Origin of the sequence: Pantoea pleuroti (assembly GCF_014156615.1) — a bacterium.
Lineage (GTDB): Bacteria > Pseudomonadota > Gammaproteobacteria > Enterobacterales > Enterobacteriaceae > Pantoea > Pantoea agglomerans.
Genome location: NZ_SBFD01000001.1, coordinates 389139 through 619824 on the forward strand (window position 1 = coordinate 389139; position 230686 = coordinate 619824).

Annotated in this window: 214 protein-coding genes and 4 pseudogenes (2 of these 218 only partly in view); 109 read left to right on the forward strand and 109 right to left on the reverse strand. The window is 56.3% G+C overall.

The features are described 5' to 3' along the window. Nucleotides 1-271 carry the 3' portion of an ABC transporter substrate-binding protein gene (locus EPG66_RS01945; RefSeq protein ID WP_050679896.1) on the forward strand. The gene continues 1325 nt to the left of window position 1, outside the view, so 271 of the gene's 1596 nt are visible here — the last part of the coding sequence; its start codon lies off the left edge, out of view; the stop codon is at nt 269-271. Between the two features lie 389 nt (nt 272-660). Here the strand turns inward: EPG66_RS01945 and EPG66_RS01950 are convergent, their stop codons facing one another. Further along, nucleotides 661-1575, reverse strand: a complete 915-nt coding sequence (locus EPG66_RS01950) for a LysR family transcriptional regulator (RefSeq protein ID WP_182685824.1) — start codon at nt 1573-1575, stop codon at nt 661-663. A 140-nt stretch (nt 1576-1715) separates the two neighbouring features. On the opposite strand from EPG66_RS01950, the gene EPG66_RS01955 reads away from it, so the two are divergent. Both EPG66_RS01955 and EPG66_RS01960 read left to right on the forward strand, forming a co-directional pair. Beyond that, nucleotides 1716-3137 (forward strand): M20 family metallopeptidase, encoded by a 1422-nt coding sequence (locus tag EPG66_RS01955; protein ID WP_182685826.1) that lies wholly within the window; start codon nt 1716-1718, stop codon nt 3135-3137. After that, complete coding sequence (locus tag EPG66_RS01960) at nt 3134-4402, forward strand: MFS transporter (RefSeq protein WP_010244731.1); 1269 nt, start codon at nt 3134-3136, stop codon at nt 4400-4402. The genes EPG66_RS01955 and EPG66_RS01960 overlap by 4 nt, the downstream gene beginning before the upstream one ends. Nucleotides 4403-4477: 75 nt before the next feature. Here EPG66_RS01960 and aldA read toward each other — a convergent pair whose 3' ends face one another. Then, nucleotides 4478-5914: an aldehyde dehydrogenase gene (gene aldA / locus EPG66_RS01965; protein WP_182685828.1), complete on the reverse strand. Its 1437-nt coding sequence runs from the start codon at nt 5912-5914 to the stop codon at nt 4478-4480. A gap of 196 nt (nt 5915-6110) precedes the next feature. Between aldA and EPG66_RS01970 the strand changes: the two genes are divergently transcribed. Next, nucleotides 6111-6377, forward strand: coding sequence for a DksA/TraR family C4-type zinc finger protein (locus EPG66_RS01970; protein ID WP_010244737.1), 267 nt, complete (start codon nt 6111-6113; stop codon nt 6375-6377). A 3-nt stretch (nt 6378-6380) separates the two neighbouring features. On the opposite strand, the gene EPG66_RS01975 is transcribed toward EPG66_RS01970, so the two are convergent. Together EPG66_RS01975 and EPG66_RS01980 are read right to left on the reverse strand one after the other, a co-directional pair. Beyond that, nucleotides 6381-6479, reverse strand: coding sequence for a YoaK family small membrane protein (locus EPG66_RS01975; protein ID WP_008925225.1), 99 nt, complete (start codon nt 6477-6479; stop codon nt 6381-6383). 43 nt (nt 6480-6522) lie between these two features. Beyond that, complete coding sequence (locus EPG66_RS01980; RefSeq protein ID WP_182685830.1) at nt 6523-6846, reverse strand: hypothetical protein; 324 nt, start codon at nt 6844-6846, stop codon at nt 6523-6525. A 359-nt stretch (nt 6847-7205) separates the two neighbouring features. On the opposite strand from EPG66_RS01980, the gene rhaT reads away from it, so the two are divergent. Further along, nucleotides 7206-8240 (forward strand): L-rhamnose/proton symporter RhaT, encoded by a 1035-nt coding sequence (rhaT, locus tag EPG66_RS01985; RefSeq protein WP_010670192.1) that lies wholly within the window; start codon nt 7206-7208, stop codon nt 8238-8240. A 173-nt stretch (nt 8241-8413) separates the two neighbouring features. Here rhaT and rhaR read toward each other — a convergent pair whose 3' ends face one another. Both rhaR and rhaS read right to left on the reverse strand, forming a co-directional pair. Beyond that, nucleotides 8414-9277, reverse strand: a complete 864-nt coding sequence (gene rhaR, locus EPG66_RS01990; protein ID WP_010244749.1) for an HTH-type transcriptional activator RhaR — start codon at nt 9275-9277, stop codon at nt 8414-8416. An 11-nt stretch (nt 9278-9288) separates the two neighbouring features. Next, nucleotides 9289-10110, reverse strand: a complete 822-nt coding sequence (gene rhaS, locus EPG66_RS01995; RefSeq protein ID WP_029519526.1) for an HTH-type transcriptional activator RhaS — start codon at nt 10108-10110, stop codon at nt 9289-9291. Nucleotides 10111-10401: 291 nt separating this feature from the next. Here rhaS and rhaB point away from each other — a divergent pair, with 291 nt between their 5' ends. The 4 genes from rhaB to rhaM are packed head-to-tail and all read left to right on the forward strand — an operon-like array spanning nt 10402 to nt 14292. Beyond that, a complete protein-coding gene (rhaB, locus tag EPG66_RS02000; RefSeq protein ID WP_033757732.1) occupies nt 10402-11874 on the forward strand; it encodes a rhamnulokinase in 1473 nt (490 codons plus the stop codon). After that, nucleotides 11867-13123, forward strand: coding sequence for an L-rhamnose isomerase (locus EPG66_RS02005; RefSeq protein ID WP_010244756.1), 1257 nt, complete (start codon nt 11867-11869; stop codon nt 13121-13123). The genes rhaB and EPG66_RS02005 overlap by 8 nt, the downstream gene beginning before the upstream one ends. 10 nt (nt 13124-13133) lie before the next feature. Beyond that, nucleotides 13134-13976 carry a rhamnulose-1-phosphate aldolase gene (rhaD, locus tag EPG66_RS02010; protein WP_182685832.1) on the forward strand — a complete coding sequence of 281 codons (843 nt, stop codon included), beginning with the start codon at nt 13134-13136 and terminating at the stop codon, nt 13974-13976. Continuing rightward, nucleotides 13966-14292: an L-rhamnose mutarotase gene (gene rhaM / locus EPG66_RS02015; protein ID WP_182685835.1), complete on the forward strand. Its 327-nt coding sequence runs from the start codon at nt 13966-13968 to the stop codon at nt 14290-14292. Before rhaD ends, rhaM begins: the two co-directional genes overlap by 11 nt. Nucleotides 14293-14327: 35 nt before the next feature. On the opposite strand, the gene EPG66_RS02020 is transcribed toward rhaM, so the two are convergent. Beyond that, complete coding sequence (locus tag EPG66_RS02020) at nt 14328-14978, reverse strand: TetR/AcrR family transcriptional regulator (RefSeq protein ID WP_182685837.1); 651 nt, start codon at nt 14976-14978, stop codon at nt 14328-14330. 307 nt (nt 14979-15285) lie between these two features. On the opposite strand from EPG66_RS02020, the gene bhsA (EPG66_RS02025) reads away from it, so the two are divergent. Then, nucleotides 15286-15543: a multiple stress resistance protein BhsA gene (bhsA, locus tag EPG66_RS02025; RefSeq protein ID WP_010244768.1), complete on the forward strand. Its 258-nt coding sequence runs from the start codon at nt 15286-15288 to the stop codon at nt 15541-15543. Between the two features lie 39 nt (nt 15544-15582). Next, nucleotides 15583-15840 carry a multiple stress resistance protein BhsA gene (gene bhsA / locus EPG66_RS02030; protein WP_010670183.1) on the forward strand — a complete coding sequence of 86 codons (258 nt, stop codon included), beginning with the start codon at nt 15583-15585 and terminating at the stop codon, nt 15838-15840. Between the two features lie 61 nt (nt 15841-15901). On the opposite strand, the gene EPG66_RS02035 is transcribed toward bhsA (EPG66_RS02030), so the two are convergent. From EPG66_RS02035 to EPG66_RS02050, 4 genes are all read right to left on the reverse strand, one after another. Then, a complete protein-coding gene (locus EPG66_RS02035; RefSeq protein ID WP_010244774.1) occupies nt 15902-17086 on the reverse strand; it encodes a sugar transporter in 1185 nt (394 codons plus the stop codon). Between the two features lie 174 nt (nt 17087-17260). Continuing rightward, a complete protein-coding gene (gene cybB, locus EPG66_RS02040) occupies nt 17261-17803 on the reverse strand; it encodes a cytochrome b561 (RefSeq protein ID WP_010244777.1) in 543 nt (180 codons plus the stop codon). Nucleotides 17804-17915: 112 nt separating this feature from the next. Beyond that, nucleotides 17916-18176, reverse strand: a complete 261-nt coding sequence (locus tag EPG66_RS02045) for a hypothetical protein (protein WP_010244780.1) — start codon at nt 18174-18176, stop codon at nt 17916-17918. Nucleotides 18177-18343: 167 nt separating this feature from the next. After that, nucleotides 18344-19597: an MFS transporter gene (locus EPG66_RS02050; RefSeq protein WP_033779147.1), complete on the reverse strand. Its 1254-nt coding sequence runs from the start codon at nt 19595-19597 to the stop codon at nt 18344-18346. Between the two features lie 95 nt (nt 19598-19692). Here EPG66_RS02050 and EPG66_RS02055 point away from each other — a divergent pair, with 95 nt between their 5' ends. The 4 genes from EPG66_RS02055 (at nt 19693) to EPG66_RS02070 (ending at nt 24303) form a co-directional block, all read left to right on the forward strand. After that, entirely contained in the window at nt 19693-20586 is an 894-nt protein-coding gene (locus tag EPG66_RS02055; protein WP_010670180.1) for a LysR family transcriptional regulator, read from the forward strand. Between the two features lie 130 nt (nt 20587-20716). Next, the gene (gene mlc, locus EPG66_RS02060; protein WP_010244790.1) at nt 20717-21934 is read left to right on the forward strand and encodes a sugar metabolism global transcriptional regulator Mlc; all 1218 of its coding nucleotides are present in this window, start codon (nt 20717-20719) and stop codon (nt 21932-21934) included. A gap of 113 nt (nt 21935-22047) precedes the next feature. Next, entirely contained in the window at nt 22048-22746 is a 699-nt protein-coding gene (gene bioD / locus EPG66_RS02065; protein ID WP_069026300.1) for a dethiobiotin synthase, read from the forward strand. Between the two features lie 180 nt (nt 22747-22926). Further along, entirely contained in the window at nt 22927-24303 is a 1377-nt protein-coding gene (locus EPG66_RS02070) for a nucleobase:cation symporter-2 family protein (RefSeq protein WP_182685839.1), read from the forward strand. Nucleotides 24304-24829: 526 nt separating this feature from the next. Here EPG66_RS02070 and osmV read toward each other — a convergent pair. The 4 genes from osmV to EPG66_RS02090 are packed head-to-tail and all read right to left on the reverse strand — an operon-like array spanning nt 24830 to nt 28268. Continuing rightward, nucleotides 24830-25966 carry an osmoprotectant ABC transporter ATP-binding protein OsmV gene (gene osmV, locus EPG66_RS02075; protein ID WP_182685840.1) on the reverse strand — a complete coding sequence of 379 codons (1137 nt, stop codon included), beginning with the start codon at nt 25964-25966 and terminating at the stop codon, nt 24830-24832. After that, nucleotides 25966-26613: an osmoprotectant ABC transporter permease OsmW gene (gene osmW / locus EPG66_RS02080; protein ID WP_010244802.1), complete on the reverse strand. Its 648-nt coding sequence runs from the start codon at nt 26611-26613 to the stop codon at nt 25966-25968. The genes osmV and osmW overlap by 1 nt, the downstream gene beginning before the upstream one ends. A 9-nt stretch (nt 26614-26622) precedes the next feature. Beyond that, nucleotides 26623-27534, reverse strand: coding sequence for a glycine betaine ABC transporter substrate-binding protein (locus EPG66_RS02085; RefSeq protein ID WP_010244805.1), 912 nt, complete (start codon nt 27532-27534; stop codon nt 26623-26625). Between the two features lie 17 nt (nt 27535-27551). Continuing rightward, a complete protein-coding gene (locus EPG66_RS02090; protein ID WP_064704310.1) occupies nt 27552-28268 on the reverse strand; it encodes an ABC transporter permease in 717 nt (238 codons plus the stop codon). A 391-nt stretch (nt 28269-28659) separates the two neighbouring features. Here EPG66_RS02090 and EPG66_RS02095 point away from each other — a divergent pair, with 391 nt between their 5' ends. Next, nucleotides 28660-30126 carry an MDR family MFS transporter gene (locus EPG66_RS02095; protein WP_115758508.1) on the forward strand — a complete coding sequence of 489 codons (1467 nt, stop codon included), beginning with the start codon at nt 28660-28662 and terminating at the stop codon, nt 30124-30126. Between the two features lie 39 nt (nt 30127-30165). Here EPG66_RS02095 and EPG66_RS02100 read toward each other — a convergent pair whose 3' ends face one another. Both EPG66_RS02100 and EPG66_RS02105 read right to left on the reverse strand, forming a co-directional pair. Further along, nucleotides 30166-30462, reverse strand: a complete 297-nt coding sequence (locus tag EPG66_RS02100) for a DUF1161 domain-containing protein (protein WP_010244813.1) — start codon at nt 30460-30462, stop codon at nt 30166-30168. A 45-nt stretch (nt 30463-30507) separates the two neighbouring features. Then, nucleotides 30508-30831 carry a DUF1283 family protein gene (locus EPG66_RS02105; RefSeq protein ID WP_010244816.1) on the reverse strand — a complete coding sequence of 108 codons (324 nt, stop codon included), beginning with the start codon at nt 30829-30831 and terminating at the stop codon, nt 30508-30510. A gap of 280 nt (nt 30832-31111) precedes the next feature. Between EPG66_RS02105 and EPG66_RS02110 the strand changes: the two genes are divergently transcribed. Then, on the forward strand, nt 31112-31438 hold the full coding sequence (locus tag EPG66_RS02110; protein ID WP_031292947.1) for a YnfA family protein: 327 nt from the start codon (nt 31112-31114) through the stop codon (nt 31436-31438). Between the two features lie 31 nt (nt 31439-31469). On the opposite strand, the gene ydfG is transcribed toward EPG66_RS02110, so the two are convergent. Then, nucleotides 31470-32216 carry a bifunctional NADP-dependent 3-hydroxy acid dehydrogenase/3-hydroxypropionate dehydrogenase YdfG gene (ydfG, locus tag EPG66_RS02115; RefSeq protein WP_033757999.1) on the reverse strand — a complete coding sequence of 249 codons (747 nt, stop codon included), beginning with the start codon at nt 32214-32216 and terminating at the stop codon, nt 31470-31472. Between the two features lie 401 nt (nt 32217-32617). Here ydfG and guaD point away from each other — a divergent pair, with 401 nt between their 5' ends. From guaD to dcp, 5 genes are all read left to right on the forward strand, one after another. Continuing rightward, nucleotides 32618-33946 carry a guanine deaminase gene (guaD, locus tag EPG66_RS02120; protein WP_143990226.1) on the forward strand — a complete coding sequence of 443 codons (1329 nt, stop codon included), beginning with the start codon at nt 32618-32620 and terminating at the stop codon, nt 33944-33946. Next, complete coding sequence (xdhA, locus tag EPG66_RS02125; protein ID WP_182685842.1) at nt 33943-35385, forward strand: xanthine dehydrogenase small subunit; 1443 nt, start codon at nt 33943-33945, stop codon at nt 35383-35385. The genes guaD and xdhA overlap by 4 nt, the downstream gene beginning before the upstream one ends. Next, nucleotides 35375-37741 carry a xanthine dehydrogenase molybdopterin binding subunit gene (gene xdhB / locus EPG66_RS02130; RefSeq protein ID WP_163792864.1) on the forward strand — a complete coding sequence of 789 codons (2367 nt, stop codon included), beginning with the start codon at nt 35375-35377 and terminating at the stop codon, nt 37739-37741. The genes xdhA and xdhB overlap by 11 nt, the downstream gene beginning before the upstream one ends. Further along, the gene (gene xdhC / locus EPG66_RS02135) at nt 37728-38504 is read left to right on the forward strand and encodes a xanthine dehydrogenase accessory protein XdhC (RefSeq protein WP_109650402.1); all 777 of its coding nucleotides are present in this window, start codon (nt 37728-37730) and stop codon (nt 38502-38504) included. Before xdhB ends, xdhC begins: the two co-directional genes overlap by 14 nt. A 61-nt stretch (nt 38505-38565) precedes the next feature. Then, on the forward strand, nt 38566-40611 hold the full coding sequence (gene dcp / locus EPG66_RS02140; RefSeq protein WP_182685844.1) for a peptidyl-dipeptidase Dcp: 2046 nt from the start codon (nt 38566-38568) through the stop codon (nt 40609-40611). A 346-nt stretch (nt 40612-40957) separates the two neighbouring features. Here the strand turns inward: dcp and hpxO are convergent, their stop codons facing one another. Further along, complete coding sequence (gene hpxO / locus EPG66_RS02145) at nt 40958-42115, reverse strand: FAD-dependent urate hydroxylase HpxO (RefSeq protein ID WP_182685846.1); 1158 nt, start codon at nt 42113-42115, stop codon at nt 40958-40960. A gap of 618 nt (nt 42116-42733) precedes the next feature. Here hpxO and EPG66_RS02150 point away from each other — a divergent pair. The 5 genes from EPG66_RS02150 (at nt 42734) to EPG66_RS02170 (ending at nt 46426) form a co-directional block, all read left to right on the forward strand. After that, entirely contained in the window at nt 42734-43915 is a 1182-nt protein-coding gene (locus tag EPG66_RS02150) for a glycosyltransferase family 4 protein (RefSeq protein ID WP_069026293.1), read from the forward strand. A gap of 67 nt (nt 43916-43982) precedes the next feature. Then, nucleotides 43983-44228 carry a hypothetical protein gene (locus EPG66_RS02155; RefSeq protein WP_022625634.1) on the forward strand — a complete coding sequence of 82 codons (246 nt, stop codon included), beginning with the start codon at nt 43983-43985 and terminating at the stop codon, nt 44226-44228. 31 nt (nt 44229-44259) lie between these two features. After that, nucleotides 44260-45414, forward strand: a complete 1155-nt coding sequence (gene ampC / locus EPG66_RS02160; protein WP_033787839.1) for a class C beta-lactamase — start codon at nt 44260-44262, stop codon at nt 45412-45414. An 89-nt stretch (nt 45415-45503) separates the two neighbouring features. Further along, nucleotides 45504-45956 carry a type II RES/Xre toxin-antitoxin system antitoxin gene (parS, locus tag EPG66_RS02165; protein ID WP_010244850.1) on the forward strand — a complete coding sequence of 151 codons (453 nt, stop codon included), beginning with the start codon at nt 45504-45506 and terminating at the stop codon, nt 45954-45956. Next, on the forward strand, nt 45956-46426 hold the full coding sequence (locus EPG66_RS02170; protein WP_031592364.1) for an RES family NAD+ phosphorylase: 471 nt from the start codon (nt 45956-45958) through the stop codon (nt 46424-46426). The genes parS and EPG66_RS02170 overlap by 1 nt, the downstream gene beginning before the upstream one ends. Before the next feature lie 39 nt (nt 46427-46465). Here EPG66_RS02170 and EPG66_RS02175 read toward each other — a convergent pair whose 3' ends face one another. The 3 genes from EPG66_RS02175 to EPG66_RS02185 form a co-directional block, all read right to left on the reverse strand. Then, entirely contained in the window at nt 46466-48289 is a 1824-nt protein-coding gene (locus EPG66_RS02175; protein ID WP_031592363.1) for a glycoside hydrolase family 15 protein, read from the reverse strand. Between the two features lie 93 nt (nt 48290-48382). Next, complete coding sequence (locus EPG66_RS02180) at nt 48383-49276, reverse strand: SDR family oxidoreductase (RefSeq protein WP_010670164.1); 894 nt, start codon at nt 49274-49276, stop codon at nt 48383-48385. A gap of 264 nt (nt 49277-49540) precedes the next feature. After that, nucleotides 49541-50575, reverse strand: coding sequence for a LacI family DNA-binding transcriptional regulator (locus tag EPG66_RS02185; protein WP_069026289.1), 1035 nt, complete (start codon nt 50573-50575; stop codon nt 49541-49543). A gap of 221 nt (nt 50576-50796) precedes the next feature. On the opposite strand from EPG66_RS02185, the gene EPG66_RS02190 reads away from it, so the two are divergent. The 4 genes from EPG66_RS02190 (at nt 50797) to EPG66_RS02205 (ending at nt 56011) form a co-directional block, all read left to right on the forward strand. Next, nucleotides 50797-51822 carry an ABC transporter substrate-binding protein gene (locus tag EPG66_RS02190; protein WP_031592292.1) on the forward strand — a complete coding sequence of 342 codons (1026 nt, stop codon included), beginning with the start codon at nt 50797-50799 and terminating at the stop codon, nt 51820-51822. Nucleotides 51823-51909: 87 nt separating this feature from the next. After that, a complete protein-coding gene (locus EPG66_RS02195) occupies nt 51910-54135 on the forward strand; it encodes an ABC transporter permease (RefSeq protein ID WP_031592293.1) in 2226 nt (741 codons plus the stop codon). Then, nucleotides 54132-55193 (forward strand): ABC transporter ATP-binding protein, encoded by a 1062-nt coding sequence (locus EPG66_RS02200; RefSeq protein ID WP_039386572.1) that lies wholly within the window; start codon nt 54132-54134, stop codon nt 55191-55193. The genes EPG66_RS02195 and EPG66_RS02200 overlap by 4 nt, the downstream gene beginning before the upstream one ends. Before the next feature lie 23 nt (nt 55194-55216). Then, a complete protein-coding gene (locus EPG66_RS02205) occupies nt 55217-56011 on the forward strand; it encodes an inositol monophosphatase family protein (RefSeq protein ID WP_137227663.1) in 795 nt (264 codons plus the stop codon). 33 nt (nt 56012-56044) lie between these two features. Here EPG66_RS02205 and EPG66_RS02210 read toward each other — a convergent pair whose 3' ends face one another. Next, nucleotides 56045-56482, reverse strand: a complete 438-nt coding sequence (locus EPG66_RS02210) for a GNAT family N-acetyltransferase (protein ID WP_031592296.1) — start codon at nt 56480-56482, stop codon at nt 56045-56047. Between the two features lie 180 nt (nt 56483-56662). On the opposite strand from EPG66_RS02210, the gene hipB reads away from it, so the two are divergent. From hipB to EPG66_RS02235, 5 genes are all read left to right on the forward strand, one after another. Beyond that, the gene (hipB, locus tag EPG66_RS02215) at nt 56663-56911 is read left to right on the forward strand and encodes a type II toxin-antitoxin system antitoxin HipB (protein WP_022625644.1); all 249 of its coding nucleotides are present in this window, start codon (nt 56663-56665) and stop codon (nt 56909-56911) included. Further along, a complete protein-coding gene (locus EPG66_RS02220; RefSeq protein WP_182685848.1) occupies nt 56911-58224 on the forward strand; it encodes a type II toxin-antitoxin system HipA family toxin in 1314 nt (437 codons plus the stop codon). Before hipB ends, EPG66_RS02220 begins: the two co-directional genes overlap by 1 nt. Before the next feature lie 99 nt (nt 58225-58323). Beyond that, the gene (locus tag EPG66_RS02225; protein ID WP_182685850.1) at nt 58324-58536 is read left to right on the forward strand and encodes a type II toxin-antitoxin system MqsA family antitoxin; all 213 of its coding nucleotides are present in this window, start codon (nt 58324-58326) and stop codon (nt 58534-58536) included. Nucleotides 58537-58707: 171 nt separating this feature from the next. Then, a complete protein-coding gene (locus tag EPG66_RS02230; protein ID WP_182685852.1) occupies nt 58708-60129 on the forward strand; it encodes a M24 family metallopeptidase in 1422 nt (473 codons plus the stop codon). 75 nt (nt 60130-60204) lie between these two features. Continuing rightward, a complete protein-coding gene (locus EPG66_RS02235; RefSeq protein ID WP_182685854.1) occupies nt 60205-62250 on the forward strand; it encodes an FUSC family protein in 2046 nt (681 codons plus the stop codon). A gap of 393 nt (nt 62251-62643) precedes the next feature. Here EPG66_RS02235 and EPG66_RS02240 read toward each other — a convergent pair whose 3' ends face one another. The 9 genes and pseudogenes from EPG66_RS02240 to EPG66_RS02280 form a co-directional block, all read right to left on the reverse strand. After that, entirely contained in the window at nt 62644-62979 is a 336-nt protein-coding gene (locus EPG66_RS02240) for a gamma-glutamylcyclotransferase family protein (RefSeq protein WP_039386593.1), read from the reverse strand. A gap of 223 nt (nt 62980-63202) precedes the next feature. Next, on the reverse strand, nt 63203-63919 hold the full coding sequence (locus EPG66_RS02245) for a fimbrial assembly chaperone (protein WP_182685857.1): 717 nt from the start codon (nt 63917-63919) through the stop codon (nt 63203-63205). After that, nucleotides 63885-65237 carry a fimbrial usher protein StbD gene (stbD, locus tag EPG66_RS02250; RefSeq protein ID WP_163658579.1) on the reverse strand — a complete coding sequence of 451 codons (1353 nt, stop codon included), beginning with the start codon at nt 65235-65237 and terminating at the stop codon, nt 63885-63887. Before stbD ends, EPG66_RS02245 begins: the two co-directional genes overlap by 35 nt. Beyond that, complete coding sequence (locus EPG66_RS02255) at nt 65215-67776, reverse strand: fimbrial outer membrane usher protein (protein WP_039386599.1); 2562 nt, start codon at nt 67774-67776, stop codon at nt 65215-65217. Before EPG66_RS02255 ends, stbD begins: the two co-directional genes overlap by 23 nt. Beyond that, on the reverse strand, nt 67748-68494 hold the full coding sequence (locus tag EPG66_RS02260; protein ID WP_182685859.1) for a fimbria/pilus periplasmic chaperone: 747 nt from the start codon (nt 68492-68494) through the stop codon (nt 67748-67750). The genes EPG66_RS02255 and EPG66_RS02260 overlap by 29 nt, the downstream gene beginning before the upstream one ends. Before the next feature lie 57 nt (nt 68495-68551). Continuing rightward, nucleotides 68552-69097 (reverse strand): fimbrial protein, encoded by a 546-nt coding sequence (locus EPG66_RS02265; RefSeq protein WP_069026279.1) that lies wholly within the window; start codon nt 69095-69097, stop codon nt 68552-68554. 20 nt (nt 69098-69117) lie between these two features. After that, entirely contained in the window at nt 69118-69636 is a 519-nt protein-coding gene (locus EPG66_RS22935; protein WP_227028290.1) for a helix-turn-helix domain-containing protein, read from the reverse strand. Between the two features lie 1732 nt (nt 69637-71368). Continuing rightward, nucleotides 71369-72388 (reverse strand): annotated as a pseudogene (locus EPG66_RS02275) (alpha/beta hydrolase). A gap of 395 nt (nt 72389-72783) precedes the next feature. Further along, a complete protein-coding gene (locus tag EPG66_RS02280; protein WP_182685860.1) occupies nt 72784-74028 on the reverse strand; it encodes a DsbA family protein in 1245 nt (414 codons plus the stop codon). Nucleotides 74029-74493: 465 nt separating this feature from the next. Between EPG66_RS02280 and uraH the strand changes: the two genes are divergently transcribed. Then, nucleotides 74494-74916, forward strand: a complete 423-nt coding sequence (uraH, locus tag EPG66_RS02285; protein ID WP_031592308.1) for a hydroxyisourate hydrolase — start codon at nt 74494-74496, stop codon at nt 74914-74916. A gap of 14 nt (nt 74917-74930) precedes the next feature. Here uraH and EPG66_RS02290 read toward each other — a convergent pair. Continuing rightward, nucleotides 74931-75332, reverse strand: a pseudogene (locus EPG66_RS02290) (LysR substrate-binding domain-containing protein); the annotation flags it as partial. Between the two features lie 310 nt (nt 75333-75642). On the opposite strand from EPG66_RS02290, the gene EPG66_RS02295 reads away from it, so the two are divergent. Beyond that, complete coding sequence (locus tag EPG66_RS02295) at nt 75643-76743, forward strand: NADH:flavin oxidoreductase/NADH oxidase (RefSeq protein ID WP_031592311.1); 1101 nt, start codon at nt 75643-75645, stop codon at nt 76741-76743. A gap of 43 nt (nt 76744-76786) precedes the next feature. Here EPG66_RS02295 and EPG66_RS02300 read toward each other — a convergent pair whose 3' ends face one another. After that, nucleotides 76787-77371, reverse strand: coding sequence for an NUDIX hydrolase (locus EPG66_RS02300; RefSeq protein WP_069026277.1), 585 nt, complete (start codon nt 77369-77371; stop codon nt 76787-76789). Between the two features lie 83 nt (nt 77372-77454). Between EPG66_RS02300 and EPG66_RS02305 the strand changes: the two genes are divergently transcribed. Further along, nucleotides 77455-78204, forward strand: a complete 750-nt coding sequence (locus EPG66_RS02305) for a DeoR/GlpR family DNA-binding transcription regulator (protein WP_069026276.1) — start codon at nt 77455-77457, stop codon at nt 78202-78204. Here the strand turns inward: EPG66_RS02305 and EPG66_RS02310 are convergent. The 3 genes and pseudogenes from EPG66_RS02310 to EPG66_RS02315 all read right to left on the reverse strand — a co-directional run bounded on the left by EPG66_RS02310 (nt 78197) and on the right by EPG66_RS02315 (nt 79196). Next, complete coding sequence (locus EPG66_RS02310) at nt 78197-78715, reverse strand: glutamate racemase (RefSeq protein ID WP_081325955.1); 519 nt, start codon at nt 78713-78715, stop codon at nt 78197-78199. The two genes, EPG66_RS02305 and EPG66_RS02310, sit on opposite strands and share 8 nt — an antisense overlap. Nucleotides 78716-78835: 120 nt before the next feature. Then, a pseudogene (locus EPG66_RS22940) lies at nt 78836-78943 on the reverse strand (VOC family protein); the annotation flags it as partial. Nucleotides 78944-79052: 109 nt separating this feature from the next. Then, on the reverse strand, nt 79053-79196 hold the full coding sequence (locus EPG66_RS02315) for a hypothetical protein (protein WP_167620264.1): 144 nt from the start codon (nt 79194-79196) through the stop codon (nt 79053-79055). Between the two features lie 434 nt (nt 79197-79630). On the opposite strand from EPG66_RS02315, the gene EPG66_RS02320 reads away from it, so the two are divergent. After that, the gene (locus EPG66_RS02320; RefSeq protein WP_010244937.1) at nt 79631-80662 is read left to right on the forward strand and encodes an NADP-dependent oxidoreductase; all 1032 of its coding nucleotides are present in this window, start codon (nt 79631-79633) and stop codon (nt 80660-80662) included. Nucleotides 80663-80703: 41 nt separating this feature from the next. Here EPG66_RS02320 and EPG66_RS02325 read toward each other — a convergent pair whose 3' ends face one another. The 7 genes from EPG66_RS02325 to EPG66_RS02355 all read right to left on the reverse strand — a co-directional run bounded on the left by EPG66_RS02325 (nt 80704) and on the right by EPG66_RS02355 (nt 89688). Next, nucleotides 80704-81564, reverse strand: a complete 861-nt coding sequence (locus EPG66_RS02325) for a PfkB family carbohydrate kinase (protein WP_182685863.1) — start codon at nt 81562-81564, stop codon at nt 80704-80706. Nucleotides 81565-81566: 2 nt separating this feature from the next. Continuing rightward, nucleotides 81567-82424, reverse strand: a complete 858-nt coding sequence (locus EPG66_RS02330; protein ID WP_099257399.1) for a MurR/RpiR family transcriptional regulator — start codon at nt 82422-82424, stop codon at nt 81567-81569. After that, nucleotides 82424-83395 (reverse strand): ABC transporter permease, encoded by a 972-nt coding sequence (locus tag EPG66_RS02335; RefSeq protein ID WP_010244946.1) that lies wholly within the window; start codon nt 83393-83395, stop codon nt 82424-82426. The genes EPG66_RS02330 and EPG66_RS02335 overlap by 1 nt, the downstream gene beginning before the upstream one ends. A gap of 32 nt (nt 83396-83427) precedes the next feature. Further along, the gene (locus tag EPG66_RS02340; RefSeq protein WP_182685865.1) at nt 83428-84930 is read right to left on the reverse strand and encodes a sugar ABC transporter ATP-binding protein; all 1503 of its coding nucleotides are present in this window, start codon (nt 84928-84930) and stop codon (nt 83428-83430) included. A gap of 16 nt (nt 84931-84946) precedes the next feature. Further along, nucleotides 84947-85987 (reverse strand): sugar ABC transporter substrate-binding protein, encoded by a 1041-nt coding sequence (locus EPG66_RS02345; protein WP_031592324.1) that lies wholly within the window; start codon nt 85985-85987, stop codon nt 84947-84949. Between the two features lie 54 nt (nt 85988-86041). Continuing rightward, on the reverse strand, nt 86042-87022 hold the full coding sequence (locus tag EPG66_RS02350; protein ID WP_022625661.1) for a TIM barrel protein: 981 nt from the start codon (nt 87020-87022) through the stop codon (nt 86042-86044). Between the two features lie 308 nt (nt 87023-87330). After that, a complete protein-coding gene (locus EPG66_RS02355) occupies nt 87331-89688 on the reverse strand; it encodes a membrane-bound PQQ-dependent dehydrogenase, glucose/quinate/shikimate family (RefSeq protein ID WP_064704338.1) in 2358 nt (785 codons plus the stop codon). Nucleotides 89689-90355: 667 nt separating this feature from the next. Between EPG66_RS02355 and EPG66_RS02360 the strand changes: the two genes are divergently transcribed. Both EPG66_RS02360 and EPG66_RS02365 read left to right on the forward strand, forming a co-directional pair. Further along, nucleotides 90356-91369: a GT-D fold domain-containing glycosyltransferase gene (locus EPG66_RS02360; protein WP_115387544.1), complete on the forward strand. Its 1014-nt coding sequence runs from the start codon at nt 90356-90358 to the stop codon at nt 91367-91369. 190 nt (nt 91370-91559) lie between these two features. After that, nucleotides 91560-92882: an MFS transporter gene (locus EPG66_RS02365; protein WP_069026273.1), complete on the forward strand. Its 1323-nt coding sequence runs from the start codon at nt 91560-91562 to the stop codon at nt 92880-92882. Nucleotides 92883-92974: 92 nt separating this feature from the next. On the opposite strand, the gene EPG66_RS02370 is transcribed toward EPG66_RS02365, so the two are convergent. Continuing rightward, entirely contained in the window at nt 92975-94405 is a 1431-nt protein-coding gene (locus EPG66_RS02370) for a purine-cytosine permease family protein (RefSeq protein WP_182685868.1), read from the reverse strand. Between the two features lie 354 nt (nt 94406-94759). Further along, entirely contained in the window at nt 94760-95215 is a 456-nt protein-coding gene (locus EPG66_RS02375; RefSeq protein WP_069026271.1) for a winged helix-turn-helix transcriptional regulator, read from the reverse strand. A 129-nt stretch (nt 95216-95344) separates the two neighbouring features. Between EPG66_RS02375 and EPG66_RS02380 the strand changes: the two genes are divergently transcribed. Together EPG66_RS02380 and EPG66_RS02385 are read left to right on the forward strand one after the other, a co-directional pair. Continuing rightward, nucleotides 95345-96556: an MFS transporter gene (locus EPG66_RS02380; protein WP_182685869.1), complete on the forward strand. Its 1212-nt coding sequence runs from the start codon at nt 95345-95347 to the stop codon at nt 96554-96556. Further along, nucleotides 96553-97437, forward strand: a complete 885-nt coding sequence (locus EPG66_RS02385; RefSeq protein WP_069026269.1) for an EamA family transporter — start codon at nt 96553-96555, stop codon at nt 97435-97437. Before EPG66_RS02380 ends, EPG66_RS02385 begins: the two co-directional genes overlap by 4 nt. 16 nt (nt 97438-97453) lie before the next feature. Here EPG66_RS02385 and EPG66_RS02390 read toward each other — a convergent pair. From EPG66_RS02390 to EPG66_RS02405, 4 genes and pseudogenes are all read right to left on the reverse strand, one after another. Further along, nucleotides 97454-98121 (reverse strand): annotated as a pseudogene (locus EPG66_RS02390) (DapH/DapD/GlmU-related protein). A gap of 627 nt (nt 98122-98748) precedes the next feature. Next, on the reverse strand, nt 98749-100050 hold the full coding sequence (locus tag EPG66_RS02395; RefSeq protein WP_182685871.1) for a PQQ-dependent sugar dehydrogenase: 1302 nt from the start codon (nt 100048-100050) through the stop codon (nt 98749-98751). A gap of 12 nt (nt 100051-100062) precedes the next feature. Then, the gene (locus EPG66_RS02400) at nt 100063-100470 is read right to left on the reverse strand and encodes a DUF2231 domain-containing protein (protein ID WP_010244987.1); all 408 of its coding nucleotides are present in this window, start codon (nt 100468-100470) and stop codon (nt 100063-100065) included. 165 nt (nt 100471-100635) lie between these two features. Beyond that, entirely contained in the window at nt 100636-101751 is a 1116-nt protein-coding gene (locus tag EPG66_RS02405) for an ABC transporter substrate-binding protein (RefSeq protein ID WP_109650345.1), read from the reverse strand. A gap of 346 nt (nt 101752-102097) precedes the next feature. On the opposite strand from EPG66_RS02405, the gene EPG66_RS02410 reads away from it, so the two are divergent. The 6 genes from EPG66_RS02410 (at nt 102098) to EPG66_RS02435 (ending at nt 108549) form a co-directional block, all read left to right on the forward strand. Next, nucleotides 102098-103252 carry an enolase C-terminal domain-like protein gene (locus tag EPG66_RS02410; RefSeq protein WP_182685873.1) on the forward strand — a complete coding sequence of 385 codons (1155 nt, stop codon included), beginning with the start codon at nt 102098-102100 and terminating at the stop codon, nt 103250-103252. A gap of 168 nt (nt 103253-103420) precedes the next feature. Beyond that, nucleotides 103421-105007, forward strand: coding sequence for an ABC transporter substrate-binding protein (locus EPG66_RS02415; protein ID WP_235765140.1), 1587 nt, complete (start codon nt 103421-103423; stop codon nt 105005-105007). After that, nucleotides 105004-106035, forward strand: a complete 1032-nt coding sequence (locus EPG66_RS02420; protein WP_182685875.1) for an ABC transporter permease — start codon at nt 105004-105006, stop codon at nt 106033-106035. The genes EPG66_RS02415 and EPG66_RS02420 overlap by 4 nt, the downstream gene beginning before the upstream one ends. After that, on the forward strand, nt 106032-106937 hold the full coding sequence (locus tag EPG66_RS02425) for an ABC transporter permease (protein WP_010245003.1): 906 nt from the start codon (nt 106032-106034) through the stop codon (nt 106935-106937). The genes EPG66_RS02420 and EPG66_RS02425 overlap by 4 nt, the downstream gene beginning before the upstream one ends. Beyond that, nucleotides 106909-107775 (forward strand): ATP-binding cassette domain-containing protein, encoded by an 867-nt coding sequence (locus EPG66_RS02430; RefSeq protein ID WP_182686031.1) that lies wholly within the window; start codon nt 106909-106911, stop codon nt 107773-107775. Before EPG66_RS02425 ends, EPG66_RS02430 begins: the two co-directional genes overlap by 29 nt. Nucleotides 107776-107784: 9 nt before the next feature. Beyond that, entirely contained in the window at nt 107785-108549 is a 765-nt protein-coding gene (locus EPG66_RS02435) for an ABC transporter ATP-binding protein (RefSeq protein WP_083068051.1), read from the forward strand. 71 nt (nt 108550-108620) lie between these two features. Here the strand turns inward: EPG66_RS02435 and EPG66_RS02440 are convergent, their stop codons facing one another. After that, the gene (locus tag EPG66_RS02440; RefSeq protein WP_003853539.1) at nt 108621-109259 is read right to left on the reverse strand and encodes an RpiB/LacA/LacB family sugar-phosphate isomerase; all 639 of its coding nucleotides are present in this window, start codon (nt 109257-109259) and stop codon (nt 108621-108623) included. A gap of 139 nt (nt 109260-109398) precedes the next feature. Here EPG66_RS02440 and EPG66_RS02445 point away from each other — a divergent pair, with 139 nt between their 5' ends. The 3 genes from EPG66_RS02445 to EPG66_RS02455 all read left to right on the forward strand — a co-directional run bounded on the left by EPG66_RS02445 (nt 109399) and on the right by EPG66_RS02455 (nt 111050). Continuing rightward, nucleotides 109399-109728: a cupin domain-containing protein gene (locus EPG66_RS02445; protein ID WP_010245017.1), complete on the forward strand. Its 330-nt coding sequence runs from the start codon at nt 109399-109401 to the stop codon at nt 109726-109728. Nucleotides 109729-109993: 265 nt separating this feature from the next. Continuing rightward, nucleotides 109994-110233, forward strand: coding sequence for a hypothetical protein (locus EPG66_RS02450; RefSeq protein ID WP_069026263.1), 240 nt, complete (start codon nt 109994-109996; stop codon nt 110231-110233). A 322-nt stretch (nt 110234-110555) separates the two neighbouring features. After that, nucleotides 110556-111050, forward strand: coding sequence for a P-loop nucleotide/nucleoside kinase family protein (locus tag EPG66_RS02455; protein ID WP_109650339.1), 495 nt, complete (start codon nt 110556-110558; stop codon nt 111048-111050). A 19-nt stretch (nt 111051-111069) separates the two neighbouring features. Here EPG66_RS02455 and EPG66_RS02460 read toward each other — a convergent pair whose 3' ends face one another. Continuing rightward, nucleotides 111070-111963, reverse strand: coding sequence for a dihydrodipicolinate synthase family protein (locus EPG66_RS02460; RefSeq protein WP_182685877.1), 894 nt, complete (start codon nt 111961-111963; stop codon nt 111070-111072). Between the two features lie 125 nt (nt 111964-112088). Here EPG66_RS02460 and EPG66_RS02465 point away from each other — a divergent pair, with 125 nt between their 5' ends. From EPG66_RS02465 to EPG66_RS02485, 5 genes are all read left to right on the forward strand, one after another. Continuing rightward, nucleotides 112089-112403, forward strand: a complete 315-nt coding sequence (locus EPG66_RS02465; protein WP_069026260.1) for an antibiotic biosynthesis monooxygenase family protein — start codon at nt 112089-112091, stop codon at nt 112401-112403. 1 nt (nt 112404) lies between these two features. Beyond that, complete coding sequence (locus tag EPG66_RS02470; protein ID WP_039386689.1) at nt 112405-112815, forward strand: amino acid-binding protein; 411 nt, start codon at nt 112405-112407, stop codon at nt 112813-112815. Then, the gene (locus tag EPG66_RS02475) at nt 112793-113503 is read left to right on the forward strand and encodes an ArsR/SmtB family transcription factor (RefSeq protein ID WP_069026258.1); all 711 of its coding nucleotides are present in this window, start codon (nt 112793-112795) and stop codon (nt 113501-113503) included. The genes EPG66_RS02470 and EPG66_RS02475 overlap by 23 nt, the downstream gene beginning before the upstream one ends. 326 nt (nt 113504-113829) lie before the next feature. Then, nucleotides 113830-115134 carry an MFS transporter gene (tcuC, locus tag EPG66_RS02480; RefSeq protein ID WP_039386697.1) on the forward strand — a complete coding sequence of 435 codons (1305 nt, stop codon included), beginning with the start codon at nt 113830-113832 and terminating at the stop codon, nt 115132-115134. A gap of 10 nt (nt 115135-115144) precedes the next feature. Continuing rightward, entirely contained in the window at nt 115145-115954 is an 810-nt protein-coding gene (locus tag EPG66_RS02485; protein ID WP_039386700.1) for a substrate-binding domain-containing protein, read from the forward strand. Here EPG66_RS02485 and psrA read toward each other — a convergent pair. From psrA to EPG66_RS02575, 18 genes are all read right to left on the reverse strand, one after another. Next, the gene (gene psrA, locus EPG66_RS02490; RefSeq protein WP_182685879.1) at nt 115929-116828 is read right to left on the reverse strand and encodes an L-proline-binding transcription factor PsrA; all 900 of its coding nucleotides are present in this window, start codon (nt 116826-116828) and stop codon (nt 115929-115931) included. The two genes, EPG66_RS02485 and psrA, sit on opposite strands and share 26 nt — an antisense overlap. 358 nt (nt 116829-117186) lie before the next feature. After that, on the reverse strand, nt 117187-117528 hold the full coding sequence (locus EPG66_RS02495) for a hypothetical protein (protein WP_182685881.1): 342 nt from the start codon (nt 117526-117528) through the stop codon (nt 117187-117189). A 463-nt stretch (nt 117529-117991) separates the two neighbouring features. After that, nucleotides 117992-118444, reverse strand: coding sequence for a thiol-disulfide oxidoreductase DCC family protein (locus tag EPG66_RS02500; RefSeq protein ID WP_083068061.1), 453 nt, complete (start codon nt 118442-118444; stop codon nt 117992-117994). Next, the gene (locus EPG66_RS02505; protein ID WP_083068062.1) at nt 118413-119036 is read right to left on the reverse strand and encodes a P-loop nucleotide/nucleoside kinase family protein; all 624 of its coding nucleotides are present in this window, start codon (nt 119034-119036) and stop codon (nt 118413-118415) included. The genes EPG66_RS02500 and EPG66_RS02505 overlap by 32 nt, the downstream gene beginning before the upstream one ends. Next, nucleotides 119033-119470 (reverse strand): PTS sugar transporter subunit IIA, encoded by a 438-nt coding sequence (locus EPG66_RS02510; RefSeq protein WP_031592905.1) that lies wholly within the window; start codon nt 119468-119470, stop codon nt 119033-119035. Before EPG66_RS02510 ends, EPG66_RS02505 begins: the two co-directional genes overlap by 4 nt. A gap of 9 nt (nt 119471-119479) precedes the next feature. Next, nucleotides 119480-119749 (reverse strand): hypothetical protein, encoded by a 270-nt coding sequence (locus EPG66_RS02515; RefSeq protein WP_182685883.1) that lies wholly within the window; start codon nt 119747-119749, stop codon nt 119480-119482. A 95-nt stretch (nt 119750-119844) separates the two neighbouring features. Beyond that, nucleotides 119845-120687, reverse strand: coding sequence for a class II fructose-bisphosphate aldolase (locus tag EPG66_RS02520; RefSeq protein WP_010245055.1), 843 nt, complete (start codon nt 120685-120687; stop codon nt 119845-119847). Next, nucleotides 120674-122041: a PTS sugar transporter subunit IIC gene (locus tag EPG66_RS02525; RefSeq protein ID WP_008925155.1), complete on the reverse strand. Its 1368-nt coding sequence runs from the start codon at nt 122039-122041 to the stop codon at nt 120674-120676. Before EPG66_RS02525 ends, EPG66_RS02520 begins: the two co-directional genes overlap by 14 nt. Beyond that, nucleotides 122034-122348: a PTS sugar transporter subunit IIB gene (locus EPG66_RS02530; protein WP_010245062.1), complete on the reverse strand. Its 315-nt coding sequence runs from the start codon at nt 122346-122348 to the stop codon at nt 122034-122036. Before EPG66_RS02530 ends, EPG66_RS02525 begins: the two co-directional genes overlap by 8 nt. 10 nt (nt 122349-122358) lie before the next feature. Beyond that, a complete protein-coding gene (locus tag EPG66_RS02535; protein ID WP_039392028.1) occupies nt 122359-123339 on the reverse strand; it encodes a 6-phosphofructokinase in 981 nt (326 codons plus the stop codon). A gap of 458 nt (nt 123340-123797) precedes the next feature. After that, nucleotides 123798-124382, reverse strand: coding sequence for a YceI family protein (locus EPG66_RS02540; protein WP_182685885.1), 585 nt, complete (start codon nt 124380-124382; stop codon nt 123798-123800). A gap of 114 nt (nt 124383-124496) precedes the next feature. Next, nucleotides 124497-126773: a pyrroloquinoline quinone biosynthesis protein PqqF gene (pqqF, locus tag EPG66_RS02545; RefSeq protein WP_182685887.1), complete on the reverse strand. Its 2277-nt coding sequence runs from the start codon at nt 126771-126773 to the stop codon at nt 124497-124499. Next, nucleotides 126773-127939 carry a pyrroloquinoline quinone biosynthesis protein PqqE gene (gene pqqE, locus EPG66_RS02550; protein WP_161793189.1) on the reverse strand — a complete coding sequence of 389 codons (1167 nt, stop codon included), beginning with the start codon at nt 127937-127939 and terminating at the stop codon, nt 126773-126775. Before pqqE ends, pqqF begins: the two co-directional genes overlap by 1 nt. Next, nucleotides 127902-128180, reverse strand: a complete 279-nt coding sequence (gene pqqD / locus EPG66_RS02555) for a pyrroloquinoline quinone biosynthesis peptide chaperone PqqD (protein WP_010245072.1) — start codon at nt 128178-128180, stop codon at nt 127902-127904. Before pqqD ends, pqqE begins: the two co-directional genes overlap by 38 nt. A gap of 3 nt (nt 128181-128183) precedes the next feature. Continuing rightward, entirely contained in the window at nt 128184-128939 is a 756-nt protein-coding gene (pqqC, locus tag EPG66_RS02560; protein WP_010245074.1) for a pyrroloquinoline-quinone synthase PqqC, read from the reverse strand. A gap of 3 nt (nt 128940-128942) precedes the next feature. Continuing rightward, complete coding sequence (pqqB, locus tag EPG66_RS02565; RefSeq protein ID WP_061901461.1) at nt 128943-129860, reverse strand: pyrroloquinoline quinone biosynthesis protein PqqB; 918 nt, start codon at nt 129858-129860, stop codon at nt 128943-128945. 54 nt (nt 129861-129914) lie between these two features. Further along, the gene (gene pqqA, locus EPG66_RS02570) at nt 129915-129986 is read right to left on the reverse strand and encodes a pyrroloquinoline quinone precursor peptide PqqA (protein WP_010245082.1); all 72 of its coding nucleotides are present in this window, start codon (nt 129984-129986) and stop codon (nt 129915-129917) included. A 143-nt stretch (nt 129987-130129) separates the two neighbouring features. Continuing rightward, entirely contained in the window at nt 130130-131146 is a 1017-nt protein-coding gene (locus EPG66_RS02575; RefSeq protein WP_083068073.1) for a dipeptidase, read from the reverse strand. A 221-nt stretch (nt 131147-131367) separates the two neighbouring features. On the opposite strand from EPG66_RS02575, the gene leuA reads away from it, so the two are divergent. Further along, the gene (leuA, locus tag EPG66_RS02580; RefSeq protein WP_083068824.1) at nt 131368-133083 is read left to right on the forward strand and encodes a 2-isopropylmalate synthase; all 1716 of its coding nucleotides are present in this window, start codon (nt 131368-131370) and stop codon (nt 133081-133083) included. On the opposite strand, the gene EPG66_RS02585 is transcribed toward leuA, so the two are convergent. Together EPG66_RS02585 and EPG66_RS02590 are read right to left on the reverse strand one after the other, a co-directional pair. Then, on the reverse strand, nt 133004-133783 hold the full coding sequence (locus tag EPG66_RS02585) for an AraC family transcriptional regulator (protein WP_010245094.1): 780 nt from the start codon (nt 133781-133783) through the stop codon (nt 133004-133006). The genes leuA and EPG66_RS02585 overlap by 80 nt on opposite strands. Beyond that, nucleotides 133780-134670, reverse strand: coding sequence for an NAD(P)-dependent oxidoreductase (locus EPG66_RS02590; RefSeq protein ID WP_071941098.1), 891 nt, complete (start codon nt 134668-134670; stop codon nt 133780-133782). Before EPG66_RS02590 ends, EPG66_RS02585 begins: the two co-directional genes overlap by 4 nt. A gap of 166 nt (nt 134671-134836) precedes the next feature. Between EPG66_RS02590 and pqqU the strand changes: the two genes are divergently transcribed. The 3 genes from pqqU to EPG66_RS02605 all read left to right on the forward strand — a co-directional run bounded on the left by pqqU (nt 134837) and on the right by EPG66_RS02605 (nt 138183). After that, on the forward strand, nt 134837-136957 hold the full coding sequence (gene pqqU, locus EPG66_RS02595; RefSeq protein ID WP_182685889.1) for a TonB-dependent receptor PqqU: 2121 nt from the start codon (nt 134837-134839) through the stop codon (nt 136955-136957). A gap of 91 nt (nt 136958-137048) precedes the next feature. Then, the gene (locus tag EPG66_RS02600) at nt 137049-137873 is read left to right on the forward strand and encodes an RNase A-like domain-containing protein (protein WP_182685891.1); all 825 of its coding nucleotides are present in this window, start codon (nt 137049-137051) and stop codon (nt 137871-137873) included. Next, complete coding sequence (locus EPG66_RS02605; RefSeq protein WP_083068081.1) at nt 137842-138183, forward strand: contact-dependent growth inhibition system immunity protein; 342 nt, start codon at nt 137842-137844, stop codon at nt 138181-138183. The genes EPG66_RS02600 and EPG66_RS02605 overlap by 32 nt, the downstream gene beginning before the upstream one ends. A 13-nt stretch (nt 138184-138196) precedes the next feature. Here EPG66_RS02605 and EPG66_RS02610 read toward each other — a convergent pair whose 3' ends face one another. The 3 genes from EPG66_RS02610 to EPG66_RS02620 all read right to left on the reverse strand — a co-directional run bounded on the left by EPG66_RS02610 (nt 138197) and on the right by EPG66_RS02620 (nt 139822). After that, entirely contained in the window at nt 138197-138757 is a 561-nt protein-coding gene (locus EPG66_RS02610; protein ID WP_109650288.1) for an isochorismatase family protein, read from the reverse strand. 15 nt (nt 138758-138772) lie between these two features. Further along, nucleotides 138773-139198, reverse strand: coding sequence for a MarR family winged helix-turn-helix transcriptional regulator (locus EPG66_RS02615; RefSeq protein ID WP_031592861.1), 426 nt, complete (start codon nt 139196-139198; stop codon nt 138773-138775). A gap of 66 nt (nt 139199-139264) precedes the next feature. Beyond that, nucleotides 139265-139822 carry a helix-turn-helix domain-containing protein gene (locus EPG66_RS02620; protein ID WP_182686033.1) on the reverse strand — a complete coding sequence of 186 codons (558 nt, stop codon included), beginning with the start codon at nt 139820-139822 and terminating at the stop codon, nt 139265-139267. A gap of 123 nt (nt 139823-139945) precedes the next feature. Between EPG66_RS02620 and EPG66_RS02625 the strand changes: the two genes are divergently transcribed. The 4 genes from EPG66_RS02625 to EPG66_RS02640 all read left to right on the forward strand — a co-directional run bounded on the left by EPG66_RS02625 (nt 139946) and on the right by EPG66_RS02640 (nt 147987). Next, nucleotides 139946-141118, forward strand: coding sequence for a benzoate/H(+) symporter BenE family transporter (locus tag EPG66_RS02625; RefSeq protein WP_064704381.1), 1173 nt, complete (start codon nt 139946-139948; stop codon nt 141116-141118). 172 nt (nt 141119-141290) lie between these two features. Beyond that, nucleotides 141291-142658, forward strand: coding sequence for an SrfA family protein (locus EPG66_RS02630; RefSeq protein ID WP_182685894.1), 1368 nt, complete (start codon nt 141291-141293; stop codon nt 142656-142658). 2 nt (nt 142659-142660) lie between these two features. Next, entirely contained in the window at nt 142661-145624 is a 2964-nt protein-coding gene (locus EPG66_RS02635) for a virulence factor SrfB (RefSeq protein WP_115758581.1), read from the forward strand. Next, a complete protein-coding gene (locus tag EPG66_RS02640) occupies nt 145621-147987 on the forward strand; it encodes a virulence factor SrfC family protein (protein WP_182685896.1) in 2367 nt (788 codons plus the stop codon). The genes EPG66_RS02635 and EPG66_RS02640 overlap by 4 nt, the downstream gene beginning before the upstream one ends. Here the strand turns inward: EPG66_RS02640 and EPG66_RS02645 are convergent. The 3 genes from EPG66_RS02645 to EPG66_RS02655 all read right to left on the reverse strand — a co-directional run bounded on the left by EPG66_RS02645 (nt 147984) and on the right by EPG66_RS02655 (nt 149112). Continuing rightward, the gene (locus tag EPG66_RS02645; RefSeq protein WP_182685899.1) at nt 147984-148247 is read right to left on the reverse strand and encodes a barstar family protein; all 264 of its coding nucleotides are present in this window, start codon (nt 148245-148247) and stop codon (nt 147984-147986) included. The two genes, EPG66_RS02640 and EPG66_RS02645, sit on opposite strands and share 4 nt — an antisense overlap. 2 nt (nt 148248-148249) lie before the next feature. Then, entirely contained in the window at nt 148250-148684 is a 435-nt protein-coding gene (locus EPG66_RS02650; protein ID WP_010245306.1) for a ribonuclease domain-containing protein, read from the reverse strand. Between the two features lie 86 nt (nt 148685-148770). Further along, complete coding sequence (locus EPG66_RS02655) at nt 148771-149112, reverse strand: helix-turn-helix domain-containing protein (RefSeq protein ID WP_009090299.1); 342 nt, start codon at nt 149110-149112, stop codon at nt 148771-148773. 302 nt (nt 149113-149414) lie between these two features. Between EPG66_RS02655 and EPG66_RS02660 the strand changes: the two genes are divergently transcribed. After that, entirely contained in the window at nt 149415-150569 is a 1155-nt protein-coding gene (locus EPG66_RS02660) for an efflux RND transporter periplasmic adaptor subunit (RefSeq protein WP_010245312.1), read from the forward strand. Between the two features lie 12 nt (nt 150570-150581). Next, complete coding sequence (gene oqxB / locus EPG66_RS02665; protein WP_031593601.1) at nt 150582-153734, forward strand: multidrug efflux RND transporter permease subunit OqxB; 3153 nt, start codon at nt 150582-150584, stop codon at nt 153732-153734. Nucleotides 153735-154095: 361 nt separating this feature from the next. Here the strand turns inward: oqxB and EPG66_RS02670 are convergent, their stop codons facing one another. From EPG66_RS02670 to EPG66_RS02685, 4 genes are all read right to left on the reverse strand, one after another. After that, entirely contained in the window at nt 154096-154389 is a 294-nt protein-coding gene (locus EPG66_RS02670; protein ID WP_010670096.1) for a contact-dependent growth inhibition system immunity protein, read from the reverse strand. 8 nt (nt 154390-154397) lie between these two features. Next, nucleotides 154398-155216 carry an RNase A-like domain-containing protein gene (locus tag EPG66_RS02675; protein ID WP_115758584.1) on the reverse strand — a complete coding sequence of 273 codons (819 nt, stop codon included), beginning with the start codon at nt 155214-155216 and terminating at the stop codon, nt 154398-154400. A 272-nt stretch (nt 155217-155488) separates the two neighbouring features. After that, nucleotides 155489-155983, reverse strand: a complete 495-nt coding sequence (locus EPG66_RS02680; RefSeq protein WP_010245324.1) for an RrF2 family transcriptional regulator — start codon at nt 155981-155983, stop codon at nt 155489-155491. A 207-nt stretch (nt 155984-156190) separates the two neighbouring features. Further along, the gene (locus tag EPG66_RS02685; protein ID WP_115758598.1) at nt 156191-157375 is read right to left on the reverse strand and encodes an MFS transporter; all 1185 of its coding nucleotides are present in this window, start codon (nt 157373-157375) and stop codon (nt 156191-156193) included. Nucleotides 157376-157577: 202 nt separating this feature from the next. On the opposite strand from EPG66_RS02685, the gene tus reads away from it, so the two are divergent. Further along, nucleotides 157578-158507 (forward strand): DNA replication terminus site-binding protein, encoded by a 930-nt coding sequence (gene tus, locus EPG66_RS02690; RefSeq protein ID WP_115758585.1) that lies wholly within the window; start codon nt 157578-157580, stop codon nt 158505-158507. A gap of 43 nt (nt 158508-158550) precedes the next feature. Here tus and fumC read toward each other — a convergent pair whose 3' ends face one another. Then, nucleotides 158551-159948 (reverse strand): class II fumarate hydratase, encoded by a 1398-nt coding sequence (fumC, locus tag EPG66_RS02695; protein ID WP_010245332.1) that lies wholly within the window; start codon nt 159946-159948, stop codon nt 158551-158553. A 199-nt stretch (nt 159949-160147) separates the two neighbouring features. Between fumC and manA the strand changes: the two genes are divergently transcribed. Together manA and EPG66_RS02705 are read left to right on the forward strand one after the other, a co-directional pair. Next, nucleotides 160148-161323, forward strand: a complete 1176-nt coding sequence (gene manA, locus EPG66_RS02700) for a mannose-6-phosphate isomerase (protein WP_182685900.1) — start codon at nt 160148-160150, stop codon at nt 161321-161323. A 132-nt stretch (nt 161324-161455) separates the two neighbouring features. After that, nucleotides 161456-162955 (forward strand): YdgA family protein, encoded by a 1500-nt coding sequence (locus tag EPG66_RS02705; RefSeq protein ID WP_115758587.1) that lies wholly within the window; start codon nt 161456-161458, stop codon nt 162953-162955. A 43-nt stretch (nt 162956-162998) separates the two neighbouring features. Here EPG66_RS02705 and malI read toward each other — a convergent pair whose 3' ends face one another. Beyond that, nucleotides 162999-164024 (reverse strand): Mal regulon transcriptional regulator MalI, encoded by a 1026-nt coding sequence (gene malI, locus EPG66_RS02710; protein WP_033779241.1) that lies wholly within the window; start codon nt 164022-164024, stop codon nt 162999-163001. A 173-nt stretch (nt 164025-164197) separates the two neighbouring features. Between malI and malX the strand changes: the two genes are divergently transcribed. The 3 genes from malX to add all read left to right on the forward strand — a co-directional run bounded on the left by malX (nt 164198) and on the right by add (nt 168115). Continuing rightward, nucleotides 164198-165787 carry a maltose/glucose-specific PTS transporter subunit IIBC gene (malX, locus tag EPG66_RS02715; RefSeq protein ID WP_182685902.1) on the forward strand — a complete coding sequence of 530 codons (1590 nt, stop codon included), beginning with the start codon at nt 164198-164200 and terminating at the stop codon, nt 165785-165787. 16 nt (nt 165788-165803) lie between these two features. Next, complete coding sequence (locus EPG66_RS02720) at nt 165804-166976, forward strand: MalY/PatB family protein (RefSeq protein WP_182685904.1); 1173 nt, start codon at nt 165804-165806, stop codon at nt 166974-166976. Nucleotides 166977-167119: 143 nt separating this feature from the next. Then, nucleotides 167120-168115 carry an adenosine deaminase gene (add, locus tag EPG66_RS02725; RefSeq protein WP_052272060.1) on the forward strand — a complete coding sequence of 332 codons (996 nt, stop codon included), beginning with the start codon at nt 167120-167122 and terminating at the stop codon, nt 168113-168115. Between the two features lie 318 nt (nt 168116-168433). Here the strand turns inward: add and EPG66_RS02730 are convergent, their stop codons facing one another. The 5 genes from EPG66_RS02730 to EPG66_RS02750 all read right to left on the reverse strand — a co-directional run bounded on the left by EPG66_RS02730 (nt 168434) and on the right by EPG66_RS02750 (nt 174176). Continuing rightward, nucleotides 168434-169480, reverse strand: coding sequence for an oxidoreductase (locus EPG66_RS02730; RefSeq protein WP_010670085.1), 1047 nt, complete (start codon nt 169478-169480; stop codon nt 168434-168436). Nucleotides 169481-169582: 102 nt separating this feature from the next. Continuing rightward, complete coding sequence (gene araC / locus EPG66_RS02735; RefSeq protein WP_003853440.1) at nt 169583-170500, reverse strand: arabinose operon transcriptional regulator AraC; 918 nt, start codon at nt 170498-170500, stop codon at nt 169583-169585. Between the two features lie 76 nt (nt 170501-170576). After that, nucleotides 170577-171560: an L-arabinose ABC transporter permease AraH gene (araH, locus tag EPG66_RS02740; protein WP_010245363.1), complete on the reverse strand. Its 984-nt coding sequence runs from the start codon at nt 171558-171560 to the stop codon at nt 170577-170579. 12 nt (nt 171561-171572) lie between these two features. After that, the gene (gene araG / locus EPG66_RS02745; protein ID WP_010245364.1) at nt 171573-173093 is read right to left on the reverse strand and encodes an L-arabinose ABC transporter ATP-binding protein AraG; all 1521 of its coding nucleotides are present in this window, start codon (nt 173091-173093) and stop codon (nt 171573-171575) included. Nucleotides 173094-173192: 99 nt separating this feature from the next. Further along, nucleotides 173193-174176: an arabinose ABC transporter substrate-binding protein gene (locus EPG66_RS02750; RefSeq protein WP_010245365.1), complete on the reverse strand. Its 984-nt coding sequence runs from the start codon at nt 174174-174176 to the stop codon at nt 173193-173195. A gap of 365 nt (nt 174177-174541) precedes the next feature. Between EPG66_RS02750 and EPG66_RS02755 the strand changes: the two genes are divergently transcribed. The 3 genes from EPG66_RS02755 to EPG66_RS02765 all read left to right on the forward strand — a co-directional run bounded on the left by EPG66_RS02755 (nt 174542) and on the right by EPG66_RS02765 (nt 179050). Then, complete coding sequence (locus EPG66_RS02755; protein WP_083068105.1) at nt 174542-176245, forward strand: ribulokinase; 1704 nt, start codon at nt 174542-174544, stop codon at nt 176243-176245. A gap of 190 nt (nt 176246-176435) precedes the next feature. Continuing rightward, nucleotides 176436-177935 (forward strand): L-arabinose isomerase, encoded by a 1500-nt coding sequence (gene araA / locus EPG66_RS02760; RefSeq protein WP_069026191.1) that lies wholly within the window; start codon nt 176436-176438, stop codon nt 177933-177935. Nucleotides 177936-178582: 647 nt separating this feature from the next. Continuing rightward, nucleotides 178583-179050, forward strand: coding sequence for a GNAT family N-acetyltransferase (locus EPG66_RS02765; RefSeq protein WP_083068108.1), 468 nt, complete (start codon nt 178583-178585; stop codon nt 179048-179050). Between the two features lie 44 nt (nt 179051-179094). Here EPG66_RS02765 and yjfF read toward each other — a convergent pair whose 3' ends face one another. The 4 genes from yjfF to ytfQ all read right to left on the reverse strand — a co-directional run bounded on the left by yjfF (nt 179095) and on the right by ytfQ (nt 183640). Next, nucleotides 179095-180081: a galactofuranose ABC transporter, permease protein YjfF gene (gene yjfF / locus EPG66_RS02770; RefSeq protein WP_010670080.1), complete on the reverse strand. Its 987-nt coding sequence runs from the start codon at nt 180079-180081 to the stop codon at nt 179095-179097. Continuing rightward, nucleotides 180078-181094 carry a galactofuranose ABC transporter, ATP-binding protein YtfT gene (gene ytfT, locus EPG66_RS02775; RefSeq protein ID WP_031591461.1) on the reverse strand — a complete coding sequence of 339 codons (1017 nt, stop codon included), beginning with the start codon at nt 181092-181094 and terminating at the stop codon, nt 180078-180080. The genes yjfF and ytfT overlap by 4 nt, the downstream gene beginning before the upstream one ends. Continuing rightward, nucleotides 181087-182607, reverse strand: coding sequence for a sugar ABC transporter ATP-binding protein (locus tag EPG66_RS02780; RefSeq protein ID WP_010245377.1), 1521 nt, complete (start codon nt 182605-182607; stop codon nt 181087-181089). Before EPG66_RS02780 ends, ytfT begins: the two co-directional genes overlap by 8 nt. Before the next feature lie 76 nt (nt 182608-182683). Beyond that, nucleotides 182684-183640 (reverse strand): galactofuranose ABC transporter, galactofuranose-binding protein YtfQ, encoded by a 957-nt coding sequence (gene ytfQ, locus EPG66_RS02785; protein ID WP_010245380.1) that lies wholly within the window; start codon nt 183638-183640, stop codon nt 182684-182686. Between the two features lie 686 nt (nt 183641-184326). Here ytfQ and ydgT point away from each other — a divergent pair. From ydgT to EPG66_RS02845, 12 genes are all read left to right on the forward strand, one after another. Continuing rightward, nucleotides 184327-184542 carry a transcription modulator YdgT gene (gene ydgT / locus EPG66_RS02790; protein ID WP_003853427.1) on the forward strand — a complete coding sequence of 72 codons (216 nt, stop codon included), beginning with the start codon at nt 184327-184329 and terminating at the stop codon, nt 184540-184542. A gap of 110 nt (nt 184543-184652) precedes the next feature. Further along, nucleotides 184653-185096, forward strand: coding sequence for a DUF2569 domain-containing protein (locus tag EPG66_RS02795; RefSeq protein WP_010245382.1), 444 nt, complete (start codon nt 184653-184655; stop codon nt 185094-185096). Nucleotides 185097-185219: 123 nt separating this feature from the next. After that, nucleotides 185220-185801, forward strand: a complete 582-nt coding sequence (rsxA, locus tag EPG66_RS02800; RefSeq protein WP_003853423.1) for an electron transport complex subunit RsxA — start codon at nt 185220-185222, stop codon at nt 185799-185801. Then, nucleotides 185801-186379 carry an electron transport complex subunit RsxB gene (gene rsxB / locus EPG66_RS02805; protein WP_010245386.1) on the forward strand — a complete coding sequence of 193 codons (579 nt, stop codon included), beginning with the start codon at nt 185801-185803 and terminating at the stop codon, nt 186377-186379. Before rsxA ends, rsxB begins: the two co-directional genes overlap by 1 nt. Further along, nucleotides 186372-189086, forward strand: a complete 2715-nt coding sequence (gene rsxC, locus EPG66_RS02810) for an electron transport complex subunit RsxC (protein ID WP_182685906.1) — start codon at nt 186372-186374, stop codon at nt 189084-189086. Before rsxB ends, rsxC begins: the two co-directional genes overlap by 8 nt. Further along, nucleotides 189087-190145 carry an electron transport complex subunit RsxD gene (gene rsxD, locus EPG66_RS02815; protein WP_069026187.1) on the forward strand — a complete coding sequence of 353 codons (1059 nt, stop codon included), beginning with the start codon at nt 189087-189089 and terminating at the stop codon, nt 190143-190145. Nucleotides 190146-190148: 3 nt separating this feature from the next. Beyond that, on the forward strand, nt 190149-190781 hold the full coding sequence (gene rsxG / locus EPG66_RS02820; RefSeq protein ID WP_031591464.1) for an electron transport complex subunit RsxG: 633 nt from the start codon (nt 190149-190151) through the stop codon (nt 190779-190781). Next, nucleotides 190774-191478, forward strand: coding sequence for an electron transport complex subunit E (locus EPG66_RS02825; protein ID WP_182685908.1), 705 nt, complete (start codon nt 190774-190776; stop codon nt 191476-191478). The genes rsxG and EPG66_RS02825 overlap by 8 nt, the downstream gene beginning before the upstream one ends. Further along, nucleotides 191475-192107: an endonuclease III gene (gene nth / locus EPG66_RS02830; protein ID WP_182685910.1), complete on the forward strand. Its 633-nt coding sequence runs from the start codon at nt 191475-191477 to the stop codon at nt 192105-192107. The genes EPG66_RS02825 and nth overlap by 4 nt, the downstream gene beginning before the upstream one ends. Before the next feature lie 207 nt (nt 192108-192314). Then, entirely contained in the window at nt 192315-193034 is a 720-nt protein-coding gene (locus EPG66_RS02835; protein ID WP_069026185.1) for an HPP family protein, read from the forward strand. A 257-nt stretch (nt 193035-193291) separates the two neighbouring features. Next, on the forward strand, nt 193292-194635 hold the full coding sequence (locus tag EPG66_RS02840; protein WP_039391884.1) for an MFS transporter: 1344 nt from the start codon (nt 193292-193294) through the stop codon (nt 194633-194635). After that, nucleotides 194613-195956: an enolase C-terminal domain-like protein gene (locus EPG66_RS02845; protein ID WP_143990179.1), complete on the forward strand. Its 1344-nt coding sequence runs from the start codon at nt 194613-194615 to the stop codon at nt 195954-195956. Before EPG66_RS02840 ends, EPG66_RS02845 begins: the two co-directional genes overlap by 23 nt. 39 nt (nt 195957-195995) lie before the next feature. Here the strand turns inward: EPG66_RS02845 and EPG66_RS02850 are convergent, their stop codons facing one another. Beyond that, nucleotides 195996-196691 (reverse strand): CTP synthase C-terminal region-related (seleno)protein, encoded by a 696-nt coding sequence (locus tag EPG66_RS02850; protein ID WP_182685912.1) that lies wholly within the window; start codon nt 196689-196691, stop codon nt 195996-195998. A gap of 669 nt (nt 196692-197360) precedes the next feature. Between EPG66_RS02850 and dtpA the strand changes: the two genes are divergently transcribed. Beyond that, a complete protein-coding gene (dtpA, locus tag EPG66_RS02855; RefSeq protein WP_039391878.1) occupies nt 197361-198857 on the forward strand; it encodes a dipeptide/tripeptide permease DtpA in 1497 nt (498 codons plus the stop codon). Nucleotides 198858-199008: 151 nt separating this feature from the next. After that, nucleotides 199009-199614: a glutathione transferase GstA gene (gene gstA, locus EPG66_RS02860; protein ID WP_182685914.1), complete on the forward strand. Its 606-nt coding sequence runs from the start codon at nt 199009-199011 to the stop codon at nt 199612-199614. 32 nt (nt 199615-199646) lie between these two features. Here the strand turns inward: gstA and pdxY are convergent, their stop codons facing one another. The 4 genes from pdxY to EPG66_RS02880 form a co-directional block, all read right to left on the reverse strand. Beyond that, the gene (gene pdxY, locus EPG66_RS02865) at nt 199647-200507 is read right to left on the reverse strand and encodes a pyridoxal kinase PdxY (protein ID WP_182685916.1); all 861 of its coding nucleotides are present in this window, start codon (nt 200505-200507) and stop codon (nt 199647-199649) included. A gap of 56 nt (nt 200508-200563) precedes the next feature. Further along, nucleotides 200564-201838, reverse strand: coding sequence for a tyrosine--tRNA ligase (gene tyrS / locus EPG66_RS02870; RefSeq protein WP_010245429.1), 1275 nt, complete (start codon nt 201836-201838; stop codon nt 200564-200566). Between the two features lie 140 nt (nt 201839-201978). Then, nucleotides 201979-202635, reverse strand: coding sequence for a pyridoxamine 5'-phosphate oxidase (gene pdxH / locus EPG66_RS02875; protein WP_010245431.1), 657 nt, complete (start codon nt 202633-202635; stop codon nt 201979-201981). A gap of 25 nt (nt 202636-202660) precedes the next feature. Further along, complete coding sequence (locus tag EPG66_RS02880) at nt 202661-202975, reverse strand: MliC family protein (protein ID WP_010245432.1); 315 nt, start codon at nt 202973-202975, stop codon at nt 202661-202663. 189 nt (nt 202976-203164) lie between these two features. On the opposite strand from EPG66_RS02880, the gene EPG66_RS02885 reads away from it, so the two are divergent. The 4 genes from EPG66_RS02885 to EPG66_RS02900 all read left to right on the forward strand — a co-directional run bounded on the left by EPG66_RS02885 (nt 203165) and on the right by EPG66_RS02900 (nt 204938). Further along, nucleotides 203165-203368, forward strand: a complete 204-nt coding sequence (locus EPG66_RS02885) for a hypothetical protein (RefSeq protein ID WP_003848989.1) — start codon at nt 203165-203167, stop codon at nt 203366-203368. Between the two features lie 373 nt (nt 203369-203741). Further along, nucleotides 203742-203975 carry a YgdI/YgdR family lipoprotein gene (locus EPG66_RS02890; protein ID WP_115764933.1) on the forward strand — a complete coding sequence of 78 codons (234 nt, stop codon included), beginning with the start codon at nt 203742-203744 and terminating at the stop codon, nt 203973-203975. A gap of 15 nt (nt 203976-203990) precedes the next feature. Beyond that, nucleotides 203991-204221, forward strand: coding sequence for a YgdI/YgdR family lipoprotein (locus EPG66_RS02895; RefSeq protein WP_010245445.1), 231 nt, complete (start codon nt 203991-203993; stop codon nt 204219-204221). Between the two features lie 444 nt (nt 204222-204665). Beyond that, a complete protein-coding gene (locus EPG66_RS02900) occupies nt 204666-204938 on the forward strand; it encodes a hypothetical protein (protein ID WP_039391871.1) in 273 nt (90 codons plus the stop codon). 540 nt (nt 204939-205478) lie between these two features. Here the strand turns inward: EPG66_RS02900 and EPG66_RS02905 are convergent. The 3 genes from EPG66_RS02905 to umuD form a co-directional block, all read right to left on the reverse strand. Further along, complete coding sequence (locus EPG66_RS02905; RefSeq protein WP_022625720.1) at nt 205479-206093, reverse strand: TetR/AcrR family transcriptional regulator; 615 nt, start codon at nt 206091-206093, stop codon at nt 205479-205481. Between the two features lie 612 nt (nt 206094-206705). Further along, nucleotides 206706-207974 (reverse strand): translesion error-prone DNA polymerase V subunit UmuC, encoded by a 1269-nt coding sequence (gene umuC, locus EPG66_RS02910; RefSeq protein WP_182685926.1) that lies wholly within the window; start codon nt 207972-207974, stop codon nt 206706-206708. Nucleotides 207975-207976: 2 nt separating this feature from the next. Next, on the reverse strand, nt 207977-208396 hold the full coding sequence (gene umuD / locus EPG66_RS02915) for a translesion error-prone DNA polymerase V autoproteolytic subunit (protein WP_031591483.1): 420 nt from the start codon (nt 208394-208396) through the stop codon (nt 207977-207979). 337 nt (nt 208397-208733) lie between these two features. Between umuD and EPG66_RS02920 the strand changes: the two genes are divergently transcribed. Then, nucleotides 208734-208985 carry a hypothetical protein gene (locus EPG66_RS02920; protein ID WP_033779254.1) on the forward strand — a complete coding sequence of 84 codons (252 nt, stop codon included), beginning with the start codon at nt 208734-208736 and terminating at the stop codon, nt 208983-208985. Nucleotides 208986-209094: 109 nt separating this feature from the next. Here EPG66_RS02920 and EPG66_RS02925 read toward each other — a convergent pair whose 3' ends face one another. Next, a complete protein-coding gene (locus EPG66_RS02925; RefSeq protein WP_010245468.1) occupies nt 209095-209319 on the reverse strand; it encodes a hypothetical protein in 225 nt (74 codons plus the stop codon). 538 nt (nt 209320-209857) lie between these two features. Here EPG66_RS02925 and EPG66_RS02930 point away from each other — a divergent pair. The 3 genes from EPG66_RS02930 to EPG66_RS02940 all read left to right on the forward strand — a co-directional run bounded on the left by EPG66_RS02930 (nt 209858) and on the right by EPG66_RS02940 (nt 212206). Next, complete coding sequence (locus EPG66_RS02930; protein ID WP_022625723.1) at nt 209858-210115, forward strand: biofilm development regulator YmgB/AriR family protein; 258 nt, start codon at nt 209858-209860, stop codon at nt 210113-210115. 289 nt (nt 210116-210404) lie between these two features. Beyond that, nucleotides 210405-211253, forward strand: a complete 849-nt coding sequence (locus EPG66_RS02935) for a manganese catalase family protein (protein ID WP_031591488.1) — start codon at nt 210405-210407, stop codon at nt 211251-211253. An 89-nt stretch (nt 211254-211342) separates the two neighbouring features. Continuing rightward, the gene (locus EPG66_RS02940) at nt 211343-212206 is read left to right on the forward strand and encodes an SDR family oxidoreductase (RefSeq protein WP_010670060.1); all 864 of its coding nucleotides are present in this window, start codon (nt 211343-211345) and stop codon (nt 212204-212206) included. Here EPG66_RS02940 and EPG66_RS02945 read toward each other — a convergent pair. Then, a complete protein-coding gene (locus tag EPG66_RS02945) occupies nt 212199-213209 on the reverse strand; it encodes an apurinic/apyrimidinic endonuclease family protein (protein WP_182685928.1) in 1011 nt (336 codons plus the stop codon). The two genes, EPG66_RS02940 and EPG66_RS02945, sit on opposite strands and share 8 nt — an antisense overlap. 101 nt (nt 213210-213310) lie before the next feature. On the opposite strand from EPG66_RS02945, the gene EPG66_RS02950 reads away from it, so the two are divergent. Then, nucleotides 213311-213676: an MmcQ/YjbR family DNA-binding protein gene (locus tag EPG66_RS02950; RefSeq protein WP_010245482.1), complete on the forward strand. Its 366-nt coding sequence runs from the start codon at nt 213311-213313 to the stop codon at nt 213674-213676. 105 nt (nt 213677-213781) lie between these two features. Here EPG66_RS02950 and EPG66_RS02955 read toward each other — a convergent pair whose 3' ends face one another. The 3 genes from EPG66_RS02955 to zinT all read right to left on the reverse strand — a co-directional run bounded on the left by EPG66_RS02955 (nt 213782) and on the right by zinT (nt 215167). Further along, nucleotides 213782-214066, reverse strand: a complete 285-nt coding sequence (locus EPG66_RS02955; RefSeq protein WP_064704402.1) for a helix-turn-helix domain-containing protein — start codon at nt 214064-214066, stop codon at nt 213782-213784. Continuing rightward, the gene (locus EPG66_RS02960; protein ID WP_010245489.1) at nt 214059-214379 is read right to left on the reverse strand and encodes a type II toxin-antitoxin system RelE/ParE family toxin; all 321 of its coding nucleotides are present in this window, start codon (nt 214377-214379) and stop codon (nt 214059-214061) included. The genes EPG66_RS02955 and EPG66_RS02960 overlap by 8 nt, the downstream gene beginning before the upstream one ends. A gap of 140 nt (nt 214380-214519) precedes the next feature. Continuing rightward, entirely contained in the window at nt 214520-215167 is a 648-nt protein-coding gene (gene zinT / locus EPG66_RS02965; RefSeq protein ID WP_022625726.1) for a metal-binding protein ZinT, read from the reverse strand. 389 nt (nt 215168-215556) lie between these two features. On the opposite strand from zinT, the gene katE reads away from it, so the two are divergent. Continuing rightward, nucleotides 215557-217821 (forward strand): catalase HPII, encoded by a 2265-nt coding sequence (gene katE / locus EPG66_RS02970; RefSeq protein ID WP_010245500.1) that lies wholly within the window; start codon nt 215557-215559, stop codon nt 217819-217821. 67 nt (nt 217822-217888) lie between these two features. Here katE and EPG66_RS02975 read toward each other — a convergent pair whose 3' ends face one another. Next, a complete protein-coding gene (locus EPG66_RS02975; protein ID WP_039391858.1) occupies nt 217889-219547 on the reverse strand; it encodes a methyl-accepting chemotaxis protein in 1659 nt (552 codons plus the stop codon). 221 nt (nt 219548-219768) lie between these two features. Here EPG66_RS02975 and EPG66_RS02980 point away from each other — a divergent pair, with 221 nt between their 5' ends. Continuing rightward, nucleotides 219769-221025, forward strand: a complete 1257-nt coding sequence (locus EPG66_RS02980; protein WP_010245507.1) for a mechanosensitive ion channel family protein — start codon at nt 219769-219771, stop codon at nt 221023-221025. A gap of 54 nt (nt 221026-221079) precedes the next feature. Here the strand turns inward: EPG66_RS02980 and EPG66_RS02985 are convergent, their stop codons facing one another. Continuing rightward, nucleotides 221080-221376, reverse strand: coding sequence for a hypothetical protein (locus tag EPG66_RS02985; protein ID WP_029519545.1), 297 nt, complete (start codon nt 221374-221376; stop codon nt 221080-221082). A gap of 426 nt (nt 221377-221802) precedes the next feature. Between EPG66_RS02985 and treZ the strand changes: the two genes are divergently transcribed. The 4 genes from treZ (at nt 221803) to budC (ending at nt 229138) form a co-directional block, all read left to right on the forward strand. Then, the gene (treZ, locus tag EPG66_RS02990) at nt 221803-223587 is read left to right on the forward strand and encodes a malto-oligosyltrehalose trehalohydrolase (RefSeq protein ID WP_182685930.1); all 1785 of its coding nucleotides are present in this window, start codon (nt 221803-221805) and stop codon (nt 223585-223587) included. Beyond that, nucleotides 223584-226112 (forward strand): malto-oligosyltrehalose synthase, encoded by a 2529-nt coding sequence (gene treY / locus EPG66_RS02995; RefSeq protein ID WP_182685932.1) that lies wholly within the window; start codon nt 223584-223586, stop codon nt 226110-226112. Before treZ ends, treY begins: the two co-directional genes overlap by 4 nt. A 59-nt stretch (nt 226113-226171) precedes the next feature. Beyond that, complete coding sequence (gene glgX, locus EPG66_RS03000; protein ID WP_010245519.1) at nt 226172-228247, forward strand: glycogen debranching protein GlgX; 2076 nt, start codon at nt 226172-226174, stop codon at nt 228245-228247. Nucleotides 228248-228373: 126 nt separating this feature from the next. Continuing rightward, nucleotides 228374-229138 carry a meso-2,3-butanediol dehydrogenase gene (budC, locus tag EPG66_RS03005; protein ID WP_010245522.1) on the forward strand — a complete coding sequence of 255 codons (765 nt, stop codon included), beginning with the start codon at nt 228374-228376 and terminating at the stop codon, nt 229136-229138. Between the two features lie 114 nt (nt 229139-229252). On the opposite strand, the gene EPG66_RS03010 is transcribed toward budC, so the two are convergent. After that, nucleotides 229253-229528, reverse strand: coding sequence for a hypothetical protein (locus tag EPG66_RS03010; protein WP_010670051.1), 276 nt, complete (start codon nt 229526-229528; stop codon nt 229253-229255). A gap of 380 nt (nt 229529-229908) precedes the next feature. On the opposite strand from EPG66_RS03010, the gene EPG66_RS03015 reads away from it, so the two are divergent. The 3 genes in view from EPG66_RS03015 to EPG66_RS03025 are tightly spaced (at most 3 nt apart) and all read left to right on the forward strand, a layout consistent with a single transcriptional unit that may run on beyond the window. Continuing rightward, nucleotides 229909-230067: a hypothetical protein gene (locus tag EPG66_RS03015; protein WP_155763541.1), complete on the forward strand. Its 159-nt coding sequence runs from the start codon at nt 229909-229911 to the stop codon at nt 230065-230067. Nucleotides 230068-230070: 3 nt separating this feature from the next. After that, nucleotides 230071-230610, forward strand: a complete 540-nt coding sequence (locus EPG66_RS03020) for a TetR/AcrR family transcriptional regulator (RefSeq protein WP_069026174.1) — start codon at nt 230071-230073, stop codon at nt 230608-230610. Next, nucleotides 230607-230686 carry the start of an MFS transporter gene (locus tag EPG66_RS03025; protein ID WP_182685934.1) on the forward strand. Its footprint extends 1069 nt past the window's final position, so 80 of the gene's 1149 nt are visible here — the first part of the coding sequence; its start codon is at nt 230607-230609; its stop codon lies beyond the right edge, outside the window. Before EPG66_RS03020 ends, EPG66_RS03025 begins: the two co-directional genes overlap by 4 nt.

Here is a 230686-nt window from a genome sequence, read left to right on the forward strand (position 1 = left end):
TTACAGCTGTACCTCGGCACAGGGCGGTTCCAACTCCTCAAAATGGTGCTATCAGCCATTTGAGAAGTTAATCACCGAAGCCCGCGCCGAGCCGGATCAGGGCAAACGCACCGCGCTCTATCTGCAGGCACAGCAGATGATGCATGACCAGATGCCTGCAGTGATGATTGCGCACTCCACCATCTTTGAGCCGGTGCGCAAATCGGTCAGCGGCTATCAGGTCGATCCGTTCGGCAAACATATCTTCTATCAGGTTGATATTAAGCAGTAAGTGATTGCCGCTAAAGCCAGAGCCCCACTTACGAGTGGGGCTAAGCTTATGCACTAAAGTCAGGGTTTATATGACCGCAATGATAAAGCTGCACTAATGTCAGGGTTTATATGACCGCAATGATAAAGCTCAATGCGAAGGGAACATGACCCGAAGAGGAAAGCGTCCCGCGCCATGGACAAAAACGCCGGGAGCGTTTTTGAACAACGCAACGCGTTGGCCCGGCTACGGGCGCACCTCAGGGATGAGGTGCGTAATCGCGTGGGCCGAGCATGCCATGGAGGGCGGCTTTTGCGACTTTCCGATCGGGTCGTGTTCCCTAAGCCAGCACTATCTGACAGCCATCCAGCGCAGACTTTAACAACCAAACTCCTTTAAGCCTGTACCCCTCATCCCATCCTCACCTGCTGATCCATCTCCGTCAGCCGCTGCTGCAAAAACTGCAGAAACAGCGTCAGCGCCGCATTCCGCTGACGGCCCGACACTGTCTGAAGCTGCAACGTACGCTGACTCAGCTGATCCACCCCCATCGAACGCAACACCAGATTTTGCGTGTCGCGCTCAAACAACAGGGTAAACGCACTGCATATGGTCACTGCCTGCGGGGTATGCAGCAAAAAGTGGTAGAGCGTAGCGAAATAGTCGCAGGTCAGCACCGGCTCGACCACGCAGTCGTTCATCTGACAGGATAGGTCAAACAACTGCCGCACGGTAGTATGCTGACCTGGCAACGCCAGCGGCCAGCCATGCAGATCGGCCAGCGTCACCTGACGCGACGCCAGCGGATGCGACTGATGCATCGCCAGTAACACCGGTGCCGGCCACGAGCCGAGCACTTCAACGCTGCGCTCCGGTTGCAGACTGAACTGCAGCGCAACATCGCATTCACCAGCCCTGACGCATGCCGCCACGCCCTGCGAGTGCGTCACATTAAGCGCAAACAGCACGCCGGGGTTGGCCTGACGGAACTCCGCCAGCAGACCCGGCAGCAGACTGAACGCCATTCCGTCGGTGCAGGCGATGCGGATCAGGCTGCGCCGTATTGCTTTCAGACCCTTAATCTCCGCCAGCGCATATTCCATATCGAGCTGACTCTTGCGCACATGATGCGCGAATATTTCACCCGCTTCGTTCAATACCATACCGCGTGCATGCCGCTCAAACAGCGGCACTCCGACCTGCGTCTCCAGACGCTGGATCTGGCGACTAATCGCCGACACCGCCACAAAGAGTTGCTCGCTGGCGGCGCTGAGCGATCCGTACTGTACGACCGCCAGGAAATAGCGGATCTCACTGCTTAACATGGTGACTCCGGCAAAACGCATCATAAAAGGGCAGGCGTGGCTTGCTTTAAAAGCAAGGCTCACTCGATAAATTAATAATTGTGGCAAAGAGCGAAGTTTGTCAAAGATAAAGCACGATAAAAAGAACAGACAGGGCAAACATGACAGAGCAACAGACCGTTGACCAGGCGATGCACTATTTCGACAGTGGCGAGTTTCAGCAGCTGCTGGCACGACGAATTTCCTGCGTGACCGAAAGCCAGCACGCCAGCAGGCAGGCGGAGCTGGAGAACTATCTGCAGCAGGAGATTGGCCCGCAACTGGCGGCGATGGGCTTTACGCTGCACCCGTTTGAGAATCCGCAGCCCGGCAGCCCGCCGTTTCTGATTGCCACGCTTATTGAAGATCCCTCCAGGCCGACGCTGCTCTGCTATGGCCACGGCGATGTGGTGTTCGGCGACGATGAGAACTGGCGCGACGGTTTATCACCGTGGCGACTCATGGCTGAAGATGACCGCCTGTATGGACGCGGCAGCGCGGACAACAAAGGCCAGCACTGCATCAATCTCGCGGCGCTGGAGCAGGTGTGGCAGGCACGCGGTGGCGCACTGGGCTTCAACTGCAAAATTTTGTTTGAAATGGGTGAAGAGATCAGTTCACCGGGGCTGGCGGAGATTTGCCAGCAGCAGCGGGCGCTGTTACAGGCAGACCTCTTCATCGCCTCTGATGGCCCGCGACTGAACGCGGTGCGGCCGACACTTTTCCTGGGTTCGCGTGGCGCGGCGAACTTTCGTCTGACTATCAGGGCGCGCGACAACGCCTATCACTCCGGCAACTGGGGCGGACTGCTGAGTAATCCCGGCACCCAGCTGGCCAATGCGCTCGCCTGCCTGGTGAATGCACAGGGTGTATTGCAGGTCGCCGCGCTGAAACCGGACTCCCTTACCGATGCGGTGCGCGCCATCCTCAGTGATATCGAGGTGGGCGGAATGCCGGGCGATCCGGCGCTGGCCGACGGCTGGGGAGAACCGGGCCTGACGCCTGCGGAGCGTCTTTATGGCTGGAACACGCTGGAGGTGCTGGCGTTTGAAACCGGTAACCCGGCACGTCCGATGAACGCCATTCCCGGCAGCGCCACGGCGGTGTGTCAGCTGCGATTTGTGGTCGGCACCGACTGGGAAAATCTGGTCCGGCATGTCGAAAGTCACCTGCATCAGCACGGCTTCGATAACGTCAGCGTGGAATTTATGCGCGGTTCACCTGCAACACGGCTCGATCCGCAGGATCCGCTGGTGGCCTGGGCGCTGGACACGCTAGCCTGCAGCAGCGGTAAAAAACCGGCGCTGTTGCCCAATCTCGGCGGTTCACTGCCCAATGAGGTATTTGCCAATATCCTCGGCCTCCCGACGCTGTGGGTGCCCCATTCCTATCCGGCCTGCGGCCAGCACGGCGTTAACGAACACATGCTCACCTCTGTTGCACGTGAAGGGCTGGCGATCATGACCCGCCTTTTCTGGCAACTGGGTGAAGAGGGCGAACAACTGATGTCACGCCACCATCAGTGGCGGAGAGGTGAACAATGAGCAGCATCGCGCAGAGTACTCCGCAGGTGAAACCGAGCCTGCACAAAACGCTGTTCGCTACCTGCATTGGTAACGCGCTGGAGTGGTTCGACATCGCGGTGTATGGCTTCTTCGCCAGCTACATCGCGCACGTCTTCTTTCCGGTCAGCGATCCGTCGGTATCGCTGCTGCTGACCTTCGGCAGCTTCGGCATCTCATTCCTGATCCGTCCGCTGGGTGCCATCGTGCTGGGCAACTATGCCGACCGTCATGGCCGTAAAAAAGCGCTGCTGCTCTCAATCAATCTGATGATGCTGGGCGGGGCGATCATTACCTTTATGCCGGGTTACGCCACTATTGGTCTGGCGGCGCCGCTGCTGATTATCCTGGCGCGTCTGATTCAGGGCTTCTCTGCCGGGGGCGAGTTTGGCAGTTCCACCGCTTTCCTGGTAGAGCACTTTCCCGAGCGCAAAGCCTTTATCGCCAGCTGGCAGTTCGCCACACAGGGCGCCAGTACTCTGATGGCATCGGCGTTCGGCCTGGGGCTGACACACTGGCTGAGCGAAAGCGAGATTCAGGCGTGGGGCTGGCGTATCCCGTTTGCTTTCGGCTTACTGATTGGACCGCTGGGGATCTACATTCGCCGTCACGTGCAGGAGCCCGCCAGCTTTGCGACGCAGGAGAAGGAAGCCGCACCGCTGAAAACGCTGTTCGGGCGGCAGAAAGCGCTGATCACCCTGGCGATTGGGGTGATGGTGATCTCGACCGCGGTCAACTACATGCTCAATTACATTCCGACCTACGCCACCAAAACGCTGCATCTGCCGGGATCGGTGGCCTTCACCGCCACGCTGGTCGCAGGGATTATCCTGACGGTGGTGACGCCCATAATGGGATTGTGGGCGGAGCGGATAGGCCGATTGCCGCTGATGTGGGGATCGCTGCTGCTGTTGATGGTCACGATCTATCCCGCCTTCAAATGGATGGTCGATCACACTACGCCCACCACGCTGATCCTGCTGGTGGCGTGGATGGCGCTACTCAAGTCGGTCTATTTCTCCACGGTGCCGTCGGTGATGGCCGATCTCTTCCCGGCGACCACGCGCGCCAGCGGCATGGCGATCAGCTACAACGTGGCCGTGACGGTATTTGGCGGGTTTGCACCGCTGATTTGCAGCATGCTGATTGCCGCCACCGGCAGCAGTCTGGCGCCTGGATACTACCTGATGGCTGTGGCGGTGCTGAGTGGCATCGCGCTGCTGCGCTGCAGTAAGCGGGTGGCATAAAAGAGTGGGCCAATTACTGGCCCACTCTGGTACTGACAACGTCAGGTACGGGAGGAGGTAAGATCGAGCCAGTGATTAACTGAACTGTAAATAGGCAACATGGGTCTGCAGATACTCCTCCAGACCATGTTTTCCATCGGCACCGCCGACACCCGATTTACGCCACCCGGCATGAAATCCCTGCATCGCTTCGAAGTTTTCACGGTTAACATAGGTTTCGCCGAACTTCAGCTTTCGCAGCGCGGTCATGGTGGTATTCAGATTCTGCGTATAAATCGAGGAGGTCAGCCCATACTCGCAGTCGTTGGCCAGCGTAATCGCCTCGTCAAGCGTTTTAAAACTCATCACCGGCAGAACCGGGCCAAAAATCTCCTCCTGCATAATCGCCATCTCCTGGCGCACCTCAGTCAGCAAGGTGGGTTGGAAAAAGAAGCCTCTGTCTCCGGCGCGCTTGCCGCCCAGAACCACTTTCGCCCCTGCGGCGACGGCCTCTGCCACCTTCTGCTCCACCCGATCCCGTGCTGCGGCATTAATCAGCGGACCCATATCGATATCGCTGCGTTCGGCCGGGTCGCCAAATGTCACCTGCTGAAACGCGGCGGTCAGTGCGCTGATAAAACGATCGTAAATGCCTTCCTGCACATAGAGCCGCTCTACGCAATTGCAGACCTGTCCGCTGTTAATGATCCGCGAGCTGACGACCGCCCGCACAGCCAGCTCGAGGTCGGCATCATCCATCACGATGGCAGGGGCTTTTCCACCCAGTTCCAGCGACACTTTGGTGACATTTTTAGCCGCGGATTCCATGGTGGCAATGCCCGCACCGACGCTTCCGGTCAGACTCACCAGACCGACCTTAGGATTTGCTGCCAGCTCCTGTCCCACTTCCGGTCCCAGACCATAAACAAAGTTAATGACGCCAGCAGGCAGGCCTAGCTTTTGTATGATGTCGGCAAAAAGTGCCGCATTATTCGGTGTCAGCTCACTGGGTTTGATCACGATGGTGTTTCCGGTGATCAGGGCCGGTGCCGCTTTGCGGGCAATGAGGAAGAAGGGGAAATTCCACGGCAGTATTCCGGTAGTGACGCCGATCGCTTTTTTGAACAGGAAGATATTTTCGTTGGGGCGGTCACTGTTGATGATCTCACCTTCATAGCGACGCGCCCACTCCGCCATGTAGTCGAGGTAGTCGGCGGTGAACATCACTTCGGTCTTCGCCAGCCCCTGGGTTTTTCCACCCTCAGCCACAATGGTTGCCGTCAGTTCAGGCTCACGCTGGCGGATGGCGGTGGCAATTTTGTGCAGCCAGACGCCGCGCTCTACTGCAGGCAGCGCTTCCCATCCAGGCTGAGCCACTTCTGCGGCGCTGATGGCAAGGCTGGCATCCTGACGACTGCCCTGGGGAATACGGGACAGCAACGCCTCCGTGGACGGATTGATCACTTCAATCCAACGGTCACCCTGATGGGCTACAAATTCGCCATTAATGAAATGTTGATGATGTGTTGTCATTCGCTTAGCTCTCCGCTATCGATACGTTGCAGTAATGTGATAGCAGGGTGAAACAGATTGCTCAGGGCTACCTTTAGCTGATTGCCAGCTGCCGGGAGCGGCTGGCAGCCAATCACAGATATCGGTGAGTTCTGCGGCAAAAACGTCAATATGTTGTAGATTTAAAGGAGTGAAGTGGTAATAAAGGGGTTAAATCATGGCAAATGGATGGGCGTCAGAAGGCGCAGTACAGGAACAGATCGATAGCACCGTCAATGATGGCATTGAGCGGGTAAGACAGTCGATCGGACAGGGCGAAAGCGCCACCGAATGCGAGCTCTGCGGCGAGCCGATCCCCGAAGCGCGTCGTCAGGCGCTTAAAGGCGTGCACTATTGTGTGGCGTGTCAGGAAAAAATCGACAAGCAACAGCAGACCAGCAGTTTATATAACCGTCGGGGCAGTAAAGACAGTCAGTTGCGCTGATCCTCAGGAGCCTGGCATCGCCAGGCCACTGCCAATAAACCACGCCAGAAAGCCCACGCCCGCCACAATGATGGCGATCGGAAACAGAATTCCAATTCTCATAATTTACCTGCTGCAAACAGCGATTTCAGGGGCTGCGATCTTATCATGAGATCTGCAGTACAGCGCGGTGGGTTTTCAGCAGAGTGAACAGCTGGAACTGCGTTGCATCATTTTCCTCCCGCAACACCTCACCTTTTTTATAGAGAATATGGTGAACATGTCCGAGCTGACGCCAGACCACTATCGCTGAGGCGATCAGGGCGCAATGCTGATCCACCTGCACACACTCAAGGGTGGCATAGTGGGTTTCATCCAGGCCATTCACAAATACCTTTATCGCATCTGCAGGTAATATCGCGCGCAGATCATCCAGCATGACCTGGCTGACTGACTGCGATAGAAACAGCGTTAACCACTTTGTCGTCATCCCATTCCCTGATCCGATCAATTTCCCCCAGTTTATACGACCTTGCCCGCGTTAATGAAAGGCTTCTTTGCACATTTGCCAACCTTCCCTTGTGAATGGCAGTCAGATCAGAATTGTGCTGCGCCACACAGCAAAAATGAAAAAAACATTGAATAATAAGTTACTTACTTAACTAATCGTCCGGTTTTCTGACAACGGTGAAATTGTGATCCCTGATGGGCACAACGGGTAAATATTGCCACTTCACTGTGGCTTCCGGCATTTATCCAAAGGCTGAGGAATTCCTGCTGAACGTAGACTGCCTGCTGAGCGGAAGCAGACAGGTTTCCGACAGGCCTCAACCTAACCGGGGAATAACAATGAACAGTGCCATTATTGCGGGTATCTTCTGGCATTTTGTCGGAGCTGCCAGCGCCGCGTGTTTCTACGCGCCTTTTAAACAGGTGAAAAGATGGTCATGGGAAACCATGTGGTCGATCGGTGGCCTGATGTCGTGGCTGATCCTGCCGTGGGCGGTAAGTGCCATTTTACTGCCAGATTTTATGGCCTATTACAGCAGCTTCTCGCTGTCCCAGCTGACGCCGGTATTTCTGTTTGGCGCGATGTGGGGCATAGGCAATATCAACTACGGCCTGACCATGCGTTATCTCGGCATGTCGATGGGAATCGGTATCGCGATTGGCATTACCCTGGTGGTCGGCACGCTGATGACACCGCTTCTGCAGGGGCGTTTTGGTGAGCTCTTCGCGTCGGCGGGTGGCCGGTTAACCTTGCTGGGCGTACTGGTGGCACTGATTGGTGTCGGGATTGTGTCGCGTGCCGGGCTGTTAAAGGAGCGGGCGCTGGGGATTAACGCAGAAGAGTTTAATCTCAGAAAAGGACTGGTGCTGGCGGTGATGTGCGGCATCTTCTCGGCGGGTATGTCCTTTGCCATGGATGCGGCTAAACCCATGCATCAGGCCGCCGCTAATCTTGGCATCGATCCGCTGTATGTAGCTCTGCCCAGCTACGTGATCATTATGGGCGGCGGCGCTCTGGTTAATCTGGCCTTCTGTTTCTGGCGGCTGGCCACCCGGCCAGAGCTGTCGGTGCGTAAAGACTTCTCGGTCGGGAAGTCGCTGCTGATTACCAATACCGCGTTTGCGGTGCTCGGCGGCACCATGTGGTATCTGCAGTTCTTCTTCTATGCCTGGGGCCATGCCAGAATCCCGGCGCAGTATGACTATGTCAGCTGGATGCTGCACATGAGTCTATACGTCCTGTGTGGTGGTCTGGTGGGGCTGCTGATGAAGGAGTGGAAGTCTGCGGGGCGCCGACCGGTCAGCGTGTTATCAATCGGCTGTGTGGTGATTATCATTGCCGCCAATATTGTGGGACTTGGCATGGCGGCCTGATCGCGAATAGTGACTCTGTCTTTATGCAGGCGGGGCCTGCCAGACTGATGGCTCACTCCGTCGGGGTTTTACTTACAACAACACATTAGTTTAATTCGCAGGCACTGTTTCCCGGCAATGTGGAACAGCTTTTCTCTGTTACCTCAACGGGCCTGCTATGCAGGCCCGTTTTATTAAGACTCGGCACTTTTCAGTGCCTGGCGTGGCGCGATAAATTGCTGTCGCCAGGCGCTGGGAGGTAAACCGGTGTCACGGGTGAAAACCACCGAAAAATAGTTACTGTCATCAAAGCCGCAGCGGGCGGCAACCTCACTAATCAGACAATCCTGGGTGCGCAGCAGATATTTTGCCTGACAGAGCTGCAGCTGACGCAGGTAATGACCGATGGTCATCCCGGTCTGCTGACGGAAAAGCTGCCTCAGCGCCCGTTCGCTGAGCTGGTTCTGCTGACAAAACTCCGCGAGATCAAAGGGGCGGGCAATCGCACCCTGTAACGCTGACATCAGCAGATCGAGCTGTTCCCCCTCCGGCAACGCCCAGGGGCGGTCGGCCGCGTAGCCGTGGCGGCGCAGAATCAGCGCCAGCTGTAAAAACAGCGCCTCCGAGAGCTGAACTGAAAGGGGGTCGCTTTTGCGGCTTTCACGCTCCAGCTGGCTGATCACTCCCCGGGCCAGCGCCATCCCTCGCGTGGTCAGCCGCCAGCCGCCTGGCGCATCCGGTCCCTGTTGCGGCAGCAGCTGATTCCAGTCAAGGGCAAGACCAAAGCGATCCCGACAGTAGAGGATGTTATCCAGCACCAGATCGTTAACGCTGTCGTAGCTGTGGCAGTCACTGTCGCGGATATAAAAAACGTCGCCACAGGTAATCAGCCAGGGCCGATCGTTGAGGACGTGCAGGCCATTGCCGCGCCAGACAATCACGATTTCACTGAACTCGTGTCGATGCGGCGGGAAAGAGGGTTGTGGCATCCTTTCGGCGACCGCCACCGGTAGAGTAGTGGCGGGAAAATAGTCATCCCGACTGAGTATCAATGCCATGATTGGCTCCTTTACATCATCTGCTGGCGCTCCGCTCGCGGTGCGCAGCCAAATTCGCGCCTGAACAGGGTTGAGAAATGGTTGCTGTCCCCAAATCCACACTGGAAGGCGATATCGGTAATTCGCATATCACTGTGACGCAGCAGATGACGGGCCTGCAACAGCCGCACACGGTTCAGGTAGCGCTGCGGCGTGCTACCGGTTTGCTGCTTCATTTGCCGATGCAGGGTACGCAGCGACAGGGAGAAGCGGTCAGCCAGTTCATCCCAGATAATCTCATCACTGTAATGCTCACCCAGCCAGTCGAGCAGACGATGCAGCCGCGCCTCCTGATCCTGACTCTGTCCGTCAATGCACGCCTCACGCAACAGCACCAGCAACTGTAAAAAGAGCTGTTCCTGACGCGCCTGTTTTTCCATCGACCAGGTATCATCCGGCTGCATCTGCGCCGCCACACTCAGCGCCTGCGTCATCACCTTTTGATTGATGCGCCAGTGGGAAGCATATTGCCCGTCCTGATCGCAGGGCAGTAAAGCCTGTAACCCGGAGAGAAAGCGAAACGCGCCGGGGCTGCGATAAAGCACGTTGGTCAGACAAAGGTTGTCGGTCTGCTCATAAAGATGACGATCGTGATCGCGCACAAAGCAGACGCAACCGGCGCACAGCGTTTGTGGCTGACCATTAAACACATGAATGCCAGAGCCTTGCTCAACCAGCACAATTTCATGGAAATCATGATGATGTTCCGGGAAGGCGGCCTGGGGTACGCGGGGTTCAATCGCAATGGCGTAATCGCCTTCGGGGAAAAAATCCGCACTGTGCAATATGGTCATGGTCATCTCTCGCTGCTTAACAAAACCGTAACGCAGTCTAATCAGCACGCTCTAACCTTACCTTGAATTTTCAGCCTGACTCAGCAGGAATCATGCTGATTTTTCAAGAAATCCTCAGCAGTTAACAGATTTGCGGCAGGGGTCACATCCTCCTGCCTTTCGCCTCTGTGATCTCTCTCACGAAGTTCTTTGCAAGTCTGCCAGGGCTTATCAGCCGCTGGCACTCCGGGGAAGGTCTTTAACCGGCCAGGTTTTTACTCTGTGACCACTCAATCACAGGGAAAAGTCGCCATGACCAGGAGAAACATTGTTGCTATTGATCTCGGGGCATCCAGCGGGCGCGTCATGCTCGCAAGCTGGGATGCTGCGCAGCGCCAGCTCGCGCTTCGTGAGGTCCGGCGCTTTAAAAATAAGCGCCAGCGTCGTGCCGGTTATGACTGCTGGGATCTGACGATGCTTGAGCAGGAGATACGCGCCGGGCTGGCTCAGTTAGATGAAGAGAAGATTGTGCCAGACAGTATCGGTATCGACACCTGGGGCGTTGATATGGTGCTGCTGGATGCAGAGGGCGAGCCGGTGGGTGAGGCGGTCAGCTACCGCGATGCGCGCACCCACGGCCTGATGGAGCAGGCGCAGCACGAACTGAGCCGCAGTGCCATCTACGCCCGAACCGGCATTCAGTTCCTGCCATTCAATACGCTCTATCAGATGCGCGCCCTGCATCAGCAGCAGCCCGACTGGCAGACCCGCGTGGCGCATGCGCTGATGATGCCGGACTACCTGCATTATCGCCTGACCGGCAATCTCAACTGGGAATACACCAACGCCACCACCACGCAAATGCTCAATATTCACAGCGGCGAATGGGATCGTGATCTGCTCGCCTGGGCGGGCGTTGCTCCTGAATGGTTCGGCCAGCCGCAGGCACCGGGCAACACCGTCGGCCACTGGGTCAATAGCGCAGGTGTCCCGGTCCCGGTTATTGCTGTCGCCACCCACGACACCGCCAGCGCGGTTCTGGCAACGCCGCTAATGCAGGACGATGCCGCCTATCTCAGTTCCGGAACCTGGTCGCTGATGGGCTTTGAAAGTTTGCAGCCTTATGCCTGCGATGGCGCGTTACGCGCCAATATCACCAATGAGGGCGGCGCAGAAGGCTACCGCGTACTGAAAAATATCATGGGCTTATGGCTGTTGCAGCGCATCTGCGGCGAACTTCAGATTGACGATCTCAGCGCACTGATTGATCAGACGGCACGGCAGCCCGCCTGTGTTTCACTGATTAGTCCCAACGATGCGCGCTTCATCAATCCCGACAGCATGGTTAACGAGATTCAGAACGCCTGCGCAGAGCAGGGAATGCCGGTGCCACAATCTGCCGCCGCGCTGGCCCGCTGTATATTTGACAGCCTGGCACTGCTCTATCGCGAGGTGATCCAGGAGCTGGCAGAGCTGCGAGGCAAACCTTTCAGCCAGCTGCACGTGGTAGGGGGCGGCAGCCAGAACCGTTTTCTTAACCAGCTCTGTGCCGATGCCTGCCAGATTCCGGTGCTGGCAGGTCCGGTTGAAGCCTCCACGCTGGGTAACGTCGGTTGCCAGCTGATTGCGCTTGGCGAACTAATCGATGTGGCTGATTTCCGCTGCAGCGTCATCAACAACTTCCCACTGGAAAAATTCGAACCGCAAACTCACAGCGTCTTCAGTGCCAGTCAGGCACGCTTCGCGACGCTGAGTCAACCCGCTAAGGAACCCGCTTATGACTAAGCAGATTGAACAGGCTTTTGAACTGGCTAAACAACGCTACGCTGACAATGGAGTTGATGTTGAACAGGCCATTCGCCAGCTGGACAGCATTCCTGTCTCGATGCACTGCTGGCAGGGGGACGATGTCCGGGGCTTTGAGAACCCACAGGGCGCATTGACTGGCGGCATCCAGGCGACCGGCAACTATCCGGGGCGGGCACGCAATGCCAGTGAATTACGCAGCGATATCGACAAGGCGATGTCTTTGATCCCAGGCGCAAAACGTCTGAACCTGCACGCTATCTATCTGGAAAGTGACAAGCCAGTCGATCGGGATGCCATTGAACCTGCCCATTTCGCCAACTGGGTCGCCTGGGCGAAAGAGCACAACTTAGGGCTGGATTTTAACCCCAGCTGCTTCTCGCATCCGATGAGTGCCGACGGTTTTACGCTGTCACACAGTGATAAAACCGTGCGTCAGTTCTGGATCGATCACTGCAAAGCGAGTCGCCGCATCTCCGCATCGTTTGGTGAGCAGCTTGGCACGCCGTCAGTGATGAATATCTGGGTGCCGGACGGCATGAAAGATATTACCGTGGATCGCCTGGCCCCGCGTCAGCGTCTGATGAGCGCACTGGATGAGGTCATCTCAGAAAAACTGAATCCGCAGCACCATATCGACGCGGTTGAGAGCAAGCTGTTTGGCATTGGCGCAGAGAGCTACACCGTGGGCTCCAATGAGTTTTATCTTGGTTACGCCGCCAGCCGCCAGACGGCACTATGCCTGGATGCGGGACATTTTCATCCCACCGAAGTGATCTCCGACAAAATTTCTGCCGCGATGCTCTATGTGCCGCGTCTGCTGCTGCACGTCAGCCGCCCGGTGCGCTGGGACAGCGACCATGTGGTGCTGCTGGATGATGAAACTCAGGCGATCGCCAGCGAGATCGTCCGCCATCAGCTGTTCGACAAAGTGCATATCGGACTCGATTTCTTCGACGCCTCTATCAACCGGATTGCCGCCTGGGTTATCGGCACCCGTAACACCAAAAAAGCGCTGCTGCGTGCCCTGCTGGAGCCAACCGATCGTCTGCGCCAGGCCGAGAACGAGGGTGATTACACCGCGCGGCTGACGCTGCTGGAAGAGCAAAAATCATTGCCGTGGCAGGCGGTATGGGAAGCCTGGTGCCTGCGCCATGACGTCCCGGCTGATGCCAGCTGGTTAGGCGACGTCCGCCATTATGAACAACAGATTTTGAGCCAACGTTAAGGATTTCACTATGCAAAGCATTCTTTCTTCCGGGTTTGTTAAGGGAATGGTCAAAGCAACCAGCGATATGTGGCTGAAGGGCTGGGACGAACGTAACGGCGGCAACGTCAGCCTGCGTCTGCGGGAAGAGGAGGTTAAACCTTTTGCCGCTGATTTCTGCCTGCAACCGCGCTGTATTGAGCTGACACAACCCGCGCCGGCGCTGGCGAACGACTGGTTTCTGGTGACCGGGTCAGGAAAATTCATGCGTAATGTCCAGCTTGATCCGGCGGATTGTCTGGCACTGCTGCAGGTCGATGACAAAGGGCTCTCTTATAAAATTCACTGGGGCCTGTCGAATGGCGGTTTGCCCACCTCTGAGCTGGCGTCACACTTTCAGTCTCACGCGGTGCGTAAAGCGGTCAGTAATGGTGCAGACCGGGTAATCATGCACTGTCACGCTACCAACTTTATGGCCTTAAGCTATGTGGTTGAGATGGATTCCGCCCGCTTTACCCGTCTGCTGTGGGAAGGGAGTACCGAATGTCTGGTGGTGTTCCCGGACGGTGTGGGTGTTTTACCCTGGATGGTACCCGGCACCGATGAAATCGGCACCGCGACAGCCGGGCAGATGCAGTCACATACCCTGGTGATGTGGCCATTCCACGGTGTCTTTGGCACGGGCCCGACACTCGATGAGACTTTTGGTCTGATTGATACGGCGGAGAAATCGTCAGAAGTGATGGTCAAAGTGCTGTCGATGGGCGGTATACGTCAGAGTATCACCACAGAACAGCTGGTTGCATTGGGTGAGCGCTTTGGTGTGAAGCCGTGGCAACCGGCGCTGGATGCAGGGCCTGCTAATGCTGCGTAAAGCCTTTGTGATGCAGGTGAATCCTTATTGCCATGCAGAGTATGAGCGTCGGCACTCACCGATCTGGCCTGAACTGGCCGAAACCCTGAAAGCGCACGGCGCGCATAACTATGCCATCTGGCTGGACGCCGAGCGGCATCTGCTGTTCGCCAGTGTTGAGATTGAATCTGAGGAGCGCTGGAACGCGGTGGCGGAAACGGAGGTCTGTCAGCGCTGGTGGGCATCAATGAAAGATCTGATGCCGTCTAATGCAGATAACAGCCCGATCAGTGAGCCGTTAAAACCGGTTTTCTTTCTGGAATATAATCGGGAATAAAAGATGAAAAGGGCGGCATCGCCGCCCTGATATTTTTAACGGTTAGCCTGACACAGGCCGGTGAGTGTCGGCCACATCGCCATCAGCGTATCAATAATGCTCTCCAGATCGTCACGCTCAACGCCTTCACGCGCCCGCACCGACATGCCCTGCAGCATACAACTCAGATAACGTGACAGCGCGGGAATGTTTACTGACGCACTCAGTTCACCACGCTGCTGACGCGCCAGCAGAAAATCTTTTAACACATGCTCCTGCGACTGATGCTGCTGTTGCAGCATGGTGGCAATCTCTGCTGAAGCCGCCGACAGGGCGGTTGAGGTGCAGATAAAGAAACAGCCGCCGGGAGAGTCGCGTTCGGTAAAACAGGCCGCGGTGGCGCGGAAATAGGCTTCAATAGCCCGATCCACCGGTAACTGGTCATCGCCCAATGCCGCTTCACGCCATGCACTGAACTTCTCCACGTAGCGCTCCATCGCCGCGCGAAACAGTCCCTCTTTATTAACAAACTCGGCGTAGAGGGTTGGCGCTTTCGCGCCGGTTGCGGCCACCAGATCGGCCAGAGAAGTTCCCTCGTAACCGTGCGTCCAGAACAGGGTCAGAGCTTTATCGAGCGCTGCTTCGCGATCGAACACTTTTGGTCGGCCGCGGCATTTCTTTACATCGCAATCCTGAACCTGACTCATACACCCTCACTGACAGTAAAACACCCTATTAAATTACCGATCATTATAAAAATGTGCAAGGCCTGGCGTGGATGTCGCCGGCAGGGGTTGCCATTTTGTGCGCCAGCGCATTATTACAGCCCCTTAAGTTAAGTCAGAAAAGAGGCTGAAGCCCATAATCACGCCACTCCGCGAATAAAATAACGCTCATTAAATAAATGTTGACGACAAACCGTATCGGGGTCTATCATTTGTTTAACGGTCATTAATTAAATAGTGACAACCCATTCAGACCAACCGAATTTCAATATTGAATAGAGAGATTATTATGAAAAACATCAAAATCACCCTGGCAGCACTGGCACTGACTACTCTGACTTTTGGCGCATCTGCCGCTGACCTGGTGACCAGCGAACCTGTTAATCAGCAGCCAGTTGGCACCATCTCTGTACTGGGCGGCACCAATCTGTCTTCTGTTGAAGCGCAGCTGAGTGCTAAAGCGGATGAAGCGGGTGCGAAATCGTTCCGCATCACCTCAACCAGCGGCCAGAACAAACTGCACGGCACGGCTGTGATTTATCAGTAATTTTGGTTTTTCAACAGAATAAGTGAGAAGGGGTTCGTTATGAAAAGTATCAATATGATGGTCGTGGCGGCTGTGCTAAGCGGTCTGTCATTTGCCAGCGTAGCGGCCCAGCAGGTCAGCAGCACACCGCTGGATCAGCAAAAAATCGGTGTCATCAGCGCAACGGGCAGTACTAATCTGCTCTCGCTGGAGCAGCAACTGTCAGAAAAGGCCAGCGATGCAGGGGCAAAGTCTTTCCGCATCACTTCGACCTCTGGCAGCAACAACCTGCATGGCACAGCCGTTCTTTATAGATAAAGTGATCGGTAAATAACCCTGAACAGGTTTCAGATAACCCGCTTATCTGAAGCCTTTTTTATTATCCGTTACTGCGTAACTGTGGATAACGACGGAAGATATAAACACACCAGAGTAACGCCACCAGGCCAATCATCCCGCCGACATTGCCAACTTCCGCCATGCTCAGATGCAGGCTGACCTGATTACCCAGCAGCGCACCCGCGCCGATACCGATATTGTAGATACCGGACATCAGCGACATCGCCACATCCGTGGCATCCGGTGCCAGCGACAGCACCCGCACCTGCATACCCAGTCCGATCATCATCATCGCCATTCCCCAGACAACGCACAGCGTTGAGATAGCCGCAGGGCGAACGGCAGCAAAAATCAGCAGGCCCATGCACAGGGTGATCAGGGCGATGGCCGCAATCAGCAGTCCGGAGGGAAACTTATTACCGAGTGTGCTGAACAGTACGCTACCCACAATGCCCGCAGAGCCAAACAGCAGCAGTAGCAGGGTGGTGAAGTTGCCACTGGAATGGGCCACGGTTTGCATAAAGGGCTCGATATAGCTGTAAGCGGTGTAATGCGCGGTAACGACCAGCGTCACCAGCAGATACATGCTGACCAGCGCCGGACGGCGAAACAGCATCGGCACACTGCTCAGCGAGCCGGTATGTTCACTCGGCAGACGCGGCAGGATGCGCACCAGCATAATCATCAGCACCAGTGCCGAAAGGCCAATCGCGCCGAAGGTCGTACGCCAGCCAAGATACTGACCCACCACGCGGCCAATCGGCACGCCCAGCACCATCGCCAGCGCGGTACCGGTTGCCAGCATACTTAGCGCCTGAGTTTTCTTACCGGCCGGAGCGACGCGAATCGCCAGCGAGGCGGTGATCGACCAGAACACCGCGTGAGACAGGGCGATACCCACGCGTGACACCATCAGCGACCGGAAATCCCAGGCAACGGTAGAAAGAACGTGGCTGACGATAAAGATCAGGAACAGCACACCCAGCAGCAGTCGTCGCTCAATATTGCGGGTCAGCAGCATCAGCGGCAGTGAGAGCAGTGCAACCACCCAGGCATAGATGGTCAGCATGATCCCGACGTCAGCCGTCTGCATTGAAAAGTCAGCAGCGATGTCAGATAACAGTCCAACCGGCACAAATTCGGTGGTATTAAATACAAAGGCGGCGATGGCCAGCAATACCACGCGTAGCCAGGCAGTTTTACGTGAAACAGTAGTTGGTTGCATGAGGAGTCAAGTCAGTCAGTACAGCGAATCGGATGTGGCAGAAACATCCAGCGAAAGTGACCTGCGTCACAAATTACTGACCATTGTAGTGAATAAAGCGGGAAGAGAAACCTTATAAACGCCTTTTAATGCTGAAATTTTTTTATCGCCCCATCACAGGGCGATAGCCTGAGGTTATTGACCGCGACGCCGGGCGGGCATCATTCGCAGCAGAGTATTGTCTTTAAGCAGATAGTGATGGAACAGTGCGGCAGCAGCATGCAGTCCGATCAGCCAGTAACCCAGCGGTGCCAGGGTTTCATGCCAGCCAATCAGCATATCCGCCATATCAAAGTCAGGTTCAGGCGCGACCGGCATGCTGATGCCAAACAGCCACCATTCCCGACCTTTAAGATAACGCGATGTCAGGCCGAGGATCGGCAGAGTGATAAACAGAGCATAGAGCAGGGTATGAGTCAGATGTGCCAGCCCGGTTTGCCAGCGCGGCGGAGCGGGAGTAATGGGCGGTGTGCGATGCCGGGTGCGTAAAAAGAGGCGGGCAAGCATCAATACCAGGATGGTCGCGCCGGCGCTGAAATGGGTAATGATCATGGCATAACCCTGCCAGGATCCGCGCTGTGCAAAACCGCGCAGTTCAATGGTGGCGTAGGCCGTCACCACCAGTAAAAAGGTGAGCCAGTGAAGGGCTATCTGAGCGCGCGCAAACTTATCCCGCATTGTGCATTCCATTAAAGAGAATCAGAAAGATTAACATAACGGAAAACAGCGGTAATTCTTAACAAATTAGCGCAGCGGGAAAAATTTTTCCCCCCTTACCAGGTGGATCAGATTAACGCGAAGCCGGGGTGTGCTTCAGGGCCACGCTGAGCTGGGTGGCCTGCTGGTCAACATTTTTGAGAGGACAACAGTTTTCACAGCCGATTGCGCCAGCATAATATTTTTTAGCCTGCAGGATGGCGGCATTCACATGGTAAAAACTGCCCAGAAACATACGGTTATCGATGTCGGGAAGATGGGGGCAGCCTGCGGCATGAACCACATGATTATTGTTATATCCTGATTGTTTATTGACGTAGTAGTAGAGAGCCACAGGCGTTCCTTGTTGCCGTGTTAAAAGGCAAAGCAGATGAATTATTACAATAAAAACGATTATAGCGGGAAACCTGCATTTTGTTTGCTGTGGCTCTGAATAGCGCGTTTATTGTGATAAACCGCCAGGCCCGCAGGAGAAGCCAGGCCTGGCATGAGAAGACATTCTCAGAGTTTTTTACTGTGCAGACGCCAGGCAACCAGTAACGCCAGGATCAGCAGGACGCTGATAAACAGCGTAATCCCGCTCCAGCCAAAGTTATGCCAGAACACGCCACCCAGTGTACCCGCGACGCTGGAACCCACGTAGTAGCTGAACAGATAGAGCGAAGAAGCCTGGCCTCTTGCCCGGCGGGCCCGGGGGCCAATCCAGCCGCTGGCAACCGCATGGGCGGCAAAAAAACCGGCGGTGAACAGCATCATCCCTGGCAGGATCAGCCAGAGGGAGTTGAAGGCGGTAATCAGCAAACCCAGCAGCATGATGGCGGTAGCACCCAGCATCACAGGACCCCGACCCAACCGGTTGGTCAGCGCGCCCGCTTTAGGCGAACTCCATGAGCCGGTGAGGTAGACCACTGATAACAGTCCGACCACGGCCTGGCTGAGATGCCAGGGCGCATCCAGTAAACGGTAGCCGATATAGTTAAACAGGGTGACAAAGGCTCCCATCAGCAGGAATCCTTCGGCAAACAGCCAGGGCAGGCCCGGATCGCGCCAGTGCAGCCGGAAGTTAATCAGCAGATTACGCGGACGCAGCGTAATGGGCCGGAAATGGCGCGACGCAGGCAGGATTTTCCAGAACATCAGCGCCGAGGCCAGCGAAAAACAGCCGATTACCGCCACGGCGAGTCGCCATGAGAAGAGGTCAGTCAGTACACCGCTCAGCAGTCGACCGCTCATCCCGCCTATCGAGTTACCGCTGATATATAACCCCATGGAAAAGGCGACGACGCGTGCATCCATCTCCTCGCTGAGGTAGGTCATGCCGACCGCCGCCACGCCACTCAGCGACAACCCCATCAGCGCCCGCATAATCAGAATGCCGTGCCAGCTGGTCATGGTAGCCGAGATCAGCGTGCAGATGGCGGCCAGCATCAGGGCTGTGACCATCACCGATTTACGACCGATAGCATCAGAGAGCGGCCCGGTTACCAGCAGGCCCAGCGCCATCAGGCCGGTCGAGATGGAGAGCGACAGGCTGCTGGTTGCCGGAGAGATACCAAACTGCTGTGACAGCACCGGCAGAATCGGCTGCACACAGTAGAGCAGGGCAAAGGTCGCCAGCCCGGCGGAGAAAAGCGCCAGCGTCACGCGCATAAACTGTGGCGAATCCCGGCGGATATGACCTGAAGCGGCAACAGACTCTGGCGGCGCAGAGACCGCATTCTCATCCACTGTGACAGCCTGTGTTGAGCGACTCACACATTTTCCTCAAATTTAGAAAACCTGTCGTCAGCTTAGGAAAGCGGCATTATGATGTCTAATATATTAATAATCTCAAATGAGACGTTTAAGATATGAATATCGAACTGCGTCATCTGCGCTACTTTGTTGCGGTGGCGGAAGAGTTACATTTCGGGCGGGCGGCCCAGCGACTGAACATTTCTCAGCCGCCGCTCAGCCAGCAGATTATTCAGCTGGAAACAGAAACGGGCGCAAGGCTGTTCAATCGCACTAACCGCAGCGTGCAGCTTACCGCTGCCGGACAGCAACTGCTGAGTGACGCCCGCGCGATTCTGTTGCAGGTTGAGCAGGCGGCCGATCGCGCCGCCCGGCTGCATCGTGGTGAGGAGGGGGAGCTGCGGATTGGCTTTACCTCCTCGGCCCCGTTTACCGCCGTGGTCTCTGACGCGCTATTCCGGTTTCGTCAGCGCTGGCCGCAGGTACATATTCAGATGCAGGAAATTAATACCCGCCAGCAGCTGGCGCCGCTTCATGATGGACGGCTCGATCTTGGCGTGATGCGCAACACGCCGCTGCCTGCCGATCTGCGTCATCAGCTGCTGTTGAGTGAGCCGCTTTATGCCGTGGTGCATAAGGCGCATCCGCTGGCTGACGCTGATAAAATCTCAGTCACCGCCCTGGCGGCGGAACCTTTTGTTTTCTTTGATCCTCAGGGCGGAACCGCGCTCTATAGCGATATTCTGGCGCTGCTGCACCGCTACCATATCAAGCCCTTTATTACGCAGGAAGTGGGTGAGGCGATGACCATACTGGGGCTGGTGGCAACCGGGTTAGGCGTCTCCATTCTGCCTGCCTCATTTCGTCGGGCGCGGCTGGCCGATCTGGTCTGGTTGCCATTAACGGAAGAGGATGCCATTTCAGAGCTGTGGCTGGTCTGGTCAGCCGGACGCGAAATAAATGCGCAGATGGAAAACATGATGGCGTTGCTGCGGCGAAACCGGCCCTGAAGCGCGGGTAACACCGCATCAATCTGTGCGATAAATCACATTTCTAATCAAATATTTGACGCTGTCGCCGGATCTGGCTCACCATGGCGCATGTTTATTTAGAAGCGCGAAAATAACCGGGAGCAGGGTTGTGAATCCGGACAGTCAACCTGGCCACATTGACCAGATCAAGCAGACTAATGCAGGTGTCGTATATCGATTAATTGACCGTTATGGTCCCATTTCGCGTATCGAACTTTCCCGCCGTGCCCAGCTTGCTCCGGCCAGCATTACCAAAATTGTGCGTGAAATGCTGGACGCACATTTAGTGCAGGAGACCGAGTTTCAGGATCCCGGCAGTCGTGGACGTCCGGCGATAGGCCTGATACTGGATACCGACGCCTGGCACTATCTGGCTATTCGCCTGCATCGCGGCGCCATGACGTTTACGCTGCGCGACCTCAGCAGCAAGGAACTGGTGGAAGAGAGCCTGCCGCTGCCTGATGAGTCTGCTCAGCCGTTACTTACCGCGCTGATTGAACAGGTTGATGCCTTCTTTATTCGTCATCAGAAGAAGCTGGAACGCCTTACGGCCATTGCCATTACATTGCCAGGGCTGATCAACGCCGCGTCAGGTGTGGTGCATCGGCTACCGGGTTATGAGGTGCGCGATATGCCGCTGGGCGATGCGCTGGCGGCGCGAACCGGCTTACCGGTGTTTGTGCAGCACGACATTTCAGCCTGGACGCTGGCGGAGTCGCTGTTTGGTGCCTCACGTGGTGCGCAGGATGTAATTCAGATTGTGATTGATGAAACCGTGGGAGCCGGGGTGATCAGTGGCGGTCAGCTGTTGCATAAAAGTGGCAGGGCGCTGGTCGAGATCGGGCATACTCAGATCGACCCGTATGGTCAGCAGTGCTACTGCGGTAATCATGGCTGTCTGGAGACCGTAGCCAGCACCGGCAGTCTGCTGGCGCTGGCGGCGCAGCGTCTGCCGGCCCAGCCCGACAGCCTGCTCAATAACCAGCCGCTGACGCTGGAGTCGCTGTGCGCAGCGGCGCAGTCTGGCGACCGTCTGGCGCGCGACACCATCGCCAGCGTGGGTCACCATGTTGGCCGGATTCTGGCGATGATGGTCAACATCTTCAATCCTCAACATATTCTTATCGGTTCCCCCCTGAATGCCGCCGCGGATGTGCTGTTTCCTGCCGTGAGCAACACCATTCTGCAGCAATCGCTCCCGGCCTACAGCGCGAGTATCCAGCTGGCACCTACCGAATTTAGCGAGCCGGGAACGTTAGGCGGCGCAGCGCTGATCAAAGACGCGCTCTATAACGGACACCTGTTAGTGAAACTGTTGCAAGGTTAAGCGGGCCTAATCTTGCGCTAACGCAATCTGTTCTCATCCTCCATTCCTTAAAATGCCGGTTCGCAGCAAGGTTAATCACCGATTAACCGCAACGGTTCGAGAGGAGAAGTTGAGTGAACAGACTATTTGTTACCGGCACTGACACCGCAGTGGGCAAAACGGTGGTGTCACGCGCCCTGTTACAAAGTTTTATCCAGGCCAGGCTCAGTGCCGTCGGGTACAAGCCCGTCGCGCGCTGCGCGGTCAAAACCGCTGACGGCCTGCGTAACAAAGATGCACAGGTTCTGCAAAGCGCTTCATCCATCGATTTACCCTATCAGGCGATCAATCCGCTGGCCTTTCAGGAAGAGGAGATCTGCACCCATCCGAGCCAGATTATTGATTACGCATTGCTGACACAGGGCTTAAGCAGCCTGATGCAGCAGGCCGATCGCGTGGTCGTGGAAGGCACTGGCGGCTGGCGCAGCCTGATGAACGACGGACGTCCGCTCTCCTGCTGGGTCGTTGAGCAGCAACTGCCGGTGGTGCTGGTGGTCGGTATCCAGTCGGGTTGTATCAGTCACGCCCTGTTAACAGCAGAAGCGATAGCGCAGGATGGACTGCCACTGGTGGGCTGGGTAGCCAACCGCATTAATCCGGGACTGGCGCAGTACAGCGACATTATTGAGATTCTGCGTGAAAAAATTACAGCGCCGCTGCTGGGCGAGCTGCCTTATCTGCCACGAGCGGAACAGCGCGATCTGACGCCTTACATCGATATTTCTCTGCTGGAGCAGAACAGTCTGCACGCTGTGAGTGCAAAGATCGCCTGATTATGAAACAAACCAAGTCGTCTGAGTCGGCAGTGAGCCTAAAGTTTCAGGCTTGTTGTCGGCTGTCTTTAACTATTTCTATTTAGAATTGAAAGACCTGGCTCGGATATCGCGAAATCGTGGCGTCATGGCGCAGAAAATGCATTAACTCCGCTTATCACACTGAGCTGGAGCCCCATCATGTCGCACTCGCACGAGAAAGGTTTGTTATATGGGCTTGAAGCCCGCATTGGCGCCGCCCCGGCGTTTTTCGCCGCACTGCAACATCTGCTGGCCAGCGTGGTGGGAATCATCACGCCGCCGCTGATTATTGGCTCCGTTCTGGGGTTGCAGGCCTATATTCCTTATCTGATCAGCATGTCATTGTTCGTTTCCGGCTTAGGCACGTTTATGCAGGCCAGACGCTTTTATGGCATCGGGGCGGGTATGATCTGTCTGCAGGGCACCAGCTTCGCATTTCTGGGGGTGATCCTCTCGGGTGGTCTGATGGTGAAAGGGCGCGGTGGTTCGCCGGAAGAGATTATGGCGATGCTGTTTGGCTGTAACCTGGTGGCGGCGTTGATTCCGATTCTGATTAGCCGCTGCGTCGGCTCGCTGCGCAAAGTGCTGACGCCGGTGGTGACCGGCACGGTGATCACCCTGATTGGCATCAGCCTGATAAAAGTCAGCATTACCGACTGGGCGGGCGGGCACAACGCCACAGATTTTGGATCGCCGGGAAATCTGGCGCTGGGGGCGCTGACGTTGCTGGTGATCGTGGCGCTGAACCGCTCGCGAAATCGCTGGGCGCGGCTGGTGGCGGTGGTGGCCGGAATCGCGGTGGGATGCGTTGCCGCGGCCTTGACCGGTCATCTGCAACTTAATGTTGCGCCGGAGAGCAACTGGCTGGTGCTGCCCGCGTTCTTCCGGTTTGGTTTTGCCTTTGACTGGACTATTTTCCTGCCGATCGCGCTGGTGTCAGTGATCGCGGTAATTGAAGCCGTCGGCGACCTTACCGCTAACTGCCTGATTTCACAGCAGCCGATCACCGGCAAACCCTTTCAGCAGCGGCTGCAGGGTGGCATTGTCGCCGACGGCCTGAGCTGTGTGCTGGCAGCGGTTTTCTCCGCCTTTCCCAACACCACGTTTGCGCAGAACAATGGCGTTATCCAGATGACCGGCGTCGCCAGCCGTTACGTCGGTATGCTGCTGGGAATCATGCTGGCGCTGCTGGGGCTGTTTCCCTTTATTGGCTCCCTGTTGCAGCAGATCCCGCCGCCGGTGCTGGGCGGGGCGACAATCGTGATGTTTGGCAGCGTGGTTGCCGCGGGCATCCGGGTGATGACCCAGATGCCGCTGGGTCGCCGCGAGATGCTGATTGTGGCGATCGCTTTTGGTATTGGTCTGGGCGTGGAGGCGGTGCCGGATGTGCTGAAGCAGTTCCCGGCGCTGATTAACAGTCTGTTTGGTCATGCTGTGACGACCGGCGGTATTCTGGCGATTGTGCTGAACATGGTGCTGCCGGACGAGGCGCCTGTGGTGGAAGAGGTGGAGGCGGAAACGCTGACTGAAAGCTGAATAACGCATAAGGGCTGAAGTTGTTCTGACAGACGGCTCAGAAATTTAAAGCGATGGGAGCATATGCCTGTAGCAAAGCATCGCGGGCCGTGGACAAAAAGGGCGGGAGTGTTTTGAACAACGCAAACCGTTGGCCCGGCTACGGACGCACCACTGGGATGAGGCGCGTAATAGCACGTGCTGAGCATGCCATGAATGGCGGGTTTTGTGTCTTTGCGAAGGGCGGGAGTTCCCTGAGCGACTGCTTTCTGACAGAGTACGGGGCCGATGCGATTGTTTGAGAATGTGGACCAACTTTAGCCAGAATGGCTTTAAGATCGAGCCTGCTCAGGGAACCGGGTCAGATCGGAAAGTCGCAAAAGCCGCCATCCGTGGCACGCTCGGCCCGCGCCGTCCTGGCGCGGGACGCTTTCCTCTTCTGACCCGGTTCCCTGCGCGTTAAGCTAATGAGTTGCGGCATGATTCACTCGGAACTGGGTATTAGAGCTGTTTTAATGGGCCGGTAAGACCCATTTAGGTGACGAAATTATGGATTCAGACGACGGCGGGTACGACCGGAACTGAGGTAATCCGCAATATAATCCTGCGAAATCTCACCGCTGTAACGACCCTCTTCATCGACAATCGGCATCCAGACTGTGTTGTGCTCATAGAGTTTTGACAGCACCACGCGCAGGTTCTCTTCCGCTTTACCGGTGACCTTAAAGGTGTGCAGTCGCTCTTCACAGCGGCCACTGACGTTACGCGCCTCGCGACGCTTCACGAAGCCCAGCGGTTTGCCATCCTCATCGACCACGGTAATCGACCGCATATCGTTCTCATCCATGGTGCCAAAGGCTTCTTCCAGCGGAGTAGAGCGGCGGACGGTGATGGTCGGCTGCTGGTCGGTCACGTCGCCCGCCTGCACCAGTAACAGGCGCTTAAGCGTGCGGTCCTGACCCACAAACGAGCCGACGAAGTCATTGGCAGGAGTTGCCAGCAGTTCATCCGGGCTGGCGCACTGCACGATTTTACCCTGACCAAATACCGCAATGCGATCGCCGAGCTTCAGTGCCTCGTCAATATCGTGGCTCACCAGCATCACGGTTTTTTTCAGCTGACGCTGCATGTCGAGAAACTCGTTCTGGATCGCTTCGCGGTTAATCGGGTCAACGGCGCCAAACGGCTCATCCATCAGCAGCACCGGTGGATCCGCCGCCAGGGCACGAATCACCCCGATACGCTGCTGCTGACCGCCTGACATCTCACGCGGATAGCGATGCAGGAATTTGGTGGGATCCAGCGCAACCATGCTCATCAGCTCGGTAGCCCGCTCGTGGCACTGCTTTTTGTTCCAGCCTAGCATGCGTGGCACCACGGTAATGTTCTCCTCGATGGTCATGTTGGGAAACAGACCAATCTGCTGGATAACATAGCCAATGTTGCGACGCAGGGTGGTGGTGTCCTGTGTGCTGGTATCTTCACCATTAATCAGGATCCGGCCACTGGTGGCGGGAATCAGACGGTTAATCATCTTCAGCGTGGTGGTTTTCCCGCAGCCCGAGGGGCCCAGCAGCACACACATCTCACCGGCTGGCACGTGCAGGCTGACGTTATCAACGGCTTTATTGGTCGTGCCGTTTTTCTGGGTAAAGGTTTTCGTCAGGTTTTCCAGCGTAATCATTATCGAATCCCCTTTGGAGTCAGCGCCTGCTGCAAACGGTGCAGCAGCCAGTCAAGAAAAATAGCCAGCAGACAGATCATCAATGCCCCGGCAATCAACATACGAATATCACTGCCGCTGATACCATCCAGCAGCAGCTGGCCCAGACCGCCCGCGCCAATCACGGCGGCAATTGCCATGACGCCAACGTTCATCACCACGGCGGTACGGATGCCACCGAAGATCACCGGCAGCGCCATTGGGATTTCAACCCAGCGCAGGCGCTGCCAGAACGTCATGCCGATGCCACGACCCGCTTCACGCAGACCGTCCGGCAGATTCTCCAGCGCGGTGTGGGTGTTGCGCACAATCGGCAGCAGCGAGTAGAGGAACACGGCGGTAATCGCCGGCAGCGCGCCAATGCCCTGACCGATGAGTGAAAACAGCGGGATCATCAGACCAAACAGCGCAATGGTGGGAATTGTCAGCACCACGGTGGCGATACCGAGAATCGGCGTTGCCAGCCATCTTACACGCACGATCAGAATGCCAAGCGGCACACCAATCACAATTGCCAGTCCGACCGCGACCAGCACCAGCCAGCTGTGCTGCCAGCTCAGGGTGAGCAGGGTGCTCCAGTTATCCATGATGTAGTGAAGGGTATCCACAGTGCCTCCTTACAGCATGTTTTTGGATTTAAGGAAATCACGCGCCACGGTTTCCGGTGACTGATGATCGATATCGACCCGCTTGTTCAGCTCTGTTATCGCCTCATCGGTGATCTGCGCAGAAAGCTGATTAAGCGCGGTATCCAGCCCCGGATGACTCGCCAGCACATCCTGACGCACAACCGGCGTCACGTTGTAGCTTGGGAAGAAGTGCTTATCATCCTCCAGTACTTTCATGTCGAAGCCCTTAACCCGGCCATCGGTGGTGTAGATCAGACCGGCATCCACGAATCCGTCGCGAATCGCGTTATAGACGAGGCCCGGGTCCATCTGGCGGATCTGCGGGCGATCCAGCGTCAGGTTGTAGGTTTTCTGCAGCGGCTTCATGCCGTCTGAACGGCCCGAGAACTCCAGGTCCAGACCCAGCCGCCAGTTATGATCCGGATCGGTTTTACGCACCTGCTCAATCTTCGCAACCAGCTGCGACATGGTGCTGATGCCCTCTTTTTCGGCCCGTTCACGGGTCATGGCAAAGGCATAGGTGTTGTTCATTGGTGCCGGGTTAAGCCAGACCAGCCCCAGTCTGGCATCCAGCTTTTTCACCGTCTCATACGCCTGCTGTGAAGACATCGGCTGGTTGATATGGTTAAAGATGATCAGCGAGGTGCCGGTATATTCCCAGACCATATCAATCTGCTTATTCAGCAGCGCATTACGGCCAATGGTGGTGGCGATATTGCGTTTAGGCACCACCTCGAAGCCTTTCTTCTGCAGCCAGAGCACCGTCATTGCTGACAGGATATGCTGCTCGGTAAAACTTTTGGTCGCCATCACCAGCGGTGCAGCAGCCTGTGCCGTCTGGCTTAACAGCAGCGTTGCGGTCAGCGCGACGACGCTTTTCTTAATCCAACGCGTTAGCATTGCAAAGCTCCTTTTGGTCAGGCCGCAGCGTGCGGACTCAGAAAGCGGCCCAGCGCGGCCAGCATCATATCCAGTACCAGTGCCACCAGTGCAGTGGCGACGGCGCCGAGAATCAGCGTCGGAAAGTCATTCAGATAGATGCCCGGGAAGATCAGCTCGCCAAAGCTGCTGGCGCCAATCAGGAATGCCAGTGGGGCGGTGCCGACATTGATGGCGGTTGCGATGCGCACGCCAGAGAGGATTACCGGTAAGGCATTCGGCAGCTCCACCTGACGCAGACGCTGCCATTTAGTCATCCCGATGCCGTTGGCCGCTTCAATCAGCGACGGGGGAACCGCGCTCAGACCAGAGAAAGTATTGCGGACGATAGGCAGCAGCGAAGCCAGAAACAGCGCAATCAGCGCCGGACGGTCGCCAATCCCGATAATAACCATCGCCAGAGCCAGTACCGCCAGCGGTGGCAGGGTGTTACCGATATTGAAAATCTGCATCACGTACTCTGCCCAGCGACGGGCAAACGGGCGACTAAGCAGGATGCCGCTGGGGATACCGACCAGCAGAGCGAACAGCATTGACCAGAAGACTAAGAAGAGGTGTTGTTGCCCGAGATAGAGCAGATCGACTTTACGTGCGACCAGCTGATCCCAGCCAAGGCCCCAGATCAGCACCGCGATCACCGTGACCACTGCAAGCAGTGCCAGACCGGCGCGTCGGGCCAGTGAAGCATTTTGCATCGGAGAATCTCCCTGATTACGATCTCAATTGTTATAACAACCATAAACAGCCCGACAGGTACGGCAAAAATTGCCGCCGCGCCCAATACCGAAACTGCGATAAAATGTAGATAAAATGACTGTTTACCCACTCTTTTCAGTGAATACTGAATAAGATGGTGTAATGCTATAGCAGCCCTTTATTGCACAAGCCAGCTTTTAAGCCACAAATCAGAGAGATAGAAATAGGTTAAAATGGTGTTAAAGCCGCGTAGCCGCTGGGCTAATGCGACAATAAAAAATTTTCATCGACTTCTGGTGACACTGTCACAGAGGACGCTGAAAATGCGCACGCGCGGGAAACTGCATGGTCTGTTTTTCAGCTAGCCTTGCAGATTAAAAAAGGAACCCTATGACTGAAAGCGCACAACTCCAGACCGGACATCGCCACTGGATCTTAATCGCCTGCATGCTGGCGATGTTTATGGCGGCCATTGAAGTCACTATTGTGGCCACCGCGATGCCCACCATCATTGCTGATCTCGGCGGTTTTTCGCAGTTTGGCTGGGTCTTCTCGATCTATCTGCTGACCCAGGCGGTCAGCGTGCCGCTCTATGGGCGGCTGGCGGATATGGTGGGTCGCAAAACGATGTTTTTTGTCGGCACGTCGATTTTTCTGGCGGGGTCGGTGCTGTGTGGCTTTGCTCATACCATGACCTGGCTGATCCTGTTCCGGGCGTTTCAGGGCCTGGGGGCGGGGGCGATCATGCCGCTCAGCTCCACCATCGTGGCGGATATCTATTCGCCGCGCGAACGCGCCAGCGTGCAGGGCTGGCTCTCCAGCGTCTGGGGGGTAGCGGCGATAGTGGGGCCGCTGACCGGCGCGTGGCTGGTACAGCACTTTAGCTGGTCGGTGATTTTCTGGGTCAATCTGCCCATCGGCCTGATCAGCATGCTGATGCTGTGGCGCTGGCTACCGTCGCACCAGAAGGAGGATAAATCGCAGCCGCTGAACCTGGCGGGCAGCGGCTGGCTGATGCTCTGCGTGACGGCCTTGCTGATTGCGCTGTTGCAGGCGGAACAGCTGGGCGTCTGGCTGGTGCCGTTTCTGCTCTTCTCACTGTTCGCTGGCTGGCAGCTCAGGCGCCACGAACGGCATTCAGCGGCACCCCTGTTTCCGCTGATAATCTGGCGCAGCCGGCTTATCGTGGCGGGCAATGCGGGCAACCTCATCATCGGGGCGGCCATGATGGGCATCAGCGCCTTTCTGCCCACCTGGATTCAGGGGATAAGCGGCGGTTCACCGTTACAGGCGGGCAGCGTGCTGGCGATGATGTCGATTGGCTGGCCGCTGGCCAGCACCCTCAGCGGCAGACTGATGCTGCACACCTCCTACCGCTTCACCGCCCAGCTCGGGGCGCTGTTGCTGGTGACCGGCAGTGCCTTGCTGCTGTTTTTACAGCCCGCAAGCTCACTCTATCAGGCGGGCTTTACGGCGTTTCTTATCGGTACCGGCATGGGGATGACCAGCACCACGTTCCTGGTTTCAGTGCAAAACCAGGCGGATTACCAGATTCGCGGCATCTGTACCGCTTCAATTATGTTCAGCCGGATGATCGGGTCGGCGGTAGGGACGGCGATCATGGGCGCGGTGCTGAATCTCAATCTGCAGTGGCGTTTGCCGCAGGTCGAGGATCCGGTGCAGAAGATTATGTCCGAACCCAGTCGTCAGCAGCTGCAGCCGGAAACCCTGCAGCAGATGACAGCAGCCATTGCCGCCTCACTGCACTGGGTGTTCGTGGTGGCACTGGTGATTGCGTTGTTTGCGGTGGGTGTGGCATGGATGATGCCGCGTCAGCGGCCGGAACAGGCGGACTAACAGGCAGGGCGACAGGATGTCGCCCTGATTTGAACAGAACTACTGAGCAGGTGAGTCCTGCGAACTGCCGGCACTGGCAGGTACGCTGGCTTCATTGTCACTGCCTGAGCGCTTATAAACAATTTTTTGTGTGTCGTTCTCACAATGTCCGACGACCTGACCACCCGCCTGATCAACCTGATCGTTGGCGACGATGTCGAGACTAAAACCCGACTCAGGCACACCGTTCTGAATAATTTTCTGGCTGATTTCGGTTTTTACCGATTCACAGGATGCCTGCGCCATCAGCGGCAGAGCAAATAACGCCGCGCTTAACAAAACCCTCTGTAGCTTCATCACGTCTTCCTTATGTTAGTCGTCCGTCATTACTATAGCTCAAATTTACGGCGCTACCGGGCGACCGGAACGGCGATCCAGACAACGCAGGGTGTTGGGCTCCCAGTAGGCGTTGAGATTGAGGCTCTGCTCGCACTTGTCGCGGGTATCAAACGCGCGATCGGTTTTATCAAACTCTTTTTCGACCCGGGTGTTCACTTTATTGCGCAGCATGCGCGTGTCATTCCATTGCTCTTTATCCTGGCGCGCCGCTTCATTGCTCAGCGCGGAACTGCCATCTTCGATAATCAGACGATTAGTATTCGCAGTGGCAGTGAATGCCGCAGTGGAGAGGAGAACCATCAGCACGGCAGGGATCATTTTTTTCATCACACTATCCTTTAGTTAACGCAAACATCGCCATCCACGACAGCGGTTGCAGCGGGCATGCTTAGAGCCTGGCTCATCAGGGGTCATTGATGCAGAGAGTCCGGACACAGACAGTGCATAACAACCGGCGCGTACAGGGTGTACGTGAGGAGGGTAAGCACTGCCAGGGTTCAGACGAACAAATAAAACAGCCTGATGGGCCTGGCTCTTAGTATATCATCGCCGTTTCTTTGCTCACCAGCAGTGAGTCGTTTGTTTACGTTAAGGAGAGGTAAGGATGCTGATTAAAACCGCCTTGCTGTTTTTTATTACCGCGCTGGCGGAGATCACCGGCTGCTTTCTACCGTGGTTATGGCTGAAAAAAGGCGGCTCAGCCTGGTTGCTACTCCCTGCGGCAGCAAGCCTGGCGCTATTTGTCTGGCTGCTGACGCTACATCCCGCTGCCAGCGGCCGGGTTTATGCCGCCTACGGTGGCGTCTATGTGCTCACAGCGCTGCTCTGGTTGCGGGTGGTGGATGGCGTGAAGTTAAGTGTGTGGGACTGGAGCGGGGCACTGATCGCATTCAGCGGCATGCTAATTATCGTGATGGGCTGGGGACGCGGGTAACGCCAGCCGTGAGGGCTGGCGCTGCAGGGATTTAAGGTTTATGCACTTTCAGCCCCGCCAGCGTCTGGCTGACCGGCATCATCTCAAGGCTATTGATGTTGACATGCTTAGGCAGTGTGGCCACCCAGTACACGGCTTCTGTCACATCTTCCGGCGTTAAGGCGGTAGCCCCTTCGTAGACCTGACCCGCTTTGTCATCATCGCCCTTAAAGCGCACGTTGGAAAACTCTGTGCCGCCGACCAGACCCGGCTCAATATCAGTCACGCGCAGCGCGGTGCCATGTAAATCGGTGCGCAGATTCAGGCTGAACTGGCGCACAAAAGCTTTGGTGGCGCCATAGACGTTGCCCCCGGCATAGGGCCAGCTGCCGGCAATCGATCCGATATTGATGATATGACCGACATCACGCTCCACCATCTGTGGCAGCAGGGCGCGGGTCATATAGACCAGGCCTTTAGTGTTGGTGTCGATCATGTTTTCCCAGTCTTCGACGTTGGCCTTGTGCGCCGGTTCGACGCCCAGCGCCAGACCGGCGTTGTTGACCAGCACGTCAATATTGCGCCATTCCGCCGGTAACTGCGCCACCGCCTCTTCGATGGCGGCACGGTTACGCACATCGAGCTGTACCGTATAAATATTCTCGCCCAGTTCTTCCTTCAGCGCTTTTAAACGTTCTGCCCGCCGTCCAGTGGCAATCACTTTGTGACCATTCTCAATAAAGCGGCGGGTGATGCTTTGACCAAAACCGGCGGTTGCACCGGTGACAAAAATAATCATCTCACTGTTCCTTATGCCATTTTCAGAGTCGATGGCTTCACCATAGCATTTCATTTCCGCTTCTGCGCGTGGAAAAACGGCCTGACCTGTAAACGGATTTTAACGGGTAGCTGGCTGCGCCTTTTCAGGGCGGATTGCACCGTTAAAGGGCAGGTTTGCGGCTAACCCGCCATACTCAAAATGATCAGGGTGCGCAATATTGAGTAGCAACCGTTTGCATTTGCTCCGCAAACGGTTGCTAAGCAAGCTGAGGCCATTTTTGTTGCGCAAATTCTTTTTTTTGACTTATTCAACTGATATTTAAGGAATTTGTCCTATTTCAATTCTGGCACGCAGGTTGCAAAGAATTATTCAGATAAACATCTGCAGATATTAAATCGCGCTTTCAGAAAGGACTACCCATGCTTTCAGCAACCGACACGGCGATACGCGCCAGCTTCTTTGACTTTACCGGCGTGGTGGATCGTCCCGACGACCTGGCCGGCCAGGCCCGCTATCTTGAGGATGCGGTGCTGCTGCTGCGTGATGGATGCGTAGTGGGGCTGGATAGCTGGGAGAATAGCGAGGCGATGCTGGCTGGGCATCCGGTCATCGACCTGCGCGGCAGACTGATCGTGCCGGGCTTTGTCGATACCCACATTCACTATCCGCAGACAGAGATGATTGGTGCATTTGGCGAACAGCTGCTGGAGTGGCTGAATCACTACACCTTCCCGGTTGAAGCGCAGTATCACTGTCCCGATCATGCTGCGCGGATGTCCGCTTTTTTCCTGCATCAGCTGCTTTCCAACGGCACCACCAGCGCGCTGGTGTTTGGCACCGTCCATCCACAATCGGTGGAGGCGCTGTTCAGCGCCGCCGAAGCGCTGAACATGCGGCTGATTGCCGGGAAAGTGATGATGGATCGTAATGCGCCCGACAACCTGACCGAAACGCCGGAACAAAGCTACCAGCAGACCCGGGCGCTGATTGAGCGCTGGCACCTGCGTGGACGCCTGAGCTACGCCCTGACGCCGCGCTTTGCGCCGACCTCATCCCCACAGCTGCTGGAAAAAGTGCAGCAGCTGCGTCAGGAGTTTCCGGATACCTGGCTGCATACCCATCTCAGCGAAAACCCGCAGGAGGTCGCCTGGGTCAAAGAACTGTTCCCGGAGCGTGAAGGCTATCTGGATGTTTATCATCATCACCAGCTGACCGGCCGCCGCAGCGTCTTTGCTCACTGTCTGCATCTGGAAGAGAACGAATGGCAGTGTCTGCACGATACCGATTCGTCCATTGCTTTCTGTCCCACCTCAAACCTGTTTCTCGGTAGCGGCCTGTTTAACCTGAAACGCAGCTGGCAGCAGGGGGTAAAAGTGGGGATCGGCACCGATGTCGGGGCGGGCACTACCTTTAATATGCTGCAGACCCTGGGTGAAGCCTACAAGGTGGGCCAGCTGCAGCACTACCGGCTCAGCGCGGCCGAAGCCTTTTATCACGCCACGCTGGGCGGGGCGCGTGCGCTGGATCTCGACCACGTCATCGGAAATTTCAACATTGGTAAAGAAGCGGATTTTGTGGTGCTGGACCCGGCAGTTTCTGCCCTGCAGCAACTGCGCATCGGCAATAGCAAAGATATCTGGGAAAAACTGTTTGTATTAATGACGCTCGGCGACGACCGCAATATTGCCCAGACCTGGGTTGCCGGTCGTCCGGTCTGGCAGCGCGACGCACAGGAGCAAGCCGCATGATCCAGTTTCTGTTAAACAACCAGCTGGTCAGCGAGGACACGCTCGACCCCAACCTCACGGTACTCAACTACCTGCGCACCCGTCAGCAACGCCCTGGCACCAAAGAGGGCTGTGCATCTGGCGACTGTGGCGCCTGCAGCGTGACCCTGGGCAAAGCCGTCGGGGGAGCGATGCAGTATGAAACGGTCAACAGCTGCCTGACGCTGGTCTCCGCGTTACAGGGTAAGCAGCTGATCACGGTTGAGGATCTGCGTCACGGCCGCGCACTGCATCCGGCGCAGCAGGCGATGGTCGACTGTCACGGTTCGCAATGCGGATTCTGCACGCCAGGCTTTGTGATGTCGCTGTTCAGCCTGCAAAAAAACGCTTCGGGCTGGAATCGCCATCAGGCAGAAACTGCGCTGGCAGGCAACCTCTGCCGCTGCACCGGCTACCGGCCGATTATGGCGGCGGCCGAACAGCTCTGCTCGCAGCCGGTGACAGACCAGTTCGATCAAGGTGCCGCAGCAACCGTGCAGCGGCTTGAGGCGCTGGCAACCCCGGAGATGCAGGAATTAGGGGGTGAAGGCCGCCGCTGCTTCCTGCCAAAAACCCCGGCTCAGCTGGCGGCGATCTATCTGGCGCATCCGGAGGCGAGGCTGATTGCCGGTGGCACCGATCTCAGCCTGCAGATTACCCAGCAGCATAAAAGAATACCGTTGCTGATTGCGCTGGAGCAGGTTGCCGCGCTCAAAGTCTGCAGCGAATTTGATGACCACTACCTGCTGGGCGCTGGGGCTTCGCTGCAGCAGGTCAGCGAATTTCTTGCCAGCCGCATTCCCGGCGTCAGCGAGATGCTGCAACGCTTTGCCTCGCTGCAAATCCGTCTGCAGGGCACATTAGGCGGCAACATCGGCAACGCTTCCCCCATTGGCGACGCCTCGCCGGCGCTGCTGGCCCTGAACGCCAGCCTGTTGTTACAGCACGGTGAGCAGCAGCGCAGCCTGCCGCTGGATCAGTTCTTTACTGACTATCGCCAGACCCGGCTCGAAAAAGGGGAGTTTATTCGTGCTATTCGCATCGATAAGGTGACGGTGTCACCTGATTTTGTGGCCTGGAAAGTGTCCAAACGGCTGGACGATGATATCTCCGCCGTGTTCGCCGCCTTTAATCTGCAGATTGAACAGGGCGTGGTCAGCAGTGCCCGTATCGCCTTTGGCGGCATGGCGGCCACACCGCAGCGTGCCCGTCACTGTGAACAGGCACTCATCGGTCAGTCACTGAATGCCGTGACGGTGTCACGTGCAGCCGCGGCGCTGGCAGAGGACTTCCAGCCGCTTTCCGATTTCCGCGCCAGCAGTGACTATCGTCTGCAGGTCGCGCGCAACCTGCTGCGCCGCTACTGGCATCGCCACAACGGCGAAATAACCTGTATCGAGGTGGCCCGCTATGTCTCATAACCGTCCTGAACTCAACGAAGAGGTCATTAAGGCGCAGTATGCCGCTGATTTACAGAGCGGCGTTGGTCGCAGTAACCGCCATGAGAGCGCGGAAAAACATGTCTCCGGCGAGGCGCGTTTTATCGATGACAAGCCAGAGCTGCCGGGTCTGCTGCATCTCTGTCCGCGCCTGAGTGAGTATGCTCATGCGCGCATCCTGCATATTGATGTGCAGCCCTGTTATGCCGTTCCCGGCGTCGTCAGCGTCCTGACCTGGCAGGATGTGCCGGGAATCAATGATGTCGGGCCGCTGGAGCCGGGCGACCCGCTGCTGGCCCATGACAAAGTAGAGTATCTGGGACAGATCGTGATCGCGGTGGCGGCGGATTCCCCCGAGGCTGCCCGCCTTGGTGCGGCCGCTGCGGTAATTGAATATGAGGTGCTGGAACCGCTGCTGGATGTGGAACAGGCGCTGGCTCAGGGCAGCTTTGTGCAGGAACCTCACATTCACCAGCGCGGTGATGTGGAAGCGGCCCTGGCGCGTGCGCCGCATCGGGTCAGTGGGGCGTTTCACATTGGCGGCCAGGAGCATTTCTATCTGGAAACCCAGACGGCAATGGTTATTCCCGGTGAAGATCAGCAGTTGCAGGTCTTCTCCTCAACCCAGAACCCCACCGAAGTGCAGAAACTGGTGGCGGAAGTGATGGGCATCAGCCTGAATCAGGTGACGATAGATATGCGCCGGATGGGCGGTGGCTTTGGTGGTAAAGAGACGCAGGCGGCCGGTGTCGCCTGTCTCTGTGCCATCGTGGCGCGCCAGACCGGCCGGGCGGCGAAGATGCGGCTTTCACGTCGCGACGATATGCGCGTCACCGGCAAACGCCATCCGTTCTTTGTGCGCTACGAAGCGGGCGTTGAAGAGGATGGGCGTCTGTGCGGCATCAAAATCGATCTGGCCGGAAACTGCGGTTATTCGCTGGATCTTAGCGGATCGATTGTCGATCGTGCCATGTTCCACGCCGATAACGCCTATTACCTCGGTGATGCGCGGGTAACCGGCTATCGCTGTCGCACTAACACCGCCTCAAACACCGCCTATCGGGGTTTTGGCGGGCCACAGGGCATGGTGGCGATTGAACAGATCATGGATCACATCGCCCGTGAGCGCGGGCTGGATCCGCTGGCGCTGCGCAAGCGTAACTACTATGGCAAGCAGGATCGCAACATCACTCATTACCACCAGCAGGTAGAGGATAACCTGCTGGATGAGATTACCGAACAGCTGGAGCAGAGCAGCGACTACCAGGCTCGCCGCGCAGAGATTAAGGCGTTTAATGCCCGCAGTCCGCTGCTGAAACGCGGTCTGGCGCTGACGCCGGTGAAATTCGGCATCTCCTTTACCTCCAGCTTTCTCAATCAGGCGGGGGCGCTGATCCTGATCTACACCGACGGCACGGTGCAGCTTAACCACGGCGGCACCGAGATGGGCCAGGGCCTGAACACCAAGGTGATTCAGATTGTCGCCGAAGTGCTGCAGATTGAGATCGATAAAATTCAGATCACTGCCACCGACACCGGCAAAGTGCCCAACACCTCGCCAACCGCGGCCTCCAGCGGGGCTGACCTCAATGGCAAAGCGGCGCAGAATGGTGCTGAGATCCTGCGCGACCGCATGACCGCCATGCTCTGCGAGCTACACCAGTGCGACGCGTCGGCGGTGAGCTTCCGTAACGGGGTGGTGCGCGCCGGGGATAAACATTACACCTTCGCCGAGGTGGCGAAGCTGGCGTGGCTGAATCAGGTGCCGCTCTCCGCCACCGGCTACTACCGCGTGCCGGGAATTCATTACGACCGGGTCGCGGGTCGCGGGACGCCGTTCTATTACTACGCTTACGGTGCAGCCTGCTGTGAAGTGGTGATTGATACTCTGACCGGCGAATCCCGCCTGCTGCGCGCCGACATTCTGCATGACGTCGGCGCCTCGCTGAATCCGGCCATCGACATCGGCCAGGTTGAAGGTGGCTTTGTGCAGGGCGTCGGCTGGCTTACCTGCGAAGAGCTGGTGTGGAGTGATAAAGGCCAGCTGCTGACCGATGGCCCGGCGAGCTACAAAATTCCTGCCATCAGCGACGTTCCGGCGGACCTGCGGGTCACGCTGGTGGAGAACCGCAAAAACCCTAAAGACACGGTGTTCCACTCCAAGGCCGTTGGTGAACCGCCGTTTATGCTGGGCATCGCCGCCTGGTGTGCCCTGCAGGATGCGGTCGCCAGCGTCTCCGACTACCGGCAGCACCCGCTGCTGGACGCGCCCGCCACGCCGGAGCGCATCTTCTGGGGCGTGCAGCGCCTGACGGGAGGGGTTGATGATTTATCATGACTGGATTGGCGTGCTGCATCAGTTGCGTGAAAAACGTCAGAGCTGCGTATTAATCACCGTGCTCAGTGAGCACGGTTCGGTGCCGCGCGACAGCGGCAGCAAAATGGTGGTGACGCAGCAGGAGAGTTATCTCACCATCGGTGGCGGTCATCTGGAGTTTGAGTGCATCGCCCAGGCCAGGGCGATGCTGCAGCGCGGGGCGACCGCGCCACACACCGAGGATTTCAGCCTGGGCGCACGGCTTGGCCAGTGCTGCGGCGGCAAAACCACGCTGCTGTTTGAGCCGCTGCTGCAGGCGCAGCCGGAGATCTACCTTTTTGGCGCAGGCCATGTGGGACAGGCGCTGGTCAACCTGCTGTCAACGTTACCCTGTCACATAAACTGGATCGACAGTCGTCCGGCGCAGTTCAGCCACGTTCCCGCTGGCGTGGTGACACTGCAGCCGGACGATCCGCTCGACTGCGTAGCACAGGCACCCGCAGGCAGCTACTTCATCATCATGACCCATCATCATCCCCTCGACTTCGAACTGTGCGAGGCTGTGCTGAAGCGCGGCGATTTCCGCTATGCCGGGGTGATCGGTTCTGAAACGAAAAACCAGCGTTTCCGCTACAGGCTGGCGGGCAAGGGCGTCGCGAGCGAACCGCTGGCGCGCCTGCGCTGTCCGATTGGCCTGCCGGACGTCAAAGGCAAGCTGCCCGCCGAGATTGCGGTGGCGATTGCCGGTGAAATCATCAGCGTTTATCAGCAGCACGTCGCCTGAGTTGTCGCCTGCGCGGCAACCTGTCAGGATAAGACTTTGCGATGCCCACCAGGAGCGAACCATGAACGCCCGTCAGAATCCCTTCTTTAGCGTCAGCACACTGCCTTACCAGACACCTCCTTTTGATCAGATTGAGGAGCAGGATTTCCTGCCCGCACTGCAGGCGGGCATTGAGGAGAAGCGTCAGGAGATCGAGGCGATCGCACTGAACAGCGACGCGCCCAGCTTTTTCAACACTTATGAGGCGCTGGAGAGGAGCGGACAGCTGCTCAACCGGGTGAATCTGGTGTTCAGTGCCATGACCTCGGCGCATACCAGCCCGTATCTGCAGCAGGTGGATGAGGAGATTGCGCCTCAGCTCACCGCGCTCAATGATGACATTATGCTTAACCGTCCGCTGTTTTCGCGGCTCGATGCGGTCTATCTGCAGCGCGCTAAACTGGATGCCGAATCAAAACGGCTGGTCGAGGTGATCTGGCAGCGCTTTCAGCTGGCGGGGGCCAATCTGCCGGAAGCGCAGAAACAGCAGCTTAAGGCACTGAATCAGGAAGCGGCCCGCCTCGGTACCCGCTTCACCAACAAATTGCTGGCCGCCACTAAAGCGGGCGGGCTGGTCGTCGATGATCTGCAGAAGCTGGCGGGACTGTCACCAGCCGATCTGGCGGTGGCGCAGGCGGAAGCGCAGGCACGCGGACTGGAAAAGCGCTGGCTGCTGGTGCTGCAAAACACCACCCAGCAACCCGCACTTCAGAGCCTGGCCGATCGCGCAACCCGTGAAGCGCTGTTTAAGGCGGGCGTGACGCGCACTGAAAAAGGCGATGAGAACGACACCCGCGAGCTGGTATTACGTCTGGCGCAGGTCAGGGCCGAGCAGGCGCGGCTGCTGGGATTTGCCAGCTATGCCGAGTGGAAGTTGCAGGATCAGATGGCCAAAACGCCTAAGGCGGCGCTGGCGTTTATGCATAACATCGTGCCTGCCGCACGCGGTCGCGCGGAGCGTGAAGCGGCGGCTATTCAGCAGACCATTGACCAGCAGCAGGGCGACTTTACCCTGCAGGCCTGGGACTGGCGTTTTTATGCCGAACAGGTGCGGCGTGCCCGTTACGATCTGGATGAGAGCCAGATTAAGCCCTATTTTGAACTGAACTCGGTGCTGCAGAATGGCGTGTTCTGGGCAGCGACGCAGCTTTATGGCATCCGTTTCACGCCGCGACAGGATCTGCCGGTTTACCATCCCGACGTCCAGGTCTATGAGATTTTTGACGCTGATGAGACCCCGCTGGCGCTGTTTTACACCGACTTCTTTAAGCGCGACAGCAAAGGCGGCGGTGCCTGGATGAGCAACTTCGTCAACCAGTCCACGCTGCTCGACAGCAAACCGGTGATCTACAACGTCTGTAACTACACCAAACCGCCAGCCGGTGAACCGGCGCTGCTGAGCTGGGACGACGTTATCACGATGTTTCACGAGTTCGGTCACACGCTGCACGGTCTGTTTGCCAGCCAGCGCTATCCGAGCCTGTCGGGAACGGAAACCCCGCGCGATTTCGTTGAGTTTCCTTCGCAGATCAACGAGCACTGGGCCAGCGAGCCAGCGGTGTTCCGCAACTACGCCCGCCACTATCAGACTCAGGCGCTGATGCCCGCTGAGCTGCATGAAAAAATCGTCCGGGCCGCCACGTTCAACAAAGGCTATGAGATGAGCGAGCTGCTGGCTGCCGCGCTGCTGGATCTACACTGGCACAGCCTTAACCGTGATTCCGCGCCGCAATGCGTGGAGGGATTCGAGCAGCAGGCGTTACAGAGCGATAATCTGGCGCTGACGGCGGTGCCGCCGCGCTATCGTTCCAGCTATTTCCAGCACATCTGGGGCGGTGGCTATGCAGCAGGTTATTACGCCTATATCTGGACGCAGATGCTCGCCGACGATGGCTACCAGTGGTTTGCGGAACAGGGCGGACTGACGCGTGAGAATGGCGACCTCTTCCGACAGAAAATTCTGTCGCGGGGGAACAGCAGCGATCTCAAAACACTGTATGAAAGCTGGCGGGGCGGGCCTCCGCAGCTTGAGCCCATGCTGAAAAATCGCGGTCTGTCGGAGTCATAACCAAAAGGGCTGTCACGCTGACTAATGCTGGTCAGTTAAGATTAGATTTGTAAAGGCTGTCACGGTCAAACGTGGCAGCTTTTTTTCCGGGCGAGCGAGCCGCAGTGCGGGCCAGCGCACCTCTGCTGCTGCCGGGCCGTCCTCGCGCCGCTCACGCAGTACCTTCGGCTTTGACGGCGTGCCGACGAACCGTTCGGGGATCGGCCCTCCGTCAGGCAGAGGAATGAAGTGAAGGAACCGCGCAGCGGCGCGAGGACCGCCAGCCCCTGTCCGGCACCAGACTGCGCTATCATCTGTCGCTTAACTGACTGGCATTACTCACGCTGACAGCCCTTTTTGATTGGTTTTAGCCCAGCGGGCCACCTTCAATGGTTTCGCACATTCCGGCCAGCACCCGTTCACCGGTTTCGCTTTTCAGAGAGTCATACCATTCTGCCGTGATTGCCGGATCGCGCGCATGGGTGACGTCACAGCGTTTGCGCGCTTTCAGCACCAGATCTTTTACCCGTTCAACCCGTCGCGCCTGATAGCGCAGCAGTGCATCTTCAATACCCAGTGAATGAGAAGCCAGCGTCGAGGCCAGTACCACGGCATCTTCCATCGCCGCGCAGCCGCCCTGACCGATATCGGGCGTGGTGCTGTGGGCAGCATCGCCCAGCAGGGCCACACGTCCTTTAACAAAGCGGCTGAAAGGTTCGATGTCGTGGATCTCAACCCGATTGGTGGTGTCAGGATTGATTGCCGCGATCAGCTGCTGTACCGGCTCCGCCCAGCCCTTAAAATAGCTGGTTAAGTCCGCTTTCACCGTGCTGCGATCCTGCGGCAGTCCCTTCGGCAGCGGCACATCAAAGAAGAAGTAGAATCGATTGCCGCTGACCGGCATCAGCGACACCCGCTTGCCGTCACCGACAAAGGTGGTCCACTGATCGGCGGGCGCAATCCTCTCATCTATAGTGACCAGGCCATTCCAGTTAACGTAACCGGCGTAACGTCGTTCCAGTTTCTGCTCCAGCACATACTCTCGGATCACCGAATGGGTGCCATCGGCGGCAATCAGGAAATCGCCGGTGGCCTGAGTGTTGTCGGAAAAGGTGGCAATCACGCCACTGCCGGTCTGCTCGACCTGGATCACCCGCTTACCAAACTGCACCCGTTCACGCCCGAAGGTATCAATCAGCATCGCCTGCAGTTCTGCCCGCGCCACCGGACAGGGATATTCGCCAACCTGCTGCACCAGCGGCGCCATACTGAAGCGGGTCAGGGGCGCGCCGGTGGTGCCATCGTGATAGGCCATATAGGCCATGTTCCCGCCCAGCTCACGCAGCGCGGTTTTCATGCCCAGCGCATTCAGGCATTTAACCCCGTTGGGCCAGATGGAAATCGCCGCGCCGACGGGCTTCATCTCCTTTACGGCTTCAAAGGCCTCAACGTCAATTCCGGATTTCTCCAGCGCAATGGCACTACTCATGCCGCCAATACCGCCACCAATCACGATTGCTTTCATATTGCTCTCCTGTCTGCATACGTCAGTTCCTGCAACTTTTGTACCAGAGAGGTGGTTGTAGGGTTTATGATTTAAATAATAATATAAATCATAGGCTTAATTCGTGTATGGGGCATCTGGCACCCGTCTGCCTCTTAAGCTGATGCACTGAATTGTGGCAAACGGGCGTGCAAAAAGGGTGCGGCTATAACCGTGCTGCATCATTTGTTTCATTATCGCCCGTCTGTGTCCGTGATAATCATCAGCCAGTGGAACGCGCCGGGCACTTTTCAGCATGGTCATTATTATTACTTTAAAAGTTATTAACTAAAGCCCTCAGCCGCCTGGTTAATATTCCTGACAATTAATTAAACATTTACATAACAAATGGCGCAAATATTTCCCGGAAAATAATCGTTATATTCAATAAGGGTTTAGCCTGACACAGTTAAACACACCTGTTAATAAAAAATGAAAATTCATAACCAGACACAACTATGACTGTTTTAGCACCGTGCGCAATCATTAGCAAAAGCGTTAAGACCGCGTCATTACGGGCTTTTAGGATATTGCTCAGACCCGACAGTCACGATCACGTGATATAGATCACTCCGGACACAAGGACTCTGGAAGGCGAACATGAAAATTGGAATCACGAATAACCAGTATCCGGAGCAGCGTAATATCTTAGTTAATCCGGATAACGAATATATCAATCTGAAAAAGAGCAATCTGTTCTACTTTATTAACCCGCTACGAACCCGATTGCTCAAAAAAAATAAAACCTTTGTCTTTCAGCCTGTGCCTTTTTCAGGGGCATCGCGGGCTGACATCCTGCATCTGTTCAATGAAGTTGCGATAACCCCTCAGAAGTGGGTCGCGTCGTTTGAAACGGAGCTGCCGCGTGTGTTGCCGGTAGCGGGCGTCGCCAAGCAGGATAACCCCGAGCTGAAACGCCTCATTCCTTATCTGTTAAAAGATAACTGCCTGGGGCTGATTGCCATCTCAGATGCCACCCTGAACATTCAGATGAAACTGTTCAGGCCGGATATTGCCCAGCAAATCCGCCGTAAAACCCTGGTGCTGCATCCGCCGCAGAAGCTGTTTATCCAGCAGAAAGCGCCGCGTCAGCCCGGTATTCTGAAACTGACTTTTGCCGGTAACGAGTTCTACCGCAAAGGCGGGGCTGAAGTCGTGCTGGCGATCAGTGAGCTGATTGAAGAGCGTAAACTGGAAGAGTCGCAGCTGGATGTGCAGCTGATTGGCGATCTCGCCAAGCGTCGTAACGTGGCGCACCGCCAGTTCCAGGATGATGAGACGTTCTATAGTGGCATTGAGAACCGCATCAAACGCTATCGCTGCTTCACGCATCATTCCCAGATGGATAACGGCGCCCTGATGCAGCTGTTCCGCCAGAGCGATGCCGGACTGCTACCAACCTGGCAGGAGACGTACGGTTTCTCGGTACTGGAGATGCAGGCTAACGGCTGCCCGGTGATCACCAGCAACGTGCGCGCGTTGCCAGAGATTAATCCTGCCAGCGCAGGCTGGGTGATTGCGAGTCCGCTTAACGCCGACCGTGAATACAGTATTACCTCGCCAGAGCAGAAAACGCAGCTACGCCAGTCGCTGGTGGAGGGGCTGAAATCGATACTGCTCGCTATTATCGAACTTCCTGAGATGCTGCAGGAGAAAGGTGAGGCGGCGATTCTGCGCATCAAAGATCAGCATGACACCCAGCGTTACATTGCCCGGCTCAACGATATCTACAGCCGTGGCGTGATTAATGTCACTCAACATCCCCCTGTGGTCTCAATTTGATTAGATTTCTCTGACGGGGCGCGCCAGACTGGCCATACTTAGTGCAGCGTCCCTCTGGAGAACTCTTATGAAAATGATCATCAGCCTGCTGCTGTCTGGATTACTGGGCAGCAGCGCCTTCGCTCAGCCCGCACCGCTTTTTCCGGCCCGCGCGCCCCTGGCACAGCTGACGCCCGTCGCTGCCCGCTGCGATGTCTCCGCCTGTCAGACCAACTGCTACACAGAACAATCGCACTGCAACACCCGGGACAACGGTGGCTGCAGTTCTCAGGCTCAGATGTGCGTGCAGGCCTGTGCCGACCAGTGTAAATAATTTAATTCAGTGAAGAATCCCTTAGTTGCCAATGAAAAAGTCTTTGTTTTATCTCGCGTTATTCTCACTTTCTGCCAGCTGTGTCGCCGCCGATCTCTCTTCACAGCAGGTTACTTCTCTGGTTAAAGCCGCGATCGAACCGCTGATGGAGCAGCAGGAGATCCCCGGCATGTCGGTGGCGGTGCTTTACAAAGGCCGGGCGCAGTTTGTGAACTTCGGCGTGGCCGATCTCGAATCACGCCGCCGGGTCACGGAAAACACGCTGTTTGAGCTGGGTTCAGTGAGCAAAACCTTTACCGGTACCCTGGCCGGCGTCATGATCCGCAACGGCGAAATACGCCTTAACGATCCGGTGCAGAAGTACTGGCCGCAGCTGACCGGTGAGCAGTGGCGTCCGGTGCGGATGCTGCATCTGGCGACCTATACCGCGGGCGGCCTGCCTTTACAGTTGCCGGATGATGTCACCGATCAGGCTTCGCTGCTGCGTTTCTATCAGGAATGGCAGCCAGAAGCAGCGCCCGGCACGCTCCGGCAGTACTCTAACGCCAGCATCGGTCTGTTTGGTTCGCTGATGGTGAAGGGTGATTATGAGCAGGCGATGGCGCGAAATGTGTTTCAGCCACTGCGTCTGACGCGCACCTATATCACCGTGCCGCCCTCAATGATGCTGGACTACGCCTGGGGCTATAAAAATGGCCAGCCGGTACGGGTTTCACCCGGCATGCTGGATGCAGAAGCCTACGGCGTTAAATCCACCGCGCGTGACATGCTCACCTTTATGCAGGCGAATGTGGATCCTAACCGCCTCTCTTCGGGGAACGCCGTGCTGCGTAATGCCATTCGCACCGCGCAGGCGCGCTACTTCAAAGTCGGCACTCTGTTTCAGGGACTGGGCTGGGAGATCTACGACTGGCCGGTTACTGCCGATACGCTGATGGGCGACAGCGATAATGGTGTTGCGCTGCAACCCCGCCCGGCGACGCTGCTCAATCCGGTCGGGCCGTCGCAGAGCGCCAGCTGGGTGCATAAAACCGGTGCAACCAATGGATTTGGTGCCTATATCGCCTTTATTCCTGAGAGGAACAGCGGCGTCGTGATACTCGCCAACAAGAATTACCCTAATCCGCTGCGTATAAAGGCGGCGTGGCAGATTCTGCAGGCGTTACAGCAGGAGAGGCCTGAGTAACAGGCATCACGCTTGCTCAGCGACAGGGTAAAGCTGGCACCGCCTGTTCATTTGCGCTAAAATAAAAATCAAATGAACAGGAGGCTGCTATGTCTATCGCCATCTACACACCCGCTCAGCATCGACGCGACAATTCGCTGCTGCATGCCCTTAATCTGCCGGAAACACTGCCGGATGCGCACCAGCGTATTGCGGTCGGGTTCAGCAGCGGCGTGCTGAAACGCACGGCGTCGCTGTCCACCTTTGACGAGGGCTGGCTGTGTCGTCTGGCGGGCATTGATCGCACCACCTACAACCGCAAAGTCAAAGATCCGCAGCAGACCTTTTCGCCCGATCAGAGCGGACGAATCTACATGCTGATCCGCGTCCTCTCTGCCGCCAGCAAACTGTTTCGCGACGACAGGCAGCGTCTGGTGCAGTGGCTGGAAACGCCCGCCAAAGCGCTGGGCGGTAAGAAACCGGCGGAGATGACCACCACGGTGGCGGGGGCAGAAGCGGTAATTAACCTGATTGGCCAGCTTGAGCATGGCGTGATTACCTGATGGCGGTACGTTTCTTTCGCCTGGTGAAGAGTGAGTATGCGATGAGCGCCTTTGATGGTTTTGGTGCCCGCACTTACGGGGGGCGCTGGAATTCCGTGGGAACGGTCTGTGTCTATATGGGATCAAGCCGGGCGCTCTGTGTACTTGAGGCGCTGGTTCATCTCACCATTCAGGATCTGTCACACGACTACTCAATGCTGTCGATTAGCGTACCTGAATCGCTGATTACCGAGCTCTCGCTGGAGGCACTCCCCGATGACTGGCAGGCCGATCCTGCACCATCGTCCACGCGGCAGATCGGTGACGACTGGCTTGCCAGCCCGGATAACGGCCTGGTGCTGAAGGTACCCAGCACGCTGACCGGTGAGTGGAATGCGCTGTTCAATCCCCGTCATCCGGCAGCGGCTGGCATCATCAGTAAGGTGGTGGTGGAGCCATTTTTCTTCGATCCGCGTTTCCGGCTGCAGTAGGGCGCGGATTCGCCACTTTCCTTACCGCAACATCTCTCATCACGCTGGTGCCTGCGATTCCGATAGCGCCTGCGCCGCACAGATCAGCGCCAGATGACTCAGCCCCTGCGGCATATTGCCGCGCCAGCTCTGGCTGCGGACGTCATACATCTCATTGAAGATATCGACGTTACCGTGGCCGTTCAGCGTAGCCAGGATCTCCTGCATCGCCTGTTCTGCCTCATCCGTCTCACCCATCTCTGCCCAGGCTTCCACCAGCCAGAAGGCGCAGGCGAGAAAGGTACTCTCTTCTTCTCTGACCCCGCTGTAGCGGTAGAGCATGGCGCTGCCGTCACCCAGTTTTTGCCGGATCGCACGGTAGGTCGACAGCATCCGCTGCGGGTTGACCGCATTGCCGTAGCCATGAACCAGCGCCAGCGATGCGTCGAGGCGATCGTCACTGCCGGCGTAAAAGAGATAAGCCTGCTGTTGCTCTGACCAGCAGTGCGACTCAATCCAGTCGCGGATACGGTCACGTTCCCGCTGCCAGCGCCCCAGCCAGGTCGGTTCGATATGCTGGCTTTCTGCCAGCGCCACCGCCCGATCCAGCGCCATCCAGCAGGCCATTTTGGAGTGGGTGTAGTGTTGCAGCTCCGGCAGTTCCCAGATGCCACAATCCTTCTGCCGCCAGTGATCGGCGCAGCAGTTCGCCAGCTCGCCCAGCATGCGCGAGGTGGTGATATCCAGCACGTGTCCCGCCTCGATAAAATGCTGCGCGGTGACCAGCATGTCGCCATACATACTGAGCTGCAACTGATCACGGGCATTATTGCCGACCCGCACCGGCTGAGAGTTCTGATAGCCGCTCAGCGGCGGATAACGCTCGGCAGGGACCTCATCACCATTCAGGGCATAGCAGGCGCGCAGCCTGACGCCGTGGCGCATGATAGTCTGCGACAGCCAGGAAAAGGCCGCCTTACAATCTTCCAGCGCTCCGAGATAGACGAAGGCTTTAATAATCAGGCAGGCGTCGCGCACCCAGGCGTAGCGGTAATCATAATTTTTCTCGCCGCCGATCCCCTCCGGCAGCGAGGTGGTGGCAGCAGCAGCCAGCGCGCCGGTCGGGGAGTACCAGAGAAACTTCAGCGACAGGGCAGAGCGCTTCACCAGCGCCGGGTAGCTGCCCTCATAACTCAGGCTCTCCACCCAGCTGGTCCAGCCGGTGTGGCTGGTTTCAATCCGCTGATCGATAGCCTCCAGCGGCGGCACCGCCAGCGGCTCTTTCTCGGTAATCAGCAGCGCGCAGAGCGAGCGGGAACCGGCAGCGGTGCGCAGCGTGGCGCAGACCTGCTCGTCATCCAGCTCTGTGATCTGAATATCTTCACTGGTGCGCAGCATCGCCATGATCTCCGCGATGTGAAACACCTTGCCTTTCTCATTATCGGCCACCCACGGTGAACGGGTTTCGGCGGCGGTGCCGAAGCGCAGGGTGATCGCTAATTCCACTTCACCGCTGACGCCCTCTATGCGGCGAGCCAGTTCGCACCAGGGCAGACGGCCCGCCAGCGTGCTGTTAATCGATTCGGTCAGCAGCACGGTGCCGTCGCGGGTTTCGAAGCGGGTCTCCAGCACGTTGCTGTTATCGCGGTAGCGGCGTGAGACCTGATAAGGCGCACGCGGGACAATCTGGAAGTAGCCACCGAGTCCGGCATCAAGCAGGCGATCAAACAGGGGCTTTGCGTCGAGATTGGGCGCGCACCACCAGTCAATTGAACCGTCCGGCGCAATCAGCGCGACTGAACGGCCTTCACCAATGGCGGCATAATCACCCAGGCCCGCAAAGCCCTCTTTTCTGACCGGCGAATGAAAGATCGGGTTTTCCATAATCTGCTTCCTTATATCACGGTGGCGAGGGCTCTTAAGCGGGGCAAAAGCGGGACAAAAAAATGGCCGCGTTATGCGGCCACCTGAGTGAGACTACAGCGTGCCGGTGCCGCCATCAGAACACCAGACCTGCCCGGAGGAGTAACTGCTCTCGGTTGAGGCCAGGGTAACGTAGAGCGGGGCGATCTCAACCGGCTGGCCCGGACGACCCATCGGTGAGTCGGCGCCAAACTGCTTCACTTTCTCCATCGGCTGTCCGCCGCTGGACTGCAGCACGGTCCAGTATGGCCCTGGCGCGACGGCGTTAACCCGGATGCCGTCGCCACCCAGCTGCTTCGCCAGGGACTTGGTAAAGGCGACGATGGCCGCTTTGGTCTGCGCATAGTCGAGCAGAATATCGCTGGGTTTAAACGCCTGTACGGACGAGGTATTAATAATAGACGCACCACGTGGCAGATATTCCAGCGCCGCTTTGGTGATCCAGAACATCGCATAAACGTTGGTTTTAAACGTCGCGTCAAAATCTTCCGTACTCAGGGTTCGGATGGACTCATTAAATTGCTGACGACCGGCGTTATTAACCAGAATATCCAGGCCACCTAATTTATCGGCTGCCTCTTTAACCAGCTGCTGACAGAATTCTTCAGAACGAATATCGCCCGGAATAGCAAAAACTTTACGGCCTTCCGCTTCGATTAATTTAATCACTTCATCGGCGTCGGGCTGTTCTTCCGGCAGGTAGTTAATCACCACATCTGCACCTTCACGGGCATAAGCGATAGCCACCGCGCGGCCAATACCGGAGTCGCCGCCGGTGATCAGCGCCTTGCGGCCGGTCAGTCGGCCCGTACCGCGATAGCTGGTTTCACCGTGATCGGGAACCGGGATCATTTTGCTGGCCAGGCCTGGCGCCTGTTGTGGCTGGTCCTCAAAAGGAGGTTTAGGAAATTGATCCAGATCGAGCGTCTTGTTAGTTGGTGTAGCCATTGTATGCTCCTTGAACAGAGTTATCTGAGACATTAAGCCTGGCACAAATGTGATATTTGTCACATCTGACTGCTGATTCATTGAGCAGTTAAAACCAGAAGAACTTAATAATGCAGATAAAGCGTAGACAGAAAATCGGCACACTGTGCAGTAGCGTCCGATTATTTTTCAGTGCAGGGGTGAGATATTTAAAGCGAAGCGTAAGAACGGTTGTGGATTATTTCAGGGCGTAATCACATAGCGGCAGAAAATAAAGCAGGGTGGTTAACCGCCGCGTACCGAACCGCGCCAGACCACATCTACCGGATATATTCTGCGCTCCTGCTGCTGTTCATTTTTGGGCATCAGTGTCTCCGGTTGCGCTTCCGTCTCCACCAGCCAGGCAATGGCGTCGCGGGCGAACTGTTCCACCGGCTGCGCAAAGGTCGTGAGGTTGTAAGAGGCCCAGCCCGACTGCGCGATATTATCATGTCCGATGATGCAGAGATCGTCCGGAATACGCAGCGCAAAGCGGTGACGCGCCTCATCCATAAAGCCGCAGGCGAGCAGGTCGGTGGCACAGTAAACCGCGTCAGGGCGAACTTTACGCGTCAGCAGACGCTGGGCCAGAATCTGGCCGCTTTCGTAAGAGGTGGTGCCGAACTGCTCCACCTGGACCGTGACGCCCACTTTCTGCGCTGCGGCCAGAAAATCCGCTTCGCGCTTCAGCAGACTCGGCGTTCCCGCCAGTGAATTGACAAAGGCGATGCGGCTGCATCCCGCCCGCACAAACGCGTTAACCGCCATTTCTGCGGCGGGGCGGGAGTCGAGATTGATACTGAGCGTGCCGGGCAGGGACTCGTCGCGGTTAATCAGCACCAGATGCTGACCATGTTTGTAGCAGAGCCGGGTAATGCCGCTGTCCGGCATGCCGGAGAGAATAATCGAAGCGTCGGCGCGAAAATTAATCGCCTGCTGCAGCGCGGCGGAAACGCGCGCATCGGATCGGTCAGTGTTAATCAGCATCGCCACTTTTCCTGCTTCCTGCAGATACTGGGTCATCCAGCGCACCAGGCTGGCACGGTAGGGCGTGTCCACCTCGGAGGCAATTAAGCAGACGATGCCGCTGCGGTTGCGCACCAGGCCGCGCGCCAGATGATTGACGTGATAGCCTAGTTCCTCCGCCGCTTTCATCACCCGCTGACGGGTAGCATCTGACACGCTGGCCCCTGGTGTAAAGGTGCGGGAGACCGCTGAACGGGAGACGCCCGCCCGGTCAGCCACATCCTGTGCACTCACCACCGCCTTAAGCTGCTGCATGTTCTCTCCTCGCCTGACATTGTCTGCACTGAGTTTGCCTGAAGTTGCAAGGCTGTGCAAAAAATACAGGCGGGCGAAAGGTTTCAAATTTGTGACAGCGACTGACAATTGCTTAACAACTGAATTGACACTGCAGCATGGCCGCCGTACTAATCTGCACACATGTTTGCACGCATGTGCAAAAGCTGGCGCGTCTGCGTCATCCAGCCCAGGAGAACACCATGCGTTATTCCTCTCTGCTCGCTGCTGTAATCGTCTGCCCTATGATGCCTTTTGCTGCCTCGGCGGCGGGCAATCTTAATATGATCTGCTCAGCCGATGTGGTGGTGTGCGAACAGATGACCACGCTGTTCAGCCAGTCCCATCCCGATATTAAACTCAGCATGGTGCGGCTCTCTGCCGGTGAAGCCTATGCCCGTCTCCGCAGTGAGGCACGCAATCCCCGTACCGATATCTGGTGGGCCGGTACCGGCGATCCGCATATGCAGGCCGCCGAAGAGGGGCTGACCCAGGCCTATAAATCGCCATTGCTCGATCAGCAGCAGCCCTGGTCACAAAAAGTGGCGGAGATCTCCGGTTATCGCACCGTGGGCGTCTATGCCGGTGCGCTGGGCTGGGGCTATAACACCAGACTGCTGGCGGAGAAAAAGCAGAAAGTGCCTGCCTGCTGGGCGGATTTGCTCGACCCTGGCTTTAAAGGCGAGATTCAGATCGCCAATCCCAACTCTTCCGGCACGGCCTATAACACCCTGGCGACGCTGGTGCAGATCATGGGCGAAGACAAAGCCTTTGACTACCTGAAGAAGCTCAACGCCAATATCTCGCAATATACCAAGTCCGGCTCGGCACCGGTCAAAGCCGCCGCGCGCGGTGAAACCACCATCGGCATTGTCTTTATGCATGATGCCGTCGCGATGGAAGTGGATGGCTTCCCGATTAAGCCCGTCGCGCCCTGTGAAGGCACCGGCTATGAAATTGGTTCGATGTCGATCATCAAAGGGGCACGAAACCTGGCCAATGCCAAAGCCTGGTATGACTGGGCGCTCAGCGCTGAAGCTCAGTCGCATATGAAAGAGGCGAAATCGTTCCAGCTGCCCTCTAACCGCAAGGCGGAGATCTCTGAATATGCACCGCGCTTCGAGAACATCAGGCTGATCGATTATGACTTTAAAACCTATGGTGACTCAGCAAAACGCAAAGCGCTGCTGGGCCGCTGGGATAAAGAGATTGGTGCCAGCGCACAATAACGGTGGTGCACCCCGGCCACCTGGGCCGGGTCTGTGCCAGCCCGCGGTGGCGTAAGCCTGGTGTCCGCTTCCTGATCGAGGTGATTTATGAATGCGCACAATCGTCGCTTAACCGGCGCGCTGCTGGCGGGAGCCATCGCGCTGACGCTGCTGCCCTGGTATAGCCTGGAGCAGGGCTTCTTCTCGGGTGACTGGCTGTTCAGCTTATGGGGTGATGAGACCAATGCGCCTGCGCTGGGGCAGCTCGCGTTACACAGCTGGCTGGGCATCGCCGTGGCGCTGTGGCTGCTCTCTGCTGCCAGCGTCTTTCTGCCCCCGGGTCGCACCCGCAGCACGCTGCTGCTGCTGTTCAGCTCCTGCGGCATTCTGTTTCTGGTGCTGGAAGGGCATGCCATCGGTTTCAGTGGCTGGAACTGGTTATGGCTGGAGAACCTCGCCGGCCCGCTGGCGCAGGGACAACCGGCGATGGGCGCGGGTGCGCTGCTGCTGCTGACCATATTTTTGCTGATTTTCGCCTTTGCCCTGGCGGAGCGCGGCGTGCTGAAAGGCGATGCCTTTGTGGTGGCATCGATTGTGCTGCTGGTGGCGCTGGTCACGACCTTTGTGCTCTATCCGGTGCTGAGTCTGTTTGTCGCCTCGGTGCAGGATATTGATGGCAGCTTCAGACCGGACGGACTGATTGCCAATATGCAGGATCCCGCCATCTGGAGCCTCGGCTGTTTTACCGGTGGCACCTGCGGCACCGCCTGGCGCACGCTGGGACTGGCGCTGATGACGGCCAGTGGCGCTACGCTGCTGGGACTGGCGTTTGCACTGGCGGCGACGCGCACCTCGCTGCCGTGTAAAAAAGCGCTGCGGATGCTGACCATTCTGCCGATTATCACGCCGCCGTTTGTCATCGGTCTGGCGCTGATCCTGCTGTTTGGCCGCTCTGGCGTGGTCACCGAATCGCTGGCGACGCTGTTCGGCATCGAGCCGGGCCGCTGGCTCTATGGCATGACCGGCATCTGGATTGCCCAGGTGCTCTCCTTTACCCCCATCGCCTTTCTGGTGCTGATTGGCGTGGTTGAGGGCGTCAGTCCGTCACTGGAGGAGGCGTCACAGACCCTGCGCGCCAGCCGCTGGCGCACCTTCTCCCGCATCTCGCTGCCGCTGATGGCGCCGGGGCTGGCCAACGCCTTCTTAATCAGTTTTATCGAAAGCATGGCCGATTTCGGTAACCCGATGGTGCTGGGCGGCAGTCACGGCGTGCTGTCGACGGAGATCTTCTTCTCCGTGGTTGGCGCACAGAACGACCCGAGTCGCGCGGCGGTGCTGGCGATGATTCTGCTGGGCTTCACCCTGGCCGCTTTTCTGGTGCAGCGCGTCTGGCTCTCCGGCAAAAGCTTCGCCACTGTCACCGGCAAAGGCGATGGCGGCCGTCATGTGATGCTGCCGCGTCCGGTGCGCTACAGCGTCTATGGCATGGTGATACCCTGGGGTCTGTTCACCCTGGTGATCTACGGCATGATCATGATTGGCGGCTTTGTGCAGTCCTGGGGGCTGAATAACAACCTGACGCTGGATCACTACATCCGTGCCTTTAGCGTCAGCGTTAATCAGGGGCAACTGGTCTGGAGCGGCGTCGCCTGGAGCTCTTTCTGGACCACGCTGGAGATCGCCCTGATTGCCGCGCCGCTCACGGCCATTGTCGGACTGCTGACCGCCTGGCTGATTGTGCGACAGAAGTTTGCCGGTCGTCAGACCTTTGAATTCATGCTGATGCTGAGCTTTGCCATTCCCGGCACGGTGATTGGTGTGAGCTATGTGATGGCGTATAACCTGCCGCCGCTGGAGATCACCGGTACCGCGATGATCCTGATCGCCTGCTTTGTCTTCCGTAATATGCCGGTCGGCGTGCGTGGTGGTATTGCGGCGATGAGCCAGCTGGATAAAAGCCTGGATGAAGCTTCACTGACGCTGGGCGCAAACAGTTTCCGCACCCTGCGCAAAGTGGTGCTGCCGCTGCTGAAACCGGCTATCAGCGCCGCGCTGGTTTACGCCTTTGTGCGGGCCATTACCTCTATCAGTGCGGTGATTTTTCTGGTCAGCGCCCAGTACAACATGGCGACCTCGTACATTGTCGGGCTGGTGGAGAACGGTGAGTATGGCGTGGCGATTGCCTACTCCTCGGTATTGATAGTGGTGATGCTGCTGATCATTGGCCTCTTCCAGCTGCTGGTGGGCGAACGTCGCCTGCGTCGTGCAACCCAACCGGCAGTGATTATTGCCGCACCCTCTGCATCCACTCTGACTCAGGAGAGAGCCGTATGACGACCATTAACGCCGGATCGGTGGTGTTTGAACATGTCGCAAAGCGTTTTGCCGGTTTTACTGCCGTGCCGGATCTGTCGCTCACCGTAGAGCCGGGTACGCTGGTGACGCTGCTCGGGCCGTCCGGCTGCGGCAAGACCACCACGCTGCGACTGCTGGCCGGGCTGGAGCATCCCACCGCAGGGCGGATTCTGATTGGCGGCAAAGATGTCACCCATCTGCCCGCCAACGAGCGCGACGTGGCGATGGTGTTTCAGTCCTACGCGCTGTTTCCCCATATGAACGCCATCGACAATATTCTCTACGGGCTGCTCTCCTCGGGCATGAACAAACGCGAGGCGCAGGACAGGGCGCGCGAGGGACTGAAGCTGGTGGGTCTGGAGAGTCAGGGGCAGCGGCTGCCGTCGGAGCTCTCTGGCGGACAGCAGCAGCGTATTGCGGTCGCCCGCGCGCTGGTGCTGGAACCGCAGGTGCTGCTGCTTGATGAGCCGCTGTCGAACCTTGATGAGCGTCTGCGCCGTCGGGTGCGCACCGACATCCGCGATTTGCAGCAGCGGCTCGGGTTTACGGCGGTTTATGTGACTCATGACCAGGAGGAGGCGCTGGCGGTATCCGATAAGATTATTGTCATGAAAGAGGGGGATATTGCCCAGCAGGGTGCGCCGGAGACGCTTTACCATTCACCCAATTCGGTCTTTATCGCGGACTTTATGGGGGAGGCGAATATTCTGCCCTGTGAAGTGGAAGAGGCGGATGCGGATGACGCGCTGGTCCGGCTGGGTAATCAGCGCTTCCGGGTACGAGGTGCCGGTGCGAAAACCGGCAGTGCTCAGCTGGCGGTGCGACCGCAGTTTATTACATTGTCCGGTGACGGTCAGGGGGCGCTGCAGGGGGAGATCATTCACAGCACCTGGCTGGGCGACCATATCGAATATGAAGTCGCCACCGAACTGGGCGCGCTGTTCATTATCGATCCGCAGATGGAACAACGTCTGCCGCTTGCCGCCACAGTCGGCGTCAACTTCAAGCCGCAGGGCCTTGCCCTGATTGCCCGTTAATCTGACTAACTCAAGGAGTTCGCATGGAATCGCATGATGAAATAATGGCGCGTCTGGCTTTAGCGGAAGCCGTTGCCCGTGAAGGTGGTGCGACGGCGTTATCTTACTTCAACCGTCGCGAGACGCTGGTGGTGGAGACCAAGTACGATTTGCAGGATGTGGTGTCGATTGCCGACCGTGAAGTGGAGCAGCTGATCGCCAGCCGTATACGGGATGCGTTTCCCGATGATGGCTTTCTGGGTGAGGAGTCAGGCCTGCAGGCAGGACATTCTGACTACACCTGGGTGGTTGATCCGATCGATGGCACCAGCCCGTTTCTCAATGGGATGCCGAGCTGGTGTGTTTCCGTCGCGGTGCTGCGCGGCGATGTGCCCGTCATCGGGGTGATTTTCGCGCCGACCTATCAGGAGTGCTACGTGGCGGCACTGGGGCAGGGCGCGACGCTCAACGGTCATCGTCTGCAGGTCGATCCCACACGCACGCTGCAAAACCACGTTACCGGTTTTGGTGCCAACAGCTATGTCAGCCCGCAGCAGGTAGGCGAGATTGTGGCAGCGCTGCTGTCGGCAGGCGGTAACTTTATCCGTATTGGTTCCGGCGCACTGATGCTGGCCTGGGTTGCCGCCGGTCGGGTTGTGGGTTACTACGAACCCTATATGCACGCCTGGGATTGCCTGGCGGGTTACTGCCTGGTGAAAGAGGCGGGCGGCTGGTACCACCCGTTTAACACCGAAGGCGATCGCATCACTAAAGGCGCGCAGGTACTGGCCGTGGCACCGGGTGCCGAAGCGGATCTGCGGCGCATTGCCGGTTTATAATTATGTGACGCTGTCACGCTGATTGCGCTGCGGTCAGCGTGATGCCTCAGGCCGTAGCGTTTTGGTCAGATAGTGACGCTGCATACCGGTTTGCGGAAAATCGGGCAGGGACATCTGCGGCTGATAACCCTGTTTCTGATAAAACGGCAGGGCCTGAAAACTAAAGGTATCCACCAGCGCATAGAGACATCCCATCTTTTCCGCCTCCTGCTCTGCGGCTTCCAGCAGTGCGCTGCCCAGACCACTGCCACGGAGCGTTTCGTCCACCCAGAGATAATCGATACAGAGCCAGTTTCCTTTGCGTGCGGCGATCACTCCCCCGCGCAACATTCCCTGTTCGTCCCTGTGAGAAACCGACAGCGGTCCCCAGTTATCGCGGCTGATAAATTGCCGGTTGTAAGCTCCCAGTCCTGCCAGCAGTTCTTCCCTATCGTCGTCGTTGACCTGATGGGTAAGGGTAAATGTGCTCATCCTCGTCCTCTTTTAATCGTGGCTCCGGTTTATCCTCTTCAAAGGATAATTGTCATATTATCCGCTAAAGGGTATAAAGTGATTATTATCCTTTGCAGGGGTTAAATGGTATTTTATACCCTATCGAGGATAATATACCTGCGCTATGTTTACAGCCTGTGATCCAGAAGGAGTCACCCCATGATATACAGCCCGCTACAGCTGGCAAACCGGCTAAAGCTCATTCGTCAGCGCAATGGCTGGACCCAGAGTGAGCTGGCGAAAAAGGTCGGCCTGAAACAGGCTACCATCTCTCACTTTGAAAATGCCCCTGACAGCACCTCGCTGGCAACGCTGTTTAAGCTGTTACAGTCGCTGGAGCTGAGTCTGGAAGTTCAGGAGAAAGAGGAGGCCAGTGCGCCTCAGCTGCATGATGAGGATGAGTGGTAATGCAAAGGCTGATTGCGTGGATGAACGGCGAGCGGGTAGGCGTACTCACCCGCCAGCGAAACGGCGCTCATGAGTTTCAGTATGATACCGCCTGGCTGAGTAATCCGCTCTCCAGGGCGCTGTCACTTTCGATGCCGTTGCAGGTTAAAGCGATCACCTCACACGCCGTGATTAACTTCTTCGATAACCTGCTGCCGGATAGCCCATTGATTCGCGACAGAATCGTGGCGCGTTACCAGATTAAATCCCGTCAGCCGTTTGATCTGTTGCAGGAAGTGGGACGTGACAGCGTCGGGGCAACCATGCTGCTGCCGCCCGATATGCCACTGCCCGCACTGCAGGCCCGCTATGAAGTGCTGGATGAAACCCGGCTGGAAAGCGTGCTGTCGGCCTATCAGTCAGATATCCCGCTGGGGATGCTGCGTGAAGAGACCGATTTCCGCATCTCGGTCGCGGGGGCGCAGGAGAAAACTGCACTGCTGCTGACCGATGAAGGCTGGAGCATTCCTGCCGGTGCCACGCCCACCTCGCACATCATTAAGCTGCCGATCGGAGAGATTAAACAGCCGGCCGCGACGCTGGATATGCGCGAAAGTGTGGAGAATGAGTATCTCTGTCTGGCGCTGGCCCGTGCACTCGGTATCGACGTGCCGCAGGCAACGATTATCCGTGCCGGACAGATGCGCGCCCTGGCGGTAGAACGTTTCGACCGCCGCTGGTCACGCGATAAAACCCGGTTGATCCGCCTGCCGCAGGAGGATTTCTGTCAGGCGCTGGGACTGCCATCTTCAACCAAATATGAGTCGGATGGCGGGCCGGGCATTGCGGAGATCATGCAGATACTGATGGGATCGAGCAACGCCATCGAAGATCGCTATCGCTTTATGATGTTCCAGGTGTTTCAGTGGCTGATTGGCGCAACCGACGGTCACGCCAAGAACTTCTCACTGTTTATTGAGCGCGGCGGCAGTTATCGACTGACTCCCTTTTATGATGTGATCTCCGCTTACCCGGTACTGGGCGGCACCGGTCTGAACAAGCGAGCGCTGAAACTGGCGATGGGTCTGCGTGCCACTAAGGGGAAGAAGACAGAGATCGACAAAATCTTCCCGCGCCATTTTATCGCCACGGCAAAAAGCGTCAGTTTTGATCGTGACAGTTTGCAGCAGATCTTCGACTTCTTTATTAAGGCCTTTCCCCAGGCGGTGGTCTCGGTGCGCGATGCTTTGCCGCCAGGTTTCCCGCAGCACATCGCCGACGCCATTTTCAGTCATTCACTGATTATGCTGGAGCGGCTGCGGCACAAAGAGTGATGGCGCTTATGAGCTGGCAATATCCTGAAAAACCTCTCCTTCTGTGTATGGCTAAAAGCCTGTCGGCTATGCTTATCTGACAGGCTTAACAGGAGAGTCATGGTATGGAAGTGTCCGGGATGTGAAGGAGAGGCGTTTGTGTACGCCACGCGCGACGTCAGTCTAAATACGGGTAATCCGGAGGACGTTGTGCCAGATGTGAAGGGCGATCACTGCATCCGCTGTGGAGCAGTGATTATGAATGCCGGAACGTCGGAGTTATATCCCGAAAAGGCTGAAGCGCTGGAGAATGCAGGCGTGCCCATCAAATAACATAGAGAGCCCGCTTAGCGCGGGCTTTCTTGACTCTGTTACAGGGGGATGTCCATCTTTTGATAACACGCAACGAGTAAGTTGTGTGATTGTGGCACCCTACAGGGTAATCCTCAGGTTTACCCTGGGAACGGAAATCAAACCCCGTCAATCTGGCCACCGGAGTGCGTTATGGATGCCAATCGCTATGCCCTGGAAACAATCCCGTCACCGCCAGTATTTCCCGGTGCTGCCAGCCCTGTGATGTCTGATGAAACACTGCATCGCCGTCTGGCCGCCATTATTGAGCGGATGCAGCAGCAGCAGATTGCGCAACTGATTATCTATGCCGACAAAGAGCACGGCAGCAATTTTGAATATCTGGCGGGATTCATTCCGCGCTTCGAGGAGGCGCTGCTGGTGGTGACTCAGCAGGGCAAACTCACCTATATCATGGGTAATGAGAACCTCAAGCTGGTGCCGTTTGCCCGCAATCCGGGACGCTGCCTGCATGCGGCGGTCTTTTCTCTGCCCAACCAGCCCATGCGCGGGGAGCAGCCCCTGGCTCAGCTGTTAACAGAGGCGGGAATTGTGGCGGGAGAATGCACCGGGCTGGTGGGCTGGAAGTTATTTACCGGCAGGCAGCCAGGGATGTTTGATCTGCCGCAGTTCATCTATGCCGCGGCGGCGCAGGCAGCGGGCGGCGATGCGCAACTGGTAAACGCCACCGGATTGTTTATCTCGCCTGACAACGGTGCACGCTGCGTTAACTGCGCCGATGAAGTGGCGTTTTATGAGGCGGGGGCCAATCTTGCTTCAACCGCGATGCTGGCTGCGCTGGATAGCGTAGCGCCGGGTGTCACAGAGAAGGCGTTAGGCGCACGTCTGAACGCAGAAGGGCAGCCAAACACGGTGGTGACGATTGCCGCGACCGGCGACCGTTTCGCCCAGGCCCGGCTCTATCCGTCTGATAAACGGATTGCAACAGGCGACAAGCTTTCTCTTACCACCGGCTACAAAGGCGGGCTGACCAGCCGCTCGGCATACGTGGTCAGTGACGCTTCTGAGTTACAGTGTAACGTATCCGACTGGCTGACCCGGCTGGCTATCCCCTATTATCACGCGGTGGTCAGCTGGCTGGAGCAGTTGCGGATCGGGATCAACGGCGGCGAACTCTATTCGCTTATCGAAACGGTTCTGCCGAAAGCGCAGTATGGCTGGCATCTTAATCCGGGGCATCTGGTGGCTGACGAGGAGTGGCTAAGCTCGCCCATCTATCCCGATTCAGCCGTGACACTGAAAAGCGGTATGCTGCTGCAGATCGATATTATCCCGTCGGTGCCGGGTTATGGCGGCTGCAGTATCGAGGATACGGTCGGTCTGGCGGACGCGGCATTGCGTGATGAGCTGGCGTGTCGTTTTCCCGATCTCTGGCAGCGAATGACTCAGCGCAAAGCGTACCTGACAGACGTGCTGAGGATTGAGCTTGCTGAAGAGGTGATTTTGCTGTCGAACACGGTAGGCTATCTGCGCCCTTTTTTACTGGATAAGCGCCGTGCGCTGGTGCGCCAGCAGGGGATTAACCGGCCTGATGCGGCCGGTAATAATTTGTAAAATTTAACTGAGAGTAAAACGCAGGCGCTTCTGTCAGGATACGCGCCTCAGAAAGTTCCTGGTTGCTCTCATTCGATGAAATGGTTTACCAAAAACGCGGTTTTGTTTGCCTGCAAAACCTCCCTTGCCGCGTTTATCGCACTCTCTGTGGCGCTCATTCTTAACTTCGAAAAACCCGCCTGGGCGCTGACCACGGTGTTTGTCACCTCGCAACTCTATGCAGCATCGACCGTCTCGAAATCGCTGTTTCGCCTGCTGGGCACGCTGCTGGGCGGCATCTTTATTCTGCTGATTTACCCCGAAACGGTGCAGTCGCCAGTGTTATTCAGCCTGGGCGTATCGCTGTGGGTGACGGTTTGCCTCTGGCTCTCTCTGCATGACCGCACGCCGAAGAGCTATATCTTTATGCTGGCCGGCTACAGCGCGGCGATTATGGGCTTTCCTGACGTGGAGTCACCGTCGGCAATCATCAACACCGTAGTTTCACGTATTGAGGAGATTACGCTGGGCATCCTTTGCAGCACGCTGGTTCACCGGCTGGTGTTTCCGGTTTCGATGCATCATCTGCTGGGGCAGAGCGTTAATCTCTGGTTTCAGAACGCGCGCAAACTCTGTGATGAATTGATCAGCGGAGTGGCAAAGAACAAATCGCTGGAGCGGGAAGATATCCTGATTCAGATGGCGGGTTATCCGTTGAATGTTGAAACGCTGCTGACCCACTGCGTCTATGAGGGCGAAGCGGCGCGTAATGTCATCCGTCTGGTCAGCGTACAGTATCAGCATCTGACTTATCTGCTGCCGACACTGACCGCGATTGAGTCACGGCTGGGTGTGCTGGCCGAACTGAATATTCGTTTTCCGCCGTGCGTCACCGACATGTTTCAGCAGTTTCTGTTGTGGCTGCATCACGACCGGATTAACGATATTGCCGGACTACGTGAAGCGATTGCTGCCAGTCAGGCAACCCTGGAACACGAATGGCGGGCAGGGCTGCTGGCAACCGAAGAGAGCCTGCTGCTGATCGGGCTGCTGGAGCGGCTGGCTAACTTTGTGCGCATTGCCGATGCTTATGAGAATGTCAGTGCGCGCGCAGGGGATCTCTACAGCCACGGGGATGGGGCGGCGATCCGCAATATCCGGGAACACCGGCATATCGACAAGGGACTGTTACGCCTGTCCGCGCTGACGGCATTTCTGGCGACTTTCCTCTCCAGCCTGTTCTGGATCGGCAGCGGCTGGGCCGATGGGGCGAATGCACCTCTAATGGCGGCGATCATCAGTTCATTTTTTGCTGGTGTCGATTCCCCGGTAACGCCAATGAAGCTGTTCGTGAAAGGGGTGATGATTGCGCTGGTGGTCAGCCTGTTCTACATCGCTTTTCTGATCCCGCAGGCCAATACCTTACAGGCGCTGATGATCATACTGCTGCCCGGTCTGATGCTGCTGAGCCTGGTCATTGCTAATCCGGCGACCAATCTGGTGGGGCTGAGTGTCGCCATTCAGATCCCCGGTTTTATCGGCTTAAGCCATCACTATGTCCCCAATCTGATCGTCACGCTGAATGCGGCCATCTCCTCGATGGTGGGGATTATGTTTGCGGTGGTGCTGACGGCGTTGATTCGCAACAAACGGCCGTCATGGATCGCCAGAAGAGCGGTGCAACGGGGACTGCGCGATCTGTTAGGGTTTATTAAAATGGTGGAGCGAAATTCCGCCACGCTACTGTCACGGCAGCAATTTATTGCGCGGATGCTCGACCGGGTGAATATCATTCTGCCGCGTAAAAGGCTCGATCCGGTGCCGGATATCGTGGTGGGGGGCTATCTGATTACTGAAACCTGGCTGGGCGCCAACTGTTATGACTTCTACGCACGTTATCGTGAGGTGCTGGAGAGTCATCAGATTGATAGTGGTCAGATGTTTCACGAGCTGGCGCTATACCTGAAGCGCAAGATGAAGTCGCTGCAGTTAGCACCACATCAGGATCTGCTGGAAGAGCTGGATCTGTTGCTGCTAAGACTGGAGCCGATCGCCCGACAGGAGAGTGTGGCTGTTGCGCCCTTAATCCATCTGTTTAATATTCGGGTATCACTGTTTCCACATCAACGCTGGCCAGATTAACCCGGTATAACAGGACTGGCTGGTGGGGCTAAGAGAGCGCTTGCCGGGACCAAAGCGGATGACAGTATTTTAGTTACATCATACATTAGCTTTTATTTAGATAAGAAGTCACGCAGCGTGCCTGTTTATCATGTCTGACAGGAAAATAAGATCAGCTGAGTGGAAAGGTTGGTTGGTTGGTAAAAATGGCCAGCAATGGCCTGAGCGTGAAGCGCAGGCATTATACCGCTTTTAATTCAGTCTGTTACATTTTCAATTCTCTAGCCAGACACGCCTGGTTGATACCGGCCATAAACGCGTCCCGATGCGCCAGAAGCCTGCAATAAGAGCAGGGCGCGCGCATCTCAATGCACGAAAGCAGGGTGCATGCAGGAAACGTTCAACGGTAATAACTCAGCTGTTATCCTGCGGCTGGAGCTGATAAATCCACGCACTGTATTGCCGATTATCCTCGGCAGAAACACAAACCTCGACGCGATCATAGCCATCTTCAAATGCATCCAGCATCGGCCAGTGGGCATCCAACTGGTCGGAGAGAAACAGATAACCCGGCACGTCGGGGCCATGCTCATCCAGAACGATGCCCGGAAAATCAGCCGCTGCGCCCCAGCCGCGCTGATAGAAGGTGCCGTTCACCGAACCGGCCAGCCATTCTCCGCCAATATTTTCCAGGATATGGGCATTCTCACGGCCCGGACAGAGCGTGCCATAGACAAATAAGCGTTTCATTTTTTCTCGTCGTTGAAACAGTGGAAGCCAGCAACTTTAACGTGACAAAAATGGATTGTCTTGCGGAACTGCCTCTTCAGCTTCTCAAAACGCCATGCGTAGGTAAATTCTGCGTACTGCCAGCCCCATCAAATGCGCAGAATTCATGTAGCGACGCCCTGGACTGCCGCAAAAGGTCGGTTTAAGTGCCATCTGCCTGTCAGCAGAGGGCACTCACGTCCTGTTACTTCAAGGTTGTCGTGTAATTAACCGGAACCCCCTGGTCATTGATCACCGCATAACTCACTGACTCACCGGGTTTAGGCGGAGTGTGACTGTCAATGTAAGCATCAGATTGTGGGGCAAGAGTGAGATTTTTTATTGATTGCTGACCTTCAGAATAGACATTCATGCTCATGAACCAGGGAGTAGGGTTGGTTATGGCGATTTTATTCCCCTTTACCGCGAAACGGAGCTTTTCCGGATCGGTGGTCAGCGGGGCGTTTAGTCCCTCAGGCCGTATAAAGATTTTTAGCCGGATTCGCAGCGGTAACAACACTTTACGTTCAGCCGCGTTAAGCTCTTTTTTCAGCGCAGGGATCTGATAAATATTTAACCAGTAGAGGCTCTCTTTGTCCGCGGGCAGCGCCTGACGTGAAGTGAGTACCAGACGCAACGATCGCATTTCTCCTGGAAACATTTTTACAACCGGCGGTATGACTATGACAGGCGTAATGCTGGCGTCGGGTGAGAGAGTCAGATCACCGTCATCTGTCCAGATTTGCAAATACGTTTCGTTTTCGCCGCTGTTGACGACGTTAACCGACTGAGTCAGATCCGATTGATTGAAAACGATCCGGGTTTTATCCACATTGACCACCGCCCAGACGCTGAATGAGAGCAGGACGCCAGATAGCACTACGACGTTACTGAAAACTGACCACAACCTGTAACTGCGCATTGACTGTTCCTGCTGTAATAGTTTGCCCGCTGAGCGCTTCAAGAGAGGCGGTGAAATCACCGCTGTAAATATCAGCGCCTCCTGAGGAGATTTGCGACGTTAAATCTTTATAGGCATACCAGCCACGGCTGTTGCCCGTGCCCGTCACTGTTCTGTCAGGCAGTAAGTTGAGCGCCATATTATGACTGTCATAAATTTTTATACCGACGCCGGAGGCGGCAGCGCTGCTACCATAGCGGCTATCCAGCAGCCAGGTTAATCCGCCGCCAGCCGTCGTCAGCCCCAGATTTCTTGCCTGCGTCACCGCATTTGACTGGTTAACGAGAAAGCCCATAGCAACATTTGCTGACGTGATCGTCGATGTACTGATGCCGGAGATGGCACCGGACTCACACTGGATAGTGATATTAAAAGGAGCCTGACTTTTCCCGCCCACTGCAAGAGTATTCACGCTTACGGTAGGCAGCAGCACCACCGAAGGATAATCCTGCACTTCGCATAGCGCGCCACGCACATAGGTGACATTTGAGAAGGTGCTCCAGGCGGCGGGCCAGTTACGATAAAAACCATACCAGTAAGAGAGACTATCCTGGCCCACTTTCAGATTATTGGTATCCAGGCCTGGTCCTTTAAAAGCAATATATCCGCGAGGTTGTGTCCAGTTGTCCACATAGCGATTGCTGTTGCTGGCGTAATAGCGCGTAGAGTCTATTTTAAACATTTCATACAGCACATTGCTGAAAGCACTGGCCGGAATATAAATATAGGTGCCATCAGAATACCAGTCACTGGCTGTCAGTTGTCGGGCTTTCCAGTAGCGACTGTAATATTCGCCAGTTGTAAGGTTAGTTAGCCTGACGGCCACATTTGCAGCGACATCATAATAGGCGCCGTCCACTTCAGAGGTAATATATTGACCGGCATAGGGGCTGTCGCCATTGGTGGCATACATCTCATACAAACTGTCTGCATCTGCCACGGCGCAGCGATAAAGAATCTGGTTAGCTGAATAGGGAACATTGCTGGCCGATGAAAGAAAGCTGCCTACCGAACTGGCCAGCAGTGTGCCAGAGGGCTGAAAGGTCTTTCCGCTATTGATGCTGATCACAGATGGCAGGCCCACATTCCCTGAGCAGGTGTCGCAGGCGCCGGTCCAGTTTGCGGCGGTATAGCCTGCTGCAATCGCGCTTTGAGACAACGAGGACGTGGCGGTAACAACGCTGCAATTAGCCCAGACGGGTACATTGAACAGCAATAATAAGATATACAGGAAATATTTTTCGATTCTCACACGTTTAACCCTTATGGCAGACAGCATCCAGGCGAACAATATTCTCATTCACGCGACCGGTTATTTGATAATTAACAAAACATGTTTTATTGCCCTTATATTCCCAGTTTACCTTTAAGGTTCCAGAGTCATGCGGTACACGTGCATATAATTGCCCACCCTGGCCCACAATACCTATCACGGTATTATCAGCATCACGGACCTCGGTGCCCATTGGCGGGATTTCATGATCTTCATTTTTGAGCGCGATTAAGACGGCCTTACCCTGCAGCGTGGCAAAATTAATTCGGGTAACGGAACCGGCATAGGGCACAACGCGCTGGCTTCCGCCGCTTAATTCGGCATCAGCATTCATATAGCGTGTATCAAGGCTGACGGTGTTGGCCTGATATGGCGTCAGCGACGGCAGGATAGCGTAACCAAAATGATCAATGACGGCACCCTGTCCATTGCGTACACTGGCGCCCTGGGCACCATCCGCATGGATCAGCGCAAAAGTGTCGCTGGTATAAGGTCCGGCGGTAATGCCGCCGCGATGAATCAACAACGTACCAGAAAGCCCTAATCCAGCCTGGCGATAATTATCCCCCTGACCATAATTCGCTCTGACCGCGCCTGCGCGCGTATTCTGCTGAATATTTCCGCCGAACGAGACACGGTGGCCGCTATTACTTTGCGTATTTTCGGTTCCACCGTACAGGGACCAGGATCGCTGGTTGTTCTCGCCAGATGAACCGGTCAGTGAGAGAGTTGAATTGCGCGTTTCTTTAGACTGATTGTAGTTATAGGCCACTGAGGTAGTGTGATTGCCCCAGTTCAGCGGAACCGAGACATTCAGTGAAACGGTATTTTCGGTATATTTCTCGCGGTATGAGTTATCACCATCGTCCAGGTTCAGCCCGAAACGATCATAATTCCAGGTAGTACGCTGACGGGCAACGTTGAGACTGTAACTGATGTTATTCCAGCTGTTGCTGTAACCTAACTGAAGCTGAGTAATACGTGACCGGTTATTATAGTAATCTGCCGTGCTGCCGCTCAGGCTGATTAAGCCATAATCGGCCATTGACTGACTCAGGGTCACAGAAAAATTATTACGCTGATGCAGCGTATCTGAATAGTAACTGATGCCATTGTCCTGCTGGCGCCGAACGCCCAGCACATCCTGCAGGTCGCGATAACCGCTGGTTGAGTAACGATAGGCGGCCAGGACCAGGTTGGTGCCGGTTGCAAAGGTTTTGCTGTAGCTCAGCTCGGCGCGCCATCCCGAAGCATTTCTGTTCTGTGCGACCTTTGCATCAGAAAAGGTGGTGTTTAATCCCACTGCGCCCACTGCCGAAGTCCAGACACCGCCAAGCAGCCAGGCCTGATAGTCCTGAGCTAGCCGCGATCCTGCCGTAGCGGTCAGTCGGTTACTGATACCGCGCTGCAACAGCCCTTCGAAGAAGGTGTTATTAACTGAGTAGAATTGCCGTACCCGACCTAGTGCAACCGAGTAATGCCAGTTTCCCGGCCTGACCGAATCAGGAACGGAGGCATAAGGAACGGTAAACGAGGACGTTTTGCCATTGGCTTCAATAATCTCAACATCGAGATCGCCCTGGCTACGGGTATTGTACAAATCGTTGATAACGAAGGGACCAGGCGCCACGCTGGTCTCATAAATAACGCGATTCAGTTGCCTGACGATAACCCGGGCACTGGAGGAGGCCACACCGCGAATTTCGGGCGCATAACCACGCCGGCTTTGCGGACGCATCCTTTCATCGGTAGTGAGCTTAATACCATTATAAGAAAGGCTGCCAAACTGCGAACTTTCTGTATAGCTGTCGCCCAGTGTCAGCAGACTGTTCAGCGGTTCAATGGGGCGCTGAAGCCAGGTTCTGACCGTTGTGTAGCGAACATCGCTGCCGGTAACGTTATTGTCGATAAACCGCAGATTGCCCTGATGGCGCAGCTGCCAGTTATCAATATTAGTGCCCGCCGTGATGCCACTCCAGAGATACTGGTATCTGTAACCGGAAGCGGTATTTTCCGTCCAGCTATAATTGGTGTTATGCCGGATGAAAAGGGCGGAGATCCCTTTATCCCATTCGGCGACGGGAATATTTCCCCTGGGCAGATGAATTAACTCCGCATCCGGAATGGTGAACTGCAGCCGCAGTGAAGCCTGATCAAATTGCCAGCGAGCCGCTGATGACCAGTGACGCAAGGGCTGACAGCCCTCGCTGGCTGAGGATTTATTCAGTGACTTAAGGCTTAATGATTCAGCCACCTTCAGCGGGAGACAAGGTTCTATCGGCTGACCTTTCTCTGCTGACAGAAAGTTCAGGGTGACGCCGCTTTTAACCAGCTTATTGTTAACATAGATATCGACATAATAGTTGCCGGGGGCGATAGTCTGATGGTTAAACTGATCAATATTCTGGCCAAAGGCGGAACCTTTAAACAGCGAAGGATCGAAATAGTATTCATCAGCGTGTCCATACGTTGAAAAAGTAAATGATGCACAGAGAGGCAAAAAAAAGATGCGGATATTACCTGCCTGCAATCGGATAGTCTTCACTGACTTTAGCTCCCTGGTCATTCATTGCTGAAAGAGAAATCACGCTATTAGCTGATAAAGAGTGCGTTGCCGGTTTACACCTGACTACTTTTTTGGCAAAGGGCGCAATCATTTCGGCTTCGCAGGCTATTTTTTTGCCTGCTGTTTTTATTGAAACCTCTGTAAGTGAGAGATACCAGGGTTGAGTGTTGTTGATTTCAACTCCCTCTTTTTGCATCGTTACTTTTACACCGTCGAAAACATTAACCGGCTGACCAATCGCTTTAGGACGATAAAAGAGTTTCATGCGGTTACGTAACATTAAAACAATACTGTTACGGCCTGATTCCACCTGAATATTACCAGGGGGGATCTGCAGGGAGTTGAACCAGTAAATCGTCTCGCGATCCTGTGGTAATGAGACATTAGGTATGAATCGGATTCTTAAAACCTGGCCGGTCAGGGGCTGGATCCGAAACAGCGGTGGCGTGATAATGAAAGGTACGTCACTCTTATCGCCAGGTTGCGAATCCATATTGCCATTATCAAGCCAGGCCTGAATGACATAAGGAATATTATCGTTGTTCTTTAACTGAACATCGACGGAGAGAGCATTACCCGGATAAATAATTCGGCTGCCAAGAATAGTGACGCTTGCCTGGACGTTATCCGAAATAAACGTCATCAAAAAAATCAGTATTACCATTTTTAATGGGAACAGCATAATGCGCGAATACATGTCGGATATCTCAAGCGTGGCGTGCGTATCTGGCTATCCAGATACGCACGAAAAATATTACTGGTAAGTCACGGCATATTGCAGTGATGCGGTAACGGTACCCGCCGTTGGCGTGCCTGATGCGTAATAACGGGCAGAGTAGGTGGCAGAGCCAGAAGTTTCACCGGTCTTAAGTGTCAGATCACCGCTGCCGGTATAACCACTGGTCAGATTAACCACCGCATCTTTCGGATCGAGGATTTGTACCTCAACATTTTTTGCGGTTCCGGTGTTAGATAAATTACCGGCAGCGCTAACGTTATTCCCCACAAACACCGTCGAGATTTTGGTGGCAGAGGTACTGTCCCCGGCGCAGCCGCTAACGCCTACGGTGAAGGTGGTATCACCCGCAGTTGCACCAGAGGCAGCAAGGTCCGTAGTACTGACCGTTGGCAGCAGCACGACAGGGGACGCATTGTTGCCATTTACGGAAACAGAACAGGTTTCAGTGGTCACTTCTCCCTGAAAGTTGATGGTGTTATCTGAAGCTGCAAACACACTGGCTGACACCAGCCCGGCACTCATTAACACAGCAAGATTAAGCGTTCTGAATTTGGTGTTCATTTAATACTCCTTTATCATAATTATGCGGAAAATAACTGGTTGAGGCTGATGCCCATTTTCCGGCGAATGGCATCTTTGATGTTATAAACACGCTTGACTTCAACTCCCATTTCTCTGGCAATAATCGGCAGTGACAGCCCGTTCATCGCCAGATCAAGGAACCGAACTTCATCCTGTTTAAGTGCATTGACTTTTTTCCTGACCTCGCCTTTTAAACCGAAATAACAGCCCTGGATTTGTCTGTTTATCTCCTCCAGAGACAAATCGGCATAAATCACAGTTTGTATACGCAGGTCCTCTTTTTGCCAGTACGCCGCAAGCGGCTCCATATGGCGATCACTGACGATAATCAGCATTAATCCCGTATGTTTCAAATACTCAATCCAGTTGCTATTGGTAAAATACCTGACATTTTCTCTTGAGAAGTCAACGAATACACAACCTCTGCAAAAGAGACTCTCATATTTTCCAGCGACCATGCTGAGTATGGATGAAGAGAAAAAATGATTTCCTCCCGGCCATGTGGTGATTTTTTGCAATGGACATCTGCTATAAATGTCTGATGCGCGATGGGTGAGATCACAGCCATATTTACAACTGGCGCAGCGAATTTCCTCTCTGGTTATCTTTATCATAATATTTTGGCGTTGTTGCGAGAGTTGTGATTATTTTATCGATAAAAATCTCCGCATTTCAAGGCGATGAAAATTATCCGCTATTTCCTTCATTCAGATTTTTCTTAAGGAGCCACCTCCACGGGCGGGAGTAATATTTGTTGAAAATTCGGGACAAAAAAGACGACGACTCCCACAGCAACACTGAGAGACCAGGATTTTTTTACGTCCGTTAGGAATATTTCGCAAATATCGCCACTTTGATCAATAAAAATTCCGCACTCAAAGCTAAATATGAGTGAATTTTGATCAGAGATAAATCTTGTATTTAAGAATCACTGTAATGGCTTTGATAAGTTATTTCTTTACTGAATCTATTAGTACTTACCCCCTTATTCCATTGAAACGATGTGTATTTTAAAGAGGTTTAATAAAAAATTAGCGACGATATTTATAGCTCATATAACATTTAATTAAGAAAAATCCTGGTAACAAAGATGTTAATTGACACTCTTCCTATAAATATTGATCTAAATCAGTTATTTAGTGTATGGGAACATCACTATTTTGGGCAGTGTCATTAAAAGAAAAGAGATCTATATTTATTTCTTTCCCGGGGATTATTATTCAGATTTTGTATGCGAATAATCATTCTTGCTGTGCGAAATTTACGTTCTGCTTTTTTGTCAGATTATAATAAAAGACAAGGTAGTTAATGGATGACAGGACAGAGCAGGGACGTTACACCTCATTTTGTGTGTCGCTGATAGTGCTGAAAACGACCGGATGTCACTGACTCTTATTTTCAAGGCTCAGGGCAAAAGCATCACTGCGTTACGGTGACAGCCGTGCAATCGCAATGCGAATAGCTGGTATGAGTCCGGCTGACCAGACAGCCAGCAGAAAGCTGACTCAGGCTTTTTTGATCATTACAGGATTAACCTGGCAAGGAACGGAGTAAAGAAAGCGTAGCTACACGGGGACGCGTTTACGACAATTTAGTGGTACGCACGGCAGACAACGAGGATGAACATAAGCGGTGATGCATAGACGCCTCTACAGCATTTTTGTGGACGACAGCCCTGATGAATGCGCTAATTTTCACGTAGCGACGTCACTGCTTAAGTGAGTAGAGAAACGGTCAGAATGCGCAGCAGTGCATCCAGCCAGCCGCAAAGGGCGAAGTCGTCATTGCATCGTCCGGCTGCAAATCTCCGATATCAGGTTTGTTGATGAGAGGATAGCGTGTAGAGTCACTGAAGAAGATGTCCCGCAGGGAAAGCCATGCTGAATAACATAGCATCACATTATTTCAGTTTCGGAACAGAGTAAGCGACAGTAACAAGGTCAGGCAGACATTGTGATCTTTTCTGACAGATTTTGCTGTACAGAGGAAAACAGTCAGGATCAGCCCAAAATGGTGAGCAGACCATACAATAGTGCATCACGCTCCCGATCATAATCAATGTGCGCATAATGTATATTATGTTAAATAAGATATTAACAGTGCATTTATCGCCCTGGATTCTGCTCCGTTCTTTCCTGGTATTCCACCAATGGCACTGCCCTGCGCTTTCGAACTGATTCCTTCAAACTTACTGCCTGAAACCAACCCCGGACGACGATTCGGTCCGGGGTTGGTTTCATGACCGGTCAATTATTTGAGATGCGAATGCAACTCTTCACCCGCCTGATTAATAGCTGTTATGACCGTGGGTTCCTGACTTAACGCGTTCAGCAAACCGTAATCATGAATCATGCCATTGTAGCGCGTCACGGTAACCGGCACGCCTGCTGCATCCAGCTTACGACCGAACGCTTCACCTTCATCACGTAACACATCCAGCTCCGCAGTCTGAATCAGCGTTGGCGGCAGCCCCTTCAGCTGTTCAGTCGTGGCGCGCAGCGGTGATGCCAGGATGTTATTACGATCTTTTTCCGAAACGGCGTAGTTATCCCAGAACCACTTCATCATGTTTTTCGTCAGGAAATGACCGTCAGCAAATTGATCATACGACGCGGTGTCGAAACGCGCATCGGTAACCGGCCACAGCATCACATCCTAACGGATGGCCGGCGTTTTAAATTGTTTCGCCTGCAAGGCTACCGCCGCCACCATGTTACCGCCGACGCTATTACCAACCAGCGCAAGACGTTTTCCGTCAACGCCAATTTCAGCGCCATGTTCGGCGACCCATTTAGTGGCTTCATAGGCCTGAGTAATTGCCACCGGGAAATGGGCTTCTGGTGATGGTTGATAATTGACAAATACCGCAGCAGCGCCGGATGCATTCACCATGTCACGTACCAGTCGCTCATGGGTCGGAAAATCACCCAGCACCCAGCCACCGCCGTGGAAGAACATAAACACCGGCAAGGTGCTGCTGGCGTGCCCGGGCTTAACGATGGTCAGCGTCAGAGGCTTGCCCTGTATAGTGATGATCTTCTGTGAAATCTGTGCCGGCGGCAGTTCTGCGCCCTTCTGCGCACCCGTCAACACTGCTCGGGCATCTTTGACGGGGAGTTGCTCAATAGGTTTACCACTTCCGCTGTTGAGCGCCTTCAGGAAAGCGGCCACGCCTGCGGTCGGTTGCGGACTGTTTTCAGTGGGTGCAGCAAACACGGTACTCATCTGGCTGGCTAACAATAATGCACTGGCGATCAGTTTCATTTTCATCACAGGACTCCAATTAACTTGCTATTAAGTAGTGTGCTATCTGGTTGGCGCGACAATGACACGGCGAATCTTTATTGTAAACTACTAAATAGCACGCTATTTATGTGATGTCTTTACCCCTTCTGACTACTTTCGCCATTAACAAACTACTTTGCTGCTATCTGTATCGATTTTCAGCAATTAAGCACGACGCCTGAACGACTAAAAAAGTTAAAAGCATGGTACTTTTCTGGTTAAGTTCAGCATGGACGCCAACGGTGATCGATACCCTATCTCGCTGATCAGGCGTGCCGGATTCACTTTCTCATGCCATTCGCGCCGGAAAACAGCCCGCCTGCGAGTCGATACATGTCAGGCAGTTGATAACTGACGAGATGATTCTGTATATGCCGCTGTCAGTCACCGGCCTGACCCTGAGCTTTATCGATCGCATCCTGCAGCATCGATTCCATTGCGCCACCAGGGAATACCGTTACGGTCTCTGCGGTCGCACCCGCTACAGGCATCACAATGATTCCCGGCGTGCCCTGAAAGCCTGAATTTTTCGCCAGGATATCCGTGCGCGACAATGTGCCGAGCATATCGTTGTTTTTTAACTTACCGGCACCCGCTGCAGAAACCGCCTTAGTGACATCTTTGTGTGTCAGCGCCCCTTCAATATGACCACTGGCAAACAGTGCATTGTGGTAATTCATATAGGTATCGCCGCCCTTTTGCTGCCAGATTCTTAAACCTGTTTCGGCTGCTTCAAAAGAGGGTTTCCAGCGATAGCCAAAAATCGGCCACTCTTTAAAAATAAAGCGCACCTGAGGATTATTTTTCATCAATGACTGAATGACGGGTGCCTGACGGGCACAGACACTGCACTGATAATCGAAGAATTCTATAACCGCGACTTTAGCGTTCTCAGGCCCAATGGCAGGCACCGTTTTATCATTCAGCAATTCATCCTGATGTTGAATTGCCGCAGTGGTCATCGCTTTCATCTGCTCGTCATACTGAATTTTCTGCAGTTTCTGATCGACTTCAATCAGGAATTCCGGGTGCTTCAGCAGCCAGGCTTTCGCTATTTCGCCAATACGGGCTTCCTGTTCAGGTGTAAACAGCGGTTCATCGGCGGTGGCTGGAGTCTCAGCAGGTTTCTGCGGGATATCCCCATCCGTTTTGTGCGGCTCTGCTATTGCCGCCGGATGCGGCTCACTCTTTTCTGCCGCGGAAGGTGCATCAGCTGTCGGATTAACAGCCGGTGAAGGTTTATTACTGTCAGATTGTGGCTGAACCGGCGCACCTATCGTGGCTTCCTGGGGTGCCGGAGCCGAACCGGATGCAGCGACTGGCGCAGTCGCGACAGACTCTTGCTCTGCTGCTGTGGGTCCGGATGACGCTGTTGCTACGGAATCAGCGGGTTGCTGCAGTGCCGAAGCGTCTGGTGTCGCTGACGTGGCTGGCGAATCAGAAATGGCTGGCGGTTGCGAGCTCGTGTCCGGCTGTGAAACAGCGGATGCTGCAGGTTCAGGTTGGGTGCCTACGACGCTTTTGTCTGCGGGATCAGAAGCTGACAACTCTACCGCCATTGCAGTTGAAACGCCGTTAGCGCCAGCCAGTAACATAATGGCCAGCGCCAGTTTATTCATTCTCATTACTTGTCGTCCTGAATGTGAGGTCATCACTCTGAAGCCTGGCTGCCTGATGTTCCTTCCCGGCAGCGCCTGTAAGAGATCGCCTGCGCTGCAATGCCAGAGCAGGACAACAGTGATGACAAAAAAGCGCGGCGCTGCTTATGATGCAGCGCCGCTCTGGCTATTTTCATTAGCTGATCCTGTAACTTATTGACTTAAGTCATATAAAGCAGAGTTAAGCAGGTAACTGCCCTGCTTTTGTGACTGAATTGAGTATCGGCGAAGCTGACGCCTTTTTTCCTGCTGATGAGCAATAGCCGCACAAGGGTTGATTAATAAATGAAACAGTTTTGTATGATGTAACTAAAAACATACTCTCTTCTCAGAAATTTCACATTTCCTGCGGCTAATTATTTCTTTGCCCTCAGGCACATTACTCTCTCTGCACTGTCACCCGACTTCAGACAATCAATAAAGGAAACATTGATGAAAACTTCATATGCCTTGATCGCAACATTACTGATGACCTCTGGCGCATCCGCTATCGCAGCTCAGCCTGCTACCGCTAAAAACCCACTGAGCGTGCACGTTCTTAACCTGCAAACTGGCCAGCCAACGGCAGGCATCGAAGTTGAACTGGATCAGAAGCAGCAGGATAACTGGGTAAAACTGGCGTCAGGCGTCACCGATAACAATGGTCGCATCAGCGCCCTGTTCCCGCAGGACAAAATGGCCAGCGCGGGAAGCTACCGCGTGGTGTTTAAAACCGGTGACTTCTATAAAAAGAACAACCAGAAAACCTTCTTCCCGGAGATCCCGGTTGAGTTCAACATGGAAGCCAGCGGTGAGCACTACCACATCCCGTTGCTGCTGAGCCCGTTTGGTTACTCTACCTATCGCGGCAACTGATTCCGATCCGGCACTCAGGTGCCGGATTTCCCCTCTCCCGCTACCCGCGCCAGAAAGCACTCCACCAGCCAGTCGATAAATACCCGAAACCGTTGCGTCACGTGCCGGTTTTGCGGATAAACCAGATGAAACGGATAACCCGCAGGACGTCATTCGTGCAGAATCTCAACCATTTCTCCCTGCAGCAGAATCGACGACAGCGAATAATCAAATGTCTGAATGATCCCAGGCCCTGCCAGTCCCGCGGCCAGATGCGCGTTGCTTTCATTGACGCCAATGCGATGCGCACAGGTGATCTCAATTTTCTCTCCCTGACGTTCGAACCGAAGCGGAAATGGCTTGCCGGTTTGCGGCGAGAGATAACTCACCAGCCTGTGACCGTTGCGCAGTTCATCAGGATAGGCGGGCACACCAAACTCAATGCCGCAGAACTGTTTGTCGATGTCGGAATGGCACAGGTCTGACAGTCACCCTGTAGCTGAATATCAGACCCGGGTGATTGTCATTATCCGTTACGCAGAATCCCGGTTCGCCGGGCGTGTGCAGCAAAGCGCGCCAGGCTGAACCGTTAACGGATCAATCCCTGTCTGAGACTGCAGGCTGCGTTGATCTGTAACCTGAATCCGGCACGCCGTCATAAAATGTCACGTTGAAGAAACATCCACCTGGCAAATCCCCGGCTATAGTTATTGCCTGTCACATCAGTCATAAAACCATGGAGATAACATGAGCCAACTTTTTTCCACTGTCTCGCTGGGCGAACTTACGCTGGATAACCGCATTGTGATTGCGCCGATGTGCCAGTACTCCGCTGAAGCGGGCAATGCGACCGCCTGGCACCGGATCCATCTTGGCCAGCTGGCCTTTTCCGGCGCAGGTCTGATGATTATTGAAGCCACTGCCGTAGAGGATATTGGTCGCATCTCCCCTGGCGATCTCGGTTTGTGGAATGATGATAATGAAGCTGCGCTGAAAACGGTTCTGGAAGATGTCCGCCGCTACTCCTCTATTCCGGTTGGTATTCAGCTGGGCCATGCGGGACGCAAAGCGTCGTGTGCCGTACCCTGGGAAGGCGGTAAGCAGATTGCGCCTGAAGCCGGCGGCTGGCAAACCGTGGCTCCGTCCGCACTGAGCTACAGCGCGGATGAAGTGAAACCGGTTGCCATGAACACTGACGATCTGGCGCGGGTAAAACAGGCCTTTGTCGACAGCGCCCTGCGTGCGGTGCGTCTGGGAATTCAACTTATCGAAGTTCATGCCGCACACGGCTACCTGCTGCATCAGTTTCTGTCGCCGCTGTCGAATCAGCGCAGTGATGAATATGGCGGCTCGCTGGAAAACCGTATGCGCTTCCCGCTGGAAGTCTTCAAAGCCGTTCGCGATGCCGTACCCGCTTCCGTGCCGGTAGGCGTGCGCATTTCTGCCACTGACTGGGTTGAAGGCGGCTGGGAGATCAATCAGTCAATCGCCTTCTCGCGTGAGCTGGAAGCACTGAACAGTGCCTATATTCATGTCTCAAGTGGTGGTTTGTCGGAAGATCAGAAAATCAGCGTCGGACCCAATTATCAGGTACCGTTCGCCCGCGATATTCGTGAGCAGGTGTCGATTCCGGTGATTGCGGTCGGCTTAATCACTGAGCCGCAGCAGGCAGAAGATCTGCTGCAACAGGGTGAAGCTGACCTGGTGGCGCTGGCGCGCGGTATTCTCTACGATCCGCGCTGGCCGTGGCACGCAGCCGCTGCGCTGGATGGCAAAGTCCAGGTTCCGCCACAGTATCTGCGTTCCGAACCGCACGATGTAAAAGGCATCCTGACGCAGGATCAGTAAGCTTTAACGGGCAGACCGCATTAACGGCGGTCTGCCCGTTCTCTTATAAAATGCCTTTCAGCCGCAGATGCTGCAGCAGCATGATGGTCTTGGCATCCACAATCTCACCCTGGTCAATCGCCTGTAACGCCTGGTCGAAACCGATCTCAAGCACCTCGATATCTTCACCCTCTTCCGCTATTCCGCCGCCATCACCGCTACGCTGCTGATCGCCATACTCGGCAATAAAAAAGTAGAGTTTTTCAGTAACCGAACCGGGGCTCATAAAGGCTTCAAACACCTTCTGCACATGGCTGACGCGAAAACCGGTTTCCTCTTCAGCTTCGGCAACAATACGCGCTTCCGGCGAAGCGTTATCCAGCAGACCGGCGGCCGCTTCAATCAGAAAGCCATCATGCCCGTTCAGGAAAATCGGAAAGCGAAACTGACGGGTCAGTACCACCGTACGTTTGACACGGTTGTAGAGCAGGATCACTGCGCCATTACCGCGGTCATAGGCTTCACGGCTCTGCTCCTGCCAGCGACCGTCACGGCGCAGCAGTGAGAACGTATATTTCTTCAGGGTATACCAGTTGTCTGACAGCAACTGCTCATTGATGATGCGCACGCGGGGATGGTTCTGCTGCATGATGCTCTCCAGGATAGGTAGACAGCCATCACGCTATCATGCACAATCGTGCAACTTCAAGAAAAAACATGCAGAGACAAGTGATGCTATCCAGCCAGCGAAAACAGACGATTCTCGCCCTGCTCGCCCAGGAAAAACAGGTGCAGTCGCGCGAACTCAGCCAGCGTTTTGGCCTCTCCGAAGACTCTATCCGCCGCGACCTGCGTGAACTGGCGGCTGAAGGATTATTGCAGCGGGTACATGGCGGCGCGCTGCCGGTTTCCGCTGCGCTGGCAACGTTTGAAACACGCAAAAGCGTGCAGACTGCTTCCAAAAAGGTTATTGCGCAAAAAGCGGTTTCACTGATCCAGCCCGGACAGATCGTACTGATTGATGGCGGGACCACCAGCGCGGAACTGGTGCGACGGTTACCCGCCACGCTGAGCTTTACCGCGGTTACGCACAGTCCCAGCGTGGCGCTGGCGTTAGCCGATCATCCACTCGTGGAGATCATACTGATTGGCGGGCAGCTCTATAAACATTCAGTGGTGACGGTGGGCGCAGCGATGCTGGAGTCGATCAACCGCATCAATGCCGATCTCTTTTTTATGGGCGTCACCGGCGTGCATCCGGCGGCGGGCCTGACCACCGGGAATTTTGAAGAGGCGACGGTCAAGCGTGCGCTGGCAGGACGCGCAGCGGAAACCGTGGTGCTGGCGTCAGCGGAAAAGCTGAACTCCGCCTCGGCATTTGCCATTGGCGACCTGTCGCTGGCCAGCACGCTGGTCGTGGAAACGCAGCCGGATGAGGCGCTGCGACAGGCGCTAGGCCAGCAGGGTGTGACGATCATCTGAGTTCGTAGCAGGCCTGCAGCGCAAGATGCGGACCGCTCAAGGGTCGCTGTGTGTCAGGAAACTGCTGTGCTACTGGCGTCATTGAGCTTTGCGCCAGGGCCACCGCAACGGCTCCCTGTTGATAAGCCTGCTCTGCTGCTGCTGCAATCAGCGCAAAATAGCGCGTCGTTTCCCCCGCTTTAAACGCCGCCCACGCTCCCTCCACCAGCGCGACCTCCACCTGGCTGCCGGGCTGACAGAAAAGTGCCCGCGTCGCCGCCAGCGTTGATTCTGCCGCACAGAGCGCGACTGTGCGCCCTGCGTGACGCTGCAGTGCCTCTGCCAGCATTCCGTCGGTGCGCATAACCCGATCCTGCGCGCTGAAATCACCGGCAACTGGGCCCAGCGTCGAGCAGGTGATCAGCACCGCATCAAACTGCGGCAGCAGCGTTTCAATCATTTGGGCAATACGGCGGCGTAACGCAGCCGTCATCCCGCCGCTGCGTTCCGCTTCTGCCAGCAGCGCAGGCATCACCAGATGATTCAGCGGCGGATTGTCACGCGCTAGTGCGCTGGCGGCATCATCAAATATCGCGATATTACTGGCCGCGGTGTGAAAGCAAAGAATGTTCAGGGTGAACTCCGGTACAGGTCAGATTGCGGGTTGCCAGGCTGCATGCTGGATAACAATACGATAACCATCCCCGTCGATAAATGTCACGCCCCGTTGGTCCCAGTAAGGATTCAATGCAGGAATCCTCTGTCATCCATGGAGCCATTAACTCTTTCGGTGTTGCTTTTGTTAAACCCTGATACAGATTGAAGGCATAAAAAAACCCGCCTTAGCGGGTTTGGGAGGAAGCTGACAGTCAACAAGCCTTTGCTTCGCGTGAACGCACTGTGCCTGAGCGCTCCGCAAGATCAAAAGATTCTTTGAGCTGACGCATTGCTTCCGCTTTACGCTCTGCAACTGTCATTTTCTTCAGGGTTGAAATATCGTGTGTTGAGTACATAACCTCTTCCTCCTTCGCCTATGGCGGTATTCACTTCATACATTACATCACGGGGCGGATGCTGTAAAACCCGGTCATAGAAGCGTTTTAGCTTCTCTGTTTCGGCAATCGCAAAATATGCCCTGGCCCTGTAAGCCTTGTGGTGAAGCGTAATGATAGTCGCCACCCTCTGACCTGGGTGCGTGTCATGCCGCACTGCTGATGACTCGCCTGCCCGTTTTTTGCAAGCGGATGTGAACAGCCGTCAGCCTGAATCCATGACGCGAATGGTCCTGCATCCGCTATGTCCCCGTGGTTAGCCCCCTATGCCCTGTTATCCGTAAATCAGCTTACCGCTCACAGCGCTAAACGCATTCCCGCCGTGGTCATCTACACTTTCCTGGTATTCATAGGGTGATGCCCTGAGCATTGCCCGGCTATAAAAGGATGACAATATGACTGAACAAGCAACCCAGAACCACGCCTGGTTACTGGCTTCACGCCCACACGGTGAGCCGACCAAAGAGAATTTCCGCCATGTGGCGCAGCCCGTCCCGGAAATTAAAGAGGGTGAAGTACTGCTGAAGACCATCTATCTCTCGCTTGACCCCTACATGCGTGGGCGGATGGACGAGGGTAAATCCTACGCCGCGCCGGCAGAGCTGGATCAGCCGATGGTGGGCGGCACCGTCTGTCAGGTCGCCGAATCGAAAAACAGCGACTTTAAGACCGGTGACTGGGTGCTGGCGCAGAGTGGCTGGCAGGAATATGCCGTCTCCGATGGCAAAGAGATTGCGAAGCTGGGTAACGATCTGCCTCATCCCTCATGGGCGCTGGGTATTCTCGGTATGCCAGGCTTTACAGCCTATATGGGTCTGATGGATATTGGTCAGCCGAAAGCGGGTGAAACTCTGGTCGTTGCCGCCGCAACCGGTCCGGTGGGCGCAACGGTCGGTCAGTTGGGTAAACAGAAAGGCTGCCGTGTCGTTGGTGTGGCGGGCGGTGAAGAAAAATGCCGTTACGCGGTCGATACGCTGGGCTTTGATGCCTGCCTCGATCACCACAGCGCCGACTTTGAAGAGCAGCTGAAAAACGCCTGCCCGGATGGCATCGATATCTACTTCGAAAACGTCGGTGGCAAAGTGTTTGATGCCGTGTTCCCGCTGCTGAACACCGCTGCGCGCGTGCCGGTCTGTGGTCTGGTCTCGGCTTACAGCCAGCGTGAGCTGCCGCAAGGCCCGGACAGAACCTCTCTGATCATGGCGGGCATTCTGAAACGCCGTATCCGTATGCAGGGCTTTATCATCTTCCAGGATTATGGTGACCGTTACCCTGAGTTCCTGGAGGCGATGCGTCCGCTGGTGGAGAACAAAAAAATCCACTATCGCGAGCACATGATTGAAGGATTAGAGAACGCGCCACAGGCGTTTATCGATATGCTTAATGGCAAAAACTTCGGTAAAACCGTGGTGAACGTCGGCGCCTGATGACGTTAGCGTGCCGCGTCACTGACGTGGCACGCCATTAATCAGTGCGGCTGCCGGGAAACGTGTTCGGCAGCTGCACGATTTGCCGCACTCACCGCTTCTGCCAGCGTTGCCCCGCTACTCAGCAGCTGACATAACACGCCGACAAAACAATCCCCGGCACCGTGGGTGCTCACCAGCGTCACCTTCTGCGCCGCCAGTGTATGAGTCTCTCCCGCCTCGCTGTAAGCCACACCATGTTCACCAGCGGTAACCACCACTCTGGCAAACCGGCTGGCCAGCGATTCCGCCGCTGAGCGCGCCGACGTCAGATCCTGCACGCTAATCCCGCACATATCGCGCGCTTCAATGGCGTTCACCACCAGCAGATCGATACAGTTTTCAAACGCGGCTGACAACGGCCGGGCGGGCGCGGCGTTGACGCAGACCGTAATCCCCCGCTGCTGTGCCGCCCGGGCAGCACAGAGGTTCACCGCTTCAGGGACTTCATTTTGCAGCACCAGCAGCGACACCTCCTGCCAGAAGCCGGGTTGCTCAAAGGTCTCCAGCGGGATCTGCTGATTGGCATTGGAGACCACCACCGCACCGTAATCTCCTTCGGCATCGGTAATCGCCACGCTCATTCCGGAGGGAAGTGCATCAATGATGCTGACGGCGGTGCAATCGACCCCGGCCTGCTGCAGATGATCCAGCAGGAATTGTCCCTGCTGATCGCGCCCCACTGAACCGGCAAAGCGCACGGCAGCGCCCGCTTGTGCCGCTGCGACGGCCTGATTACCACCCTTGCCACCAAACTTATAGTGACAGGCGCTGCCCATCACCGTTTCGCCTTTTTCCGGGCGATGGTGTGCATCCAGCATAATGTCGTAGTGAAGACTGCCGGTGACTGCAATTTTGCTCATAGCTAGAATTCCCGCAGATCCTGAACCGCATGCTGGGTTTTCATCAGGTTCTTCTCCGCCCGCTTCAGATCTTTCTTGGCGATAGCGACAAACAGCGCATCCAGAATATTGAGCTGGGCGATGCGTGACGCGGCGTTTTCACCCAGCAGATGCGATCCCTGAGAGGTTGAATTGAGGACCACATGCGCACTCTGCGCGATCGGGGATTCGGCGTAGTTGGTAATGGCGATAACCTTCGCACCATTCCTTCCTGCCAGTTTCACCGGATCGTTCACCGCACGCGTAGCACCCGAATGGCTGATGGCGATAACCACATCGTCATCAGATAACACGGCGGCTGACATCAGCATGATGTGGGCGTCGTCATAGGCAGTCGACTTGATGCCAATCTTCAGCATCTTGTGTGACAGGTCCCGCGCCACAGCAGCAGAACCGCCCACGGCATAGAGATCGATATGACGCGCTTTAAAGATAATATCCGCCGCACGATTGAATTCAGAAACATCCAGAATCGATAAGGTCTCTTCAATCGCCTGGATAGAGGTTCTGAAAACTTTGGCCAGCAACTGCTCCGACGAATCATCCGGCTCAATTTCCGCATGCAGCCCTGCCACTTCAGACTGGTTGTAATAGATCAGGCCACTTCTGAAATGCCTGAAGCCGGTAAAGTTAAGTTTTTTGGTAATCTTAACGATCATCGCTTCAGAGACATTATTCTCCCGCGCAATCTCCTTTAATGAGGATTGCTCGGTAATGTCGGTTCGGGCAATTATCGCCTCAGCTACCCGACGTTCTAACGGCGTCAGCTGGGGCAAACGCATACGAATCTGAGCGCCAATGGCTCGCGGATCTTGCTTCATTACTTGCCTCGGGTCGCCCGGTCAATCAACATCGCTATGATAATAATAAGGCCGGTAGCGAGCAATTGGTAAAAGGCCTGAATGTTCAGTAAGGTCAAGCCATTACGTAACGCACCGAGGATAACCACGCCGATCAGCGTCCCGAAGATACTGCCCTTGCCGCCCATTAACGACGCACCGCCAATGGCCGCCGCCGCAATCGCATCCAGTTCCCACAGATTGCCGATAGTCGGTTCGGCAGCCCCCAGACGACCAATCAGAATCAGCGAGGCCAGTGAAGCCAGTAGGCCGGAGAAGATATAGACCGTGACCTTGGTGCGCTTAACCGGCACACCTGCGACCCGCGCCGCCTCTTCATTGCCGCCAATCGCCAGAATATATTCCCCCAGCGGGGTCTTATTCATCACCGTCCACAGCAGCAGCGCAATCACCGCCACAATCACAATCGGCGTCGGGATACCGAAAAGCGTACTGTTGATCAGGCTGCGAAATTCCAGCGGAATACCAAAGATGGGATTGCCGCCGGTGTAGATCAGCGCAATTGCCCGGAACAGCGACAGGCCGCCCAGCGTGACAATAAACGGCTGCAGTCCGGCATAGGCGATCAGCGTGCCGCTGAACAGCCCGCACATCGCGCCCACACCCAGCGTAGCGAGGATCGCCAGCGGCACCGGCACGCCCGATGCCATCAGGGTTGCACCCAGCACCGCAGAGAGCGCCGCCGTGGGGCCGACCGAGAGGTCAATCCCGCCGGAGATAATCACCAGCGTCATGCCCAGTGCGATCAGGGCGTTGATTGAGGACTGCTGCAGAATATTCAGCAGATTAGGCAGTGTGAAAAAGACCGGCGACAGAAACGAAAATGTCACCACGATAATCAGTAAGCCAATTAAGGTACCGGCATCGCGCAGATTAAATTTAAGCCGCAGCGCAGGTCGGGTACCCGGCCCGGTAGATGTCTGAGTTGTCATAGTTATAACCTTAAATAGTGTCAGGTAAGCGGTCAGGCGGTCTGGTCGATATCTTTAATGGCATAACGGGCAATGTTCTCTTCGGTGATCGCGCTGCCGGTTAACTCTTTGGTGATCCGGCCCTCGCGCATCACCAGCACCCGATCGGAGATGCGCATGATCTCGGTCATTTCTGACGACACCACCACAATGGCTTTGCCCGCCTGGGCCAGTTTTTCAATCAGGTGATAGATTTCAGACTTGGCACCAATATCGATACCGCGCGTCGGCTCATCAAACAGAAACACATTGGCATCCGCCGCAACCCAGCGGCCGATGATCACTTTTTGCTGATTGCCGCCGCTCAGCGTGCCGATGGTTTTCTCAATGTCGAGCGGGCGCAGTTTCAGGTCGCCCATGACCTTCAGCGCCTCGCGGTCCAGCCGGGCCTGGTTCATCAGCCCCGCCGACGTGAAGCGGTGCATCGACGGCAGCGCCATATTCATCTTCACCGCCCGCTCTTTGATAATGCCCTCTTTCTTGCGGTCTTCTGGTACCAGGCCAATGCCCGCCTTGATCGCCGCACGCACGTTGTGGTTCTTCACCGTGGCACCGTTGACGCTCACCGTGCCACGGGTGCGCCTGTCGATACCGGCAATCAGCTTCAGCAGTTCGGTGCGTCCCGCGCCGACCAGCCCGGCAATCCCCAGCACTTCGCCCGCACGAACGCTGAAGTTTGCCGCCACCACCTCATTGCCACGCGTCAGATCCTCTACCCGCAGCACTTCGCGATCGGTGACAAACGCCTGATGGTCAAGCTTGTCGATCTTCCGTCCGACCATTTTGGCGACGATGCTCTCCTCATCCTCATCACTGATGTTGACCACCCCCACCTGCTTTCCGTCACGCATAATGGTGGCGCGATCGCAGACCCGGAAAATCTCATTCATCTTGTGCGAGACATAGATCAGCGAGACGCCGGTCGACTTCAGATCGCCAATCAGCTCTGCAAGCCGGTCAAATTCGCGTGGCGTCAGGCTGGAGGTCGGCTCATCCATGGCGATGATTTTGGCGTCATCCAGCAGCGCCCGGGCAATCTCAACAATCTGCTGCTGCGATACCTTGAGGTTCCTGATCGGCGTATCGGGATCGATAGTGGGATCCAGCGTCTTCAGTATCAGGGTAGCCCGTGCCAGCTGGGCCTTTTTATCCACCCACCAGCCCCCGGCGCGGGTCAGCGGGCGACCCAGAAACATGTTCTGCGCCACGGAAAGCTCAGGCACATGCTGCAACTCCTGGTGGATCATCGCGATCCCGGCCTGACGGGCGCTGAGCGGACTGCGGATCTGCACCCGGTTTCCGTTGACGCTGATCTCCCCGCTGTCCGCGCCGCGAACGCCGGAGAGGATATTCAGCAGCGTCGACTTACCCGCGCCGTTTTCCCCAATCAGCGCGTGCACCTCGCCGGGCCGCACTGAGAAATCGACATCCTGCAGCGCGGCGGCGTTACCGTAACTTTTGCTGATGCCACGCATCATTAAGCGAAACTGTTCCATACCCGCTCCCGCTGACTTATTGTTGAGCCAGCAGCTGACGCAACCGGTTGTTGTCTTTGGTTGAGAACGCCTCAACATTCTCTTTGGTGATGAGCGCCTGAGGTGTCGAGACAACGCGCGACAGTTTCTGTCCGTTAATCAGACGGATAATGACGTCCATCGCCACTTCACCGGTCAGCACCGGGAAGCTGTCGACCGTCCCGGTCAGCTCGCCGCGCTTAATCGAGGCGTAGGCATCGGAAATACCGTCAGTGCCAAAGATGGCCACCTGTGATGCTTTGTTCTGCGCACGTACCGCCTCCACTACGCCCAGCGCCATGGTGTCGTTGTTGGCGTAGAAGCCGATCAGATCGGGATGCTGCTGCAGAATGGTCGATGCGGCGTTAAAAGCCTGCTCACGACTCCAGTTGGCGGGCACGCTGGCCACGATGGTGAACTTACCGGCGCTGTCCAGCGTCTCTTTAAAGCCACGGGTGCGCTGTCCGGCGGCATAAACCCCTGGCTGCCCTTCAATTACCGCCACTTTGCCGCCCTGCGGATGGTGCTGAATAAACCATTTCGCCACCCGCACGCCATTATCCTTCTGGACGTTGCCGACGTAGTAGCGCGCATTCGGCATTACCGCATCATTAACGTTAACCACCGGAATATTTTTACTGTTGGCACTCTCCAGTGCAGGCTCCAGATTGATGTCGGTCTGCGGCGAGACCAGCAGGCCGTTAAAGCCCTGCGAGATCAGGGTTTCCGCAATGGAGAGCTGACCGAGCTGATCGTCTTCATTGGCCGCCGCCTGATAAGCGACAGTGAAACCATACTTTTTCGCCGCGTTCTGGTAGCCCTGGCCGAGTGAGCGCCAGTATTCATTGGTCAGGGTTTTTGATACCCCGCCAATCTTCAGCGATTTATCGACTTTTGGCAGTGCGCCATATTTGGTGTCGAGCTGGGTCCAGTCGGTGCGATCCGGTTCGGTATCGGATTGCAGCGGTGCCAGTTCTGCCGCATAAACCGTGCTGCAGAGCAGTGAGGAGGCGATAAGAGCAAGCAGGCGTTTTTTCATTTTTTATTCTCAGGGTGTTGGGTAGAGGTGTGATGTTTTATGATTAATCGGCTGTCAGCGGGCCAGCATGATGTCATTGACGATCTGCTGAGAAGCCACCGCATCCTGCCGCCCGATGGCCGCCAGTAACGCCGCGTTGTCGTGCAGCTGGTCACACAGCCTCAGCAGACGGGTCACGGTCGCAATATTGCTTTCTGCTTCACGGATCGGGTCAAGACCGCTGGCATCCGGGAAGGTATCGAAGTAGTAGGCACCGCGGTAGCCATCACGCTGCATCTGCCAGAGAAACTCCAGCGTGGCGCGTGGGTTAACTGAACCAACCATCAGGCCGTCATCACGCTTGCCCCAGCCGTCATTGAGGTCCAGCCCCAGCAGCCGTGAGCGGCGCGCCACCATGGCGGCGGCGTAAGCCGGGATCTCATTGGCAAACAGTACATGAGCAAAATCCAGGGTGATCCCCAGGTTGGCGCAGCCCGCCTCTTCCACGGCCAGCAGACAGGTGGTGGCGTTGGGAAAGATGCTGTAGGCGCGCGGCTCATTGGGTTTATATTCGATGCTGACGTCAACGTCCGGTGCATACTCCGCCACTTCACGCACGGCGCTGACCGCATCCTCCCAGATCTTCTTATAGTCCGCCTGGAAGCAGTAATCGAAACCGTCCTGCCCCATCCACAGCGTCATCAGCCGTGAACCAAATTCCCGACCCGCGTCAATGCCCCGTTTGGTCAGCTCAATCGCTTCGCGACGCACTTTCGCGTCGGGATGGGTAAACGCGCCGATTTTGAACTGCGGCGCGTCCCAGCGCATCTGCATACCGTTAACGGCCAGACCCGCATCACTGATCGCCTGGCGCAGTGTGGGGATATCGCTGGTGAGATGCTGCGGAAAGTTGAGGTCGAGATGCGTTAAGCCTTTGACCTTGCCTGCACGGGCAACCATCTGCAGCACAGAGGGCTTGCCCTGCTGATCGGGCCAGTAGAGGTGTGCCCCCGAGGCGAAAGAGTTAAGACGGGTAGCAAATTTCAGTTCCGACATGAGCATCAATCCTTCAGAGTGCGTATTGTGAAGTACTTTTCTTATTCACGATTAATTGTGAAGTCATATATTAATCTACGCCTCGCGACTTAATGCGCAAGTCTGTCAGGCAGGAGAAATCGTTAAAGCGGGAGCGCTGTCACGAAATGGTTTCGATGCGTTATCAGATGATGTGGATGCGGAGATGAAAGAATTGAGATGAAATACAACAGGTTGTTGCGCGAAGCCGGGCGTGAGATCTGACAGGCAGAAGCATAAAAAAAAGCTGAGCGCCAGGGCGGCGCTCAGCGGGTCGGTTTTTTAAAAAATTACTTCAGACGGAAAGCGACAACGCTGTCACCCGCCGTGGTGCCGAGTGAGCCGTGGCCGCCCGCGGCAATCACCACATACTGCTTACCATCTTTGCCCATAAAGGTGGATGGCGTGGCCTGCGCACCCGCGCTCAGTTCAGTCTGCCACAGCAGTTCGCCGGTGGTGCTGTCGTAAGCACGGAAGAAGTTATCTGCCGTTGCGCCGTGGAACACCAGATCACCCGCCGTCAGCAGCGGTCCGCCGTGCGCCACCATTCCCATCGGGAAACCGAGCGGGAAGCGGCCAGGCAGGAAGCTGGTCTTGAGGTTTTTGGTGGTGCCGACGCGACGCAGCCATTCGGTTTTGCCGGTGGTCAGATCCACACCGACCATCCGTCCCCACGGTGGCGCGATGCAGGGAATACCCAGACCCGATGCCATCTGCTGGATGTGGATAGCGTAGTCACCGTGGAAGTTCTCATTCCAGTACGGCGTACCATCTTTGGTGAAGGTACGCTGGGTTTCGGTTTCCGGCGTGCGTCTGATGAGGTTGTATTTGTAAGCCAGGCGCACCGGTGCCGCAATCAGCATCTGACGCTGTGGATCAACCGCTACTGAACCCCAGTTAAATACCCCGATGTTGCCCGGGAAGATCAGCGAGCCTTTCTCCGTTGGCGGCGTCCACGGGTTACCGTCATAGCGCAGTTCACGGAACGTGGTGCGGCAGGCCATCTGGTCAAACGGCGTAATGCCCCACATTGACTTCTCTGTCAGCGGCTGCGGAATGAAGTTCAGGCTGGAGACCGGCTGGGTCGCCGCATACTGCTCACCTTTAATGCCATCCGTGGAGACCTTAACCTGCTCTACCGGATAAACCGGTTCGCCGGTCAGGCGGTTCAGCACAAACAGGTTGCCGGTTTTGGTCGGCAGGATCACCGCCGGTTGCGGTTTGCCCTGATAGTTGATGTCCACCAGCGACGGCTGTGACGGGTTATCGCGATCCCAGAGGTCGTGGTTCGAACTCTGATAACGCCATTTGAACGCACCGGTTTTCAGATCCAGTGCTACCAGCGCATCACGGAATTTTTCAGTGTTGCTGGCAGGATCGCGTTCAAGTCCCACTTCATCCGGCGAGGCGTTACCAAACGGCACATAGACCAGGCCGTTTTTCAGATCGGCGCTCAGGGTGGCCCAGGCGACAGGGGTATCCTGCGGATAGGTTGCACCTTCAGCGACCGGTGCGGTGTTATCCGGGTTAGCCGGATCGAAGTTCCACACCAGACGACCGCTGACGGCATCATAGGCACGGATCACACCTGATGGGTTACCGCTGTTGAAGCCGTTATCCATCACCGAACCGCCGACAATCACCAGGTTGCCCGCCACCAGTGGCGCGGCAGTCTGCATCAGCGCGTGCGGACGCACCTCGCCCATGTTGGCGCGCAGATCCACCACACCGTTGTCACCAAAGTCAGCACAGGCTTTGCCGGTATCGGCATCCAGCGCCAGCAGGCGGGCATCGGTGGTGGCATTGAAAATACGCTTGCGGCAGATGGCCGGCGATGCGCCCGTCTGCTGCTGCGCCTGCTGACCGGCATCGAAGTAGCTCACGCCACGACAGGTCTGGTGCTGCTGCAGATAGGAGCGGTTTTTATCCGGCGCCGTTTTCCACTTCACCGCACCGGTTTCCGGGTCGAGGGCATGGACTTCGTTGTGCGGCGTACAGAAGTAGAGCATGCCGTTGGCTTTCAGCGGTGTCGCTTCAAAAGTGTATTCGGTCGCATCATCACCCTGACGCAGGTCGCCGGTGTGATAGGTCCAGGCCACTTCCAGATCTTTCACGTTATCTTTGGTGATCTGCTTCAGCGCCGAGAAGCGCTGGCCATCTGTGGTTCCGCCATAGGCGCTCCACTCTTCAGCGGCACCGCCGGTCGCAGATGCGTTGCGCGGCGTATTAATGGTGCCCTGTTGCGGCAGCGGATCGTAGAAGCAGAGACCGATGACCAGCAGTACCATCAGGACGACGGAACCCCCGAGGAAAGGATGGAAGCGACGCTGCCCCTGATAGAGCGGACGCACCACCCACGGCAGTGCCAGCCAGAGACCCAGCACACCAAACAGGTCGCCGCGCGGGATCCACTGCCATTTGTCGAAGCCCACTTCCCAGATAGTCCAGAACAGAGTGATCCACATCAGCAGCGCATAAAGCGTCAGCGCACTGCGTTTGTTCATCAACAGCAGAATCGCGCTGAGCAGAACGCCCACGCCCATCAGCGCATAGAACGCGCTGCCTCCTGCAAGCAGGAGTTGTCCTCCCATATAAATCAGGGCGATAGCGAATATCACCATGATTATACTTGTTATTTTATTGATCATGAGCCATCCTCGGGTCATTAGCGGCAAGTGAAAGGTTAAGCTGGAAACATAAATTCAACGAGATTTTAACTTACACACGAAATATGTAAAAACGTGTATAAGCGTTAATCATTAGAAATATTTATTATAAATGTCACCGGTTCAGGCGGTCAGGCCGCTTTTTTTACTTTCTGAAGGGTTAAATACGGGATATCCATCACAAAAAATTAACCATAGGCTGCTAACGACCGCACCTTTTGTTCAAAGGCGATCAATTATCAGACAAGCCGCGCTTCTGTAACGCCGGCTTAAGTGTGCACGACGAAAGATTTTTAGTGTCAAATAATCATAATGGTTTATTCGCCTTGCCCTGCAATAACTCTTAATGCTGAAATCGGGAAAGTAATTGCCCTGCTGTTTCTATCAGGATAATCATCAATGCCGACGCGGTGTGATGAATTTTAAAATCATTTAATGGTGCCGGGCATGTCGCGATTTTATTAATTTTCAGGAAAATAAAAAACAGGGAATAGATTAATGAAAAAAGGAATTTTGCTGATGAAAACCATTTCAGATATTCCGTAGCATGACGCTTATTTTATCTGTGATATATATCAGCTCTCTTATCTTCTTTTATCCGGCCAGCAGGCGGGATTTTTCTGGCAGCAATGACCCAGGCAGGTTAACTATGTCCGCACTCCACGCTATTTATCGTAAGTTTCGTTTCCCTTTTAAGTTTCTTAATGCTGCCATTCGCTATCCTGCTGCGCAGGCACGGGTAAAGCGTTATTCCGTCATGTCGATAGAAGAGACTGTCGATCTGTTATTACGTAACCCACAATTATCCCTGGCCCGTTACGGCGACGGTGAACTGGAAATGACCTGGTATAAAAACATCGGCTTTCAGCCATTTGACCCCAATCTCTCTGCACGGCTCAAAGCCTTGCTGCAGCAGGATTCAGGAGCCAACCCAAACTGTCTGATCTGTCTGCCGGATGCCTTTCGTACCACCCATAATATGCGGGGCGGGTCGGCCCTGTTCTGGTTCTTCCATAAATCATTTTATTTTAAATATTATGAGGCTCTGCTGAATAAACAGTACCAGTATGGAAACACTTCGGTGACCCGTCCCTATCACGATTATAAAGGCAAGCAATTATCCCGGACGATATTTGATAAATTCAAACAGCTCTATCAGGGCCGCCGGGTATTAATTGTGGAAGGCAGTGGAACGCGTCTGGGATTAGGCAATGATTTACTGGAGGGAGCCAGCGAAGTGAAACGTATTACGACGCTGAACCGTAATGCCTTTTCCGTTTATGAGCGTCTGTTTGATACCGTTTTAGAGAATGCCGTCAACTTTGACCTGGTCTTGATTTCATTAGGGCCGACCGCAACCGTGCTGGCTTATGACTTAAGTCAGCACGGTATCCGCTGTATTGATAGCGGACATGTCGATATTGAATATGAGTGGATGCTGGCCAGTGCCACCACGAAAATAAAAGTGGACGGAAAAAACGTCAATGAGGCGGGCGTGCTGCTGAGTGAACAGACTACGGTGGCAGATGCAACTTATCAGCAGCAGATTTTACAACACGTTGGCGAAATGCCACAGGCCGTGAGAGCTGATGCAGAAGCAGTCACGGAAGCCGTGGTTATCCCGCTGCCACACGTCAGCCCTGATCATCATAACGCCGCCTGAGCCTCACCACCGTCATGCAGCGTCTGCACCGCATTGATGCGCAGGCGAATTATTAGCGGGATCAGTTAACCCTACAGGGGCGCGATCAGCGGCCCCTATCCTGTGCCCGTCCCCTGTTTGCCGGATAAATGCCCTTTCCGGCATCAATTTTGCTTCTGCTCTCCTGAGACATTTAATCAGGAGAAGTGAGATGACAACCAGCCGTTACCGTTACACCATATTTTCACTGCTGTTCCTGATCGCTCTGATCAACTATATCGATCGCGGTGCCCTGTCGTTTGCGGCCAACGCTATTGCGGCGGAATACCACTTCAGCAAAGTCCAGCTCGGAGCCGTGCTGGGCTACTTTGGCTTTGGCTATCTGTTTGGTTCACTGTGTGGCGGCTTTCTTGCCGACCGTATCGGCACAAAAAAGGTCTGGCTGCTGGCAGGCGTGCTCTGGTCACTGCTGGAGATCGCCACCGCCTGGGCGGGGGAACTGGGCATGGCGCTGTTTGGCGGATCCGCCATTATGGGCTTTGCTGCCCTGCGTATCATGTTTGGTTTTTCCGAAGGCCCGGCCTATGCGCTGATGAACAAGGCGATTGCCCACTGGGCGCCCGATAATGAGCGCGGCTTTGCGCTGGGCATCGGCCTGCTTTCGACCCAGGTTGGCGCGCTGCTGACCGCCCCGATTGCGGTGGGCCTGCTGCTGCTGACCCATGACTGGCGCATGATGTTTATCCTGCTCGGTGTTTTCTCCCTGCTGGCGATGGCGCTGTTTGCCCGCACCTTCAGCGACAGCCCGGAGAAAAGTCCACATACCAACGCCGCAGAACGTCAGCTTATCCAGACCGGTCAGCGCAGCAGTGCGGGCGACAGCGTACCACTGCCCTGGTGGCGCTTCTTTACCAGCCGCACCCTGGTCTGCAACGCGCTGGGCTACTTCTCATTCCTCTACATCACCTTTACCCTGGTGACCTGGATGCCGAAATATCTGCAGGATAATTTCCATTACGACCTGCACTCACTGTGGTACGTCGCGATGATCCCGTGGAGCGGCGCCTGTATCACGGTGCTGCTGGGCGGTCGCATTGCCGACGCGCTGCTGGCCCGCTTCCGTAATCTGCGTCTGGCGCGCAATCTGTTTGCCGCCGTCACGCTGTGCGGCACCGCCTGCTGCTTTATGGCGATCCCCTATGTGCAGTCTGCTGCCGGGATTATTGCACTGATGACGCTGGGCAATGCGCTGAATGCGCTGGTGAACAATGTCTACTGGTCGGTGGTGATTGATGTCACCCCTAAAGCGTCAGTGGGCACGTACAGCGGCATGACGCTGGCGATAGCCAATCTGGCAGCGATTATCTCTCCGATGCTCTGCGGCTGGCTGGCGGAATATTACGGCTACAACGCAATGTTTACCGTCACCGCACTGATCGCCTTTGGCAGTATGCTGGCAATGACGCTGCTGCAACCGGAGAAGCCGCTGGTGGCCGAGGCGCAGACCGGCGCAGCGGACGTTTCTGCCGCCTGATCTTAAAAGGGGATTTCCTGACACGCGGGTGATCACACACCCGCGAAGAGTGACAGCCCCTGAACGACAGCCGCTCAGGCGGCCTGACCTTGTTATTGGGCGGGATAGATTGGCTGTTCGGGGTTGCCCCGGCGATCCCAGCGGCTGGCGATCAGCCATAATAGTGCCGTCGCAAACCAGCCGATGATCCACGAGACATCATTACCGGCAAAAATCCAGGTCAGCGATCCATGGTGCAGCGGATTATCGATAAACGGCAGTTGCACCAGCACGCCCAGAAAATAGACGGTAATACCGGCCAGGTTCCAGCGTCCATAGCGCCCGTCCGGCTGCGACAGTGCCGGGACATCAACCCTGCCCCTGGTGATCAGATAGAAATCGGTCAGGCTGATCGCGCTCCAGGGCACAAAGAAAGCCAGCAGAAACAGCAGGAAGTGGGTGAAGGATTTCAGAAAGGCCGGTTCACTGAGCAGAGCAATGACGCAGGCCAGCGTAACCATAAGCACCACAAACAGAATGCGCCCGCTCCGACTCAGCGTGGTTTGCTGACGAAAGCCAGAGACAATGGTGGTCAGTGACATAAAACTGCCGTAGGCGTTCAGCGTGGTAAACGTGATTTTTCCAAAGCAAATGGCGAAATAAATCACCATGGCCATAGTCGCCGTGCTGCCCATGCTCACGATGTAACCGACCTCATTGCCTGCAAATGCACTTCCGGCAATGGCAGCGACAATCACCCCCAGCGTCATTGAAGCCTGCGTGCCAAGTACGGTGCCAAAAAAGACCGAGCTGAACAGTTTCTTCGCGGAGACATCAGCTGGCAGATAGCGTGAATAGTCAGAGACATAAGGACAGAAGGCAATTTGCCAGGATGAAGACAGGGAGACCGCCAGCAGGAAATTTGCCGGAGTAAAGTGCTGATTCTGCCACACGGCTGATAAGTCATGCGCAGAGAACAGCGTGATAAACAGATAAGCAAAGGCTAAAACGCCAATCACGCTCGCCAGCTTGCCCAGTTGATGAATCACGCGATAGCCCAGCACCGCAATGATCACGATGAGGGTGCTGAACAGGATAATTCCGGTTGAATGGCTGACATGGATAAGTTTAGCCAGTGCCTGCCCCGCTAATACTGTCCCGCTGGCTGAAAATCCCACATACATAATGCACACCAGCACCAGAGGAATAACAGCACCAAACACGCCAAACTGCATACGGCTGGTGATCATCTGCGGTAAACCCAGGCGCGGGCCCTGGATAGCATGCAAAGACATGATCGCTGCACCCAGAATCTGCCCCACCAGTAAGCCGATAAGAGACCACACGACGTCTCCACCCAGCACCACGGCCAGCGCACCCGTGACAATAGCCGTGATTTGCAGATTGCCACCAAACCAGAGCGTGAACTGGTTAAAGGGATGACCATGACGTTCACCCAACGGGATGTAATCAATGGAGCGGGTTTCTGACAGGCCCTGTTTCTCTGAGCCTGAATAATCTGATACAGATGATTTGACCGACATAGATTCCTCGCTGGAACAGTGAGAGACGTGTTTGACTGAAAGCGTGATTTGCTCAATCTATGGTTGAGAGTACATGTCTATACAAGCAGCGATATTGTCATGCGCATCGGGAAGTTACAAGGCAACCGGTCATTGGAAAATGTGATGATATCGACAGGCCTGTCATGATGCGGGGCAGGAAAAGATGAGGGAGCGCGCGGACCTGTTTCCGGGGATAACGCCATAATGGAGGCGTAAAACGGGAGTGAGGCATTTTGTTCGATCACCGCCACAGGCGGCAGCGATGATCGGGTAACGCGTGCGATATCAGGCCTGCCAGTCTCAGAGTATGCAGATGAGAAAATACCCTGACGGTTACCCTTCAGCCACTACCCGCTGACGATGACAGTCGACCGGTTCCAGTTTTTGCCCCTGTGAGGAGATAACCTCCAGGCGCGGCAGCGGCTTTCCTTCCGCATTATCCAGCAGCACGGAGTGGGTTTCGCCCTTCTCAAACAGGTAACGCTCGCCCCACTGGCGCATCGCGACCACAACCGGAAACAGCGAACGGCCTCTTTCGGTCAGGACATATTCGCTGTAGGCGCTGCCATCGGAGGCCGGAGCAATCTCAAACACCCCTATCTCCACCAGCTGCTTCAGGCGTGACGCCAGGATATTTTTTGCCAGCCCTAAATTCCGCTGGAAGTCACTGAATCTGCGGACGTCATCAAAGGCTTCACGCACGATCATCATGCACCAGCGCTCACCTATCGACTCCAGGGTTCTGGCGACCGGACACTCGCTGGTTCTCAGGGATTCCTGCTTAGCCATGCTCTTCTCTCACGCTACCTGTCACATGATGGCAGTTTAGCCACTCCGAAAAGAAGTTGCAAAAAAAAACCATCCCGGTTAAAGATATCGCCAATCCAGTTTCAAATAAAAACCAGAAAGGAAAGCAACATGACCTGTACGACTGGCAAGGCGCGTGATCCTGAAGCCGATTCGCCCCCAGCCGCGATCCCGGTGCTCTCGTCCCGGATGATCTTTTTGTTCTCACTCACCTCTGCGCTGGCGGTCGCCAATGTTTACTCGGCACAGCCTCTGCTGGAGTCGATAGCCGCCAGCCTGCAGGTTTCCCCTGGTACCATTGGCACAGTGGTAACGGCCACGCAGAGCGGCTATGCCCTCGGGCTGATCTTTCTGGTGCCGCTGGGCGACTGCGTGAACCGCAAAAAGCTGGTAATTACCCAGTTGCTGCTTTCCGTGCTGGCATTAATCATTGCTGCGGTTGCGCCAGACCTGATGACGCTGCTCTGCGCAATGCTGCTGGTGGGATTAATGGCGGTGGTCACGCAGCTGATGGTGGCGTGGGCCGCCATGCTGGCATCGCCAGAACAGCGCGGACAGGTGGTGGGCAGCGTGACCAGCGGCATCGTGATCGGCATCCTGCTGGCGCGGTTTGTTTCCGGGATGATTGCTGACCTGGCGGGCTGGCGGGCAGTCTATCTGACGGCTGCCTGCCTGTTACTCCTGATCTCGCTCATCCTGGCGAAAGTGCTGCCCGCCACAGCAGGTCAGACGCAGCGCACATCTTATCCTCACCTCTTATTATCTGTTTTCCGTCTCTTCCTCACGGAACCGCAGCTGCGCAGACGCGGGATCCTGGCGCTGCTGATTTTTGCGGCCTTCAGTATGCTCTGGTCTTCGATGGTACTGCCACTTACCGGCCTGTCACTGTCACACACCCAGACCGGGATGTTCGGCCTGGCCGGCCTTGCCGGTGCGCTGGCAGCCTCCAGGGCAGGTGCATGGGCTGACCTGGGCCTGGGGCAGCGTGCCACCGGCCTGGCACTGGCGTTGCTGACCTTCTCCTGGCTGCCGATAGCCGCGCTTCAGACCTCGTTGCTGTTGCTGATTTTCGGGGTGATCCTGCTCGATTTCGCCGTCCAGACGGTACATGTGATTAATCAGAGCCTGATCGTGGCCGCCCGACCTGAGGCGGCAAGTCGTCTGGTCGGCGCCTATATGTGCTTTTACTCGCTGGGCAGTGCGCTGGGGGCTATAGCCGCCACTCAGCTTTATACGCACTGGGGATGGCAGTCTGTCTGCTATGCCGGTGCAGCGGTCAGTGCCTCTGCCTTTCTCTGCTGGTCCGGAGTACGTCACTCATGAAATTAACGCATCTGCTGCTCGCCGTCATGATCACCGCCATCTGGGGGGTTAACTTTTCGGTTATCAAACTCGGCCTGCAGGCGGTCGACCCGTTTATCCTGGCAGGCATCCGCTTTACGCTCTGCGCCCTGCCAGCGCTGTTCTTTATTAAGAAACCGGACGTGCCGTGGCGCTACCTGATCAGCTATGGCCTGGTCTTCGGGATTGGCCTGTGGGGTCTGGTGAATCTGGGAATTAAAACCGGACTGTCGGCGGGCATCGCCTCGCTGCTGCTGCAGTTCAGCGCCTTCTTCACGCTGCTGCTCGGTGGCTGGGTATTTAAAGAGCGCCTAAGCCGCTATCAGCTCGCCGGGTGTGCGCTGGCCTGCGCCGGTCTGCTGAGCATTTTTTTCATTACCGATGGCTCGGTGACGTTTTCCGGCATGCTGCTGGTGCTGGCAGGCGCGGTCGCATGGAGTATTGCCAATATCATCAATAAAAAAGCGGGCACCCGGCAGGTTTTTGCTTTTCTGGTCTGGTCGAGCGCCTTTGCACCCATTCCGCTCTTCCTGCTGGACGGGCTGGTCAATGGCAGCGCGGGCTATCACGCACTCTTCACCCAGCTGGATGTGAAGGCGGTGTTGTCGATACTGTTTCAGGTCTATCCCAATACCCTGCTGGGCTACTGGGTGTGGAACTGGCTGCTGAAACACTATCCGGTTTCAACGGTCGCGCCACTGTCGCTGCTGGTGCCGGTTTTCGGCATCCTGGGTTCAGTGGCGATATTTGGCGAAACGGTTTCACCTCAGAAAATCGCGGCGCTGCTGCTGATCGTCGCCGGACTGGCCGTCGGGCTCTATGGGCAGCGGGTTGTGCGCTATTTCGGCGTACAAACCGGCTGACGGCGCCGTGGGGTGACTATGCACCGTGCCGCTGGCAGAACGCTTCGATGTCACCGTGCTGAAAATCGGGCAGATTCGCCAGCAGTTTCTCCAGCGGCCAGTTCCACCAGGCAATGCGCTGGAGACGGGCGGCCAGTTCCACCAGGCAATGCGCTGGAGACGGGCGGCAATAGCCGGTGTAAAGCGCACCCGCAGTGGCCTGGCCGGCACCCCGCCCACTACGCTGTAGGGCGCGACGTTTTTCGTCACGACAGCACCCGCAGCCAGCACCGCACCATCACCAATGGTAACGCCAGGCAGCACAATTACGCCGTGACCTATCCACACATCGTGACCGATTATCACCCGATCGGCGCGACGGGCGGAAAAGAAGCCCTGATCGCGTCGGGCGTCGGGGTGGTAATACTCCGGGCAGTAGGTAAAGCGATGCTGGGAGGCGCGGTCCATAGGATGATTCGGCGCGCCAATGCGCACCTGATTAGCAATGGCGCAGAAGCGCCCCACCTGGGTATCGGCCAGGCAGCAGTGTTCGCCGACATAGGAGAAGTCACCCAGTTCGCTATACTCCAGCGAGCTGTGCGCCAGGATCTCACACTGCTGACCCACAGTGGTTTCGCGCATCTTCACACTCTCATCAATCCAGGTGTGCGCTAATCGGGCAGGCATAACGGCGGCAATGGACATAAAACTCCCGGTCTGGATAAGCAGCGCCCCGGCGGCGTGCTTTTGCCGCACCACCTTACCCGCGTCCGATGACAGAGAATTGACAAAGAAAAAAGGCGGAGTGGTTAGCTCCGCCTTGTTTCAAGTTCCGGTTAACCTGCGTGACCGGTCAGTTGCATAAGGGCAACGATGATCTGCAAGATGACCCGGATAAGATCCAGAATCAGCTTAGTCAGTTCCATCACTTTCCTTCTCCTTTTACAGGAGCGCGCTGTTCGGCAACCAGGGCTTTGACTCTACCCGCCGGGCGCCTAAGCACATCTTTGTGGAGAGAGCTGAGCGGCACTCATGGTTAAAGCCACAGGCCAGCACCACCTGATGCCTGCCGGGATTTTAAAACCGTGCCCCTGGGAGCGGCCAGTCGACAATGAGGCGATACTCAACACTCAACACCTGTATAAACATACAGCATTTTGGCGAAACTTGAAATCCTTAGCCGCACATTTTACAATCTTGTTTGTGGAGAGTGCTGAGCACCTCGTTCGCAGCGCGGTTACCAGCCGGGTAGCGAACAAAAAATAAAGGATTTGGCGAAATGCCAAATCCTTTTTTTATGCCTGCCTTCTGCTTAAAAAAGCAGCGCAATGCTTACTTCGCGGCGCTGATTCGCCAGATGGTATTACCCGCATCGTCAGCAATCAGGACACCGCCCTGTTTGTCGCTGGCCAGACCGACCGGTAATCCACGCACCTGCTTTTCGTCGTCCGTCAGGAAGCCCGAGACCACCGTCTGCGGCTGACCCACCGGCTTGCCGTTTTCAAATTTCACCCACACCACTTTGTAGCCATTCAGCGGCGTACGGTTCCAGCTGCCATGTTCACTGATAAACGCACCGCCCTGGTATTGCGGCATGTTATCTGCGCCGTAGAACAGCAGCCCCAGCGGAGCGACATGCGAACTCAGGGCATAATCAGGCTTAATCGCTTTCTCAACCAGATCGGGACGCTGCGGTTCGGCACGGGTATCCACATGCTGACCAAAGTAGCTATAGGGCCAGCCGTAAAAGCCTTTGTCCTGCACTGAGGTCATGTAGTCAGGCACCAGATCGGAGCCGATTTCATCACGCTCATTGACGATGGCCCACAGTTTTCCGCTCTGCGGTTCCCACTGTAAGCCGGTTGGATTGCGCAACCCGCTGGCGTAGATCCGGCTGGCACCGCTGGCCGCGTCCACTTCCAGCACCGCGGCACGGCGATACTCTGCGCCAATGCCGTTCTCGGTAACGTTACTGTTGGAACCGACACCCACATAGAGCTTGCTGCCATCGGGGCTGGCTAACAGCGATTTGGTCCAGTGATGGTTAATCGGCCCGCCCGGCAGTTCCGTCACCTCTTCAGGCGCGGTGCGGATCTCCGTCTCCCCTTCGCGATAGGGGAACTTCACCAGGCTGTCAGCATTCGCGACATAAAGGGTATTGCCAATCAGCTGCATGCCAAACGGCGAGTGCAGATTCTCAATAAAGCGGTGCTGCTCCCATTTGCCATTGACGTTGCGCAGCAGCGTAATCCGGTTGCCGCCAGCGCCGCCCTTACCTGACGCTTTCTGCACAATGCCCATGATCAGCTGTTTAGGCCGGGTGGTGGGTTTGGCCGGGCCATTGGATTCCGCCACCAGCACATCATTATTCGGCAGCACATAAACCTGACGCGGATGCTGCAGATTGTCAGCGATCTTTTCGATTTTCAGCCCGTCAGCCACTTTTGGCATTTCGCCCGCTTTCCACGGCGTGCCTTCCGGCACCTGCATCGGCGGCATAAAGAAGTTCTGTGCCTGCGGCAGTTCGGGATTCGGTCCGATCTGCTTTTGCGGATCGACCAGCGCACCATCATCACAGCCTGCCAGCAGTGCTGTCAGGGTAAGCGCGAGCAACGTTTTATGCGGTATCTTCATGGTGGCTCCTCCTTAAGCGCTACGCTGACGTAACGCAAGTTGCACATTCGCCAGCAGCAGCAGCGCTACCACCAGCGTCGAAAGCGTCACGCCCAGCGGGATGACAGCGGCGGCATCACGGCTGTGAATAAACGCATTGACGATAGCGATCACAATTGCCACCAGCCAGAGCCAGAAATGACTTTTTTCCGCACTGTCACTGCCGCGGAACAGATAAACCAGCGCGATGAGTCGCGGCACAATCGCCAGTATCAGTCCCAGCGCAATCAGCCAGCCTGCGGCATCCGTCCAGAACAGCACAAAGGTCTGGCTATAGAGAATATCGAACAGCCAGGCCGCGACAAAAAAGCCCAGCGGCACCGGCTCCAGCAGAGCGTACAGCGTCACGGCAAAGGCCGATCTTCCCAGGGTATTGCGCATGTTTCTCTCCATTTTTAACGTGAATGCGGACCAGGTCAGACGTCGCGCTGCTCAGAGCAACCGACCCCGCGCCTGTAAAAGATTAGTAAATCTGAAGAGAAACAGAGGGTTTATTCGGGAGGAATTGCAAATCAGGCGGATGACGTCCCTGTCATCGCCGGTCAGTCAGGGCTTATCAGCGGGTAAAGTGACCCAGTATCCTGGCTGATAAGGCAGCGGCAGGAACTTCTCGTGGAACGCGCGGAAGGTGGCGTCCGGATCCAGATCGGCAAACAGATCGGGATGCAGCCATTTCGCCAGCGCCTGGATAGCCACAAACTGGTAAGGGCTGTCGTAGAACTGATGCCAGATAGCGTGAACATTGCCGTTGTGCGCCACCGGCAGGGTTTTAAAGGCATCGCGCATCATCAGCCCCTTAAGACGCGCGGTAGCCTCGGTGACATTGGCACCCGGACCGACGCCGACCCATTTGCCCACGGTGTTGTAATTCTTCCAGTTAGCGCCGGTCACCACCACCACATCCGGCTGGCTGGCGATAATCTGTTCCGGGTTAACGGTGCCGAAGGTGCCAGGGATGAGATCTTTAGCGATGTTACGACCGCCCGCAATCTCGACCATCTGACCAAAGTTTTCATTGCCAAACGACATGCAGCACTCGTCGCTGTAGCCGCCTGCACGGTCAATCATCACTTTCGGGCGGTAGCCGGTAAAGTTCTTCAGACGCGAGGTGACAAGGTCAATCTGCTGCTGGCGGAAGGTGATAATTTCCTGGGCACGCGCCGGTTTGTTCACCAGTTCGCCCATGATGCGGATACTTTTCTCAGCATTCACCATCGGCGCTTCGCGGAAATCGATAAACACCACCGGCACGCCTACTGCCTGCAGTTTTTCAATCAGTTTGCCTTCATCGGTGGCGGCTTTGGATTCCAGATTCATCAGCACCAGATCGGGCTTCAGGGTTAACGCCTGCTCGACGTTGAAAGTGCCATCTTTCGCACCGCCAAAGGTCGGTAATTTTTTAATTTCCGGATAGCGTTTTTCGTAAGCCTGATAGCCGTCCCAGTCCGCCTTCGGGAAATCGTCACGCCAGCCAATCACCCGTTTGAACGGGGCATCGGGTTCAAATGCCGCCAGCAGATACATCTGACGGCCCTCACCCAGAATAATGCGTTTTGCCTCCTGCGGCACCTCGACCTGACGGCCTGCGACATCGGTAATCATTTTGGCCGAAGCCGTCCCTGCCAGCGTGAGCAGCCCCAGCGCTAAAAACCATTTTTTCATTGTAAAAACCCGCACAAATGATAATGAGAATTATTAATGTAAAGCGGCGTTACTATCACCTAAAACAGCGGTCAGGGGAAGTCATCCGGTTAAATGTTTTTTGCGGCGGGGTTAACTGGCGGAGTTTCGGTCAAAGAGATCCCTTGAGAGGAAAAAGCGCAGCGTGTCGCTGCTCACAAAACGGTCAGCTTTCGTGAATATGTTCACAACACCCTGGGCAGTTGCACACATATTAGCCATTAATCGTATCGTTTTGGCTAATGCGTTAATGAATTGTGAAGGCTAGATTGAAAATGAAACAGCGTTTTAATAATTCATCAGGACAGACTGCCACAGGAGCTTAACCGTGAAGATCAGCGCCATTGATGTCACCCTTTTTACCTATCCCACCCAACGCTGCGCCGACAGCGCCGGACACTCCCACCCTGGCCCGGAAAATGATGCGCAGATGGCGCTACTGACCCTGACCAGCGAGGAAGGCGACTGTGGTTATGCCTTTGCGCCGCCGGAAGTGGTGCGATCCCATGTGGTTAATGCCTTTTTCCGCAAAGTGCTGATCGGTCAGAACGCCTTTGACCGGGAGCGTCTTTGGCAGGATCTGGTGCACTGGCAGCGCGGCAGCGCCCATCAGCTCACCGAGCGGGCGCTCTCCGCTGTGGAGCAGGCATTGTGGGATCTGATTGGACGGAAGCTGAAACAGCCTGTCCACAAACTGCTGGGCGGCTATCGCGAGAAGATTCCGGCTTACGGCAGCACCATGTGTGGTGACGAGCTGAGCGGTGGATTATCAACGCCGGATGAGTATGCGCAGTTCGCGGAAAAGCTGGTGGCACGCGGGTATCAGGCAATCAAGCTGCACACCTGGATGCCGCCGGTCTCCTTCGCACCCAGCCCGGCGATGGATATCAAAGCCTGCGCGGCGGTGCGTGAAGCGGTGGGACCCGATATCGCGCTGATGCTGGACGGCTATCACTGGTACAGCCGCAGTGACGCGCTGACCATCGGCAAGGCGCTGGAAAAGCTTAATTTCGCCTGGTTCGAGGAGCCGATGGAGGAAGAGAGCATGGCCTCTTACGCCTGGCTGGCGGAAAACCTCTCTATTGACGTGCTTGGCCCGGAGAGCCTGGGCGGTAAATATCACAGCCGCGCCGACTGGGTGCGTGCCGGAGCCTGCGACATTCTGCGAGCCGGAGCCAACGGCGTAGGCGGCATCTCGCCCACCCTGAAAGTGGCGAACCTGGCTGAAGCCTTTGGCATGGATTGCGAAGTGCACGGCAACGGTGCGGCCAGCCTGGCGGTGGTCGGGGCGATCCGTAACTGCCGCTGGTATGAGCGCGGCCTGCTGCATCCCTTCCTGGATTATGAAACACCGCCCGCCTACCTCAACAGCCTGATCGACCCGATGGACGATCAGGGATTTGTCACCCTGCCCGCCCGCAGCGGGCTGGGGGAGGATATTAACTTCAGCTGGATTGAGACGCACACGCTGAACCGCTGGTAAATCGCACTACCGAAGTACGGCAAACAATAATAACCCCGTCGCCCGCCTGCTGCCTGCCATCCCGTTGGCCAGCAGCAGGCAGAGTCGTAAACGGGAAAACCTCTGACCTGCTGGACTTTACCTATGACCCTGACACAACGATGTGGCGCGTGGCTGATCACGCTGCTGATGCTGACGGGCAGCGCGTCAATCCAGGCAAAGACCCCGGATGACCAGCTGATCGTCGGCATGAATATGAATAACCTGCTCACCCTGGATCCGGCCGCTATGACCGGCAACGAGGTGGTCGGTATTGTAGTGAATCTCTATGACGGTTTGGTCGAGCTGAACCCGCAGCAACTCACCGAGGTGCGCCCGGCGCTGGCGGAACGCTGGTCAGTCAGTCCGGATAACCGCACCCTGACTTTTCACCTGCGCGACAACGTCAGATTTCACTCGGGCAATCCGCTCACCAGCGCCGATGCGGTCTGGTCGATGCGGCGGGTGCTGCATCTGAACCTGGCGCAGGCGTCGGTGTGGAAATCGTACGGCTTCAGCCGCGACAATGTTGACCAGATGATTACCGCGCCCGACGACCACACGCTGGTGATCACCCTGCCCAGACCTAACGATCCGCAACTGGTGATCTACTCGCTGGCGGCGCTGGGCAGCATGGTGGTGCTGGACAGCAAAACCGTGCAGCAGCATGAGGTGGATGGCGACTGGGGCAACCGCTGGCTCACCACCCATGAAGCGGGCTCCGGCCCGTTCCGGCTGGATGTATGGCAGGCAAAAGATGTGCTGCGCATGAGCCGTGCGACTGATTACTGGCGCGGCGAGGCGAAGATGTCGCGGGTGGTGTTCCGCCATCTGCAGGAGTCGCAGACCCTGCGGCTGATGATGGAGAAAGGCGATCTGGATATCGCCAGTAACATGGCGATCCCCGACGTGCGCGCCCTGCGGCACGACCCCGACCTCACCATTGATGCGGTAAGAAAAGGAACAATCTACTACCTGGCGATGAGCATGAAAGATCCGCACTTCGACAATATCAAAGTGCGGGAGGCGGTACGCTATTTGGTCGATTATCAGGGCATCAATAAAAGCCTGATGACCGGCTATGGCGAGCTGCATCAGCGCCCGATTCAGGCTGGCATGCCCGCCACGCTGCCCGATCCCGGTTACCGGCTCGATGTGCCGCGCGCCCGCGCACTGCTGGCTGAAGCGGGTTATCCGGACGGCTTCGACACCACGCTGCGGGTGCTGGCCGATCAGCCCTTTCTGAATATCGCCATCGCGGTGCAGTCCACGCTGCTCCAGGGCGGGATCCGCGCAAAAATCATCACCGGCACCGGTAACCAGATCTATGGCGCGATGCGCGATCGCCAGTTCAGTCTGCTGGTCGGGCGCGGTGGCAGCGGCGTGGAGCCGCATCCCCACTCCAGCCTGCGCGCGCTGGTCTATAACCCGAATAATGCTGACAGCGCCCGGCTGACCAACTTCCAGGGCTGGCGCACCGGTTTCTATGACGCGCAGCTCAACACCATGATCGATCAGGCGCTGGTGGAGCGCGACAAAACCCGCCAGCAGCAGGCCTATTACGCCATCCAGCAGCGCTATGACCAGCTGGTGCCTGCACTGATGCCGATTTCACAAATGCTCGACTCCGTGGTGGTCAGCAACCGGGTGCAGGCTTATCAGCCGCATCCCTCAGCGACCACCTTCCTCCGCGATGTCTGGAAAACCCCTGAAGCCAAAGCGGGAGGCACCTTATGATCCTGACCCTGACCCGAACTCAGTGCCGCCGCATCAGCCATCGCGCGCTGCAGGTAGTGATTACCCTGTTCAGCCTGCTGCTGCTGACCTTTTTTATTGGCCGGGTGATGCCGCTGGATCCGGTGCTGGCGATTGTCGGCCCCGACGCCGATCAGGCCACCTATCAGCAGGTTTATCACCAGCTCGGCTTTGATAAACCGCTGTGGGTGCAGTTTGGCATCTACCTTAACGCGCTGCTGCATGGCGATCTCGGCCATGCGCTGCTTACCGGTCAGCCGGTGGTGCATGACATTGTGCGCGTCTTTCCGGCAACCGTAGAGCTGGCCACGCTGGCGATTGTGATTGGCGCAGGACTGGGCGTGCCGCTGGGTGTGCTGGCGGCGGCACGTCGCAACAGCGTCATTGACTATGTGGTGCGGATGCTCAGCCTGGCCGGTTACTCCACCCCAATCTTCTGGGTCGGCATGATTGGCCTGCTGCTGTTCTATGCCCATCTCGGCTGGGTCGGCGGCGCAGGTCGGGTGGACTTCAGCCTGGATGGCATCGTGCCGCGTCGCACCGGCTTTATGCTGATTGACGCCCTGCTGGCCGGCAACAGCCAGGTGTTCTGGAATGCGCTGAATCATCTGGTGCTGCCCGCCTCGCTGCTTGGCTTTCACTCCATGGCCTATATCAGCCGCATGACGCGCAGTTTTATGCTCGCGCAGCTGTCGCAGGAGTTCATTCTGACCGCGCGGGTCAAAGGCCTGACTGAATGGCAGGTTATCTGGCAGCACGCCTTCCGCAATATCCTGGTGCAGCTGCTGACCGTGGTGGCGCTGGCCTATGGCTCACTGCTGGAGGGCGCGGTGCTGATTGAAACCGTCTTCTCCTGGCCTGGCTTTGGCTCCTACCTCACCGGCAGCCTGATGCTGGGCGATATGAATGCGGTGATGGGCTGTGTGCTGGTGGTGGGTCTGATTTTTGTGCTGCTTAACCTGATCTCCGACCTGCTCTATCAGGTGTTCGATCCGAGGACCAAAGTATGACGATCTCTTTTGACGCTGCATCTGTGAGTCATTCCCGTGAGCGGCTGGTGCGCTGTCAGCGTTTTGCTGCCCGCTGCGGCTATTTCCTCTGGCGCATGGCCTGTAATCCCCTGACCGCGATTGGTGGTGGCATTGTGCTGCTGCTCTGCATCGTGGCACTTTTCGCGCCCTGGATCGCGCCGTATCACCCGCTGGTTCAGGATCTGAATAATGCGCTGACGCCCCCCGGCGCGGCCCACTGGTTCGGCACCGACGAGTTTGGCCGGGATATCTTCAGTCGTCTGGTGTGGGGCGCACGCATCACGCTCTACATCGTGCTGCTGGTGTCGGTCACCGTCGGGCCACTGGGCCTGCTGCTGGGGGTCACCGCCGGTTATTTTGGCGGCAAAGTCGACGGCGTGCTGATGCGTGTCACCGATATCTTTATCTCCTTCCCGAGCCTGGTACTGGCGCTGGCCTTTGTTGCCGCGCTGGGGCCAGGACTGGAGCATGTGGTGATCGCGATTACGCTCACCGCCTGGCCACCCATTGCCCGTCTGGCCCGCGCTGAAACGCTGTCGCTGCGTCAGGCGGACTTTATCTCGGCGGTGCGCTTACAGGGCGCGTCGCCGCTGCGGGTGCTCTGGAAGCACATTATTCCGCTCTGCCTGCCGTCGGTGATTATCCGCATCACCATGAACATGGCAGGCATTATCCTCACCGCCGCCGGGCTGGGGTTTCTCGGGCTGGGCGCGCAGCCGCCGGATCCGGAATGGGGCGCGATGATTGCCAGTGGCCGCACCTACATGCTGGAGTGCTGGTGGGTGGTGACCGTGCCCGGTCTGGCGATCCTGATTAACAGCCTGGCATTTAACTTTTTAGGAGATGGCCTACGTGACCTGCTCGATCCCCGCAGTGAGTAACGCCTCGCCGTTGCTCGACGTGCGCGATTTGCACGTGAACTTTGTTAACGGACGCCAGATTACGCCGGCGGTGCGTGGCGTCTCCTTTCAGCTCGGTCAGGAGAAGCTGGCGATTGTCGGTGAGTCCGGCTCCGGTAAATCGACCGTGGGTCGCGCCCTGCTGCAGCTGCATCCGGCTAAGGCGCGCATTGAGGCGAGCCGGATGCAGTTTGGCGATATCGACCTGTTGCACGCCAGCCCGGCAGAGATGCGCGCCATTCGTGGCAAACACATCTCAATGATTATGCAGGACCCGAAATATTCGCTGAATCCGGTGATCCGGGTGGGCGAGCAGATTGCCGAAGCCTGGCGCAGTCACCATCGCGGCCAGAAATCGGCGGCACGTCAGCGGGCGCTGGCGATGCTGGAGGAGGTGCAGATCCGCGATCCTGAACGGGTATATCAGCTCTATCCCCATGAGATTTCCGGCGGCCAGGGGCAGCGCGTGATGATCGCCATGATGCTGATCACCGAGCCGGAACTGGTGATTGCCGATGAGCCCACCTCTGCGCTGGATGTCTCGGTTCGCCTGCAGGTGCTGGCGCTGCTGGATGATCTGGTGAAAGCGCGCGGTCTGGGACTGATTTTTATCAGTCACGATATCAATCTGGTGCGCAGCTTCTGCGATCGGGTGCTGGTGATGTATGCCGGACGCGTGGTGGAGTCGCTGGACGCCAGCGAACTTGACCGCGCGCAGCATCCCTACACCCAGGGACTGCTGGCAGCACTGCCCGACCTTGATCGGCGGCGTACGCGTCTGCCGGTGTTACAACGTCACGCCAGCTGGCTAACTGACTGAGGAGTTACGATGATTGAGGTGAAAAATCTCAACCTGAGTTTTGGTGAAGAGGGTCGCCGTAATCAGGTGCTGTTCGACGTGAACCTGCAGGTTAAACAGGGTGAAATCTTCGGGCTGGTCGGTGAGTCAGGTTCGGGCAAGACTACGGTGCTGAAGTGTCTGGCGGGCCTGTTTAATCACTGGCAGGGAGAGCTGACCATTGATGGCCAGCCGCTGGCGCACCGCATCGATCGGGCGCGCTGCCGTCAGGTGCAGATGGTGTTTCAGGACCCTTATGGCTCGCTGCATCCGCGTCACACGCTGGGCGATATCCTTGAAGAGCCATTACAGATTCAGGGTATCGGGCAGCGCCAGCAGCGCGTCGTGGCAATGCTGGATAAGGTCGGGCTGAATCGCGCCTGGCAGACGCGTTATCCGCACCAGCTTTCCGGTGGTCAGCGTCAGCGCGTGGCGATTGCCCGGGCGCTGATTTTAGAGCCGCGCGTGCTGCTGCTGGATGAGCCGACCTCCGCGCTGGATGTTTCGGTGCAGGCGGAGATCCTCAATCTGCTCAGCGATCTGCAGCAGCAGGAGAACCTGACCTATCTGATGGTGACGCACGATCTCGGCGTGGTGGCGCACCTCTGCCATCGTGTGGCGGTTATGCAGCAGGGCAAGGTGCTGGAGACGCTGGATGTGCCGACGCTGGTGGCCGACCGGGCCGCGATGCCCTATACCCGGATGCTGGTAGAGGCGAGTCGTCATTACAATCCGGCGCTGGCGCAGCAGAGCTGACATTCAGCTGACGTCGGATAAAGAGAGGATAAAAAAAGGCCGGTCAGACCGGCCTTATAACCCCGGATGCGTTAGTGGGTCAGCTGACGCACAAAGGCGACGATTTCCTGATTTTTGCCATGCTCAAACAGACACTGCTGGAAGCGTGGGCCACTAACGGCAGTACGCACCAGCTCAGGGTCGATGGCGCGCAGCGTGTCGAGGTAGTTCTCTTTAATCACGGCAGCTTTAACCTGATTCAGCAGACCGGCGTTACGCACCTGCGGCTCTTTACGCTCTGGGGGATAACCATTGCCCTTCTCGCCGGTGAAGGCTTTTTCAAAGATAAAGCGCAGGTTAAGTTCAGCGCCCCAGCCAAAGCCTTTGGCGAACGGCAGAGATAAGGCATTACCGTTGTTGATCTGGGCAAACAGGTAGGCATCCGCCGGATCGATACAGTAGCCGCAGACGACGCCCGGATGGATATTAAGCGACATCAGCGCGCCCTGCCCGGTGCCGCAGCCCGCGACCACGAAATCCACGGCCTGGCTGTTGAGCAACACGCTGGCCTGAATGCCGAGGTGAATATAGGTCAGGTGGTGATCCTGCTCATCGCTCATACCGACGTTGAAGACCTGATGGCCCAGTGGCTGTGCGACGCCTTCCAGTTCTTTCAGCACGGTAACGTTTTTAGCGGCCTGGCTGTTTTCCATCATTAACGCGATTTTCATGATCTACCCTTATAAATTAATTGAAACACCGTTTCATTTTAGTGAAAAACCACTAAAGTGCATAAACTAATTCACCCGAGCGCTGTGAGATCCATCACAAAACGGTCACCGCAGCAGGGGCAACCGCAGGAGGATTGCGATGTTTATCTACCATAAAGAGCGACCACTGGAAGATCTGGGCAACGGCGTGACCCGCCGCGTGCTGGCGTACGGTGGCACCATGATGGCGGTAGAAGTGATTTTCGAGAAAGAGGCTGTCGGCCCGCTGCATCACCATCCCCACGAGCAGCTGACCTACGTGCTGAGCGGACGTTTTGCCTTCACCATCAATGGTGAAACGCGTGAGGTGGGCGCAGGAGATACGCTCTACAAAGCGCCCAATGTGGTTCATGGCTGTGTCTGTCTTGAGGCGGGCACCTTACTGGATACGTTTACACCGCAGCGCGAAGATTTCCTGACCGCTAAATAATGCATGCGGCCCGGTGGGCCGCCTGTTGAACTGACGCATGACTGACCTGGTTTTCCCGTCTCCGCATCCTGCTTCAGGCCCGCAGAATTTTTCTGAAATTCCATCTTCCGCTAACTTAATGATTAGCTGACATTTACGCCGCAACCGCGCTGCGCTTAGCTTCGTCCTGAAAATCAATCGGGCAGATTTCTGTACAAATTCCGGATCGTTGTATAAGTTTAATAGCAACCGCCGAACATTTTTTAACCCGAAACAGGACAATACTATGCCAATGCAAAACACCCTCACGTTGCCGGTGAATCACAGTTTCCCGGTCAAAAATGAGTTTAGTTCATCCTTTGCCGTGTCTGAACAGGACAAACTCAACTTTCTGATCGAAGAGTTACTGGAAGCGGGCAAGGAAAAAAGCTGTATGGAACTGCTGCGCCATCTGGCATCCGCAGACAGTGCAGAAGAAGAGGCATGCTGCCGCGAACTGCTGACGTTGCTGATGGCACAAAAATGATGTCAGTTGCCAGCTGTTCAGCGCAGATTCACCCCTTTCTGAAAGCGTATCTGATATCCCACGCTACGCCTGAGCGCACTTCCCCGTTCAGGCGTGTCAACGTGCCCAGCGAAAGCCGCGGTTTTTTCTGAATGCATTAACGCCCGCAGCAGCAGAGACTGTTACGCGCGGTAAATCCGGGTTTTACTCATCAGCAACTTCCTGCTTCTCATTGCTTATCTCTCCCCTGTTTTGTTAGCCTGAATCCCGCCTCGGCGAGAATCGCTTTACCTTCCCTTCGCGTAATGCGCGCGGTTCACTATCAGGCTGACACAGGAGTGATATGACCATGACCTTTGCCCCCGCCACGCTGCATCTGCTGTGTGGAAAAATTGCCTCCGGGAAATCGACGCTGGCGGCTGAGCTGAGCGCCGCCCCCGGTTGCGTGGTGATCAGCGAGGATCAGTGGCTCGCCGCGCTCTATAAGGACGAGATGCAGTCAGTGGCCGATTACGTGCGCCATGCAGCAAAACTCAGAAAGGCGATGACGCCTCATCTGGTCGCGCTGCTTAACGCAGGCGTGTCGGTGGTGCTCGATTTTCCTGCCAACACCCGGGCGAATCGCGACTGGATGATGTCGGTGATTAAGGCATCCTCTGCCGACCACCGCCTGCATTATCTGGACGTACCGGATGCGCTGTGTAAATCGCGTCTGCACGCCCGCAATCAGGACGGCGAACACGCCTTTGCCGCAACGGACGAGCAGTTCGCGCTGATTACCCGCTATTTCGAAGCGCCGCAGGAGGAAGAAGGCTTTAACCTGGTGCGCCACGGTTAATGCCTTCTGGCGTGGGATCTCAGGAGAGGTCGAGTGCCGCGAGCACGTCAGCAATCTGCTGGCAGTCCGCCGCAGAGAGCGGTAACAGCGGGCGCGGCAGACAGTCGCGTTCGGTCAGTCCCAGCAGCCCCGCCGCGGCGCTGATCACCCGGAAACTGCCGCCATACTGGCGGAACAGCGCCCATAACGGCTGCAGGCGATCGGACTGCGCTCTGACGCTCTGATGGTCACCTGCCGCCGCCGCTTCGGTCATCGCTTTTGCGACGCGCGGAAACAGCCCGCCGCACACCGAATACCAGCCATCACAGCCCGCAATCAGCCCGTTGGCGGCTGAGGCATCGCCACTGACGCCAATCGACACGGCATCTGGCAGCGTGCCGCGCAGTTGAGCGAGGCGATCGTTAGCCGCAGATTGACCTGCCGGTACCCCAGGAATTTTCACTGACCCGACACCGGAAAGTGTGGCGATCCGGCTCAGCAGCGCATCGGAAAACGTAAAATGGGTGGTACCGGGGTTGTCATAGATACAGACTGGCACCGAGGCGTGTCGCGTCACGGTCTCGAAAAGCGTGAACACCTCATCTTCATTCAACGCCTGATAACCCAGCGGCGGCAGCAGTAAGGCAGCCGCGCCCGCCTGCTGCGCGTCCTCCGCCAGCGCCAGCACCTCGTCAGTGCCCACCGCACCAATGCAGATCATCACCGGAGTCGCTTCTGCATATTCCACCGCCAGTTCAGCGATGCGCCTGCGCTGCGCGCGGGTGAGATAGGCGTAGCTGCCGGTGGACCCCAGCACGCCAAGGGAATCGACTTTTGCATCAGTCAGCCTGCGCAGCAGCCGCAAAAAAGCCGCCTCATCGGGCTTGCCTGCCGCAAAGGGAGTAAGGGGGAACGCACTGAGTCCGCTGAACATATCATCTGCTCCATTACGAGATTGCACCGGCCTGAGGTCGCCCCTGCAGCCATATTTCGTTACCGGCCGAAGCATCAACTCGCCCCGCCCGCTATTTTTGCGCTATCACCCAAAGGAGGATAGCGATGATTGCCGTACTATTTGAAGCCGAAGCCCGACCCGAACACCAGATGCGTTACCTGCAACTGGCTGCCGACCTTAAACCGCTGCTGATGCAAAACAGCGGGTTTATCTCTCTTGAGCGCTTTCAAAGCCTGACCGATGAGAAAAAAATTCTCTCGCTCTCCTGGTGGCGTGATGAAGAATCGGTGCTGGCCTGGAAGCGCAACCTCTGTCACCAGGCCGCACAGCGTGAAGGCCGCGAGACCCTTTTTGCCTGTTACCGTCTTCGCATCGTCACGCTGGTCAGAGAATATGCCTCACAACAGGGAGTAAATTAACATGTTCGATATTCATGTCATCCTGCAAAATAGTCCAGGCACACTTTCCCGGCTCACCACGCTGCTGGGCCGTCATGGGATTGGACTGGAAGGCGGCGGCCTGTTCTCCTTTGGTGAACAGAGCCACGCTCATTTTCTGGTCGAGGAAGGCGAACGGGCGCGGGCCGTGCTGGAAGCCGGGGGTATCGCCGTCGAGGCGGTTAACGTCCCGCTTATACGCAGGTTACCGCAAAAGCGTCCCGGCGAGCTGGGGGCGATCACTGCACGCCTTGCCGATGCCGGAATCAACATACTGGTGCAATACAGCGATCACGCTAACCAGCTGATCCTGATCACCGATAACAATCGATCAGCCGCCGGGCTGACCACAGAATGGGCACGCTTATCTGATGGCAACACCACAACCGCATAACGCACCTGACGATAGCGAAGCACTTGAGAATGCGATTGTGGGCGTCGCCGCCGCAATGGCCGATGCGTCACGGGTGAAGATGCTGTCCGCGCTGATGGATGGACGCGCCTGGACCGCCACCGAACTCAGTGCCGTCACCGACGTGGCGCCCTCAACCGCCAGCGCCCATCTGAACCGGTTGATCAACAGCGGCTTGATCGTCTGCGTGGCGCAGGGGCGTCACCGTTATTACCGACTGACCGGCAGTGACATCGCTGCGCTGATTGAGAACATGATGGGCGTATCGTGGCGACGGATTGCCGCGCCGGTGAGCACCACCCCAACATCGCTTCGCACCGCCCGCACCTGTTACGACCATCTGGCCGGTGATATTGCGGTGCAGATTTATGCCGTAATGGCGCAACAGGGCTGGATCACGCCGGAAGGCAGCGCTGTCACCCTGTTGGGTCTGCAGCAGTTTGCGGCGTTGCAGATTGATCTGTCGCAGCCCGGACGCCGCAGAGCCTGCTGTGGCTGTCTCGACTGGAGTGAGCGCCGGTTCCATCTCGGCGGCTACGCGGGTGCAGCGCTGCTGAGTGCCTTTGAAACGCAAGGCTGGCTAACCCGGCAGCCTGGCTACCGTGAAGTGGTGTTTACCGTGGCGGGCGTCCAACATTTACGTCAGATTTTTGGCATAACCTTTCCCTGACGCCTTGCTGCCTGCGTACTGAACCCTTTTTGCCGCCAGACTCTGCGCTGATGGCCTCAGACAAGCCAGATTCCGCCTGTTCACCTGCAACACGCTTATGAAATCTGTCACATTTCCGCAAACTCCTCTCAGACCCACTAACAGGCACAAAAAAATCATCTCGCCACTTAACCTGTTGAATACGAAAGACTTTAAGTGATAACGCCTGGCAATCATGCGACTGGCACATTAATCGATGCCCTTTTTGCACTTATTTAGCGCCGGGCGCTGATCCACTCTTCAGTGACAGGCGCGGCAAAAAGCGTCATACCTTACTGGAGTTACTGATGCAGACAACCTCACCCATGACTCACCGCGCCAGGATTGGCGCAATATTCCGTGTTACCTCAGGCAACTTTCTCGAACAGTTCGACTTCTTCCTGTTCGGTTTCTATGCCACCTATATCGCCCATACCTTTTTCCCGGCCAGCAGTGAGTTCGCCTCACTGATGATGACCTTTGCCGTGTTTGGCGCAGGGTTCCTGATGCGCCCGATTGGCGCGGTAGTGCTGGGGGCGTACATCGATAAGGTTGGCCGTCGTAAAGGGCTGATCGTTACGCTCTCCATCATGGCGGCCGGCACCTTTATGATCGTGCTGATCCCCTCTTACCAGAGTATTGGTCTGTGGGCGCCGCTGCTGGTGCTGATCGGTCGGTTGCTGCAGGGCTTCTCCGCCGGTGCAGAGCTGGGCGGCGTGTCGGTCTATCTGGCAGAGATCGCCACACCGGGCCGCAAGGGCTTCTACACCAGCTGGCAGTCGGGTAGTCAGCAGGTCGCGATTATGGTGGCGGCGGCGATGGGCTTTATCCTCAACGCGGTGCTGGAAGAGAGCGCCATCCGTGAATGGGGCTGGCGCATTCCGTTCCTGTTTGGCTGCCTGATTGTGCCGTTTATCTTCCTGCTGCGTCGCAAGCTGGAAGAGACCCAGGAATTCAACAACCGTCGCAGCCATCCCGATGTGAAGCAGGTGTTCCGCATCCTGCTCGCCAACTGGCAGGTGGTGATTGCCGGGATGCTGATGGTAGCAATGACCACGACTGCGTTTTACCTGATTACGGTTTACGCGCCGACCTTTGGCAAGAAAGTCCTGCTGCTCAGCGCCTCTGACAGCCTGCTGGTGACGCTGCTGGTAGCGGTATCGAACTTTATCTGGCTGCCGATTGGCGGCGCGATCTCCGATCGTTTTGGCCGTAAGCCTGTGCTGGTTGCCATGACCCTGCTGGCGATTGTCACCACCTATCCGGCCCTGAGCATGCTGGCCGCCGCACCGGGCTTCTCGATGATGCTGGGCGTGCTGCTGTGGCTGTCAATGATCTATGGTCTCTACAACGGCGCGATGATCCCGGCGCTGACCGAAATCATGCCAGCGGAAGTGCGTGTGGCGGGCTTCTCGCTGGCCTATAGCCTGGCAACTGCGCTGTTTGGTGGCTTTACCCCTGTGATGTCAACCGGCCTGATTGAGCTGACCGGCGATAAAGCTTCGCCAGGCTACTGGATGAGTTTTGCCGCAGTCTGCGCCCTGGGGGCAACACTTTATCTCTATCGTCGCACCCGCAGTGCCGTATCGCCTGTCCATGAAACCGTTAGCTGAGGAACGTAAAATGAAACTGAAAACGATGTCGCTGTACGCTGCTCTGCTGTTCAGCGTGGCGGGCAGCGCCACGGCGCAGGCAAAAGAGCTGACGGTGATGATCTCCGGTGGGTTTAAAGCAGCGTGGGATACGCTCTCGCCCCGCTTCGCCCAGCGTGAAGGGATCACTATCAACACCGTCGCCGGTCCATCTATGGGTAAAACCCCGCAGGCCATTCCGGCACGACTGGCGCGCGGTGAACCGGCCGATGTGGTGATTATGGTCGGCGATGCGTTAAGCGATCTGCAAAAGCAGGGCAAGACGCTGCCGGGTTCACGGGTTGAACTGGCGGACTCCCGCATCGGCGCGGTGATCAAACAGGGTGCCACACCGGTTAAGATCGGCAGCGAAAGCGCGCTGCGAACTGCTCTGCTGAACGCCAGCTCTATCGCCTATTCCGACAGCGCCAGCGGTAAATATGTCAGCAGCCAGCTGTTCAGCCGCCTGGGCATTGAGGATCAGGTTAAGGCGAAAGCGGTGAAGGTTGAGCGCATCCCGGTGGCATCAGAGGTCGCGGCCGGTAAATACGCTATCGGCTTTCAGCAGGTCAGTGAGCTGCTGCCGGTACCGGGCGTAACTTTTATTGGCGAACTGCCGGACAAGCTGCAATACACCACCCGCTTCGCCGGTGCCGTGGTGCGCAAGTCAGCGCAGCCGGATGAGGCGGCTAAGCTGCTGCGCTGGCTCGCCTCTTCTGAGGCACAACAGGCGGTGCACGCCAGCGGACTGCACACCGTGAAAGCGTCAAAACCGGTTAAAGCCGCTGATACTGTTCAATAATCAGGTTCTCCAGTTCGCCCGCAATGTGCGACAGCGTCCGGCCATTTTTACGTAGCAGACCCACGGTGCGTTTCACCTGCGGCTCGGTCAACGGCACCGCCATCAGCAGGGCGTGATCGTAGCCAGGCATCGACATGGCGGGGACGGCCGCAATGCCCAGCCCCGCCTCAACCATCCCCAGCATGGTGGTAACGTGCCGGGTTTCACAGATACAGGGTTTCTCCGGCATGATCGCCTGCAGCGCCTGATCCAGCAGGTTGCGATTGCCGGAGGTTTTATCCAGCCCGACCCACTCATACTGATAAAACGCCTGCCAGCTCAGACTCTTTTTGCCGGCTATCGGATGGTCACGCCGACAGGCCGCCACATAGGGATCATCCATCAGCGGCTGGAAATGCACATCCGGCTGCGAACTGCTGGAAAAACTGATGCCAAAGTCGGCCTGACCGCCAATCACCGCGTCATAAACGTTAGCCGCACTGCTGTCGATCAGTTTGACTCGTACGCGGGGATAGCGCGCCTGAAACAGCCGGATGATGTTGGGCATAAAGTAGTAGGCGGCTGACGGCACGCAGGCCACGGTAATCAGTCCAGTACGGGCTAAGCTCACCTCACTGAGATCGGCCATGACCTCTTCAAAATCAGCCAGCAACTTATCCGAGCGCTGAGCAAACGCATGCCCCTTCAGCGTCAGCGTGACGCGGCGCGTGGTACGCTCAAACAGTTTGATCCCCAGCGAGGTTTCCAGCTTATCTATCCGGCGGCTCAGCGCCGACTGTGAGAGACAGATCGATTCCGCCGCCAGGCGAAAATTGCCAAACTCCACCAGCGCGCGAAACGCATAGAGATCGTTGAGATCGAAATTAACCGGCATAGCCCCTCTTATAAACTATTGGTGATTTAGCCAGCCTTCAGGATACGCGAATTTTGTAGCGAAGTTGTTAAAATAGATTAAGACAAAGAGATTCCATTTTAGCTTTATTGAAAAAGGCCCGCCGAAGCGAGCCTGTGCGGGTGATACTCACTCCTGTGAACCTGACATCAAATAGAGAACCAGGTCTTTCAGAATTGAAACCCCTCCATAAGAACAAAATAAAATCACAAAAAACTTTGCAATTCCACACGGCAGAAAACCCAGCCATCCATCCTGAGGGAATATGTTCACTGATGTTAACAGGACACCAGCTGATAATATCCCAGGCATAATACAGGCGTTTTTTACCCTCTTTTCCCTACCACGTGCATTGTCCGCCATAGTTATTCCCCGATCCGCCGCCATTACCATTACCGCCCGAAAAGCATTGTCCAGTTAATGCCCCTGCGGCGACACTTTTTGCTATGCCTGCCCAGGAGCCTGAACCCACGATAATACCCGCGACAATACCTGTTGCACATGGGTTATCTCTGATGACAGACCCTAAATCCAGACAGTTTGATTGTGTACCTACAAAACCATTTGCCTGTCCACCATAGCCATGCTGGCTTTGACGGGCACCAGCACCAGCATAAGCTGGATCATATGCACCACTTGCACCTGCAACTATTTTTAGATGCTCTTCATATAAAAATTCCATTTTAAAACCCTCAAGTTAAAATTTATCCTGAAGTCTTAATGAACAGCGCTGCTTATTTTTTATAACACTCACAGAAAAGAAGATCAAACCAATCCGTTCATTAAATCAAATGTTAAATAAAAGCATAAAAGAGTTTATTTAATTGAAAATGTAACTAAAGAATGTATCCATCAATAATAAATCAAACACCAGGAAACGTGAAAAAAAGAGACCCCCCACGCATAGCCATTATTTTTTCAAACCTGATGTTAACTTCTCAATAACCATTTTAAACCAACCCCCATTGCGATTCGATTAAAATTGACTCGCGAATCTAATTCGAATTTCAGTTTGCACAGTTATTACAACAAAAAGAATCCAGCCTATAATTCTAAAAAGTCAGGGAGTATTCACTCATAGTTACAGGTTTCAGGACGTGTTTATCTGGCGAGCACTGATTCAAAACAGCCGCTGCCGGACGGTTTTACCCTTCCGGCGTAACGGGCTGCTCAACCTGATGCAGAAAACGTCCGGGATAATCGGGTTGGATAGCGTGCTGGGTGCTGTAACGCCCAAACAGCTTATAGCGGTTTAACGCGATGCGATCATAGGCAAAATTACTGATCGCGTCGGGAAAGTGGCGCAGCACCGCCAGCCCGCGCCAGGGTGCCGGCAGGTGCTGCATCACGCGGAACACCGCCTGCGCCCGCAGCCAGTGCTGATTATCGGCAATGTAGACAATGGTGCTGATGTTCTCTTCCGGCAGTCCGGCCCAGCGCAGCAGCGCTTTACCCTGCTCGCTCTGCACCGAGGCAAAACGGACCTGCCGCGCCAGATGGTGACGCAGCAGGAACTGAACCCAGCCGTTGCACAGCTTACAGACACCGTCATAGAGCACGGCGCTTTCACCGGTTTGCAGATAAGGGGGCGACGACATCCTGCAACTCCTCACTCCTCTGATGATGAACTGAAGTGTAGCGGGTTCTGGTCAGTTGCTGCTGCAGCCAGTGAATGACGGCAGCGTGATCCTGGGCGCAGGCATCGACCTCATACACCGGGCCCAGCGTCATCGGAGTGGCCTGTTGCGCCAGCTGGCGCAGTTCAGGAAGATATTCAGCCCCCGGATGGCCTGGTAGCCGCTGCGACAGCCGCGCCTGGTAGCGCGCCACCGCCGCTTCCGGTTCAATCTTCAGCCACAGCTCCAGCGCCTCCTCCACGCCCGCCTGTTTCAGTCCCTGCTCCAGCAGCGTGCGGGGCTGGAACCCAAACCAGGCGTCGATCAGCCAGACCTGACTGGCGGGAGCCTGCGCGACGATGTTCCAGATCGCCTGATAGGCCGCGCAGCCCAGTTGCCGGTTACGCTGGCGATCGACCGGCGCAAAAACGTGCATAAAGGGTTCTTTCAGGCTATCGAGCGTCAGCACCGGCCAGCTAAAATGTTGTGACAGCGCGTGCGTCAGGGTGCTTTTACCCGAAGCCGGAATGCCATTAACCAGCACCACGCGTTTTAACGGTGTTTTTAGCGTCATAAAATATCAATGACCTCCGCGATGCTGCTGGCCTGACGTAATCTGACCAGCGTTTCCTCATCTTCCAGCAGCGACACAATCGCGCGGATCCCCTCTTCGATATGGGCATTGCTGTCACGCGCACCAAACATGATGACAATGTCCGCTTTATCACTGCCCTCAAACGAGATCGGTTCATTCAGCAGAATCATACTGAAACAGTCACGGATCACCCCCGCTTCCGGTCGCGCATGGGGAATGGCGATCCCCTCCTCAAACACGTAGTAAGCGCCATGGGCCAGCGTATTGGCGATTACCGCATCAGGATAAGAGGCATCGAGATAGCCGCCACTGACCAGGGGTTCGGCAGCCAGCGCGATAACCTGACGCCAGTCCGTGGCGTCGATACCAATCTGAATAGCGTTTGCCTCTTGCAATAACTGCTTAATCGTCATCAGCTCTCCTTAAATCGACTGGCGAACCACATTGCGTAATTCATCGATTTTGACAAACAGCGCATCAATTTCATTGCGATAGCGACGGCTTTTCGCAAATAAGCTTAATGCCCGGTTATATTCCAGCATTAATTGTTTTTGCGTTTCGCCATCACGCGGATTAATAGTCAGCTGCTGCTCCAGTTGCGTTATTTTCTCGCGACTTAATTCCGCCAGATGATCCTGCTGCTGCTCGCTGGGTTGTTCCACAGCCGGAGACTTTTTTAAGAATCCAAACATAGGCTCTCCTGCCCCGTAGCATGTCGGGGTGGCTCAGATTAATAGGTAATTATAAAAGGTTTGACGCAATAAGCCGGTGATGGCGAAACGGGCGATTACCGGAATAACTGCATCTTCTCTACCAGCACACTGGTTACCGCATCATTTGCCGGCACGAGGAAATTACGCACGCTGTCATTGACCTTGCCTTTTTCAAAGGTCGATTTACACTGCGCCACCCACTGAACGTTCATTTCGGTGCCGACATTGACCTTCTCAATACCGCTGCTGACCGCCAGCCGCATATCTTCATCGCTGACGCCGGTGCCGCCGTGCAGCACCAGCGGCGTGTGGGTTGCCGCCGTGATATCTGCCAGTCGCTGATGCTGAATATGCGCTTTACCGGTGTAAAGCCCATGCACGGTGCCAATGGAGATCGCCAGCATATCGACGCCGGTCTCTTCAACAAAGCGGCGCGCATCTTCTACTGGCGTAAACGCAATCGCCTCCATTTCCACGCATTTACCATCTTCCGAACCGCCAATCGCGCCCAGCTCCGCTTCTACCGAAACATTGTGCGGACGCGCCATATCAATCACCCGGCGGGTATTGGCAATATTCTCTTCTATCGACAGATGTGACCCGTCATACATCACGGAACTGAATCCGGCATCAATCGCGGTCTGAATCGCCGCTAAATCGGAACAGTGATCGAGATGCAGACAGGTCGGGACATTTTTGCTCTCTGACAGCGATTTAATCGCATCGACCAGTAATTTATGACCGAGATATTTCGCCGTACCGGTGGAAATCTGAATCATTAACGGACTATTGGTTTTCTCTGCCGCTTTAAAATAGGCGGGCAGCATCTCCAGGCAGTGAAGATTAAAAGAACCCACCGCTTTAAAGTCGCGCTGTTTAGCCAGCTGTAACAGATCGGCGAAGTTATAAAGTTTCATGGATTTTTTCCTCTTGAGGTTTTGTGGATTTGCCATTAACAAACCAGGCAAGCGCGGTAACAAAGGCAATAAACAGGGCAACGAACAGCCAGTTATTCTGGAAGGCGTGGCCGAGCACCAGGCCGGTACTGATAACGTCAGAGTCACTGAAGGTCACACCGGTGAAGCCATAGCTCTCCAGCATCGGCACCAGGATGGCGGGCAGAATGGTGATAAAGAGGCCGTGGACGAAGCCGCCGATCATCGCGCCGCGCCGTCCGCCCATGGCATTACCAAATACCCCGGCGGTGCCACCGGCAAAGAAGTTGGTCAGCAGGCCAGGCAGGATCATCGCCAGACCAAACATCGGGAAGACGAGCATGCCGACAATTGAACCGAGCGTGGTGGCGAGAAAGCCAACAATCACCGCGTTCGGGGCATAGGGAAACATCACCGGGCAGTCCAGCGCCGGTTTGGCATCCGGCACAACACGCATGGCGATACCACGGAAGGCAGGCACCAGCTCGTTAAGCAGCAGGCGGACGCCGCTGTAGAGCACGAAGACCCCGGCCACGAACTGAATCGACTGCATAAAGGCGTACATCAGGTAGTTCATGCCGTTGCTGTACTGGGCGATGAACGCCGGACCGGCCGCCACGGCGGGGATCAGATACATCGGCACCATCACCAGCGCCATCGACAGATAGGTATCCTGCAGAAACTTGAAGTTATCGGGCAGCTTCAGATCTTCGGTGGATCGCGATCCTTTGCCGACCACTTTGGCGACCGCCGCCGTGACCAGATAACCAATGGTGCAGAAGTGACCCAGGGCAACGTCGTCCGAATCGGTAATGCGTCGTACCACCGGCTGCGCCAGCGCAGGCATCACCACGGCCATGATCCCGCCAAAGATGCCGCCGGTCAGGATCAGCGGCAGACCGGTCAGCCCCGCTTTGTAGCCAATCACCGCGCCAATCGTCGCCATCCACAGCAGGGCCTGGCCGGTCAGGAAGATGTACTTAAAGGGCGTCAGTCGCGCGATGATGATATTGACGATAAAGATCACCAGCAGCGTCAGAGCGACTTCAGATCCCAGCTCACGGTTAGCCAGCCCGGCAATGGCGGCGACGTCGGTGATATAGCCGCGCATGCCAAAGCCGTGGGTAAAAATGGTATTGAGGAACGTCAGCGTTCCCACAATAATATTGATACCCGCCATCATAATTAAAAAACCGAGCAGGGTTTTAAAGGTGCCTTCCACCACCTTGCCTGCCGATTTCTTTTGCAGCAGCAGACCGATCAGGGCAATAAAGGCGATCAGAATCGACGCCTGCCCCAGCAGATCTTTTACCAGGAAGTCGATCACACTATTCATGGGCGGCGACCTTTACGTTGCGTTCTTTTAAAAAGGCCAGGATCTTCTGCTCTATTTCCGCTTTATCGGTGAGCCGGTTAAGAATAATGACCCGCTTAATCTGTTCCGGACTGGCGTCGGCATTTAACACATCGGCAAAGGCTTTTTGCGTCAGAATCATGTCCGACTTAAAGGCATTTGCTTCTGAAATGGTGGTGTGATCGATATCGGCCTCAATCTCCAGTTTTTTTAAAACTGCTTTTGCGCTCATCTCAATCGCAAAACTGGATCCTAAGCCACAACCACAGACACATAATATTTTCAGCATGGTTTTCTCCTCACAATATATTGAGTTGTTTAGCGAGTTTGTAATGGTGCCCGTCAATATCGACCAGGCGTTTTTGCATGCTTATTAAATCAATCGGAATCGGTTTATTGCTGCCGTTGATAATGACCGCTTTATTCCGCATACCTGACTGAATACAACGCACTACTTCACTGGCCATAATGGTGCCCTGATAAATCTCTTCGCAGGTGGGATCACCATTCCGCAGCCCGTAACCGAGGATAGTTTTACGGACGCGCACGCCAATAAGTGGCTCAAGCTGTTTGATTAAGGTGTCGATAGCCCCCTGAAAACCGGGCGAATATTCGCGGGTGTAGCCTTCTGAACAGAGAATGATCACGCTGTTCTGCTCTGCCAGTCGCTGGGTGATGCGCTGCGCCAGTTGTGGCAGCGGGATCTGGCACTCCGGAATTAGCGCAATGTCCGCATTGGATTTAATCGCCGACTGCAGGGTTAATTCGCCGCAGTAGCCGCCGAGTAACTCCAGCATAAATACCCGGCCTGGTAAGGCGCGTCCGGTATTGCGCAGTTTCGCGACCTCTTTTAATACCTGCTCGCAGGCGGTGGAAAAACCCAGGGTGTAATCACTGCCGAAGACATCATTATCGATAGTCATGCCGACGCCGAAACAATTCACGCCAGACTCCGACAAGGTATGGAGAAATTGCAGCGACCCGTCACCGCCCGCCATGATTAATACGTCAATCCGGGCGCTTTTCAGCTGGCGGGCAATACATTCATATTCGCTGCGCACCAGTTTCTTTTGCGTGCGTCCCGATTGCATAACCGGAATCGGGGCGATGGAAAAGTCGAGCAGGTCACGCTGGCTGATGTCACGATGGTTATTTGCCAGCAGGCCGGGAATGCCGCCGTCAAATATCACCATCTCCGCCTGCGCCAGTCTCCCTAACTGAAAGACAAAATTATTAATGCCGGTCACATCACCGCCACTGATCACCATTCCAATTCGCATTTCCCTCACCTCGCGGACTTAATCTGCTGAGGGCCATTCTTCCGGTAAGTTGGGTTGCTATTTGCAGAGGAGATCACAGTTACGAGCGGTATTTTTTGGGCGGAGTTATTGACAGGGGTGTCTGAACGGCGGTTTATGAGATCAAAATCACACTATTTGCGGGAAAGCCGATTAGAGCGAAACGATATAAATCAATTAGTTAGCTCAGAAGGCATCTGAATTTTATTTCGCCACACAGCGGCACAGAGTGGCTTATTCCGTGCTGTTGCAAATTTGTGACTTTCGCCTCATTTTTCCCGGTTCCGGGCCAGATAAAGCGTTCAGAAAATAGTTGATGAGGAGCTATCCGGATTATTTTATGGCAGATAAACAGGCGGGCAGAATAGATTTCAGAGGGGAAGAAGGCGCGGTAAAAACGAATAAGAGACGTAGCAGCAAGCTGCTACGCCCCAAAAAGCTTACTTCGCGTAGGCTTCAGTAGACAAAGTCAGGGTGACCTCGTCGCTTACCGCTGGGACATATTTGTCCAGCTTAAAGTCCGAACGCTTGATGGTGCCGGTGGCATCAAAACCAATCGCCTGCTTTTTCACCATCGGATGCTCGCCCTGCTTGTTCAGCGTCGCGTGTAGCGTAACCGGTTTGGTGATCCCTTTCAGGGTCAGGTTGCCTTCAACATCAAATTTGTTGTCGCCCTTTGCCACCACTTTGGTGCTGTGGAAGGTCGCAGTCGGATATTTAGCGGTGTCGAAGTACTCAGCGCCTTTGAATTCTTTGGTCAGCGCAGCCACGTGGCTGTCGATTTTGCTGACTGGCAGGGTCACGTCAACGCGTGATGCCTCTGGATGATCTTTATCAAACACCAGGTTACCGGTTGCATCAGGGATATCAGCGGTAGGGTTTGAGAAGCCGAAGTGGTTCCAGACAACAATCACCGACGTATGCTCAGGATTCAGCTGGTAGTGCATCGCCTCAGCCTGAGACAACGGGGCGTAAAGGGTGGCAGCGGCTAACAGGGGCAGTGCAATACGTTTGAAGTTTTTCACGGTCAATTCCTTATGCGGACAAAGTGAATTGAGTGTGGTCCAGTTCGCCCGGAATAGACAGTGAAGAGATTTGTCGGTAATTTTCAAATAAATTCAGCAACTTTATACCGGGTACTACAGATTCTCGCCGCCGGTGAACAGCACCCGCCAGCGGCGGCGATCCTGAATCAGCGTGCGGTGAAGCTGTTGCAGATCCGCAAGTGTCAGCGCCTCAATCTGCGCCGCATCCGGTTCTGCCAGGCCATTGTCAGCGCGTAAGCACGCCAGTGGCTGATCCACTTCCCGGCTCAGAAGACGCGCTTTCAGTGCCGCCAGATCGTAACCCGCCAGCGTCTCGTTCAGTGACCGCAGGAAGTTGCGGCAGTAGCGCAGCAGTGACAGCGCGCTGTAATCGGGCGACTGCAGCGCAAACAGCACCCCATCTTCATCGGCACAGCGCATATAGCGGCTGCTGACCACATAACCGATAGGCTGCTCAACGCGATAGCGCTGGAAAAAGCGCGGCTCATAGATCAGCGCCAGCGCGCGAAGCGCCGCCAGCTGTTCAGGACGATGCAGCGGGATAAACAGCAGCAGAGCATTGTCCGCGCTGCCGTGTGGCAGGCGCGTCATACCGGTTTGCGTCGTCATGCGCTTTGGCGGCGTGTCAGGGTTAACCGGCAGCGACAGTGCGCTAAGCCGCCGGGCAATTAATGAATGCAGTGCCGCGTTGCCGCCTTTCAGCGCCGCCCGCCAGCAATGTGGCGTAATGGTGGCGGCCAGCTGCCAGGGTAACTGCCGCAGCAGTGCACGGATCGCGATGCTTTCCCCCGAAGAAGGCTGCGCCGCCTCAACCGGCAGCGTCAGTGCGGCGACGATCTGGCTCAGCGCCCGGTCAGCCACCGCCTCATCGGACGTCAGTTGTAGCGTCAGTTGCCACACGCCCTCCACTTCCTGCCAGCTGCCGTTGCCGCCCTGATGACGCAACGCGGCAAACAGCGGACGTAACCGCCGCCCCAGCGCTTCGCCTGCCGCTTCGGTGAACGTTGACCAGAACTCTGGTCGCAGGATCAGCGTCGCCTGCAGGTCGTCAGGCTGAAAATGCGGCAATGCCACCGCCTGTGCGGGCAGCGGCTCAGATGTTAAGGCGGTGTCGAACGGATAGAAATTGAAATCGGCCGCTGGTAGCGCCTCAGACGGGGCTGGTTGCCAGGCGGTCAGCGCCAGGCTGAATCCCTGCGTCTGAAGGGTTTCCTCAGCCGGGTGCGACGTGCAGAACAGCAGCGTGCCCGGCGCGTCGGTGAGACGCGCCAGCAGCGGCTGTAACGCAGGCACGGCTTCATCCGGTGCAAAGCCGATTGCGCGCTGGCGTAACTGCTCCATCGGTGACAGCGTCACGAATCGCTGCTGCGCCAGCTGGTGATAGTGTTGATGTTGTGGCGCATTCGTCTGGCGCAGAGCATCCAGATAACTGTCGATCAAAACATTAACGGTTTCAGGTTGATGCGTTTCAACGCCCAGCGCCAGCCAGAGCGCGCCTCCCGCCTGATAGATCCACTTCAGCTCCAGCGACTCCGCCAGCCCCTGCTCACGCAGGGTAGCCAGCAGCGATCCGGGTGCTTCATCCAGCAGAAATTCACGCCATAACGTGACACCGTCACTGTTATCCAGTATCCAGCTGCGCCATAGCGCCCTAGGTGCGGTCTCTGCCAGCTGCCAGCAGGTATCGCTGGTCAGCTGCGGCGGTGGCAGATCCTGTCGCCACTGACCGGAGGGCAGCGCGGCAGCAACGTTACGCGCCAGCTGTTCAAGCTCATCCAGTGAGTGTGGCCCCTGCAGCCAGAGCCGCATATTGCTGGCGAAGTAGTAGCGCTGGTGGAACTGGCGCAGCGCCCGCTGTAGTGCAGAGAGCTCGTCGCCAAAACTCGCCCGGCTGCCAATATGGAACCGGTGGAATTCCGCAGGTGACGCGGCGGCGTGCAGCAGTGCCGCTTCAATGCGTGACGGCTGATGACGCTGCAATAGCTGATATTCCGCATCAATCACCGCCACTTCCTGGCCGATCGCCTGATTATCAAGCAGCGGATGGCAGACCATATCCTGCAGCCGCGCCAGCCCTTCAGCCAGCAGCGACGGCGTAACCTCAAAAAAGAACGCGCTGCGCCGGGCCAGCGTGGTGGCGTTAACCCTGCCACCCTGCGTCTGAATCCAGCTCATCAACCGGCCCTCATCAGGCCAGCCGGTGCTGCCGGTGAACAGCAGATGTTCCAGCAGATGCGCCAGTCCGGGCCAGCGATCTGGCTCGTCGTGACTCCCCGCGCCCACCTGAATCAGGGCGGCGGCCTGGCTGGCATCGGGCTGATGCACCAGTTCAACCGTCAGACCGTTTATCTCCAGGCAACGCGTTTTCATCAGAGGTTCCGTGTTTTATAGATCAGTTGTGAGTTGCTGCGGTTACGGAACTGCAGCTGACCAATTTTAATGTCGCTGCAATCCGCCTCACGCCGGGCGTCAAGGATTTTGCCGTGATGCGGTGATTTGCTGCAGACCGGATCGGTGTTGTCGGCATTGCCGGTCAGCATGTAGGCCTGACAGCGACAGCCGCCAAAATCTTTCTCTTTCTCATCACAGGAGCGGCATGGCTCTGGCATCCAGTCAAAACCGCGATAACGGTTGAAGCCGAATGAGTTATACCAGATATCGTCCAGACTTTGCGTCAGCACTGAAGGAAATTCTACCGGGAGCTGACGCGCACTGTGACACGGCAGCGCGGTGCCCTCTGGCGTAACGCTAAGGAAGATGGCACCCCAGCCACCCATGCAGGGTTTAGGGCGCTCTTCGTAGTAGTCTGGCGTCACAAACAGCAGATTGGTCAGATTGCCGGTGGTGCTCATCCGCTCGCGGTAGGTTTTCACCACCGCCTCTGCGCGGGCGATTTGCTCGCGGGTGGGCAGCAGGCCTTCCCGGTTAAGCTGCGCCCAGCCGTAGAACTGACAGGTCGCCAGTTCCACGTCATCCGCTTCCAGCTCAATGCAGAGATCGATAATCCTGTCGATCTGGTCGATGTTATGGCGATGCAGAACAAAGTTCAGCACCATCGGATAGCCGTGGGCTTTCACCGCTTTCGCCATCTCCAGCTTCTGCTGAAACGCTTTTTTCGAACCGGCCAGCGCCGCATTCAGGGTTTCGTCACTTGCCTGGAAGCTGATCTGGATATGATCCAGACCCGCCTCGCTGAACGCATCCAGCTTCTTCTCCGTCAGGCCGATGCCCGAGGTGATCAGGTTGGTGTAGAAGCCGAGATCGCGCGCCGCTTTGATCAGCTCCGGCAGATCTTTACGGACCAGCGGCTCACCGCCGGAGAATCCGAGCTGCACGCTGCCCATCGCCCGCGCCTGACGAAACACCTCAATCCACTGTTCGGTGGTCAGCTCCTTCTCCTGCTGGGCGAAATCCAGCGGGTTGGAGCAGTAGGGACACTGCAGCGGACAGCGATAGGTCAGCTCAGCCAGCAGCCAGAGCGGCGGATTCACGTCAGGTTTATGCGGGGTCACGGAACTGTATCCACTTCTGTTCATAGGCTGATTGCAGGAACTCTAAAACGTCTGCACCCACGCCGCCCGCTTCCGGAAAACGGCTATCCAGCGTTGCGATAATCGCGGCGATATCCTGCTTGCCATCCACCAGCTCAAGGATGGCAGCGGCGGTTTCGTTCAGCTTCGCCATGCCTTCGGGATAGAGCACCACATGGGTATCCTGGGCGGCTTCCCACTGCATGCGGTAGCCGCGACGAAACGCGGCAATCGAGTTTTCATTCATCTGTTATACCAGTCGGGTGGTGTGCCACGCCGCTTTATCAGTCACGGTGTGATAAGGCGGACGTTTCAGCTCGTATGCCATGGTCATGGCGTCCAGCATGCTCCATAAAATATCGAGCTTAAACTGCAAAATTTCCAGCATGCGGTTTTGCGTCTCAGCGGTGGTGAAATATTCCAGCGCCAGCGCCAGGCCGTGTTCCACATCGCGGTTCGCCTGACCCAGGCGACTGCGGAAGTAGAAATAGCCCTCTTCTTTGATCCACGGATAGTGCTGCGGCCAGCTGTCGAGCCGTGACTGGTGGATCTGCGGGGCGAACAGCTCGGTGAGTGAGCTGCAGGCTGCCTCCTGCCAGTTGGCGCGGCGGGCAAAGTTAATATATGCATCCACCGCGAAGCGGACGCCCGGCAGCACATGCTGCTCTGAAAGTAGCTCTTCGCGCGTCAGCCCGACCGCCTCGCCCAGCCGCAGCCAGGCCTCAATGCCACCCTCTTCGCCGTTGCTGCCGTCGTGGTCGAGGATGCGCTGCACCCACTTACGGCGGGTAGCCGGATCGGGGCAGTTGGCCATGATCGCCGCATCTTTCAGCGGAATGGTGGTCTGGTAATAGAAGCGATTCGCCACCCAGCCCTGAATCTGCTCGCGCGTGGCCTGACCGTTATGCATCGCGATGTGATACGGGTGATGGATATGGTAGTAAGCGCCTTTGTCGCGCAGGGCCTGTTCAAAAGCCTGCGGCGACAGCGTGTCAGTGATCTGCATGTTTTAGCCCTGAAGGTGGATCGCCATTCCGTCCCAGCTCACCTCTATTCCCTGCTCCGTCAGAAACTGACGCTGCGGTGACTGCTCGTTAAGGATCGGATTGGTGTTGTTAATGTGGATCAGAATTTTGCGTTTTGCCGGCAGCGATGCCAGCAGCGCCATCAGCCCCTGCTCTTCCGCCAGCGCCAGATGGCCCATCGCCTTGCCGGTGTTGTGGCCCACGCCGGTGGTTAACAGCTCATCATCCTGCCAGACGGTGCCATCAATCAGCAGGCAATCTGCTTTTTGCAGCCACGGCAGGATCACCGCATCCGGCTCGCCCAGGCCTGGCGCGTAGAGCAGCGTCTGGCCATTCGCGCGGTTTTCAATAAACAGCGCCACGTTATGGCCCGGTAGCGGCCGGTCGCGATACGGCGAGTAAGGCGGTGCATTACTGATAATCGGAATCGCGGTGAACTGAAGATCATCACAGACATCGACGCTGAACGGCGTCAGTGGCGCAATGGGACGGTGCTGTAAGCCGCCATTCCAGTGGGTGAGCATTGGAAAGATCGGGAAGCCAGTGCTGAGGTCACCATGCACTTCCGGCGTACACCACACCTGATGCGGGCAGCCCTCACGCAGGCTCAGCAGCCCGGTGGTGTGATCAATCTGGCTGTCGGTGAGGATAATCGCGCCGATCGCCGTGCCGCGTAATACCCCTTTGCGGGTCAGTTCTGGCGTGTGCAGGATCTGCTGGCTGATGTCGGGTGAAGCGTTGCATAACACCCAATCTTCGCCGTTATCGCTGAGGATAATCGACGATTGCGTGCGTGCCTGGGCCTGGATCGTGCCGTTACGCACGCCGTGACAGTTGGCGCAGTTACAGTTCCACTGCGGAAACCCGCCGCCCGCGGCTGAACCGAGGATTTTGATAAACATAGAGGAAAACCAGAAGTTGAAAAAAAATGCCCGCTCAGAGGGCGGGCAGAACGATTAACGGTTGGAGATGTAGAGAGTCACTTCCAGACCGAGACGCATATCAACGAAAGTTGGTTTTTTCCACATGAGTTACTTCCTCTTGGTTAACAGTAAATAAGCTGCCTGAAATCAGTGTGACCGGCATTGAATGAGACCGCCGTCACAATTTCCAGGCAGATGTTGCGCCAATGGCGCGTCGGGATCAAGCCCGGAACATCAGGAAATTGTTATCACAGCCCGGTCAGATGTAAAACCCGCTGCCAGTTTCCCCATGCCAGTTTCTCTGTCAGTGTCTGATCATAGCCCGCTTCCTGAAAAGCGGCGAGCAATCGCGGCAATCCGCTGACATCGCCCAGTGCAGCCGGTGGGGTAATCCCGTCGAAATCAGAGCCAAAGGCTACATGGTCGCTGCCCATTATCTTCAACAAGTGATCACAATGCTTAACAATTTCTGTTAATGGCGTGTCAGCATCGCGTTTACCGTCGGCGCGCAGAAAAGCGTTGCCGAAATTAATGCCGACCAGACCGCCGCTGTCGCGGATCGCCACCAGCTGCTCATCCGTCAGATTACGCGGCTGCGGACAGAGAGCATGCGCGTTGGAGTGGCTGGCGACCAGCGGCGCGCTGGAGAGCCGGGCGGTGTCCCAAAAGGCTTTTGCGTTCATATGCGACACGTCAATCATCATCTTCAGGTCACTCGCCTGCTGAATCAGCCTCTCTCCGGCGCGGGTCAGGCCTGGCCCGGTGTCGGGCGAACCGGGAAAAGTGCCGCTGACCCCTTCACCAAAGCGGCTGGCCAGGTTCCAGAATGGCCCGATGCTGCGCACCCCCGCCTGCCAGAAGGCGTGCAGTTGCTCGCCCTCCTCATCCAGCGCATCAGCACCTTCGATGTGTGCCACCATCGCCAGTACGCCTGCGGCGCGGCAGGCGGCAATCTCGTCAAGGCTGCGGCAGAGTTGCGCCCGCCCGCCTGACGCATCGGCCAGCTGCTGCAGGATCTCAAGCTGTTGCCACATGATCTGAAGCGGTTGAAACGGCTCGTCGGCGCGTGCCGGAACGGTGCGGGCAATGTACTCCTGCGGAGGCACAAAGATCGCAAACAACCCGCCGCCGAGCCCGCCCTGCTGAATGCGCGGAAAATCGAGGTGGCCCCGTTCAATCCCCTGATAAAACGCCTGCGCGGGCGCATCGCGATGATGCAGCCAGAGGTTAAGCAACAGATCGTTGTGACCGTCAAAAATCAGCATAAGAGTCCACCCGAATAAACAGGTGACCATGCTAACCCTGCCCGGCGGATTCACCAAACCAGAGCGCACGCAGGGCCACGCAGGCCACGCAGGCCACGCAGGTCATGCAGGTCATGCAGGTCATGCAGGTTATTGTCACTTTTGCGCGTCAGGTTGTCAGCCCTGCGCGCGCGGACCCGGAGGCGTGTCGGCAGACTGATAAAAAACCACAGGAGACTCCTATGCTGACCCGACCCGCTGATAAATATCATCCCTCCCCGCTGATCACCCTGCCCGATCGCCAGTGGCCCTCACGCCATCTGACCCAGGCGCCACGCTGGCTCTCCACCGATTTGCGTGACGGCAATCAGGCGCTGGCAGAACCGATGGATCGGGAACGCAAAATGGCCTTCTGGGATCTGCTGCTGCGCTGCGGGTTCCAGGAGATTGAGGTCGCCTTTCCCTCTGCGTCGCAGACGGATTTCGATTTCGTCCGCGACCTGATTGAGCAACAGCGTATCCCGGAGGATGTGACGTTACAGGTGCTGACCCAGGCGCGGGAGGACCTGATTGCCCGCACGTTTGTGGCGCTGCAGGGCGTCCCGCGCGCCATCGTGCATCTCTATAACGCCACCGCGCCGCTGTTTCGCGAGCGGGTATTTAAGCAGAGCAAAGCGGAAATCGTGGCGCTGGCCACCGCTGGTGCACGGCAGATCCGCGCCGAATGCGAGGCGCAGCCGGAAACTCAATGGACCTTTGAATATTCGCCAGAGACCTTCTGCTTTACCGAGCCAGAGTTTGTGCTGGAGATCTGCGAGGCGGTAGCCGATGTCTGGCAACCTGACGCCCAGCGCCCGATGATCATTAACCTTCCCGCCACGGTGGAGGTGAACACCCCCAACGTTTATGCCGATCAGATTGAGTTTTTCTGCCGTCACTTCAGCCGCCGTGATGCCGTCTGCATCAGCGTGCATCCGCACAACGATCGCGGCACCGGCGTCGCCTGCGCAGAACTGGCGCTGCTGGCGGGCGCTGACCGGATCGAGGGCTGTCTGTTTGGCAACGGTGAGCGCACCGGCAATGTGGACCTGGTGACGCTGGCGCTGAATCTCTATACCCAGGGCGTTTCGCCCCAGCTCGATTTCAGCCAGATGCATGAGGTGATTGAAGTGGTAACCCGCTGCAACCAGCTGCCGGTTCATCCGCGCCATCCTTATGCGGGCGAGCTGGTCTTCACCGCCTTCTCTGGTTCTCATCAGGATGCGATTAAAAAAGGGTTCGCCATCCGCGCCGAACAGCAGGAAACAGAGTGGCAGATGCCCTACCTGCCATTGGACCCGGCCGACATTGGCTGCAGCTATGAGGCGGTGATCCGCGTTAACAGCCAGTCGGGAAAAAGCGGGGCCGCCTGGCTGCTGGAGCAGAATCACGGGTTACAAATGCCGCGAGCGCTACAGCAGGATTTCAGCCGCTGTGTACAGCAGGAGACTGACCGGCACGGCGGAGAGATGACGCACTACGCGCTGTGGCAGCTCTTCTGCCGCCAGTATGGCGTCACGCAGCCCGCGGTGGCATTACAGCGGGCTGACAGCCAGAGTGACAGCGGCGGGCAGACGCAGATTAGCGCCAGCGTGGTCTATCAGACGCAATCGCTGATGCTGACCGGCAGCGGCAATGGCTGGCTGTCGGCGGCGGTCAATGCCCTGCGCAGCGCGTTTGATCTGCATCTGACCATTGAGGACTATCACGAGCATACGCTGGGACGACGCAGTGACAGCCGCTCGGTGGCCTATATCAGCTGCGTGGATGCCCGTGGCGCGCGAGCCTGGGGAGTGAGTATCGACAATGACACCGCCCGCGCAGCCCTGCAGGCGCTGCTCAGCGCGGCAGGCCAGTTTCTGCAGGCGGAAAGTAGTCAGTCGGAGAGACGCCCAGCAGACGACGAAACATCGCACTAAACGCGCTGGGGCTTTCATAGCCCAGCTCCAGCGCCACCCGCAGCACGGAGTCGCCCTGCGCCAGTCGCGTCAGGGCGATAGCCAGGCGGGCGCGCCGCACCCAGTCGCTGAACTGCAGGCCGGTTTCGCGCATAAAATGGCGGGCCAGAGTGCGGCCCGAGACATTCAGGTGGGCGCTGGCGCGCAGCAGCGTCCAGCTTTCACCGGGCGTCTGCTGAATCAGCTCGCACAGGGCCTGTAAACGGGGGCTGTCGGGCGTCGGCAAGGCAAAGGGCAGCACGTCCATGCCGCGGATTTCATCCAGAATCAACTCCATCACCCGCTCGGCCCGACTGCCTGCAGCGTAACGCTCCGGCAGGCTCAGCGCAGTGACAATCAGCTCGCGCAGCAGCGGTGAGATTTGCACCACCTGACAACTGGCGGGCAGATCGGCTCGCGCCAGCGGATCGATAAACAGCGTGCGCGCCGCCACACTGCCGGTAATCTGCAGCGCATGACGGGTAAACGCGGGCAGCCAGACGCCGCGACTCGGCGGCACAATCCAGCTGCCATACTCCGTCTCTACCCGTACCACGCCGCTCAGGGTATGGATTAGCTGGGCACAGGCGTGCTGGTGCCAGGGTTCGCTGGCACCGTGCAGGTAATCGTGCGCCAGCGGCACCAGCGGACGCGTGCTGAAGTCAAAATGCTGCTGACTCATTGCGCCTTCAGGTAGCGGTAGATCACCGCCAGGTCCTCTTCACCGTGTCCGGCCTCCACCGCCTGCTGCCAGAGCTGTGCAATATTCTCCAGCGCTGGCAGCGGCGTCTCTGCGGCATCCAGCGCCAGGCGGGCATCTTTCAGCGCCCAGACCAGATGCATCTGCGGCGTGAAGTCGTCGCTGGCGATCATCCCGAGCTTCATTTTTGCATACGGTGCAGCCAGCGGACCGCCCTCCAGCACCTGCCAGAGATCGTCGGTGGAAAAGCCGAACTGCTCGGCCAGCCGGGTACTCTCCGCCAGGCTTTGCATCATGCCAATCAGCCAGCTGTTGATCACCAGCTTCATCCGGGTGCTTTTGCCCGCCTCACCCAGCCACTTTGTCCCTTTACTGATGGCAGCAAACACCGCTTCTGCCGCCTGCGCCCGGCTCTGATCGCCGCTGGCCAGCACCAGAATCTGCGCATTCTCTGCTGGCGCTTTGGTGCCGGAGACTGGCGCATCGATCAGTAACAAATCGGGGCGTTTTTCTGCGAAAAAGGCGATCAGCGCGTCGGTTTTTTCTACGCCGATGGTGCCCATCTGGCAGAGCGTCGCGCCCTGCTTAAACGCCTCTTTGACCTGATGCAACACCTGCTCAGTGGTATCGCCATCAGACAGCATGGCGATCACGACATCTGCTTCACGCACCGCCTCAGCTGGCGAGTCAGCCAGCTGCAAACCCGCATCCAGCAGATCTTCGCCGCGCGCGCGGGTGCGGTTCCAGCCATGAACGCGAAAGCCTTTTTTCAGCAGGTTGGCAGCAAATGCGTGCCCCATTGCGCCTAATCCCAGAACCGCCACTTCAGGTTGTTTCATGCTGACTCCCGTGAGTTTTTTTGTCTGCATCCGGGTGAATCGGACGCCTTATCACTGCAAAAGATGGATTCCAGCCTGGCGGTAAACAGAGAAAAAATCCAGCCCGAAACGATGTACCCCGGCGCATCAAACCCTTACCATATGCGGAAATTGTTCCACCTGGTTCATATCCTCTCTTTTTTTCAGGCCACATATAATGAAAATAATCTCTCTGCGCCAGGCGACGCTGTTGATGTTGCCTGCCATTTTGCCGCTGCCGCTGCTGGCGGCGGATAATGACAATACCCTGGTCGTCACGGCGGCACCGCCGGAAATGGGCCTTAACGAACTCGATACGCCCGCCGCCCTGAGCGTGGTCAGTGGCGACGATATGCGCCAGGCAGCACCGCGCGTTAACCTGTCGGAAAACCTCAGCAGCGTGCCGGGTCTGCAGATCCAAAACAGGCAAAATTACGCACAGGACCTGCAGTTGTCGATGCGTGGCTTTGGCTCCCGCTCAACCTACGGCGTACGCGGGCTGCGCATCTACGTGGATGGCATCCCGGCCACCATGCCGGATGGTCAGGCGCAGACCTCCAATATCGATATCGGCTCGATTGATCATGTCGAGGTGCTGCGCGGCCCGTTTTCTGCGCTGTATGGCAACGCTTCGGGTGGCGTGATCAATGTCACCACTCAGCAGGGCCAGCAGCCGACCACGCTTGAAGCCAGCAGCTGGTATGGCAGCTACGGCAGCTGGCGCAACAGCGTCAAAGCCAGCGGCGCGACCGGTGACGGCAGCCATGCCGGAGATGTTAACTACACCGTCTCCGCCTCACGCTTCACCACTCACGGCTATCGTGATCACAGCGCTGCGCAGAAAAACCTTGGCAACGCCCGACTGGGCGTGCGTATTGATGATGTCAGCACCCTTACGCTGCTGTTTAACAGCGTTCACATTGACGCGCAGGATCCCGGCGGCTTAACCGAGGCGCAGTGGCGTGAGAATCCACGTCAGGTGGTCAGCAACGTCCCGCTTTATAACACCCGTAAGACTGTCGATCAGACTCAGGGCGGCCTGCGTTATCAGCGCCAGATGAGTGAAAATGACGACCTCAACGTGATGCTCTATGCGGGCATGCGCGAAACTACCCAGTTCCAGTCGATCCCCGCAGCCGTGCAGCGCAACCCGTCTCATCCCGGTGGCGTGATCGCCCTGACCCGCCACTATCAGGGCGTCGATACCCGCTGGACCCATCGCGATACGCTGCTGTCGATTCCGGTGGCGCTGACCGGCGGACTCGACTACGAAACCATGTCCGAGCGCCGCAAGGGCTATGAAAACTTCACGGTCAGCAACGGGGTGACGCAGCTGGGCGAACAGGGCAATCTGCGCCGCAACGAGCGCAACCTGATGTGGACGCTAGATCCCTATCTGCAGACCGCCTGGGAGCTGACCGATAAGCTGTCGCTGGATGCGGGTGTGCGGTTCAGCACCGTTAACTTTGACTCTGATGACTTCTATATTCAGCCCGGTAACGGCGACGACAGCGGTGATGCGCGCTATCACAAATGGCTGCCCGCTGCGGCACTGAAGTATGCCTTTGACCCGAGCTGGAACGCGTGGATCTCCGCCGGTCGCGGCTTTGAAACCCCGACCATTAATGAGCTCTCTTACCGTTCAGATCGCGCGACAGGTCTGAATCTGGGGCTGAAACCGGCCACCAGCGATACGCTGGAGATTGGCAGCAAGAAACGCATCGGCAATGGCCTGATCAGCGCGGCGCTGTTCCAGACCGATACCCGTGATGAGATTGTGGCGGATGCCAGCAGTGGCGGACGCACTACCTATAAAAATGCCGGTCAGACCCGCCGTCGCGGTCTGGAGTTAAGCCTGGATCAGCAGTTTGCCTGGGACTGGCGGCTGAAGATGGCCTACACCCTGCTGGATGCGCGCTATCGCAGCAACGCCTGCGGCAGTGACAGCTGTGACGGCAACCGCATTCCCGGCATCGCCCGTAACATGGCTTATGCCGGACTCGGTTACCTGCCGGAACAGGGCTTTTATGCAGGCAGCGAGGTGCGTTATCTGAGCCAGATCGCCGCTGAAGATCAGAATAGCGTGAACACCCCGTCCTACACCGTTGCAGCGGTTAACAGTGGCTATAAGTGGCTGGTTGAGAACTGGACGCTGGATCTGTTTGGTCGGGTCGATAACCTGTTTGACCGGCACTATGTGGGTTCAGTGATTGTGAATGAGAGTAATGGACGCTACTTCGAATCCGCGCCGGGCCGCAATTACAGCGTCGGTTTAACGCTGGGTTACGCCTTCCGCTAAAACAATTCGGGCCACGGTTGTGGTGGCCCGGATCTTACCTTCAAACGCGAATCAGGCGCGTGAATTGAATTTCTTTTAAGGATTGATTGTTATGGACAACGAGCTACAAATTGCAATGTCTCCGGTACATCTTGCGGCGGTGCTTTCCGATAAGTCAGTTACTGAATCCGAAGGAATGAGCAACCGTCTTATGGGTGGTCTTGACCTGCTCATGGGTAGTCTGGAGTTGGCTGGTGCAACCGCATTGTGTATGGCTCCCGAACCCACCGGGATAACCAAGGCAGCATGTATTGTCGTTGGTGCTCACAGTATGGATAGCATTAATGCTGCAGCTAACCGGGTGCTGACCGGCCAGAATACACGAACAGCCACCTACCAGACGGCTGTTGCTCTCGCAAAGAAATTTGGCGCTGACGACACAGCAGCATGGAATATCGGTCTGGCCATAGATGTGGGTGTTCCAGCTGCCTTTGGACTTACTGTTAGTGCAGCCCGTGTTGTATACGTCCGGGCGGGTACGTTTAAAATTGCTGAGCATGAGGCTGTCAGCTCTGTAAGGGCTGGCGGACACACCATTGCTAAGCACGTCGCAATTTCTGATAATGATTTACTCGCCAGGCTGGCCCTCAGCCCAAATATGCACTCAGTATCATCATATTATTCAGTTCAGATTGCAGAAAAAGCGATCAGCTCAGCCCTGAAAGCTAACCGACTCAGGATCATTCATTGGGCGAACTGGGGGAATAACGCCAGTCCTCTGGAACTGGTATATCGTAGCAGGGCTGCTGTGGGTTATGGATTCAGGCAGGGTAAAGCGACAAAAGAAACCTGTTACGCTGTGCGCGTGGTGCTGCTTAAGCAAACTTATAACGGGAAACCTTACTATGTTCTCACGTCTTATCCGTGGATGGGGTGATAAACCCGTGAAACAATACCCGGCGCTAACCGGCATGTTAAGAGTGTTTTTAAGCTGCCGCCATGACGACTTTGGCAATACCCTCGAAGAAATGCTCCAGAGCTATATTGATCATGACATGCCTGTTATTGAAGCGCGGAATGAAATAAACATCCTGCTTCAGAATGAGGATGATGATTTGAATATCATTATGTCAGCGATTGCTGGTGAAGAGTTTCGTCCGGCCCCCTGGGGAGAAACGTGGCGCAGTTTTTTGATAAGAGCTGTGGCTGCCCTCAACGGGCCACCGTCGCGGTGGCCCAAAGCTTAACGTCACACGCGAATCAGGCGCGCGATTTTAACTGCGCCTTAATATCCTCACAGCTGCCGGTTTCACCCAGGCGCGGGAAGATCAGGTTCACGCTATTGTTGTGCGTATCGAGGTTCAGATCGGTCATCGCATCGGTCGCCAGCGTGACGTTGTAACCCAGCTCATACGCCTGTCGTGCGGTAGATTCCACGCCGATACTGGTCGCGATACCGCAAATTACTACCTGAGTAATGCCTCGCTTTTGCAGCTCATCGTGCAGCGCCGTGGCGTGAAACGCGCCCCAGGTTTTCTTGGTGACCGTAAGGTCATTCTGCTGTGGGGTCATCGCCGGAACCAGCGTCGCCCAGTCGGCGGGCAGTTCGCCGCTGTGACGTGCCTGCTCATTGCGGCCCGGCGCCCCACCGGCCACGTTAACCAGCACAACCGGCAGATCGTGCGCACGAAACGCCTCAGCCAGTCCGGCACAGCGTTCGATTACCGGCTGCGGTTCATGAACCAGCGGCAATGCCACAATGCCATGTTGCAGGTCGATAACAATCAGCGCAGTTTTTGCATCAAGTGTGGTTACAGCCATGTTGAATCCTCAGATTTAATAGTCAGTGAGTCGTTGCAGCAGAGGGAGAACGTCGGTCAGTTGCTGCTGTTCTGCCGGACTCAGTCGCGCTTCAAGCGTCCGGACCAGCCAGTCATCGCGCATCGCGCGACTCGACGTAATCACCGCCAGGCTGGACGTCGTGGGCAAATAGCGGGTTTTACGACCATCATGGGGATCCGGCTCGCCCGTCACCAGTTCGGCCGCCAGTAACCCGGCGACGGTCGCGCCCATTGACTGGGTGCGTACGCCCTCGGCCGCCGCCAGTTGCGTCACCGTCATCGCTCCATCGCGAACCAGATGACCCAGCACCGCGACCTGCGACCAGGTTAATTCGCCAGGCGGTGCTGACTCGCGCAACCGGCGGCCCAGCTTGCCCACCAGCATACGCAGCATTGCAGCGGATTCAGTCGGATCGCTCATTACCCGTCTCCATCGATAAGCGAAAGTATAAAGATACGAAGGTAAACTGTGTAGTTTGCTCAGGTATCAATTTGTAACGTCCGGGCGCTGCAGATAGTGGATCAGACTGTGGAAGCGCAGCGGTGTGCTGAGCGGGTTCCGGTAGCTGTGCAGCACGTCGGCCCTGAACTGGAACGCCTCCCCGGCGAGCAGTCGTCGCCAGAGATCCCCGACGCCCAGCAATAGTTCGCCCTCGATGACCACCACCTGCTCCACACAGCCCGCTTCATGGGGCGAAGAATGGCTCTGCGCCCCCGCTGTCAGCTCCACCGCCAGCAGATCAAAACGCAGTTGCGGATCGTAAGGCAGCAGCGACCGTACCGACATCTCAGCATTGGGCTGACTGAATCCAGGCGCGGCGCCTGAAGGCAGTACGCTGCCGTCGATAAAAAAGGAAAAGGGAACGTTGAAACCGGTGGCAATCTTCCACAGCGTTGCCACGGTGGGACTCGATTCGCCGCGCTCAATCTGGCCCAGCATCGCTTTACTGACGCCGGTTCGCTCCGCCGTCAGCGTCAGGCTCCAGCCATTGGCCTGCCGCAACTGTCTGAGCGCGCTGCTCAGGTGTTGCTGAAAATCCGCCATTTTTTCTCCTGCTTTCTCGTCATCCTGGTGAGTGACGTTATGGTAATAGTGTAACACTTGTGCGTTATAGCGCATCATGCGACCATGTGCGCTATAACGCACAACCTCATAAAGAGACTGACCATGACGAGAGCGGAACATCCCCGTTTTACCCTGCCGATGCTGGTCTCCGGCTTCGTGGCTGTGCTGGTGGGATACAGCAGCAGCGGCGCAATTATCTATCAGATGTTTCAGGCTGCGGGCGCCACGCCCGCGCAGATTGGCGGCTGGCTGTCGGTGCTGGGCATCTCGCTGGGGATCGCCTCACTGGGCCTGTCACTGCGCTACCGCATGCCGGTGCTGGCTGCCTGGTCAACGCCCGGCGCTGCACTGCTGGCGACCAGTTTTCACGGCATTTCGCTGAATGAGGCGGTAGGCGTCTTTGTTTTCGCCAATCTGCTGATCGTATTGTGCGGCGTCACCGGCCTGTTTGCCCGGCTGATGAACTACATTCCCGCCTCACTGGCAGCGGCGATGCTGGCAGGTATTCTGCTGCGCTTCGGGCTGCAGACCTTTGCCGATTTGCAAAGTAACTTTGTACTGTGCGGCAGCATGTGCCTGGCCTGGCTGCTGGCCCGCCGCTGGCTGGCCCGCTATGCAATTCTGGTCACGCTGCTGGTAGGTGTTGCCGTCGCGCTGGCACAGCACGCCATCCACTTTCCGCCGCAGCCGATTAGGCTGGCAATGCCGGAAGTCGTGATGCCGCACTTTACCCTCACCACGCTGCTGGGGATCGGCGTGCCCTATTTCCTGGTGACGATGGCGTCGCAGAACGCCCCGGGCATCGCCACGCTGCAGGCGCACGGCTACCGTCCACCCGTCTCTTCACTGATGAGCTGGACAGGATTAATTGCGCTGCTGCTGTCGCCATTAGGGGGTTTTTCGGTCTGTGTGGCGGCGATTACGGCGGCCATCTGCATGAGCGATGAGGTCGACCCAAATCCTCAGCAACGCTGGCGCGCGGCGGCGCTGGCGGGGATCTTCTATCTGCTGGCGGGCGCGTCCGGTGCGCTGATCGCCGTGCTGTTCAGTGCCCTGCCTGCGGTGTTGATTGAGGCGCTTGCGGGACTGGCACTCCTTGCCACGCTGGGTGGCAGCCTCCACCGTGCACTGGATCTGCCTGCCGAACGCGACAGCGCGCTGATCACCTTTCTGATCACCGCGTCCGGCGTTTCGCTGCTGGGCATTGGTCCGGCCTTCTGGGGACTGGCGGGCGGCGTCATCGCCCACCTGCTGCTGGTGCGCAAATCCGGCTGATTGCGTCATACTCTCTGAAATAGCGGTGATTTTTCCGTCAGCCGGTGAAAAAAACAGTGGATTTACCCCCTTTTTCTGCCGTTTGATTTGTCATTGCCCCGCGTAAAATCAACCCGATCGTCGATAACACGCGATTTTCTGCCTCAGACAACGACCGATAAGGGCCCAACAGGTGGCAAAAACTTTTCTGCGCAGCGGTAATTTAGATGCAGTTCTGGCGTTAGGTGAAAACGGCCAGCCGGTCTACGCTTCAGCACTGCAAATTCGTGAAACCCTGCGCCTGCGCCGTCAGAGCGCACTGGCAGATTGCCTGGCCATTCCTCAGGCCAATGAACGGGGCGATCGCCTCGACTGGTATGCCCCTTTTAGCGGCCGGGTGAAATCCTGGCTGGGTGCCAGCGATCATGAACGTCGCGCGGCGCTGCAACAGCTCACCGCCTGTCAGCAGGATATGCAGGATCTCAGTACGCGCGCGCGCGCGGCAGAGAATCCATCAATGCGGCTGTTTGGTGCGCTGCTGAGCAAAACCCTGCAATTCCCCGACCAGCAGTATGTCTATCTGGTTGATGGCAAACCGGTCATCACCTTCTGGGGCTTTGTCGATGCCCAGGCGCGCAGCCGCGATGACGCGCTGGCCTGCCTGCGTGACACGCTGGAAGAGAACCTGCCGGTGGCGCTGGTTGAACCGCTGCCTGAGCTGCCTGCTGCACCGGTCATCGCTGAACCAGTGATGATCGCTGAGCCCGAACCTGAACCCGAAGCTATGGCTGAACCGCTGCCGGTTGCGGCACCCGTTGAAGCTCAGCCGGTGACGCCTGTAGCGGCTCGCCGCCGTTTCCGCGTCTGGTATCTGTTACCGCCGGTGGCGATTGCTGCCGCCGTGATGGTGGCCGTGTTGCTGCATCGTTCAGAACCCGTAAAAACAACGGTTGCCACCGCGAAGCCAGCGTCAGCCCCGGCGACGGTATCCACTCCGGCCCCTGCTGCGACTCCGGCACCGGTTGCGGCAACACCGTCTGTCACACCACCTGCAGAGCAGAGAGCACCGGAAAAACTCCCTGAATCGCAGCCGCAGAAACCGGTCAACACCACCACCGATACCGCACCGGCAGACGCATCTGCTACCCTTGCCACAACGGTGACGGCGCCGGTTCCGGCCAAACCCGATGACCTGATCGTGACGCCGGATGCGGTGCGCGATGGCCAGGTACGGGTGATTGATGGCCGCTGGCGTGTCACTATCGACCAGATGCCGACGCCAACCGGTAAGCCTCCGGTGATGCGCTTCCAGTTTAAAAACGGCAAAGGCAGCGTGCAGATCGCCCAGGGTAATACCACCTGTAAAGCGGATGTCAGCGCGGCCATGACCAGCGCCGGTAACCTGGTGATTGAGAGCCGCTACACGGCGAAGTGCCAGAACAATTCGCGCTACCGTATGCCACTGCTGGTCTGCCATGCGAGCATCGGTGCCGCAGTGTGTGAAGCGCAGTATGCTGATGACCGGGTCTTCCCGATGACGATTAAGCGTGAGAGTAAATAACGATGCTGGCTCCCCTGATCGATGACAAACAAAAAATTTCGCTGATTGAAAACAGTGGCGTGCAGTTTCTGGATTTCGGCCTGCAACTCTCAGATACCCCGGCGCGCCGCCAGTTTGTGCGCCAGACCGCCAACGGCCCGCTGCTGCGCCTGAACGTCGATGGCAACAGCGGTAAGTTCCTGCTCTATCCGGAAGATGGCGGCGCTGCGGAAGTGGTGCGCCCGGAGTCTGATATCGCGCTGGCGGACTCGCTGTCCCTGCTTTCAGCCTGCTGGCTGCCGCTGCCGATGCTGCGCTGTGCCAGCGGACGTCGTTTTATCGGCGGTCCTGAAAACTGGGCGCGGATGCGTCTGGTTGCGCTGCCCGCGCCCGATGCAGCGGGCAATACCCATCGCGTCAGCCTGGCCTTTGATACCCGCTGCGTAGCGGAACAGGATGGCGGTGAACAGCTCGGCCTCAGCCCGGCTGATGCACAGAACGGTGTGACCTTTGCACTCGCCTGGCACAACTACGAGCTGGGTGATTTTCTTGACCTGACCTGGGTTGACGGCTGGCTGCGCGAATCCTTTACCGACCGCGTCTCCGATCGCCGCGAACAGGCGATTAATCAGGCGCTGCGCGAGTTTGAGTACCAGGCGCACTACCTCAATCTGCTGGAGCTGCTGGGCGAACAGCTCGACCTCAGCGAGATCCATATTCAGGCCGCCACGCTGCAGACCCCGGCGGTCAACGTCGATATCATTCTGGATGTCGGTAACTCCCATACCTGCGGCATTCTGGTGGAAGATCACCCGGAAGAGAGCAACGGCCTGAAGCAGACCTATGAGCTGCAGCTGCGCGATCTGTCGCAGCCGCATCAGGTTTACAACGAGCTGTTTGACAGCCGTCTGGAGTTTGCCGAGACCCGGTTTGGCAAAGCGAACTTCTCGCTGGAGAGCGGTCGTGAGCAGGCCTTTATGTGGCCTTCTCTGACGCGCGTCGGCCGTGAAGCGAGCCGTCTGGCCCTGCAGCGTGTGGGACTGGAAGGCAGCACCGGCCTCTCCAGCCCGCGCCGTTATCTGTGGGATGAGGCGCGTTATCAGCCAGGCTGGCGTTTTAACACGCCCGGCGAGCAGGCTGAACCGCTGGCCTATGCCGCACCCTTTACCACCCTGCTTAACGACGAAGGGCAGCCGCTTTCGACGCTGGCACCCGACGATCGTCTGCCGGTCTTTTCTCCGCACTACAGCCGCAGTTCGCTGATGACCTTTATGCTGTGTGAGCTGCTGGCTCAGGCGCTGATGCAGATGAACAGCGCGGCACAGCGTCAGCGGATGCCGCAGAGCCACGCGCCACGTCAGCTGCGCCATGTGATCCTGACGCTGCCGTCAGCGATGCCGAAGCCGGAGCGTGAAATTTTCCGCCGCCGGATGCAGGAGGCGCTGGCGCTGGTCTGGAAAGCGGAAGGCTGGCTGGCTGACGAAGATGACCTTTCACCATCACTGCCTCGTCAGAATCCGAAACCGCTGCCGGATGTCCAGATGGAGTGGGATGAAGCGACCTGTGGTCAGATGGTCTGGCTGTTTAATGAAACCCAGGTCAACTTTGCCGGTCGCGCCGAAGACTTTTTCAGCAGCATGGCCCGTCCGGATCGCCCGCGCGATGCAGACGAACTGCCAGGCAAGAGCCTGCGCATCGCCTCGATTGATATCGGCGGCGGCACTACTGACCTCGCCATCACCCAGTATCGTCTGGATGATGGTCAGGGCAACAACGTCAAAATCACCCCACGTCTGCTGTTCCGCGAAGGCTTTAAAGTCGCGGGCGACGATATCCTGCTGGACGTAATTCAGCTCTGGATTTTACCGGCGCTGCAGCAGCATCTGCAGAAAGCGGGCCTGACGCTGGCGGAACCGCTGATGAACAAGCTGTTTGGTCACGACAGCCGCATGGACGGTCAGGCCACGCTGCGTCAGCAGGTCACCTTACAACTGTTTATTCCGCTGGCGCAGGCGGTACTGGAACGCTACGAAAACTGGGATCCGCTGGAGAGCCACGCGGAGATCAACGCGCTGTTTGGCGAGCTGGTCGATCAGCCTCCGGGCGCAGCGGTACTGGCCTTCGTCAACGGCGAGATTCAGCGCGAACTGGGCGGTAACAGCCGCTTTGACCTGCTGCAGGTGCCGCTGGTGGTGAGCCTGTCACAGCTGCACGGGGAATTTATGCAGCACCGGATGGCGATTATCCCGGCGCTGCGTTCAATGTGTGAAGTGGTGTCGCTCTACCAGTGTGACGTGCTGCTGCTGACCGGTCGCCCGTCGCGCTTCCCGGGCATTCAGGCGCTGGTGCGTCATCTGCAACCGCTGCCGGGCAGCCGTATTCTGTCGCTGGAAGGCTATCACACCAGCGACTGGTATCCGTTTAACAAACATGGCCGCATCGACAATCCAAAATCGACCGCGGCGGTCGGCGCGATGCTCTGCCTGCTGGCGCTGGATCTGCGCCTCAGCAGCTTCTGGTTCCGCGCAGGCGATTTTGAACCCTACTCGACGATTCGCTATCTTGGCATGCTCGACGAAAACCAGGCGCTGACGGACGAGAACCTCTGCTACAGCGAAATTGACCTCGACGATCCCGGCTATGTGCTGGATAAAAAGCGCAGTTTCCGTATTCGCGGCAACGTCTGTCTCGGCTTCCGCCAGCTCGATAACGATCGCTGGCCCGCCTCGCCGCTCTATAGCCTGACGCTGAACGACGCCACCCTGGCGCGTAAAGTGGCCGGTGAGAGCGTGCTGCGCATCCGGCTGGCGGTAAAAGCCGGACCCGACGCGTCCGGCCCGGAAAGTCTGGTGCTGAGCGATGCCCGCCTGGATGATGGCACCCGTGTGCCGCTGGAGCAGTTGAGTCTTAAGCTGAATACCCTGTCGGCAACCGGCAATGCCAATGCGCAATACTGGATTGACAGCGGGAGCGTGTGTAAACGATGAAAGCCCTGAAACCCCGTCAGCCGCAAACGCTGGCAAAACGTCTTGGCCTGTTGCAGGACGCCCTGAATAACAGTCTGGCCTGGATTGAGAGCAGCCGTGAGCAGTCGCCGCGTCTGGCGCTGGAAGCAGAAACCCTGACGCTGCAACTGCGCCAGGCACGCGTGCAGACTCAGGCGCTGGCGCAGCAGGTGGCGCGTCCGGTGACGCTGGCGCTGTTTGGTCAGTCGCAGGCGGGTAAAGCCTGGCTGCTGAACGAAATGGTGGCCGATGCGCAGGGCCAGTTAGTAACCCGCATGGGCGATAAACTGCTGAACTGGTTTCAGCATATCAATCCCGGCAACCTCGATTTTGCTACCGCTACCCGCTTCAGCCATCAGCGCGAGCCGCTTTCAAACGAGTGGCCGGTTGAACTGACGCTGCTGAGTGAAGCGGAGATCGTACGGCTGATGGTCGCCTGTGCCGGCGCGACAACGCCCGACACCGCACAGATCGACAGCGTACTGCAGCGCCTGCAGCGTCATCGTCTCGCCACGCCGCTGGCGGGTCTGGAAGGCGATGCGCTGGTGACACTCTGGTCCTGGTGCCGTCGCCGAGCGCACCACGATGCGCGGCTTGATCGTCATTTCTGGCCACAGGCGGTTGAGCTTGCGCCCTGGCTCAGCGTTGACGACCGGGTACAGCTTTTTTCACTGCTGTGGCCTGGTCAGCCTGAACTTAATGAGATGCTGCGCACCCTGCTGCATCTGCGTCACCAGCTGCGTAACAGCAGCCGGGTGCTTGCTCCACTGAGCCTGCTGACCGACACATCACTGCTGCCGGCCGAGCAGCTGATTGTGCCAGCCAGTGAGCAGGATCAGCAGCAGCTGGTGGAAATCTGCCCGCTGAATGGTAACCGCATCGGTAAGGCGCAGAACGTGCCGCTGGGATTACTGGCGCTGCTGACGCTGGAAGTGCTGGTGCCGCTGAGTTCCACACCGCGTACCGCGCTCTATGATGATGCCGATATGCTGGAACTCCCCGCGCCAGGCCAGTCCGGTGACGCGGCAACCCAGGAAGATCGTCAGCGCCTGCAGCAGCAGGATCCGCTGCGTGCCCAACTGCTGGAACAGAAACGCGCCCTGCTGCCCGGTTTTTACGCCGCACGTCAGGCAATTGATCTGCTGCTGGTCTGTACCGCAGCCAGCCAGCGTCAGGATGCCGACCTCGCCAGCGAAACGCTGCGCGAATGGCAGCGTCAGCAGCCCGCACAGGAATCTGCAGAGAAACCGCGTCTGATCTGGGCGATTACCCCTTTCGATGCCCGCCATCAGCAGGTCAATGTGGATGAAGCGGTGCAGCGTCAGATGGGACAGCCCGGTCAGCACTGGGGATCGATGCTGGCACTGGATCGCGCGGGCGTCGACCGCATGGCGAGCTGGTTGCAGGATGAGATGCAGCCGGAAGCGCGCCGCGACATGCTGCTGGCTCAGCTGGCGCAGATTCAGCATACCGTGGTGGAGCGGCGTCTGCTGCCCTGGACCGAAGCGGGTGCCAGCCCGGAACAGGCGGCACGCAAACAGAATATCGCCGATACGCTACTGAAGTGTTTACAGCATCGGACCGGCCTGCATGGCGAGCTGCTGGAACGCCTGCAGCCGCCGCGTGAGGCGCTGCGTCAGCTGTGGCTTAATCAGTCCGCCTTACAAGGCAGCAAACCGGCCAGTATTCAGGCACCGGAAAATCAGTTTGGCATCGGATTTGAATTTGACCTGTTCAGTGAGAGCCCGGCTGAAGCACCGGTTCAGCCGCGTCAGAGTCTGCAGAGCGCTCAGCAGTATCCGCGTCAGGTGCTGCTGCTGTGGCTGGATCATCTGCGTCAGCTGCCGGAAAACCGCAGCCTGCTGGCGTTGCTGAACGTGGATAAGCCAACGATGGAGTGGCTGGTTGAGGAGCTGATCACGGCCGGATTCCGCACCGATATCGCGCAAAAGCTGCAGCAGGCGCTGCATGAGCCCGATACGCAGAGCGTCAGTCATGAATCACGCGCGGATCGTCAGGTGACGCGGGCGATGACGGTGCTGGGGGATTTTGTGGCCTGGCTCGGCTTTTTACAGCGTCCTGAAACTGAACGCCCTGCCAGCCGCGTTAACCGGGGTCAGGTGATTTTCTCGCGTCCTCCGGCTCCCAGCGTCAGCTTCAGTGCCGGTCAGCGTCTGACCAGACTCTCTGCCGCCCCGGCCAACCACACGGCCTACTATATCTACGACTGGCTGGTGGGGCTGAACCAGGTCATCATTGAGAACAATGGTTACACTGGCGGCGGCGATCTGCCGCTGGCAGCCCGCGAAGCGCTGGTTGCGCTGCTTAAGCCGCTTCGCGCTTAATCAATGATCAGGCGCAGTTCGCCCTCCAGCGACTGCGCCGCCTCTTCCAGCAGCGCCAGCACCGGCGCTAAATCGGCCTGATGCGCGGCATAGTGCTGCAACCACATTATGGCAGGCAGCGCCATCCCGCCCGTCAGCCAGTCCCATAACGCATCCAGATTATGTCCGAAGGTCTGCGGACAGCCGCTCTGCTCAGCAAACTGCTGATAAAACGCCGCGCGCGTGGTGAGCTGACGCAGGTCAAAGGTCAGATTAAGCATGATCAGGGCACCTGCCTGAAACTGCGGTAGTGATCGGTGGAGAGAAACACCAGCCCGTCAGAGGAGTAAACCAGGCGATCGGCATCGCGATGACCGCAGCGATAATTCACATCCGCTTCATACCACTGACGGCCTGCACGCGCGGGCAGACGCTTCTCACGATTCGTAAAGCGATCGCCGCCGATGGCTTTGCCAGGCAACACGTCACACAGGTTACCTTTGGCCGGATTCCAGCCACGCTTGCGCGCGTCGTTTTTGGTGAGGTAGTAGTCCGGCAGTTGCTGATGCTGCAGCACCCAGCGCGCCACGGTATGGGCGTCAGTCAGGGTGGCGATATCCGCCTGGGCAGGGGCTGAAACGGAATTCAGATAGGGTTTAAGGCCGTAGAAACAGGCCGCGAGGACGAGAAAAAGTCCAATCCAGAGTTTTTTTGACATGATGGCATCCGTGACGACAGGACGCAGATGATACCAGTTTTGCGCGCAGAGAAAAGCGCGGGCCAGACAAGCTGGCCCTGGCGAGGTTATGCTGCGTGCGAATCCCCGCTGTGCCGACGCCATGCACCCGGCGCGACGCCATACTGGCGTTTGAAGCTGCGGTTAAAGGATTGCTGGGAGTCGAAACCTAACGAGATAGCCACATTGAGAATCGGTTCATCTGTGCTGGTCAGGCGGTCGGCTGATTTCTTCAGCTTCTTAACCCGGATGTATTCACCCAGTGGATAACCGGTGTGCTCTTTAAACATGCGCTGCAGGTGCCATTTGGAGTAGCCCGCGCGCTCTGAAACGGTATCCAGATCCAGACGTGCTTCGATGTTGTTATCAATCCAGTCGATTAAATCGTGAATAAAAGCATCACTCATCATTCCAGTCTCTCCTGTCGCCGTGGCGAAAAGTATTAGTATCAGTTGCAGTTACACTTAAGGGTGGCTGACTATGCCATTTAATGCAAGTTTTATTAGTACATTAAATGCCGCACTATTTGTGGGGTTTTAGCTAAGTTGTTCAGGCTTTCATCGCCCTGCCCTAAACCGCACATAAAGTGTATCTGTTATTCTTGCAGTTGCCAGCCACGCAAGCCTACACTCACCGCGATTAATTGCAATCTTAAAAGTTGCAAATATTGGCCTGCAGGCCGCCTGTTTATATCTATCGCGGAATAACAACAATGATTACGAACCGGGTTCGTCAGGGTTTAACCCTCTTAGGGATGGTACTGCTCATCACGCAACTGAGCGGCTGCGATAAGGGTGTGGCGCAAAACGCCGCTCCCCCACCGCCTGAAGTAAGTGCCGCACCCGTGCTGATCAAACCGGTCAGCCAGTGGGACAATTTCAATGGCCGGGTTGAAGCGGTGCAGAGCGTGCAGTTGCGTCCGCGCGTCTCTGGCTACATTGATGCCGTTAACTATCGTGAAGGCGATGAGGTCAGAAAAGGTCAGGTACTGTTTACGATTGATGACCGGAGTTACCGCGCGGCGCTGGAGCAGGCCAAAGCGGAACTGGCCCGGGCGCGCAGTCAGGCGAGTCTGGCCCGCAGCGAATCGGGCCGCAGCGAGAAGCTGATCGGCACGCAGGCGATTTCCCGCGAAGCGTGGGAGCAGCGTCGTTCTGCCGCCAGCCAGGCGCAGGCGGATGTGCTGGCCGCAGAGGCCGCGGTCGATATGGCGCAGCTGAACCTCGACTTTACCCGCGTTACCGCGCCGATTGATGGTCGCGCCAGCCGGGCGATGATCACCGCCGGTAACCTGGTGACCGCCGGCGACAGCGCCAGTGTGTTAACCACGCTGGTGTCGCAGCAGCAGATGTATGTCTATTTCGATGTCGATGAGAACACCTTCCTGAACTATCAGGCGATGGCGCGTCAGGGCCAGCAGCGCCATGCGCTGCCGGTTGAGATTGCGCTGGTCGGCGAACAGGGTTTCCCGCACCAGGGCAAAATTGACTTTCTGGATAACCAGCTGACCGCCAGCACCGGCACCATTCGTATGCGCGCCCTGCTCGACAATCAACAGCGTCAGTTTACGCCTGGCCTGTTTGCCCGCGTGCGTCTGCCCGGCAGCGCGCAGTTCGAGGCGGTGCTGATCGATGATAAAGCGGTATTGACCGACCAGGATCGCAAGTATGTCTACGTGGTGGATGGCGAAGGTAAAGCGCAGCGGCGCGATATCCAGCCTGGCGCGATGGTGGATGGTTTGCGCATCGTTAAATCGGGTCTGCAATCCGGCGACAAGGTCATCATCGCCGGTCTGCAAAAAGTATTTATGCCCGGCATGCCGGTCACTGCTCAGCCGGTCGCCATGCGTGCGGCAGCCGCTCAATAACCCGAGGCCGCTATGGACTTTTCCCGCTTTTTTATCGACCGGCCCATTTTTGCTGCGGTGCTGTCGATCCTGATTTTTGTGACCGGGGTGATTGCCATCCCACTGCTGCCAGTCAGTGAATATCCCGACGTGGTGCCACCCAGCGTGCAGGTGCGTGCCGAATATCCAGGCGCTAACCCGAAAGTGATTGCGGATTCCGTGGCGACGCCGCTGGAAGAGGCAATCAACGGCGTCGAAAACATGATGTACATGAAGTCAGTGGCCGGTTCTGACGGCGTGCTGGTGACCACCGTCACCTTCCGTCCAGGCACCGATCCTGATCAGGCGCAGGTGCAGGTGCAGAACCGCGTAGCGCAGGCGGAAGCCCGTCTGCCGGAAGATGTGCGTCGGCTGGGGATCACCACCCAGAAGATGTCGCCGACCCTGACGCTGGTCGTCCACATGTTCTCACCGAACAATACCTACGATTCGCTCTACCTGCGTAACTACGCCACCCTCAAGGTGAAAGATGAGCTGGCCCGCCTGCCGGGTGTCGGTCAGATCCAGATTTTCGGCGCAGGCGAGTATGCGATGCGTGTCTGGCTTGATCCTAATAAAGTGGCGGCGCGTGGTCTGACCGCCTCTGACGTGGTAACGGCGATGCAGGAGCAGAACGTGCAGGTCTCTGCCGGTCAGCTGGGTGCCGAGCCGCTGAAAAAACAGAGCGATTTTCTGCTGTCAATCAACACCCAGGGACGACTGGAGAGCGAGCAGCAGTTTGGCGATATCATCCTGAAAACCTCGGAAGATGGTTCGCTGGTGCGGCTGCGCGATGTGGCGCGGATTGAGATGGGCTCGGGCAGCTATGCCCTGCGCTCGCAGCTGAATAACAAAGATGCGGTCGGTATCGGTATCTTCCAGGCGCCTGGTGCCAACGCCATCGACCTCTCCAATGCGGTTCGCGCCAAAATGGATGAGCTGGCGACCCGCTTCCCCAACGACGTGAAATGGGCCGCGCCTTACGATCCGACGGTGTTTGTCCGCGACTCGATTAAAGCCGTGGTGCAGACCCTGCTGGAAGCGGTCATTCTGGTCGTGCTGGTGGTGATTCTGTTCCTGCAGACCTGGCGCGCCTCGATCATTCCCCTGCTGGCGGTGCCGGTTTCGATAGTCGGTACCTTTAGCGTGCTCTATCTGCTTGGCTTCTCGCTGAATACGCTGAGCCTGTTCGGGCTGGTGCTGGCGATTGGTATCGTGGTGGATGACGCCATTGTGGTGGTGGAGAACGTCGAACGTAACATTGAGATGGGGCTGTCGCCGCGCGCCGCTGCGCATCAGGCGATGCGTGAGGTCTCCGGGCCGATCATCGCCATTGCGCTGGTGCTGTGCGCGGTGTTTGTGCCGATGGCGTTTCTCTCTGGCGTCACCGGGCAGTTCTACAAGCAGTTCGCCACTACCATCGCCATCTCTACAGTGATCTCTGCCATTAACTCGCTGACGCTCTCGCCTGCGCTGGCGGCGATGCTGCTGAAAGATCATCACGCGCCGAAAGACCGGCTGACGCGGATCATTGATGCGCTGTTTGGCTGGCTGTTCCGGCCGTTTAACCGCTTCTTCCAGCGCAGTGCCCATGGTTATGAATCGCTGGTGGGCCGTACGCTGCGTCGCCGTGGCGCCGTGTTTGGCGTCTATATTCTGCTGCTGGCGGGTGCCGGATTTATGTTCCACACCGTGCCGGGTGGATTTATTCCGACGCAGGATAAGCTCTACCTGATTGGTGGCGTGAAGATGCCGGAAGGTTCCTCTCTGGCGCGCACGGATGAAGTGATTCGTAAGATGAGCGAAATCGGTATGCAGACCGAAGGCGTCGCCTATGCGGTAGCGTTCCCCGGCCTGAATGCATTGCAGTTCACCAATACGCCGAACAGCGGCACGGTGTTCTTCGGTCTTAAGCCGTTTAATGAGCGCAAACATACGGCGGCGGAGATCAACGCTGAGATCAATGCGAAGATTGCGCAAATCCAGCAGGGCTTTGGCTTCTCGATTATGCCACCGCCGATTCTGGGGCTTGGCCAGGGCTCGGGCTATTCGCTCTATGTGCAGGACCGCGCGGGTCTGGGTTATGGCGCACTGCAGACGGCGATTAATACGCTGTCGGGCAGCATCATGCAGACGCCAGGGATGCACTTCCCCATCTCCTCTTATCAGGCCAACGTTCCGCAGCTTGATGTGAAGGTAGACCGGGATAAAGCCAAAGCTCAGGGAGTATCGCTGACCGCGCTGTTCAGCACGCTCCAGACCTATCTCGGCTCGTCTTATGTGAATGACTTTAACCGCTTTGGCCGCACCTGGCGGGTGATGGCGCAGGCTGACGGGGATTTCCGCGACAGCATCGAAGATATCGCTAACCTGCGTACCCGAAACGATCGTGGTGAGATGGTGCCGATTGGCAGCATGGTCAACATTACCACCACCTACGGTCCCGACCCGGTGATCCGCTATAACGGCTATCCGGCGGCGGATTTGATTGGTGATGCCGACCCACGCGTGCTCTCCTCGGCGCAGGCGATGAGTCAGCTGGAAGCGATGTCCGGTCAGCTATTGCCAAACGGCATGAACATCGAGTGGACCGATCTGAGTTATCAGCAGTCAACGCAGGGCAATACCGCGCTGATTGTCTTCCCGATGGCCGTGTTGCTGGCGTTCCTGGTGCTGGCCGCGCTGTATGAGAGCTGGACGCTGCCGCTGGCGGTAATCCTGATTGTGCCGATGACCATGCTCTCTGCGCTGTTTGGCGTCTGGCTGACTGGCGGTGACAACAACGTCTTCGTGCAGGTCGGACTGGTGGTGCTGATGGGGCTGGCCTGTAAGAACGCGATTCTGATCGTCGAGTTTGCGCGAGAGCTGGAGATTCAGGGCAAAGGGATTGTGGAAGCGGCGCTGGAAGCGTGTCGCCTGCGTCTGCGTCCGATTGTGATGACCTCCATCGCCTTTATCGCCGGTACAATACCGCTGATTCTGGGTGAAGGCGCGGGTGCAGAGGTGCGCGGCGTTACGGGTATTACGGTCTTCTCCGGCATGCTCGGCGTGACGCTGTTCGGCCTGTTCCTGACGCCGGTGTTCTACGTCGCCCTGCGCAAGCTGGTGACGCGCCGGTCAGGTAGTGCATCGTCCGTGACGGCGTAAACCATAAAAGTTAAAAGGGGGCGATCATACGATCGCCCCCTTTTTTTGCCTGTGATTCACAGATGCCGGCAGATTCTGCCTTGCAGGTTAGCGCCGCTTCAATCTTTCATTCAGCGTTTTTCTGAATCATTATTCATCTTTGATCTTCGGCGTTCTGCTTATCTGGATATCAGGAATGAATTTTCCAAATAATAAATTGATTAATAATATAAAATTTAAAATTCATACCACATACATCGGTACTCTTCAGTGAAAGCGAACCTGGTCCTGACACGTCTTACGCTCCCTCTCCTCATCGGCTATTCACTAAGCCAAAACTCCACTCACAGTCATTAACCGTATGACCCGTTAATCCTTTAAGTTAAAGTCTGGCACTTAAATGACTTTTTATCTTTTCCAAAAAAGTCCGTACTGTTTCTCCCCAGGGCTCAGGATAGAACTCTCCCTGACTGATGGATTCAAACGCCTCTGTAAGTGCTTGATCATTTAAGGACAGTAAATACTCTGCTTCCTGACAGACCTTTGCTGCTGTTTTTGGGTTCTCAGTTTCTAAATAACTGTCCAGTACTTCTTCTACCGTTTCCCCAAAAAGATCATAATCCTGACCAAAAAAAACCCGAATAAGCGTTCCAGTATTTTTATAACTTTTATTCATTGATAGCCTCAGAAATAAGGATATGAAGTCAGAAGATAATAGGGTTTGCCGTTAAACACTTTACGGTGCAAAACAATCCTGACAGCATACGCTTCCAGACGAGTTGTACTGCCTTGCCTGAAACCATAACCGACTACGGTTCGGGACTGCCAGCTTAATTCCAGTATGCTTTCGCTTTTGGCGGCAGCCCAATAGATGATCTTCCAGCGGTTCGCTTTCAAACCGGCGCTTATGAATCGCTCTGCCTGCTCAATATTAACAAATGAACTTGCAAGCGGTGTTTTAGGACTTCGTGCAAGACGCGCGAGCAAATCCGCTTCGGAAATATTTACATGCTTAGCAATAGTATGTCCGCCAGCCTTAATACCTTTAACGGCTTCATGCTCAGCCAGCTTTAACTTACCGAAGCGTACAGAGGCGACACGTGCCGCTCCGGCAGCAAAGGCAAAGGCCGTCGGAACAGAAATATCGACCATTAAACCTATATTCATTGCGCTCTTATTATCGGCGCCAAGCTTTTTAGCTGTCGCTGTGGCCAACTGGAAAGTTGCTGTACGCGTATTTCTGCCTGTCAGTACCTGATTAGCCGCAGCATGAATGCTATCCAGACTATGTACGCCAACGACAACGCATGCCGCTTTTGTCAGTCCGGATGGATCTGGCGCTATGCACAGCGCGGTTGCTCCGGTTAATTCAAGTGTCCCTAATGCAAGATTCAACCCACCGTATAAGCGGTTACTGAGTGATTCACCTTCAGTAACCGTTTCATCCGAGAGAGCAGCAGTGAGCTGAACCGGGGACATCATGATTTTTATATCATCATCCATAATGAAGCCTCATGTGAGCAGTAGATACGTGGCTAAATTGTCTCTTCTTTTCAGATTTCAGATCCACTAAAAACCAGAAAATAGATTTTACGTGAATGTGTTCACCTGTCATTTCAGAAAACGAAAAAAACATTAATGTTGTGATGGATGCTGAATTTTCAAATGATTCATCAGGTTCAGCGTGATAACCGACCACAGGAAAGTGAGTTATTGGCTTATGGCAGATTTGAGGCAGGAAGTTACTGACCAGCAGGCATAAAAAAAGCCGCTAATCAGCGGCTCTTTTTGCAGAGATCATCAATCTCTTCGGGTTCAGGTTCCGGCACGGCGGTGCAGTTGCTGGTGTCGCGTTTCTTCAGTTCGTTCAGTGCGTCTGCCACGGTGCGTTTTGCCAGCACATCCAGCGACGCCTGCTCGGCTTCATCGGCTATCGACTTGAAGTACCAGCAGAGGTTGGCACTGACCAGACAGCGCGGTGCGACGTCAGGACGCGCGGCCCAGATTTTTTTGTCTTCGATCACGGAGACATAGATATCCCGCAGGGTAATTTCCGCAGCAGGACGGCCCAGATGAATCGAACCGGTACGGCCCAGCGTGGAGACGATAATGCCGTCACGGGTCAGCGGGACCATTAATTTTCGTATGAAACTGGGATTCGCTTCCAGCCCGTAGGCCAGAATCGCGCTGGTAGAGCGTTTTCCCATTTGCTCCGCCATCGCTACGCTCAGAACCATTTGCAAAGCTGTCGGGAAGCGGTAATCAAGCATTTCTTTATCCTGAGTTGCGGTGCATCTTATTGTTTTATTGCCGCATAAGTGAACAATCAATGAGCAATAAATATAACAAACACTGTTGCTTTTTTGAAGCAAACCGGCGGTGACAAGGCACGTATTCACCAAAGGCTGAGGCCCGATAGCACAAGGTGCTTAGCCTGCTAACTGCCCTCTTCCTGCGGAGCAAGGAGAACCGTTCCGTTATGCCGTGGTGGCCGATGTCGCCGGTAATCGCTGCTTCAGTGCCATAACCAGTACCACGTTAAAGATTGCCAGGGCGCAAAGCAACCACAGCGTCGCCGATGCACCCATCTTTTCAAACACATATCCACCTATCAGCGGCGTCAGTGCCTGCCCCATCAACGCCGGACGGGCCATTTTACCCACCACGATCGCATAGGACTCTGGTTTGACCATCGCCAGCGGTAAAGTTCCCCGCACGATGGCACGTAAGCCATTTCCTGCGCCATACAGCACCATGCTCAGCAACGCCATCTGCGGAAACAGTGCCAGTAACAGCAAGCCCAGCGCCACCAGCCCGACGGAAAAAAAGGTGGTGCGGATGGGATGGCTGCGTTTAAAGGCGATATCGACGAGTCGGGATCCCACCTGGCACGGACCAAGTACGGCGCTGATCGCCAGCGCCGAGGTCAGCGTATGGCCACTCGCCTGCAACAAGGCGATAAGCTGCACGGAAATAGCCGTCATGATCACTGACGCCAGGGTAAAAATGGCACACAGCAGCCAGAACAGCGCAGGCGCAATCTCCGCCGTGCCAGACTGCGGACTCAATCGTTTCACCGGCCGCTTAGCATGACTGTCGGGTAAGGCAAACAGATAGGCGGGCAGCACGCAGACGACCATCAGTGCCGCAATTATCAGCGACGCGTTCCGCCAGCCGAATCCGTGAATTAACAACGCCGTTCCCGGCCAGACCAGCGTGGTGCAGAAGCCAGATATCAGGGTGATACCGGTGATCGCTGCACGCGCCTGACCGCCATAGCAGGTGCCGAGCGTGGCAAACAGTGCGTCATAAAGGCCCATCGCCATACCGATGCCAATAATTACCCAGGCAAACAGAAACAGCGGCAGAGAGTGGCTATAAGCCATAAGCACCAGCCCCACCGCCATCACCATGCCACTCAGCGCCAGCAACAGGCGGCCACCGGTACGAGCGATAATTCTGCCAGCCAGCGGTGACAGCAGGCCCGATACCAGAATCCCGGTCGAGAGCGCGCCATAAATCCACTGCTGTGACCAGCCTGTCTCAGCCGCAATCGGATTCGCCATCACCGCCATCAGGTAGAACGACCCGCCCCATGAGAGGATCTGCACCCAGCCCAGGGTAATAATGGCGGCGATACCGGGTTTATTGTTCTGATTCACAAGCATTCTCTTGGTTAGCAGGCGAACCGTTTTTATAACATGTTCTGCGATAAGCCAAAATGCGTGATGCCCTTTTGACTGGATAGCTATGCAGGCCGCACGGTTTTAAGTAAAGCAACAATAGTATGTTGTAACTATATAGCACTTGCATCCTCGCCAGGCTTCTGCCACATTGTGGACGTTGTAACTATGGAGGCACAACATGACGCGCTACGACTTAGTGGCTGATATGCATCAATGTGTAAATGACCTGGAACTGGCGCTGGGTGAATTGCGTCAGCAGATTGAAGCGCAGCCTCTGCTGATCGCCCGCGTCTTCAGCCTGCCGCCGGTGGTTAAAGGCCGCGAACATGAAGCGATCACCCGGATTGCCGTCGAGCAGCATCTCGGTGAGAGCGCGTTAAAGATGGCGCTTGACCACTACTGCCGCCTGTTTATGCAGCATCAGTCAGAACAGCTGAGCACCAAGGCTGCCGTGCGCTTACCTGGCGCGCTCTGTATCGAATGCGACGCGCAGCAGGAGGCGGAGATCGGCTCGCTGGTTGACGTCATCAATCAGCTGAAAGCACGGCTGGAGAAGCTGATTACGGTGGACTCAGGTCTGCCGAGTGAGGCGCGTTTTGAGTTCGTCCACCAGCATTTGCGCGGGCTGATTACCCTGAATGCCTATCGCACTATCACCCTGCTGAGCGCACCGGACAGCCTGCGTTTCGGCTGGGCCAACAAGCACATTATCAAGAATCTCAAGCGTGAAGAGGTGATCGCCCAGCTGGAAAAAAGCCTGAAGTCGGGACGTGCAAAAGCGCCGTGGTCGCGTGAACAGTGGGCGGAAAAAGTGCAGGATGAGCTGGCAAGCGTGCGCGCCCTGCCCGCCTCGGCACGGCTGAAAATCAAGCGCCCGGTGAAAGTCCAGCCGGTTGCACGCGTCTGGCGCGCGGATGAACAAAAACAAACCCAGCTGGCTTGTCCTTCACCAATTCTGGTTATCTGTCGCGATAGCACGCAGGTTCCGGTTCTGGGCGAATTGCTTAATTACGATGCCGATAACATTAACCATCGTTATAAACCTGCCGCTGAACCGCTGAATCTTTTAATCCCCAGACTGCATCTGTGGGTCGATTGTCCGATATAAATTAAAAAGGCCAGCATTCGCTGGCCTCTGACTCACTCAAACCTTACGACTTCATGCTGCCGACCATCTCTTCCGGACGTACCCAGGCATCAAACTCCTCTTCGGTAAGATAACCCAGCTTCAGCGCCGAGCCTTTCAGCGTCAGCCCCTCTTTGTGCGCCTTCTTGGCAATTTCTGCCGCTTTGTCATAGCCAATATGGGTATTCAGCGCCGTCACCAGCATCAGCGATTCGTTAAGCAGTTGATCGATGCGCTCACGCACCGGCTCAATGCCGACCGCGCAGTGATGATTAAAGCTGTCCATGCCATCCGCCAGCAGGCGAATTGATTGCAGGAAGTTATGGATTACCATCGGACGGAACACATTAAGCTCAAAGTTACCGGATGCGCCGCCCATGTTGATCGCCACATCGTTACCCATCACCTGACAGCAGAGCATGGTCATCGCTTCGCACTGTGTCGGGTTAACTTTACCCGGCATGATGGAGCTGCCTGGTTCATTTTCCGGGATGGCGATTTCGCCGATGCCGCAACGCGGCCCGGAAGAGAGCCAGCGCACGTCGTTAGCGATTTTCATCAGCGAGGCGGCCAGCCCTTTCAGCGCGCCATGCGCATGCACCAGCGCATCACAGGTTGCCAGCGCCTCAAACTTGTTTGGCGCAGTGACAAACGGCTGCTGCGTGAGATCGGCCAGCGCCTTCGCCACGCGCACCGCATATTCCGGATGGGTGTTCAGGCCGGTGCCTACTGCCGTGCCGCCCAGCGCCAGTTCCGCCACGTGCGGAATACTCTGCTCAATATGCTTCAGGTTATGCTCCAGCATCGCCACCCAGCCGGAAATCTCCTGGCCCAGGGTCAGCGGCGTTGCATCCTGCAGGTGAGTACGGCCAATCTTGACGATATCTTTAAAGGCGTCGGACTTCTGGCTCAACGTCTTTTTCAGTACCTGAATCTGAGGGATCAGCTGTTCGCGCAGGGCGATAACGGCGGCAACGTGCATCGCCGTCGGGAAGACATCGTTGGAGCTCTGGCTCTTGTTCACATCGTCGTTGGGATGAACCAGCCGCGCCATACCGCGCTCTCCACCGAGGATTTCACTGGCGCGGTTCGCCAGCACTTCATTCATGTTCATATTGGTCTGGGTGCCGGAACCGGTCTGCCAGATCGCCAGCGGGAATTCATCCGCATGCTTGTCAGCCAGCACCTCATCAGCCGCGCTGACAATCGCCTCGGCGCGGTCAGCGGGCAGCAGTCCCAGATCGCGGTTAACGCTGGCCGCGGCGCGCTTGGTCAGTGCCAGTGCATGCACCAGCGCGGTTGGCATTTTTTCGGTTGAGATGCGGAAGTGTTCCAGTGAGCGCTGTGTCTGCGCGCCCCACAGTTTGTCTGCCGGTACGTCGATGGGGCCCATTGAATCTTTCTCAATGCGATTGGCTGCCATGAATACGTCTCCTTCATCTGGTTTTTAAAAGAATGACCGCCCGGTACGTCATTCCGATCAACTGCCGGGCGGTCAGGATAGTAATACACAATAATTTAACATTATCAGAGCTTAGCGTCCTTTTGCGCTGGATATGTATTTTTACCGGCAGTTTCTGCTTTAATACTGGCAATAATTTCCCGTGATAAAGGGTTATACAATGCAAAAAATGAACAATACGCTGCAAAACTACGCATGGGGCAGCAAAACTGCGTTGACTGAGCTCTACGGAATCGCCAATCCACAGGGGCTGCCGATGGCGGAACTCTGGATGGGTGCACATCCGAAAAGCCCCTCCACCGTGATTGACCAGGGCAGCGAGCGTTCGCTGCGAGACGTGATTGATGCCGCGCCTGCCGCCATGCTGGGCGAAGCGGTGGCACAGCGTTTTGGTGAACTGCCATTCCTGTTCAAAGTGTTGTCTGCCGATCAGCCGCTGTCGATTCAGGTCCATCCCAGTAAACACGCGGCCGAAGTGGGCTTTGCCCGTGAGAATGCGGCGGATATTCCGCTGACGGCTGCTGACCGTAATTATAAAGATGCCAACCACAAGCCGGAGCTGGTCTACGCGCTGACGCCCTTCCAGGCGATGAATGGCTTTCGCACCCTGACGGAGATGGTCTCACTGCTGGAGCCGGTTGCGGGCGCACATCCACAGATAGCCCATTTTCTGCAGCATCCCGATCAGGATACGCTGGCCGCGCTCTTTTCTACCCTGCTGTCACTGGAGGGTGAGGCGAAATCGCTGGCGCTGGGCATCCTGAAATCCGCGGTTGATGCACAACAAGGGGAGCCGTGGCAGACCATTCGCATGATTGCGGCAGAGTATCCTGACGACAGTGGCCTGTTTTCACCGCTGCTGCTGAACGTAATCACACTGCAACCGGGCGAGGCGATGTTCCTCTACGCGGAGACCCCGCACGCTTATCTGAAAGGCGTGGCGCTGGAGGTGATGGCAAACTCCGATAACGTGTTGCGGGCCGGTTTAACCCCGAAATATATCGATATCGCCGAGCTGATGGCGAACCTGAAGTTTGAAGAGAAGCCAGCCAGTACCCTGCTGACCGAGCCGGAGCAACAGGGCAACGCGCTGCGCTTCCCGATTCCGGTGGAGGATTTTGCTTTTGCCATTCATACCCTGAACGCAGAGCCACAGCCGCTGGCGCAGCAGAGCGCCGCAGTGCTGTTCTGCATTGAAGGCCAGACGGTGATCGCCAAAGGCGAGCAGCAGGTGACGCTGAAACCAGGCGAATCCTGCTTCATCGCCGCCAGCGAATCCCCCGTAACGGTCGCAGGCACGGGCCGACTGGCGCGGGTATTTAATGACTTAGGGTGAAGCGGCTGACGGAGTGCCTGTTAACTGCTATTATTTCAACCTATTAGCTTTTAAACGCCTGCGGGCGTTTTTCTTCAGTCGCTGGGATAAACCTGCGGCATAAGCGGACTCAAGGATAAGGACGAATCAGCAATGAAAAAGACCAATGTTGCCGTAGGTGTCATCATCGCACTGGGCGTAGTCTGGACTGGCGCGGCATGGTTCACCGGCAAGCAGATTGAAAGCCACAGGGATGAGCTGGTGCAGAACGCCAATGCCCAGCTGAATGCTTATGCCCCTAACAGCCGACTGAAGATCAGCTATCAGGACTATCAGCGCGGCGTGTTCAGCAGCAAAGTGAATCTGGTGATTCAGGCCAACTCGCAGACGGAAGATAATCCCCTGCTGAAACCTGGCCAGAGCATCATCCTGAACGAAACCATCGATCATGGCCCTTTCCCGTTTGCTCAGTTGAAGCATTTCAATCTGATCCCGAGCATGGCGTCGGTTCATACCGAACTGGCTAACACCGATGCGGTGAAAAAGCTGTTTGAGCTGACCGGCAACAAGTCGCTGATTAACGCCGATACCCGTATCGGCTACAGCGGTGCCACCGATACGGCGCTGCGCGTTCTGCCGGTTGATTATCAGAATGCGCAAAGCGGCGAGCGTCTGGCCACCAATGGGGGCACCTTCAACGTCAGCGCGGATAACAAAGGCGACAAAGTGTCGCTGGACAGTGACGTTGATAGCCTCGCGCTGACCAGTAAAAATGAGATGGGCCAGCCGGTGCTGTTCACCGTCAATGGTCTGAAGCTGAGCGGTAATACCCATCTCAGCCCGGAAGGCGTGCGCATTGGCGACCAGTCAGTGGATATTGAGAAGGTCAATGCCAGCATCAATGGTCAGGACGCCCTGACGCTGCACAAAATGAAAGGCACCTCCTCTTTCGATAACAGCGCCGGGAAGATTGGCGGCAATATCGACTACAAGGTTGAAGGCATTCAGTTGCAGAAGCAGGATTTTGGTCAGGCAGCGCTGAAGATGAAACTGTCACAGTTTGATGCGCAGGCGGTAAAAGCCTTCTCTGATCGTTACAACGCCCAGATGCAGGAACTGCTGAGCCAGCCTGGCGTCGCGGAAGATCCTATCCGCTACCAGGCGGGTGTGCATCAGATTCTGATGAGCAACCTGCCGATGCTGCTGAAAGGCTCACCCGCAATCAGTATCGCCCCGCTGAGCTGGAAAAATGATAAAGGTGAAAGCACCTTTAACCTGAACGCTAATTTCAACGATCCCTCTGCGGTGACCGGCGAAGCCCAGACACTCAGCGCCATGGTTGATCGGGTACTCAAGAGCCTGGACAGCAAGCTGGTCATCAACATGCCAATGGCGACCGAAACCATGCATAAAGTGGGACTGGCTGAAGGCTATCAGGCCGATGACGCACAGAAGCTGGCAGATCAGCAGGTGAAAGGACTGGCGGCGATGGGTCAGATGTTCCGCCTGACCCAGCAGCAGGATAACAATATCGTCACCAGCCTGCAGTATACCAACGGTCAGGTGAACATGAACGGCGACAAAATGACGCTGGAGCAGTTCCTCTCCCGCTATATGCTGGGTATGCCGACCAGCGAAGGGATGCCGCAATAATTTTCCTCTGTTCCTTTAAAGGCGACCTTCGGGTCGCCTTTTTTTATGCCGAGCCGCGAATAACCAGCTGCGGCGGCATAATCACGTTCTGACGGGCGGCATCGGGTTGCGCTATCCGTTGCAGGATACGCTCAGCTGCCACACGGCCAATCTCCCGGGCTGAACTGGTGACAAACGTCAGCGGCGGATCGGTCAGTTCCGCCTGCGGTTCATCGCCAAAGCCCATCAGAGCCAGCTGCTGATCGTAATAGCTGTCGACTGCACCCCGCGCGAATGTTCGCCCGGTGCGCAACAGCCCAAAATAGCATCCCAGCGCGGTAGTGGCGTTATAGGCCAGCACGGCAGTCAGCCGCGGATGGTGCTGAAACAGCTGTACCGCCGCGTCAGCCGCCTCTTTTTGCGTGTTACCGCATTCAATAATCCACTCAGGCCGGAACGGCAGCCCATATTGCAGCAGGGTGGCGCAGTAGCCGCCAAGACGCTCTGCCCGGGTGAGTGATGCGCTATGGCCGCCCAGCCAGGCAATGCGCTGATGCCCCTGACGAATCAGATATTCGGTGGCCAGACGCGCAGCCTGAGCATTATCGGGCCGGATAGCATCCACCTCCTCCAGGCTACTGGCGCGCGCGGCACAGACTAAGGCCATATTCACCTCTCTGGCCCGCGTCACGATCTGGCTGGCCTTATCGGCACCGCCTCCCAGCACCACGCCATCCACCCCCTGTGCCACCAGTGACTCAAAGCAGCGATGCAGATGTTGTCCCTGGGCGCCGCTCTGGGTCAGGAACAGCAATTTGCCCTGCTTCTCCAGCGCTTCACTCAGGCCTGCCGTCATTTCGGCATAAAATGGCTGGCTGAGATCGCGGACGATCAAGCCAATCACGCCACTCTCACCCCCGCGCAACATGGTTGCCGAACGGTTACGCACGAAACCGAGTTGCTCAATGGCCTCATTCACGCGCGCCATAGTGGCCGCAGAGATCCGTCCTTTGCCGGATAACACCAGCGATACCGTGGTCACCGACACGCCCGCCGCCGCCGCAACATCATTGATGGTGATTTTACTCATCAGATTACTCAACTGAACTACAGCATTAGAAACAAGGTAAAACGTTACACCTTATGACGTCAGAATTATATCGTCCATGACCTGAAGAGTGTGATTCAGCGCGCATAAGATCCAGGTAAAACGTTTTATCATCCCGCCACTTCACTCAGTGGTCCGTTTATCCAGGAGCGTTCATGTTACCCTCTCACCAAAAAATGTCCGTCTGGGAATTTTTCCAGAGTCTGGGGAAAACCTTTATGCTGCCGGTTGCCCTGCTTTCATTCTGCGGCATCATGCTCGGGATTGGCAGTTCGCTGAGCAGCCGCGATGTCCTGACCCTGTTACCTGTGCTGGATCACCCCTGGCTGCAATATCTGTTTCTCTGGATGGCCAAACTGGGATCGTTCGCCTTTAGCTATCTGCCGGTGATGTTCGCCATTGCGATTCCGCTGGGTATGGCGCGCGAGAACAAGGGCGTGGCAGCGTTTGCCGGCTTTGTGGGGTATGCCGTGCTAAACCTCAGCATCAACTTCTGGCTCAACATCCACGGCATTCTGCCAACCACCGATGCCGCCCTGCTGAAAGCTAATAACGTTCAGCCGATCCTGGGGATCCCGTCAATCGATACCGGCATTCTGGGCGCGGTCATTGTGGGTATTGTGGTGTTCTGGCTGCATGAGCGCTTTCATAACATCCGACTGCCCGATGCGCTGGCCTTCTTTGGCGGCACCCGGTTTGTGCCAATTATCACCACGCTGGTGATTGGCTTACTGGGACTGGTCGTCCCGCTAATCTGGCCTTTTTTCGCGCGGGGTATCACCGGATTAGGCTGGATGATTAACAGCGCGGGTGATTTCGGCCCGATGATCTTTGGAACCGGCGAACGTCTGCTGCTGCCGTTTGGCCTGCAGCATATTCTGGTCGCCATCATGCGCTTTACCGATGCAGGCGGCACACTGGATGTGTGTGGCAAGAGCGTGAGCGGTGCCTTAACCATTTTCCAGGCGCAGCTCGCCTGCCCGGAAACCCACGGTTTTGCTGAAAGCGCGACCCGCTTTCTGTCACAGGGTAAAATGCCTGCCTTCCTCGGTGGCCTGCCAGGTGCCGCCCTGGCCATCTATCACTGCGCCCGCCCGGAGAATCGCCATAAGATCAAAGGTCTGTTGATCTCCGGTGTGGTGGCCTGCGTGGTTGGCGGCACCACCGAACCCATCGAATTCCTGTTTCTGTTTGTCGCCCCGTTCCTCTATCTGATCCACGCCCTGCTGACCGGCGTTGGCTTCAGCATCATGGCGATACTGGGCGTCACTATCGGCAATACAGACGGCAATATCATCGACTTTGTGGTGTTTGGTGTGCTGCACGGGCTGTCGACTAAATGGTACTGGGTGCCCGTTGTCGCAGCGATATGGTTTGTTGGTTACTACCTGATTTTCCGATTCGCCATTCTGCACTTCAATATCAAAACACCGGGCCGCGAAGTGGAAAGTGCCAGTGCGGTTGCGCAGCAGGTCAGCAATGCCGGTAAAGGTAAATCTGGCTATAACTCACCTGCTATTCTGACTGCACTTGGCGGCGTGGAGAATATTACCTCGCTGGATAATTGTCTGACGCGTCTGCGTCTGACCCTGGCGGATATGAGTAAAGTGGATGATGCGGCGCTGAAAGCCAACGGCGCGATAGGAGTGGTCCATCTTAATCAGACCAGCCTGCAGGTAGTTATCGGTCCACAGGTGCAGTCGGTGAAAGATGAACTGTCACACCTGATGAATGTCACTGCCTGATGTGTCGGAGCCGATAATGTTTAACTTTGATGAAGTCATCGATCGCCGCGGCAGCTGGTCTACCCAGTGGGATTTCGTGGCTGACCGTTTTGGCGTCCCCGATCTGCTGCCGTTTACCATTTCGGATATGGACTTCAGAACTGCGCCAGCGGTTCAGCAGGCGCTGGCCAAGCGCGTAGCACACGGCGTGTTGGGTTACAGTCGCTGGCAGCATGACGATTTTCTTTCGGCCTGCTGCCTCTGGATGTCCAGCCGTTTCGGCTACCAGCCCGATGCTGACACGCTGGTTTATGGCCCCTCGGTGATCTATATGGTGGCGCAGATGCTGCGCCGCTGGAGCAACCCGGATGATGAAGTGGTGCTCCACACCCCCGCCTACGATGCTTTTTATAAAACGGTACGCGGCAATCAGCGACAGGTGCTGGAGATGCCGCTGCAGCGGGATAACGGTAGCTGGCGATGTGATATGGCCGCGCTGGAGACGCGGCTGGCGCGCCCGCGCTGCAAAATTCTGTTGCTCTGCAGCCCGCACAATCCCACCGGCAAAGTGTGGACAGCAACTGAGCTGCAACAGATGGCGGCGCTCTGCGAGCGTCACGGCGTGCGGGTGATCAGCGATGAAATCCATATGGATATGATTATGGGTAATCAGCCCCATACTCCGTGGGCCAGCGTGGCGCGCAGTGACTGGGCGCTGTTTACCTCGGCGTCGAAAAGCTTCAACGTGCCGGGACTGACCGGTGCGTGGGGAATCATCCCGGATGCGGTAGACAGAGCCGCCTGGTTTCAGGCGCTGAAAAATGCTGACGGCCTTTCGTCTCCGGCCGTGCTGGCCGTCACGGCACACGTCGCGGCTTACCGTCAGGGCGCACCCTGGCTGGATGCGTTACGCAGCTATCTTTGTGGCAATTTTGCGCGGGTTGCCGATCGGCTTAACGCTGAGTTTCCCGCACTGAACTGGCACATTCCCGAGGCAACCTATCTCGCATGGCTTGATATCAATCCGCTGGGCATTCCTGAAGAGCCACTGCAACAGGCGCTGATCCAGCAACGGGTCGCAATTATGCCCGGATCGACCTACGGTGATGCAGGCAAAGGGTTTTTGCGTCTTAACGTTGGCTGTCCGCGCAGCAAAGTTGATGAGGGCGTTTCACGCCTGATTGCAGCGATTCATCATTTACAGAAGTGACATTAACCGGCGAGGCAACCATTGCTCGCCGGTTATGCGTAATTAAGCAGCATCCGGCGCGGCTGTTGCGCAAATAGCTGGCGCTGTTGCGCAAGATATTTTTATAATGCTCTGCACTTCACCGACAACTGAGCGAGTGCGCCATGATCGATTCTAAAATTCCTCTGACTGATATTCACCGCCACCTTGATGGCAACATCCGTGCACAAACCATTCTCGATTTAGGTCGCCAGTTTAACCTCGCCCTGCCTGCTTCCACGCTGGAGACGCTGCGTCCGCATGTGCAGGTCGGCCAGAATGAGCCAGACCTGGTGAGTTTCCTGCAGAAGCTCGACTGGGGTGTGAAAGTGCTGGGCGATCTTGATGCCTGCCGCCGGATTGCGCAGGAGAATGTCGAAGATGCCGCCCGCGCGGGCATTCACTATGCTGAACTGCGTTTTTCCCCTGGTTATATGGCGATGACCCACAATCTGCCGATTGCCGGTGTGGTTGAAGCGGTAATCGAGGGCGTGCGCGCAGGCCGTCAGCAGCACGATATCGACGTGCGTCTGATCGGTATTATGAGCCGTACCTTTGGCGAAGATGCCTGCCTCAGCGAACTGGAAGGTTTGCTTGCCCATCGCGATCACATCACCGCGGTCGATCTGGCGGGTGATGAGCTGGGCTTCCCGGGCAGCGAGTTCCTGAGCCACTTTACCCAGGCGCGCGATGCCGGTTTCCGCGTTACCGTCCATGCGGGCGAGGCGGCCGGACCCGAGAGCATCTGGCAGGCGATTCGGGAGCTGGGTGCAGAACGTATCGGTCACGGCGTGAAAGCGATTGAAGATCGCGCGCTGATGGATTTCCTGGCGGAGCACCGTATTGGTATTGAATCCTGCCTGACCTCCAATATCCAGACCAGCACCGTGCCATCACTGGCGCAGCATCCGCTGAAGACCTTCCTGGAGCATGGCATTCTGGCGACGATCAATACGGATGATCCGGCGGTTCAGGGCATTGAACTGGCGCATGAGTATCATCACGCCGCACCGGCTGCCGGTCTGAGCGCGGCGCAGATTCGTCAGGCGCAGGAAAATGGTCTGACAATTGCGTTCCTTAGCGAAGCAGAGAAAGCGGCTCTTTGCGCACGGGTGCAGTAATCCTGAAGCGTAGGGACAAAAAACGGGCCGGATAACCGGCCCGTTTTTATGGTGAGGAGCTCAAGGGACAGGTGGCTTTAAGACCGAGCTTGCACAGGGAACAGGGTCAGATCGGAAAGACGCAAAAGCCGCCATCCATGGCACGCTCGACCCACGCCATCCGTGGCGTGGGACGCTTTCCTCTTCTGACCCTGTTCCCTGCACGTTAAGTTAGTTAGTTGCGGCCAGAATCGTTCTGAGTGGGTTGTGGCAGCAGAGTGACGGGCCGGATATCCGGCCCGTTTCGCTTTTTTACTTATTTCGTTAAGCACTGACCCATTAAACGCGCTTCAGCGACATCGTCTGGCGTTTCTCGGCGGATTGCAGCCCAAGCTCGATCAGCTCCATCACATGAATCGCCTCTTCCGCTGTCACCGGATTGTTACCACGTCCGGCAATCGCATCGCGGATGCCCGCATAGTAAGCGGGATAGTTGCCTGGCTGGGTCAGCTGGGTCGTTTCGGTCAGGGAATCTCCGTCAACCAGCGTCAGAGTGCCATCACGCATGTCATAGCCCCAGTCTTCCTGCGGCGGGAAATCACCTGACTTCAGGCGATCTTCCTGCGGATCAAGACCATATTTGACGTAACTGCCGCGCGTGCCGTGGACGGTATAACGGGCAGATTCTGCCGCTACCAGCATGCTGGCGTGCAGCACGACACGGCGCTGCGGATAAGTCAGCGTCGCGTGGAAGTAGTCGGTAGTCTGCGCGCCCGGACGCATCTCGGCCAGATCAACCGTGATAGCGACCGGCGGGCCAAACAGCTGCAGCGCCTGGTCCAGCAGATGCGGCCCCAGGTCATACCAGATTCCGCTGCCTGCGCCTTTCATTTCACGCCAGCGATTACGCACTTCCAGACGGAAGCGGTCAAAGTGCGATTCGAAGTAGCGCACTTCACCCAGCGTACCGGCCTCAATCAGCGATTTCAGCGTCAGGAAGTCACTGTCCCAGCGGCGGTTGTGGAACACCGACAGCAGCAGCCCTTTGGCTTTCGCCAGCGCATCCAGTTCGCGCGCCTGTGACAACGTCACGGTGAACGGCTTATCGACTACCACATGTTTACCGGCGTTAAGCGCTGCTTTTGCCAGCGGGAAGTGCGTGTCGTTGGGGGTAGGAATAACGATCAGTTGCAGAGTCGGGTCGTCCAGCAACGCCTGAGGGTCGGCCACTACCTTAACGGCGGGCCAGTCGGCGTGGACTTTGCTGGCGTCGCTACTGGAAATGGCTGCCAGCTCGACGTCCGGCGTCCCCGCAATCAGCGGGGCGTGAAACGTTTTACTGGCAAAACCGTAGCCGATCAGACCAACACGTAATTTATCGCTCATTTGGATTCCTCTCAGAGCCTGGTTGACCAGACTCTTAGTTGATAACCTGATTGATTTAAGACTATTAACCAAATGACGACAAGCCGGAATTCCCCGAAAAAACTAAGAGATAGCACTTCGCGCCAGCGGCCAGGCGGTCTGAGCGGCCAGGCTGTCGTGCGCATCCTGATTACGGCGGCGGAAGTCGCTGGGACTGACGCCGACCCGCTTGCGGAACACCCGTGAGAAGTAGAGCTGATCGTCATAGCCCACTTCACGTCCTACCGAGGCGATCGGCTCCTGGGTGGTCTGCAGTAGCAGTTTCGCGCGGATTACGCGCTGATCTTCACGCCAGCGCAGCAGGTTCACGCCCATCTGCTCGCGGAACAGATGCGCCAGCCGCGACGGCGACAGACAGACGTGGCGCGCCACCTCTTCAATCTTAACCTCGCTGGCGAGATGGTTGGTGACGTACTGGCAGGCTTCAATCACGCGCGGATCGCGAATTAACTGATGGCTGCGTGGATCTTCTTCAACGGCGCGCAGCAGCAGCCGTTCCAGCAGGTTCATCGCCAGCTCTTCCGCAAAGCGACGGCCCGAATTGTGGGTCTGTTCGATACTGGCAAACAGGCGGTCAAATTCGCCGCGCAGCGATTCAGGCAGCAGCAGACGTCCCACGCCCTCCTGCTCATCCTGCCAGCGCAGCCAGTCATGCCAGTAGGCGCGCGGGCGGAAATAGACCCAGCGGTGAAACCACTGTGGGCTGTCCGGCGCGCGACCATAATAGTGAGCCGTTTTCGGCTGAAACAGCAGCATTTCGCCAGGTTCGCAGTCAAATGCCCGCTCGCCGTCAAATACCCGCCCTTTACCTTTGATAGTGAGATTCAGAATGTAACCTTTCATGCCGTGCGGGCGATCGATAAAGAAATCGAGCGGACCATCGGCGGTGATCGGCGTCAGCCCCGCCACCAGCCAGGCATTGAATGAATAGCCCGGCAACAAGGGGTTTTGCTGCTCGGCCGGTAATTCGCGGTGATACATAGCGTCCTCACTCAGTCTGTTATTGTTCGGATAGCCCGCAGAGGCTTCTGCCTCTGCGGGCCAACGGCTCGCTCAATCAGGCTTTTTTCTGTTTGTAACGGTCAAAAATCACCGCTGCTAACAGTATCAGACCGCGTACCACATACTGTGAGAATGGCGAGATATTCAATAAATTCATCGCATTCTCTACCGTGCCGAGGATCAGCACCCCTGCCACCACATAGGAGATTTTACCAATGCCGCCCTTCAGCGAAACGCCACCCAGCACGCAGGCAGAAATCACCACCAGCTCATAGCCGATGGAGGTCATTGGCTGGCCGCTGGTCATACGTGACGCCAGGATGATGCCCGCCGCCGCTGAAACCAGACCGGAGAGAATGAAAATGATAATGCGGGTACGCACCACTGGCACACCGGCCAGACGTGCTGCTTCTTCATTGCCGCCAATCGCCAGGGTGTTACGGCCAAAGGTGGTTTTGTTGAGCAGGAAGCCGAAGATCAGCATCGTAGCCAGGGTCAGCCAGATTGGCGCAGGCACGCCAAGCCAGTTAGCAAAGCCCAGTTCGAAGAAACGCTCATCTTCGATACCGACCGCTTTACCGTCAGAGAAGATATAGGCCAGGCCGCGGACAATCTGCATGGTCGCCAGCGTGGTGATCAGCGCATTGATCTTGAGTCGGGCAATCACGAAGCCGTTGATAAAGCCGGTGATCATACCGAGAACCAGGCCGGCACCCACACCAATCCACAGGCTTTCGGTCATGTTAATCACCACGGCGGTAACCACACCCGCACAGGCGATGACGGACGCGACAGACAGGTCAAAATCACCGGAGGCCAGACAGAACAGCATGCCGCAGGCGACCATGCCGGACATCGACATCGCCAGCCCTAAGCCTTTCATATTGATAAACGAGCCGAAGTTCGGCACAAAGATCGCACAGACAATAAACAGCAGTGCAAATACCACCAGCATGCCGAAGTTGTCCCAGATGCGACCTAACTGCAGGCCGCCGCGTGAAGCGGGCTGCGGCGTATTTGAGGTCGTGGATGAAGCCATGATGATCTCCTGTCAGGCCACGGCGGCCGCTTGAGTGGTTTTGGGCATCGCCAGGCTCAGCGTCTGCTGCTCCGTGGCGTCGTCGTGTAGCAGTTCACCGGCAATGGCACCTTCGCGCATCACCACGATGCGATCGGCCAGGCCCATCACTTCCGGTAAATCGCTGGAGGCGAACAGCACCGCAATGCCCCGGTTCGCCAGCTGATAAATCAGGTTATAGATTTCATGCTTGGCACCGACATCGATACCGCGCGTTGGCTCATCCAGCAGGATTACTTTCATATCCTCTGACAGCCAGCGTCCCAGAATCGCCTTCTGCTGGTTGCCGCCGGAAAGGTTCATGATCAGCTGATCGGCGCTGGGCGTTTTGATGTTCAGCGAGCGGATATGGCTGTCGGCATTTTTATTTTCCCAGCCGTTTTTAATCAGGCAGCCCGCAGTAAGGTTATGACGGCGGGCGCTGATGTTGATGTTGTCGCGCACCGAATGCACCGGAATAATGCCCTCGGCTTTGCGATCTTCCGGGCAGAGCATAATGCCCGCACGGATGGCATCGATCGGCTCCCGCAGCGGCAGCGGTTTGCCGTCCAGAATCACCTGACCGCCGCGCAGACGCGTGCCGCCAAACAGCCCTTTCAGCAGTTCACTGCGACCGGCACCGACCAGGCCAAACAGACCGACAATTTCACCGGCATGGACTTTCAGCGAAATCGGCGTCCGCACGCCCTTCGCTTCGACCTTATCCAGCTCCAGCCGCACCGCGCCTTTGGCACGCGGTGAATAGCCATAGATATCACCGAGGTTTCGTCCCACCATCGCCTGCACCAGATCGTCGTGATGGGTGTTAGCCATGTCAGTAAACGTCCGCACGTAGCGGCCATCTTTAAAGACGGTGATGGCATCGCTAAGGGCGAAGATCTCCTCCATGCGGTGCGAAACGTAGAGCACCACCCGGCCCTCCTCGCGGAGCTGACGGATGACGCGGAACAGGTTGTCGATTTCACGCGCCGACAGGGAGCTGGTTGGCTCATCAAAGGCGATAATGCGCGCGTTACGCGCCAGCGCTTTGGCAATCTCCACCATCTGCCACTGCCCCAGCGACAGGTATTTCAGCGGCATATCGGGATCGATATCCATGCCGAGATTTTTCAGTTGCAGGCCCGCCTCAAAACGCATCAGCTTACGGTTGACCAGCCCATGTTTGTGCGGGATCTGACCGAGATAGATGTTCTCTGCCACGCTCATTTCCGGCACCAGATGCAGTTCCTGGTAAATAATGGCGACGCCCGCGTCCAGCGCATCGGTGGTGCGCTGAAAGCTCATCGGCTGGCCTTTAATACGAATCTCACCGCCGCTCGGCTGATAACTGCCGCTGAGTATTTTTAACAGCGTCGATTTGCCTGCGCCGTTCTCGCCCATCAGAGCATGGACTTCACCGCCACGGCAGTCGAAGGAGATATCCTGCAACGCTTTGACGCCAGGGAAGGTTTTACTGATGCCATGAAACGACAGAAATGCTGAATCAGTGTTCATGTTTTTCCTCACTCTTTCGCGCCACCGGCCGGTTATGGCGGGCGGCGCGAAATTGGCTATTAAGGATGCCAGGCGACAAACTGCCTGGCAGGCTCAGGGTTACATCAGTCCTTTTTTCGCCAGTTCAGTTTTGAAGTTGTCACGGGTGATCAGCACCACATCGGTAACTTCGGTGAATTTTGGTGGCTCTTCACCTTTGCTGACCCAGTTGTAGAGCATCTGGCTGCTTTTGTAGCCGTGGATATCCGGGCTTGGCAGCAGCGATCCGTAGAAGCCGGTTGCCTTCTCTTTCGACAGTTCACTGATGGCGTCCACGCCGTTGATGCCGATACCGATGACGTCAGCCGCTTTAAAGCCCTGACCTTCGGTCGCGCGCACGCCGCCCAGCACGGTGTTGTCGTTCATGCCGACAATCAGCCAGTGTTTGACTTCAGGATGCTGGACCAGCAGAGAGTTACCGGCGTCAAACGCGCCAGGGATGTCGTTAGATTTGGTGGGGACCTGGTAGATCTGCGCTGCCGGGAAGCCAGCGGCTTTGATGGCGTCCATGGAGCCGCCGGTACGACGACGAGCGGTGTCGAGTTCGTTGGCGGTAATCGCCATCACGCCGGTGGTTTTCACATCCCAGCCGCGTTTCTGCATCTCTTTATAGAGTTCCTGACCCTGACGCTCACCAATTTTGGTCGCGGCCATCATCACCAGCGGCACAGTATCCATTGGTTTGCCTTTGGCGGTGACGAACTGGTCATCGACCGCGATGACTTTCAGACCGTAGCCACGCGCTTTTGCCATGATGGCAGAGCCGAGTTTCGGATCGGGCGTACAGATAACAAAACCTTTCGCGCCGTTAGCCGCCAGGCTGTCGATGGCATTCAGGGTTTTTTCACCATCCGGCACGGCAATTTTAATGACATCAAAGCCAAGATCTTTGCCCGCTTTGTCGGCGAATTTCCATTCAGTCTGGAACCAGGGTTCCTCTGGTTGCTTGACTAAGAATCCCAGCTTCATGGTCTCGGCGATAGCGGATTGTGACATAACCGCTGCCAGGCCGATGGCCGCGAACGCTTTAGTGAATTTATGCATGATGCTCTCCGGTACCAGGTTATTTTTCGCTGCTAATAACGAATCGGTGTAAACGCTACCAGTTTGTTTTGTTATGTGGGTACAGCCATAAATCAGTGCGTTAGGCTGGCATGTGCTGACAGACTGTTCAGACGCTGGGCTAGTTTTAGCGGTATTAGCGAAGAAAAATGTAGAGCGGTATCACATCTTAAAATCACGACAAAATGATCCATATATTCAGCAAATTTAACCGGACCTTAACTTTTGCAATGGATCACAAAATCACTGCCGATGACAGAAAAGTGCATATTGTCAGCCAGCGATGACTAACTGATTTGGCGCGCCGAACCCAGGATACAGGAGTTAACTAACTACAGGAGATTCCGATGCGTGCTGGAGCCATCACCCTTGGGCTGGACTTTGGTAGTGATTCGGTGCGTGCGCTGGCCGTGGATTGTCATAGCGGCAAAGAGCTGCATAGTGCGGTGTTCAGCTATCCGCGCTGGCAACAGGGCTTATACAGCGATCCGCACACTAACCGTTTTCGTCACCATCCACAGGATTACATCGACGCAATGGAGCAGGCGCTGCTCGGCGTGCTGAATGCACTGAGTGAAGATCAGCGCAACGCCGTGGTCGGCATTGGTGTTGACAGCACCGGTTCGACCCCTGCCCCTATTGACCGCGACGGCAACGTACTGGCGCTGCGTCCGGAGTTTGCCGACAATCCCAACGCGATGTTTGTGTTGTGGAAAGATCACACCGCTATAGAAGAAGCGGAAGAGATCAATCAGCTGTGCCACAGCGGCCGCTTCCAGGATTACAGCCGCTATATTGGCGGGATTTACTCCTCAGAGTGGTTCTGGGCGAAGATTCTGCACGTGTCGCGTGAAGATGCAGCCGTGCGTGACGCCGCTGTCTCCTGGGTCGAGCTGTGCGACTGGGTGCCAGCCCTGTTAAGCGGCACCACCGCACCTGACAAATTGCGCCGCGGCCGCTGTGCGGCCGGGCACAAGGCGCTGTGGCACGGCGACTGGAATGGTTTGCCCGATGTCGATTTTCTCAATGCTCTGGACCCGCTGTTAACGCAGCAGCTCGACTCTCCCCTGTTTACCGATACCTGGACCGCTGATCTGCCTGTCGGCACGCTTAGCCCCGAATGGGCGCAGCGTCTTGGCCTGACGCAAACCGTGACGCTTTCGGGTGGCGCATTTGACTGCCATATGGGCGCGGTCGGTGGCGGTGCCAAACCCTATACCCTGGTGAAAGTGATTGGCACCTCGACCTGCGACATCCTGATTGCGGATACTGAAAAGGTCGGCGATCGCGACATCAAAGGCATCTGTGGTCAGGTCGATGGCAGCGTAATGCCAGGCGCTATCGGGCTGGAGGCGGGTCAGTCTGCCTTTGGTGATATCTACGCCTGGTTCAGCCGTTTACTGGGCTGGCCGCTGCAGCTGGCGGCGCAGCAGCATCCGGAGCTGAAGCCTCAGCTGGCTGAGATGCAAAAGAGTCTGATTAAGGATCTGACCGAGGCCTGGGCCGCGAACCCGCAGCTCGACCATCTGCCGGTGGTGCTGGACTGGTTTAACGGTCGCCGCACGCCAAATGCCAATCAGCGGTTGAAAGGGGTGATTACCGACCTGAATCTGGGCACCGATGCCCCCGCGCTGTTTGGCGGTCTGGTCGCCGCCACCGCATTTGGCGCACGCGCGATTATGGAGTGCTTCGAACAGCAGCAGATCCCGGTCGAGAGCATTCTGACCCTGGGCGGCATCGCGCGAAAATCCCCGGCGATTATGCAGGCCTGCTGCGATGTGATGAATCGCCCACTGGATATCGTCGCCTCTGACGAGTGCTGTGCGCTGGGTGCGGCCATTTTCGCCGCCGTCGCCGCCGGTGTGCACGCCAGCGTCCCTGATGCACAGCAGGTCATGGCCAGCCCGATTGCCGTGACGCTGCAGCCCGATCCGGCGCGCGTCGCCCGCTATCAACAACTTTATCAACGCTATCAACAATGGTGCGTGGCGGCTGAACCGCAATATGCCGCCCGCCCCGCTTCCGCTAAGAGCCTATCCCACCAGGCGTAATTGTTGCAGGCAGTCTGGACACGGACAGCGCGGAACAACCGGAGCGTACAGGATTACTCGCTACGCTCGCCCTTTCAGGGCCGCCCTGACGGGCGTTCAGGTTGCTAAAGCAGCCTGTGTGAGCACTGTCCAGGTTCAGACTGACAAATAAAATAGCCTATTGGGTAGGCTCAAAGTAAAGGAGTGGTTTATGGAACAGTCAAACAGCTACAGCGTGTGGTTTGTCATCGGCACGCAGCACCTCTACGGGGCGGAGACGTTACGCCAGGTTGAACAGAATGCACGTCAGGTGGTCGAGGGTTTAAATCAGGCTGGTTTACCGCTGCGTCTGAAGCTGAAACCGCTGGTTAAGTCACCGGATGAAGCGCTGGCCCTGTGTCGCGACGCCAATTATGACAAGGAGTGCGTCGGTATCATTACCTGGCTGCACACCTTCTCCCCGGCCAAAATGTGGATCGGTGGCCTGAGCGTGCTGAATAAGCCGCTGCTGCAATTCCATACCCAGTTCAATGCGGAGATTCCGTGGGACAGCATGGACATGGACTTTATGAACCTGAACCAGACCGCACACGGCGGCCGCGAGTTCGGTTTCATCGGCGCACGTATGGGCCTGCAGCATAGCGTGGTGACCGGTCACTGGCAGGATAGCGCCAGCCAGCAGCGCCTCGGCAACTGGATGCGTGCAGCACTGACAAAACAGGCCAGTCAGCAGCTGAAAGTCGCGCGTTTTGGCGACAACATGCGTGAAGTGGCCGTGACCGAAGGCGATAAAGTCGCCGCGCAGATTCAGTTCGGTTATTCGGTGAATGGCTGGGGCGTCGGCGATCTGGTTGAGGTGATCAATGGCGTCAGCGATGGCGACGTGAATGCGCTGGTCGATGAATATGAAAGCCTGTATCGCTTTACCGATGTTGCCGCTTCCGGCGGCGAAAAGCGTCAGAACGTGCTGGATGCCGCACGCATTGAGCTGGGTCTGAAGCGTTTCCTGGAAGCGGAAGGCTGCCACGCTTTCACCACCAACTTCCAGACGCTGCACGGCATGACGCAATTGCCAGGCCTGGCGGTTCAGCGTCTGATGGGTCAGGGTTATGGCTTCGCAGGTGAAGGTGACTGGAAGACCGCTGCGCTGCTGCGCATTTTCAAAGTGCTGGCAGGCGATCGCAAAGGTGGCACCTCCTTTATGGAGGATTACACCTATCACTTCTCACCCGGTAACGATCTGGTTCTCGGCTCGCATATGCTGGAGGTCTGCCCGTCGATTGCCATTGAAGAGAAGCCATTGATCGATGTGCAGTTCCTGGGCATTGGTGATAAAGCCGATCCGGCGCGCATGATTTTCTCCACGCCAGCGGGTCGCGCGATTAACGCCAGCGTAATTGATATGGGTGATCGTTTCCGTCTGTTGGTTAACGTAGTGGATGCTATCGAACAGCCGAAACCGCTGCCGAAGTTGCCGGTTGCGCGTGCACTATGGAAAGCCCAGCCGTCACTGGCGACCGCATCCGAAGCCTGGATTCTGGGCGGCGGCGCGCACCATACGGTGTTCAGCCAGGCGCTGACGCTGGATGATATGTATCTGTACGGTGAGATGAACGATATCGAAGTGCTGGTGATTGATGAGCACACGCGTTTACCTGCGTTTAAAGACGCACTACGCTGGAACGAAGCGTATTACCGTTTGAAACGTTAACTACTAATGGGCGCTGTTCAATTTTTTAATTAACAGCGCTCTTAAGTAAGTTAATGAAACGGCCGACGCAGGATTATGCGGCATCGGTTTTTGATAAATACTATGCTATTCAGTCGGGAATGACGGGCATTCCGTAATTTTGATAGTTCAGCGCATGTTTTTAAAGCCATGATCAAGCCCAACCGGGAAGGAATTGTTTGCCTGAAGAGCAAAGCGTCCGCGCCAGGGAAGGCGCGGCCGATCCGCATGGATGCGGGAATCCTTTGCGATCAGGCATACCTTTCCTGACCTTTCTCCTCAACCCACAGCGACATAACTATCAGTGCACTAAGCTTAAAAAACAGTGCTGTTCAGTCGGAAATAATGGGCGCTCCGTAAAGTCGCCGTAAATACATCCCTGTAGGCTCGGCCGCCGGTCTACTCGCCTTATCCATGAGGCTCGCCCGCGAGCGGGCCAACGCTTCGCGCTGTTCAAAAACGCTCCCGGCGTTTTTGTCCATGCGGCGGACGCTTTACTCCACTGCCCATCATTCCCTCCTTTATTTTAGATCTGAGTGATTGTTTTAAAAGCTAAATTCCTGCTCTTGCACTTTCCCCCACCAGCCTGTATTGCTTGTAGCCTGACAAAAACAAAGGTCGCCAGCGCCATGCAAATTGCCGAGCTAAACCAACATCCCGGCTTCGCCGGACAAACCGCACAACTGTTGCACACTGAATGGTCACATCTTCCTGCATGGTCTCACTCGCCTGCCATCCTTGAGCGTTTAAAACAACGCAATCAGAAACCTTCGGCAGAATTTACTCTTATTGCCACGCCGGATGGCGAAACGGTGGTCGCGACCTGTAGCGTCATTCGCTATGAACTGGATGACATTCCGGCACGAGAATTCTGGATTGGTGAGGTGGTGACGGACAAGGCATTCCGGGGTCAGGGCGTGGCAAAAGCGTTGATACAGCAGGCGATTGCGCGAGCCAGACAACAGCAGATTGGTGAATTGTGGCTCTATACACCCGATCAACAGGCGTACTATCAGCGTTCAGGGTGGCAGGCGGTGGAACAGCGGCAAATCGCGGGTGAAGAGGTCACGGTAATGGTGCTGCATCTTGCGCAGTAAAAGGCGGCTCCTGCGAGCCGCCATTGACCGGAGTACTGAAGAACTCAGGAAGGTAATCGCTTAACGGGCGCGTTCTGCTGACGATCCCAGATGACCGTCAGTAACCGCTGCAGGGCGATAAACGCAAACAGCAGAATTCCGATGGCGATCTTGGTCCACCAGGAACTCAGCGTACCGTCGAAGTTAATCCAGGTCTGAATCAGCCCCTGAATCAACACACCGAACAGCGTGCCCAAAACTGTACCCACACCACCCGACAGCAGCGTGCCGCCAATCACCACTGACGCAATAGCATCCAGCTCCACACCCAACCCGGCCAGCGCATAACCTGCCGAGGTATAAATCGAGAACACGATCCCGGCCAGCGTCGCCAGCGTGGTGGAAAGCATATAAATCTTAATGGTGGTCGCGCGGGTCGAAACACCCATCAGCTGGGCGGATGTCATATTGCCACCGATGGCGTAAACCCGGTTACCAAAGCGCGTGCGGTGCGCCAGAATAATCCCGCCAAACACCACCACCAGCATAATCACCGCCAGCAGGCTGAGACGCCCACCGCCCGGCACTTTCCACGCCAGACTGGAAAGCATGCTGTAGAACGGATGATCGATAGGAATTGAGTTCTCCGACACCAGATAACTGCATCCGCGCAGGAAAAACATCCCCGCCAGCGTAATGATAAATGCCGGAATCTTCAGCGCATCAATCAGCCAGCCCATCATGGCCCCGAACAGCGCGCCCAGCGACAGGATCAGCGCAAAGGCCAGCAAGGGATCGATATGAAAATCACCGATCGCCCGGGCAAGAAACACGCCGGTAAAGGCGATCACTGCACCCACAGACAGATCGATACCGCCCGATAAAATCACGAAGGTCATGCCGACGGCGATAATCCCAAGGAAAGCATTATCGGTCAGGATATTGCAGATTACCCGGGTGGAGGCAAAGCCCGGAAACTGACTCAGACAAAACAGGTAACCCGCCACAAACACCAGCAAGGTGATCATCAGCGGAAGATGACGTTTAATCATGTCGGGCGTCTCCGTTTCAACATCGCAATAAACCGTGGTGACTGCAGCAACAGCACGCACATCACCACCACCGCTTTCACCACCTGATTCAGCTCAGGCGGGAAGCCGGAGAGCAAAATCCCGGTATTCATCGACTGAATAATCAGCGCGCCTATCAGCGACAACACCAGATTAAAGCGGCCACCCATCAGCGACGCACCGCCAATCACCACGGCGAGAATCGCATCCAGCTCCAGCCATAATCCGGCGTTATTCGCATCCGCACCGCGGATATCCGCCGCGACGATCAGTCCCGCAACAGCGGCACAAACGCCACTTATCGCGTAGGTTGACATCACCACCAGCCAGCCTGTCACACCCGCGTTACGGGCCGCGCGCAGGTTAATCCCCACGGCTTCGATAAACAGACCCAGCGCGGTTTTGCGCGTCAGCAGCCAGACCGCCAGCGCTACCACCAGCGTGATCCAGACCGGGACCGGCAGCATCCACAGCGAGCCGTTACCAAACCAGCCAAGACTGTCACTGTCGAACGTCACAATCTGCCCCTGCGTAATCAGTTGAGCGATACCGCGCCCGGCAACCATCAGAATCAGCGTGGCAACAAATGGCTGAATACGCAGCAGCGCCACCAGCACGCCATTCCATATGCCACAGGCTAAACCGGTTCCCAGCGTGCAGAGAATAATAAACGGCACACCATGTCCGGCTACAGTCAATGTCGCAGCCGTCGCGCCTGCGATAGCCATCACCGCACCCACGGAAAGATCGATGCCGCCGGTGGCGATCACCAGCGTCATCCCAATCGCCAGCAGGGCAACCGGTGCCGCACGGTTAAGAATATCGATCGGACTGCCGAACAGACGCCCATCCTGCAGATGCACGGCAAAAAAGTTATTGGCCACCAGACTGTCAATCAACAGCACCAACAGCAGCGCGGCGATTTGCGGCATCCCAGGCGGGAGTTTCAGCTTACGACGTGGCGTTTTTTCAGATGTCATAGGGGACTCAAGCATGTTTTACCCCTCCGTCCGCGATAGCATTGACGATCGACGCTACCGAAAGCTGCTCCAGCGGAATTTCTGCCACCTGCTTCAGATCGCGCATAATCAACACCCGATCGGCATAACCGACCAGCTCTTCGAGTTCAGAGGAGATCACCAGTAGCGCCAGACCGTCGGCGCACAGGGATTCAATTAAACGGATAATCTCGGCGTGCGCGCCCACATCAATGCCGCGCGTCGGTTCGTCGAGGATTAAAAACTGCGGTTTGGTCACCAGCCAGCGCGACAGCAGCACCTTCTGCTGGTTGCCGCCCGATAACAGCTCCACCGGCTGCTCTGCATGCGGCGTACGAATACCCAGACTCTTGATAAAACGATCGGCAATCGCCTGCTGCTCGCGCTTTTTAATCGGCCGTAGCCAGCCGCGCTGCGCCTGCAACGCCAGAATAATATTTTCACGAACCGAGGCCGCGCCAATAATCCCGTCAGTCTTGCGATCTTCCGGGCAGAAACCCATGCCCAGCTGCGAGGCTTTCGCCGGATTAGTAATGCGCTGCACCTTGCCTTTGATCTTCGCTGTTCCTCGGTCGGCACGACGAATACCAAACAACACCTCGGCGGTTTCGGTGCGGCCCGACCCCAGCAGCCCCGCCAGTCCTACGACTTCGCCTGGACGAACTTCCAGGTTAAAGGGCTCGATGGTGCCTTTCCTGCCGTAATCTTCAAACGACACCACCGGCTGATTGCTGCGCAGCGTGCTGCCCTGCCGCTGCAGTGCGGTCTCCAGCAGTTCGCGACCCAGCATCAGCTTAATCAGCTCAATCTGCGGCAGCGTGGCGGTATCGCGGGTGGCGATAAACTGCCCGTTACGCAGCACGGTAATCCGGTCAGTAATGCGGTACACCTGGTCGAGAAAGTGCGTCACAAAAATCAGGCTCATCCCTTTGGCTTTTAACTGCGCCATCAGGGTAAACAGCATCTCAACCTCGCTGGCATCCAGACTGGCTGTCGGCTCATCCAGGATCAAAACCTGGGCGGAAAGATCGACCGCGCGGCAAATGGCGATAATCTGCTGCATCGCCACCGAGTAGTGGCCCAGCGGACGTGTCACATCGAGGGAAAAACCATAATTCCGCATCAGCGCATCAGCTTCCCGCACCATCCGGCGACGGTCGATCATGCCAAAGCGGCGCGGTTCGCGGCCAATATAGAGGTTATCTGCCACCGACATATTCGGCAGCATATTCACTTCCTGATAAACGGTGCCGATGCCCATCTCCTGCGCCTGCGCCGTGTTATGCGGCGTAATCGGCTCACCATTCAGGGTGATGGTCCCTGCATCACGGCTGTAAACACCGGTCAGCACTTTGATCAGGGTGGATTTGCCGGCACCGTTCTCCCCCAGCAGCGCCATGATCTCCCCTTTACGGATATCAAAGGAAACATTATTCAGCGCTTTGACGCCGGGAAAACCTTTGCTGACGCCGCTGATGGATAACAGCGGTGTTTCATTTTGCGTGGTCATTCTGCTCACTCCGCCTCACGTCATGAAAAACCGCCCCGTAGGGCGGTCTGCGGCTGGTCTGCGGCTGATCGGTGAATCAGTAACCCATGCCTTTTTTGGTATCCAGCTCCTTCTGCGCGTCGGCAGGCAGGAACAGCTTAGATTCGGTCTTGATCACTTTTGGCGGCAGCGTGCCATCTTTCTTGAATTTTTCCAGCGCATCAAACGCCGGGCCAGCCATGTTTGGCGTCAGCTCCACGTTGGCGTTAGCCTCACCCGCCAGCATCGCTTTATAGATATCCGGTACACCATCAATCGAGCCGGTCAGAATATCTTTGCCCGGTTTCAGGCCAGCTTCTTTAATCGCCTGAATGGCACCGATCGCCATATCATCGTTATGCGCGTAAACCATGCAGATGTTTTTGCCGTTGTTCTCCGCCTTGATAAAACTCTCCATCACCTCTTTACCCTTACTGCGGGTAAAGTCACCCGACTGCGAGCGGATCACTTTAATGTTTGGATGGTTGCTGATCGCTTCAGCAAAGCCTTTCTTACGATCGATTGCCACGCTGGCACCCACCGTGCCCTGCAGTTCCACCACGTTACACTGCTTGTCGCCCACGGTTTTCACCAGCCAGTCGCCAATCAGCTTGCCTTCCAGCACGTTGTCAGCCGTCACCACCGCCTGATAGAGCGATTTGTCTTTCACCACAATGGCGCGGTCCAGCAGGTAAACCGGGATTTTGGCATCTTTGGCTTCTTCCAGTACCGGCTCCCAGCCGGTCTGCACCACCGGTGCGATGAAGATGGCATCAACGCCCTGAGCGATGAACGAACGTACCGCTTTGATCTGATTCTCTTGTTTCTGCTGTCCGTCGGCGATTTTCAGGGTGATTCCGCGTTTTTTGGCTTCGCTTTTCGCTACGTTGGTTTCCGCCGAACGCCAGCCAGATTCCGAACCTACCTGCGAGAAGCCGACCGTCATATCTGCAGCGAGTACCGGGCCGGTTAACGCGGCGCTGACCAGCGTGGTCAGAAGTAAACGTTTCCACATAGTTTTTAATCCTCTGAAAGGCGTTTGCTGTTTAGGGTAGAGAGCCTGCTTAGACTGGACTAAAAAAGCGTGCATAATGGCGACACACTTCACAAAATAGAGCAATTTAAAGGGGTTACGTGTAGTCACACGGTTTGACTGACGAGGGAGTTATGGATAAAACGGCTGAGTAGAAAAAATCTGCTCGTTAAATAATTGTAATAAACAGAATCGCTTATGCTGACTGCCTCTGGAAACGATTACAGCCAGGCGTACAAAACGGGTTATCTGGCCTGCGATGAACAAAAAATGGGATTTGTGATAGTCCGCACAGTAGATTACTGATCTGGGTCAGGGGCGAAACGTTTCTCTGGCAGTAAGTGCAGAATGGTTAATTTTCCCGGGCTAAAAGGGTGAGAAAGAAGCCACTAATGCATTGTCAGTGCTGAATAAGTAAAAAATAATATTTAACCTCTGCTTTTAAACGCTCTATGCCGGCTCTGTCCGTAATTAGTTAGTGAGGTGTTTAAGTTAGAGACGCTGAGTTGCTGGCTCAGACAATAGTAAAAAAGCCAGATCTGGAGTTTTAGTGACTAATAAGGTGCTTTTATCTGATTTTCGCCTTTTTTAAGCCGCATGATCTGGACAGCATAAGCTTGCCCCCTATACTGAGCACTCCTTTGTTACTTCTATCTGTTATGGCAATGATGACTGCGCACGATTACCTGCTTAAATTCCGCAAAGTAAATAATTCAGACAGTCTGGAAAAGCTTTTCGATCATCTTAATTACTCCCTGACGAATGATCTGGAGATCATCAATATGTACCGGGCTGCCGATCACCGACGTGCTGAACTGGTCTCTGGCGGACGGTTATATGATCTCGGCTGTGTCCCTAAAACGGTGTGGCGCTACGTGGTCTGATTTCCGGCTGATTTATCGCTGTTTATCCCGCTGATCTTGTCCGGATGGGCGTGCCCCTCTGGACATGTTATTCTGCTGCGCTTCGACTCCCCGAGACAGGAATAACCACGATGAATGAACAGGTTGCTGCGCCGCGTATTGGTGGCTGGCTTTTGCTGCCGCTGGCCTGGCTGATAATGACCCTGTTAACCACCGTTCTGGTGCTGGCGATGTATCTGACACCACTGTTTAATCCGGAATGGCGTGTGGCGCTGTTTTCTCACGGCAGCACACTCTTCTCTTACTGGGCTATTTCCCTGCTCACCGCCGTGGCGGTCTGGGCTTATAGTCTCTGGATCAGCTGGCTGTTCTTTAAGCGCTCCCGCCGCCTGCCGCGTCACTATCTGCTCTGGCTGCTGATTACCGTGCTGCTGGCGCTGAAAACCTTTGCCTTTACGCCGGTTACCGATAGCCGTGCCCTCCAGACATTACTGCTGTCGCTGCTGGCCGCTGCGGTGTTTGCGCCCTACTTCAAACGCTCAAAACGGGTAAAAACGACCTTTATCGCGCCGTAACGCTGTGAGTTATGTCAGGAATTTAATTCTGAGTGCGGTCTGCCGCTCAGCGGATGGCGCAGGTGTTGAGATACGCCGCGCTATCAATGATAATAAGCCGCTTTCTGGCTTCCAGGCGAAAAAATGACCGATTATCTGCTTCTCTTTGTTGGCACCGTGCTGGTGAATAACTTCGTATTAGTGAAGTTTCTCGGCCTGTGTCCTTTTATGGGCGTTTCCAAAAAACTGGAAACGGCAATTGGCATGGGTCTCGCCACGACATTCGTCATTACTCTGGCCTCGATCTGCGCCTGGCTGGTCAACCATCTGATCCTGTTGCCGCTGGATCTGGTCTATCTGCGTACCATGGCCTATATCCTGGTGATCGCCGTCGTGGTGCAGTTCACCGAAATGGTGGTGCGTAAAACCAGCCCGTCGCTCTATCGTCTGCTGGGTATCTTTCTGCCGCTGATCACCACCAACTGTGCGGTGCTGGGCGTGCCGCTGCTGAGCGTCAACCTTAACCACACCTTTATGCAGGCCGCGCTGTATGGTTTCAGTGCCTCTATCGGCTTCTCACTGGTGATGGTCCTGTTCGCCGGTATGCGCGAACGGCTGGTGCTGGCCAATGTTCCTGCTCCGTTTAAAGGTAACTCCATCGCCCTGATTACCGCGGGCCTGATGGCGCTGGCGTTTATGGGCTTCAGCGGTCTGGTGAAATTCTGATGACCGCGATCTGGATTGCTGTTGCCGTATTAAGTGCGCTGAGCCTGGTGTTCGGCGCGCTGCTGGGTTACGCCTCGCGCCGCTTTGAGGTCGAAGAAGATCCTATCGTTGAGCAGATTGATGCCATTCTGCCGCAGAGCCAGTGCGGTCAGTGCGGCTATCCGGGCTGTCGCCCGTATGCGGATGCGGTCGGCAACAATGGTGAAGCAATCAATAAATGCGCACCAGGTGGTGAGCAGACCATGCTCAAGCTGGCCGCGCTGCTTAATGTTGAACCGCAGCCCATTGATGGCGATGAAACGGCGAAAGAGCCTGTGCGCACCGTGGCGTTTATTGATGAAGCCAACTGCATTGGCTGCACCAAATGTATTCAGGCCTGTCCGGTGGATGCCATTGTCGGGGCAACCCGCGCCATGCACACCGTGCTGAGCGATGTCTGCACCGGCTGCGATCTCTGTGTCGCGCCCTGCCCGACTGACTGTATTGAAATGCGTCCGGTTGCCACCACCCCAGCTAACTGGAAGTGGGATTTAAATACCATTCCTGTACGGGTGATCCCGGTAGAAACTCATGCTTAATCTGTTTAACTTCCTGAAAAAAGAGAAGGTCTGGGATTTTCAGGGCGGTATTCATCCGCCGGAAATGAAAACCCAGTCCAACGGCACGCCGCTCAGCGAACTACCGTTGCCGCACCGTTTTATTATCCCGCTGAAACAGCATATCGGACATGAAGGTGAGATCTGCGTTGCGCCTGGCGACAAAGTGCTGCGCGGTCAGCCTCTGACATTTGGCACCGGCCGCATGCTGCCGGTCCATGCACCCACCTCCGGCGTGATTGAAGATATCGGTCAGCATATGACCGCGCACCCTTCGGGTCTCTCCGAGCTTTGCATTTTCCTGACGCCAGATGGCGACGACCGCTGGATGCCGCTGGATCCGCTGCCTGACTACCGTCAGCATCCGCGTGCCGACATTGTGCAGCGCATTCACGACGCCGGCATCGCCGGTCTCGGCGGTGCAGGTTTCCCCACAGCCACTAAGCTGAAAGGTGGCCTGCGCGGGGTTAAAACGCTGATTATTAATGCGGCGGAGTGTGAGCCTTATATCACCGCTGACGATCGTCTGATGCAGGACTACGCCGCCGAAGTCCTGGAAGGCAGCCGTATTCTCGCCTGGGTGTTACAGGCTGAACAGGTGCTGATTGGCATTGAAGATAACAAGCCTGAAGCCATTGCCGCACTGAAGCAGGCGCTGGGTAGCGAGCGCGATTTGCAAATCCGGGTCATTCCGACCAAATATCCTTCCGGCGGAGCCAAGCAGCTGACCCGCATCCTGACCGGGAAGGAAGTGCCGCACGGCGGGCGTTCCTCCGATATCGGTGTGCTGATGCAGAACGTCGGCACCGCCTGGGCGGTTAAGCGGGCCATTATCAATGGTGAACCGATCACCGAACGCGTTGTGACGCTGACCGGCGAGGCGATCGCCCAGCCGCGTAACGTCTGGAGTCGTCTCGGCACCCCAATCAGTCATCTGTTGCACCAGGTCGGGTTCACGCCTGCGCCGCGTCAGATGGTGATCATGGGCGGTCCGCTGATGGGCTTTACCCTGCCATCGCTGGATGTGCCGGTAGTGAAGATCACCAACTGTATTCTGGCTCCATCTGCCAGTGAGATGGCCAACAACGACGAAGAGCAGTCCTGCATTCGCTGTTCAGCCTGTGCCGATGCCTGTCCGGCCAAACTGCTGCCGCAGCAGCTTTACTGGTTCAGCCAGGGCGGCGATCATGATAAAGCGCGCGCTCACCATATTGATGACTGCATCGAATGTGGTGCCTGCGCCTATGTCTGCCCGAGCAATATTCCGCTGGTGCAATATTACCGTCAGGAAAAAGCGGAACTGCGCGCCATCGATCTGGAAGCGAAACGCACGCTGGAAGCCAAAGCACGCTTCGAAGCCCGCCAGGCGCGGCTTGAGCGTGAAAAGCAGGCTCGTGAAGCGCGACATGAAGAGGCGAAGCAACGCGTTGCCCGCACCGATACCAGCGAACTGGCTGCGGCCAAAGCGCGGGTGAAAGCCCGCCAGGCGGCCGAACCGGATGAGGCAACGCTTGAAGCTCAGCGTGAAGCCCGCCATGCCCAGGCGCGTCTGCGTCAGGCTGAGGCGCAGGCTGAAACCCAGCCGGTGACGCGTCAGACCGTCGATCCGCGTAAAGCGGCAGTTGAAGCGGCTATCGCCCGGGCGAAAGCGAAGAAAACAGTGCCGGTTGATGCGGCAAATAACCAGGCTGAGGCCAGTGTCGATCCGCGTAAAGCCGCAGTAGAAGCCGCCATCGCCCGCGCCAAAGCGAAGAAAGCTGTTCAGACGGAAAACGCCGAGGTTCCGCAGGCCGCAACCGACAGCGCTGCAGAAGCCGCGCCGGACGCCGCCGCTGAGACCGATCCGCGTAAAGCCGCGGTTCAGGCCGCCATCGCCCGCGCCAAAGCGAAGAAAGCTGTTCAGGCTGAAGGCGCTGATGCGCCACAGGCCGCAACCGACAGCGCTGCAGAAGCCGCGCCGGACGCCGCCGCTGATACCGATCCGCGTAAAGCCGCGGTTCAGGCCGCCATCGCCCGCGCCAAAGCGAAGAAAGCGGCCCAGGCGGAAAACGCCGAGGCACCACAGGCCGCAACCGACAGCGCTGCCGAAGCCGTGCCGGACGCCGCCGCTGAGACCGATCCGCGTAAAGCCGCGGTTCAGGCCGCCATCGCCCGCGCCAAAGCGAAAAAAGCCGCTCAGGCGGAAAACGCCGAGGCACCTCAGGCCGCAACCGACAGCGCTGCAGAGGCTGCGCCGGACGCCGCCGCTGAGACCGATCCGCGTAAAGCCGCGGTTCAGGCCGCCATCGCCCGCGCCAAAGCGAAGAAAGCCGCTCAGGCTGAAAGCGCCGAGGCACCACAGGCCGCAGGCGACCCCGTTGCAGAAGCCGCGCCGGACGCCGCCGCTGAGACCGATCCGCGTAAAGCCGCGATTCAGGCCGCCATCGCCCGTGCCAAAGCGAAGAAAGCCGCTCAGGCGGAAAGTGAGGCGGATGCCGCTTCTCGTGATGCCGCAGCACTGGCCACCGCCGCGCATTTTGCGGTGGATAAAGCGGAGCAGGCTCAGGAGCAGGCAAATAACGCCAATGCAGAACCTGAACAGGCACCTGAACTGAATCAACCCGATGATGCGCGCAAGGCCGCTATTGCTGCCGCCATCGCCCGTGCCAAAGCGCGTAAAGCGCAGTCGTCTACGACGCTTGAGGATTAAATGGCTTTTCGTATCGCAAGTTCTCCTTACACCCATAACCGCCGCAGCACCGGCAATATCATGCTGCTGGTGGTGCTGGCCGCGGTGCCAGGTTTTGCTGCACAGTGTTATTTCTTTGGCTACGGCACCTTTTTGCAGGTCTTACTGGCGACGCTGACTGCCTGGCTGACAGAGGCGGCAATTCTGCGACTGCGCAAAGCGCCCGTTGCCAGCACCCTGGCGGATAACTCGGCGCTGCTGACCGCCGTCCTGATCGGTATCAGCCTGCCACCGCTGGCGCCGTGGTGGCTGGTGGTGATCGGTACCCTGTTTGCTGTTGTCATTGCGAAACAGCTCTATGGCGGACTGGGCCAGAACCCGTTTAACCCGGCGATGGTCGGCTATGTGGTCCTGCTCATCTCCTTCCCGGTGCAGATGACCAGCTGGTTGCCGCCCGATACGCTTCAGGCGATCAAACCCGGGCTGATGGACAGCCTGAGCATGGTGTTCCAGGGCCACACGCTGGCGGGTGAAACCATGCAGCAGCTACAGATGGGTGTCGATGGCATCAGCCAGGCGACGCCGCTTGATACGTTTAAAACTGGTTTACGCGCGGGGCACAGTGCTGAACATCTGCTGGCACAGCCGATTTACAGTGGCGTGCTGGCGGGCCTCGGCTGGCAGTGGGTTAACACAGGTTATCTGGCCGGCGGCCTGTTCCTGCTGTGGAAAAATGCTATCCGCTGGCATGTCCCTGCCGCCATGCTGCTGTCACTGTCTTTTTGCGCGACGCTGGGCTGGTTCTTCTCACCAGAATCGCTGAACAGCCCGCTGATTCATCTTTTCTCCGGTGCCACTATGCTGGGTGCGTTCTTTATTGCCACCGATCCGGTGACCGCTTCGACTACCAACCGTGGCCGCCTGGTGTATGGCGCGCTGATTGGACTGCTGGTCTGGCTGATCCGCAGCTTTGGCGGTTATCCCGATGGCGTAGCGTTTGCTGTGCTGCTGGCGAACATCTGCGTGCCGCTCATCGATTACTACACCCAGCCGCGCGTTTACGGCCATCAGAAGGATTAAGCGATGCTGGAGACGATTCGCAAAAACGGGGTAACGCTGGCAATATTCGCCGCAATCACCACCGCCGCCACGGCAGTGGTGAATACCGTGACCAGGCCGACGGTGGAACATCAGACCCTGTTGCAGCAGAAAAATCTGCTGGACCAGGTGGTGCCTGTTGAGCTTTATGACAACAATATTCAGCAGGACTGTTACGTTGTCACGGATGCAGCGTTGGGCAACAGTGCGCCGCACCATCTCTTCCTGGCGCGTAAAGGTGGCCAGCCGGTCGCGGCTGCGCTGGAGACCACTGCGCCTGACGGCTATTCTGGTGCGATACAGTTGCTGGTTGGTGCCGATTTCCAGGGTAAAGTATTGGGCGTGCGGGTGATTGAACACCATGAAACGCCCGGTCTGGGGGATAAGATCGAACTGCGTATCTCTGACTGGATCAACAGCTTTAATGGCAAAGTGGTTCATGGTCCGGCAGATAAAGCCTTTGCGGTTAAGAAAGATGGCGGTGAATTCGATCAGTTCACCGGTGCCACCATTACCCCACGCGCGGTGGTCAATGCGACCAAACGCACCGCGCTGTTAATGAAAACGCTTCCGGAGAGACTCTCTTCGTTACCGGTATGTGGAGACGCAAATGAGTGAAGCTAAAAGCCTGCTGGTCGGTGGATTATGGAAGAACAACTCGGCGCTGGTGCAGTTGCTGGGCCTCTGCCCGCTGCTGGCGGTCACGGCGACCGCCACCAACGCGCTGGGTTTAGGACTGGCGACCACGCTGGTGCTGACCCTGACCAACAGTTTTATTTCCGCCTCGCGCCGCTGGGTGCGGTCGGAAATTCGTATCCCGATTTATGTGATGATCATCGCCTCGGTAGTGAGCTGCGTACAGATGCTGATCAACGCCTATGCCTATGGTCTTTATCAGTCGCTGGGGATTTTTATCCCGCTGATTGTGACCAACTGCATCGTGGTCGGTCGTGCTGAAGCCGTCGCCTCTAAAAGCAGCATTCCGCTTGCCGCGCTGGATGGCTTCGCCATCGGCATGGGCGCGACCTGCGCTATGGTGGTGCTGGGATCGCTGCGCGAAATTATCGGCAGCGGCACGCTGTTTAACGGTGCCGACCAGCTGCTCGGTCCCTGGGCGAAGTCGCTGCGTATCGAAGTGGTCCATTTCGATTCGCCAATGTTGCTGGCAATGTTGCCGCCAGGCGCCTTTATCGGTCTGGGCATGATGCTGGCGGGTAAATATCTGATCGATCAGAAGATGAAACAGCGGGCAGCACTGCATGCTCAGGCGGCCGAAACCGCGCCCCCTCAGGACGCCGTCGGGAAACCGGTGTGAATCAGACCAAACGGACCGAAATTCTCCGTCGGCTGCAGCAGAATAATCCGCATCCGACCACCGAACTCAACTTCAGCTCACCGTTTGAGTTGCTGATTGCGGTGCTGCTCTCGGCGCAGGCGACCGATGTCAGCGTGAACAAAGCCACCGCAAAGCTCTATCCGGTGGCCAATACGCCTGCCGCGATGCTGGCGCTGGGTATGGATGGCGTGAAGGAATACATTAAAACCATCGGCCTGTTTAACAGCAAAGCGGAAAATGTGATTAAAACCTGCCGCATTCTGCTTGAGCAGCACAACGGCGAAGTGCCGGAAGATCGTGCGGCGCTGGAAGCCCTGCCCGGTGTCGGCCGTAAAACCGCCAATGTGGTGCTCAACACTGCCTTTGGCTGGCCGACGATTGCCGTCGATACCCATATCTTTCGCGTCAGCAACCGGACGAAATTTGCGCCGGGTAAGAATGTGGAAGAGGTGGAGCAGAAGCTGCTGAAGGTGGTTCCGGCGCCGTACAAGGTTGATTGCCATCACTGGCTGATTCTGCACGGCCGCTACACCTGCGTGGCGCGTAAACCCCGCTGTGGCTCCTGCCTGATTGAAGATCTCTGCGAGTATCCCGACAAAGTCGAGTGATCGCACTGACGAGAAACCCGCTGCGGCGGGTTTTTTATTATCCGGCGATCACCGCTGCTGACGCGTCTCCTGCCTGATCCCCCTTTTCGCTGCTCTCCCTGTTCGTACGAATAACGGTACAGTTTGTCGGGTTGTTACATTGATGTTGATGATGGAGAATCGCCGCCCCTGACGATAAGAAAATGTTATGACACGGTGAGTAAAGTAATGAACAAAAGCGCTTCTGCCGGAAGCCATCCTCTGCGCCTGTTTCTGGCGCGCCTCTGGCCACATCCGCTGGCAGTGAGTAAAAAGCATGTAATGATCGCCGGACTGGGCGCCGGTATCGGCTTGATCCTGACCAGCCTGCTGAGCCACTGGGTGCTGGGCGAGCTGAATCTGTGGTTTGTCGCGCCGGTCGGTGCCTCGGCGGTTTTACTCTTTGGTCTGCCCGCCAGTCCGCTGGCTCAGCCGTGGGCAATCGTCGGCGGCAACAGCCTGTCAGCGCTGGCGGGCGTTACCGTCAGCCAGCTGATCCCTGATCCTGCCCTTGCCTGCGGCGTCGCAGCCTGTGTGGCGATCCTGTTAATGTTCCAGCTGCGCTGTCTGCATCCGCCCGGCGGTGCCGTTGCGCTGACCGCTATTCTGGGCGGCCCTTCAGTGCAGCAGCTTGGATATCACTTTGTCCTGACGCCGATCCTGCTCAATTCACTGACCCTGGCCCTGCTGGCTCTGCTGTTTAATAATCTGGCCGGTCGTCGCTATCCGCATCCGCTGGCCCCCGAAGAAGTTAAACCCGATCCGGTAGCCATGCCGGTCCCGCTGACGCGTGCGGATCTGCATCAGGCTTTGCAGGACGGTGAACTGCTGGATATAGACGAGGATGATTTACAGGCGCTGCTGCTGCGTGCTGAAGAGATTGCCCAGCGCCGTCAGTTCAGTGGCTGAACCCTGTCTGCCCGCACTGGCACATCTTTCAGTGTCGGCGCGACTTCTGGCATTCATGTCTCCTCTGAAACCTGGGCTTAAGAAGTTGATCGCTGCCACAGTTTTACTCTGCCGCTTCGCCCACGCCACTCCATAACATATTGATAACACAACCGTCCAGGCCGTACGCCCATCGGCTCCTGGGCGGATGCCCATAGAGCTGGCCTTTTCAGCGCCCTACACTTTGCTCTTCTTTACGTTTCTCACGAGGAAGACCGATGGATAGCGCCTTGTCCCCACAGCACGATGAGCTGATCGCCTCCGCCATCAAAAAGTTCTTCACCCATATCATCCCGATGCTGGTGGTGATGCTGATTATTAACCAGATCGACCGCGCCAATATTGGCTTTATCAAAGCGGAGTTGCGCACCGATGCCGGGATCAGCGCGGCGGCCTTTGGGCTGGGCGCGGGTCTCTTTTTTATTGGCTATGCGCTGTTTGAGGTGCCGAGCAACCTGATGATGAAGCGCTTTGGCGCCCGCGTCTGGCTGACGCGCATTATGATTACCTGGGGACTGGTGGTGGTCCTGACCGGTTTCGTCACCTCACCGATCCAGTTTTATCTGCTGCGTTTTTTACTTGGCGTAGCGGAAGCAGGCTTCTTTCCTGGCGTGCTGTTCTATTTCCGTCAGTGGGTGCCCAATGCCTGGCGCGGCCGTGCCACCGCGATGGTGCTGAGTGCCACCGCTGGCGCCTTTCTCTTCTCCGGCCCCATCACCGGCGCGATCCTGATGATGCACAATTTCCTGGGGATTGCTGGCTGGAAGTGGGTGATGTTTCTCGAAGGCGGTGCGTCGGTGCTGGTCGGCATTCTGGCCGCCTGGGTACTGGTGTCACGACCTGGCGAGGCGCGCTGGCTGAGTGCCGCGGAGAAACAGGCGCTGATGCAGCAGTTGCAGAATGAAGAGGCGCAGCGTGACGAGCTTAACCGCGAGCCAGGCAAAATGTCGCTGCTACGTAATCGCAGCCTGCTGTTCTTCTGCGCGATCTTTTTCACTATGACCATGACCGGCTACACGCTGGTGTTCTGGCTGCCGCAGATTATTCAGCGCATTCAGGGCTTCAGCAGTTTTGGCATCGGCATTCTCACCGCCGTGCCCTGGCTGTGCGCCATTATCGCCATTAACCTGCTGAGCCGCTTTTCAGACCGCCACCGCGACAAGCTCGATAAAGCGCTGGGTGTCGCCATGCTGGTCGCGGCCTGCGGCACCTTTATGGCCACGCTGGGTTCCCCGTGGTTTGGCTTCCTGGCGATGATCGTGGCCTGTATCGGCTCGAAAGTCAGTGCGACCTTTTTCTGGCCGATGCCACAGGGAGAGCTGCCGGCCTCGATTGTCGCGCCCGGCATTGCGCTGGTGAATTCCGTTGGCAACCTCGGCGGCTTCTTCGCACCGACGGTGTTTGGCTATCTGGAGATGAAGACCGGCTCCACCACCGGCGGTCTCTACGCCCTGACCAGCGTCTCGTTGCTGACCGGGCTGTGGCTGCTGCTGCGCCGCAAGCCATCCCCGCCTTCCCTTGATCCTATGGAGAATCAACATGTCAGACAGTCCAGTCATTAAAACAATGCGGGTAGTGCCGGTCGCCGGATATGACAGCATGCTGCTGAACATTGGCGGCGCACACAACTGCTACTTTACCCGTATCCTGGTGATCCTGACTGACTCGGCTGGTCGTACCGGCGTCGGCGAAAGTCCGTGTCACGCTTCAACGCTGGCGCTGCTTGAGCGCTTTCGTCCGCAGATTGAGGGCAGCGAACTCCTGCGGCTGAATGCCACCATCGCCACGCTGTTTGCCAGCGACGCACGACACCAGCAGACCGCGCATACCGACGACATTCATATTCCGCAGATGAATCCGGAGAAGTTTTACAACGCCACCGCGGCGATTGAAGCGGCGCTGCTTGATCTGCTGGGTCAGCACCTGAATCTGCCGGTGGCCGAGTTACTTGCCAGCGGCAAACAGCGCGATCGGGTGCCGGTCCTCGGCTATCTGTTCTATATCGCCGACCGTAATCTGACCAGCATGAACTATCAGGCGGGCCACACGGGTGGTGATGCCTGGCTGCAACTGCGTCATGAGAAAGCGATGGACGCGGAAGGCGTGGTGCGGCTGGCGGAGGCGGCAGCGGATCGCTATGGCTTCCGCGATTTCAAACTCAAGGGCGGTGTCCATCACGGCGAAGTGGAAGTGGAGACGGTCAATGCCCTGCTGGCGCGCTTCCCGCAGGCGCGGGTAACGGTTGATCCCAACGCCAGCTGGTCGCTGGATGAGGCCATTTATTATGGCAAACAGCTGGCGGGCCGCATTCCCTATCTGGAAGATCCCTGTGGCGCGGAGCATGGCTATTCCGGTCGGGAAACGCTGGCAGAATTCAGGCGGGCCACCGGCATTCCGGTTGCCACGAATATGATCGCCAACGACTGGCGACAGTTGCAGCATGCGCTGCAGCTGAATGCCATCGACATCCCCCTGGCCGACCCACACTTCTGGACGATGCGTAACGCGCATACCGTGGCGCAGCTCTGCCATGAGTGGGGCCTGACCACCGGCTGCCACTCAAACAACCACTTTGACGTGTCGCTGGCGATGGTGGCGCATCTGGGGGCCGCCGCACCGGGTGATCGCCTGACCGCCTTTGATACCCACTGGATCTGGCAGGATGGGCAGCAGCTGACGCAGCATGCGCCGCAGATTCGGGATGGCTATCTGGAACTGCCAGAGGGTCCAGGGCTGGGGATTACCCTGAATATGGCGCGGGTTGAAGCGGCACATGCGCTCTACAACTCGCTACCGGACAAAAACCGAAACGATGCGCTGGGCATGCAGTTTCTGATCGATAACTGGTCCTTTAACGCAAAACGCCCGGCCATGCTGCGCTGACGAGCATCACCCTGTGACAGTGTCACAGGGTGATCGCGTTTAGCGTTGCGCCAGCGCCGCCTGCATCCAGGCAATCACCAGCGGAGAATCTTTGTCCTGCAGTGCGGCGCGTTCCGACTGAAACAGCGTGGCGACATAAAATGGGTGATCCGGTAGCTCAACGCCACGCACATCGCCCGCGTTGTCCCAGGCAGTAATGCGCAGCGTATTATCGCCCAGCGCTGCACTGAATTCCGGGTTAACACCAAAGTTACAGTGATAACCTTCATCGCTCTCCAGCACGCCGTAGGCTCTGGCAATGCGTGACCCGGGTTCGAACCTCACCGCGCCGCGCTGTTCCACCAGCGAGCAGCTCAGCGGGGCAATCACCATCCTCCCCCCGGTGTCCGTCTCGGCATGACTGGCATCCTGCCAGCCCAGTACGTTGCGCGCATACTCGATCAGCGCATACTGGAATCCACCGCAGGAGCCAAGAAAAGGCTTTCCGGTTTCACGCACCCAGCGGAGTGTATCAAACACGCCGGCATCATTTCGATAGGGGCTACCGGGCACCACCCAGACGGCATCGCTGAGTTGCAGTTCTGACTCATCCAGTCGGTCAGTGGCGATCCACTCCGCTTCAGCGGTGATATTCAGCAAGCGGGCAGCACGTTCAATAGCAAGGGGGATAGCCTGATGGGCAACCGCATCGGCGCGGTAGTCACCAACCAGGGATAAGCGCAGGGGGGACGACATAAACAGATCCTTCTCGGGGAAATTGAGAGGTTACAGTAATGTTAATTTTCTGTCGAGGGCGAGATGAAAGCAGATTATCGTGACAGGTTTTTTAACACGCACGGGCAGCTTTTAACCGGCAGACTGAGCTGATTTTTATCTTCCCCACGCCTGCGAGCACCCTCACCTGTCGCGTCAGACGAGACGACGCAACCGGTTTCTTTTTTTCCTTTCTGAAATAAATCATCTGTTTGTGCACAGGATCATCATTTGACGGTTTTTGCGGCAATGCCGGGCGTGTAATGTCCGATAATTCGGCAGATTGACTGTGGATTAACCAGCAACCTGCCGTTAGTGCTGCCTGATTATCATTCAGCGAACTATTTATCTGGTTAACCTCGCATTAGCAGTTAATGTTAATACTCTCCAGTGCAAGGCGCTTATCCAGCGCTTATGCACTGCTATTTTCATCACACTCAAAATTAAAAACCAATTAACAGTTTGTTATAAGTTTTTTAACCCAACATTTCAGGGTCGGGTGGGTTGTCAGAAAATTCTTGCCCTGCCGCCCGTAATCAGCCAAATTAGTCGCCGCTTTTCCCTTCTAATAACAATCTTGCGCATGGAAAACTCACATGACGCGGACTTAATTCCTGTCCCGAAACAGGGTATGAAAAAACTGAGGTACATGTGTCAACTGCAAACAAACACACTGATGAGGCTGTCAGTCTCAATGCGTTTAAACAGCCGAAGGCGTTCTACTTAATCTTCTCGATTGAGTTATGGGAACGTTTTGGCTTCTATGGCCTGCAGGCCATTATGGCGGTTTACCTGGTGAAGCAACTGGGGTTGTCTGAATCAGACTCCATTACCCTGTTCTCTTCATTCAGTGCGCTGGTGTATGGTCTGGTCGCGATTGGCGGCTGGCTCGGTGATAAGGTGCTGGGTACCAAACGCGTCATCGTGCTGGGTGTCCTGGTGCTGGCGCTGGGCTATGCGCTGGTGGCGTTCTCCGGTCATAACGTCAGCATTGTCTACATCGGTATGGCGACCATCGCGGTGGGTAGCGGCCTGTTTAAGGCAAATCCCTCTTCGCTGCTCTCTACCTGCTATGACAAAGATGATCCGCGTCTCGACGGTGCTTTCACCATGTTCTATATGTCGATCAACATCGGTTCACTCTTCTCAATGATGCTGACACCGTGGTTAGCGGCGAAATATGGTTATAGCGTAGCCTTCTCACTGTGCGTTATCGGTCTGATCATCACCCTGTTTAACTTCCTGTTCTGCAAACGCATGGTTAAGGACTACGGTTCTAAACCCGATTTCGCGCCGTTGCAGGTCGGAAAACTGCTGATGACGCTGGTCGGCATCGTCGTACTGATCGCACTGGCCAACTGGATGCTGCATCACCAGTCTATCGCACGACTGGTGCTGGCGGTGATTGCCCTGGGTATCGTGCTGGTGTTTGCTAAAGAGGCCTTTGCACTGCAGGGTGCGGCACGTCGTAAGATGATTGTTGCCTTCCTGCTGATGGTCGAAGCGATTCTGTTCTTCGTGCTTTATATGCAGATGCCAACGTCACTCAACTTCTTTGCTATCCGCAACGTTGAACACACCATTCTCGGCATTACTTTTGCCCCCGAGCAGTTCCAGGCGCTGAACCCGTTCTGGATTATGCTGGCCAGTCCGCTGCTGGCGGCGCTCTATAACAAGCTGGGCGATAAACTGCCGATGCCGCACAAGTTTGCCTTTGGTATGGTGCTCTGCTCCGCTGCGTTCCTGGTGCTGCCGGTGGGTGCGAAGTTTGCCAGCGATGCCGGTATCGTTTCCGTTAACTGGCTGATCCTGAGCTATGCGCTGCAGAGTATCGGTGAGCTGATGATCTCTGGCCTCGGCCTGGCGATGGTGGCACAGCTGGTGCCTCAGCGTCTGATGGGCTTTATCATGGGTTCCTGGTTCCTGACTACCGCTGGCGCGGCAGTGATTGCCGGTAAAGTGGCAAACCTGATGGCCGTGCCTGAAAACGTTACCGATCCACTGATTTCGCTGGCGACCTACAGCCGCGTATTCCAGCAGATTGGTATCGTGACGGCGGTGATCGCCCTGCTGATGCTGATTACGGCGCCGATGCTGAACCGCATGGCGCAGGATCCGGACGCGAAAAAAAATAACGTGCAGGCGTAATTCACGCTGCACTTCAGCTAAGCCGGGCTCTGCCCGGCTTTTTTTATGGCTTGCCGCAACGCCCTTCGCAGATCCCTGATCTTTGTCACTGGTAATCCCGCGTTGACTCTTTACTATGCAATTATCCCATTGCAACAAGGAGTACCTGGTCATGAAACTGTTTTGCAAAGCGGGTGCCTGCTCTCTCTCACCCCATATTGTTATGCGTGAATGCGGACTCGACTTCACTCAGGTGAGCGTTGATCTGGCCACAAAAATCACTGAACGGGGCGATGACTTCCGCCAAATCAATCCTAAAGGTCAGGTGCCCGCGCTGCAGCTCAGCGACGGTTCTGTGCTGACGGAAGGCGTCGCCATTGTTCAGTACCTGGCGGATCTGAAGCCCGATCGCCATCTGCTGGCACCGGTTGGCAGCCTGACGCGTTATCACACTGTGGAGTGGCTCAGCTACATCGGCAGTGAGCTGCATAAAAGCTTTGGTCCCCTGTTTCGCCCAGGTTACTCCGATGAGGTGAAAGCGCAGACCCGCAGCCAGCTGGAAGCAAAATTCCGCTATGTCGATGAGTCACTGCGCGACAAACAGTGGCTGATGGGGCTGCATTTCAGCGTGGCGGATGCCTATCTGTTTGTGGTGACGCGCTGGGCAAAAGCATTGGGACTGGATTTATCCGGCTTTACGGCGCTGGGCGCATGGTTTAATCGTGTCGCGGAACGTCCTGCGGTGCAGGCGGCGCTTAAAGCGGAAGGCTTAGCCTGAGTGAACAGGGCCGGTTATCCGGCCCTGATGCGTTACAGTTTTTCTGCCGCGAAGTGCTGCGTCGGCGTGGCGATGGCATCCTGTGCCGCCACCAGTTGCAGTTCATATTCGCCCATCTGATGGGTTTTCAGCATCACCTCGTACACCGCTGCGGTGACATGCTCCAGCGCATCCTGCAATGATTTGCCGTGCAGCAGATTAACCAGCAGCAGACCGCTGGTGAGATCGCCCACGCCGACCGGCTGACGGACACCGAAATCGACCAGCGGACGGCTGATGTGCCAGGCGTCTTCAGCCGTTACCAGCAGCATTTCAAAGCGATCGCTGCGACGACCCGCACGCGCCAGATGCTTCACCAGCACCACGCGTGGTCCCTGGGCAATCAGCGCCCGCGCAGCGTCTAACGCCGCGTCGACGTCCGTGACGGTGCGTTCGCTCAGCATCTCCAGTTCAAGCAGGTTCGGGGCGATAATATCGCTGGCAGGCATCGCCATTTTGCAGTGAAACTCCGCCACACCCGGTGCCACGATGCAGCCCTTCTCCGGATGACCCATGACCGGATCGCAGAAGTACCAGGCATTCGGGTTGGCCGCTTTGACCTGACGGACAATCTGCAGAATCTGCTCGCCCTGCTCTGCCGAGCCCAGATAACCGCTCAGGACCGCGTCACAGGTTTTCAGGCGGTCGATGTCAGCAATGCCTTTAACAATGTCGGTTAAATGCGTTGCAGGCATCACCGTGCCGGTCCAGTGGCCATATTGCGTATGGTTGGAAAACTGCACGGTATTCAGCGGCCAGACGTTTGCGCCCATACGGCGCATCGGAAACTCAGCCGCCGCATTACCAGCGTGACCAAAAACAACGTGCGACTGAATCGCTAAAATATTTTTCACTTGTTTGCCCTGTCCTGCCTTGCCATAAAAAAGGGCCGGAAACCGGCCCTGAAATCTTACTGCCAGTTAATCAGGCAGTAATGTTTCTTGCCGCGACGCAGCAGCGTATAGCGGTTAAACAGTTTGTCACTGTCGCTGAAGCGGTACTCCGCATCGGACTGCTTTTCACCGTTCAGTGAAACGGCATTGGAGCCGATCATGGTGCGCGCCTGGCCACGGGACGGCACCAGCTCTGCTTTTACCAGCGCCTGCTGCAGATCATCGTCAGCGCCCAGCACGATGGTTGGCATACCATCCTGCGCCAGCTGTTCAAAATCGGCTTCGGTCATTTCGCTCACGGATCCGGAGAAGAGGCTGGCAGTAATGCGTTTCGCCGCCGACAGACCCGCTTCGCCATGTACCAGACGCGTCACCTGCTCAGCCAGCACGTACTGCGCACGTGGCGCGGTGCCGCTGTTTTTGTCTTCTTCTTCCAGCGCGTTGATCTCTTCCATGCTCAGGAAGGTGAAAAACTTCAGGAAGCGATAGACGTCAGCATCCGCGGTGTTGATCCAGAACTGATAGAACTTGTACGGGCTGGTTTTCTTCGCATCCAGCCAGACAGCGCCGCCTTCAGTTTTACCGAATTTGGTGCCGTCAGACTTGGTGATCAGCGGAACGGTCAGGCCAAAGACCTGATTCTGATGCAGACGACGGGTCAGATCGATACCGGAGGTGATGTTGCCCCACTGATCAGAACCGCCAATCTGCAGCGACACACCGTGCAGCTCGTTCAGGCAGGCGAAGTCATAGCCCTGCAGCAGATTATAGGAGAACTCGGTAAAGGAGATGCCCTGATCGTCACGGTTCAGACGCTGCTTCACCGCTTCTTTGTTGATCATCTGGTTAACGGAGAAGTGCTTGCCGATATCACGCAGGAAGGTCAGCACGTTCATGCCGCCAAACCAGTCGTAGTTGTTGGCGGCGATAGCGCTGTTGCTGCCGCAATCGAAGTCGAGGAATGGCGCCACCTGCTGGCGGATCTTTTCAACCCATTCGTTGACGGTTTCACTGGTATTAAGTTTACGCTCTGCGGCTTTGAAGCTCGGGTCACCAATCAGGCCGGTTGCACCACCGACCAGCGCCACCGGCTTGTGGCCGGCATCCTGAAAACGCTTCAGGCAGAGCAGCGGTACCAGATGGCCCAAATGCAAGCTGTCAGCAGTGGGGTCAAAGCCGCAATAGAGCGAAATTGGCCCCTGCGCCAGTTTCTCTGTTAACGCGTCTTCATCCGTCACCTGGGCGATTAGGCCCCTCTCCTGCAATTGTTGTATCAGGTTACTGCTGGTCATTACTGACTCCAAATTGATCAGACTGCACCTATGCTGGTACACAGCTTTCCGCTGAGTTGCGGAATCGAAAAAAATCAGGGCTATAGCATAAAGCGCTGACGCTTTCTGTGCCAGCGCTGATAGGGGCGAATCGTGCAGATTCAGGGTGCCAGACGGTCGATTTTCCAGCCGTCGTGATCGCGCTGATAGATGAAACGATCGTGCAGACGATGTTCGCCACCCTGCCAGAACTCCATCGTGTGAAATTTCACCCGGTAGCCACCCCAGAAGCTGGGCAGCGGCACTTCGCCCTGCTGGAACTTCTGTTTAAGCTCCAGGAACTTTCCTTCCAGAATACCGCGTGCCGAAATACGGCTCGACTGCTTCGACACCCAGGCACCAATCTGACTGTCGCGCGGACGACTGTGGAAATATTTCAGCACCTCGAGGGGCGACAGTTTCTCCACTTCACCCAGCACCATCACCTGACGCTCCAGATAGTGCCACGGGAAGTGCAGAGAGATGCGCGGATTGTGCGCCAGCTGCAGCGCCTTACGGCTACCGAGGTTGGTGTAAAACACCATGCCCTGCGCATCGTAGTGCTTCAGCAGCACGATACGCTGCCACGGCTGGCCCTGCTCATCTACGGTTGCCACGGTCATGGCGGTAGGATCGGGCAGTTTTGCCTCGCAGGCCTGGCTTAGCCACTGTTCAAACAGCGCGATCGGATCGTCCGGCAGATCCTTACGACGCAATCCGCCGCGGGTATATTCACGCCGCAGATGGGCAATGGTGTGTAGCGTTTCGCTGTCGCTCATAATGCTCGCCTATTCAGATAACAAGTCAGCTGGCAGGTTGCAGCTCACAATCATTCACGACAATTTTATCGTTACGTTCGATAAAAGCGCCGTTTCCTTTGGACCAGAACACATAGGTATTATCGCTGTAGCGTGCGCCGGAAGCGGATACCGTCTGCTTCAGCGTCAGAGGCTGCCCATCCATGATGAAACTGACCTGCTGCTGCGCCTCGTCCAGCGTCACGGTCAGGGGCATGGTTCCGCAGCGATAGTGCAGGGTCTGCGGCGACGGCGGCTGTTTATGCATCAGGCTACAGCCTGACAGCAGTAGCACCGCGGCAACGGTTAATCCTTTCAACATAAGCGGGTCTCCTTCACGAGTGAAGCTGGCATTATAAGAAGGATTGGGCGCGAAGTAAGTGGGAATCCACGCCAATCTGGCAGATGCTGTCAGTCAGGCTGAATTATTGCGCCTTTTCAGACGGTTGTCTGAATGCACAGGCCGCGTTCTCAGGCTACGCTCTATAGATCTTAAGCGAGGAAGACAAACATGAAATTTGATAACGAAGATGCATTTAAGCTGGCAGTGGCGTTTATGAACCACAAAGAGAATGCCACCATCGCCAGCAGCTACTTTAAAACTTTTATCGACACCTACCAGAAATTTGACCGCTGGCTGAGCGCATCAGACCCGGTCAGCGCCATGAAAGCAGAAAAAGCGGCCGCCAAAGCAGGCGAAGACTCCATCCTCTGATCCCCTTCTCCACGGGTCCGATAGCCTTCAGGGTATCGGACCTGTGAATCCCGCCAGACATTCATCCCGATGCTGACTATTTCCGCACAGCTATTCCGGCTTCTACGGAAATATCCGCTCTGGCTGCCGTGCTTATTTCCCGCATCAGCATCGATCTTATTTTGATACAGCGCATCCTCTGCTGAAATGGCACAGAACGGCTGGGTACATTTGCAATAAATGCTATTTCACGCCGCCATGCCCCCTAATCAGCACCATACACTCCGGTTTTGTTTAAAAAACAGGCAGCGAGACGCGGCAGAGCCAGCAAACCTGATAAAGCCGACTATGCTGTAAACGTTCGGATATACTTCATGGAGCAGAAAAAATGAAAATGAAAATGAAATCCCTGTCAGCCGTCGCGTTGCTGGCTCTCACTTTAGGTACGCTGACAGGTTGTGCCTCAAACCAGTCGATTAAGACCACCGATGGCCGCACGATTGTCACCGATGGCAAACCGCAGATTGATTCAGATACTGGTCTGGTTTCTTACCGCGATGCTCAGACAGGAAAAACTGAGCAGATCAATCGTAACGAGATCAGTAACATGAGTGAACTCGACAACTAATATAAGGTGAATAAGATGAAAAAAGCGCTGATTTTACCTCTCGCCGCATTGATTGGTATGACCGTATTAACCGGCTGCACCCGTACCAGTTATGCGATTCAGACTAACGATGGACGCACCATTATTAGTGATGGCAAGCCTTCTGAATCGGATGCAGGTCTGCTGGCTTATACCGATGCAAATGGCGTGAAGCAGCAGATTAATAAAGCGGACGTCAAAGCGGTCTCTGAAGTACCTAAGAAATAAACCGATCGCTGTTGCCCGATGTATAAAGCCGCCCATGGGCGGCTTTATTTTTATCTGCGCCTGGCCACGAAGTGGCACACAGGCCTGGTTTTATTCCCCGGTAGTTTTTAAATCAGAAATATCTGCTGCGGCGTGGCAATAATATTGCAGGCAACCGTGCGGGTAGTCGTGCAGATAATAATCTGATAACGAAATTCGCCGCTCCGCCCTTATCTGAATTTCCGGCAACTCACCGTGTTTTTAACCAGCATAATAGCTCAGTTTATTTCTGAAGAATAACCTCGGCCAGCTTTTATGCTTTGATATGAGTGGTTTACCGCCTCGCTTAAAGGTTCACTTTATTTTCGGTAAATTTTAATCATAGTGCCCTGCTGTTTCCCACCTTTTAGTCCGGAGCGCCTTTAACTAGACTCTTTATATCGCTACTTAATCAGGAGGGTGCAGATGGTTTATCACGACAAAACAACCGGTCATATGATTCTTGGTGAAGCTGCAATTAATCTGGCGTTTGACGAACAGGAAATTACGCTGGTAGCACTGATTCGCCAGTTGAGCGACATGGCCGAACAGGAGCGCAACGATGAGCGGGTCACGCAGATTGCCGATGCGCGGAACTGGCTCAAAGGTTTTATCGAATCCTCAACGCGCGACCGTGCCGAATTAAACTGGCTGGTCGAGACCGGACAGGCACCGGTTAATCTTAGAGATTATCGTTAGTTATGGGCGGGTCATTGCTGTTTATTTTGGGTGCCGGGCGCGCGCCTGGCCTCTCGGCCAGAGACGCCGGGACAGCGTGGCAGTGGAATAGTGCCTGTCGGCCAGAACGTGAATTGCAATGCTCTGCACCTGGCTCCCGTCACGGCCGGTTAACGGCCAGACACCCATTGATGAGTGCCATTACTCTGCACTCATCAGCCTGCGGTCTGGCCGTTAACCGGCCATCGTCGGCCTCTCCCCACCTGCCGTTACGGTCAGCGCGTCAGCGGCTCCCCGTTTTCAGTCACCTGCAGCGTTTTTGGATGTTTCGCTGTAGGGGTTTCAAACCCACCACGGGCGGCAAAAACAGAACAGCCAATGGCTGCCACAAGTGTCAGTATGATTGAGGTTTTCACGAAACGCGCCTTAATTTTCTTCGCTACAGGATAAAGCGTGAAAGCCTGGCACATAATCAGATGAGGGGAAAGGAGAGTGCAGAATTTCTCTGTCTGGAAGCCCTGGTCCGGGAAGTCTGTTTACTGATCGAGCGGTCTTGCCTGGTTACCCCAGTACTTTCAATGCCAGCGCCAGCGTCTTTTCTTCGTTAGTCACATCGCTGACCTTACCTGCCACCCGCAATCCAAAAGCAATGCAGAGAATTAAACCGGCTGCCGCCTCGCTGTCCAGCGTGTTATCGATAGATCCATCCTGTTGCCCCAGCTCCAGCAGCGAGACCAGGAAGCGCTGATTACGCTGAACGACCTCATCAATGCGCTGCGCGAGTGGCTGATCCATCGTCTGCAGCGCAATCGCGCTGGCGACGACCAGACAGCCGCAACGACCCTCTGTGGCACGTGCCGAATCCAGGTAAAACTGCAATAGCTCGGTTATTTTCCCCCGCCCGCTGGCACAGGGTGCCAGACGACGGTGCAACTCACTATTTCTCAGCAACAGATAGCGTTCGAATACCAGCAGGAAGAGCGAGCGCTTATCTTTAAACGCCTTATAGATGCTGCCTGCGGAGAGATGCATCGCCTCACCCAGATCGTTCATTGAGGCCGCGTGATAGCCTTTTTGCCGGAAAACGATCATGGCGTGATCCAGAGCCTGTTCGATCCCGAACTCTCTGGGGCGTCCCCGCTCTTTGTTTTTATACGTTGTGGCTGTCGTGGTCATTGTTACCGGCCTGGGGGGTGTGTTGCTGTCAAAATCAATGGCGATTCTATCCCAGGCGCGGGTAACAAGATAGGCCGTCCGTCGCCCGTCACGCGCAGACGGCCCGTTATTTCCCGGATGCGTTAATATGATTCGCCGCTGTCTGACCAGCCGCAGTCTGGTCTGCGGTGCAAGCCGGACGCGGTTCATTCAGATAAGGATGTTGTCTCTGTGCGGCCTTTTTCCCGCTGCTGGCTGCGCTTCAGCGCGTTTATTTTTATCAGCCATAATGTAAATTGCTTAATAAGCAGGCTGGCGTGGTTTTCATTGTCAGCAAAACATAGAAAGAGTCGGGTTTTTATATTGCTGTTATCGTCGATCGCATAAATCTCATATTCGTCATGATGGCGGGATTTTATGATTGCTGTGAAATGTATTGCAGGTCAGAGCATCACTCTGGCTTCAAACTGCCTGAAATTCATTATATTTACCTGGTAATTTGCTTAAAATACCCGATGAAAAACTACTCATCGGGTCAGGAAAAGCATAACTTCCTGCCACTTTAATCGCGTGATAAAAAAAGCTTTTAGCAGAGGCCGCGGCTTCAGCAGCAGAGGAACATCGGGTCAGCCTTCACTTAAGCGCAACCACAGGCAGATCGGTTATCCGGGTGGTATAGGCAGGCGACAGCATCTCGCGTTTCATCGACCAGGCTTTGTTGATCCCCTGCCCGGCAAACCACAACTTCCCGCTGCCGAGCTTGTTGACTGTGTCGATCAGCTTCATCAGCTCTTCGCTGTTGCGGCGTGGCTGATGTTCGTCAAACAGATCAAACTGAGCCACGCCCTGGCTGAAAAAATCCCCCAGCACGATGCCCGCCTTCATATAGCGATGTCCCTCAATCCAGATGTTATCCAGGCACGCCATTGCAACTCTGATGATGTCGCGTGTGTCCTGTGTCGGAATCAGCAGTTGCTCCATCGACTGATTGCCATAAAAGGGTTCGTCAGTCGCATGCGGACTGGTGCGCACAAATACCCCTACCTGACGGCAATATTGATTCTCACGGCGCAGCTTCTCCGCCGCGCGCTCGGCATACGCGCAGACGGCTTCGCGCATCTGATCGTAGTCGGAGATACGGCTGCCAAACGAACGCGAACACATAATTTGCTGTTTTACCGGCGTCACTGACTCCAGCTCCAGACAGGATTCGCCACGCAGCTCTCTGACAGTGCGCTCCAGCACGACGCTGAACTGTTTGCGGATGGACTCGGTGCTTTGATCGGCCAGATCTTTTGCCGTCATAACGCCCATCGCGTTGAGCCGATTGCCGATCCGATGACCCACGCCCCAGACATCCGCTACATCAATCAGCGCCAGCAGCTTTTTTTGTCGTTCAGGGTTCGACAGGTCGACAATGCCGCCGGTTTTGCTCCACTTTTTGGCCGCAAAATTCGCCAGCTTGGCCAGCGTCTTAGTCTGTGCAATGCCGACGCCCACGGTCAGATGGGTCTCTTTGCCTATTCGTTCTCTGACCTGATGACCAAAGGTCTCCAGCGCCATACAGTTCTGCACGCCGGTGAGATCCATAAAGGCCTCGTCGATTGAGTAGATCTCCACCGACGGCGCCATCTCTTCCAGTATGGTCATCACCCGATGGCTCATGTCGGCGTAGAGCGCATAATTTGAACTGAAGACCTGCACCGCGTGACGCGTTAGTTCTTCACGCATTTTAAAATAGGGCGCGCCCATTTTGATGCCGGCTTTCTTTGCCTCGGCGCTGCGCGCAATCACGCAGCCGTCATTGTTCGACAGCACTACTACCGGTTTACCTTTAAGGTCAGGCCGGAAAACGGTTTCACACGACGCGTAAAAGCAGTTCACATCGACCAGCGCGAACATGGTCAGTGGGTCGCTTTAATAACAAAGGTTACAACGCCAAACACTTCCAGCGCATCTTCGGTCTGGATAGCGATCGGTTTAAATTTGGTATTCATCGGCATCAGTTGCAGGCAGGGATGAAGCTGGAGACGTTTAACGGTGAATTCACCTTCGACCGCGGCGACCACAATATCGCCGTGTGAGGCGGTGAGTGAACTGTCGACCACCAGCATGTCACCATCATTGATGCCCGCCTCAATCATTGACTCGCCGCTGACCCGGACAAAATAGGTGGCGCTGGGGTGCCGGACCATCAGCGCATTGAGATCAATGCGTTGTTCGACATAATCCTGCGCCGGGGATGGAAATCCGCACGGCACACGTTCGATATATAGCGGTAAAGGCATAACGGCACGAATGTCCGCAGGTTTAATGAATTCCATAATTTCGCTCCTTTTTTCAGATTACTGTATATAAACACAGTAATAGCTAATCCCCCTTTTAATCAAGTGAGATGGGACATCTTTAAGCGAAAGGGTTGATGGTAATGCACTTTTTTTTAAACGTTTTTTCGCATTGCCGTCAGAGTAAGCGGAAACGGGTTACTTTCGCCGCACCGCCGGAATAGCGTCGATTTCTTCTTACAGTAAAGAATCTTATAAATTCACCGGCTGATTATTTTTACTTAAGGAAAATCTGACAACGCTTCTCTGGCATTCGGAGAGGTTTGAATATTACGGGCGGGCTGGTTATTCTGCTTTTTTTAAGCATGGAGGGGTTATGGCAGACGACGATCGAATCAAACATCTGGAAGAGGCAGTTGCGCAGTTAACGGTTGAGACTACGGTATTAAAAGCGATACTCGGTCAGCAAATTGCGCTGAATAATCTCAATTACAAAGGGAAGTTTGACGATGTACTGGCGGCGCTGGCGAAAGAGTATGCCGAACGCGGTCTGGAAGAGGGCAATAACCAGGCTATCCATGATGCCCTGCGTCAGTATATTAAATATGAGCCACCCGCAATGGAATAAGCGGACTTTCCGGCAGCGTCCGATTGCCGGACTTTATCGGCTCCTGAACGCTGCCACCGTCCTCCCCTGCACCGCCTCCGCAGCAGCCTCAGACGATACCGGTTAGTATTTACACCTCGCTGTCACTCTCCAGCGCATCCTGAATCGCGTCGGCCAGATTAGCAACTTCATTCGCCACGGCCTGCAGATCCCAGGCGGTTTTTGAGCCGGTTGCCGAGGTGGAGGCGCTGACGGACTCTTTTGCCACTGACAGAGCAGCAGCCACGGCGACCGAACGTTTATGTTGTTCCTGAGTCATGCCCGCAGGCGGAATTGCGAAATAGTCGTGAACCATGATCATTTCCTTGTGATAAATAAGGGGTCAACCTTAGCCTTCTGCATCAGGCGTGGGAAGTGAATTATGCGGCATGGCCTGTCAGACGGCCAGGATTGCAGCAGCACAATCGCACCCGCCACTTTTCCAGCGTTGAAACCTGTACAACTTTGGCTGAAATCTGCGGAAAAAAGCGGTTTTAACGTGTTGATGTATCGTCAGCACAATCCCCAGCCTCCTGGTCTGAAAATCGCCCCCCTCTGAAAACCTCACCAACTCACTGTATTTATTCAATTAACCATCGAAAACCTCTTTTTTCCCTTTAAACATACTTTTTAAATACACCACCGACCAGTTAAATTTTGTCAAATTTCATTGTACAACTTTGCGATTCTTGTATAACTTTGTCTCGTGATGTTAAATCACTTGTAACGAAAGGTGCTTTGCACCGCATCTGAAGGTGTTGTGGATTTCCACCTTCAGATGCATTTTTTTTGCGTCAGCCGGTTACCGGATCTGAATCGACGCGTTCTTCCCCCAATTTCTTATGAGGCCTGACATGCAAACAACGATGAATACAGAGTCTCAGATTTCTGATTACTTCATGAACTCTGGCACAGCGCTGACCACTGAAAAACAGGTTATTGCCGCAGTCCATGCCGAACTCGCCCATGCGAAAACCCATGTCTCCGATAAAGACATTGTGCTGGGCCTGATTCACCGCCTGGAGAGTGAGCGTGACGTGGTTAAGCAGGATATTTACCGTCAGGCGCTTGAACATGTTCTGCAGCGCGCTTCGGCGACCAGCGACAGCTAAAAATCTGTGTCTGTTATGAGGGAACGCGAATTAGCATGGATGCTTTTCCCTTCCGGAATCAGCCCCTGTTATGGGGCTTTTTTTATTTCTCGTGCACTGAATCACTTGTCCTCTTCTCATCGCTAAGATTGCCTGCCCCGCCGGACCATATATAGCTCTGAAATTCACCGTTTTCGCCACTTATTCAACCTGAAATTTCGATTAAATGCTCTCGTTTCGCTTTATTTATCCGATATCTGTGTCCAGGCTTTTTCTGCATCCACTGCAAACACAGACGAGGAAAATAATCATGTTTCATCATTCATCAAAACTTCAATTCCCGGTTCGTGTAGAAAAACCCGATCCAGAATTTGCCATGCTGCTCCAGCAGGCCATCGGCGGCGTCGAAGGTGAGATTCGTGTAGCGATGCAATACTTTTTCCAGGCGATGGGCGCGCGCGGTGATGTGCGGATTCGTGATCTGCTGATCTCGACCGCCACCGAAGAGCTTAGCCATATCGAGATGCTGGGCTACGCCGTGGCGCTTAACCTTGAAGGCGCCCCGCTCTCTTACCAGGAAGCGTCAGCGAAAGATCCGGTGGTTAATGCGATTCTGGGCGGAATGAACCCCCGCCATATCCTCTCTTCCGGTCTGGCAGCGATGCCGGTTAACGCCAACGGCGTGCCTTTTGATATGAGTCATATCTATGCGTCCGGCAACGTGGCGGCCGATATGCTGGCTAACGTCACCGCAGAAGCCACGGGCCGCGTACTGGCTACCCGCCTCTACAACATGACGGAAGACAAGGGCATGAAGGACTTCCTCTCCTTCCTGATCGCCCGTGACACTATGCATCAGCAGCAGTGGCTGGCGGTGATCGAAGAGATGGGCGGACTGAACGCATCGCTGCCGATCCCGAACAGCTTCCCGCAGGAACATGAGGCGCAGGAGCACTCTTACTACTGCCTGAATACCTCGCTGGATAAACCGCTGCCGGAAGGTCGCTGGAGCAGTGGCCCGGCTTACGATGGCCATGGTCAGTTCAGCGCGAAACAGCAGCCAGATATGCTGGGCGATGAGCCGCTGCTCGGCAATGCCCGTCCCGGTTCTGGTGCGCAGTCTGAGCAGATTGACGGCATTACGTCACCGAAGCCTTAACTGGCACAGGCGAGCCGGTCCGGGCCACACCGCGCGGTGTGAGCCAGACCGGCTGTTTTACGCTAACGGATTTTTATGGAGGAATATTCATGTCATCGACTCAACGCCCGCAACCCCCTTTTGCCGAACAGCAACAAACGCCGCCGGGTAAAACTGCCGCTATGCAGCCTCAGCCCGATCACGGCGAGCAGAGTTATCAGGGCTCCGGCCGCCTGGCGGGGAAAAAAGCCATTATTACCGGTGGCGATTCCGGCATTGGCCGGGCTGTTGCCATTGCCTTTGCCCGGGAAGGGGCCGATGTCCTGATCTCTTATCTTGATGAACATGAGGATGCGCAGGATACCGCCCGACTGGTTGAAGAAGCGGGACAGAAAGCGGTTCTGGTGCCTGGCGATATTACCGAGGCGTCACACTGCAACGCCCTGGTCGATAAAGCTGTCGAAGCCTTTGGTGAGATTAATATTCTGGTGAACAACGCGGCGTATCAGATGACGCGCGAATCGCTGGATGAGATCAGCGACGAAGAGTTTGACCGGACCATGAAGACCAACCTTTACGCGATGTTTTACATCACTAAAGCGGCAACACGGCATATGCCTGCTGGTGGATCGATCATTAATACGGCCTCGATCAATGCTGACCAGCCGAAACCGAAGCTGCTCGCCTACTCCGCCACCAAAGCCGCCATCGTTAATTTCTCTGGCGGCCTGGCAGCCTTACTGGCTGAAAAAGGTATCCGTGCCAATGCGGTCGCGCCCGGCCCTATCTGGACGCCACTGATCCCGTCGACCATGCCGGTTGAACAGGTGAAGAACTTTGGCAGCGAAGTGCCGCTGCAGCGTGCCGGTCAGCCTGCTGAACTGGCGCCAACCTATGTGATGCTGGCCAGTGACGAAGCCAGCTACATTTCAGGTGCGACCATCGCCGTGACGGGCGGTGTGGCCATTATTTAACGTTCGCCGATTCCCTGGTCTCTTCGGCCAGGGGATGAGTGATCAGCTTCTGCGTTATCCCCCACTGGTAGAGTTGTTCCCGCGCCAGATTCTTCATTTTCACTTCGCACATGATATCGAAATCCTGAAACGACAGTGCCCATGCATTCAGCGTCGGGTTAAAGAAGTAGTCAGAGTGCGCCCGCAGCTTGCTTTTGCTCACGCCCAGCTGCTGCTGATCGGGCCAGCCCTCCTGCGGAATCATCCCCTCCTGCGAAATCGAATAGTGCAGCACCGGCCGCACGCCGCGCCAGGATTCGATCACTCTGGCAACACGCGCGTCATCCGGCTGAATAAACTCACTCTCTTTTACCCAGTGATGGTGAATATCCAGCACCACCGGACAGAGCGGTGCTGCCTGCAGTACGTCATCCAGCGAGCAGGAGATCTCATCATTCTCCACCGTCAGCATCCGCCGCGCTTCCGGGCTGAGCTGATTAAATGACCGTTTAAAGCCGTCGAATCCCGCCTTGCCGTTCATATGAATGTTGATTTTAAAATCCTGGAAGGTCTTGCCATATCCCATCAGACAGGCGCAGAGCGTGTGATACTCCACATCCTCCAGCGCACGCACCACCACATCGGGATTATCGGAGGCGAGCACGGTATATTGTCCGGGATGGAATGAGAGCCGGATGTGATGCGCCCGCGCCAGCTCGCCACAGCGGGCAAAGAGCGGATAGAGTTCGGGCAGAAATTCGGTGAACGGTGGCGTGGCCTCGGGGACCGTATAGAGCGGTAACAGATCGCTGCCGATGCGCATCATCCTGAGTGGCTCAGGTAAGGTGGCCAGATGCTCAAGCGTCAGGTAGAGATTGTTGAGGTTAGTGACGGTAATCTCATAGATCAGCTGATGACGTTCATCGTGCGATAAACTCAGAAACCGTTTACGGGTGGTGGCGCGAAACGGGAAAAACTGTTTGCCATCGCTGTTGAGATACTTACATGCAAAGCCTAATTTCATGTCTGCTCCTGATTTATGCTTATCAGAAGTGTAACAGGCCCCTGGCGACCAGCCAGTCGCGGGCCGCAGACTCAGGCTGAATAATCACAGGGAGACTCACTATGCAGGGCCATGAGATCCAGCGCATCGCCATTGAAGCGGCTGAGCGGCTGCCCGCCGCTGAATGCAGCTATCCATTCGGGCCGGAACATCAGGTCTATAAAGTGTGTGGAAAAGTGTTTTTACTACTGACCGAACTGCGGGGTGTGCCGATTATCACCCTGAAATGCGAGCCGCAGCAGGCGGAGCTGCACCGGGTGATCTATCCCTCGATCACCGCCGGTTATCATATGAATAAACGTCACTGGATCACGGCCTATCCCGGTGATGACCTCTCGCCTGGCTTGATTCAGCAGTTGGTTGAGGATTCGTATCAGCGTGTGGTTAAGGGTATACCCGCCTCGCGCCGCCCGGCCTGGGTGGGATAAAACCCGTGGAGGGGGTGCGTGTGCACCGGAAAGAAAGTTTGCTTGATAGCAGGCAAGATAAATAGCAGGGCCAGCATTGTTCTGGCACCTGCCGTCATCTCTCAATCAAAGAGAGATCTGGGGATTTTCAACGCCACAGGCACGGGCATAGCGGGCGAGTGTTTCAACTGTGGCTTTATCTGCGCGACGCTCGGTGCGTGACACTGCCGACGGGCTGACACCGAGCGCCTCCGCGACCTGAGCGCTGGTCATTCCGGCGCTTTCCCGCCATTTGGCTAACTGCTCGCGCAGGTGCTCTGCCCGAACTTCTGCCTCGTAATGTTCGCGAACAGCCGGATCAGATAAAATTTCTTTGCGGGCCGTCTTCCACGCAACTGATTTCTTACTCATCGTTTAACATCTCCTCTAAACGGTGCGCCGCTGCCGTCATGACTGCTGCTGGCGTTTTCTTTGTCTCTTTCACAAAAGCTTTCAGGATAAAAATACGTCTGCCTTTCTGGTAAACATACACCGCTCGCCCAATCTCATTGGCCTTTGCCCTGAGCTCAAAAAAACCCGACCCTAACGGTTTGGTATCCGGCTCTCTCAAATCAGTTCCACGGGCAGCCAGTTTATCTATTTGCCGGGCCAGCTTAGCCCGGAGCATCTCTGGCATTGCCTTAATTTCAGTGAGCGCGTCCTTGTGTATCGTTATCTCAAACATAGATCCTCCGTTGGAGTTAAGTTAACTCATGAGTTAACTTAACTCAAGGATCTATATTTCCTCAGACGGGGGAAATGAATCCAGTCGCTATCCTTGCGTAAGAGCCCTGAACAGCGTGGCATCTAACACCGGCCCCGCACTCAGTGATGCAGCATCTCCTCCACGACCTGTGAGTTCATCATCTGGTAAGGATAATAGGTCGGCCAGTTATCCATCTCCGCCAGCAGGGCTTGCTGAGAATCGTTGCCCATAAAGATATGGAAATGGGCAGATTTACGCGGCCCGATGGTGTGATCGCTGAACTGCACATATTTCGGCGCTTTGCTGCCCGCGTCCTGGCATTCAAACAGGTAGCGCACCCCTTTTTTACCTGAGGTATAGGTCAGGATTTTGTGGCCCGCATACCGGTAGTGGCAGGCGCTGACCTGATCGCCGATGTGGAACTCCATCACGCCATTTTCAATACCGATGGTATCGACGTCGGTGGCGTAGCCTTTGCGGTAATACGCTTTATACTCCTCTGCCGTTTTGCTGTGATCCTGCTGCGCTTTCTTCTGCCAGACCGGGTCCAGTTCGCCGCTTTGCAGCAGCGGATAAACCGACTGCCACAGGCCATCCCAGTCAGCGAGCGGACGATCTTTCACATCGCTGTCAGCAAAAACCCCTTCTGCCGCTTTCTGCTCCAGGGCTGACAGCGGTTTTCCATGTGCATGCGTGCCGTGTGCCAGCGACGGCTGGCTGACTAACAGTGCGCCCAGTAGCCCAATCCATTTACCTGCATGATTCATCAAAGTCTGATACCCCGGTCAACGTTACAAAATGAAATGTTATGATATAACATTTCTAATCTCAACCAAAAGCAGCAAACGCCAGCATTAATTTTATTAATCGTTTAACGCCCTGCATGAGGCCATGACCGCCTCCTGCGGCGGCAGATTCTGCATCCTCTGAAAGCACATTATCCATATAGCAGGCGCGGGCTGATACGACGTTAAGCCAGACGGCACAAGGCATTAATAAGCGAAACGGTAATCTGCATTAAGAGATAAGTGCGCATTTCAGGCGGACAAAAAAGGCACAGTCGTCGCAGTTAAATGCCCGGTTTAACCTCAGTATTGTTCAGGTTGTTCTATATTTAGTGTCGTCGAAAGTAAAATAACCGCTGGAGCATGGATTAATGTCGAAAGAAACAGAGAAGAAACCCCTGAGCGAGCGCGCCCCCACCACCGGTCCGGAATCCTCAGAGCCGGGCCTGGGTTCACTGGCACCGAAGGATGGTTCGCATCAGCCCCCAGCCGAACCGACCCCGCCAGGTAAGCAACCCACCGCCCCCGGCAGCCTGAAAGCGCCTCAGACGCACAACGCCAAACTTGACCAGCTTGAAGCCAGCCGCAAAAACGGCACCGACCGCGCCCTCACCACCAACCAGGGCACACGCATCGCCAACGATCAAAACTCACTGCGTGCCGGTTCGCGCGGTCCGACGCTGCTGGAAGACTTTATTATGCGTGAGAAAATCACGCACTTTGACCATGAGCGTATCCCGGAACGTATCGTTCACGCCCGTGGCTCTGCCGCACACGGCTATTTTCAGCCTTACCGCTCCCTGAAAGATCTGACCAAAGCGCAGTTCCTCAGCGATCCCGAGCAGACTACGCCGGTTTTCGTGCGTTTCTCCACGGTTCAGGGCGGTGCCGGATCGGCTGATACCGTGCGTGACATTCGCGGTTTCGCCGCCAAGTTCTACACCGAAGAGGGTGTCTTTGACCTGGTGGGCAACAACACGCCGGTGTTCTTTATTCAGGATGCGCATAAATTCCCTGACTTTGTGCATGCCGTTAAGCCGGAACCGCATAACGAAATCCCGCAGGGCCAGAGCGCCCATGACACCTTCTGGGATTACGTCTCTCTGCAGCCGGAAACCATGCACAACGTTATCTGGGCGATGTCTGACCGGGGTATTCCGCGCAGCTATCGCACCATGGAAGGCTTTGGTATTCACACCTTCCGCCTGATTAACGCAGAAGGTAAAGCGACCTTTGTCCGTTTCCACTGGAAGCCGGTGGCCGGTAAAGCGTCTCTGCTGTGGGACGAGTCACAGAAACTGACCGGTCGCGATCCCGATTTCCATCGCCGCGATCTGTGGGAAGCCATTGAAGCGGGTGATTTCCCGGAATATGAACTGGGCCTGCAGCTGATCCCGGAAGAGGATGAGTTCAAATTTGACTTCGATATTCTGGATGCCACCAAGCTGATCCCGGAAGCGCTGGTGCCGGTTGAGATTGTCGGCAAGATGGTACTTAACCGTAACCCGGACAACTTCTTTGCTGAAACCGAGCAGGTCGCGTTCCACCCAGGCCATATCGTGCCGGGCCTCGATTTCTCCAACGATCCGCTGCTGCAGGGTCGTCTGTTCTCCTATACCGATACGCAAATCAGTCGTCTGGGCGGACCGAACTTCCATGAGATCCCGATCAACCGTCCGACCTGCCCGTACCATAACTTCCAGCGTCAGGGCATGCATCGTCAGGATATCGACACCAATCCGGCGAACTACGAGCCGAACTCGATCAACGATAACTGGCCGCGTGAAACTCCACCTGCTGCAGAAGGTGGCGGCTTCGAGAGCTATCAGGAGCGGATTGAGGGCCATAAAGTGCGCGAGCGCAGCCCCTCATTTGGTGAGTATTATGCGCAGCCGCGCCTGTTCTGGCTGAGCCAGACTGAAGTCGAGCAGCAGCACATCATTGGTGCCTACTCGTTTGAACTGAGTAAAGTGGCGCGTGCTTATATCCGTGAGCGTGTGGTGGATCATCTGGCACGCATTGATACGAAACTGGCGCAGGGCGTGGCGGATAACCTGGGACTCGCTCTGACGGATGAGCAGCTCAACATTCAGCCGCCTGCGCCGGTGAATGGCCTGACCAAAGATGACAGCCTGAGCCTCTACGCCATTCCGGATGGCGAGATTAAAGGTCGTCAGGTCGCACTGCTGCTCAGCGATGGTGTGAAGGCGGCTGATGTGCTGGCGATTTTGCAGGCGCTGAAAGCAGTGGGTGTTCACGCCAAACTGCTGGCTCCGCATATGGGCCAGGTGCGCGCCGATGACGGTTCAGTGCTGCCGGTCGATGCGACGTTCGCCGGTCTGCCCTCTCTGACCTTTGATGCGGTGATGGTGCCGGATGGCAATATCGATGCCCTGCTGCTGAGCGGCGATGCCCGTTACTTCCTGCTGGAAGCCTACAAGCACCTCAAGGTGATTGGTCTGGTGGGCGAAGCGCGCCGCTTTAAAGCGCAGTTCGGTCTGGAAGATGCGGATCAGGAAGAAGGGATTGTGCAGGGCGACTCGGCGGAGAGCGCGCTGATGTCTGAGTTCACTCAGGCGATGAAAGCGCACCGCGTCTGGTCGCGCAGCCAGAAGGCACAGTCCGTCCCGGCCTGATGTCAGCGGCACGATGCCGCATGCCGCGTCACAAAATAAAAAACCGCCCTTGGGGCGGTTTTTTTTATCAGAAGGTCTGCCAGTTATCGTTGTCCGCCAGGCGGGCAGGCTGAAGTTTTGGCACGGCAAGGGCTTTCGCCACCGGCGCAGCAGAGAACGCCACCTGCAGAGTGCCGGTTTTGAATACCGATACCGTTTTACGCAGGTAGCTCGCCTGCTCTTCCAGTGAGGCGGCGGCAGTCGCGGACTCCTCCACCAGCGCGGCGTTCTGCTGCGTCACACCATCCATTTCCGAGACCGCTTTGCAGACCTGCTCAATGCCACGGGTCTGTTCAGTCGAGGAGGCCGCGATCTCTTCGATTAGCTGCGTGACACGGCTCACCGACGTCACGATGCTCTCCATCGCGACACCCGCCTGAGAAGCATGACCGGCACCGGTTTTAATTCGCTCAGCTGAGCGGTCAATCAGTCCCCGGATCTCCTGGGCAGCGCTGGCGCTGCGTCCGGCCAGCGAGCGCACTTCACCCGCTACCACTGCAAATCCACGACCCTGTTCACCGGCACGCGCGGCTTCAACAGCGGCGTTCAGCGCCAGAATATTGGTCTGGAAGGCGATACTGTCGATAATGGCGATGATACCGGCGATCTGATTCGAGCTTTCGCTGATCTGATCCATGTTGGCGATGACCCGGGCGACAGTCTCACCACCCTGCAGGGCCGTGGCTGAAGCCTCTTTCGCTACCGTGGTCGCCTGTTGCGCATTATCTGCGTTGAGTTTCACCGTTGAGGTGAGCTGCTCCATACTGGCTGCGGTCTGTTCCAGCGCGGCAGCCTGCTGTTCGGTACGGGAAGAGAGATCGGTGCTGCCCGCAGAGATTTCCGCTGCACCGGTAAAGATAGAGCGGGTGGCGTCATCGACCGAGGTAATGGTCACCACCAGCGCATCGCGCATCTGTTGCAGTTCCTGAATCAGCAGGCCCATCTCATTGCGGCCTTCATGCTGAATATCGGAGGTCAGATCACCGCCTGAAATGGCGCGCATATGGCCGGTCAGCCTGCCCAGTGGGCCAATCAGCAATTTCTGCAGACCAATCCAGACCGCGACCCCAATCACGCCGGTGATCAGGCCAATAGTCAGCAGCGCCCAGAGCGCATCCGTCAGGCTACGCTGGTTATGCTCCGAGGACGCTTTCATCAGCTGGATGTTCACTGCACGCCAGGCCTCATAGGCACTGTCGAGCTGGTCCTGCGCCGCCTGTGCTTCAAGGTTGCCGTAGCCCGCGTAGTTGCCCTGCTTCAGAAAGGTAATGGAGGCCAGCATGGTGTCACGCATCTGCTGGTAGGCGGTCTGCACCTGCGTCGCCTGGGCTTCACCCTGGCCCTCTTTGCGCGGCAGCGCCTGCCAGGCTTTGAAGTCCGCATCGGCAGCAGCAGCAGACTTTCCAGCCTGCTCCAGCAGCGCAGCCATAGCTGCCAGTGATTTTGGATCCTGCTGATTTTTCAGGAAACGGATTGCCACACGGTTGATGGTGACGCGGGTTTTGATCAGGGTTTTTACCGCGTCACTCAGGTGCTGCTGCTGCAGCGTAAGCTGCTCTGCCGCCACGAAGTTTTTATCGGCTTTTGAGACGCCGTTGTAGAACAGAAATCCGGTCAGGGTCAGTAACGCCACAAAGACCACCAGAACAGCAGCGATACCGTGAGTGATTTTAAGATTTTTAAGCATGTCCGCAGGCTCATATCAGAGGAGATAAAGCTGTTATCGGCCAGCGCGGCGTTTATCTGAGTGTTGCACCAGATAAGGTAACAATCCGCAGGATGGAGGTGCTGCCAGCGCGCCGTTACGCAAAAAAAGCGGTGCGGCTCAGCCTGAACGCATTCGGCGCTTAACAACCGTCCCCGTGCTGTGGTTGAATTCGCCCCTTATCTTTTTTGCACGTGGTTATCATGCATTACATTCAGAGTCTGATGAGTTTTATTGAGGGAAACAGGGTACTTTCGATCAGCTTCAGCCTGTTGCTGCTGATTATGGCCGGGATGGTCACTCACCTGATCTGCAAATTTTTCATCGTCAAAGTGATCAGGAAGGTCTTTTTCAGCAGCCACAAAAAGGGCGTGCCGCTGGATAAAGATGTCCGCCTCTCTCAGAAGCTGTCAAATTTTGTGCCGGTGATTGTGGTCTACAATTTCCTGCAGTTTATGCCGGGCCTGCCTGAAAATCTGAAAGTGGCGATTCAGACCATCTGCGGCATCCTGTTTTTTGTCTATCTGTCGATCTTCTTCAACGAAGTGCTGGAGATTGTTAACAACTCCTATTCGCGCAAATCAAAACGCAAGAATCACTCGATCAAAGGCTATATCCAGATCGGCAAAATTCTGGTGCATATTATCGCCGCGATCATGATTCTGGCGATTATGTCTAACAAGTCACCGGCGATTATCATCTCCTCGCTGGGTGCGGTCGCCGCGGTGCTGATGCTGATCTTCCAGCATACGCTGCTGTCGCTGGTGGCGAATATTCAGCTCTCCTCTAACGATGTGCTGCAACTGGGCGACTGGATTGAGATGCCGGACAGAAATATCAGTGGTGAAGTGATCGATATTGCTCTGCATACCATCACCATCCGCAACTGGGACAACACCATTTCGCGCATCCCGACCAAGAACTTCCTGACCGAGACCTACACCAACTGGCAGGCGATGTTCTCCTCGGGCGCACGCCGCATCATGCGCAGCTTTTATCTTGATCAGAAGTCGATCACCTTTGTGAATCAGGAGATGCTGCAGGCGATGAGCCAGATCCGTCTCGCTGGCGAATCGATTACTGAGCTGCTGGATGGGCGTGATATCAATGCCGTGGGCGACCGCTGGTTTATGGAGAACGGTATCACCAATCTGATGGTGTTCCGTAAATACCTGACCGCCTGGCTGGCGCAGCGTGACGACATTCAAAAAGAGATGTATATCGTGGTGCGACCGCTGAAACCGTCGCCGGATGGATTGCCGGTGGAGATCTACTGCTTCACCTCCTCTATTTTCTGGGCCGATTATGAAAATACTCAGGCAGCGATCTTTGAGTATATCTACGCGATGGCCCGCCACTTTGAGCTGCAGATTTATCAGCATCCGGCAGGATCCGATTTTGCCCGTCTGGCTCAGCCGCGCCCCGACAGTCGGGATGCACAGCAGAGCGGCGGGCAGTAACCAGAATGCGCGGTGGCGATCTGCCGCCGTCGTGATTCACGTTTGCTCAGCGCATTAACTTTTACTCAGCGCATAGTTCAGCACTTTGTCATTTTTCATCTGCACGGTCAGCGTCTGCCCTTCGGTGGTGTTCAGGGTGCGCGCCTCGCTGTAGTTCCACTTCAGCAACCGCTGCCCGTCCGGGTAAGGCGTTTCACTGTCAGGCTGACCAAACAGCGCGATCAGCTGGGCTTTGGTCGTCTGACCGGCATGAATTTGCTGCAGATTACTGCTGTCCAGCCTGTGTCCGACCCGGTTAGAACAGGCGGAGACCAGCAGCAACAACGCGGCTAACAGAACTCTTTTCCTCACGTAACATCCTTCTGAAGTGTTCAGCGCCGCAGGTCATCCGGAGCGACCTGCGCCATCGCGCATAAGCTTATAGCGAATCGGCGCCATCCGGCAGGCTTTTCTGCGCCTGGATCCTGCTTTCGCCCCGTCGGATGCAGATTCACAGCAATTAACGCAAATTAATGCCTCGCCACCCCCCGCCGCCCTGCGATTGCAACATCTTAGTCTATGATTACTCTCTGTATGCCGCGTGGAAGCGGTCTCACGACCCGTTTTCCGCCACACCACGCTGAATACCAGTCCGGCTTTCTGACTGAAGAGACGCGCCAGCCCACCTGGCCTCCTGGTCTCGCTGATAGCTTTAAGATTTTTTGACGCTTGCGTCATCGACATCCTTTTCGTGCGGTGGCCACCATCGCGCATTTCCAGGCTAAATGAGGCAACTGAATGGAATCCAAATCTTTTTTTAAAAGTTGGGGCGCTGAACGGGTTGCCAGCGACGAGGTGCGTTTCCGCCTCTGGGCAACCGGTCAGCAACGCGTGACGCTGCGGCTCTCCGGTAAAGACATTGAGATGACGCCGCAGGCTGACGGCTGGTTTGAAACTCAGGTCGCCGGTGTGGCAGCCAATGCCGAATATGATTATGTGCTTGCCGATGGTACAGCGGTGCCCGATCCCGCCGCCCGCGCTCAGAAAGCAGAGGTCAATGGTCCGTCGCTGGTGATCGATCCTGACGCTTATCAGTGGCAGAACACGAGCTGGAAGGGTCGTCCATGGCAGGAGTCGGTGGTGTATGAACTGCACATCGGCACTTTTACGACTGAGGGCACCTTCCGGGCGGCAATTGAGAAGCTGCCAATGCTGGCTGAAACCGGCATTACCATGATTGAAGTGCTGCCAGTGTCGCAGTTCGGCGGTCATCGCGGCTGGGGCTACGATGGCGTGCTGCTCTATGCACCGCATGCTGCCTACGGTACACCCGATGATTTCAAAGCCTTTATTGACGCAGCACACGGCCACGGTCTGTCGGTAGTGCTGGATATCGTGCTGAACCACTTCGGCCCGGAGGGCAACTATCTGCCGCTGCTCTCACCAGACTTCTTCCACAAAGAGCGCCAGACGCCGTGGGGTGCCGGTATCGCCTATGACGTTGATGCGGTGCGCCGCTATATCGTGGAGGCGCCGCTCTACTGGCTGCAGGAGTTTAATCTGGATGGCCTGCGCTTTGACGCCATCGATCAGATTGACGATCCCAGCGACAAGCATGTGCTGATTGAAATAGCTGAGCGCATCCGCGCCACGATTACCGGCCGCCCTGTCCATCTGACTACCGAAGATTGCCGTAACGTCACCTTCCTGCATCCGCGTGACGAAAACGGGGATGCTCCGCTGTTTACCGGCGAATGGAACGATGACTTTCACAACGCCGTGCATGTGCTGGCAACCGGTGAAAGCCACGCCTATTACCAGGATTTCGCCGACCAGCCGGAACAGCGGGTAGCACGGGCGCTGGCAGAAGGCTTTGTCTATCAGGGCGAAGTCTCGCCGCAGTCGGGCGAGCCACGCGGCGTGAAAAGCAGCAGCCAGCCGCCGGTCGCCTTTGTCGACTTTATTCAGAACCATGATCAGACGGGTAACCGTGCGCAGGGCGAACGGCTCATCAGCCTGGCCGGCGCAGAGCGCACCCAGGTGCTGCTGGCGATGTTACTGGTCTCGCCTCATATTCCGCTGCTGTTTATGGGTGAAGAGTATGGCGAAACCCGGCCGTTCCTGTTCTTCACCGATTTCCACGGCGATCTGGCCAAAGCGGTGCGTGAAGGTCGCGCCAGAGAGTTTGAAGGCCATGCCGGTCACGGCGAAACTGTGCCGGATCCCAACGATGTCACCACCTTTGAACAGTCGAAGCTTAACTGGCAGCGAACAGAAACGCCGGAAGGTCAGCAGTGGCTGGTGCTGACGCGTCAACTGCTGGCCCTGCGTCAGCAACATATCGTGCCGCTGCTGCAGACCGCCGGTGGCGATGCCGGTCAGGTGGTGAAAACGGCGGAAGGTTTCCTCGCGGTGCGCTGGGACTTCCCGCAGGGCACGCTGTCACTGGCGCTGAACGTTGGTAACAGCACACAGCCGATCCCCGATCTGCCCGGCGAAACGCTGTTTGCCTGGCCGCAGGCCGCCAGCGAACTGATTCCCAACGCTATCGTGGTGCGCCTGGCTAAGAGAGAAGCAGAATGAATATTCCAACCGCAACGTACCGCATCCAGTTCCGCAATGGCATGACGTTTGACCGTGCGGCGGCGCTGGTGCCCTACCTGAAACAGCTGGGTATCAGCCATCTTTACGCGTCGCCGATCTTCAGCGCTACCGCTGAATCGACCCACGGCTACGACGTGACCGATGTTAACCAGATCGAGCCGTCGATTGGCGGCCGTGAAGGATTTGATCGCATGGCTGCCGCGCTGAAAGCGGCCGGGCTGGGGCTGATCCTCGACATCGTGCCTAACCATATGGCCGCCTCGCTGGAGAACCCGTGGTGGCGCGACGTCATTGAGCATGGCGAACAGAGCCGCTATGCGCATTACTTCGATATCGACTGGTCACGCCGCCTGACGCTGCCGTTCCTCGGTGACACCTTTGAGGCGGTGCTGGCCAACGGCGAAATCAACGTGAAGCGCGATCCGCAGACCGGCAAACCGGCGCTGGCCTACTTCGACAATTTCTATCCGCTGGCACCTGATACCTGGCAGGATCGGGAAGAAGCGGTGCTCGCCTTGCGCGACGCGGCAGAGATTGCTGAACTGCATGACCAGCAGCCGTGGCGGCTGATGTCATGGCGCGATGCGCCCAACGATCTCTCCTACCGTCGCTTCTTTGAAGTCACCGGTCTGGTAGGCGTGCGCGTGGAAGACAAAACGGTTTTTGATGCCGCACATCAGCTGATCCTGGAACTGGTTCACAGCGGTGCGGTGCAGGGATTGCGCGTCGACCACGTGGATGGCCTGGCCGATCCGCACGGCTATCTGGAACAGTTACGCCAGGCGGCCGGTCCCGACTGCTATCTCACCGTGGAGAAAATCCTGGGTGACAATGAACAGCTGCCCGATGCATGGCCGGTTTCCGGCACCACCGGATATGAATTTATGGCCGCGCTCGCCAATCTGCTGGTCGACAGCGATCAGCTGAGCGGACTGCGCAAAGCGTATCAGGCCGTCATCGGTAAAACCGTTGATATGAAAGCGGAGCTGCGCGCCGCCAAACTGCTGATGGCAAACCGCAATTTTGCCGGTGAATTTAACCGGTTACTGCAGCTGGCACTGAAGATTGCCGACGCAGGAGGTACGCCACAGCCGGAAGCGGAACTGAAGAATGCGCTGCGTGAACTGCTGGTGGCGTTCCCGGTCTATCGCACCTACGGTACGCCGCAGGGCCTGACCCCAGCCGACACCGCGCTGTTGCAACAGGTGGTCAGCGAGGTGAAAGCCAGCGCCCATGCGCCCGACAGTCAGGCGCTTGATTTCCTGACCCATATTCTGCGCGCAGAGGTTGCCGACTCCGCTCGCGACGATGCCACGCAATTCCGCACCCGCTTCCAGCAGCTGACCGGACCGCTGATGGCGAAATCGGTGGAAGATACCCTCTTCTTCCGTCAGCACATGGCGCTGGCGCTGAATGAAGTCGGCGCTGAACCGCTGGCGCGCCACTTCTCACTGGATCAGTTTCACGCTGAAATGCAGACGCGACGCGAACATCAGCCCGATGCGCTGTCGGGCACCTCCACACACGACACCAAGCGCGGTGAAGATGCGCGTGCGCGACTCTATACCCTTACCGAAGCGCCGCAACGCTGGGCGGATTGCGTCAACCGCTGGCGGGAGATGAACCACGATCAGGTCGTGCGCCTGAAAGATGGTCCGGCACCCGAACCGGCCGTGGAGTGGATGCTGTATGAAGCGCTGGCGGGCGTCTGGCCAACTACCCTGCAGCCGCAGGATGCGGAAGGTCTGGCGGCGCTGGAAGCGCGCTTTGTGGTCTATGTGGAAAAAGCGCTGCGTGAAGCCAAGCTGCGTACCGACTGGGCCGACAACAACGACGCCTATGAGGAGGCAGTGCTGGACTATGCCCGTCACCTGCTTGCGCCCGCCAACAGCACCTTCCTCAATGACTTCTGCCAGTCGCTGCAACCCTTTATGCGTGCCGGTCTGGTTAACAGTCTGACCCAGACTGTGGTGAAGCTTACGGCGCCTGGCGTACCCGATATTTATCAGGGTAGCGAGGCACTGGACTTCAGCCTGGTCGATCCCGATAACCGCCGCGAACCCGATTTCGACGCGCTGGCGGCGATGCTTAACGCGCCACAGCACGACGGCAGTGAGGCGCACTGGCTGCGCGGTCAGGTCAATCAGCAGGCGATTGTGAAGCTGCTGACGCTGCGTCAGCAGCAGCCTGCCCTGTTCCGCCACGGTGACTATCTGGCACTGTCGGCAGAGGGCGAGCAGCAGAATAATGTGCTGGCCTTTGCCCGCACCGGACAGGATCAGGCGGTGATAGTGGTTGTGTCACGCCGGGTCTTTAACCAGCTGCCGGAGAATCTCGACCAGCCGCCCGCTGCACGCTGGGCTGACACGGTCATTGCGCTGCCCACCGCACTGGGCCAGCGTCGCTACCAGGATGTGCTGACCGGTAAAACGGTGGCTGCGGGCGACCAGTTGCCGCTTACCGGGCTGGCATCGCAGTGGTGTGCCGTGCTGGTGGCGCAGTGAATTCCGGAAAGAACTTTTTTTATTACGCGTCAATCTGTTCATTGAATAACGAGGCATAAATGTCAAACAGTCAGCGTTTTGAAATTACGGCGGGATACAGCCATTTACTGGGGGCCAACTTTGATGGTCAGGGTGTGAACTTCGCCCTGTTCAGCGCCCACGCCGAGCGGGTTGAACTCTGTCTGTACGATCCCAGCGGTAAAACGGAAATTGCCCGTCTGGAGCTGCCGGAATATACCCATGAAGTATGGCACGGCTATATTCCGGGCCTGCAGCCCGGCGCGCTCTATGGCTATCGCGTTTATGGCCCTTATGACCCGGAAAATGGTCATCGCTTTAACCCGAACAAGCTTCTGCTCGATCCCTACGCCCGTGAACTGGCGGGTGACATAGCGTGGAACGAGGCGCACTTCGCTTACGATCTCTATCATGACGATAAAGATCTGACCTTCGACAGCCGCGACAGCGCGCCGTTTACGCCAAAGTGCCGGGTTATCGATCCCAACGAATTCGACTGGCAGGATAAAAACCGTCCGAATGTGCCGTGGCCGAAAACCGTCATCTATGAAACTCACGTTAAGGGCTTCACGCAGCTCAACACCGCCCTGCCACCTGAAATGCGCGGCACCTTTGACGGCATGAGCCACAAATCGACCGTCGACTACATCAAAAGCCTGGGCATTACCTCGGTCGAGCTGCTGCCGGTACACTGGTTCCCGGATGACCAGCACCTGCTGGATAAAGGGCTGAAAAACTTCTGGGGATATAACACGCTGAACTTCTTTGCACCCGCCACCCGCTACTTTGGGCCGCGCGGCATTCAGGGCTTCCGTGACATGGTGCGAGCCTTCCATGATGCCGGTATTGAGGTGATCCTCGACGTGGTCTACAACCACACCGCCGAGGGGAATGAACTGGGGCCAACGCTGTCGTTTAAAGGCATCGATAACTTCTCCTATTATCGTACATTGCCAGATCAGCATCGCTATTACATCAACGACACCGGTACCGGTAACACCGTCAATACCTCGCATCCGCGTGTGCTGCAGATGGTGCTCGATTCGCTGCGTTACTGGTCAGAATCAATGCATATCGACGGCTTCCGTTTCGACCTGGGTACGATTCTCGGTCGCGAGCCTGATGGTTTTGACCCGCGCGGCGGCTTCTTCGATGCCATCATGCAGGACCCTGTCCTGTCGCAGAAAAAGCTGATTGGTGAACCCTGGGATATCGGTCCGGGCGGCTATCAGGTGGGGAGCTTCCCGCCAGGCTGGGCAGAATGGAACGATCAGTATCGTGATACGGTGCGTGACTACTGGAAAGGCAACAACGTCTCCACAGACTTTGCTGCCCGCCTGCTGGGTTCCGGCGATCTCTACGATCAGCACGGTCGTCGTCCATGGGCCAGCGTCAACTTTATCACCGCGCACGATGGCTTCACCCTCAACGATCTGGTGTCGTACAACGACAAACATAACGCGGAGAATGGCGAAGACAACAACGACGGCCACAACGACAACCGCTCGTACAACTACGGGGTTGAAGGCCCGACCGATGATGAAGGCATCAACGCGGTGCGCGAGCGTCAGAAGCGCAATTTTCTCGCCACGCTGATCTTCTCACACGGTACGCCAATGCTGCTGGCGGGCGACGAGTTTGGCCGCAGCCAGATGGGCAACAACAATGGCTACTGCCAGGATAGCGAAATCTCCTGGGTACACTGGGATAACCTGCCGGAATCTGCCGAGGCGCTGCGCGAGTTCACCCGCCAGATCCTGACGTTACGTGCTCAGCAGCCGTTACTGCGCCGTGAAAACTGGCGTGATGGCATGGATATCAAATGGTTTAACGCCGGTGGCGGCTTCCAGCAGGCTGAGCAGTGGGATGAAGGCTCAACGCTGGGCGTCTATATCGGCCGACCGGACCTCCAGACCGAGGAAGGCATCTGGCACGACGTCCTGATGCTGTTCAATCCGTTTGAAGGCAATGTACCGTTCCAGATCCCGCAGTTTGGTGAAGGCGGCTGGGTGCTGGAACTGACCACCAGCGACACCGCGAAGCGCGGTCTGGTGATTACCAAAGAGAAGGATTTCGAACTGGAAGGACGCAGCTTCGCCCTGTTCAGACGTCCATAGCCGCTGACCCGGTTAAATAGCCGTCATCTGGCGCAGCGCATTTCGCGCTGCGCTTGTGTTTCTGGCGATCGCTGCCAGGCTTAACCGGTTGTTAACAGTGAGAATTGATGCTGAAAAGGAGGCATAATGTCCAGATTTACGCAGAAAGTTGTGGTTGTGACAGGTGCCGGATCCGGCATTGGCGAAGCCAGCGCAAAACGCTTCGCTGAAGAGGGTGCATCAGTGGTGCTGGTGGGCCGTACCGCGCAGAAACTGGAAGAGACGCTGGCCGACATGACGCCAGGCGATCATCTGGTGGCTGCCTGCGACGTCTCAGAAGCCGCACAGGTTAAACAGCTGTCAGAAACCGTGCTGAAGAAGTATGGCCGTGTTGACGTGCTGGTAAATAATGCCGGCGTCATCGTGCAGGGCCGCATCCATGAAGTCGACCTCGACGCATGGAAAACCCTGATGAAAACTGACCTTGATGGGGTCTTCCACGGTGTACACTATTTCATGCCTGCCCTGTTAAAGAGCAAAGGCAACGTGGTTAACATCTCTTCCGTTTCCGGCTTAGGCGGCGACTGGGGCATGAGCATCTACAACGCGGCTAAAGGGGCGATTACCAACTTCACCCGTGCGCTGGCGATGGACTACGGCGCAGATGGCGTTCGGGTCAATGCAATCTGTCCCGGCTTTACCTTTACCGATCTGACCGAAGATGCCAAACAGGATCAGGCGCTGCTGGAGCGCTTTTACGACCGTATTCCACTGCGCCGGGCCGGTGAAGCGGATGATATCGCCCGTGCCATTCTCTTTATTGCCAGCGATGAAGCCAGTTATATTACCGGCGTTAATCTGCCGGTTGATGGCGGAATTACCGCCTCAAATGGCCAGCCTAAACAGGCTTAAATAAAGAACAGGGCAGCGTCTTTACGCTGCCTTTTTTTATTCTAACCGGCCCGCAGCATTAATTCGCTTTATTATCCTTCTGCCACAGCAGAAGAATAACCCCCTGCATACAAATTAATGTTTTGGCGTATGGCGGGTTGGCGTTGCCGCGCGTGCCGGTTTAATTGCCGTGCTGCTGCTGGTCGGGCAAATAAAGGTGCTGAGGCAGGCATTACAGAGTATGGCATTAGCGTGATGGACTTTCGCTACGGCCAGCGCCTGCTGGCGAGTATAAAGCGAACCAATAAAAACGCGTTTATCGTTCTTTGACAGATTAACGCAACCTTCTTTGTGTAAAATCCATCCACCCATGGGACGCGGGCACAGATAATAGTAGCTGGCTTTGAGCATGGTAGTCATCCTGATAGTTGCTGTATGTATCTTAAAAAACGAACCAAAATTCGTAAGAGGTTTTTTTTGTAATCTGAAGCTTTATTAAACTAACTGAGAATTATCCCTAAAACCACTCTATTGCGTAAGTCTGGCTGACTTTGAGAATATGCCCTTTTTCATTGCTTATGTCGCTTCAGGCATTCCACGCGCTGTAACGCCTTCACCCTCTCTGTCGCCCCGCTTTCATTTATACTGCTAATGCATTATTAAAAAAGCAAAAATAAAAATAACACTTTAAAAACAATAAATTATAAAACAAAACCGCGAAACAGGGGTGACACGCTACTCAGATATGATTAGTGCAGAAGCTGAAAAAGATAACCCCCACAGGGGTAATTATGAGTATTGATAAACTGAAGCTGAATAAGAGTGAAATCGGTGCACAGCGTGCCTTTAAGCGGAACGCCAGCCCCCCTGGCATCAGGGATTTATCAATACCGCCGGGCGTACTTAACAGCGATCGGCTTGAAAAAGTAAAACGATCGGTTTACTTTTAAAGTATGAAAAAGAGAAACGATATCATCCAGGCCGCCGAGCGGCTCTTCTATACCCACGGTTTCCACGCCACCAGCACCGACCAACTCTGTCGCGAAGCGGGAGTCTCTACCCGTACGCTTTATCATCACTTCGCCTCACGCGAAGCGCTGACCGCAGCGGTACTCGACGCCCGCGAGCAGCGCTTTATGGCCGATCTGCTGCCACCGCAACAGCCTGATGCGATAGCGCATCTGTTCAGGGTGCTGGGCGAGTGGACGGCGGCGAACGGAGCCCGGGGCTGCTTCTTTCTTAAAGCCTGGGGAGAGTATGCCGAGCGGAACAGCGAACTGGCCGCTCAGGCGCTGGCCTTCCGGTCCACGATGCGGGCTTATATCACCCATTGTGTGACGCATCTGCGCGGTGCTGAAGATAAGTCGCTGAGTGATGCCATCTGGATACTCTTTGAGGGTGCCATTACCACGGCGCTGATCACCGGTCCCGCCGCTGCTCAACAGGCGGCGCAGGTCGTCAGTCAGTTACTTCAGAACAGGGCTAAAGGATGAAAGCGTCCATCGCGCTGGCGCTGACCGGCTTCAGCCTGATCGCCGTGACCTATGGCATGGCGCGCTTCTCATGGGG

Excerpts from the sequence above, each read along its gene's own strand:
- rhaD (WP_182685832.1), top strand. The coding sequence starts at position 13,134 with ATGCAAAGCATTCTTTCTTCCGGGTTTGTTAAGGGAATGGTCAAAGCA.
- araC (WP_003853440.1), bottom strand. The coding sequence starts at position 170,500 with ATGTATCACCGCGAATTACCGGCCGAGCAGCAAAACCCCTTGTTGCCG.
- ydfG (WP_033757999.1), bottom strand. The coding sequence starts at position 32,216 with ATGATTATTTTTGTCACCGGTGCAACCGCCGGTTTTGGTCAAAGCATC.
- EPG66_RS02885 (WP_003848989.1), top strand. The coding sequence starts at position 203,165 with ATGAAATTTGATAACGAAGATGCATTTAAGCTGGCAGTGGCGTTTATG.
- EPG66_RS02955 (WP_064704402.1), bottom strand. The coding sequence starts at position 214,066 with ATGAGTAAGAAATCAGTTGCGTGGAAGACGGCCCGCAAAGAAATTTTA.
- gstA (WP_182685914.1), top strand. The coding sequence starts at position 199,009 with ATGAAACTGTTTTGCAAAGCGGGTGCCTGCTCTCTCTCACCCCATATT.
- EPG66_RS01955 (WP_182685826.1), top strand. The coding sequence starts at position 1,716 with ATGACAGAGCAACAGACCGTTGACCAGGCGATGCACTATTTCGACAGT.
- aldA (WP_182685828.1), bottom strand. The coding sequence starts at position 5,914 with ATGACAACACATCATCAACATTTCATTAATGGCGAATTTGTAGCCCAT.
- pqqD (WP_010245072.1), bottom strand. The coding sequence starts at position 128,180 with ATGAATGAAAACTCGATTGCCGCGTTTCGTCGCGGCTACCGCATGCAG.
- EPG66_RS02940 (WP_010670060.1), top strand. The coding sequence starts at position 211,343 with ATGTCATCGACTCAACGCCCGCAACCCCCTTTTGCCGAACAGCAACAA.
- EPG66_RS01980 (WP_182685830.1), bottom strand. The coding sequence starts at position 6,846 with ATGACGACAAAGTGGTTAACGCTGTTTCTATCGCAGTCAGTCAGCCAG.
- EPG66_RS02235 (WP_182685854.1), top strand. The coding sequence starts at position 60,205 with ATGAAATGGTTTACCAAAAACGCGGTTTTGTTTGCCTGCAAAACCTCC.
- umuC (WP_182685926.1), bottom strand. The coding sequence starts at position 207,974 with ATGTTCGCGCTGGTCGATGTGAACTGCTTTTACGCGTCGTGTGAAACC.
- EPG66_RS02090 (WP_064704310.1), bottom strand. The coding sequence starts at position 28,268 with ATGCAAAATGCTTCACTGGCCCGACGCGCCGGTCTGGCACTGCTTGCA.
- osmV (WP_182685840.1), bottom strand. The coding sequence starts at position 25,966 with ATGATTACGCTGGAAAACCTGACGAAAACCTTTACCCAGAAAAACGGC.
- EPG66_RS02950 (WP_010245482.1), top strand. The coding sequence starts at position 213,311 with ATGCAGGGCCATGAGATCCAGCGCATCGCCATTGAAGCGGCTGAGCGG.
- EPG66_RS02945 (WP_182685928.1), bottom strand. The coding sequence starts at position 213,209 with ATGAAATTAGGCTTTGCATGTAAGTATCTCAACAGCGATGGCAAACAG.
- araA (WP_069026191.1), top strand. The coding sequence starts at position 176,436 with ATGGAACAGTCAAACAGCTACAGCGTGTGGTTTGTCATCGGCACGCAG.
- EPG66_RS02825 (WP_182685908.1), top strand. The coding sequence starts at position 190,774 with ATGAGTGAAGCTAAAAGCCTGCTGGTCGGTGGATTATGGAAGAACAAC.
- EPG66_RS02340 (WP_182685865.1), bottom strand. The coding sequence starts at position 84,930 with ATGGAACAGTTTCGCTTAATGATGCGTGGCATCAGCAAAAGTTACGGT.
- EPG66_RS02625 (WP_064704381.1), top strand. The coding sequence starts at position 139,946 with ATGACGAGAGCGGAACATCCCCGTTTTACCCTGCCGATGCTGGTCTCC.
- EPG66_RS02905 (WP_022625720.1), bottom strand. The coding sequence starts at position 206,093 with ATGACCACGACAGCCACAACGTATAAAAACAAAGAGCGGGGACGCCCC.
- yjfF (WP_010670080.1), bottom strand. The coding sequence starts at position 180,081 with ATGATTAAACGTCATCTTCCGCTGATGATCACCTTGCTGGTGTTTGTG.
- EPG66_RS02850 (WP_182685912.1), bottom strand. The coding sequence starts at position 196,691 with ATGTCGTCCCCCCTGCGCTTATCCCTGGTTGGTGACTACCGCGCCGAT.
- EPG66_RS02300 (WP_069026277.1), bottom strand. The coding sequence starts at position 77,371 with ATGCAGCAGAACCATCCCCGCGTGCGCATCATCAATGAGCAGTTGCTG.
- EPG66_RS02610 (WP_109650288.1), bottom strand. The coding sequence starts at position 138,757 with ATGGCTGTAACCACACTTGATGCAAAAACTGCGCTGATTGTTATCGAC.
- umuD (WP_031591483.1), bottom strand. The coding sequence starts at position 208,396 with ATGGAATTCATTAAACCTGCGGACATTCGTGCCGTTATGCCTTTACCG.
- add (WP_052272060.1), top strand. The coding sequence starts at position 167,120 with ATGATCGATTCTAAAATTCCTCTGACTGATATTCACCGCCACCTTGAT.
- rsxA (WP_003853423.1), top strand. The coding sequence starts at position 185,220 with ATGACCGATTATCTGCTTCTCTTTGTTGGCACCGTGCTGGTGAATAAC.
- EPG66_RS02835 (WP_069026185.1), top strand. The coding sequence starts at position 192,315 with ATGAACAAAAGCGCTTCTGCCGGAAGCCATCCTCTGCGCCTGTTTCTG.
- EPG66_RS02395 (WP_182685871.1), bottom strand. The coding sequence starts at position 100,050 with ATGAAGATACCGCATAAAACGTTGCTCGCGCTTACCCTGACAGCACTG.
- EPG66_RS02650 (WP_010245306.1), bottom strand. The coding sequence starts at position 148,684 with ATGTCAAAAAAACTCTGGATTGGACTTTTTCTCGTCCTCGCGGCCTGT.
- EPG66_RS02415 (WP_235765140.1), top strand. The coding sequence starts at position 103,421 with ATGCTGACGGGCAGCGCGTCAATCCAGGCAAAGACCCCGGATGACCAG.
- EPG66_RS01975 (WP_008925225.1), bottom strand. The coding sequence starts at position 6,479 with ATGAGAATTGGAATTCTGTTTCCGATCGCCATCATTGTGGCGGGCGTG.
- manA (WP_182685900.1), top strand. The coding sequence starts at position 160,148 with ATGCAAAAAATGAACAATACGCTGCAAAACTACGCATGGGGCAGCAAA.
- EPG66_RS02455 (WP_109650339.1), top strand. The coding sequence starts at position 110,556 with ATGACCATGACCTTTGCCCCCGCCACGCTGCATCTGCTGTGTGGAAAA.
- tyrS (WP_010245429.1), bottom strand. The coding sequence starts at position 201,838 with ATGACCAGCAGTAACCTGATACAACAATTGCAGGAGAGGGGCCTAATC.
- bhsA (WP_010670183.1), top strand. The coding sequence starts at position 15,583 with ATGAAAAGTATCAATATGATGGTCGTGGCGGCTGTGCTAAGCGGTCTG.
- EPG66_RS02575 (WP_083068073.1), bottom strand. The coding sequence starts at position 131,146 with ATGCTGATTTTTGACGGTCACAACGATCTGTTGCTTAACCTCTGGCTG.
- EPG66_RS02425 (WP_010245003.1), top strand. The coding sequence starts at position 106,032 with ATGACGATCTCTTTTGACGCTGCATCTGTGAGTCATTCCCGTGAGCGG.
- EPG66_RS02895 (WP_010245445.1), top strand. The coding sequence starts at position 203,991 with ATGAAAAAAGCGCTGATTTTACCTCTCGCCGCATTGATTGGTATGACC.
- EPG66_RS02180 (WP_010670164.1), bottom strand. The coding sequence starts at position 49,276 with ATGGCTACACCAACTAACAAGACGCTCGATCTGGATCAATTTCCTAAA.
- fumC (WP_010245332.1), bottom strand. The coding sequence starts at position 159,948 with ATGGCAGCCAATCGCATTGAGAAAGATTCAATGGGCCCCATCGACGTA.
- treZ (WP_182685930.1), top strand. The coding sequence starts at position 221,803 with ATGGAATCCAAATCTTTTTTTAAAAGTTGGGGCGCTGAACGGGTTGCC.
- EPG66_RS02350 (WP_022625661.1), bottom strand. The coding sequence starts at position 87,022 with ATGTCGGAACTGAAATTTGCTACCCGTCTTAACTCTTTCGCCTCGGGG.
- EPG66_RS02440 (WP_003853539.1), bottom strand. The coding sequence starts at position 109,259 with ATGAAAATCGCGTTAATGATGGAAAACAGCCAGGCCGCTAAAAACGTT.
- EPG66_RS02420 (WP_182685875.1), top strand. The coding sequence starts at position 105,004 with ATGATCCTGACCCTGACCCGAACTCAGTGCCGCCGCATCAGCCATCGC.
- hpxO (WP_182685846.1), bottom strand. The coding sequence starts at position 42,115 with ATGAAAGCAATCGTGATTGGTGGCGGTATTGGCGGCATGAGTAGTGCC.
- EPG66_RS02660 (WP_010245312.1), top strand. The coding sequence starts at position 149,415 with ATGATTACGAACCGGGTTCGTCAGGGTTTAACCCTCTTAGGGATGGTA.
- glgX (WP_010245519.1), top strand. The coding sequence starts at position 226,172 with ATGTCAAACAGTCAGCGTTTTGAAATTACGGCGGGATACAGCCATTTA.
- EPG66_RS02445 (WP_010245017.1), top strand. The coding sequence starts at position 109,399 with ATGTTTATCTACCATAAAGAGCGACCACTGGAAGATCTGGGCAACGGC.
- EPG66_RS03010 (WP_010670051.1), bottom strand. The coding sequence starts at position 229,528 with ATGCTCAAAGCCAGCTACTATTATCTGTGCCCGCGTCCCATGGGTGGA.
- rsxC (WP_182685906.1), top strand. The coding sequence starts at position 186,372 with ATGCTTAATCTGTTTAACTTCCTGAAAAAAGAGAAGGTCTGGGATTTT.
- EPG66_RS02840 (WP_039391884.1), top strand. The coding sequence starts at position 193,292 with ATGGATAGCGCCTTGTCCCCACAGCACGATGAGCTGATCGCCTCCGCC.
- treY (WP_182685932.1), top strand. The coding sequence starts at position 223,584 with ATGAATATTCCAACCGCAACGTACCGCATCCAGTTCCGCAATGGCATG.
- EPG66_RS02935 (WP_031591488.1), top strand. The coding sequence starts at position 210,405 with ATGTTTCATCATTCATCAAAACTTCAATTCCCGGTTCGTGTAGAAAAA.
- EPG66_RS02930 (WP_022625723.1), top strand. The coding sequence starts at position 209,858 with ATGCAAACAACGATGAATACAGAGTCTCAGATTTCTGATTACTTCATG.
- budC (WP_010245522.1), top strand. The coding sequence starts at position 228,374 with ATGTCCAGATTTACGCAGAAAGTTGTGGTTGTGACAGGTGCCGGATCC.
- EPG66_RS02530 (WP_010245062.1), bottom strand. The coding sequence starts at position 122,348 with ATGCTGAAAATATTATGTGTCTGTGGTTGTGGCTTAGGATCCAGTTTT.
- EPG66_RS02265 (WP_069026279.1), bottom strand. The coding sequence starts at position 69,097 with ATGAACACCAAATTCAGAACGCTTAATCTTGCTGTGTTAATGAGTGCC.
- pqqB (WP_061901461.1), bottom strand. The coding sequence starts at position 129,860 with ATGTTTATCAAAATCCTCGGTTCAGCCGCGGGCGGCGGGTTTCCGCAG.
- tus (WP_115758585.1), top strand. The coding sequence starts at position 157,578 with ATGACGCGCTACGACTTAGTGGCTGATATGCATCAATGTGTAAATGAC.
- EPG66_RS02635 (WP_115758581.1), top strand. The coding sequence starts at position 142,661 with ATGCTGGCTCCCCTGATCGATGACAAACAAAAAATTTCGCTGATTGAA.
- rhaM (WP_182685835.1), top strand. The coding sequence starts at position 13,966 with ATGCTGCGTAAAGCCTTTGTGATGCAGGTGAATCCTTATTGCCATGCA.
- dcp (WP_182685844.1), top strand. The coding sequence starts at position 38,566 with ATGAACGCCCGTCAGAATCCCTTCTTTAGCGTCAGCACACTGCCTTAC.
- tcuC (WP_039386697.1), top strand. The coding sequence starts at position 113,830 with ATGCAGACAACCTCACCCATGACTCACCGCGCCAGGATTGGCGCAATA.
- EPG66_RS03015 (WP_155763541.1), top strand. The coding sequence starts at position 229,909 with ATGAGTATTGATAAACTGAAGCTGAATAAGAGTGAAATCGGTGCACAG.
- EPG66_RS02320 (WP_010244937.1), top strand. The coding sequence starts at position 79,631 with ATGACTGAACAAGCAACCCAGAACCACGCCTGGTTACTGGCTTCACGC.
- EPG66_RS02185 (WP_069026289.1), bottom strand. The coding sequence starts at position 50,575 with ATGCAGCAGCTTAAGGCGGTGGTGAGTGCACAGGATGTGGCTGACCGG.
- EPG66_RS02245 (WP_182685857.1), bottom strand. The coding sequence starts at position 63,919 with ATGCGCAGTTACAGGTTGTGGTCAGTTTTCAGTAACGTCGTAGTGCTA.
- EPG66_RS02670 (WP_010670096.1), bottom strand. The coding sequence starts at position 154,389 with ATGAATAAAAGTTATAAAAATACTGGAACGCTTATTCGGGTTTTTTTT.
- EPG66_RS02070 (WP_182685839.1), top strand. The coding sequence starts at position 22,927 with ATGTCGCACTCGCACGAGAAAGGTTTGTTATATGGGCTTGAAGCCCGC.
- EPG66_RS01960 (WP_010244731.1), top strand. The coding sequence starts at position 3,134 with ATGAGCAGCATCGCGCAGAGTACTCCGCAGGTGAAACCGAGCCTGCAC.
- EPG66_RS01970 (WP_010244737.1), top strand. The coding sequence starts at position 6,111 with ATGGCAAATGGATGGGCGTCAGAAGGCGCAGTACAGGAACAGATCGAT.
- EPG66_RS02450 (WP_069026263.1), top strand. The coding sequence starts at position 109,994 with ATGCCAATGCAAAACACCCTCACGTTGCCGGTGAATCACAGTTTCCCG.
- pdxH (WP_010245431.1), bottom strand. The coding sequence starts at position 202,635 with ATGAGCGACAGCGAAACGCTACACACCATTGCCCATCTGCGGCGTGAA.
- EPG66_RS02460 (WP_182685877.1), bottom strand. The coding sequence starts at position 111,963 with ATGTTCAGCGGACTCAGTGCGTTCCCCCTTACTCCCTTTGCGGCAGGC.
- EPG66_RS02035 (WP_010244774.1), bottom strand. The coding sequence starts at position 17,086 with ATGCAACCAACTACTGTTTCACGTAAAACTGCCTGGCTACGCGTGGTA.
- EPG66_RS01950 (WP_182685824.1), bottom strand. The coding sequence starts at position 1,575 with ATGTTAAGCAGTGAGATCCGCTATTTCCTGGCGGTCGTACAGTACGGA.
- EPG66_RS02435 (WP_083068051.1), top strand. The coding sequence starts at position 107,785 with ATGATTGAGGTGAAAAATCTCAACCTGAGTTTTGGTGAAGAGGGTCGC.
- EPG66_RS02280 (WP_182685860.1), bottom strand. The coding sequence starts at position 74,028 with ATGAGAATGAATAAACTGGCGCTGGCCATTATGTTACTGGCTGGCGCT.
- EPG66_RS02260 (WP_182685859.1), bottom strand. The coding sequence starts at position 68,494 with ATGTATTCGCGCATTATGCTGTTCCCATTAAAAATGGTAATACTGATT.
- EPG66_RS02085 (WP_010244805.1), bottom strand. The coding sequence starts at position 27,534 with ATGCTAACGCGTTGGATTAAGAAAAGCGTCGTCGCGCTGACCGCAACG.
- EPG66_RS02655 (WP_009090299.1), bottom strand. The coding sequence starts at position 149,112 with ATGATGAGTGATGCTTTTATTCACGATTTAATCGACTGGATTGATAAC.
- EPG66_RS02365 (WP_069026273.1), top strand. The coding sequence starts at position 91,560 with ATGACAACCAGCCGTTACCGTTACACCATATTTTCACTGCTGTTCCTG.
- EPG66_RS02795 (WP_010245382.1), top strand. The coding sequence starts at position 184,653 with ATGAATGAACAGGTTGCTGCGCCGCGTATTGGTGGCTGGCTTTTGCTG.
- EPG66_RS02645 (WP_182685899.1), bottom strand. The coding sequence starts at position 148,247 with ATGCTTAATCTGACCTTTGACCTGCGTCAGCTCACCACGCGCGCGGCG.
- uraH (WP_031592308.1), top strand. The coding sequence starts at position 74,494 with ATGAAAACTTCATATGCCTTGATCGCAACATTACTGATGACCTCTGGC.
- parS (WP_010244850.1), top strand. The coding sequence starts at position 45,504 with ATGTCTATCGCCATCTACACACCCGCTCAGCATCGACGCGACAATTCG.
- EPG66_RS02470 (WP_039386689.1), top strand. The coding sequence starts at position 112,405 with ATGTTCGATATTCATGTCATCCTGCAAAATAGTCCAGGCACACTTTCC.
- EPG66_RS02890 (WP_115764933.1), top strand. The coding sequence starts at position 203,742 with ATGAAAATGAAATCCCTGTCAGCCGTCGCGTTGCTGGCTCTCACTTTA.
- EPG66_RS02355 (WP_064704338.1), bottom strand. The coding sequence starts at position 89,688 with ATGATCAATAAAATAACAAGTATAATCATGGTGATATTCGCTATCGCC.
- ydgT (WP_003853427.1), top strand. The coding sequence starts at position 184,327 with ATGACTGCGCACGATTACCTGCTTAAATTCCGCAAAGTAAATAATTCA.
- EPG66_RS02360 (WP_115387544.1), top strand. The coding sequence starts at position 90,356 with ATGTCCGCACTCCACGCTATTTATCGTAAGTTTCGTTTCCCTTTTAAG.
- EPG66_RS02325 (WP_182685863.1), bottom strand. The coding sequence starts at position 81,564 with ATGAGCAAAATTGCAGTCACCGGCAGTCTTCACTACGACATTATGCTG.
- EPG66_RS02310 (WP_081325955.1), bottom strand. The coding sequence starts at position 78,715 with ATGCCTGCGCTGCTGGCAGAAGCGGAACGCAGCGGCGGGATGACGGCT.
- EPG66_RS02505 (WP_083068062.1), bottom strand. The coding sequence starts at position 119,036 with ATGACGCTAAAAACACCGTTAAAACGCGTGGTGCTGGTTAATGGCATT.
- EPG66_RS02975 (WP_039391858.1), bottom strand. The coding sequence starts at position 219,547 with ATGCTTAAAAATCTTAAAATCACTCACGGTATCGCTGCTGTTCTGGTG.
- EPG66_RS02500 (WP_083068061.1), bottom strand. The coding sequence starts at position 118,444 with ATGTCGTCGCCCCCTTATCTGCAAACCGGTGAAAGCGCCGTGCTCTAT.
- EPG66_RS02640 (WP_182685896.1), top strand. The coding sequence starts at position 145,621 with ATGAAAGCCCTGAAACCCCGTCAGCCGCAAACGCTGGCAAAACGTCTT.
- EPG66_RS02155 (WP_022625634.1), top strand. The coding sequence starts at position 43,983 with ATGAAAATGATCATCAGCCTGCTGCTGTCTGGATTACTGGGCAGCAGC.
- hipB (WP_022625644.1), top strand. The coding sequence starts at position 56,663 with ATGATATACAGCCCGCTACAGCTGGCAAACCGGCTAAAGCTCATTCGT.
- ampC (WP_033787839.1), top strand. The coding sequence starts at position 44,260 with ATGAAAAAGTCTTTGTTTTATCTCGCGTTATTCTCACTTTCTGCCAGC.
- EPG66_RS02750 (WP_010245365.1), bottom strand. The coding sequence starts at position 174,176 with ATGCATAAATTCACTAAAGCGTTCGCGGCCATCGGCCTGGCAGCGGTT.
- rhaR (WP_010244749.1), bottom strand. The coding sequence starts at position 9,277 with ATGGCATTGATACTCAGTCGGGATGACTATTTTCCCGCCACTACTCTA.
- EPG66_RS02520 (WP_010245055.1), bottom strand. The coding sequence starts at position 120,687 with ATGAAACTTTATAACTTCGCCGATCTGTTACAGCTGGCTAAACAGCGC.
- zinT (WP_022625726.1), bottom strand. The coding sequence starts at position 215,167 with ATGAATCATGCAGGTAAATGGATTGGGCTACTGGGCGCACTGTTAGTC.
- EPG66_RS02205 (WP_137227663.1), top strand. The coding sequence starts at position 55,217 with ATGGAATCGCATGATGAAATAATGGCGCGTCTGGCTTTAGCGGAAGCC.
- malI (WP_033779241.1), bottom strand. The coding sequence starts at position 164,024 with ATGAGTAAAATCACCATCAATGATGTTGCGGCGGCGGCGGGCGTGTCG.
- EPG66_RS02475 (WP_069026258.1), top strand. The coding sequence starts at position 112,793 with ATGGCAACACCACAACCGCATAACGCACCTGACGATAGCGAAGCACTT.
- EPG66_RS02600 (WP_182685891.1), top strand. The coding sequence starts at position 137,049 with ATGGACAACGAGCTACAAATTGCAATGTCTCCGGTACATCTTGCGGCG.
- EPG66_RS02590 (WP_071941098.1), bottom strand. The coding sequence starts at position 134,670 with ATGCAGACAAAAAAACTCACGGGAGTCAGCATGAAACAACCTGAAGTG.
- EPG66_RS02150 (WP_069026293.1), top strand. The coding sequence starts at position 42,734 with ATGAAAATTGGAATCACGAATAACCAGTATCCGGAGCAGCGTAATATC.
- EPG66_RS02510 (WP_031592905.1), bottom strand. The coding sequence starts at position 119,470 with ATGACGATTAAGCAGTTATTGCAAGAGGCAAACGCTATTCAGATTGGT.
- EPG66_RS02330 (WP_099257399.1), bottom strand. The coding sequence starts at position 82,424 with ATGAAGCAAGATCCGCGAGCCATTGGCGCTCAGATTCGTATGCGTTTG.
- EPG66_RS02465 (WP_069026260.1), top strand. The coding sequence starts at position 112,089 with ATGATTGCCGTACTATTTGAAGCCGAAGCCCGACCCGAACACCAGATG.
- EPG66_RS02335 (WP_010244946.1), bottom strand. The coding sequence starts at position 83,395 with ATGACAACTCAGACATCTACCGGGCCGGGTACCCGACCTGCGCTGCGG.
- EPG66_RS02190 (WP_031592292.1), top strand. The coding sequence starts at position 50,797 with ATGCGTTATTCCTCTCTGCTCGCTGCTGTAATCGTCTGCCCTATGATG.
- EPG66_RS02230 (WP_182685852.1), top strand. The coding sequence starts at position 58,708 with ATGGATGCCAATCGCTATGCCCTGGAAACAATCCCGTCACCGCCAGTA.
- EPG66_RS02020 (WP_182685837.1), bottom strand. The coding sequence starts at position 14,978 with ATGAGTCAGGTTCAGGATTGCGATGTAAAGAAATGCCGCGGCCGACCA.
- guaD (WP_143990226.1), top strand. The coding sequence starts at position 32,618 with ATGCTTTCAGCAACCGACACGGCGATACGCGCCAGCTTCTTTGACTTT.
- rhaB (WP_033757732.1), top strand. The coding sequence starts at position 10,402 with ATGACCAGGAGAAACATTGTTGCTATTGATCTCGGGGCATCCAGCGGG.
- pqqC (WP_010245074.1), bottom strand. The coding sequence starts at position 128,939 with ATGCAGATCACTGACACGCTGTCGCCGCAGGCTTTTGAACAGGCCCTG.
- EPG66_RS02535 (WP_039392028.1), bottom strand. The coding sequence starts at position 123,339 with ATGCGAATTGGAATGGTGATCAGTGGCGGTGATGTGACCGGCATTAAT.
- EPG66_RS02345 (WP_031592324.1), bottom strand. The coding sequence starts at position 85,987 with ATGAAAAAACGCCTGCTTGCTCTTATCGCCTCCTCACTGCTCTGCAGC.
- rhaT (WP_010670192.1), top strand. The coding sequence starts at position 7,206 with ATGAACAGTGCCATTATTGCGGGTATCTTCTGGCATTTTGTCGGAGCT.
- EPG66_RS02315 (WP_167620264.1), bottom strand. The coding sequence starts at position 79,196 with ATGTACTCAACACACGATATTTCAACCCTGAAGAAAATGACAGTTGCA.
- cybB (WP_010244777.1), bottom strand. The coding sequence starts at position 17,803 with ATGCGGGATAAGTTTGCGCGCGCTCAGATAGCCCTTCACTGGCTCACC.
- EPG66_RS02195 (WP_031592293.1), top strand. The coding sequence starts at position 51,910 with ATGAATGCGCACAATCGTCGCTTAACCGGCGCGCTGCTGGCGGGAGCC.
- rsxB (WP_010245386.1), top strand. The coding sequence starts at position 185,801 with ATGACCGCGATCTGGATTGCTGTTGCCGTATTAAGTGCGCTGAGCCTG.
- rsxG (WP_031591464.1), top strand. The coding sequence starts at position 190,149 with ATGCTGGAGACGATTCGCAAAAACGGGGTAACGCTGGCAATATTCGCC.
- EPG66_RS02495 (WP_182685881.1), bottom strand. The coding sequence starts at position 117,528 with ATGGAATTTTTATATGAAGAGCATCTAAAAATAGTTGCAGGTGCAAGT.
- EPG66_RS02900 (WP_039391871.1), top strand. The coding sequence starts at position 204,666 with ATGGTTTATCACGACAAAACAACCGGTCATATGATTCTTGGTGAAGCT.
- rhaS (WP_029519526.1), bottom strand. The coding sequence starts at position 10,110 with ATGACCATATTGCACAGTGCGGATTTTTTCCCCGAAGGCGATTACGCC.
- EPG66_RS02765 (WP_083068108.1), top strand. The coding sequence starts at position 178,583 with ATGCAAATTGCCGAGCTAAACCAACATCCCGGCTTCGCCGGACAAACC.
- EPG66_RS02305 (WP_069026276.1), top strand. The coding sequence starts at position 77,455 with ATGCTATCCAGCCAGCGAAAACAGACGATTCTCGCCCTGCTCGCCCAG.
- pqqU (WP_182685889.1), top strand. The coding sequence starts at position 134,837 with ATGAAAATAATCTCTCTGCGCCAGGCGACGCTGTTGATGTTGCCTGCC.
- xdhB (WP_163792864.1), top strand. The coding sequence starts at position 35,375 with ATGTCTCATAACCGTCCTGAACTCAACGAAGAGGTCATTAAGGCGCAG.
- EPG66_RS02175 (WP_031592363.1), bottom strand. The coding sequence starts at position 48,289 with ATGGAAAACCCGATCTTTCATTCGCCGGTCAGAAAAGAGGGCTTTGCG.
- EPG66_RS02845 (WP_143990179.1), top strand. The coding sequence starts at position 194,613 with ATGTCAGACAGTCCAGTCATTAAAACAATGCGGGTAGTGCCGGTCGCC.
- EPG66_RS02240 (WP_039386593.1), bottom strand. The coding sequence starts at position 62,979 with ATGAAACGCTTATTTGTCTATGGCACGCTCTGTCCGGGCCGTGAGAAT.
- EPG66_RS02515 (WP_182685883.1), bottom strand. The coding sequence starts at position 119,749 with ATGTTTGGATTCTTAAAAAAGTCTCCGGCTGTGGAACAACCCAGCGAG.
- pqqF (WP_182685887.1), bottom strand. The coding sequence starts at position 126,773 with ATGAAAACGCGTTGCCTGGAGATAAACGGTCTGACGGTTGAACTGGTG.
- EPG66_RS02380 (WP_182685869.1), top strand. The coding sequence starts at position 95,345 with ATGACCTGTACGACTGGCAAGGCGCGTGATCCTGAAGCCGATTCGCCC.
- EPG66_RS02210 (WP_031592296.1), bottom strand. The coding sequence starts at position 56,482 with ATGAGCACATTTACCCTTACCCATCAGGTCAACGACGACGATAGGGAA.
- EPG66_RS02095 (WP_115758508.1), top strand. The coding sequence starts at position 28,660 with ATGACTGAAAGCGCACAACTCCAGACCGGACATCGCCACTGGATCTTA.
- EPG66_RS02925 (WP_010245468.1), bottom strand. The coding sequence starts at position 209,319 with ATGGTTCACGACTATTTCGCAATTCCGCCTGCGGGCATGACTCAGGAA.
- EPG66_RS02615 (WP_031592861.1), bottom strand. The coding sequence starts at position 139,198 with ATGAGCGATCCGACTGAATCCGCTGCAATGCTGCGTATGCTGGTGGGC.
- rsxD (WP_069026187.1), top strand. The coding sequence starts at position 189,087 with ATGGCTTTTCGTATCGCAAGTTCTCCTTACACCCATAACCGCCGCAGC.
- EPG66_RS02730 (WP_010670085.1), bottom strand. The coding sequence starts at position 169,480 with ATGAGCGATAAATTACGTGTTGGTCTGATCGGCTACGGTTTTGCCAGT.
- EPG66_RS02295 (WP_031592311.1), top strand. The coding sequence starts at position 75,643 with ATGAGCCAACTTTTTTCCACTGTCTCGCTGGGCGAACTTACGCTGGAT.
- ytfQ (WP_010245380.1), bottom strand. The coding sequence starts at position 183,640 with ATGTGGAAACGTTTACTTCTGACCACGCTGGTCAGCGCCGCGTTAACC.
- EPG66_RS02525 (WP_008925155.1), bottom strand. The coding sequence starts at position 122,041 with ATGAATAGTGTGATCGACTTCCTGGTAAAAGATCTGCTGGGGCAGGCG.
- leuA (WP_083068824.1), top strand. The coding sequence starts at position 131,368 with ATGCTGACCCGACCCGCTGATAAATATCATCCCTCCCCGCTGATCACC.
- EPG66_RS02755 (WP_083068105.1), top strand. The coding sequence starts at position 174,542 with ATGCGTGCTGGAGCCATCACCCTTGGGCTGGACTTTGGTAGTGATTCG.
- EPG66_RS02780 (WP_010245377.1), bottom strand. The coding sequence starts at position 182,607 with ATGACCACGCAAAATGAAACACCGCTGTTATCCATCAGCGGCGTCAGC.
- EPG66_RS02100 (WP_010244813.1), bottom strand. The coding sequence starts at position 30,462 with ATGAAGCTACAGAGGGTTTTGTTAAGCGCGGCGTTATTTGCTCTGCCG.
- EPG66_RS02375 (WP_069026271.1), bottom strand. The coding sequence starts at position 95,215 with ATGGCTAAGCAGGAATCCCTGAGAACCAGCGAGTGTCCGGTCGCCAGA.
- pqqE (WP_161793189.1), bottom strand. The coding sequence starts at position 127,939 with ATGAACAGAAGTGGATACAGTTCCGTGACCCCGCATAAACCTGACGTG.
- xdhC (WP_109650402.1), top strand. The coding sequence starts at position 37,728 with ATGATTTATCATGACTGGATTGGCGTGCTGCATCAGTTGCGTGAAAAA.
- EPG66_RS02220 (WP_182685848.1), top strand. The coding sequence starts at position 56,911 with ATGCAAAGGCTGATTGCGTGGATGAACGGCGAGCGGGTAGGCGTACTC.
- EPG66_RS02680 (WP_010245324.1), bottom strand. The coding sequence starts at position 155,983 with ATGCTTGATTACCGCTTCCCGACAGCTTTGCAAATGGTTCTGAGCGTA.
- EPG66_RS02485 (WP_039386700.1), top strand. The coding sequence starts at position 115,145 with ATGAAACTGAAAACGATGTCGCTGTACGCTGCTCTGCTGTTCAGCGTG.
- EPG66_RS02585 (WP_010245094.1), bottom strand. The coding sequence starts at position 133,783 with ATGAGTCAGCAGCATTTTGACTTCAGCACGCGTCCGCTGGTGCCGCTG.
- EPG66_RS02620 (WP_182686033.1), bottom strand. The coding sequence starts at position 139,822 with ATGGCGGATTTTCAGCAACACCTGAGCAGCGCGCTCAGACAGTTGCGG.
- katE (WP_010245500.1), top strand. The coding sequence starts at position 215,557 with ATGTCGAAAGAAACAGAGAAGAAACCCCTGAGCGAGCGCGCCCCCACC.
- stbD (WP_163658579.1), bottom strand. The coding sequence starts at position 65,237 with ATGCTGTCTGCCATAAGGGTTAAACGTGTGAGAATCGAAAAATATTTC.
- EPG66_RS02170 (WP_031592364.1), top strand. The coding sequence starts at position 45,956 with ATGGCGGTACGTTTCTTTCGCCTGGTGAAGAGTGAGTATGCGATGAGC.
- malX (WP_182685902.1), top strand. The coding sequence starts at position 164,198 with ATGTTACCCTCTCACCAAAAAATGTCCGTCTGGGAATTTTTCCAGAGT.
- araG (WP_010245364.1), bottom strand. The coding sequence starts at position 173,093 with ATGAACACTGATTCAGCATTTCTGTCGTTTCATGGCATCAGTAAAACC.
- EPG66_RS02405 (WP_109650345.1), bottom strand. The coding sequence starts at position 101,751 with ATGAAAAAATGGTTTTTAGCGCTGGGGCTGCTCACGCTGGCAGGGACG.
- EPG66_RS02720 (WP_182685904.1), top strand. The coding sequence starts at position 165,804 with ATGTTTAACTTTGATGAAGTCATCGATCGCCGCGGCAGCTGGTCTACC.
- EPG66_RS02920 (WP_033779254.1), top strand. The coding sequence starts at position 208,734 with ATGGCAGACGACGATCGAATCAAACATCTGGAAGAGGCAGTTGCGCAG.
- EPG66_RS02705 (WP_115758587.1), top strand. The coding sequence starts at position 161,456 with ATGAAAAAGACCAATGTTGCCGTAGGTGTCATCATCGCACTGGGCGTA.
- EPG66_RS02400 (WP_010244987.1), bottom strand. The coding sequence starts at position 100,470 with ATGCGCAATACCCTGGGAAGATCGGCCTTTGCCGTGACGCTGTACGCT.
- bhsA (WP_010244768.1), top strand. The coding sequence starts at position 15,286 with ATGAAAAACATCAAAATCACCCTGGCAGCACTGGCACTGACTACTCTG.
- EPG66_RS02605 (WP_083068081.1), top strand. The coding sequence starts at position 137,842 with ATGTTCTCACGTCTTATCCGTGGATGGGGTGATAAACCCGTGAAACAA.
- ytfT (WP_031591461.1), bottom strand. The coding sequence starts at position 181,094 with ATGCTTGAGTCCCCTATGACATCTGAAAAAACGCCACGTCGTAAGCTG.
- EPG66_RS02370 (WP_182685868.1), bottom strand. The coding sequence starts at position 94,405 with ATGTCGGTCAAATCATCTGTATCAGATTATTCAGGCTCAGAGAAACAG.
- EPG66_RS02880 (WP_010245432.1), bottom strand. The coding sequence starts at position 202,975 with ATGTTGAAAGGATTAACCGTTGCCGCGGTGCTACTGCTGTCAGGCTGT.
- EPG66_RS02225 (WP_182685850.1), top strand. The coding sequence starts at position 58,324 with ATGGTATGGAAGTGTCCGGGATGTGAAGGAGAGGCGTTTGTGTACGCC.
- araH (WP_010245363.1), bottom strand. The coding sequence starts at position 171,560 with ATGGCTTCATCCACGACCTCAAATACGCCGCAGCCCGCTTCACGCGGC.
- EPG66_RS02960 (WP_010245489.1), bottom strand. The coding sequence starts at position 214,379 with ATGTTTGAGATAACGATACACAAGGACGCGCTCACTGAAATTAAGGCA.
- EPG66_RS02980 (WP_010245507.1), top strand. The coding sequence starts at position 219,769 with ATGCATTACATTCAGAGTCTGATGAGTTTTATTGAGGGAAACAGGGTA.
- EPG66_RS02675 (WP_115758584.1), bottom strand. The coding sequence starts at position 155,216 with ATGGATGATGATATAAAAATCATGATGTCCCCGGTTCAGCTCACTGCT.
- psrA (WP_182685879.1), bottom strand. The coding sequence starts at position 116,828 with ATGCCGGTTAATTTCGATCTCAACGATCTCTATGCGTTTCGCGCGCTG.
- EPG66_RS02005 (WP_010244756.1), top strand. The coding sequence starts at position 11,867 with ATGACTAAGCAGATTGAACAGGCTTTTGAACTGGCTAAACAACGCTAC.
- xdhA (WP_182685842.1), top strand. The coding sequence starts at position 33,943 with ATGATCCAGTTTCTGTTAAACAACCAGCTGGTCAGCGAGGACACGCTC.
- oqxB (WP_031593601.1), top strand. The coding sequence starts at position 150,582 with ATGGACTTTTCCCGCTTTTTTATCGACCGGCCCATTTTTGCTGCGGTG.
- EPG66_RS03020 (WP_069026174.1), top strand. The coding sequence starts at position 230,071 with ATGAAAAAGAGAAACGATATCATCCAGGCCGCCGAGCGGCTCTTCTAT.
- EPG66_RS02055 (WP_010670180.1), top strand. The coding sequence starts at position 19,693 with ATGAATATCGAACTGCGTCATCTGCGCTACTTTGTTGCGGTGGCGGAA.
- EPG66_RS02200 (WP_039386572.1), top strand. The coding sequence starts at position 54,132 with ATGACGACCATTAACGCCGGATCGGTGGTGTTTGAACATGTCGCAAAG.
- EPG66_RS02105 (WP_010244816.1), bottom strand. The coding sequence starts at position 30,831 with ATGAAAAAAATGATCCCTGCCGTGCTGATGGTTCTCCTCTCCACTGCG.
- EPG66_RS02385 (WP_069026269.1), top strand. The coding sequence starts at position 96,553 with ATGAAATTAACGCATCTGCTGCTCGCCGTCATGATCACCGCCATCTGG.